This window comes from Devosia sp. GW821-FHT12F11 (assembly GCF_058806655.1).
Genome location: NZ_JBXAPX010000002.1, coordinates 1 through 223,909, shown reverse-complemented (window position 1 = coordinate 223,909; position 223,909 = coordinate 1). Strand labels below are relative to the sequence as shown.

215 protein-coding genes, 3 tRNA genes, 1 pseudogene and 1 riboswitch (1 of these 220 cut by a window edge) are annotated in these 223,909 nt (G+C 65.4%); of the genes and pseudogenes, 117 read left to right on the top strand and 102 right to left on the bottom strand.

Annotated elements, in window-relative coordinates:
* The 3 genes in view from AC1ROK_RS06695 to AC1ROK_RS06685 are tightly spaced (at most 12 nt apart) and all read right to left on the bottom strand, a layout consistent with a single transcriptional unit that may run on beyond the window.
* Nucleotides 1-477, bottom strand: partial view of an ABC transporter ATP-binding protein gene (locus tag AC1ROK_RS06695; RefSeq protein WP_492845106.1) — the beginning only. The gene continues 612 nt to the left of window position 1, outside the view; only the first 477 of its 1,089 coding nucleotides appear in the window; it begins with the start codon at nt 475-477; its stop codon lies beyond the left edge, outside the window.
* A gap of 12 nt (nt 478-489) precedes the next feature.
* Nucleotides 490-1,134 (bottom strand): ThuA domain-containing protein, encoded by a 645-nt coding sequence (locus AC1ROK_RS06690; protein WP_492845104.1) that lies wholly within the window; start codon nt 1,132-1,134, stop codon nt 490-492.
* Between the two features lie 11 nt (nt 1,135-1,145).
* Nucleotides 1,146-2,351, bottom strand: a complete 1,206-nt coding sequence (locus AC1ROK_RS06685; protein WP_492845102.1) for an ROK family transcriptional regulator — start codon at nt 2,349-2,351, stop codon at nt 1,146-1,148.
* A gap of 316 nt (nt 2,352-2,667) precedes the next feature.
* Between AC1ROK_RS06685 and AC1ROK_RS06680 the strand changes: the two genes are divergently transcribed.
* The 4 genes from AC1ROK_RS06680 (at nt 2,668) to AC1ROK_RS06665 (ending at nt 6,414) form a co-directional block, all read left to right on the top strand.
* Nucleotides 2,668-3,924 (top strand): extracellular solute-binding protein, encoded by a 1,257-nt coding sequence (locus tag AC1ROK_RS06680; RefSeq protein WP_492845100.1) that lies wholly within the window; start codon nt 2,668-2,670, stop codon nt 3,922-3,924.
* 77 nt (nt 3,925-4,001) lie between these two features.
* Complete coding sequence (locus AC1ROK_RS06675; RefSeq protein WP_492845098.1) at nt 4,002-4,934, top strand: carbohydrate ABC transporter permease; 933 nt, start codon at nt 4,002-4,004, stop codon at nt 4,932-4,934.
* A complete protein-coding gene (locus AC1ROK_RS06670; protein WP_492845096.1) occupies nt 4,934-5,776 on the top strand; it encodes a carbohydrate ABC transporter permease in 843 nt (280 codons plus the stop codon). Before AC1ROK_RS06675 ends, AC1ROK_RS06670 begins: the two co-directional genes overlap by 1 nt.
* 122 nt (nt 5,777-5,898) lie before the next feature.
* Nucleotides 5,899-6,414 (top strand): GNAT family N-acetyltransferase, encoded by a 516-nt coding sequence (locus AC1ROK_RS06665; protein ID WP_492845094.1) that lies wholly within the window; start codon nt 5,899-5,901, stop codon nt 6,412-6,414.
* Between the two features lie 23 nt (nt 6,415-6,437).
* Here the strand turns inward: AC1ROK_RS06665 and AC1ROK_RS06660 are convergent, their stop codons facing one another.
* Nucleotides 6,438-7,340: a GntR family transcriptional regulator gene (locus AC1ROK_RS06660; RefSeq protein ID WP_492845092.1), complete on the bottom strand. Its 903-nt coding sequence runs from the start codon at nt 7,338-7,340 to the stop codon at nt 6,438-6,440.
* Between the two features lie 181 nt (nt 7,341-7,521).
* Between AC1ROK_RS06660 and AC1ROK_RS06655 the strand changes: the two genes are divergently transcribed.
* The 10 genes from AC1ROK_RS06655 to AC1ROK_RS06610 all read left to right on the top strand — a co-directional run bounded on the left by AC1ROK_RS06655 (nt 7,522) and on the right by AC1ROK_RS06610 (nt 20,303).
* A complete protein-coding gene (locus AC1ROK_RS06655; protein WP_492846353.1) occupies nt 7,522-8,484 on the top strand; it encodes an ABC transporter permease in 963 nt (320 codons plus the stop codon).
* On the top strand, nt 8,481-9,248 hold the full coding sequence (locus AC1ROK_RS06650; RefSeq protein WP_492845090.1) for an ATP-binding cassette domain-containing protein: 768 nt from the start codon (nt 8,481-8,483) through the stop codon (nt 9,246-9,248). The genes AC1ROK_RS06655 and AC1ROK_RS06650 overlap by 4 nt, the downstream gene beginning before the upstream one ends.
* Before the next feature lie 186 nt (nt 9,249-9,434).
* Nucleotides 9,435-10,352, top strand: a complete 918-nt coding sequence (locus tag AC1ROK_RS06645) for a sugar ABC transporter substrate-binding protein (protein ID WP_055887230.1) — start codon at nt 9,435-9,437, stop codon at nt 10,350-10,352.
* Between the two features lie 88 nt (nt 10,353-10,440).
* Complete coding sequence (locus tag AC1ROK_RS06640) at nt 10,441-11,454, top strand: zinc-binding alcohol dehydrogenase family protein (protein ID WP_492845087.1); 1,014 nt, start codon at nt 10,441-10,443, stop codon at nt 11,452-11,454.
* 320 nt (nt 11,455-11,774) lie between these two features.
* A complete protein-coding gene (locus tag AC1ROK_RS06635; RefSeq protein WP_492845085.1) occupies nt 11,775-13,070 on the top strand; it encodes an ABC transporter substrate-binding protein in 1,296 nt (431 codons plus the stop codon).
* A gap of 1 nt (nt 13,071) precedes the next feature.
* On the top strand, nt 13,072-14,034 hold the full coding sequence (locus tag AC1ROK_RS06630; RefSeq protein WP_492845083.1) for a carbohydrate ABC transporter permease: 963 nt from the start codon (nt 13,072-13,074) through the stop codon (nt 14,032-14,034).
* On the top strand, nt 14,031-14,852 hold the full coding sequence (locus AC1ROK_RS06625; RefSeq protein ID WP_492845081.1) for a carbohydrate ABC transporter permease: 822 nt from the start codon (nt 14,031-14,033) through the stop codon (nt 14,850-14,852). Before AC1ROK_RS06630 ends, AC1ROK_RS06625 begins: the two co-directional genes overlap by 4 nt.
* A 2-nt stretch (nt 14,853-14,854) precedes the next feature.
* Nucleotides 14,855-16,876 carry an alpha-amylase family protein gene (locus AC1ROK_RS06620; protein WP_492845079.1) on the top strand — a complete coding sequence of 674 codons (2,022 nt, stop codon included), beginning with the start codon at nt 14,855-14,857 and terminating at the stop codon, nt 16,874-16,876.
* The gene (locus tag AC1ROK_RS06615; RefSeq protein ID WP_492845077.1) at nt 16,873-17,931 is read left to right on the top strand and encodes a LacI family DNA-binding transcriptional regulator; all 1,059 of its coding nucleotides are present in this window, start codon (nt 16,873-16,875) and stop codon (nt 17,929-17,931) included. Before AC1ROK_RS06620 ends, AC1ROK_RS06615 begins: the two co-directional genes overlap by 4 nt.
* Before the next feature lie 32 nt (nt 17,932-17,963).
* Complete coding sequence (locus AC1ROK_RS06610; protein ID WP_492845075.1) at nt 17,964-20,303, top strand: glycosyl hydrolase family 95 catalytic domain-containing protein; 2,340 nt, start codon at nt 17,964-17,966, stop codon at nt 20,301-20,303.
* A gap of 27 nt (nt 20,304-20,330) precedes the next feature.
* Here the strand turns inward: AC1ROK_RS06610 and AC1ROK_RS06605 are convergent.
* Nucleotides 20,331-20,406: transfer RNA gene (locus tag AC1ROK_RS06605), tRNA-Phe, on the bottom strand.
* A 210-nt stretch (nt 20,407-20,616) separates the two neighbouring features.
* On the opposite strand from AC1ROK_RS06605, the gene AC1ROK_RS06600 reads away from it, so the two are divergent.
* Nucleotides 20,617-21,378, top strand: a complete 762-nt coding sequence (locus AC1ROK_RS06600; RefSeq protein WP_492845073.1) for an SDR family NAD(P)-dependent oxidoreductase — start codon at nt 20,617-20,619, stop codon at nt 21,376-21,378.
* A 135-nt stretch (nt 21,379-21,513) separates the two neighbouring features.
* Nucleotides 21,514-21,864, top strand: a complete 351-nt coding sequence (locus AC1ROK_RS06595) for an endonuclease domain-containing protein (protein ID WP_492845071.1) — start codon at nt 21,514-21,516, stop codon at nt 21,862-21,864.
* Between the two features lie 229 nt (nt 21,865-22,093).
* On the opposite strand, the gene yacG is transcribed toward AC1ROK_RS06595, so the two are convergent.
* The 8 genes from yacG to murA form a co-directional block, all read right to left on the bottom strand.
* Entirely contained in the window at nt 22,094-22,306 is a 213-nt protein-coding gene (gene yacG, locus AC1ROK_RS06590; protein ID WP_492845069.1) for a DNA gyrase inhibitor YacG, read from the bottom strand.
* Nucleotides 22,306-22,944, bottom strand: a complete 639-nt coding sequence (locus AC1ROK_RS06585; protein ID WP_055048077.1) for a Maf-like protein — start codon at nt 22,942-22,944, stop codon at nt 22,306-22,308. Before AC1ROK_RS06585 ends, yacG begins: the two co-directional genes overlap by 1 nt.
* Before the next feature lie 8 nt (nt 22,945-22,952).
* The gene (infA, locus tag AC1ROK_RS06580) at nt 22,953-23,171 is read right to left on the bottom strand and encodes a translation initiation factor IF-1 (RefSeq protein ID WP_035082742.1); all 219 of its coding nucleotides are present in this window, start codon (nt 23,169-23,171) and stop codon (nt 22,953-22,955) included.
* Nucleotides 23,172-23,220: 49 nt separating this feature from the next.
* Nucleotides 23,221-23,439 (bottom strand): translation initiation factor IF-1, encoded by a 219-nt coding sequence (infA, locus tag AC1ROK_RS06575; protein WP_055048078.1) that lies wholly within the window; start codon nt 23,437-23,439, stop codon nt 23,221-23,223.
* 319 nt (nt 23,440-23,758) lie between these two features.
* Entirely contained in the window at nt 23,759-24,724 is a 966-nt protein-coding gene (locus AC1ROK_RS06570; RefSeq protein ID WP_492845065.1) for a UPF0262 family protein, read from the bottom strand.
* Nucleotides 24,725-26,017: a histidinol dehydrogenase gene (gene hisD, locus AC1ROK_RS06565; RefSeq protein WP_492845063.1), complete on the bottom strand. Its 1,293-nt coding sequence runs from the start codon at nt 26,015-26,017 to the stop codon at nt 24,725-24,727.
* Complete coding sequence (locus AC1ROK_RS06560; protein ID WP_492845062.1) at nt 26,017-26,445, bottom strand: DUF2948 family protein; 429 nt, start codon at nt 26,443-26,445, stop codon at nt 26,017-26,019. The genes hisD and AC1ROK_RS06560 overlap by 1 nt, the downstream gene beginning before the upstream one ends.
* A 356-nt stretch (nt 26,446-26,801) precedes the next feature.
* Nucleotides 26,802-28,088: a UDP-N-acetylglucosamine 1-carboxyvinyltransferase gene (murA, locus tag AC1ROK_RS06555; RefSeq protein WP_492845060.1), complete on the bottom strand. Its 1,287-nt coding sequence runs from the start codon at nt 28,086-28,088 to the stop codon at nt 26,802-26,804.
* Nucleotides 28,089-28,574: 486 nt separating this feature from the next.
* Here murA and AC1ROK_RS06550 point away from each other — a divergent pair.
* Nucleotides 28,575-28,649: transfer RNA gene (locus AC1ROK_RS06550), tRNA-Thr, on the top strand.
* Nucleotides 28,650-28,749: 100 nt separating this feature from the next.
* Here the strand turns inward: AC1ROK_RS06550 and AC1ROK_RS06545 are convergent.
* The gene (locus AC1ROK_RS06545) at nt 28,750-29,133 is read right to left on the bottom strand and encodes a tyrosine-type recombinase/integrase (RefSeq protein WP_492845059.1); all 384 of its coding nucleotides are present in this window, start codon (nt 29,131-29,133) and stop codon (nt 28,750-28,752) included.
* 357 nt (nt 29,134-29,490) lie between these two features.
* Between AC1ROK_RS06545 and AC1ROK_RS06540 the strand changes: the two genes are divergently transcribed.
* From AC1ROK_RS06540 to AC1ROK_RS06520, 5 genes are all read left to right on the top strand, one after another.
* Nucleotides 29,491-32,061, top strand: a complete 2,571-nt coding sequence (locus tag AC1ROK_RS06540) for a type II secretion system protein GspG (protein WP_492845057.1) — start codon at nt 29,491-29,493, stop codon at nt 32,059-32,061.
* Between the two features lie 3 nt (nt 32,062-32,064).
* Entirely contained in the window at nt 32,065-34,026 is a 1,962-nt protein-coding gene (locus AC1ROK_RS06535) for a hypothetical protein (RefSeq protein WP_492845055.1), read from the top strand.
* Nucleotides 34,027-34,499: 473 nt separating this feature from the next.
* A complete protein-coding gene (locus AC1ROK_RS06530; RefSeq protein WP_492845053.1) occupies nt 34,500-35,297 on the top strand; it encodes a phytanoyl-CoA dioxygenase family protein in 798 nt (265 codons plus the stop codon).
* A gap of 2 nt (nt 35,298-35,299) precedes the next feature.
* A complete protein-coding gene (locus AC1ROK_RS06525; protein WP_492845051.1) occupies nt 35,300-36,274 on the top strand; it encodes an aldo/keto reductase in 975 nt (324 codons plus the stop codon).
* A complete protein-coding gene (locus tag AC1ROK_RS06520) occupies nt 36,271-36,999 on the top strand; it encodes a creatininase family protein (RefSeq protein ID WP_492845049.1) in 729 nt (242 codons plus the stop codon). Before AC1ROK_RS06525 ends, AC1ROK_RS06520 begins: the two co-directional genes overlap by 4 nt.
* 207 nt (nt 37,000-37,206) lie before the next feature.
* Here the strand turns inward: AC1ROK_RS06520 and AC1ROK_RS06515 are convergent, their stop codons facing one another.
* Nucleotides 37,207-38,106, bottom strand: a complete 900-nt coding sequence (locus AC1ROK_RS06515) for an AraC family transcriptional regulator (protein WP_492845047.1) — start codon at nt 38,104-38,106, stop codon at nt 37,207-37,209.
* A 170-nt stretch (nt 38,107-38,276) separates the two neighbouring features.
* Between AC1ROK_RS06515 and AC1ROK_RS06510 the strand changes: the two genes are divergently transcribed.
* A complete protein-coding gene (locus AC1ROK_RS06510) occupies nt 38,277-39,566 on the top strand; it encodes an ABC transporter substrate-binding protein (protein WP_492845046.1) in 1,290 nt (429 codons plus the stop codon).
* A gap of 96 nt (nt 39,567-39,662) precedes the next feature.
* Here AC1ROK_RS06510 and AC1ROK_RS06505 read toward each other — a convergent pair whose 3' ends face one another.
* The 4 genes from AC1ROK_RS06505 to AC1ROK_RS06490 form a co-directional block, all read right to left on the bottom strand.
* Nucleotides 39,663-41,120, bottom strand: a complete 1,458-nt coding sequence (locus AC1ROK_RS06505) for an alpha-L-arabinofuranosidase family protein (protein ID WP_492845044.1) — start codon at nt 41,118-41,120, stop codon at nt 39,663-39,665.
* Nucleotides 41,121-41,137: 17 nt separating this feature from the next.
* A complete protein-coding gene (locus AC1ROK_RS06500) occupies nt 41,138-41,974 on the bottom strand; it encodes a carbohydrate ABC transporter permease (protein WP_492845042.1) in 837 nt (278 codons plus the stop codon).
* Nucleotides 41,975-41,977: 3 nt separating this feature from the next.
* Nucleotides 41,978-42,841: a carbohydrate ABC transporter permease gene (locus AC1ROK_RS06495; protein ID WP_492845040.1), complete on the bottom strand. Its 864-nt coding sequence runs from the start codon at nt 42,839-42,841 to the stop codon at nt 41,978-41,980.
* An 83-nt stretch (nt 42,842-42,924) separates the two neighbouring features.
* Nucleotides 42,925-44,181: an extracellular solute-binding protein gene (locus AC1ROK_RS06490; RefSeq protein WP_492845038.1), complete on the bottom strand. Its 1,257-nt coding sequence runs from the start codon at nt 44,179-44,181 to the stop codon at nt 42,925-42,927.
* A gap of 162 nt (nt 44,182-44,343) precedes the next feature.
* On the opposite strand from AC1ROK_RS06490, the gene AC1ROK_RS06485 reads away from it, so the two are divergent.
* Nucleotides 44,344-45,063 (top strand): GntR family transcriptional regulator, encoded by a 720-nt coding sequence (locus AC1ROK_RS06485; protein WP_492845035.1) that lies wholly within the window; start codon nt 44,344-44,346, stop codon nt 45,061-45,063.
* Nucleotides 45,064-45,102: 39 nt separating this feature from the next.
* On the opposite strand, the gene AC1ROK_RS06480 is transcribed toward AC1ROK_RS06485, so the two are convergent.
* The 10 genes from AC1ROK_RS06480 to AC1ROK_RS06435 all read right to left on the bottom strand — a co-directional run bounded on the left by AC1ROK_RS06480 (nt 45,103) and on the right by AC1ROK_RS06435 (nt 55,370).
* A complete protein-coding gene (locus AC1ROK_RS06480) occupies nt 45,103-46,110 on the bottom strand; it encodes an Ldh family oxidoreductase (RefSeq protein WP_492845033.1) in 1,008 nt (335 codons plus the stop codon).
* Nucleotides 46,107-47,141: a trans-3-hydroxy-L-proline dehydratase gene (locus tag AC1ROK_RS06475; RefSeq protein WP_492845031.1), complete on the bottom strand. Its 1,035-nt coding sequence runs from the start codon at nt 47,139-47,141 to the stop codon at nt 46,107-46,109. The genes AC1ROK_RS06480 and AC1ROK_RS06475 overlap by 4 nt, the downstream gene beginning before the upstream one ends.
* 107 nt (nt 47,142-47,248) lie before the next feature.
* Entirely contained in the window at nt 47,249-48,352 is a 1,104-nt protein-coding gene (locus AC1ROK_RS06470) for a cis-3-hydroxy-L-proline dehydratase (protein ID WP_492845030.1), read from the bottom strand.
* A gap of 149 nt (nt 48,353-48,501) precedes the next feature.
* Nucleotides 48,502-49,503 (bottom strand): 4-hydroxyproline epimerase, encoded by a 1,002-nt coding sequence (locus AC1ROK_RS06465; RefSeq protein ID WP_492845028.1) that lies wholly within the window; start codon nt 49,501-49,503, stop codon nt 48,502-48,504.
* Between the two features lie 13 nt (nt 49,504-49,516).
* A complete protein-coding gene (locus tag AC1ROK_RS06460; RefSeq protein WP_492845026.1) occupies nt 49,517-50,767 on the bottom strand; it encodes an NAD(P)/FAD-dependent oxidoreductase in 1,251 nt (416 codons plus the stop codon).
* A 46-nt stretch (nt 50,768-50,813) separates the two neighbouring features.
* Nucleotides 50,814-51,518 carry an ABC transporter ATP-binding protein gene (locus AC1ROK_RS06455; RefSeq protein WP_492846351.1) on the bottom strand — a complete coding sequence of 235 codons (705 nt, stop codon included), beginning with the start codon at nt 51,516-51,518 and terminating at the stop codon, nt 50,814-50,816.
* 4 nt (nt 51,519-51,522) lie between these two features.
* Complete coding sequence (locus AC1ROK_RS06450) at nt 51,523-52,302, bottom strand: ABC transporter ATP-binding protein (RefSeq protein ID WP_492845024.1); 780 nt, start codon at nt 52,300-52,302, stop codon at nt 51,523-51,525.
* Complete coding sequence (locus AC1ROK_RS06445) at nt 52,299-53,270, bottom strand: branched-chain amino acid ABC transporter permease (protein WP_492845022.1); 972 nt, start codon at nt 53,268-53,270, stop codon at nt 52,299-52,301. The genes AC1ROK_RS06450 and AC1ROK_RS06445 overlap by 4 nt, the downstream gene beginning before the upstream one ends.
* On the bottom strand, nt 53,270-54,184 hold the full coding sequence (locus tag AC1ROK_RS06440) for a branched-chain amino acid ABC transporter permease (protein WP_492845020.1): 915 nt from the start codon (nt 54,182-54,184) through the stop codon (nt 53,270-53,272). Before AC1ROK_RS06440 ends, AC1ROK_RS06445 begins: the two co-directional genes overlap by 1 nt.
* 76 nt (nt 54,185-54,260) lie before the next feature.
* Complete coding sequence (locus AC1ROK_RS06435; protein WP_492845018.1) at nt 54,261-55,370, bottom strand: branched-chain amino acid ABC transporter substrate-binding protein; 1,110 nt, start codon at nt 55,368-55,370, stop codon at nt 54,261-54,263.
* A gap of 105 nt (nt 55,371-55,475) precedes the next feature.
* Between AC1ROK_RS06435 and AC1ROK_RS06430 the strand changes: the two genes are divergently transcribed.
* Both AC1ROK_RS06430 and AC1ROK_RS06425 read left to right on the top strand, forming a co-directional pair.
* Nucleotides 55,476-56,201, top strand: coding sequence for a GntR family transcriptional regulator (locus AC1ROK_RS06430; RefSeq protein ID WP_492845016.1), 726 nt, complete (start codon nt 55,476-55,478; stop codon nt 56,199-56,201).
* 179 nt (nt 56,202-56,380) lie between these two features.
* Nucleotides 56,381-57,193, top strand: coding sequence for an alpha/beta fold hydrolase (locus AC1ROK_RS06425; RefSeq protein WP_492845014.1), 813 nt, complete (start codon nt 56,381-56,383; stop codon nt 57,191-57,193).
* Nucleotides 57,194-57,197: 4 nt separating this feature from the next.
* On the opposite strand, the gene AC1ROK_RS06420 is transcribed toward AC1ROK_RS06425, so the two are convergent.
* From AC1ROK_RS06420 to AC1ROK_RS06405, 4 genes are read right to left on the bottom strand one after another with little or no spacing between them, the layout of a single operon-like run.
* Entirely contained in the window at nt 57,198-57,995 is a 798-nt protein-coding gene (locus AC1ROK_RS06420) for a heme ABC transporter ATP-binding protein (protein WP_492846349.1), read from the bottom strand.
* A 5-nt stretch (nt 57,996-58,000) separates the two neighbouring features.
* On the bottom strand, nt 58,001-59,071 hold the full coding sequence (locus AC1ROK_RS06415; RefSeq protein WP_492846347.1) for a FecCD family ABC transporter permease: 1,071 nt from the start codon (nt 59,069-59,071) through the stop codon (nt 58,001-58,003).
* An 11-nt stretch (nt 59,072-59,082) separates the two neighbouring features.
* The gene (locus AC1ROK_RS06410) at nt 59,083-59,964 is read right to left on the bottom strand and encodes a heme/hemin ABC transporter substrate-binding protein (RefSeq protein ID WP_492845012.1); all 882 of its coding nucleotides are present in this window, start codon (nt 59,962-59,964) and stop codon (nt 59,083-59,085) included.
* 8 nt (nt 59,965-59,972) lie between these two features.
* Nucleotides 59,973-61,034, bottom strand: a complete 1,062-nt coding sequence (locus tag AC1ROK_RS06405) for a hemin-degrading factor (protein ID WP_492845010.1) — start codon at nt 61,032-61,034, stop codon at nt 59,973-59,975.
* 227 nt (nt 61,035-61,261) lie between these two features.
* Between AC1ROK_RS06405 and AC1ROK_RS06400 the strand changes: the two genes are divergently transcribed.
* On the top strand, nt 61,262-63,367 hold the full coding sequence (locus AC1ROK_RS06400; RefSeq protein WP_492845008.1) for a TonB-dependent receptor domain-containing protein: 2,106 nt from the start codon (nt 61,262-61,264) through the stop codon (nt 63,365-63,367).
* A 51-nt stretch (nt 63,368-63,418) separates the two neighbouring features.
* Here AC1ROK_RS06400 and AC1ROK_RS06395 read toward each other — a convergent pair whose 3' ends face one another.
* Nucleotides 63,419-64,183, bottom strand: coding sequence for a GntR family transcriptional regulator (locus AC1ROK_RS06395; protein WP_492845006.1), 765 nt, complete (start codon nt 64,181-64,183; stop codon nt 63,419-63,421).
* Between the two features lie 134 nt (nt 64,184-64,317).
* On the opposite strand from AC1ROK_RS06395, the gene AC1ROK_RS06390 reads away from it, so the two are divergent.
* From AC1ROK_RS06390 to AC1ROK_RS06360, 7 genes are all read left to right on the top strand, one after another.
* Nucleotides 64,318-65,670: a family 4 glycosyl hydrolase gene (locus AC1ROK_RS06390; protein WP_492845004.1), complete on the top strand. Its 1,353-nt coding sequence runs from the start codon at nt 64,318-64,320 to the stop codon at nt 65,668-65,670.
* The gene (locus tag AC1ROK_RS06385; RefSeq protein WP_492845002.1) at nt 65,670-66,602 is read left to right on the top strand and encodes a carbohydrate kinase family protein; all 933 of its coding nucleotides are present in this window, start codon (nt 65,670-65,672) and stop codon (nt 66,600-66,602) included. Before AC1ROK_RS06390 ends, AC1ROK_RS06385 begins: the two co-directional genes overlap by 1 nt.
* 122 nt (nt 66,603-66,724) lie before the next feature.
* Nucleotides 66,725-67,912, top strand: a complete 1,188-nt coding sequence (locus AC1ROK_RS06380) for an ABC transporter substrate-binding protein (RefSeq protein WP_492845000.1) — start codon at nt 66,725-66,727, stop codon at nt 67,910-67,912.
* 113 nt (nt 67,913-68,025) lie between these two features.
* Nucleotides 68,026-68,901 carry an amidohydrolase family protein gene (locus AC1ROK_RS06375; protein ID WP_492844998.1) on the top strand — a complete coding sequence of 292 codons (876 nt, stop codon included), beginning with the start codon at nt 68,026-68,028 and terminating at the stop codon, nt 68,899-68,901.
* On the top strand, nt 68,901-69,803 hold the full coding sequence (locus tag AC1ROK_RS06370) for a carbohydrate ABC transporter permease (RefSeq protein ID WP_492844996.1): 903 nt from the start codon (nt 68,901-68,903) through the stop codon (nt 69,801-69,803). Before AC1ROK_RS06375 ends, AC1ROK_RS06370 begins: the two co-directional genes overlap by 1 nt.
* Nucleotides 69,796-70,620 carry a carbohydrate ABC transporter permease gene (locus AC1ROK_RS06365; RefSeq protein ID WP_492844994.1) on the top strand — a complete coding sequence of 275 codons (825 nt, stop codon included), beginning with the start codon at nt 69,796-69,798 and terminating at the stop codon, nt 70,618-70,620. Before AC1ROK_RS06370 ends, AC1ROK_RS06365 begins: the two co-directional genes overlap by 8 nt.
* A gap of 96 nt (nt 70,621-70,716) precedes the next feature.
* The gene (locus AC1ROK_RS06360; protein ID WP_492844992.1) at nt 70,717-71,763 is read left to right on the top strand and encodes an MraY family glycosyltransferase; all 1,047 of its coding nucleotides are present in this window, start codon (nt 70,717-70,719) and stop codon (nt 71,761-71,763) included.
* A 19-nt stretch (nt 71,764-71,782) separates the two neighbouring features.
* On the opposite strand, the gene AC1ROK_RS06355 is transcribed toward AC1ROK_RS06360, so the two are convergent.
* The 10 genes from AC1ROK_RS06355 to AC1ROK_RS06310 all read right to left on the bottom strand — a co-directional run bounded on the left by AC1ROK_RS06355 (nt 71,783) and on the right by AC1ROK_RS06310 (nt 81,676).
* Complete coding sequence (locus AC1ROK_RS06355; protein ID WP_492844990.1) at nt 71,783-72,694, bottom strand: bifunctional GNAT family N-acetyltransferase/nucleoside diphosphate kinase regulator; 912 nt, start codon at nt 72,692-72,694, stop codon at nt 71,783-71,785.
* A gap of 151 nt (nt 72,695-72,845) precedes the next feature.
* On the bottom strand, nt 72,846-73,565 hold the full coding sequence (locus tag AC1ROK_RS06350; protein ID WP_492844988.1) for an ABC transporter ATP-binding protein: 720 nt from the start codon (nt 73,563-73,565) through the stop codon (nt 72,846-72,848).
* Nucleotides 73,565-74,410: an ABC transporter ATP-binding protein gene (locus tag AC1ROK_RS06345; RefSeq protein WP_492844986.1), complete on the bottom strand. Its 846-nt coding sequence runs from the start codon at nt 74,408-74,410 to the stop codon at nt 73,565-73,567. Before AC1ROK_RS06345 ends, AC1ROK_RS06350 begins: the two co-directional genes overlap by 1 nt.
* Complete coding sequence (locus AC1ROK_RS06340; protein ID WP_492844984.1) at nt 74,407-75,309, bottom strand: ABC transporter permease; 903 nt, start codon at nt 75,307-75,309, stop codon at nt 74,407-74,409. The genes AC1ROK_RS06345 and AC1ROK_RS06340 overlap by 4 nt, the downstream gene beginning before the upstream one ends.
* Nucleotides 75,306-76,349: an ABC transporter permease gene (locus AC1ROK_RS06335; RefSeq protein ID WP_492844982.1), complete on the bottom strand. Its 1,044-nt coding sequence runs from the start codon at nt 76,347-76,349 to the stop codon at nt 75,306-75,308. Before AC1ROK_RS06335 ends, AC1ROK_RS06340 begins: the two co-directional genes overlap by 4 nt.
* A 196-nt stretch (nt 76,350-76,545) precedes the next feature.
* Nucleotides 76,546-78,156 carry an ABC transporter substrate-binding protein gene (locus tag AC1ROK_RS06330; RefSeq protein ID WP_492844980.1) on the bottom strand — a complete coding sequence of 537 codons (1,611 nt, stop codon included), beginning with the start codon at nt 78,154-78,156 and terminating at the stop codon, nt 76,546-76,548.
* Between the two features lie 62 nt (nt 78,157-78,218).
* A complete protein-coding gene (locus tag AC1ROK_RS06325) occupies nt 78,219-78,734 on the bottom strand; it encodes a hypothetical protein (protein WP_492844978.1) in 516 nt (171 codons plus the stop codon).
* Nucleotides 78,731-79,339: a helix-turn-helix domain-containing protein gene (locus AC1ROK_RS06320; protein WP_492844976.1), complete on the bottom strand. Its 609-nt coding sequence runs from the start codon at nt 79,337-79,339 to the stop codon at nt 78,731-78,733. Before AC1ROK_RS06320 ends, AC1ROK_RS06325 begins: the two co-directional genes overlap by 4 nt.
* Before the next feature lie 92 nt (nt 79,340-79,431).
* Nucleotides 79,432-80,400: an NAD-dependent epimerase/dehydratase family protein gene (locus tag AC1ROK_RS06315; RefSeq protein WP_492844974.1), complete on the bottom strand. Its 969-nt coding sequence runs from the start codon at nt 80,398-80,400 to the stop codon at nt 79,432-79,434.
* A 76-nt stretch (nt 80,401-80,476) separates the two neighbouring features.
* On the bottom strand, nt 80,477-81,676 hold the full coding sequence (locus tag AC1ROK_RS06310) for an ROK family transcriptional regulator (RefSeq protein ID WP_492844972.1): 1,200 nt from the start codon (nt 81,674-81,676) through the stop codon (nt 80,477-80,479).
* A gap of 164 nt (nt 81,677-81,840) precedes the next feature.
* On the opposite strand from AC1ROK_RS06310, the gene AC1ROK_RS06305 reads away from it, so the two are divergent.
* The 8 genes from AC1ROK_RS06305 (at nt 81,841) to AC1ROK_RS06270 (ending at nt 90,059) form a co-directional block, all read left to right on the top strand.
* Nucleotides 81,841-83,115, top strand: a complete 1,275-nt coding sequence (locus AC1ROK_RS06305; RefSeq protein WP_492844970.1) for an ABC transporter substrate-binding protein — start codon at nt 81,841-81,843, stop codon at nt 83,113-83,115.
* Nucleotides 83,116-83,199: 84 nt separating this feature from the next.
* Nucleotides 83,200-84,120: a carbohydrate ABC transporter permease gene (locus AC1ROK_RS06300; RefSeq protein ID WP_492846345.1), complete on the top strand. Its 921-nt coding sequence runs from the start codon at nt 83,200-83,202 to the stop codon at nt 84,118-84,120.
* Nucleotides 84,113-85,018 carry a carbohydrate ABC transporter permease gene (locus AC1ROK_RS06295; RefSeq protein ID WP_492844968.1) on the top strand — a complete coding sequence of 302 codons (906 nt, stop codon included), beginning with the start codon at nt 84,113-84,115 and terminating at the stop codon, nt 85,016-85,018. The genes AC1ROK_RS06300 and AC1ROK_RS06295 overlap by 8 nt, the downstream gene beginning before the upstream one ends.
* Nucleotide 85,019: 1 nt before the next feature.
* A complete protein-coding gene (locus AC1ROK_RS06290; RefSeq protein WP_492844966.1) occupies nt 85,020-86,126 on the top strand; it encodes an ABC transporter ATP-binding protein in 1,107 nt (368 codons plus the stop codon).
* 54 nt (nt 86,127-86,180) lie between these two features.
* Nucleotides 86,181-86,891, top strand: a complete 711-nt coding sequence (locus AC1ROK_RS06285) for an SDR family NAD(P)-dependent oxidoreductase (RefSeq protein WP_492844964.1) — start codon at nt 86,181-86,183, stop codon at nt 86,889-86,891.
* A 110-nt stretch (nt 86,892-87,001) separates the two neighbouring features.
* Entirely contained in the window at nt 87,002-87,985 is a 984-nt protein-coding gene (locus tag AC1ROK_RS06280) for a sugar phosphate isomerase/epimerase family protein (RefSeq protein WP_492844962.1), read from the top strand.
* A gap of 12 nt (nt 87,986-87,997) precedes the next feature.
* Entirely contained in the window at nt 87,998-88,807 is an 810-nt protein-coding gene (locus AC1ROK_RS06275) for an SDR family NAD(P)-dependent oxidoreductase (protein WP_055884709.1), read from the top strand.
* Between the two features lie 214 nt (nt 88,808-89,021).
* On the top strand, nt 89,022-90,059 hold the full coding sequence (locus AC1ROK_RS06270) for an MraY family glycosyltransferase (RefSeq protein WP_492844959.1): 1,038 nt from the start codon (nt 89,022-89,024) through the stop codon (nt 90,057-90,059).
* Here the strand turns inward: AC1ROK_RS06270 and AC1ROK_RS06265 are convergent.
* A complete protein-coding gene (locus AC1ROK_RS06265; RefSeq protein ID WP_156384551.1) occupies nt 90,021-90,179 on the bottom strand; it encodes a hypothetical protein in 159 nt (52 codons plus the stop codon). The two genes, AC1ROK_RS06270 and AC1ROK_RS06265, sit on opposite strands and share 39 nt — an antisense overlap.
* Before the next feature lie 203 nt (nt 90,180-90,382).
* Between AC1ROK_RS06265 and AC1ROK_RS06260 the strand changes: the two genes are divergently transcribed.
* On the top strand, nt 90,383-90,904 hold the full coding sequence (locus AC1ROK_RS06260; RefSeq protein WP_492844957.1) for a CAP domain-containing protein: 522 nt from the start codon (nt 90,383-90,385) through the stop codon (nt 90,902-90,904).
* Between the two features lie 192 nt (nt 90,905-91,096).
* Here AC1ROK_RS06260 and glpK read toward each other — a convergent pair whose 3' ends face one another.
* The 3 genes from glpK to AC1ROK_RS06245 all read right to left on the bottom strand — a co-directional run bounded on the left by glpK (nt 91,097) and on the right by AC1ROK_RS06245 (nt 94,982).
* Complete coding sequence (gene glpK / locus AC1ROK_RS06255) at nt 91,097-92,587, bottom strand: glycerol kinase GlpK (RefSeq protein ID WP_492844955.1); 1,491 nt, start codon at nt 92,585-92,587, stop codon at nt 91,097-91,099.
* A gap of 98 nt (nt 92,588-92,685) precedes the next feature.
* The gene (gene glpD / locus AC1ROK_RS06250) at nt 92,686-94,203 is read right to left on the bottom strand and encodes a glycerol-3-phosphate dehydrogenase (RefSeq protein WP_492844953.1); all 1,518 of its coding nucleotides are present in this window, start codon (nt 94,201-94,203) and stop codon (nt 92,686-92,688) included.
* Nucleotides 94,200-94,982, bottom strand: a complete 783-nt coding sequence (locus AC1ROK_RS06245; RefSeq protein ID WP_492844951.1) for a DeoR/GlpR family DNA-binding transcription regulator — start codon at nt 94,980-94,982, stop codon at nt 94,200-94,202. The genes glpD and AC1ROK_RS06245 overlap by 4 nt, the downstream gene beginning before the upstream one ends.
* 266 nt (nt 94,983-95,248) lie before the next feature.
* On the opposite strand from AC1ROK_RS06245, the gene AC1ROK_RS06240 reads away from it, so the two are divergent.
* A complete protein-coding gene (locus AC1ROK_RS06240; protein WP_492844948.1) occupies nt 95,249-96,184 on the top strand; it encodes an AEC family transporter in 936 nt (311 codons plus the stop codon).
* Between the two features lie 154 nt (nt 96,185-96,338).
* On the opposite strand, the gene AC1ROK_RS06235 is transcribed toward AC1ROK_RS06240, so the two are convergent.
* The 3 genes from AC1ROK_RS06235 to AC1ROK_RS06225 form a co-directional block, all read right to left on the bottom strand.
* Complete coding sequence (locus tag AC1ROK_RS06235; RefSeq protein WP_492844946.1) at nt 96,339-97,139, bottom strand: transglutaminase family protein; 801 nt, start codon at nt 97,137-97,139, stop codon at nt 96,339-96,341.
* Nucleotides 97,139-98,083 carry an alpha-E domain-containing protein gene (locus AC1ROK_RS06230; protein ID WP_492844944.1) on the bottom strand — a complete coding sequence of 315 codons (945 nt, stop codon included), beginning with the start codon at nt 98,081-98,083 and terminating at the stop codon, nt 97,139-97,141. Before AC1ROK_RS06230 ends, AC1ROK_RS06235 begins: the two co-directional genes overlap by 1 nt.
* A gap of 216 nt (nt 98,084-98,299) precedes the next feature.
* Nucleotides 98,300-99,718 carry a circularly permuted type 2 ATP-grasp protein gene (locus AC1ROK_RS06225; protein ID WP_492844942.1) on the bottom strand — a complete coding sequence of 473 codons (1,419 nt, stop codon included), beginning with the start codon at nt 99,716-99,718 and terminating at the stop codon, nt 98,300-98,302.
* 234 nt (nt 99,719-99,952) lie between these two features.
* Here AC1ROK_RS06225 and AC1ROK_RS06220 point away from each other — a divergent pair, with 234 nt between their 5' ends.
* A complete protein-coding gene (locus AC1ROK_RS06220) occupies nt 99,953-100,882 on the top strand; it encodes a 2-hydroxyacid dehydrogenase (protein ID WP_492844940.1) in 930 nt (309 codons plus the stop codon).
* 2 nt (nt 100,883-100,884) lie between these two features.
* The gene (locus AC1ROK_RS06215) at nt 100,885-101,667 is read left to right on the top strand and encodes an SDR family NAD(P)-dependent oxidoreductase (RefSeq protein ID WP_492844938.1); all 783 of its coding nucleotides are present in this window, start codon (nt 100,885-100,887) and stop codon (nt 101,665-101,667) included.
* Between the two features lie 151 nt (nt 101,668-101,818).
* Here the strand turns inward: AC1ROK_RS06215 and AC1ROK_RS06210 are convergent, their stop codons facing one another.
* Nucleotides 101,819-102,220, bottom strand: coding sequence for a DUF1761 domain-containing protein (locus AC1ROK_RS06210; protein ID WP_492844936.1), 402 nt, complete (start codon nt 102,218-102,220; stop codon nt 101,819-101,821).
* A gap of 156 nt (nt 102,221-102,376) precedes the next feature.
* Between AC1ROK_RS06210 and AC1ROK_RS06205 the strand changes: the two genes are divergently transcribed.
* Nucleotides 102,377-104,020, top strand: coding sequence for an alpha-glucosidase (locus AC1ROK_RS06205; RefSeq protein WP_492844933.1), 1,644 nt, complete (start codon nt 102,377-102,379; stop codon nt 104,018-104,020).
* A gap of 187 nt (nt 104,021-104,207) precedes the next feature.
* On the opposite strand, the gene AC1ROK_RS06200 is transcribed toward AC1ROK_RS06205, so the two are convergent.
* The 3 genes from AC1ROK_RS06200 to AC1ROK_RS06190 form a co-directional block, all read right to left on the bottom strand.
* Complete coding sequence (locus AC1ROK_RS06200; protein ID WP_492844930.1) at nt 104,208-104,528, bottom strand: hypothetical protein; 321 nt, start codon at nt 104,526-104,528, stop codon at nt 104,208-104,210.
* A gap of 75 nt (nt 104,529-104,603) precedes the next feature.
* Entirely contained in the window at nt 104,604-105,656 is a 1,053-nt protein-coding gene (locus tag AC1ROK_RS06195) for an AbrB family transcriptional regulator (protein WP_492844928.1), read from the bottom strand.
* A 144-nt stretch (nt 105,657-105,800) separates the two neighbouring features.
* On the bottom strand, nt 105,801-106,961 hold the full coding sequence (locus tag AC1ROK_RS06190; RefSeq protein ID WP_492844926.1) for a M20 aminoacylase family protein: 1,161 nt from the start codon (nt 106,959-106,961) through the stop codon (nt 105,801-105,803).
* 357 nt (nt 106,962-107,318) lie between these two features.
* Between AC1ROK_RS06190 and AC1ROK_RS06185 the strand changes: the two genes are divergently transcribed.
* The 7 genes from AC1ROK_RS06185 to AC1ROK_RS06155 all read left to right on the top strand — a co-directional run bounded on the left by AC1ROK_RS06185 (nt 107,319) and on the right by AC1ROK_RS06155 (nt 114,403).
* Nucleotides 107,319-108,077, top strand: coding sequence for an electron transfer flavoprotein subunit beta/FixA family protein (locus AC1ROK_RS06185; protein ID WP_492844924.1), 759 nt, complete (start codon nt 107,319-107,321; stop codon nt 108,075-108,077).
* Nucleotides 108,077-109,003, top strand: a complete 927-nt coding sequence (locus AC1ROK_RS06180; protein WP_492844922.1) for an electron transfer flavoprotein subunit alpha/FixB family protein — start codon at nt 108,077-108,079, stop codon at nt 109,001-109,003. The genes AC1ROK_RS06185 and AC1ROK_RS06180 overlap by 1 nt, the downstream gene beginning before the upstream one ends.
* A 228-nt stretch (nt 109,004-109,231) precedes the next feature.
* Nucleotides 109,232-110,416 (top strand): amino acid aminotransferase, encoded by a 1,185-nt coding sequence (locus AC1ROK_RS06175; protein ID WP_492844920.1) that lies wholly within the window; start codon nt 109,232-109,234, stop codon nt 110,414-110,416.
* Between the two features lie 91 nt (nt 110,417-110,507).
* A complete protein-coding gene (fsa, locus tag AC1ROK_RS06170; protein WP_055884767.1) occupies nt 110,508-111,161 on the top strand; it encodes a fructose-6-phosphate aldolase in 654 nt (217 codons plus the stop codon).
* Nucleotides 111,162-111,317: 156 nt separating this feature from the next.
* The gene (locus AC1ROK_RS06165) at nt 111,318-112,397 is read left to right on the top strand and encodes an Mrp/NBP35 family ATP-binding protein (RefSeq protein ID WP_492844918.1); all 1,080 of its coding nucleotides are present in this window, start codon (nt 111,318-111,320) and stop codon (nt 112,395-112,397) included.
* Between the two features lie 3 nt (nt 112,398-112,400).
* Nucleotides 112,401-112,853: a GNAT family N-acetyltransferase gene (locus AC1ROK_RS06160; protein ID WP_492844916.1), complete on the top strand. Its 453-nt coding sequence runs from the start codon at nt 112,401-112,403 to the stop codon at nt 112,851-112,853.
* Between the two features lie 245 nt (nt 112,854-113,098).
* Nucleotides 113,099-114,403, top strand: coding sequence for a GH1 family beta-glucosidase (locus AC1ROK_RS06155; RefSeq protein WP_492844914.1), 1,305 nt, complete (start codon nt 113,099-113,101; stop codon nt 114,401-114,403).
* 289 nt (nt 114,404-114,692) lie between these two features.
* On the opposite strand, the gene AC1ROK_RS06150 is transcribed toward AC1ROK_RS06155, so the two are convergent.
* Entirely contained in the window at nt 114,693-115,499 is an 807-nt protein-coding gene (locus AC1ROK_RS06150; RefSeq protein ID WP_492844912.1) for a lysozyme inhibitor LprI family protein, read from the bottom strand.
* A 170-nt stretch (nt 115,500-115,669) separates the two neighbouring features.
* On the opposite strand from AC1ROK_RS06150, the gene AC1ROK_RS06145 reads away from it, so the two are divergent.
* Entirely contained in the window at nt 115,670-116,449 is a 780-nt protein-coding gene (locus AC1ROK_RS06145; protein WP_492844910.1) for a glycosyltransferase family 25 protein, read from the top strand.
* 98 nt (nt 116,450-116,547) lie between these two features.
* On the opposite strand, the gene AC1ROK_RS06140 is transcribed toward AC1ROK_RS06145, so the two are convergent.
* The 4 genes from AC1ROK_RS06140 to hisS are packed head-to-tail and all read right to left on the bottom strand — an operon-like array spanning nt 116,548 to nt 120,555.
* Nucleotides 116,548-117,300 (bottom strand): TSUP family transporter, encoded by a 753-nt coding sequence (locus AC1ROK_RS06140; RefSeq protein ID WP_492844908.1) that lies wholly within the window; start codon nt 117,298-117,300, stop codon nt 116,548-116,550.
* Nucleotides 117,297-118,031: an ATP phosphoribosyltransferase gene (gene hisG, locus AC1ROK_RS06135; protein ID WP_055884785.1), complete on the bottom strand. Its 735-nt coding sequence runs from the start codon at nt 118,029-118,031 to the stop codon at nt 117,297-117,299. Before hisG ends, AC1ROK_RS06140 begins: the two co-directional genes overlap by 4 nt.
* A complete protein-coding gene (locus AC1ROK_RS06130; RefSeq protein WP_492844905.1) occupies nt 118,028-119,113 on the bottom strand; it encodes an ATP phosphoribosyltransferase regulatory subunit in 1,086 nt (361 codons plus the stop codon). Before AC1ROK_RS06130 ends, hisG begins: the two co-directional genes overlap by 4 nt.
* Nucleotides 119,110-120,555, bottom strand: a complete 1,446-nt coding sequence (gene hisS / locus AC1ROK_RS06125; RefSeq protein WP_492844903.1) for a histidine--tRNA ligase — start codon at nt 120,553-120,555, stop codon at nt 119,110-119,112. The genes AC1ROK_RS06130 and hisS overlap by 4 nt, the downstream gene beginning before the upstream one ends.
* Before the next feature lie 424 nt (nt 120,556-120,979).
* Here hisS and AC1ROK_RS06120 point away from each other — a divergent pair, with 424 nt between their 5' ends.
* From AC1ROK_RS06120 to AC1ROK_RS06110, 3 genes are all read left to right on the top strand, one after another.
* The gene (locus tag AC1ROK_RS06120; protein ID WP_492844901.1) at nt 120,980-121,222 is read left to right on the top strand and encodes a hypothetical protein; all 243 of its coding nucleotides are present in this window, start codon (nt 120,980-120,982) and stop codon (nt 121,220-121,222) included.
* A 92-nt stretch (nt 121,223-121,314) separates the two neighbouring features.
* Nucleotides 121,315-121,539 (top strand): hypothetical protein, encoded by a 225-nt coding sequence (locus AC1ROK_RS06115; RefSeq protein ID WP_492844899.1) that lies wholly within the window; start codon nt 121,315-121,317, stop codon nt 121,537-121,539.
* A 333-nt stretch (nt 121,540-121,872) separates the two neighbouring features.
* The gene (locus tag AC1ROK_RS06110; RefSeq protein ID WP_492844897.1) at nt 121,873-122,004 is read left to right on the top strand and encodes a hypothetical protein; all 132 of its coding nucleotides are present in this window, start codon (nt 121,873-121,875) and stop codon (nt 122,002-122,004) included.
* Nucleotides 122,005-122,078: 74 nt separating this feature from the next.
* Here the strand turns inward: AC1ROK_RS06110 and AC1ROK_RS06105 are convergent, their stop codons facing one another.
* Nucleotides 122,079-122,681: a DNA-3-methyladenine glycosylase I gene (locus AC1ROK_RS06105; RefSeq protein WP_492844895.1), complete on the bottom strand. Its 603-nt coding sequence runs from the start codon at nt 122,679-122,681 to the stop codon at nt 122,079-122,081.
* A 166-nt stretch (nt 122,682-122,847) separates the two neighbouring features.
* Between AC1ROK_RS06105 and AC1ROK_RS06100 the strand changes: the two genes are divergently transcribed.
* The 4 genes from AC1ROK_RS06100 to AC1ROK_RS06085 all read left to right on the top strand — a co-directional run bounded on the left by AC1ROK_RS06100 (nt 122,848) and on the right by AC1ROK_RS06085 (nt 126,545).
* Complete coding sequence (locus AC1ROK_RS06100) at nt 122,848-123,282, top strand: response regulator (RefSeq protein ID WP_492844893.1); 435 nt, start codon at nt 122,848-122,850, stop codon at nt 123,280-123,282.
* Nucleotides 123,283-123,351: 69 nt separating this feature from the next.
* Nucleotides 123,352-123,831 carry an SRPBCC family protein gene (locus tag AC1ROK_RS06095; RefSeq protein WP_492844891.1) on the top strand — a complete coding sequence of 160 codons (480 nt, stop codon included), beginning with the start codon at nt 123,352-123,354 and terminating at the stop codon, nt 123,829-123,831.
* Between the two features lie 188 nt (nt 123,832-124,019).
* Complete coding sequence (locus tag AC1ROK_RS06090; protein ID WP_492844889.1) at nt 124,020-124,643, top strand: L,D-transpeptidase; 624 nt, start codon at nt 124,020-124,022, stop codon at nt 124,641-124,643.
* Nucleotides 124,644-124,694: 51 nt separating this feature from the next.
* Nucleotides 124,695-126,545, top strand: coding sequence for a TadE/TadG family type IV pilus assembly protein (locus tag AC1ROK_RS06085; protein WP_492844887.1), 1,851 nt, complete (start codon nt 124,695-124,697; stop codon nt 126,543-126,545).
* 1 nt (nt 126,546) lies between these two features.
* Here the strand turns inward: AC1ROK_RS06085 and AC1ROK_RS06080 are convergent, their stop codons facing one another.
* The 4 genes from AC1ROK_RS06080 to AC1ROK_RS06065 form a co-directional block, all read right to left on the bottom strand.
* A complete protein-coding gene (locus tag AC1ROK_RS06080) occupies nt 126,547-126,771 on the bottom strand; it encodes a hypothetical protein (RefSeq protein ID WP_492844885.1) in 225 nt (74 codons plus the stop codon).
* Nucleotides 126,772-126,853: 82 nt separating this feature from the next.
* Entirely contained in the window at nt 126,854-127,243 is a 390-nt protein-coding gene (locus tag AC1ROK_RS06075) for a DUF2147 domain-containing protein (RefSeq protein ID WP_492844883.1), read from the bottom strand.
* 84 nt (nt 127,244-127,327) lie between these two features.
* On the bottom strand, nt 127,328-127,891 hold the full coding sequence (locus AC1ROK_RS06070) for an AAA family ATPase (RefSeq protein ID WP_492844881.1): 564 nt from the start codon (nt 127,889-127,891) through the stop codon (nt 127,328-127,330).
* A 97-nt stretch (nt 127,892-127,988) separates the two neighbouring features.
* Nucleotides 127,989-128,065: transfer RNA gene (locus AC1ROK_RS06065), tRNA-His, on the bottom strand.
* A 226-nt stretch (nt 128,066-128,291) separates the two neighbouring features.
* Here AC1ROK_RS06065 and AC1ROK_RS06060 point away from each other — a divergent pair.
* From AC1ROK_RS06060 to AC1ROK_RS06030, 7 genes and pseudogenes are all read left to right on the top strand, one after another.
* Nucleotides 128,292-131,141 (top strand): sensor histidine kinase, encoded by a 2,850-nt coding sequence (locus AC1ROK_RS06060; RefSeq protein ID WP_492844879.1) that lies wholly within the window; start codon nt 128,292-128,294, stop codon nt 131,139-131,141.
* Between the two features lie 124 nt (nt 131,142-131,265).
* Nucleotides 131,266-132,297, top strand: coding sequence for an extracellular solute-binding protein (locus AC1ROK_RS06055; protein ID WP_492844877.1), 1,032 nt, complete (start codon nt 131,266-131,268; stop codon nt 132,295-132,297).
* Between the two features lie 261 nt (nt 132,298-132,558).
* Nucleotides 132,559-133,605 (top strand): extracellular solute-binding protein, encoded by a 1,047-nt coding sequence (locus AC1ROK_RS06050; RefSeq protein ID WP_492844875.1) that lies wholly within the window; start codon nt 132,559-132,561, stop codon nt 133,603-133,605.
* Nucleotides 133,606-133,768: 163 nt separating this feature from the next.
* A complete protein-coding gene (locus tag AC1ROK_RS06045; protein ID WP_492844873.1) occupies nt 133,769-135,388 on the top strand; it encodes an ABC transporter permease in 1,620 nt (539 codons plus the stop codon).
* Between the two features lie 89 nt (nt 135,389-135,477).
* On the top strand, nt 135,478-136,323 hold the full coding sequence (locus AC1ROK_RS06040) for an ABC transporter permease subunit (protein WP_492844871.1): 846 nt from the start codon (nt 135,478-135,480) through the stop codon (nt 136,321-136,323).
* Complete coding sequence (locus AC1ROK_RS06035) at nt 136,320-137,129, top strand: ABC transporter permease subunit (RefSeq protein WP_492844869.1); 810 nt, start codon at nt 136,320-136,322, stop codon at nt 137,127-137,129. Before AC1ROK_RS06040 ends, AC1ROK_RS06035 begins: the two co-directional genes overlap by 4 nt.
* Nucleotides 137,119-138,204, top strand: a pseudogene (locus AC1ROK_RS06030) (ATP-binding cassette domain-containing protein); the annotation flags it as partial. The gene AC1ROK_RS06035 and the pseudogene AC1ROK_RS06030, both read left to right, overlap by 11 nt.
* A gap of 330 nt (nt 138,205-138,534) precedes the next feature.
* On the opposite strand, the gene bglA reads toward AC1ROK_RS06030, so the two are convergent.
* The 4 genes from bglA to AC1ROK_RS06010 form a co-directional block, all read right to left on the bottom strand.
* The gene (gene bglA, locus AC1ROK_RS06025) at nt 138,535-140,193 is read right to left on the bottom strand and encodes a beta-galactosidase BglA (protein ID WP_492846343.1); all 1,659 of its coding nucleotides are present in this window, start codon (nt 140,191-140,193) and stop codon (nt 138,535-138,537) included.
* 162 nt (nt 140,194-140,355) lie between these two features.
* On the bottom strand, nt 140,356-140,559 hold the full coding sequence (locus AC1ROK_RS06020) for a hypothetical protein (protein ID WP_492844867.1): 204 nt from the start codon (nt 140,557-140,559) through the stop codon (nt 140,356-140,358).
* 62 nt (nt 140,560-140,621) lie between these two features.
* Nucleotides 140,622-142,262 carry a chaperonin GroEL gene (groL, locus tag AC1ROK_RS06015; protein ID WP_492844865.1) on the bottom strand — a complete coding sequence of 547 codons (1,641 nt, stop codon included), beginning with the start codon at nt 142,260-142,262 and terminating at the stop codon, nt 140,622-140,624.
* Between the two features lie 57 nt (nt 142,263-142,319).
* Entirely contained in the window at nt 142,320-142,607 is a 288-nt protein-coding gene (locus AC1ROK_RS06010) for a co-chaperone GroES (RefSeq protein WP_291311715.1), read from the bottom strand.
* A 277-nt stretch (nt 142,608-142,884) separates the two neighbouring features.
* Between AC1ROK_RS06010 and AC1ROK_RS06005 the strand changes: the two genes are divergently transcribed.
* Nucleotides 142,885-144,036 (top strand): glycosyltransferase, encoded by a 1,152-nt coding sequence (locus tag AC1ROK_RS06005; protein WP_492844863.1) that lies wholly within the window; start codon nt 142,885-142,887, stop codon nt 144,034-144,036.
* Complete coding sequence (locus tag AC1ROK_RS06000; protein ID WP_055884859.1) at nt 144,027-144,209, top strand: hypothetical protein; 183 nt, start codon at nt 144,027-144,029, stop codon at nt 144,207-144,209. The genes AC1ROK_RS06005 and AC1ROK_RS06000 overlap by 10 nt, the downstream gene beginning before the upstream one ends.
* Before the next feature lie 19 nt (nt 144,210-144,228).
* On the opposite strand, the gene AC1ROK_RS05995 is transcribed toward AC1ROK_RS06000, so the two are convergent.
* A complete protein-coding gene (locus tag AC1ROK_RS05995; RefSeq protein ID WP_492844861.1) occupies nt 144,229-145,026 on the bottom strand; it encodes a helix-turn-helix domain-containing protein in 798 nt (265 codons plus the stop codon).
* A 206-nt stretch (nt 145,027-145,232) separates the two neighbouring features.
* Between AC1ROK_RS05995 and AC1ROK_RS05990 the strand changes: the two genes are divergently transcribed.
* The 9 genes from AC1ROK_RS05990 (at nt 145,233) to AC1ROK_RS05950 (ending at nt 156,227) form a co-directional block, all read left to right on the top strand.
* Nucleotides 145,233-146,465: an EAL domain-containing protein gene (locus AC1ROK_RS05990; protein WP_492844859.1), complete on the top strand. Its 1,233-nt coding sequence runs from the start codon at nt 145,233-145,235 to the stop codon at nt 146,463-146,465.
* A gap of 80 nt (nt 146,466-146,545) precedes the next feature.
* The gene (locus tag AC1ROK_RS05985; RefSeq protein WP_492844857.1) at nt 146,546-147,400 is read left to right on the top strand and encodes a TIGR01459 family HAD-type hydrolase; all 855 of its coding nucleotides are present in this window, start codon (nt 146,546-146,548) and stop codon (nt 147,398-147,400) included.
* A gap of 143 nt (nt 147,401-147,543) precedes the next feature.
* The gene (locus tag AC1ROK_RS05980) at nt 147,544-148,518 is read left to right on the top strand and encodes a bifunctional riboflavin kinase/FAD synthetase (RefSeq protein WP_492844855.1); all 975 of its coding nucleotides are present in this window, start codon (nt 147,544-147,546) and stop codon (nt 148,516-148,518) included.
* A gap of 126 nt (nt 148,519-148,644) precedes the next feature.
* Nucleotides 148,645-151,650, top strand: a complete 3,006-nt coding sequence (gene ileS / locus AC1ROK_RS05975) for an isoleucine--tRNA ligase (protein WP_492844853.1) — start codon at nt 148,645-148,647, stop codon at nt 151,648-151,650.
* Between the two features lie 142 nt (nt 151,651-151,792).
* Complete coding sequence (gene lspA, locus AC1ROK_RS05970) at nt 151,793-152,341, top strand: signal peptidase II (RefSeq protein WP_492844851.1); 549 nt, start codon at nt 151,793-151,795, stop codon at nt 152,339-152,341.
* A gap of 90 nt (nt 152,342-152,431) precedes the next feature.
* The gene (locus AC1ROK_RS05965) at nt 152,432-153,061 is read left to right on the top strand and encodes a hypothetical protein (protein ID WP_492844849.1); all 630 of its coding nucleotides are present in this window, start codon (nt 152,432-152,434) and stop codon (nt 153,059-153,061) included.
* Between the two features lie 194 nt (nt 153,062-153,255).
* Nucleotides 153,256-155,223 carry a pseudouridine synthase gene (locus AC1ROK_RS05960; protein ID WP_492844847.1) on the top strand — a complete coding sequence of 656 codons (1,968 nt, stop codon included), beginning with the start codon at nt 153,256-153,258 and terminating at the stop codon, nt 155,221-155,223.
* A 3-nt stretch (nt 155,224-155,226) separates the two neighbouring features.
* A complete protein-coding gene (rsmD, locus tag AC1ROK_RS05955; RefSeq protein WP_492844845.1) occupies nt 155,227-155,781 on the top strand; it encodes a 16S rRNA (guanine(966)-N(2))-methyltransferase RsmD in 555 nt (184 codons plus the stop codon).
* An 8-nt stretch (nt 155,782-155,789) separates the two neighbouring features.
* Nucleotides 155,790-156,227 (top strand): YdeI/OmpD-associated family protein, encoded by a 438-nt coding sequence (locus AC1ROK_RS05950; RefSeq protein ID WP_492844843.1) that lies wholly within the window; start codon nt 155,790-155,792, stop codon nt 156,225-156,227.
* 3 nt (nt 156,228-156,230) lie between these two features.
* Here AC1ROK_RS05950 and mutL read toward each other — a convergent pair whose 3' ends face one another.
* Nucleotides 156,231-158,039: a DNA mismatch repair endonuclease MutL gene (mutL, locus tag AC1ROK_RS05945; RefSeq protein ID WP_492844841.1), complete on the bottom strand. Its 1,809-nt coding sequence runs from the start codon at nt 158,037-158,039 to the stop codon at nt 156,231-156,233.
* 114 nt (nt 158,040-158,153) lie between these two features.
* Here mutL and AC1ROK_RS05940 point away from each other — a divergent pair, with 114 nt between their 5' ends.
* Nucleotides 158,154-158,900, top strand: a complete 747-nt coding sequence (locus AC1ROK_RS05940; protein WP_492844839.1) for a DUF1868 domain-containing protein — start codon at nt 158,154-158,156, stop codon at nt 158,898-158,900.
* Nucleotides 158,901-158,921: 21 nt separating this feature from the next.
* Nucleotides 158,922-159,362, top strand: coding sequence for a nucleoside deaminase (locus AC1ROK_RS05935; RefSeq protein ID WP_492844837.1), 441 nt, complete (start codon nt 158,922-158,924; stop codon nt 159,360-159,362).
* A gap of 21 nt (nt 159,363-159,383) precedes the next feature.
* Here AC1ROK_RS05935 and AC1ROK_RS05930 read toward each other — a convergent pair whose 3' ends face one another.
* The 3 genes from AC1ROK_RS05930 to purD all read right to left on the bottom strand — a co-directional run bounded on the left by AC1ROK_RS05930 (nt 159,384) and on the right by purD (nt 162,166).
* Nucleotides 159,384-159,776 carry an SH3 domain-containing protein gene (locus AC1ROK_RS05930; protein ID WP_492844835.1) on the bottom strand — a complete coding sequence of 131 codons (393 nt, stop codon included), beginning with the start codon at nt 159,774-159,776 and terminating at the stop codon, nt 159,384-159,386.
* 85 nt (nt 159,777-159,861) lie between these two features.
* On the bottom strand, nt 159,862-160,845 hold the full coding sequence (locus tag AC1ROK_RS05925; RefSeq protein ID WP_492844833.1) for a patatin-like phospholipase family protein: 984 nt from the start codon (nt 160,843-160,845) through the stop codon (nt 159,862-159,864).
* Between the two features lie 40 nt (nt 160,846-160,885).
* Complete coding sequence (purD, locus tag AC1ROK_RS05920) at nt 160,886-162,166, bottom strand: phosphoribosylamine--glycine ligase (protein ID WP_492844831.1); 1,281 nt, start codon at nt 162,164-162,166, stop codon at nt 160,886-160,888.
* A gap of 204 nt (nt 162,167-162,370) precedes the next feature.
* Here purD and xseA point away from each other — a divergent pair, with 204 nt between their 5' ends.
* Together xseA and AC1ROK_RS05910 are read left to right on the top strand one after the other, a co-directional pair.
* Nucleotides 162,371-163,918 (top strand): exodeoxyribonuclease VII large subunit, encoded by a 1,548-nt coding sequence (gene xseA, locus AC1ROK_RS05915; RefSeq protein WP_492844829.1) that lies wholly within the window; start codon nt 162,371-162,373, stop codon nt 163,916-163,918.
* Nucleotides 163,919-164,041: 123 nt separating this feature from the next.
* On the top strand, nt 164,042-164,266 hold the full coding sequence (locus tag AC1ROK_RS05910; protein ID WP_492844827.1) for a DUF2093 domain-containing protein: 225 nt from the start codon (nt 164,042-164,044) through the stop codon (nt 164,264-164,266).
* A gap of 97 nt (nt 164,267-164,363) precedes the next feature.
* On the opposite strand, the gene AC1ROK_RS05905 is transcribed toward AC1ROK_RS05910, so the two are convergent.
* Nucleotides 164,364-165,899 (bottom strand): glycosyltransferase family 39 protein, encoded by a 1,536-nt coding sequence (locus AC1ROK_RS05905; protein WP_492844825.1) that lies wholly within the window; start codon nt 165,897-165,899, stop codon nt 164,364-164,366.
* Between the two features lie 110 nt (nt 165,900-166,009).
* Here AC1ROK_RS05905 and AC1ROK_RS05900 point away from each other — a divergent pair, with 110 nt between their 5' ends.
* Together AC1ROK_RS05900 and AC1ROK_RS05895 are read left to right on the top strand one after the other, a co-directional pair.
* Nucleotides 166,010-166,981, top strand: coding sequence for a hypothetical protein (locus AC1ROK_RS05900; RefSeq protein ID WP_492844823.1), 972 nt, complete (start codon nt 166,010-166,012; stop codon nt 166,979-166,981).
* A gap of 102 nt (nt 166,982-167,083) precedes the next feature.
* Nucleotides 167,084-168,625 (top strand): glycosyltransferase family 39 protein, encoded by a 1,542-nt coding sequence (locus tag AC1ROK_RS05895; protein ID WP_492844821.1) that lies wholly within the window; start codon nt 167,084-167,086, stop codon nt 168,623-168,625.
* On the opposite strand, the gene AC1ROK_RS05890 is transcribed toward AC1ROK_RS05895, so the two are convergent.
* From AC1ROK_RS05890 to AC1ROK_RS05870, 5 genes are read right to left on the bottom strand one after another with little or no spacing between them, the layout of a single operon-like run.
* On the bottom strand, nt 168,571-169,875 hold the full coding sequence (locus tag AC1ROK_RS05890; protein ID WP_492844819.1) for an O-antigen ligase family protein: 1,305 nt from the start codon (nt 169,873-169,875) through the stop codon (nt 168,571-168,573). The two genes, AC1ROK_RS05895 and AC1ROK_RS05890, sit on opposite strands and share 55 nt — an antisense overlap.
* Complete coding sequence (gene kdsA, locus AC1ROK_RS05885; RefSeq protein ID WP_492844817.1) at nt 169,872-170,720, bottom strand: 3-deoxy-8-phosphooctulonate synthase; 849 nt, start codon at nt 170,718-170,720, stop codon at nt 169,872-169,874. The genes AC1ROK_RS05890 and kdsA overlap by 4 nt, the downstream gene beginning before the upstream one ends.
* On the bottom strand, nt 170,720-171,355 hold the full coding sequence (locus AC1ROK_RS05880) for a histidine phosphatase family protein (RefSeq protein ID WP_492844815.1): 636 nt from the start codon (nt 171,353-171,355) through the stop codon (nt 170,720-170,722). The genes kdsA and AC1ROK_RS05880 overlap by 1 nt, the downstream gene beginning before the upstream one ends.
* Nucleotides 171,352-172,170: a 3-deoxy-manno-octulosonate cytidylyltransferase gene (locus tag AC1ROK_RS05875; protein ID WP_492844813.1), complete on the bottom strand. Its 819-nt coding sequence runs from the start codon at nt 172,168-172,170 to the stop codon at nt 171,352-171,354. Before AC1ROK_RS05875 ends, AC1ROK_RS05880 begins: the two co-directional genes overlap by 4 nt.
* Nucleotide 172,171: 1 nt before the next feature.
* The gene (locus AC1ROK_RS05870; protein WP_492844811.1) at nt 172,172-173,164 is read right to left on the bottom strand and encodes a KpsF/GutQ family sugar-phosphate isomerase; all 993 of its coding nucleotides are present in this window, start codon (nt 173,162-173,164) and stop codon (nt 172,172-172,174) included.
* Between the two features lie 241 nt (nt 173,165-173,405).
* Here AC1ROK_RS05870 and AC1ROK_RS05865 point away from each other — a divergent pair, with 241 nt between their 5' ends.
* The gene (locus tag AC1ROK_RS05865; RefSeq protein ID WP_492844809.1) at nt 173,406-174,659 is read left to right on the top strand and encodes a 3-deoxy-D-manno-octulosonic acid transferase; all 1,254 of its coding nucleotides are present in this window, start codon (nt 173,406-173,408) and stop codon (nt 174,657-174,659) included.
* A gap of 6 nt (nt 174,660-174,665) precedes the next feature.
* On the opposite strand, the gene AC1ROK_RS05860 is transcribed toward AC1ROK_RS05865, so the two are convergent.
* Both AC1ROK_RS05860 and AC1ROK_RS05855 read right to left on the bottom strand, forming a co-directional pair.
* On the bottom strand, nt 174,666-174,914 hold the full coding sequence (locus AC1ROK_RS05860) for a DUF4170 domain-containing protein (protein ID WP_492844807.1): 249 nt from the start codon (nt 174,912-174,914) through the stop codon (nt 174,666-174,668).
* On the bottom strand, nt 174,911-175,756 hold the full coding sequence (locus tag AC1ROK_RS05855; RefSeq protein WP_492844805.1) for a 3'(2'),5'-bisphosphate nucleotidase CysQ: 846 nt from the start codon (nt 175,754-175,756) through the stop codon (nt 174,911-174,913). Before AC1ROK_RS05855 ends, AC1ROK_RS05860 begins: the two co-directional genes overlap by 4 nt.
* A gap of 291 nt (nt 175,757-176,047) precedes the next feature.
* On the opposite strand from AC1ROK_RS05855, the gene AC1ROK_RS05850 reads away from it, so the two are divergent.
* Complete coding sequence (locus AC1ROK_RS05850) at nt 176,048-176,575, top strand: DUF6101 family protein (RefSeq protein WP_492844803.1); 528 nt, start codon at nt 176,048-176,050, stop codon at nt 176,573-176,575.
* A gap of 319 nt (nt 176,576-176,894) precedes the next feature.
* On the opposite strand, the gene ubiA is transcribed toward AC1ROK_RS05850, so the two are convergent.
* The gene (gene ubiA / locus AC1ROK_RS05845) at nt 176,895-177,830 is read right to left on the bottom strand and encodes a 4-hydroxybenzoate octaprenyltransferase (protein ID WP_492844801.1); all 936 of its coding nucleotides are present in this window, start codon (nt 177,828-177,830) and stop codon (nt 176,895-176,897) included.
* A 57-nt stretch (nt 177,831-177,887) separates the two neighbouring features.
* Here ubiA and AC1ROK_RS05840 point away from each other — a divergent pair, with 57 nt between their 5' ends.
* The 4 genes from AC1ROK_RS05840 to AC1ROK_RS05825 all read left to right on the top strand — a co-directional run bounded on the left by AC1ROK_RS05840 (nt 177,888) and on the right by AC1ROK_RS05825 (nt 182,277).
* Nucleotides 177,888-178,637, top strand: coding sequence for a 16S rRNA (uracil(1498)-N(3))-methyltransferase (locus AC1ROK_RS05840; RefSeq protein WP_492844799.1), 750 nt, complete (start codon nt 177,888-177,890; stop codon nt 178,635-178,637).
* Between the two features lie 82 nt (nt 178,638-178,719).
* On the top strand, nt 178,720-180,084 hold the full coding sequence (locus AC1ROK_RS05835; RefSeq protein WP_492844797.1) for a glutamate--cysteine ligase: 1,365 nt from the start codon (nt 178,720-178,722) through the stop codon (nt 180,082-180,084).
* Between the two features lie 349 nt (nt 180,085-180,433).
* Entirely contained in the window at nt 180,434-181,060 is a 627-nt protein-coding gene (locus tag AC1ROK_RS05830) for a winged helix-turn-helix domain-containing protein (RefSeq protein WP_492844794.1), read from the top strand.
* Nucleotides 181,057-182,277 carry an MFS transporter gene (locus AC1ROK_RS05825; RefSeq protein WP_492844793.1) on the top strand — a complete coding sequence of 407 codons (1,221 nt, stop codon included), beginning with the start codon at nt 181,057-181,059 and terminating at the stop codon, nt 182,275-182,277. The genes AC1ROK_RS05830 and AC1ROK_RS05825 overlap by 4 nt, the downstream gene beginning before the upstream one ends.
* Here AC1ROK_RS05825 and AC1ROK_RS05820 read toward each other — a convergent pair whose 3' ends face one another.
* Together AC1ROK_RS05820 and AC1ROK_RS05815 are read right to left on the bottom strand one after the other, a co-directional pair.
* The gene (locus AC1ROK_RS05820; RefSeq protein ID WP_492844790.1) at nt 182,278-183,036 is read right to left on the bottom strand and encodes an ABC transporter permease; all 759 of its coding nucleotides are present in this window, start codon (nt 183,034-183,036) and stop codon (nt 182,278-182,280) included.
* Nucleotides 183,037-183,046: 10 nt separating this feature from the next.
* Complete coding sequence (locus AC1ROK_RS05815; RefSeq protein WP_492844788.1) at nt 183,047-184,102, bottom strand: ATP-binding cassette domain-containing protein; 1,056 nt, start codon at nt 184,100-184,102, stop codon at nt 183,047-183,049.
* A gap of 161 nt (nt 184,103-184,263) precedes the next feature.
* Between AC1ROK_RS05815 and AC1ROK_RS05810 the strand changes: the two genes are divergently transcribed.
* A complete protein-coding gene (locus AC1ROK_RS05810; protein WP_492844786.1) occupies nt 184,264-184,875 on the top strand; it encodes a MarR family winged helix-turn-helix transcriptional regulator in 612 nt (203 codons plus the stop codon).
* A 255-nt stretch (nt 184,876-185,130) separates the two neighbouring features.
* Here AC1ROK_RS05810 and AC1ROK_RS05805 read toward each other — a convergent pair whose 3' ends face one another.
* Nucleotides 185,131-186,018 (bottom strand): LysR family transcriptional regulator, encoded by an 888-nt coding sequence (locus AC1ROK_RS05805; RefSeq protein WP_055048223.1) that lies wholly within the window; start codon nt 186,016-186,018, stop codon nt 185,131-185,133.
* Between the two features lie 177 nt (nt 186,019-186,195).
* Between AC1ROK_RS05805 and AC1ROK_RS05800 the strand changes: the two genes are divergently transcribed.
* Nucleotides 186,196-186,468: a hypothetical protein gene (locus AC1ROK_RS05800; protein ID WP_055884955.1), complete on the top strand. Its 273-nt coding sequence runs from the start codon at nt 186,196-186,198 to the stop codon at nt 186,466-186,468.
* 265 nt (nt 186,469-186,733) lie between these two features.
* Here the strand turns inward: AC1ROK_RS05800 and AC1ROK_RS05795 are convergent, their stop codons facing one another.
* The gene (locus AC1ROK_RS05795) at nt 186,734-187,432 is read right to left on the bottom strand and encodes a gamma-glutamylcyclotransferase (RefSeq protein ID WP_492844782.1); all 699 of its coding nucleotides are present in this window, start codon (nt 187,430-187,432) and stop codon (nt 186,734-186,736) included.
* 12 nt (nt 187,433-187,444) lie between these two features.
* On the bottom strand, nt 187,445-187,924 hold the full coding sequence (locus AC1ROK_RS05790; RefSeq protein WP_069910572.1) for an invasion associated locus B family protein: 480 nt from the start codon (nt 187,922-187,924) through the stop codon (nt 187,445-187,447).
* A 454-nt stretch (nt 187,925-188,378) separates the two neighbouring features.
* Between AC1ROK_RS05790 and coxB the strand changes: the two genes are divergently transcribed.
* The 13 genes from coxB (at nt 188,379) to AC1ROK_RS05725 (ending at nt 201,713) form a co-directional block, all read left to right on the top strand.
* Nucleotides 188,379-189,224, top strand: a complete 846-nt coding sequence (coxB, locus tag AC1ROK_RS05785; RefSeq protein WP_492846341.1) for a cytochrome c oxidase subunit II — start codon at nt 188,379-188,381, stop codon at nt 189,222-189,224.
* A gap of 60 nt (nt 189,225-189,284) precedes the next feature.
* Nucleotides 189,285-190,979, top strand: coding sequence for a cytochrome c oxidase subunit I (ctaD, locus tag AC1ROK_RS05780; RefSeq protein ID WP_492844780.1), 1,695 nt, complete (start codon nt 189,285-189,287; stop codon nt 190,977-190,979).
* A 54-nt stretch (nt 190,980-191,033) separates the two neighbouring features.
* On the top strand, nt 191,034-191,963 hold the full coding sequence (locus AC1ROK_RS05775) for a heme o synthase (RefSeq protein WP_492844778.1): 930 nt from the start codon (nt 191,034-191,036) through the stop codon (nt 191,961-191,963).
* Nucleotides 191,963-192,121 (top strand): cytochrome c oxidase system small membrane protein, encoded by a 159-nt coding sequence (locus AC1ROK_RS05770; RefSeq protein ID WP_197421386.1) that lies wholly within the window; start codon nt 191,963-191,965, stop codon nt 192,119-192,121. Before AC1ROK_RS05775 ends, AC1ROK_RS05770 begins: the two co-directional genes overlap by 1 nt.
* Nucleotides 192,121-192,684 carry a cytochrome c oxidase assembly protein gene (locus AC1ROK_RS05765; RefSeq protein WP_492844776.1) on the top strand — a complete coding sequence of 188 codons (564 nt, stop codon included), beginning with the start codon at nt 192,121-192,123 and terminating at the stop codon, nt 192,682-192,684. Before AC1ROK_RS05770 ends, AC1ROK_RS05765 begins: the two co-directional genes overlap by 1 nt.
* A gap of 2 nt (nt 192,685-192,686) precedes the next feature.
* Nucleotides 192,687-193,526 (top strand): cytochrome c oxidase subunit 3, encoded by an 840-nt coding sequence (locus tag AC1ROK_RS05760; protein ID WP_492844774.1) that lies wholly within the window; start codon nt 192,687-192,689, stop codon nt 193,524-193,526.
* A 70-nt stretch (nt 193,527-193,596) separates the two neighbouring features.
* On the top strand, nt 193,597-194,214 hold the full coding sequence (locus tag AC1ROK_RS05755) for a pyridoxamine 5'-phosphate oxidase family protein (RefSeq protein WP_492844772.1): 618 nt from the start codon (nt 193,597-193,599) through the stop codon (nt 194,212-194,214).
* Nucleotides 194,215-194,217: 3 nt separating this feature from the next.
* Nucleotides 194,218-194,595, top strand: a complete 378-nt coding sequence (locus AC1ROK_RS05750; RefSeq protein WP_492844770.1) for a DUF983 domain-containing protein — start codon at nt 194,218-194,220, stop codon at nt 194,593-194,595.
* A complete protein-coding gene (locus AC1ROK_RS05745) occupies nt 194,588-195,373 on the top strand; it encodes an SURF1 family protein (protein WP_492844768.1) in 786 nt (261 codons plus the stop codon). Before AC1ROK_RS05750 ends, AC1ROK_RS05745 begins: the two co-directional genes overlap by 8 nt.
* A 98-nt stretch (nt 195,374-195,471) precedes the next feature.
* The gene (gene thrC, locus AC1ROK_RS05740; RefSeq protein WP_492844766.1) at nt 195,472-196,872 is read left to right on the top strand and encodes a threonine synthase; all 1,401 of its coding nucleotides are present in this window, start codon (nt 195,472-195,474) and stop codon (nt 196,870-196,872) included.
* Entirely contained in the window at nt 196,873-198,135 is a 1,263-nt protein-coding gene (locus tag AC1ROK_RS05735) for a M16 family metallopeptidase (protein ID WP_492844764.1), read from the top strand.
* A gap of 18 nt (nt 198,136-198,153) precedes the next feature.
* On the top strand, nt 198,154-198,756 hold the full coding sequence (locus AC1ROK_RS05730) for a GNAT family N-acetyltransferase (protein ID WP_492844762.1): 603 nt from the start codon (nt 198,154-198,156) through the stop codon (nt 198,754-198,756).
* Nucleotides 198,757-198,854: 98 nt separating this feature from the next.
* Nucleotides 198,855-201,713, top strand: coding sequence for an EAL domain-containing protein (locus AC1ROK_RS05725; RefSeq protein ID WP_492844760.1), 2,859 nt, complete (start codon nt 198,855-198,857; stop codon nt 201,711-201,713).
* A gap of 23 nt (nt 201,714-201,736) precedes the next feature.
* On the opposite strand, the gene AC1ROK_RS05720 is transcribed toward AC1ROK_RS05725, so the two are convergent.
* Both AC1ROK_RS05720 and AC1ROK_RS05715 read right to left on the bottom strand, forming a co-directional pair.
* Nucleotides 201,737-202,609, bottom strand: coding sequence for a translation factor GTPase family protein (locus AC1ROK_RS05720; RefSeq protein ID WP_492844758.1), 873 nt, complete (start codon nt 202,607-202,609; stop codon nt 201,737-201,739).
* Nucleotides 202,602-203,180 carry a YqgE/AlgH family protein gene (locus AC1ROK_RS05715; protein WP_492844756.1) on the bottom strand — a complete coding sequence of 193 codons (579 nt, stop codon included), beginning with the start codon at nt 203,178-203,180 and terminating at the stop codon, nt 202,602-202,604. Before AC1ROK_RS05715 ends, AC1ROK_RS05720 begins: the two co-directional genes overlap by 8 nt.
* Nucleotides 203,181-203,337: 157 nt before the next feature.
* Here AC1ROK_RS05715 and AC1ROK_RS05710 point away from each other — a divergent pair, with 157 nt between their 5' ends.
* The 7 genes from AC1ROK_RS05710 (at nt 203,338) to gcvPB (ending at nt 210,255) form a co-directional block, all read left to right on the top strand.
* A complete protein-coding gene (locus tag AC1ROK_RS05710) occupies nt 203,338-204,129 on the top strand; it encodes a protein-disulfide reductase DsbD domain-containing protein (protein WP_492844754.1) in 792 nt (263 codons plus the stop codon).
* A 60-nt stretch (nt 204,130-204,189) separates the two neighbouring features.
* Nucleotides 204,190-204,687 (top strand): peroxiredoxin, encoded by a 498-nt coding sequence (locus tag AC1ROK_RS05705; RefSeq protein WP_492844752.1) that lies wholly within the window; start codon nt 204,190-204,192, stop codon nt 204,685-204,687.
* 11 nt (nt 204,688-204,698) lie between these two features.
* Nucleotides 204,699-205,289, top strand: coding sequence for a hypothetical protein (locus tag AC1ROK_RS05700; RefSeq protein ID WP_492844750.1), 591 nt, complete (start codon nt 204,699-204,701; stop codon nt 205,287-205,289).
* A gap of 146 nt (nt 205,290-205,435) precedes the next feature.
* Nucleotides 205,436-205,524, top strand: a riboswitch (glycine riboswitch).
* A gap of 148 nt (nt 205,525-205,672) precedes the next feature.
* A complete protein-coding gene (gene gcvT, locus AC1ROK_RS05695) occupies nt 205,673-206,842 on the top strand; it encodes a glycine cleavage system aminomethyltransferase GcvT (protein ID WP_492844748.1) in 1,170 nt (389 codons plus the stop codon).
* Entirely contained in the window at nt 206,839-207,192 is a 354-nt protein-coding gene (gene gcvH, locus AC1ROK_RS05690; protein WP_492844746.1) for a glycine cleavage system protein GcvH, read from the top strand. Before gcvT ends, gcvH begins: the two co-directional genes overlap by 4 nt.
* 163 nt (nt 207,193-207,355) lie before the next feature.
* Nucleotides 207,356-208,711, top strand: a complete 1,356-nt coding sequence (gene gcvPA, locus AC1ROK_RS05685; RefSeq protein WP_492844744.1) for an aminomethyl-transferring glycine dehydrogenase subunit GcvPA — start codon at nt 207,356-207,358, stop codon at nt 208,709-208,711.
* Nucleotides 208,708-210,255, top strand: coding sequence for an aminomethyl-transferring glycine dehydrogenase subunit GcvPB (gene gcvPB, locus AC1ROK_RS05680; protein WP_492844742.1), 1,548 nt, complete (start codon nt 208,708-208,710; stop codon nt 210,253-210,255). Before gcvPA ends, gcvPB begins: the two co-directional genes overlap by 4 nt.
* Here gcvPB and AC1ROK_RS05675 read toward each other — a convergent pair.
* A complete protein-coding gene (locus AC1ROK_RS05675) occupies nt 210,143-211,105 on the bottom strand; it encodes an alpha/beta fold hydrolase (RefSeq protein WP_492844740.1) in 963 nt (320 codons plus the stop codon). The genes gcvPB and AC1ROK_RS05675 overlap by 113 nt on opposite strands.
* A gap of 203 nt (nt 211,106-211,308) precedes the next feature.
* Here AC1ROK_RS05675 and AC1ROK_RS05670 point away from each other — a divergent pair, with 203 nt between their 5' ends.
* Entirely contained in the window at nt 211,309-211,872 is a 564-nt protein-coding gene (locus AC1ROK_RS05670) for a methyltransferase family protein (protein WP_492844738.1), read from the top strand.
* A gap of 51 nt (nt 211,873-211,923) precedes the next feature.
* Here AC1ROK_RS05670 and AC1ROK_RS05665 read toward each other — a convergent pair whose 3' ends face one another.
* From AC1ROK_RS05665 to AC1ROK_RS05625, 9 genes are all read right to left on the bottom strand, one after another.
* Entirely contained in the window at nt 211,924-212,175 is a 252-nt protein-coding gene (locus tag AC1ROK_RS05665; RefSeq protein ID WP_492844736.1) for a DUF2459 domain-containing protein, read from the bottom strand.
* A gap of 130 nt (nt 212,176-212,305) precedes the next feature.
* The gene (locus AC1ROK_RS05660; RefSeq protein ID WP_492844734.1) at nt 212,306-212,809 is read right to left on the bottom strand and encodes a F0F1 ATP synthase subunit B family protein; all 504 of its coding nucleotides are present in this window, start codon (nt 212,807-212,809) and stop codon (nt 212,306-212,308) included.
* 6 nt (nt 212,810-212,815) lie between these two features.
* Nucleotides 212,816-213,478, bottom strand: coding sequence for a F0F1 ATP synthase subunit B (locus AC1ROK_RS05655; protein WP_492844732.1), 663 nt, complete (start codon nt 213,476-213,478; stop codon nt 212,816-212,818).
* Nucleotides 213,479-213,563: 85 nt separating this feature from the next.
* Nucleotides 213,564-213,791, bottom strand: coding sequence for a F0F1 ATP synthase subunit C (locus AC1ROK_RS05650; RefSeq protein WP_055885023.1), 228 nt, complete (start codon nt 213,789-213,791; stop codon nt 213,564-213,566).
* Nucleotides 213,792-213,859: 68 nt separating this feature from the next.
* A complete protein-coding gene (locus AC1ROK_RS05645; RefSeq protein WP_492844730.1) occupies nt 213,860-214,615 on the bottom strand; it encodes a F0F1 ATP synthase subunit A in 756 nt (251 codons plus the stop codon).
* Nucleotides 214,616-214,642: 27 nt separating this feature from the next.
* On the bottom strand, nt 214,643-215,032 hold the full coding sequence (locus AC1ROK_RS05640) for an AtpZ/AtpI family protein (RefSeq protein WP_492844728.1): 390 nt from the start codon (nt 215,030-215,032) through the stop codon (nt 214,643-214,645).
* Nucleotides 215,033-215,235: 203 nt separating this feature from the next.
* On the bottom strand, nt 215,236-218,694 hold the full coding sequence (gene smc, locus AC1ROK_RS05635; protein ID WP_492844726.1) for a chromosome segregation protein SMC: 3,459 nt from the start codon (nt 218,692-218,694) through the stop codon (nt 215,236-215,238).
* Nucleotides 218,695-218,718: 24 nt separating this feature from the next.
* Nucleotides 218,719-219,378 carry a DsbA family protein gene (locus AC1ROK_RS05630; protein WP_492844724.1) on the bottom strand — a complete coding sequence of 220 codons (660 nt, stop codon included), beginning with the start codon at nt 219,376-219,378 and terminating at the stop codon, nt 218,719-218,721.
* Between the two features lie 174 nt (nt 219,379-219,552).
* The gene (locus AC1ROK_RS05625) at nt 219,553-220,074 is read right to left on the bottom strand and encodes a DUF721 domain-containing protein (RefSeq protein ID WP_492844722.1); all 522 of its coding nucleotides are present in this window, start codon (nt 220,072-220,074) and stop codon (nt 219,553-219,555) included.
* Nucleotides 220,075-220,167: 93 nt separating this feature from the next.
* Between AC1ROK_RS05625 and AC1ROK_RS05620 the strand changes: the two genes are divergently transcribed.
* On the top strand, nt 220,168-221,202 hold the full coding sequence (locus tag AC1ROK_RS05620; RefSeq protein WP_492844720.1) for an A/G-specific adenine glycosylase: 1,035 nt from the start codon (nt 220,168-220,170) through the stop codon (nt 221,200-221,202).
* A 69-nt stretch (nt 221,203-221,271) separates the two neighbouring features.
* Here AC1ROK_RS05620 and AC1ROK_RS05615 read toward each other — a convergent pair whose 3' ends face one another.
* Nucleotides 221,272-222,402, bottom strand: a complete 1,131-nt coding sequence (locus AC1ROK_RS05615; RefSeq protein WP_492844718.1) for a site-specific DNA-methyltransferase — start codon at nt 222,400-222,402, stop codon at nt 221,272-221,274.
* A 256-nt stretch (nt 222,403-222,658) separates the two neighbouring features.
* Nucleotides 222,659-223,330, bottom strand: a complete 672-nt coding sequence (gene rnhB, locus AC1ROK_RS05610; RefSeq protein ID WP_492844716.1) for a ribonuclease HII — start codon at nt 223,328-223,330, stop codon at nt 222,659-222,661.
* A 301-nt stretch (nt 223,331-223,631) separates the two neighbouring features.
* On the opposite strand from rnhB, the gene AC1ROK_RS05605 reads away from it, so the two are divergent.
* The coding region (locus AC1ROK_RS05605) for an IS110 family transposase (RefSeq protein ID WP_492844714.1) at nt 223,632-223,909 on the top strand (278 nt) is incomplete at its 3' end.

Sequence of the window (223,909 nt, the reverse complement as noted above, 5' to 3'; positions counted from 1 at the left end):
TTCGTCGAACAGGAAAGCTTTCGGCTGGCGCACGATGGCGCGACCGATGGCGACACGCTGGCGTTGACCTCCCGACAGTTGGCGCGGCTTACGATTGAGCAGGTCGTCGAGCTCGAGCACGCGTGCCGCGGCGGTCACACGTTCGGCGACCTGGTCTTTCGGCATGCCGCCCATGCGCAGCCCGAAGCCGAGATTTTGCTCGACCGTCATGTGTGGGTAGAGGGCGTAGGACTGGAACACCATGGCGACGCCGCGCTCGGACGGATCATAGTCGGTGACGTCCTCACCGCCGATCATCACCTTGCCCGATGAGGGATCCTCCAGCCCGGAAATGGTGCGCAACAGGGTGGATTTGCCGCAACCCGACGGGCCGACGAAGACGACGAACTCGCCATCGCCGATATCGAGGTCGACATTGTGGATCACCTGGATGGCGCCGAAGTTCTTGTTGATGCCGCGTAGCTGCAGTTCGGCCATTTGCTCCCCCTACTACCGTGCTGCCCAGAGCGCCCCGCGCTCGAACATGGTCGCCATCTGCGGCACCGCGAACTCGTCTGCCACGTGCCCCAGCGACGAGTAGAAAACCCGGCCCTTGCCGAAGCGTCGCTTCCAGGCGACCGGCATCACCACACCTTCGAGCTCATCGAACAGGTCGCCCTTGAAGGTAGTGGTGGCCAGCACTTCGTTGGAGGGGTCCACGTGCATGTAGTACTGCTCGGATCGGTAGGGGAAATCGGTGATCCCCTGCATGATAGGATCGTCCGGCCGGCTCACCTCAACCGTATAGTCGATGATATTGCCGGGATGGGCGACCCATTGCCCGCCAGTCATGAACTGGTAGTCCGGCTCGTTGCGGAAGCTGTCGCACATCAGCCCGTGAAACCCGGCGAGGCCGGTACCTGCCCGCACGCTGGCGAGGAGGTTGGTCAGCTCTTCCTTCTCGATCCGTGACATGGTGATGACCGGGACGATCAGGTCGTACTCGCCCAACCGCTCGTCGGCAAAGGCCTCGGTCGTGGAATCGATGGTGACCCCGAAGTCGTGCTTGCCCAGCAGCTCGGCGACGATATCTGCGGACCGTTCCGGGGTGTGCCCGTCCCATCCGCCCCAAACGATCAAGGCCTTCTTGCCCATGGAACTCTCCCTTATGCGGCCGTCCAAGGCGCGCTGTAGATGTCGCGCAGCATGAGGGCGGCCGCGCCGCGGGCCCACATCTGGTCGTCGAGTGTGTGAAAGATCAGCTCGGTCGCCGCCCAGTGGGCGGGAAAGCTGTTGGCGCTGAGGCTGTCGCGCAGGGCGGGCTCGAGCAGTTGCCCGTAGCGTGGCGTGTCGACGGCGATGATGATTTTCTCGGGGTTGATGAGGTTGACCACATGGCTCAACCCCAGACCGAGCTTTTCGGCGTGCACGGCGATGGTGCTCATGGCGGCCGGATCGCCGGCATCCGCCCTCTCCGCCAGGCCGGCCAGCAGCGCAGCGCCATTGCGCGCCGGCTCAGTGCGGCTGGCACCTGCCAGAGCTTCTTCCACCTCGGGGATGGTCAGGTAGGTATTCAGGCAATCGCTCTGCCCGCAGCTACACGGGCGGCCCTCGCTGCCCACCTTGGTATGGCCGAAGGCCGGCCCGAGCCCGCTCGCGCCACGGTGGATTTCGTCTTCGATCCACAGGCCCAGTCCAGCGGTGCGGTCGAGCGTCACCACGGCGAAGCTGCGGTCCTGCTGCGCGTAACCGAACCAGCTTTCGGCCAGCGCCACCAGGTGCGCCGACTTATCGATCTTGACCGGCATCCGCATGCGCGCTTCGAGCATTTGAGCCAGCGGCACTTCGCGTTCGCCGAACACCGGGCCGGCATGGCTGCGGCCGGAACGCGGGTCGACGATGCCGTGCACGCCGATGCCGATGCCCTTGATGCGGCTCACGTCGACGCCGCTGCTGGCGATGCAGTCGCGCAGGGCGTCTTCGATGAGGTCGGCAATAACCTCGGGCGCCTGCCGCGCCAGCCGGATCGGCAACTGCAGCACTGCAACCGTCTCGCCGCGAAAGTCGGCAATGGTCGCGGTCATCTGCGTTTCGGAGATCTTGACCCCGGCGACATAGGCGGCATCGGCCACGAGGCCCAGCAACACGCGGGGGCGGCCACGCTGGCTGTCATTGGTGGGGGCGGTGTGGATGGCCTCGATCAGCCCTTCCTCGATCAGCGCCGCGGTGATGGCCGACACCGTCGTGCCGCTCAGCAGCGTCCGCTCGGAGATTTCGACGCGAGAAATGCGGCCGAAACAGCGAATGGTCTCGAGGACGTGGTACTTGTTGATCTCCCGCATCAGCAGGGGATCGGCGATTTTTACGACCACGGTCTGTCTCCGGCGCGAGGCTCGAGACATTTGTGCGGCATCCGAAGAAATATCAAGCATGAACATGCCACCCAAGCTCGGTTCGATGTCCGTCGCTCGCCCCACGGCTTACAGAACGCCCTGAATCTCTAGCTATTTTCTGAATCTGGAATGGGGCGTAGCTGCGCATCGATATCCTGAGGTACGTGCCTCTTGTTTCTTTAATAAGGGATGCGTAGAAAGTAGCAAGTGGTGAACGCACAGATGCTCGCCGCTGCGGCCGGGGAAGGAACCGAAGCAACGGTTTCAGCGGCTGCATGCCAAACAGGAGGAAACCATGAAGCACATTGCGCTCGCCGCAATGCTCGGCCTGGCCGCGGTGCTGCCGGTGCAGGCCCAGACCGTCGTGAAACACCTGCACATCACGACCATCCCGGCCGAGGTGGAACTGATGAACCAGATTGCTGCCGATTTCATGGCAGCAAATCCCGACATCAAGGTCGAACTGCCGTTCCTCGAGAACGAGGCCTTCAAGGCCAAGCTGACCACGCTGCTGCAGTCGGCTGACGCACCCGACGTGTTCCATTCCTGGGGCGGCGGCGTGTTCTACGAGCAGGCCAAGGCCGGCTTCCTGCGTCCCGTCGAGGATGTGCTGTCACAGGCCGCCAAGGATAACCAGGGGCAGGCCGGCGTGTCGGCGTTCACGGCGCCCGACGGCCACATCTATGGCGTCGCCCGCGACGTGAGCGAAGTGGTGCTGTGGTACAACAAGGCGCTGTTCACGCAGGCCGGTGTCGATCCGGCCAGCCTCGAGACCTGGGATGGCTTCCTCGCTGCGGTGCAGAAGTTCAAGGATGCCGGCATCACCCCGCTGGCGCTGGGCGGCAAGGATAAGTGGCCGGCGCACTTCTGGTGGTCCAAGCTGGTGGTCCGGCTGGCCGGTCAGGACGGCTTCAACGCCGCTGCCCGCGGTGAGGGCGACGGTTTTGCCGGCGAGGATTTCGTCAAGGCCGGCGATTATTTCCTGCAGCTGGCCCAGCTCGAGCCCTGGCAGGACGGCTTCCTCGCCGCCGGCTACGGCGATGCGTCCGGCTATTTCGGCGACGGCAAGGCCGCCATGCACCTGATGGGCGATTGGGACTACGGAGCCATGAAGGACAACTCCGCCAGCAAGCAGGGCATCCCGGATGACCAGCTCGGCATCCTGCCGTTCCCGACTATCGAGGGCGGCAAGGGCGATCCGACCGACACGCTGGGCGGACTTGGCGGCATCCTGTTCTCCAAGAACGCTTCGGACGCCGCCGTGAAGTGGGTCGAGTACTTCAACGCTGCCGAACAGCAGAAGAAATACGCCGATGCCGCCTACTACATTCCGATCGCCAAGGGGGCGGCCGACGGGATGACCAACCCGTTCAAGGTGCAGATCGCGCGCAACATCGGCGGTGCGCACTGGCACGCCCTGTTCTTCGATCAGGCGCTGGGGCCGAACGTGGGTGGCGTCGTCAATGACGTCTCGGCTGAACTCGCCGCCAACTCGATCGCCGCCGACGAAGCCGCCCAGTTGATCAAGGAAGCGGTCGACGACTCCCTCTGACATCACGACCGAAGTGACGGGCGGACCTGTGCCGCCCGTCACCCGACTGCCAGAGCTTGCGACCAAGAGGGCCAATAATGACGAGCATCGCTGCCCCAGCCAGCGCAGAAGCGAGCGCCACCGTGCGACGCCGCCGCTATTTCGAGCGCAAGAGCCTCGTGCCGCTGCTGTTGTTCCTGGTGCCGTCGCTGGTGCTGTTCAGCATCTTCGTCGTCCTGCCGATGGTCGACGCCGCCATCTTCTCGTTCTTTGACTGGAACGGCTATGGCCCGATCACCGATTTCGTCGGTCTCGAGAACTACGCCGATGTTCTGAGCCACCGCAATTTCGGCACGGCGGTGCGCAACAGCCTGATCGTGGTGGCCGTCTCGCTGCTGATCCAGCTGCCGCTCGCCATGTGGTGCGCCATCGCGCTCTCCGAACGCTCGATCCCCATCAACCTGCTGCGCACCCTGTTCTTTCTGCCCTTCATGCTGGCGGAAGTGGCGGCCGGGCTGATCTGGAAGTTCGTCTATGACGGCAATTACGGGCTCTTGCCGGTGATCGGAGACAGCATCGGGGTGCAGATGCCGTTCGTCCTTGGCGACAAGTTCTGGGTCATCCCGGCCATCATGCTGGTGATCACCTGGAAGTATTTCGGCTTCCACATGATGATCTTCATCGCCGGGTTGCAGGCCATCCCCAGCGAGGTGATCGAAGCGGCGCGGCTCGATGGTATCAAACGCTGGCAGATCGTGCGCCACATCAAACTCCCAATGATCCGGTCGGCCATCGTCATCTCGGTGTTCTTCGCCATTACCGGTGCGCTGCAGCTGTTCGATCTGATCATTCCGCTGTCGAACGGCGGCCCCTCGCACTCCAGCCACACCATCGTGACCTTCCTCTACCAGTTCGGCATTCTGCGCATGAAACTGGGCTTCGGCGGTGCGGTCAGCGTGCTGCTGTTCATCGCCTGCGTGGTAGTGGCGCTGGCCTATCGCCGCATTCTCTTCAAGGTGGAGCAGCACTGATGGCCGCCACGTCAAAGAAGCGTCGTTCTCCCATTTCGGCGATCCAGTGGCTGACGCTGCTCGTCGTCGCGGCCTTCGTCATCGTGCCATTCTACACCACGGCCTTGGGCGGCTTCAAAGAGATCGGCGAATTGCGCGTCAATCCCTTCGGCCTGCCCGCGAGCTGGGACCCGGTGCGCTTTGTCGAGATTCTCGGTGGGCCGCGCTATTTCTCCTCCCTGTGGAACTCGTTCCTGATCGCCGCCGGAACGGTGGTGCTCTCGACCCTGGTCGCCTCGATGACCGCCTTCGCGCTGGTGCACATCAAGTTCTTCGGCCGGCGCTTCATCATGGCGTATCTGATGCTGGGCCTGCTGTTCCCCTCGGCCACCGGCATCCTGCCGCTGTTCATCAAGATGCGGGATCTCAGCATGCTCGATAGCCACTGGGGCATCATCATCGTGCAGGTGGCGTTCAGCGTGTCCTTCGCCGTGCTGCTGTTCCACAATTTCTTCAAGGAGTTGCCGAAGGAGCTGATCGATGCCGCGCGCATGGACAATTGCGGCTACATCCGGATCTACTGGTACGTCACGCTGCCGCTGTGCCTGCCGATCATCGCCACGGTGGGGGTGTTCAATTTCGTGGGCAGCTGGAACAGCTTCCTGTTGCCGCTGATCGCGCTGAACTCCGAGGCCAAGTACACTTGGCCGCTCGGCATCATGCAGTTCCAGGGACAGTTCGGTTCCGACTGGCCGCGCATCCTGGCGTTCCTCACCCTCTCCATCCTGCCTGCCGTCGCGTTCTTCCTCTTGGCTCAACGCTACGTGATCTCGGGGCTGACCGGCGGCGCCGTCAAAGGCTGAGGGTGGGCCTCAGGGCGCTGAACGCGAGTTCAGTGTCGTCTTGCGCCTTGCCGGTTGCCGAGTAGCTTGGCCCACGCGAGAGTCTGGCAGCGGGCCGGGCTGCCCGTGAGATCGGAGATCAGATGACACGGGTGAGGCCAATCACCGAAGCAGACATCCCGGGCTTTCATGCGGCGCTTGACGCCGTGGCGCGGGAAAGCAGCTTTCTGAGGGGCAACCAGGCGCCACCACTGGACGATGTCGCGAGCTTCGTTCGCGGCAATATCCAGACCCGAAACCCGCAATTCGTCGCGCTCAGCGACCAGGGGAGCATTGTGGGCTGGTGCGACATCGTCCGCGGACGCGGTGAGCACGAGAGGCACCTGGGCGAACTGGGTATGGGAGTCATGGCGCAGTGGCGCGGCGTCGGCATCGGCAGGCAGTTGCTGGCCGCGACCGTGGCGGCCGCCGATGCGGAGAGATTCCTGCGGATCGAGCTCAGCGTCCACTCGGACAACCTGCGGGCCATAGCGCTTTATCGCGGCCTGGGGTTTGTCGAGGAGGGGCGGAAGCTGAAGGCGCGCCTGAAGGCTGCCGTGCCTGTCGACGTGGTGCTGATGGCCCGTCTCCGTCCAGCGGAGGATTGGCCTTCGCGCTAGCCAACGGGGGCAAGCACGGAGTGCTACGCCAGGGCTCCCGCATCTGAAGTCGAGCGGATCAGCGTTTGCCTCGCCGATGCCAGGTGCTTGCGGCAGGCGCTGGCGACCGCGCTCCGCGATCGGCTCAGCAGTGCGTCGATATAGGCGAGGTGCTCGCGGATAGCCACCTCGTTGCGCTCCCGCTCGTCCTTCTTGTTCCACTGATAGTGGTAGTGGAAGATCAGCGTGATGATGTCGTAAAAGCCGTCGATGAAGCGGTTCGGCACGGCCGTGTTCACTAGCCGGTGAAAGCGGCTGTCGAGATCGGAGAAATCCTGGAAGCGGGTCTCGATCTCGCCCAGCAGGTCGATATGCTCCTGCCGCAGCCGGCGCAGTTCGTGCCACAGCGGCGAGGTCTCCGGCAGGTTGCTGAACTCCCGGGCTGACCGCAGTTCGAACATCTCGCGGATCTCGAACAGCTCCAGCGCGAAGCTATGGGTGAAGCCCTGCAACACCCAGCCGCCGCTCGGCCGTCGCTCGATCAGCCCGAAGCGCTGGAAGCTGTTCAGAAATTCTCGGATCACCGTGGTCGCAACCTTGAACTGACGCGCCAGGTCGAGCTCGTTGATCAGGGCCCCGGCTTTGGCGTCGCCGCGCAGCATCCATTCCATGAACTGTTTTTCGACCTGCACCGAGGTCGGAACCGTCTCGGCTTCGGGGAAGGGCAGCACCTCGCCGGCTGAGGCGCGCGCGAAGCGCGACCGTCCTGCACCGGCCACCACCCCCTCTTCGCTGAGCGTCTGGAGGATCTTGCGCACCGTGGTGCGGCTCACTCCCAGCTCGGCCGCGAGGGTGGTCTCAGACGGGATCGGATCACCATCGCGCAGCCGTGAGGTCAACAGCAGCGCGTCGTTGAAGGCCCGCTTGAACAACGTATCCGTCTTCACATCGCTCTCCGCTGTCTGTTCTGTAACCGATAAAAAACAATTTGACGATGCCGGTAAATAGAAGTTTTTTGTACATAAGAAACACGAGGAGGGGCGTGTGCTGGTGGAACAAGGACCAGAGGCGGAGAGGGCTGAGGTACGTGCCCGGTCGCTCGCCGACGGCGCGGCGCTTGGCGTGGCGTTGAAGCTGCTCGGCATCGGTCCGCTGCTGATCCTCATCCTGCTGGTGGTCGGCATCAGCGTCGCCACTCCCAACTTCCTCAAGCCGGTCAACATCGGCAACATCCTGGCCCAGACCGCGGTGATCGCCATCGTCGCGATCGGCCAGCACCTGGTGATCCTGACCCGCGGCATCGATCTCTCGGTCGGCGCCAACCTGGCGCTGGCGACGGTGATCGGTGGGCTGATGTACCGGGTTGCCGATTCCGGCCCGCTGGTGATGGCCGCGATGCTTGTCGCAGGCGGCTTGGTGGGAGCGGTCAACGGCATCGTCTATGTCTTCGGCCGGCTGCCGCACCCCTTCATCATCACGCTCGCCATGCTCAGCATCACCCGTGGCCTGGCGCTCGAGCTCGCCGTCGGGCACACCACGATGCGCGGCATGCCGATCGAGATCGCGGTCATCGGCGGCGGTTCGACGTTCGGCATTCCCAACTCGTTCTTCGTGGTGTTCGGCGTCGCCGCGCTGGTCCTGCTGATGGCCCGCGCCATGGTGTGGGGGCGCTGGATCTATGCCGTGGGCGGCAAGCCCGAGGCAGCGGTGCAGATGGGCATCCCGGTCAAGTGGGTGCTGGTCTCGGTCTACGTCATCTCGGGCCTCTGCGCGGGCGTCGGCGCCATCGTGCTGGCGGGACGCACCGAAGCTGCCTCACCGCTTTACGGCAACCTCCTCGAGCTCGACACCATCGCGGCGGTGATCATCGGTGGCGCCAGTTTCCTCGGCGGGCGCGGCCATATCGGGCATGCCCTGGTCGGCGCCGTGATGATCGGGGTGATCCGCAACGCCCTCAACCTGCTCAATGTCGACGTGTTCTTTCAGATGATCGCCATCGGGGCGATCATCGTACTGGCCGTCGAGGCGGACGTGCTGCGCAACCATCTGGAAGCGCGGGTGCGTGTCATGCAGTCGGGGAGGGCGTCATGAACGCCGCCACGTCCGCCTCGCCGATCCTCGCTGTGAGCAACGCCGAAAAGCGCTTCGGCGCCGTGCACGCATTAAAGGGCGTGAGCCTCGAGGCATATCGCGGCGAGGTGCTGGCGCTGCTCGGCGACAATGGCGCCGGCAAGTCGACGCTGGTCAAATGCATCAGCGGCGTCCACGGGCTGGATAGCGGCGAGATCCTGCTCGATGGCCAGCCGACCGCCATCCACAATCCGGCTGCCGCCCGCAGCGCCGGCATCGAAACGGTCTACCAGGATCTGGCGCTGTTCGACAACCTGACCCCGGCGCAGAACTTCTACTGCGGGCGAGAGCTGTCTTTCCCCACCTGGCTGCCACGCGGCATGCGGCTGCTCAGGCGCCGGGCGATGGACCGGGAGGCGGCGGCAGTGATCGACCGGCTGAAGGTGCGGCTCCCCCGCTTCGACGCGCCGGTGGCGCTGATGTCGGGCGGGCAGCGCCAGGCGATCGCAGTAGCGCGGGCAACCGTGTTCGCCCGCAAGGTGGTGATGCTGGACGAGCCGACCGCAGCGCTCGGGCTGCGCGAGGCGCGCAAGGTCCTCGACCTCATCGCGCAGCTGCGCGAAGAGGGCAACGCGGTGATCCTCATCACCCACAACATGGAACATGTCGTCGAACTGGCCGACCGCGCCGTGGTGCTGCGGCAGGGGCGCAAGGTCGGCGAACTCAAGCCAAGCAAGGCAAATCAACACGAACTGGTCTCGCTCATCGTCGGGGCAGAGGCCTAGATCCTTTCACCGTTCAAGTGAAACGGTGAAAGGACCTAAGTCATTGATTTTGGCGCGCTTTCGAACCGGAAAAGTCTGCAACTTTTCCTGAAAGCGCTCTAGGGCGCCGGTGCAGGCGCTCGGGGGATTGATCCCGAGGGGGATCGAGGAGAGCGACCGCCAATGCGGTCGGAATGGGAGGAAACTATGAAGCTCAAACGACTGCTGGGAGGGCTGGCGCTCGCTGCGGCGATCGCCGGGCCTGCCATGGCGCAGGACAACGTGAAGCTCGGGTTTATTACCAAGTTCCCGGTGCCGTTCTTTGCCACCATGGAAGATGCGGCCAAGGCTTACGCCGCGGCCAATCCGGGTGTCGAGATCATCTACGGGCAAGGCACCTCGGCCACCGATATCGAGGGCCAGATCGCCCAGATCGAATCCATGGTCACCCAGGGTGTGCAGGGGATTGCCTTGACCCCGGTCGATCCGACCGTGGCGCCGGCGCTCGACAAGGCGATTTCCCAGGGCGTGAAGATCGTCCTGATGGACAACAACATCCCCGACTGGAAGGGACGAACCTCGCTCGCCACCACCGACAACTATGCCGCGGGCGTGATTGCCGGCCAGTACCTCAAGTCGGTGCTCAAGGCCGGCGACACGCTTGGCATTCTCGAAGGCGTCCCCGGCGTTCCGGCGCTGGACGATCGCGTCAACGGCATGCTCGAGGGCCTCAAGGGAGTTGAGGTCAAGGTGGTCGGACGCGCCGGCACCAACTGCACCGAAGAACTCGGGATCAACGTCGCCCAGGATCTGCTTACCGCCAATCCCGATCTGAAGGCGATCTATGCTGCTTGCGGCCCTCCAGCCGCAGGAGCCGCGCAGGCCATCAAGAACGCCGGCATCGCAAGCGACGCGATCGTCCTGGTGGGCTTCGATTTCTGCTGCGGAGAAGCGGAAGCCCTGACCGCAGGCATCGAGGACGCGACCGTCGCGCAATTCCCGGCGAAGATGGCCGAGCTCGGCGTCGATGCTTTGGTCAAGGCCATCCGCGGCGATGAGGTTCCACTCCTCATCGACTCGGGCGCCGCGCTGGTGACCAAGGACACCATGTCCCAGTTCCAGTGACGCGCCGCGAGAGCCGGGTCCTCGGTCTCCCCGGAATCCGGCTCTCGCATCTTTCCTTCCACCACCTTCAGTCGAAAGCAGTTTGAATATGCATGCGCTTGTCTGCCGCCAGCCCGGAATGCTCGAGCTCGAGACCCGGCCAACCCCACACCGCGGCGAAGGCGAGGCGCTGGTGCGCCCGCTCCGGGTGGGGATTTGCGGCACCGACTACCACATCTACGAGGGCAAGCACCCTTTCCTCGAATATCCGCGCGTCATGGGGCATGAGCTCGCGGTCGAGGTGCTGGAAGCGCCGGCCGGGTCGGGTTTCGCTCCCGGCGAGATCTGCGTGGTCAATCCCTACATTTCCTGCGGCAGTTGCATTGCCTGCCGCGCCGGCAAACCGAACTGCTGCGTGCGGATCGCCGTGCTGGGCGTCCATCGCGACGGCGGCATGGCCTCGCTGCTCAGCCTGCCCGCGTCAAACCTGGTCAAGTCCGAGGGGCTGGGCGTCGATGCCTGCGCGACCGTCGAGTTCCTCGCCATCGGGGCGCACGCCGTGCGCCGCTCGAACGCGCGGCCGGGACAGCGTGCGCTGGTGATCGGCGCGGGACCCATCGGCCTTGGCGTGGGGCTCTTCTCGGCGCTCTCGGGCGCCCAGGTCACCATGATGGATCTCGATCCGGCGCGCCTCGCGGTCGCCAGGGATATAGTCGGGGCGCAAACGATCATGGCGGGCGACACCGCCATGGACGCCGCCGCGGCATTGACCGGGGGAGACGGTTTCGACGTCGTGTTCGACGCGACGGGCAACGCCCGCTCGATGCAGACCGGCTTCGATTTCGTCGCGCATGGCGGGACCTATGTGCTGGTCAGCGTGGTGAAGAGTCAGATCGCCTTCGAGGACCCCGATTTTCATCGCAAGGAGATGTCGCTGCTGGGTAGTCGCAACGCCACGTCGGAAGATTTCCAGCGGGTGATCGCCGCGATCGCCGCCGGTCGTATCCCCATCGACAAGCTGATCACGCATCGCACGACGCTTGCCGATGCGGCGCGCGACATCCCGGTCTGGGCCACCCAGAAGCATGGACTTATCAAGGCGGTGATCGAAGTCGCTGCCTAGAGCGCTTTCAGGAAGAGTTGCAGACCTTTCCGCTTCGAAAGCGCGACCAAATAACAGGCCTGGAGCATTTCACCGATGCATCGAAACGGTGAAATGCTCCAGCCGCTGTGCCGCTCTCGGCGATCGTAACCCTGCGGGCCACAGCCCGTGGGGCGATGCCCGCTTGCCGCGGCCGGCGAGGTCGATCGGCTGACATGCTAGAAGGATTTTTCAACTGCGATCGTCCTAGCCGGCTTGTGACATGCAACTTAGATGATAACGTTTCAACTTACTTGATGGAGAGAACGGCCCGAAGGTCGGCAATCAAGGAGGAGGAACCAATGAACATGGATAAACTCACGTCTGGAATCCGCCGTCGCGCCGTGTTGGCCGGGGCAAGCCTCGCCATCGTGCTCGCGGCAGTGCCGGTGCTGGCGCAGGACCTGAGCGGCGAGCTCGTCATCCTGCAGTGGCAGGGCGGCACCGATGCCGAGATGTGGCAGAAGCTCGAAGCCGATTTCACCGCCAAGAACCCCGGCGTCGCCGTTCGCGAGCTGGTGGTGACGGGGCAGGGCGACATGCGCGGTCCGATGCGCACCGCGCTGCTCGGCGGCGAGAAGGTCGATATCATCATCAACACCTGGCCGGCCTTCCGCGCCGAGCTCGCCGATGCCGGCATCCTGCGGCCGATCGACGATCTGTGGGCGTCCGCCAATCTTGACGCCGTGCTCGACCAATCCTGGAAGGATCTCGGCTCGACCAATGGCGTCACCTACGGGGTGAACTATACCTACGGCGACCGCTCGGCCATCTGGTACAAGAAGGCCCATCTCGAAAAGGCTGGCGTCGAGCCCCCCAAGACCTGGGACGAGTTCCTCGCCTCGATCGACAAGCTCAAGGCTGCCGGCTTTGCCGCGCCGATCGCCATGCCGGCCAAATACTGGGCGCATGGCGAGTGGTTCGAAACGCTGCTGCTGCGCACCGGTGGCGTCGAAGCGGCTTCGAAACTAGCGGCCCACGAGATTCCCTGGACCGATGATGTCGTCAAGACGACGCTCAAAAAGTATGCCGAGCTGCTCAAGGCCGGCTGCTGCGGCACCCCCGAGCAGATGTTCGCCGGTGACTGGGACTACTCGGCCGACCAGATCTTCACTGCCGATGCCTCCAACTACCTGATGATCGGCATGTGGATGAACGCCCGGGCCCGCAACGACTACAAGCTCAACGAAGGCGTCGACTACTCGATCTTCCAGTTCCCCTCGCTCGGCCTCGGGCATGACGACACCTCGAGCGTCGATGCCAAGGAAGTGGCGGTCACCGCCAATGGCGCCAACCCGGCGGTCGCCGATGCCTTCGCCGTCTACATGGTCAGCAAGGACGCTGCCGACATCCTCGCCTCCTACGGCTACGCCTCGCCCAGCAAGAATGCCGACCCGTCCCTGCTCGGCCCGGTGCAGCAGATCGCGACCGCAGCCGTCGCGCAGTCCAAGGTGCAGTTCGTACTGGGTGACTTGCTCCCCGGCGACCTCGTCGACGAGTATCGCGTCCAGTTGCAGAAGTTCCTGCAGGATCCGTCCGATGCGACGATCGACACGGTGACCGCGGCGATCGAAGCCAAGGCGCAGGAACTTTATTGATATGCAGGAGTCCGTAGCCCCCCAGACGGCGGGCTCGCGTCCCGGCGTTTCCTCCCGGCTTCGCGGCGAGCAGAGCAATCTGCTCGCCGCGAAGCGGAGGGTCAGGGATTGGCCGGCAGCCTGGCTGCTGATCACCCCGGTGCTGATCCTGTTCGGGATCGCCGTGGTGTTCCCGCTGATCGATACGATCCGGCTCAGCTTCTTCGACATCAAGGGCCTCGCCAAACCGAAATTCATCGGCGTGGGCAACTACGTGAAGCTGTTCACAGATCCGGCATTTCGCAACACGCTGCTGACCACCCTGACCTTCACCATCTCGACCACCATCATCTCGGTGGGGCTGGGCTGGATGCTGGCCATGGTGAGCGCCTTCGCGCCGCGCCAGACGTTACCCTTCCGGGTGATGATCTTCGCTGCGTTCGGAATCTCCGAGGCGGTGGCGGGCTACATGTGGATCGGCATCCTGCGCCCCGACGCCGGCGGTCTGCTCAATGCGGTGATCGGCCTCGTCCAACCCGGCTTTGCGCAGCCCTGGCTGGGCGACCCGCGCACTGCGCTCTGGGTGCTGATCATCGCCGCATCCTGGGGCGGGGTCGGGCTACCGCTGATGCTGTGCTTTGCCTCTGTGCAGTCGATCCCCAAGACCTTGTTCGAGGCCGCCTATATCGATGGCGCCAACCATTGGCAGGTGATGCGTAACATCATGATGCCGCTGTCGCTGCCCGGCGTGCGGGTCGCGGTGTTCATCAACCTGCTCGGCGCGCTCCGAGCCTTCGACATCATCTATATCCTCACCGGCGGCGGTCCGGTGCGCAGCACTGAGACCGTCGGCTACTTCATGTACCGGGAGTCGATGACCCAGTTCAAACTCGGCTACGGCGCTGCAGCGACGGTGGTGCTGCTGGTCGCCGTGCTGGTGGTTTCCATTCCCGCCATCATCCAGCGAACGGCAGGTGCAAGATGATCGGACGCGCGCCCCGCTGGCCCACCATCGTGCTTGCCGTCTTCGGCTTCATCTGGATCATCCCGATCGTCGGCATCGTGATGACCTCGATCCGTCCCCTGGCGGAGACGTCGCGCGGCTGGTGGCGCATCGACAGCTTCACCCTCACCCTCAGCGCCTGGCAGCGAGTGTGGGAGGCCTATCCGCTGGCCCCCGCCTTCGTCACCACGGCCATCCTCGCGGTGCTCGCCACTGCCGGGACCATGCTGCTGACGCCGGCGGCGGCCTATGCCTTTCACTTCCTGAAATTCCCGTTCCGCCGCCTGCTGCTGATCATCATCATCAACGCCTTCGTCCTGCCCCAGCAGGTGGTGATCATCCCGCTGTTCCAGCTATGGCGCGAACTGGGGCTGATCGACAATTTCCTCGCCGTGCTCATCCCTTACATCGGGCTGAGCTTTGCCTGGTCGATCTTCCTCGTGAAGAACTTCCTCGAGGATTTCCCGACCGAGGTGGTCGAGGCCTCGCGCATCGATGGCGCCGGGCCGCTGCAGACCTTCTGGTACATCGTCCTGCCCAACAGCCTGAGCTCGGTGTTTGCCACCGGCATCCTGCAATTCCTGTGGACCTGGAACGCGCTGTTGCTGCCCTTGATCTATCTCAGGACCAACGTGCCGCTGCCGGTGATCCTCGCCCGCATCAATGGCACCTATGAACTCAACTGGGACCTCCAATCGGTGGCGGCCATCATCACCACCGTGGTCCCGTTGGTCGTCTTCCTCATCTTCCAACGTCAATTCGCCGCCGGGGCCGAAACCCGCACCGGCGCCAAGGATTAGTCATGCCCGCCACGAACAAGCCGCTCCGCTACCGCCAGATTCACCTCGATTTCCATACCTCCGAGCATATTCCGGGGATCGGCTCGGCCTTCGACCCCGAGGATTTCGTGGCGACGCTGAAGGCGGCGCATGTCAACTCGATCACCATCTTCGCCAAGTGCCACCACGGCTGGTCGTACTACCCCACCAAGGTCGGAGCGCCGCACCCGAACCTCGCGCGGCCCGACCTGATGGGCGACATGGTGAAGGCGCTGACTGCCGCCGATATCGAAGCGCCGATCTATATCTCGGTGCAGTGGGATGAGCGCAACGCCCGTATCCATCCCGAGTGGCGGGTGCGCAGCGCCACCAAGAACCGCTTCGACCCGGACCAGCTGACGGCCGGCTGGCATACGCTCTGCCTCAACCACCCGGCCTACCGTGCCGAACTGCTCGAGCAGGCGCGCGAGGTGGCGCGTAACTACGAGACGCCGGGGATCTTCTTCGACATCGTGCTCACCCCCGATTGCGTCTGTGCCGAGTGCCTCGCCAGCATGGCCGAGCAAGGGCTCGACCCCGAGAACCCGGCGGACCGATTGAAGAACGATGAGGCCGTGAACGAGCGTTTTCGCGCTGAGACCAGCGCGGCGCTCAACGCCGAATTCCCAGGGCTGCGGGTCTTCTACAATTGCGGCCATATCCACAAGCAGGGCCCGCAGCGCTTTTCCACCTACACGCATCTCGAGCTCGAAAGCCTGCCGACCGGCGGCTGGGGCTATGACCATTTCCCATCGAGCGCCCGTTATGCGGCAACGCTCGGCCTCGACATGGTGGCCCATACCGGCAAGTTCCACACCAGCTGGGGCGAGTTCGGCGGCTTCAAGCATCCCGATGCGCTGGAATTCGAGGCGGCGCAGATGGTGGCGCTGGGGGTCAAGTGCCTCGTCGGCGATCAGTTGCACCCCGATGGCTCGATCAACCCCGATACCTACGCCTCGATCGGCCCGGCCTACGCGCGGATCGAAAAGCTCGAGCCCTATCTCGAGGGCGCCCGCCAGGTCTCGGACGTGGCGATCCTCACCGCCGAGTATTTCCACCCGGTCGGCGCCCGCAACAACCTGAGCGACGACGGCGCCGCGCAGATGCTGCAGGAGCTGAAGCTCCCCTTCGACGTGATCGATCCGGCGACGCCGTTCGAGAACTACAAGCTCATCATCCTCCCCGACGAGATCCCGGTCGATGCCGGGCTCGCGGCCGCGCTCAAGGCCTATACCGACCAGGGCGGCAAGCTGATCCTTTCCGGCACGTCGGCGATCAATCCCGATGGCAGCTTTGCCGTCGACGCCGGCATCCGTAGCGCCGGCCAGGTGGCATTCGAGCCCTCGTATATCCGCGCCGTTTCAGGGCTCGATGCCGGTCTCACCGCCTCGCCGTTCGTCATGTACGGGGTCGGGGAGGCGATCACCGCCGAGGGCGCCGAGGTGCTGGCCGAAATCGGCCCCTCCTACTTCAACCGCAGCTACAAGCATTTCAGCTCGCACCAGCACGCCCCGGATGATCCGACGGCGGCTTCGCTGGGGGCGGCGGTGACCGTAAAGGGCGGCATCGGCTACATCGCCTACCCGATCTTCCACATGTACCACGCCATGGGCCAGCCGCTGTACAAGTACCTGGTGCGCGGGCTGATCGACCGGCTGCTGCCCAGCCGCGCCATCGTCACCGACCTGCCGTCGTCCGGCCGGGCGACGCTGACGCAGCAGGCGGCGCAACAGCGCCATATCCTCCATCTGCTCTATGGAGCGCCGCAGGTCCGCGGCAAGGCGGTGCCGACCGGCGAGGGCCATACCCGCGTCATGGAAATGATCGAGGATATCCCGACGCTTGGACCGGTGACGGCCTCGGTGCGCTTGCCGCGTACGCCAGCCCGCGTCTATGACGCTCTGACGGGGGAAGACGTGCCGTTCACCAATGGTGGCGATCGCGTGGAAGTGCGGCTCCCGAGCCTTCGCATCCACGCCGCGCTGGTCTTTGAGGGAACGGTTTGAGCGACACCGACGACACCGAGAACGGCCGGCGGCGCCACGCCACCATCGTCGAGGTCGCCGACCGCGCCGGCGTCGCCATCGGTACCGTGTCGCGCTATCTCAACGGTCACCCGGTGCGCCGCGGCAATCGCGAGCAGATCGAGCGGGCGATCGGCGAACTCGGCTATCGCCGCAACGCCATCGCCGCCGCCATGAAGGCCGACCTCACCAACACGGTCGGCTTCATGGTGCCCTCGCTGTCGGAGTTCCACGCGCCGGTGCTCGAGCATTTGAGCCGGTCGATGCGCCGCGCCGGCCGGGCGCTGTTGAGCTATTGCCATGATGCCAACCCGGCATCGATTGGCGATGCGCTCGATTTCTTCGTCGCCCATCGGGTCGATTGCCTGATCATGGATGGCCGCAACGACGTCGATGAGCGCATCCTTGATCTCATCGGCAACGGCACACCGGTGATCTTTTACGACAATGGCTGGCCCGGCCTGCCGGTGGATCGGGTGCTGGTCGAAAACCGCGCCGCGAGTTTTCGCGCTGTTACCCACCTGCTCGATATCGGCCATAGCCGCATCGCGGTCCTCACCGGCAATATCGGCGACTGGACCGGCGGCGAGCGCTTCGAGGGCTATCGCCAGGCGTTGCTCGGGCGCGGCATCGAGATCGACCCCGACCTGGTGCTCGACACCCACTGGAACGAGACCGAAGCCTATTCCGGCATGCTGCGCCTGCTCTCGCTCCCCGAGCCGCCTACCGCACTCTATTGCTGCAATTACAACATGGCGGTCGGCGCGCTGCGGCTGCTTCGGGAGCACGGCTTGCGGGTCCCAGACGACATCTCACTGGTCAGCTTCGACGACGTGCCGCTGTTCCAGCTGCATGAAACGGGCATCACTGCGGTGGCCCAGCCGGTGGCCAAGATCGCCGAGACCATCACCTCCATCATGGCTTCGCGCCTGTCGGATCGCGGCCTCAGCCACGCGCCGCACACCATCACGCTCAACTGCGACATTATCCTCCGCGGCTCGACCCGCCGCCTGCCAGACGCTCAGCGCCCCCGCTGATCCAACCCCTTCGCGCTTCCGAGGACCAGACCATGCCACGCTACTGCCTTGACCTCGATACCCCCGCGGCCGGGTTCATCGACAGCTTTCTGATCGGCAATGGTTGGCTCGGGGCGACGCTCGGCGGCGGCGTCGGCACCGAACGGTTCGCCCTCAACCTCGATACGGTCTGGTCCGGCGGGCCGCTGCAGCCCGAAGCCGACGAGGGCCCATCTCGCCTGGTCCCCGAACTGCGCGATGCGATCCGCCGCCGCGACTACCTTCGGGCCGACGAACTCGGGCGGGCGCTGCAGGGCAAGGCCTGGACCCAGTCCTACCAGCCGCTCGGCGCCATCGAACTCACCTATGCCGATGCCGATGCCGCCGACTACAGCCGCCGCCTCGATCTCGCCGAGGCCGTGGCCCACACCAGCCATGGCGCGGTTCGGCTCCAGAGCTTCGTCTCCCATCCCGATGGCGTGCTGGTGGCAACTGCCACGGGGCAGGGGGTGCTGACGCCCGACAGGGTGGGGATCGCATTCGTTTCGCCACACCCCGACACGCAGATCTCGCTGTCCGAGGAGCATGGCATCAGGTGGCTGGTGGCCACCGCCCGGGTTCCCGTGCATGTCGTTCCCAACTATGTGCCGAGCGAGGAGCCGATCCGCTACGACGCGGCCGCGCCCGAGGCCGATGGCGCCGTCGCCGATGGCATGGGCTATGCCGTCGTCGCCGCAGTCGAGCGCGACCGCGAAACCGGCGGGTTGCGCCTCATCGCCTCTGCCGCCTCGGGCTATCGCGGCCACGATCAGCGCCCCAGCGCCGATTTCGTCGCCCTGGTGCTGGAGGCCCAGGCCCGTGTCGCAGCGGCCCTCGATATCGGTACAAGCGAGCTCCGGCAGCGCCACCGCGACGATTATCGGCGCTACTTCGATCGCGTCGACCTCGACCTCAGCGCCTCCGGCCCTGCAGCCGAGCGGGCCGAGCTGCTGTTCCATTTCGGCCGCTACCTGATGATCTCGAGCTCGCGCCCCGGCACCGAAGCGAGCAACCTGCAGGGCATCTGGAATGTCGATGTGCGCCCCGCCTGGTCGAGCAACTACACCATCAACATCAACACCCAGATGAACTACTGGCCGGCCGAGGCCAGCGGTCTTGCCGACCTGCACACCCCGATGTTCAAGCTCACTCGCGAACTGGCCGAAGCCGGCGCCGTCACCGCCCGGCGCTACTATGGTGCGGCCGGGGCGACCGCCCACCACAATGCCGATCTCTGGCGCTTCACCGCGCCGGTGCCCGGCATCCCGCAATGGTCGAACTGGCCGGCCGGCCTCTACTGGATGGCGGCCCACCTGCAGCATCACCTCGACCACGGCAGTGCGGCCGAGGGATTCGCGGCGGAGACGGCACTGCCGGTGTTTCGCGCCGCGACCGAGTTTGCCCTCGACATGCTGGTCGAGGATGCCGAGGGCGCGCTGGTCGCCAGCCCCTCGACCTCGCCTGAGCACAGCTTCGTCGTCGAGGGCGTCAACGTCGCCATCACCGCGGGCACGGCGATGGACCAGGAACTGATCCGCGAAACGCTCGAGAATTTTGTCGGGCTCGCCGACCCAGCCGATCCGCTCGCGGCGCGGGCCCGCGCGGCGCTGCCCCGGCTTCGCCTCCCACGCATCGGTGCGGCCGGCAACCTGCTGGAGTGGGACGACGACAAGGCCCCGGCCGAGCTGGGGCATCGCCACCTCTCCCACCTCTACGGCCTCTATCCCGGCATCCGCATCACCGAGACCGGCACGCCCGAGACGTTCGAAGCGGTGCGGCGGGCGCTCGCGCTCCGCCTCGACAATGGCACCGGCTATACGGGCTGGAGCCAGGCCTGGGTGCTCTGCCTCGCCGCACGGCTGCGGGATCGCCAACTGGCCGAGCGCTCGATCCGGGGGCTCTTGGACCAGTTAACCTCGCGCGCTCTGCTCGTCCTCCACCCGCATGACGGCTGGCCGGAGGGCAACGTGTTCCAGATCGACGGCAATTTCGGCGCCGTGGCCGGGCTTGCCGAACTGGTGGTGCAAAGCCACGAAGGCGCGGTCAGCCTGTTGAAGACGCTGCCGCCGAGCTGGACGAACGGCTCCATCACCGACATCCGCTGCCGCGGCGGACACCAGGCGAGCGTCACCTGGCAGGAGGGGCGGCTCGCTTCGGCGACGATCCTCGCCGCGCAGGACGGTGAGATCGTCGTCGAGCTGCCAAATGGCGAGGTTGCCGTAACCGATCCGTCGGGATCGGTGTCGGTGCGGCCCGTCCTCGGCGCCGCGGCAGGCCGGCACCGTCTCGCCTGGAACGGCAAGGCGGCAACGCGCTACGCCATCTCGCCACGCCGAGCGGTGGGCTCGGCGTAGAAAGGTCGACGCTGTCTTGAAGGGAAGTGGTGCCCGGGACCGGAATCGAACCAGTGACACGCGGATTTTCAATCCGCTGCTCTACCAACTGAGCTACCCGGGCAACCGTGGCGCCCGAGGGCGCTAAGTCGGGCGGTTTATAGGGGGCATTGTCGGGGTGCGCAAGCGGGTTTTGCCATCTTCCTCAATGTGGAAAATCCGCTTTCGAAACCGGGCGCAGAAGCCCGGTCCCGGGTATCGTTCTTGCACCATTCCGGTGGCTTGCCGCCGGCCGCACGGCTAGTCTGCCGCCGATTCATTATGAGGAGCCACCATGCTTGAGGATATCAGGGGCAAGCGCGCCCTCATCACCGGGTCGTCCACCGGCATCGGCGCCGCTGTCGCCAAAGAACTGGCGCGTCTGGGCGCCGCCGTGGCGGTGCATGGCAACAAGAATGCCGAAGCCGCCGAAGCCGTCGCCGCCGAAATTCGCGCCGCGGGCGGCAAGGCGGTGGTGGTGCTCGGTGACGTGAGCAACTCGGCCTCGGCCGCCCGAATCGTCGCCGATGCGGTGGCCGGGCTCGGTGGCCTCGACATCCTCATCAACAATGCCGGCGCGATTCTCGATCGCGTCACCAACGCCGGTTTCGACGATGCGACCTACGAGCGGGTCTACGATCTCAATGTCCGCTCGGTGCTCGCCGTCACCAAGGCAGCCTATCCGCATCTGAAGGACGCCGGCGGCGGTTCGATCATCAATACCGGCTCGGTCGCCGGCCGTTTCGGTGGCTTTGGTGGCTCAGCCGTCTACGCTTCGGCCAAGGCCGCGGTGCATTCGATCACCCGCAATGCCGCCCGCGAGTTCGCTCCCGACCACATCCGCGTCAACGTCGTCGCCCCGGGCTTCATCATCACCCCGTTCCACGACAAGACCCCGCAATCGGTAATGGACAGCGCCGCAGCGCAGATCCCGATGCAGCGTCTGGGCACGGCCGAAGATTGCGTCGGGGCGTACGTGTTTTTGGCTTCGGATTCGATGTCCGGCTACATCACCGGGCAGATCATCGACGTGAACGGCGGGCAGTTGATGCCGTGAGGGGAGAACCTCGGTGCCCACCACGGGCACCAGATCATCAGTCGGGCATCTCCCCCTTGGCGGGGGAGAAAGCGATTTCTTAGGTTTAGCCGTTTGGCTAAGCCTTAGAAATCGCCAGAGAGGGGGGCGTGAAGCATGCGCAAGGACGTGCCTGGTACCCACCGCGCCTTCGCCAAATCTCTCCGCACCGGCAGCACCGACTCCGAACGCAAGCTCTGGTCCGTGCTCCGCGCCGGGCAACTCGACGGCCTCAAGTTCAAGCGCCAGGTCCCGCTCGACGGCTACATCGTGGATTTCGTCTGCTTCGAGGCGAAGCTGATCATCGAACTCGATGGTGGCCAGCACAGCGGCTCTGCTGCGGATTTGCTGCGCGACGAGCATTTTCGCGCGGCAGGCTTTCGCACGCTGCGGTTCTGGAACAACGACGTGCTGGAGAATCTCGACGGGGTGTACGAGAGACTGCGGATCGTCCTGAGAGATCGCTGACCCCCCTCTCTTGGAATTTCTAAGGCTTAGCCAAGAAGCTAAGCCCAAGAAATTCCATTCTCCCCCGCCAAGGGGGAGAAGATCAGTGCCCACCACGGGCGCCGGATCATCAGTCGGGCATCTCCCCCCTTGCGGGGGAGAAAGCGATTTCTTGGGCTTAGCGTTTGCTAAGTCCTGGAAATCGCAAGAGAGGGGATCGCGATATCTCAGCAAGGACGGAACGAGCAGCCTACTCCTCGTCCCCGTCATCCCGCGTCGCCACCCCATCCTCCTCATCCACCTCCACGGGCTCGGCCGGGATCACATAGCTCCCGCTGAGCCAGCGATTGAGGTCGATGTCCTGGCAGCGACCCGAGCAGAACGGATGGTGCTGCTGGCTCGACGGCTTGCCGCAGATCGGGCAGGGCCGGGTCGGTTTCAGCTTGATGATTTCTGCAGTCATCAAACCGCTGTCAGGTTCGACTGGTTCAGCCAGTTGAAGTGCACCGGGTAGCCTTCGCCCGCCAACAGGCCCACCGTCTCGTTGAGCGGCAGCCCGACCACGGCCGAGTAGGAGCCCTGCAGCTTCAGCACGAACGCCCCGGCAATGCCCTGGATGGCGTAGCCGCCGGCCTTGTCGCGCCACTCGGCGCTGGCGAGGTAGCTTTCGATCTCGCGCGCCGACAGCCGCTTGAAGCGGATGCGGGTTTCGACCAGGCGTTTGCGCATCTGGCCCGACGGCGTCAGCATGGTGACGGCGGTGAACACCCGGTGCGAGCGGCCCGACAGCACTCTGAGGCACTCCGACGCTTCTTCCATCGTCTCGGCCTTGGGCAGGATGCGGCGGCCCACTGCCACCACGGTATCGGCGGCCAGCACCAACGCGTTGCCCGCGATGCCGGTGCTCTTGGCCTTGTGCTGGGCGGTGATCGCCTTCTGGTCGGCGAGGCGCTGCGCGAGCTTGCGCGGCAGTTCGCCCTTTTCGGGCGTCTCGTCGATATGCGCCGGCACCAGGTGCTCGGGCTCGATGCCGATCTGGTTCAACAGCGCCAGGCGCCGCGGCGAGGCGGACGCGAGGATGAGCTCGGGACGGCTGGCCATTGGGTGCCCTATTTGAAGCGGTAGGTGATCCGACCCTTGGTCAGATCGTAAGGTGTCATTTCGCACAACACCTTGTCGCCCGCCAACACGCGGATGCGATTCTTGCGCATGCGGCCGGCAGTATGGGCGATGATCTCGTGCTCGTTTTCCAGTTTCACCCGAAACGTTGCGTTCGGCAGCAGTTCGGTGACCACTCCCGGAAATTCGAGCACTTCTTCCTTAGCCATACTGTCTCCATCTGCAGCGCGGCAGTGTCACCCGCCGCACTTCCGAATCTTACCTGAAGCGGTAGTTGATCCGGCCCTTGGTCAGGTCGTAGGGGGTCATTTCGACCAGCACCTTGTCGCCCGCCAGCACACGGATGCGGTTCTTGCGCAGCCGGCCCGCCGTATGGGCGATGATCTCGTGCTCATTCTCCAGCTTCACGCGAAAAGTCGCATTCGGCAGCAGTTCCGTGATCACGCCCGGAAATTCGAGCACTTCTTCCTTAGCCATTCTCTCTCCTGAGACGGCCCCGCGAAACACGTTACTGGCAATGTCGGGGGCTTGAATTGGGCGCCACCTATACTGGATGTCGCCCGGTTTGTGAACCACCCGCAGGTGGGGATGCCCTGTTGATATGGGGAATGAGGTGCGATTTGAGAAGTGGGTGACGTTTGCCATGCTGAAGCAGACGGCCCCCTCCCATCCTCCCCCATAAAGGGGGAGGTGCCTCGCCGGTGTGTTTGGCACGATCCTAGACAGAGCCGCGACCCTTCACCTCCCCCTTTATGGGGGAGGCCGGGAGGGGGCCGTCTCTATCAGTCCGCCCCGCTCACCCCACCTTCGCCGGCGCCGCCACCAGCTTGTCGAGCCGTTCGCGCACGCGCTGCTGCAGCGTATCGCGCAGCGTGCGATAGGCGCTGAGCACCGCTTCGCGGTTGCCTTCCGTCTCGGTCGGGTCCGGCATCGGCCAGTGTTCGACGGCGCCCATTTCGAGGCCGCGCCGCTCGACCGCCTCGGGCGCATCGTTCGACAGCGTGATCACCAGGTCGAAATGGTTGGCCACCAGCTCGTCCATGGTGTGCGGGGTATGCACGCTCATATCGATGCCGATCTCTTCCATCACCTCGTGCACGAACCCATCGGCCTTGCCCGAGCGGACCCCGGCCGAGCGGACGATCAGCCGCCCCGGGAAGAACCGCCGGGCCAGCGCCGCGGCCATCGGCGAACGCACCGAGTTCATCGAGCAGACGAACAGCACCGTCGGCAGGGTCGACTCGCGCTCATCGATGCGGCTCGCGAACGGCTGCACCGCGCAGATCAGAGTGAACAGCCGTCTTGCGGTGTTGAGGTCCATCTCCAGCTTGTTGTCGAGCCGGGTGCGCAGCAGCTCCGCCGCCTCGTTGTGCAGCCCCCGCCGCGCCATGTCGACGGTTTCGATCTGGTAGGTCGAGCCGGTCTTGATCGCGTCGTAATAGCTCTCGCGGATGCGGAAGTAATCGCGGATCAGCCGCCGGAACGGGGTCAGCGACAGATAATGCGCGGCGATCGGCTCATAGGTGTCGGGGTTGCGCACATCGAGCACGATGTAGTTCGAAATGATCGAGACGTGCAGCGCATAAGGCCCGGTCGCCTTCACCCGCGCCGGGGCGAAGACATTCTCTTCGACTAGGTCGTAGATGGCGATGCGCCACTCATGCACCTCGTCGGGGTCGACCGAGGTGATGGTGTTTGGGTCGAGCGTCACGGCGACGATGCGATCGGTCTTGGGATCGAACTGTCGCGGCGTCAGCGCCATCTACCGATTGAGCCTTATGGCAATCGAGCGCTCATGCGCCCCGAGCCCCTCGGTCATCGCCAACGTCCGGGCTGATGGAGCCAGTTCCGCCAGCGAGGCCGGATCGCATCCGAGTACCGAGGTCCGTTTCATGAAATCGAGCACCCCCAGGCCGGACGCATAGCGCGCCGAGCGAGCAGTCGGCAGCACATGGTTCGAACCGCCGACATAATCGCCGATCGCCTCGGGCGTGTGATGCCCAAGAAAGATGGCACCAGCATTGCGGATTTTGGGGAGCAGCGCCTGCGGATCCTCGATCGCCAGCTCCACATGCTCGGACGCGATGCGGTTGGCGAGCTCCACCGCTTCCGCCATCGAGGCGACAGTGATGATGGCGCCGAACTCTTCCCACCCGGCGCGGGTGATCTCGGCCCGCGGCAGCAGCTCGATCTGCCGCCACACCTCGTCCTCGACCAGGTCGGCAAGCCTGGGGTCGGTGGTGATGAGGATCGATTGCGCCCCGCCGCCATGCTCGGCCTGCGCCAACAGGTCCGCCGCCACCCAGGCCGGGTTGGCCGAAGAGTCGGCAATGACCAGCACTTCCGACGGCCCGGCGATCATGTCGATGCCGACCGTACCGAACACCTGGCGCTTGGCCGCCGCCACATAGGCATTGCCCGGCCCGACGATCTTCGAAACCGGCGCAATCGTATCGGTGCCATAGGCCAGCGCGCCGATCGCCTGCGCGCCGCCGATCCGGTAAATCTCGGTGACCCCGGCGATTTTCGCCGCCGCCAGCACCGCATCATTCGCCTCGCCACCCGGCATCGGCACCACCATGGCGATGCGACTGGCGCCGGCCACCTTGGCCGGCACGGCATTCATCAGCACCGACGAGGGGTAGGCGGCCGTGCCGCCCGGCACGTAAATGCCCACCGCTTCCACCGGCGTCCAGATCGTCCCCAGCGTCACCCCGAGGTGATCCTGGTAGACATGGTCCAGCGGCTTCTGCTTTTCGTGGTGCGCGCGGATGCGCTCATGCGCCACCGTCAGCGCCGACAACACGTCGGCCGGGGTGCGCGCGCTGGCTTCGGCGATTTCCTCGTCAGAGACGCGCAGCGCCCACGCGGCCTGCGCCGGCTTGTCGAAGCGCTCGGTGTATTCGATCACCGCCTTGTCGCCGCGCGCCTTCACGTCCGCAAGGATCGCAGCCACCGCATTGCCGACCTCTTCCGAAGCTTCGCGCTTCGAATTCAGCAGCGTCTCGAACGCCTCGGCAAAGCCGGCATCCCGGCTATCCAGAATAGCTGGCATTAGTCGACGTGCTCGGGCTTGACCTTCGCCGCCCAGGCGGCGCCCAGGTCCTGCAGCCGCGCTTCCAGCACTTCCACTTCCAGCCGCACCGTGCCGCCGCCGGCAAAGGCCAGGTCGACCCAGCCGCTCGGCGCTTCGTTTTCGGTGAAGCGAATGGTCAAGAGTTCCAGCGCGCCCTCGAGCGAATTGGTGTCGATGCCCGCGACCTTCACCCCGGTCACCCGGTCGAAATGCAGCGCCGCGCGCTTCCGCACCCCCGCCTTGGCGTCGCCGCCATCCTCCCAGGCATAGCGGTTCATCAGCAGCGCGAAACGCTGGTCGGCCTTGGCGTAACCCATATCGCCGACGCGCACGATGGCGTCCTGCGTGGTCGCCGAAATCACGTCGAGGTCTTCGCTATCAAGCGCCAGAAGCTTGAGATCGGTCATATGTTGGGGGTCCGGAAACGGTGGAATTGACCAGCAAGTGGGGGCCCGACAGACGATCTACAAGCTAAGCGGCGAGGGGGCAATCGCATATGAGCGCAGGTGGCTCCCGCGACCCCCTCTCTTGCGAAAACTAAGGACTTAGCTGCGCTAAGCCCAAGTTTTCGCTTTCTCCCCCGCCAAGGGGGAGATGATCGGTGGCCTCAATCGGCACGGGAGCATCAGTCGGGGCTCTCCCCCTTGGCGGGGGAGAAAGCAAAATCTTAGGTTTAGCCGCTTGGCTAAGCCTTAGATTTTGCAAGAGAGGGGGTCGCGGAGGGCACGGGGCCTCGGCCGCCCCCCGACGCGAGTCCACTACGTCAGCCAGTGACCCGCTCGATCTCCGCACCCACCGCGCTCAGCTTGTCCTCGAGCCGCTCAAACCCGCGGTCGAGGTGGTAAATCCGGTTGACCACCGTCTCGCCGCGCGCTGCGAGCCCGGCGATCACCAGCGACACCGAGGCGCGAAGGTCGGTCGCCATCACCTGTGCACCCTTCAGCTGCGGCACGCCGGTCACCGTCGCCACCTGGCCATCGACCTTGATGTCGGCGCCGAAGCGGGCGAGCTCGGCCACATGCATGTAGCGGTTCTCGAAAATGGTCTCGCGGATCTGCGAGGTGCCGTTGGCCATGGTCATCAGCGCCATGAACTGCGCCTGCAGGTCCGTCGGAAAGCCCGGGAACGGCTGCGTTTCGGCATGCACTGCCTGGATGCCGTTACCATTGCGCCTGACGCGGATGCCGTCCGTCTCCGAGTTGATCTCCACTCCTGCGAGCGCCAGCGTATCGAGCGCCGCCTGCAGGTGCTCGGCCCGTGCATGCTTCAGCAGCACGTCGCCGCCGGTCATCGCTGCCGCCATGGCATAGGTGCCGGTCTCTATCCGGTCCGCCACCACGGCATGGGTCGCCCCATGCAGTTCGTCGACGCCCTCAATGGTCAGCGTGCGCGTGCCGATGCCGGAAATCTTTGCGCCCATCTTCACCAGGCACTCGGCGACATCACTGATCTCGGGCTCCATCGCGGCGTTCTCGAGCACCGTGGTGCCCTTGGCCAGCGTCGCCGCCATCAGCAGCACATGCGTTGCGCCCACCGTCACCTTGGGGAACACCACGCGCGCGCCGCGCAACCCACCCTTGGGGGCGCGCGCCACCACATAGCCCTCATCGATTTCGATCTCGGCGCCCAGTTCCTTCAGCCCCGCGAGGAACAGGTCCACCGGCCGCGTGCCGATGGCGCAGCCGCCCGGCAGCGACACCCGCGCCTCATGCGCCCGCGCCAGCAGCGGCCCGATCACCCAGAAGCTCGCCCGCATCGTCGACACCAGCTCGTAGGGCGCCGTGGTGTCGACGATCTCGGCGGCCTGCAGCGTCATCCGCTGGCCCTCCAGCGTCGGCGCCTTGCGACCATGCACGGCGATATCGACGCCGTGATTCTCGAGGATTTTCTCGAGCTGGTTGACGTCCGCCAGCCGCGGCACGTTCTCCAGCACCAGCGGGTCTTTGGTCAGGAGCGAGGCGATCATCAGCGGCAGCGCTGCGTTCTTGGCGCCGGAGATGGGGATCTCGCCCCGCAACTCATTGCCACCCACCAGACGAATGCGATCCATGTTGTCTTCCCGACTGCGGAGCGTTCTGCTCCTGCTTACCGAGCATTCTCACCGTTTCCATGAAACGTCGAAATGCTCCAAATCCTTACCCGTCGCGCCCTCGAACCGGAAAAGCCTGCAGCCCTTCCTGAACGCGCTTTAGCTATCCGAGTCACCAAGCGGCTTCAACGCGGGCCCCTTGGCCGCGCTGTCCGTTTCCGTCTCGGGTGGTGATTTGCCGGCGCCCGCCGCCCGGGCCCGCGCCTGTTCCTTCCGCCGCTTCAGGTTCTCCCGAAGCTTTGCGGCCAATCTTTGCTCGCGCTTCGCCGCATCGTCAGCCACGTCTCGCCTTGCCTTCACGTCACTCGATTTCACGCGCCACCCTAGCAGCAAAGCCGCGTTCGCTGCTGTAGCCCGTTTGCAAGCTTTTTGCGCTTGCACCAGCCAAAGCCCTGTGGCAGTAACCGCCCCACGCCGCCGGGGGCCTTGCCCCACGCCCATGCGTTCGCTGCAGTAGCTCAGTGGTAGAGCACTCCCTTGGTAAGGGAGAGGTCGAGAGTTCAATCCTCTCTTGCAGCACCATTTTTCTTAACAATATCAACGACTTGTGGTTTCGGTTGGCGCCGAAGCTGGCTTGTCATGCGCTAGCGCAGCACATTTTCGGCTCAGCATATTCAATAGGTTATACGTGCCCGAGTAGCTGGCAGAGGCTATTTGCGGAGAACGACCCGCGCTTCTGAGAGGCGATCAGCGGGTCCGAGCGCTTCAGTTCTTGCGAAAAGCAACTTTTGTAGTCTGCCAGCTCGCGCGCCAGCTTTGCGCTGATATGCACCGTCCGAGCTTCGTTGGTCTTTGTATGCGCCGCCTTCAGCAGGAACTGTCGAGCAATGTCGCCATTGGGCTCAAGCAGATCGCCCCAAGTCAGCGCAGCGATCTCTCCTACTCGCAATCCCGCGTAGTGAGAGAGCAGTACGAGCAGCCGGTTCCTCGCAGCATGATGCCCATGAGCGATGACCGCCAGCACGCGTTTTAACTCCGCATCCGTGAGCACCTTTGCCTGTTTCAATGCGTAACCTGCCCGTGGCTTGCCCACGGATCGTTATGTTGCCGTTTGACGCGAAGGACGACTGAAGAATGAACGTCAGCGGGATCAGCGACCTAGGCGGGAATGTCAGGAACTGTGGGGGAGCTTACGTCCCCAATACGCTTGCGACTTAGCCCCAGGTCGCCAGGCGGACTTGGGCTACTGCAGCAACGACCGCTTTTGCGCCGCCAGGAGCAGCGCATCAATCGACAACCGTCGTCTGGCACCTGGTGATCTACAGACCCACTGCTTCAGGAGGACTTGCTACCTACTAGGTCGGCACGATGAATTGCCGGAATCCTGAGCACCGATGAGCAAGTTCCAGGTTCTCGGTCCAAAATGACCGGCTTCCGCGAAGGACGATTCTGTGCTGTTCTAGTTGCATTCAAACCAATCGGTGCTCCGATGCAGTTGAAGAACAGCTCTCGCCTTCTGTTTACTGCAAGCTACGTCAACACAAAGCTAGTCGACGAAGACCTTGGTGCCCTCGCGCTCGGTCCGAGCGGAGCATTTCGCAAGCTATCAATGCTGGAGACGATCGGAGTGGCATTGGGCGATATACCAAGGCTGCGGGGGATATTTGACAGCAACGAACGGGTCGATCCTGGATCAAGGGATAAACTGATCGACGTAATGGCCCTCCTAGCGGGGGGGGAAACATCGCGCATCGAGTTGGCCAAGAAGTCCGCCGAAATTCCCGCGCCGGCTATCAAGGAGTTGCTCCAGGCGGTGCAGGAGGCTGGCGTAAGCTCTGCGATGGTCGCCGCCCTTGCGCCCTACATGATCTACGAGATGGGTCTGTCGCCGATCGGCCGGCTCTATCTCGAGCGGATCGAGATGTATCCGGTTGGAGTTCAACGAGGCGAACTGGTCTTTACGGTGCCGCTTGCCCCGGCGGAGACGCAGACAATCTCACATAAGGAGTGGTCCACGAGCAGCCGCGAGTACGAACAACTGGTGCAGGACTACTTCGAAAGTTACAGCGAGCGCGGGGTGGCCGAAAAAACCGACGTGTCGATGGTGACCGAGAATGAGGCGACGCACTCCAACACACTCAACTTCGGCGCGACGCTGAGCGGCGGTTACGGTCCCGTGTCGTTGACGACCACGCTGGGCTTCACCGCGGCCAACCAAGAGCGCGCGTCAGTGCAGCAGTCCATGCAGCGCAACCGAGATGTGACCGAGAAAGCATCGGCGCGGGCGCGACGCGAGCACAAGATCTCGGTCAAGCTCGAAACAAAAACCGGGGTTGAGGATTCGAGCTTTCAGACGATTACCAATCCCACCGACAAGGCACGACGCATCGACTACTACCGAATGATGCGAAAGTGGCGCACGGACCTGTTCCGCTACGGGCTGCGCATGACGTACGATTTCGCGCTCCCTACGCCGGGCATCCGCCTCTGGGCGCATTGGCGAAAACTGGCTGAGCTTGACGCCCAGCTTAAGCTGCCCTTCGTGTTCGGATTGAAGCCCACCGACATAACCGACGCCAACTGGATGACCCATGCGACCACCTACAATGTCGCACTCGAGCAGCCGCTCGATCCCTCCACAACACTTTTGATTTCCCGCACCTTCGACGCACACAAGGACGGAGATTCGGTTTTCGAGTTTGTCGCGCCGCCGGGCTATGAGGTGACGGATCAGGCAAAGTTCCTAATTCAATATTCGGGGCCGTCGGGTTTTCCTTCGATCCTCATGTCGAGTCAGTCACCTACGACAGGCCATGAGACCGTTCCCGGCACCGGCATTCGCGAGGGCTTTGTCACCGGCATTGGTAGCGGTGAACGATCAGCTGTCACCATTCGCGCCGACCTCAACTTTCGTATGCAGATGATTGTCCAGACCAACGCCAAGCGCCGGACCGACGCGCATTCGGCTTGGCAGCTCAGAAGCTGGGAGGCTCTGAAGAACGCGGCCTTTGCTTCCTATCAGGCGGAGGTAGGCAAGATTCGCGAAGAGCGGGATATCCTTTATCGGCAGCTCATCGGAAAGGACACGCTTTCGCTCCGCCGGCTGGAGCGGGAAGAAATCATCCGCATGATCGTGCTGTGGCTCTTTGGCGGTTACCCATTCACAATGGCTCCGGGCAACATCGAAGATGTGGTTGCCAAGCTCCTCGACAATGAGACAGCTCACCTCGATCCAACTTTCAACCCAGGTCCCCCCACGCTCGAAGGGATCGGTGGGACTGCCGCCTGGTCCGACGCACTTCGGTTCGGTGAGATGATCAAGTTCATGCAGCAGGCGATCGAGTGGGAAAACCTACTGTATTTCTTCTACCCTTACTTCTGGGGTTCGGAGACGCAGAGCCGAGACAAGCTGCTTTTTGAGCATCCGGATCCGGAACACCAGAACTTCCTGCGCGCCGGCTACGCACGCGTGGTGATCACCGTTCGGCCCGGCTTCGAAAAGGATCTGACCGAACTTCTGGAAACGGGGACATTCGGCAGCGGCTATAGTTCTCCCTACATCTCCATAGCTGAAGAGATAGCGAACTTCGCCAAGACTAACTATTCGGGTATCCCACCGGCAAACCCCGAGATGCATGCCAGACCGCAGCTCTACCCCCAGCAGCGCGAGACATGGGAGACGATGCAGCACCTGATCCGGGAGCTCGAACGATACAAGAGCGCCCACGGCCACTATCCGCCCAATCTCGGCAGTCTTCCTTCGTCACCACAAACGCAGGACGCATGGGGGAACGAACTCGTATACCTGATGCCCGGCACCGGCAACGAATATGATCTCATCTCATACGGTGCTGACGGCAAGGAAGGAGGGGAGGGAGCCGCCGCCGATATTTCGGCTGGCGCCGGGGCCTCGTTGATGGCGACCTGGTTTGACTACACTCCGACCAGCGGCATCGACATTGAGGTCGATACCAAGGCGGACGACATCGCGTAGCCGATGGGCCAGCTCAGATTTGTCCATATCTGCATGGCGCCCAGCGTGGCCCTGCCGCGGTTTGCTGCTGCGACCATGGGAGGTGTCGCCGAACAGCACATTCTCCACGACTACCTGCTCGAGTGCTCGCGAATGACGCAGCACCCGATCCTCAATCCACAGCCGACAAAGGAAGAGTGGTGGGATAGCGGTAATCAGCAGCACTACAAAATGGTCCTGCTCGAGCGGCACAAGGACCTGAATGAAGACAAGCTGAGGCGGCTCAAGACGCTGCGAGTGCCCGACATCTCCACCTGGGGCGGGCTCTATCAGCGAAACGGCGTACCCGCTCAGACCTACACGAACCCGAGAAACGAGTTCTATGAGGTTAAGCCGGATTCTGTGTGGGGGGTGCTAGCCGGAGCCGAAAAGCTTCGCGACATCCGACAGAACATGAGCGAGCTTGCGCTCCGGGACTACAAGGAAGGCATCTGGTATCCTCATCCTGATGGCCCGCGAACCGTCGCCCGAAAGGAAGTGCCGATAAAGCTCATGCCGATGGTGTGGGAGAGCCTGCGCTACCGGATCAGGCGAATGCAGAGGTCGCTCGCCAATATCGGTCTGACGCTGAACGTGCGCGACATTGTACTCGATGTTGAGCGGCGTGCCCCCGCCCTTCTGTTCTATCTCGTCTGCATCAAGATGGAGATCGACTTCCAAGGCGAAGAAGCGATCGCCAAACGGATTGTACGGAGGCTCTACGATGCGCTGACCACAGGTGCGGAACGGGATCGTATCGCGGCGGAACGGGAATTTGCGGAGTGCCTGAAGGCGTCTGGCCACAACGGTGCGCCGCCTTCGCCGGCACCATTGCCGATTGACGAAGCTGGCCGGCGGGCGGTGCGGGCCATGGAGCAAGAGGAGAAGTTTGGCATCAGGGCCAAAGACATCGTCGAAGAGTTAAAGAGCAGCGTCGCCCAACTCGGCGAAGCGCTCTTTACACGGCTGCGCGGGCTGCCCGGTGAGCAGTACATCGTCTGTTGCGACGAGACGTACTTCTACCAACAGATCTTTCCGCATCGCTATGCGCGGGTGCAAAATCAGTTGGCCCCGCTGCAGCTGCGTCCGCCCGTGCCGATACAACAAGGGGCGGTGGTTGGCAGCAGTATCGTCAGGGTGACGTCGCCGTTGCTCGCGACGGTCTACGTCGTACGGAAGACGGCTCAAGACATCATTGACGGCACGATACCCAGCACCGCCTCGATCAAGGAGGATTGGATCAGGGCACGCGACTGGCTTAACCAGCATGAGGCTGCCACGATCCTGATCGGCGGTGCCGTGTTCTATGGCAGCGCTCTCATTGTCGCCAGCGGCGGTGCAACTGCCGCTGTGGAGATGTACGGCGGTGCGCTCGCAGCCGAGGGCTCAGCCTCTATCGGAGCGCTGGGATTACAGCAGTCGAGCAGCGGGCTGCTGAGGTCGCTCGCGGGTGAGAGCATCGCCAGAGCATCCTTGCCCTACGTCGAGCAGCAGGTCGGCACCCGCTTTTCCATTGAGGCAGCGCGCGCCATCGCTGAGCAGGAAGCTGATGCTTTGGTGATGAGGGAGCTTGATCGGCTGGCTCTCGAAGAAACTCGGAAACTGATCGTAAGGCGAGCGCTCAAGGAGGCTAGGAAACAGCTTGTTGCAAAGGCACTGGCTGCAGGCGGTGCAACCATCGCCGCCGTTTCCGTAAGTTATGCCGTCGATGCCGCAATAACCGCAGACGTTGACAATAGAACGCTAATCAGCACGGCCGCCGGATCCTTGTACCTGCTCAAGCTTCGCGCAGGAGCGGACAAAGCGTTGCCTCAGCAGGTTGAGAAATTCGACTACAAGCGCTTCAGCGACGAGAGTCCCGGCCCTGCCTTCATCGTGCCCGTCGAGATGGGGGGAACGCCGCGGCCGACCGAGCTTCGGTATCTGGGCCTAGTTGAGTGCATCTAGCCGGATGCGTACCAATCCGCGGTGCCGCTCGACTTGATCCCCGTAACCTCTCACATGCGCTCCATCCATTTAGTTGGAAGAGTGTTGGTTCGCAGGTTCTACCTCCTCTCGCTGATCGAGGCTGCCGGCAGCCTCAGCAGGTGAGGGTGTCAGGGCATTGGTCGTTCTCCACGAAGTCGACGTACGTGCCCAAACATAACGTTCTCGCGTCTCGACGCGCTGAAGGTTACATTCTAGCCACTCCGACCAAACACCGGTTGGAGAACACTCAGCCAGATCAGCAGGTTAGCTAGGAATGTAAGGAACTGCGTGGAACGTTCATTTTCCGACAGCCTCGTGCAGTCCGCCGCCTCCATCCCTCCCATCCCGGCTTCATTCAACTCCCGCCTCCGATCGATCCAAGACAGCACCGGGCACCGGTGCAACTATCCCCTCAGACAACACGGCACACAGCCGGACCCGAGGAGGCCACGGTGCACGATACGCTCAGCGTTCCCGACTACCCGCTCACCCAGGAGCAGATCGATCAGTATCGCCGGGACGGGTTCATTCAACTGGACGATGTGATCACCGGCCCGGTGCTCGATGCGATGCGGGGGGCGGTGGTGAATGCCGTGGCGATAGAGACCAACGAGGCGCCCGATCGGTCGCGGACCGGGGCGCAGGCCACCTATGAGAAGATCTTCAATCAAAAGGTGAATCTTTGGCAACGCCACCCCGAGGTGGCCCGGTTCACGCTGTCCGCTGCGCTCGGTCGTATCGCGATGCGCCTTGAGGGACGCCCTATGCGGCTCTGGCACGACCAGGCCCTGTTCAAGGAACCGATGAAGGGCAACAACCGCACGCCCTGGCATCAGGATGCAGTGTACTGGCCGCATGTCGATCGCTGGCACCAGACGACGATCTGGATCGCGCTCAAGGACGCGACGACCCATAATGGCTGCATGGCCTTCGTCGAGGGCACCCATTCGCTGGGGCCGCAGCCGCCCGTCGATCTGAGCGATCCGCAGGACCTGTTCGACTATGCCCCGCATTTGAGGCCGGTGAAGCCGGTGCCGCGGCCGCTGAAGGCGGGGAGCGCCACCTTCCACAACGGGCTGACCTTCCATTATGCCGGCCCCAACAAGTCCGACGGCACGCGCGAAGCCTTCGCCATCATCTATATGCCCGATGGCACGCGCTATGATGGCAAGCCGCACATCGTCACCGACGAGCAGGGTTTTGCGGCCGGCGACCTGCTCGATAGCGAGCTGTTCCCGCGGGTCGGCTAGCGATGCGCTACCGGGCGTTCGGCGGCACCGGCTGGCAGGTCAGCGAGATCGGCTTCGGCGCCTGGCAGATCGGGGGCGACTGGGGCGGGGCGAATGATGCGGAGTCGATCCGCACGCTGCACCACGCCTTCGAGCGCGGCATCAACTTCGTCGATACGGCAGAGATGTACGGCAAGGGCCGCTCCGAAACGGTGGTGGGGGAGGCGGTCCGGCAATGGCGGCAGGGCCGCATCTATGTGGCGACCAAGGTGCAGCCGACCGTCTGGCCGAGCCCCGATGAGGAGCGCCCGCCGATGCGCGGCCGCTACCCGGCCTGGCATCTGCGTGCTGCGGTCGAAGCGTCACTCAAACGTCTGCAGGTCGAACGGATCGATCTGCTGCAGCTCCATTGCTGGGTGGCGGATGGCGTCACCGAGCTCGATTGGCTGGAGACGCTCAATGCGCTGCGGCTCGAAGGCAAGCTCGACCAGATCGGCGTATCGTTGCGCGACTACCGGCCCGATGATGGCATCGACCTGGCGCGCCTCGGCCTCGTCAGTTCGCAGCAGGTGATCTTCAACCTGTTCGAGCAGCGGCCGAGGGACCGGCTGTTTCCCGCCGCGCCGGATCATCCGCCGGCCTTCATCGCCCGCGTGCCGCTCGATTCCGGCTCGCTGACCGGCAGCTGGACCGCTGCGACCTATGCCGGCTGGCGTGCGGGGTCGGTGCCGCACCAGCTGTTCCGTGGCGACCGCTTCGCCGAAACGCTGGCGCGGGTCGAACGGCTGAAGCGGCTCTGCGCCCCGTATTTCCCGACCCTCGCCGAAGCCGCTATGCGCTTCAGCCTCAGTGCGCCGGAGGTCTCGACGGTCATCCCCGGGATGCACAGCCCGGCCGAGGTGGACACCAACATCGCCTATGCCGATGGCGCGCCGTTCCCCGACGAGTTGCTGGCGCAACTGGCCGCCCATAGCTGGCCGCGGAATTACTACCAATGAGCGCGGACCCGGCTGCCGTGCAGTTCGAGCTGCTGCTGCCGAGCGAAATCCGCCGGGCGCTGGCGCAGCGATCGCTCGTCTACGTGCCGCTCGGGACCTACGAGTGGCACGGCGAGCATCTGCCGGTCGGTCTCGACGGGCTCACCGCGCATGGGCTTTGCCTGCTGGCGGCGCAACGCGGCGGCGGGCTGGTGCTGCCGCCGCTCTACTATGGCACCGGCGGCGGGCATGGCGACTATCCGTGGACGATCATGGCCGGCGCCGATGACATCCGGCCATTGCTGCGGCAGACGCTCGGGCGTCTTGAGGCTTTCGAGGTCGGCGCCGTAGTGATCCTCAGCGGTCATTTCGCGGGCGAGCAGATCGAGATGCTCCGCGGGCTGGAGGCCGAATGGGCGGGTTCGGGCGACCGCATGCGGGTTCGGGCGGTGGCGGTCAGCATGGCCGCCGGCCTGGCCCTAGCGCCCGACCATGCCGCCCGCTTCGAGACCACGCTGCTCAATGCGCTGTGGCCCGGTCGCGTGCATCTCGACCTGCTGCCGGCACTGGCCGAAGCGCCCAGCATCGACCCTGACGGTAACGAGATGGGGGCGCAGCGGCACGACCCCGCGCACCCGTTGTTCGGGATCTTTGGTCCTGATCCGCGGCGGTTCGACCCTGCCGAGGCACTGCCGCTGCGGGATGCTATGGTCGATTGGCTGCTAGGGGAGGCTGGTGCGCTCTAGAGCGGAACGCCTCACTCGCGGAGGGCGCCTCTGGTGCCCGCTTATGGGTGGGCTAGACTACCGTATCGCCTCCCCACCGGCTGTCATCCCAGCGAAAGCTGGGACCCAACTCTCCCCTGGTGCGGGCTGTGAAATGGGTCCCAGCTTTCGCTGGGATGACACCGAGTTTGCGGAGCGGCTTGTAGCCAACAACGTGAAGAACCCGGCTCACACATTGTAAATCGTCCGATAGGCCGAGGGTGTCATGCCCTGGTAGCGCTTGAACAGCCGGCAGAAATGCGGGGCGTCCGAATAGCCCAGCTCGGCCGCGATCTCGGTGATGCTGGGGCGCGGGTTGAGCAGCAGCGTGCACGAGCGGTGGATGCGCCGCCGCTGGAAGAAATCCGTCGGGCCATAGCCGGTCGAGGCGCGGAACAGCGCCGAGAAGTGGTCGACCGAGAGCCCCGCCGCCCTGGCGCTGCGGGCGACCGAGTAGGGGGTGCCGGTGGCGGCGGCGCGATCGATCGCCTCCATCGCCGTCCACACCTCCGGTCGGAAGGTGAGGGTGGCCGAGGTCGGGTCGTGCCGCATCCAGGCTCTCGCCATCGTCGCCACCGCCTTCTGCAGCGCACAGCGGAGGAACAGCGGCGATGGCGCTGCACGGTTGCCCTCGGCCTCGATCTGCGAGAGTTCCGCGGCAATGAGCTCGAAATCGGCGGCATCGAGCCGCATCTGCACGGTATCGACGATCTGCGATCGCATCAGCGTGGTCGAGAGGAACAGCGGCACCGCTCCGGGCTCGGTCCATAACAGGCCAAGGTCGCCCATCAGCCATTCGCTGAGATAATAGGCGTTGATCACCTCGATCCGCTCCACCCGCTCGAAGGCGTGCACTTCGCCCGGCGGCACGACGACCACATCGCCCCGCGCCAACGGGGCGCGGCCGTTTTTGGTCCGGTGTGTGGCGCCGCCCGAGGTGACGATGCAGATCTCGTGGTAGGCGTGGTCGTGCGGCGGCACGTCCTCGATCACCTCCAGCCGTTGTGCCCGGACGGGCCGGCCGGCCGAAAGCTGTACGGTCGATTGCTCGATAGTGTAATGCGCCGCGAACGGCGATCCGGGATTCATTCAACGAGCCTAGCCGCACCCGGCGCAGTGCAACAAGCCCCCGCGTCGGCCTCAAATCGCGGGTTCGTTCAAGCTTTGCGGCTGAATGCTGCAAGACGCATAGCGAGGCGCCGTGGTCTTTTGGCCGACTGCCCAGCGGGAGATGGGCGGAACCTGAGGGAGGAACGGAAGTGAACACACGCACGGCAATTCATCTGCGCGCCGCTGTCCTGGCGGCGGCGCTGACTGGTCTCGCAACCGGATGGGCCACGGCCCAGACGGTGAACCTGACCTTGAGCCATTTCAACAATCCGAACGAGGTGGCGACGGCCAACAAGCTCATCGAGGTGTTCGAGGCGGCCAACCCCGATATCAACATCGATGTGGAGCTGATCCCCACCGGCGGCGACGGCGACAACCTCGTCAAGACCCGCCTCTCGACCGGCGATATGACGGATCTCCTCTGGTACAATGCGGGCTCGCTGTTTCATGCGCTCAACCCGAAAGAGCGTTTCGTCGACCTGACCGACGAGCCGTACCAGGCGGCGATCCTCGATTCGTTCAAATCGGTGGTCACCGAGGACGGCCGTGTTTATGGCGTGCCGATCGGCACTGCCTTCGGCGGCGGCGTGCTCTACAACCGCAAGGTGTTCGAGAAGCTGGGGCTCTCGGTGCCCAAGTCCTGGGCCGAGTTTATGGCCAATAACGAGAAGCTCAAGGCAGCCGGCATCCCCGCGGTCATCCAGACCTTCGGCACACCGTGGACCGCGCAGCTCTTCGTGCTCGGCGATTACTACAACCTGCAGGCGGCCGAGCCGGATTTCGCCGAGCGCTACACCGCCAATCAGGCGAAGTACGCCACCGCTCCCGCCCTCAAGGGCTTCGAGCGGCAGGAGGAGGTGTTCAAGGGCGGCTACCTCAACGAGGATTTCGCCTCGGCCATCTTCGAGGATGGGCTGCGCATGGTGGCCGAAGGCGAGGGTGCGCAATATCCGATGCTCTCGATCACCGTCGGCACGATCGCCACGACCTATCCGGACCTCGTCAACGATGTCGGCTTCTTCGCCCTGCCGGGCGATGACGCGACGAAGAACGGGCTCACCACCTGGATGCCGAACGGGCTCTACATCACCTCGACCACGCCGCATCTGGCGGAGGCCAAGCGCTTCGTCGAATTCGTCGCCAGCACTGCCGGCTGCGATGCGCAGACCGCGGCCATCGGCGCGACCGGTCCGTACCTCGTCAAGGGCTGCACCATCCCCGCCGACGTGCCGCCGGTGGTCAGCGACCTCTTGCCCTATTTCGAGACCGACGGGGCAACGGCGCCGGCGCTGGAATTCCTCTCGCCGGTCAAGGGCCCCAACCTGCCGCAGATCACCGTGGAAGTCGGCTCCGGCATCCGCTCAGCCGCAGATGGCGCCGCGCTCTACGACGAGGACGTGAAAAAGCAGGCGCAGCAACTGGCTCTGCCGGGCTGGTAAGCGCCGCTTGGGGCGACCCGCGTCGGGTCCTCGACGCGGGTCGCCGTTCCCTGTCGAGCTGCCGCTTTACCAGCGGCGGCTCGACATCGACGGCGGCTAGAGTTCGATCTCGTACGCCGTTACCGAAGCCTTCGGCACGCGCAGCTTCCCGGCCGCTGGCTCGGTCGTGGTGGTCACCGCGAAGACGTCGAGCGCCGTGCTGTCGATCGCCGTGTCGAGTTCGGGGTTGATGCGGTGGGCACGCACCGCCTTCGGTGTCACCCCACCCAGGTCGAGTGTTACGTCCGCCGCATTGTCGAGGCTGGTGTTGACGACGTGGACGTGGAGCGTGTCGCCCGAGCGGCTCGCCGACACTTCGATTGCCTTGTCATCCGACGATATCGCCACCCCGTGCGTGCCCGAGTGGCGGCGGAACAGCCGCATGATGTGGCCGACCGGCAGCAGGTAGGGCTGCTCGCGCGGCGAGCCCAGCAGCACCGCGTTCACCGTCCAGCTGGTGCCGGCGAAATCGGCCAGCGTCGAGATGTCGATGATGTCGGAATGGCGCTCGAACAGCGCCATGCAGCGGGCGTGGTAGAGCCCCGAGATCCACTCGCGCAGCATCTCGGATTTGTTGTGCGGCTGGATGGAGAGGTGTCCCTCGGTGATGGCGAGCTTCGCCGTCGTGCCGAGATCCCTAAGCGTCGCGCGGGCGCCGAGCAGCTTGTCCTCGACCCTTTTGTACATGCCGTCGAGCGCGTCCCAGGTCGCGCCGTAATCCTTGCGGTAATCGCGGCCGTGCAACACCGTCGGCTCGTCGCCGGGGTTCTGGTGCATCATGTGGATGGCGACCATGTCGACGAGGTCGCCGCCTTCCTCTACCAGCTCGTTGGCCCACCACTTGCCGGTGTCGCGCTCCATGTCGCCCCAGCCGATCAGCTGGATCGAGGGGTCGCGCGCCTTCATGGCCTTGGCGAACTCGACATAGTGGCGGGCGTTCTCTGCGCTGGTGAACCGTTCGCCGGCCTTGGGGTAGGAGGTCTCGTTGCCGATCTGCCAGGTGTGGATGGCCCATGGCGCCCGGCGGCCATTGGCTATGCGCTCGGCATTATCGGGGTCGTTGCAGTAGCTGACCAGATCGGCGGCCTCGGTGGCGTCGCCGGAGCGGTGCTCGCCCAGCACGGTGTTGATATATTCCGGCCGGCCGTCGGCGGCGAAGTTGATCGCCATGATCGGCTCCGCCGACACCGCCTCGCAGAACGCCAGGAATTCGTCGACGCCGACGACATTCTTTTCCCAGCCGCCCCACAGGTAGTTGACCATGTCCTGCCGCGAGGCGCGCGGGCCGACACTTTCGCGCCATTTCCAGAAGCTGGTGAGGATGCCGCCCCAGCGGATCGAACTCGGCGCGAGGTCGCGCACCACGTCGATGAAATCCGGCCGCCAGCGGTCGGTCAACGCATCCCAGCAGGCCTCGACCGAGGAGTCGGTGGTGCCGAGCGGCTCCATGAACTGCATGTAGAGGCGCGGCGAAATGGCGTGCAGCGGCCGCGGGTCGACCTTGATCGTCGGCATGAAGAGCTCCTGAGACTTTACTTGATGCCCGAGGTTGGGCGCATTCCGCTGACGATCCAGCGCTGGCCCACGAGGAACAGCAGGATCATCGGCAAAGAGGTGACGAAGGCAGCGGCGAGGATCATCGTGTAGTTGAGCACGGCGCTGGTATCGGCGCTGAGATAGGCGATCACCACCGGCACCGGCATCGCCTCAGGGGTGTTGGTGACGATCAGTGGCCAGAGGAAGTTATTCCAGCTGTAGAGTGCGGTGATCACCGTAACGGTGATGATCGAGGGCATGGCCAGCGGCACCATGATCTTCAGGAACACCTGGAAATCGGTGGCGCCGTCGATGCGGGCCGCCTCGTCGAGCTCGCGCGGCACCTGCATGAAGAACTGACGCAGGATGAAGATGCCGATGACTCGCGGCAGGCCGGGCAGGATCACTCCCCACAGCGTATTCACCAGCCCGATATTGGCCATCAGGTCATAGAGCGAGATGACCTCGAGGATGCCCGGCATCATCATCGACACCAGCACCAGGGCGAACAGCACGTTGCGGCCGATGAATTTGGTACGGGCAAAGGCGTAGGCGGCGGGAACGTCGAGCAGCAGGATACCGACGACCTGCAGCACCATGATCACCGTGCTGTTCCAGATGCCGGTCGGCACGCTGACGCCGCGTTGCGTCTCGGTGAGCACCTTGGTGTAGTTGTCGAGCGTCCACTGGGTGGGGATGAACACCCCCTTCAGCACTTCGCTGGCCGGCGCGAACGAGAACAGCACCAGCGAAACCAGCGGCAGGAACCACAGCGCCGCGAGCACGGCGAGGACGATCCAGCGGGTGAGCTGCGAACCCTTGCGTTGTTGCATGGCTCAGGCCTCCCGCCGGAAAAAGCGGAACTGGATGAAGCTCAGCGTCGCGATGATCAGGGTGATGACGACGCCGATCGCCGCGGCGCGGCCCAGCGCGAAACGCTCGAACCCCTCTTCGTAGAGCAGCATGGTGAGCACGGTGGTCGAGCCGAACGGCCCGCCCTGGGTCATGATCAGCACTTCGCCGAAAATCTGGAAGGCCTGGACGATCGAGAGCACCACGACGATCAACAGGATCGGCCTGAGCAGCGGCACGGTGATCAGCACCAGGTCCTGCAGGGCGGTGGAGCCATCGAGCCGGGCGGCTTCGTAGAGCTCGTCGGGAATGTTCTCGAGCCCGGCGAGGAGGATGATCACCATGAAGCCGACATTGATCCACAGCGTCACGAGGCTGATGACGAACAGCGACCAGCCGGGGATCTGGAGGAGGTTCTGGCCGGGCAGGCCGAAGAAAGCCAGCACCTTGTCGATGGTGCCGATATTGGGCTCGAACAGCCAGTTGAAGGCGATGGCCGCGACCGCGACGTTGATCACGATGGGCAGGAAGAACGCGGTGCGGAAGATGCCGATGCCGGGGAGCTTCCTGTGCAGCATGACCGCCAGCACCAGCGAGATCACCGTGATCATCGGCACATACATCGCGGCAAAGCCGCTGGTGATCCAGAACGAGCTCCAGAACCTGGTATCGCCGACCAGCGAGGTGTAGTTGTCGAACCCCACAAACGCGTTCGGACCGAAAATGCCCCAGTCGAACAGGCTCATGTAGAGCGCCCGGCCGACCGGATAGGCGACGAATACCGCGAACAGGGCGACGTAGGGTCCCGCCAGCAGATACGGGAACAGGGTCGAGCGGAGGCGGGACATTGCGGTCCTTCAAGTCGGACAGGGGGTGAGGCGACCGGTGCTGCCGATCGCCCCAGTGGCGTGCTGCGGGCAGGGAGGGCCCGTTACTTCTTGGCCAGTTCCTGGCGGATGCCGTCGACCATCATGGTGACGGCCTGGTCGACATCGACCTGGCCGGCATAGAACGCCTCGGCGGTGGTCTGCACGACGCGGTCGACCTGCGGCTGCACCGAGAGCGCTGGCGGGAAGTGGACATAGTCGAGGGAGGTGGCGACGATGCTCTGCTCGGGCAGCGCCTTGAACTCGTCGCTGTTGAGCGTCGTCAGCTTGGCCGGCATCTTGCCGGTCTTGGCCCAGGCGATGGAGTTGTCGCCAATCCATTTGACGAAGACCAGGGCATCGGTGCGGGCTTCCGGCGGCGTGCCGCGCGGGATCACGAAGTTATGGCCCAGCGCGAAGGTCGCCGGCCTGTCGCCGAAGGTCGGCAAGGGGGCGACACCGAAGCTGAGGCCCTGGTCGGCTGCCGCCGTCTGGTAGACGGGCAGGTCGGTGATCTGGTTGATGACGATGCCGAACTTGTTCTGCGCGAACTGAGCCGGGACGTCGGAGATGATCTCCTTGGGGGCGAGACCGGCATCCATATAGGCCTTGAGGGTCTCGAGCGACTTCTTGGCCGTCTCGGCGAAGCCGTCGGCGACGTCGGTCTGGTCGGCGTTGTAGAGCTCGTCCTGATACTGCCAGTAGATCGAATAGAAGTTGCGGAACGCACCGGAGCCGTTGAGCTGGAAATGCAGCCCCTGCACGCCGTTGCCCAGTGCCTGGATCTTGGTCGCGGCATCGAGCAGCTCGGCGCCGGTCTTGGGCGGGTTGTTCGGGTCGAGCCCCGCCTGCTCGAACAGCGTCTTGTTGAAGTAGATGTGGCGCGGGAAGGCGTCGATCGGCACGCCATAGCGCTTGTCGGCGACAACGCCCGCCGACCACAGTTGCGGGATGTAGTCGGCCTCGGCAAGACCGGCGGCGGCGATCTCCTCGGGGGTGTAGGCCTCGAGCGCGCCCTGCTTCACGAAGCCGGCGATCTGGTGCGAGTGCATCACGGCGAGGTCCGGCGCGGTGCGCGACGCCATCGAAACCGAGAGCTTGGTGTAATAGTCGTCCCACGGGATGATCAGCAGGTTGACGTTGACGCCCGCGGCAGCCCCGGCGCCGGCGTTGAATTCTTTGACCAGCGCATCGATGGCCGTGCCGTCCGGCCCGGTGAACGGGCTCCAGAACTCGACCTCTCCGGCGAACGCCGCGAGCGGCACGAGCGATGCGGTTACCAGCGCCATGGCCGATACGGCCATTCGGTTCATAGCCTTCATGATCTTCTCCTCCTGATCGGGCTTAAGCCACAACCTTCTTGCATACGCTACTGATATATTAGTATCTAAGTCAACGGCCCTCGCATCTCGCATTCACGAGGTGGCGCGTGCTAAGGTTCAGCTCGTGGCTTTCAAACGCCCGGAAATTAGCGGTTCTGCTGTATGGAATTGTCCAAGGAATCGGTTCGGCAACGGCGGCGTGCCAGTCCCTCTCGCATCCCAGGCGGCGGCTCCGCCTCAGCTTGGCGACTAGTATATCAGAACCTTAGGGAGGACATTGTGTCGCTGCGGCTGAAGCCCGGCGACCCGATCAGCGAGAAGGAAGTCGCCGCCCGCTACGGGGTCAGCCGAACCCCCGTCCGGGAGGCCATTCAGCGGCTGGCCGATGAACGGTTGGTCGAGATTTTTCCCCAGTCCGGTACCTTCGTCGCCCGCATCCCCTACGGCGACCTGCCCGAAGCGATGGTGATCCGTAAGGCGCTTGAAACCGCTTCTGTGCGGCTGGCGACGGAAAAGGCGACGCGGAGTCAGTTGCTGGCCCTGGCCACCATCGTCGAGCAGCAGCGAGAGGCGGCGGAAGCCAATGACCGCGGTGCCTTTCACCGTGCCGACGAGGCCTTCCACGCCAAGATCGCCGAGATCAGCGGCTTTCCCGGCATCTGGCGGCAGGTGCTGCAGGTCAAGGTGCAGGTCGATCGCTATCGGCGGCTGACCCTGTCGCAGGAAGGGCGCATGGCGCAGGTGATCGCCGACCACGAACGCATCCTCGCCGGCATCACCGCGGGCAACCCGCAGGACGCCGAGATCGGCATGGCGCTGCACCTCGACGCCGTGCTGCCCGACACAGTGGAAGGCCAACCGACCGACGGCACAACGGATTGAGCCTCGCCGGCGCATGGCGTGGTCTGATGCGCCAGCCGCTCAGCCTGCTGCCAGCGCCCGAATTTCCGCCAGCGCGTCTGCATCGACCGCTATGCCGCGTGCGAGGCTCTCCCGCCGGGTGGCATAGCGGCGGTCGCCGGGGAGGCGGGATTGGCCGGCGTCGTGGATTTCGGCGATCAGCACTTCCAGCCGGTCGGCAAAGCTGTTCACGGCGCCACGCTGTGGGTCGATCAGGATGTAGGTTTGGCCGCCATGCGGCGTAGCGGCGCCCGGGTAGGCGCTCCAGTCGATTTCGAACGAATAGTCGCCGCCGGCCAGCGCCGCGCCCATGATTTCCATCATCATGGCGATCGAGGAGCCCTTGTGCCCACCGAACGGCAGCAGCGCCCCGCCATCGAGGATGGCGGCAGGGTCGGTGGTCGGGTTGCCTTGGCCGTCGACGCCGGTGCCGGGCGGCAGCTGCCGGCCTTCGCGCCGGGCGATCTGCACGTCGCCATTGGCCATGGCGCTGGAGGCCTGGTCGAACACCAGCGGATCGGTGCCCTCACGCGGCGCGGCAAAGCCGAACGGGTTTGTGCCATAGACTTTGCGATGGCCGCCATGCGGCACCACTGATGCCATCGAGTTGATCATGGCGAGGGCGATAAATCCCTGACGCGCAAACGGCTCGATATCGGGCCAGACGGCGCTGAAGTGATGCGCCTTGCGTACGCTGAGCACGGCGATGCCGTTGGCCCTCGCCTTGGCCATCAGCGGCTGGCGCGCCAGTTCCAGCACCGGCAGCGAGAAGCCGTTGCGGCCGTCGGCCCTGAGCATGCCGGGCGCCACATCCTCCAGCACCGGCTCCGCCTTGCCATCGACCCAGCCGGTGTCGAGCGAGGCGAGGTTGCCCTTGATGCGGAAGATGCCGTGGCTATGCGCGCCGTCGCGCTCCGCGCCGGCCATGTTCTCGGCGAGGATCGCCGCGACCGTTTCGGAACAGGCATGCCTGAGGAATATCGCTCGCAGCAGGGCCACGAGTTCGTCATAGGCGATGTGGGTGGTCACTTGCCGATCCGGGGCCAGGTGTCGGAGAGCCGGTAGCCGCCCTGCCAGGGGTCGGAGGGGTCGAGCATCTCGGTGCGGGTGCCGGTGATCCAGGCGCGGCCGGAGATCGAGGGGATGATCGACGGCCGGCCGCCGAGCGTGGTGTCGGCCTCGATGCGGCCGAGGAATTCCGAGCCGATGATCGAGCGCGCCAGATAGTGGTCGCCGACCTGCATCTCGCCCCTGGCGCGCAGCACTGCCATGCGGGCCGAAGCGCCGGTGCCGGTGGGCGAGCGGTCGATCTTGCCGGGCTGGATGGCCACGGCGTTGGCGGCGGTCAGGATACCGTCCCGCCGTTCGAGCGGCGCGGCGATCTGGCAGAACGAGAAATGCGTCCAGTCCGGATTGGTCGGATGGGTGAAGCCGAGCTGCTCGTTGGCGGCGCGGGTGATGCGGATGCCGGTCTCTGCGAGCTCGCGCGCCTCATCGGGCGCGATGCGGAAGCCGAGTGCGTTGGCATCGACGATGACGAAGCTGTCGCCGCCATAGGCGGTATCGACGGTCAGCGTGCCGACGCCCTCGACCTCGAGTGTGGCGCCGAGCTTGTCGGCAAAACTCGGGACGTTCGTGACGGTGATCCGTTCCGCCTTGCCGTTGCGGCATTCGGCCACCACCTCGACGATGCCGCCCGGCGCTTCCAGCACCAGCCGGGTTTCCGGCTCGGTCATCGGCACGATGCCGGTATCGAGCAGCACGGTTGCGACGCAGATCGAGTTCGACCCCGACATCGGCGGGGTGTCCTCGGGCTCCATGATGATGAAGCCCATCTGCGCCCGCGGATTTTTGGGCGGCACCAGCAGGTTGACGTGCCGGAACACCCCGCCGCGCGGCTCGTTCAGCACCAGGTTGCGCAGCGTCTGGTCGCGGGCGATGAAGCGCGACTGCTCCCACAGCGTCTCGCCCGGTGGCGGCGCGACGCCGCCGACGATCACGTCGCCGACCTCGCCTTCGGCGTGGCAGCCGACGATTTCAATGGCGCGGGTAGTTCTCATGTAGTCACCGGATGTTGCAGTCGACAGGAGCCACCGGCGGTGCCGCGATCCTCCCCCGCCACGCGGGGGAGGACCACGGAGAGGCCGGTGCGTGTAACGACCGAAAGTCACTTGATCACCTGCACAGCCTCGCCCAGCACATCCCATTTCGGCTCCACCCCCAGCCCCGGCGCATCGCTTGCGGTCATGAACCCGTTTTCGCGCTTCGGGGCGCCGTCGGCGATCGATACGGTGACGTAGGAGTTGAAGTCGGTCGCGGTGAAGCAGAATTTCTGCGGCGTCGAGCGGGCGAGGTGCGCGATGGTGGCGGTGACGATGTCGCCGCCCCAGGTGTCCTCGATGGTCATCGGGATGCCCGAGGCGACGCAGAGGTCGCGCATCTGCCGCGCCTTGGTGAGGCCGCCGACCTTGCTGATCTTCAGGTTGATGACGTCGAACGCATCCTCGGAAATGCCCTTCACCAGGTCGCCGACCGTGCCGATATTCTCATCGAGCACGAACGGCAGGCTGGTGCGGCGGCGGATTGAGACGCTCTCCTCGTAGCTCATACAGGGCTGCTCGATATAGACATCGAGATCGCCGACGGCGTTCACCACCCGCGCCGCATCGGCCATGGTCCAGCCGGTATTGGCGTCGGCAACGAGGATGTCGGTCTCGGCGAGGATTTCGCGACAGGCCCGGATGCGCCGGATGTCGTCATTGGCATCGCCGCCGACCTTGAGCTGGAATTTGGTGTAGCCCTCGGCGCGGTAGCCGGTGATCTTCTCGGCCATCACCGCCGAGTCTTCCTGGCTGATCGCCCGGTAGAGCGCGATCCGTTCCTGCTCGGCCCCGCCCAGGAGTTTGTAGACCGGCAGCCCGGCAACCTTCCCCAGAATGTCCCAGCAGGCGATGTCGATCGGCGCCTTCACATAGGGGTGGCCGCGCAGCACCGCGTCCATGTGGTGGTTGAGCGGCCAGAGGTCGGTCGGATCATGCCCGATCAGCTTTGGCCCGATCTCCGCGATGCCGGCCCGCACCCCTCTGGCGTAGGAGGGGAGGTACGCCGAGCCGAGCGGGCAGCACTCGGCATAACCGGTAATCCCGGCATCGGTCTCGACCGCCACCACGGTCGAGTCGAACACCTCCATGAAGTTGCCGCCACTCCAGTTGTAGCGGCCTTCGCGCAGCGGCAGATCGACCTGATAGACCTTGATGGCGGTGATTTTCATCTATGGAGTTCCTGGCGAGAGCCTGCCCAGTTCACCGGGTCATTCCCGCGAAAGCGGGAATCTCCGTTTGCGTGGTACGATCCTGAAACAGAGGTTCCCGCTTTCGCGGGAAAGACTCCGTGGGTGGGGCGAGCAAGGTCTGCCATCGCTCACACCAGCGAGAAGCCGTGGGCGAAGGGGTCGCGGTCGTCGATATAAATGGTGTTGAGGCCGGTCTGGCGGGCCCAGCCGGCGATCGAGGGGACGATGCCGTCATAGTTGCCGACCTTCACCGCACGCTCGACCCGGCCGTTGAACACCGAGCCGATGATCGACTCGTGGTTGAAGGCGTCGCCGACCTTGAGCTTGCCGCGGCCATACCACTGCGCCATGCGCGCCGAAGTGCCGGTGCCGCAGGGTGAGCGGTCGATCGCCTTGTCGCCGTAGAACACGGCGTTGCGGGCGGTGTTGGCCGCATCGGTCGGCTTGCCGGTCCACAGGATGTGGGTGCAGCCGCGAATGTTCTCGTTCTCGGGATGGACGAACTCGTAGCGCTCGTTCATCGCCGTGCGCAGCGCCGGGCTCCAGCGGAGCAGATCGCCGACCGAGACGTCGGCGATGTCGGAGAAGTTCTCCTGGGCGTCGACGATGCAGTAGAAATTGCCGCCATAGGCCACGTCGACCTTGAGCTTGCCCAGCCCCGGCGCGTCGATCTCGAGGTCGGTGGAGTGGAGGAAGCTCGGGACGTTCGTGAGTCGCACCTTGTCCACATACTCGCCATCCATGGTGTATTCGGCCACCACCTTGCCGGCGGGGACATCGAGGTTCACCACGCCCGGCGTCTTGGGCGTCATCAGCCCGTTCTCGATCGCCATGGTCACCGTGCCGATGGTGCCGTGCCCGCACATATAGAGGCAGCCCGAGGTCTCGATGAACAGGATCGCGATGTCGCAATCCTCGCGCGTCGGCGGATAGAGGATCGAGCCACTCATCACGTCGTGGCCGCGCGGCTCGAACATCAGCCCTTTGCGGATCCAATCGTGGTTGGCGAGGAAATCGGCGCGCCGTTCCATCATCGAGTTGCCCTTGAGCAGCGGGCCGCCGCCGGCGACGAGGCGGACCGGGTTGCCGCAGGTGTGACCGTCGATGCAGGTGAAGATATGCCGGGACATGGAAAGGCTCGTTCTAGAAGCGTTGCGGGGAGAAAGGCGAGAGGTCGAGAGAGGGTGTTGCGCCGGTGAGCAGTTCCGCCACCAGCTTGCCGGTGCCGGCCGATTGCGTCAGGCCCAGATGGCCGTGCCCGAAGGCATAGACGATGTTGCGGGATTGGCGCGAGAACCCAATCGCCGGCAGGCTGTCGGGCAGTGATGGGCGGAACCCCATCCACTGCTTGCCGCCAGTGGTGACAAGGCCGGGCATGAACGTCGCCGCCTTCGTCAGCATGGCGTCGGCGCGCCTGAAGTTGGGCGGCAGCGTCAGGCCGCCCAGTTCCACCGCGCCGCCGATGCGGATGCCGCTTTCGAGCGGCGTCACCACGAAACCATGACCCCCGAATACCAGCTGGCGCCTGAGGTCGAAGCTGTAGCCGGGGAGCGTGGTGTTGTAGCCGCGCTCGGTTTCGAGCGGAATGTTGTCGCCAAGCGGTGCGGTCAGCCGCTTCGACCATGCGCCGCCTGCCACCACCACCTGCCGGGCCTGCAGCGAACTGCCATCAGCGAACTGGATGGCGACGCCATCGGCCTCGGGGCGGAGTTGCGTGACTTCGGCGCGCCTGAAGCTGGCGCCGCGCGCCATTGCCGCCTGGCCCACCGCCACCGCGTAGTCATAGGGGTCGCTGACCGTCTGCCACTTCGGGATGAAGGTGGCGCAGGTGATCCGCGGCGACAGCCCCGGCTGCAGTTCGTTGAGCTCGGCGCCCCGCACATGGCGGAACTCGATGCCTTCGGCAGATTTGGCCGCGTCGTCCCGCGCGGTCTTCCTCAGCTCGTCCTCGCTCTCGTAGAGTTCGAGCACCCCGTCGCGGCGGATCATGCCGTCGAGGCCGGCGCTGGCGATCAGCGCTTCCGCTTCGGCTCGGGCGAGCCGCATCATGGCGCTTTGCGCCTTGAGGCTGGCTGTCACCCGGTCGGGCCAGCCGGCGCGCCAGAAGCGCAGCAGCCAGGGCGTGATCGGCAGCAGGTATTCCGGCCGGATGGTGAGCGGGCCCAGCGGGTCACTCAGCCAGCGCGGCAGCTTCTGCAATACGCCCGAGGTCGCCATCGGGATCACGTCGGAGAAGGCGAAGGCGCCGGCATTGCCGCGGCTCGTCTCCTCGGCGATCCCCTTGCGGTCGATCAGCACGGCCGTACGCCCCGCCTCCTGCAGCTTGAAGGCGATGGAAACGCCGATAATGCCGGCGCCGATAATGGCGACGTCGATGGTAGTCGTCTTGGTCAAGTCAGGTGGCCTTTGGGCTTACGGTGGAGTTCCTTGGAAGGGGCATTCAGCTGCCGAGATAGGCCTGGACGATCGACGGATCGGCGCTGAGTTGCTTGGCTTCGCCCTCGAGGCGGATGACGCCGCTCTCGAGCACATAGCCGTAATGGGCGAGCCTGAGGGCCAGCCGGGCATTCTGTTCGACGAGCAGGATCGTCGTGCCGGCTTCGTTGAGCCGCTTCACGATCTTCATCGTCTCGAGCACCAGCTTGGGCGCAAGGCCCATCGATGGCTCGTCGAGCAGCAGGATCTTGGGGCCATGCATCAACGCCCGGCCGATGGCCAGCATCTGCTGCTCGCCGCCCGACAGCAGCGAACCGTCGGAGTTGGCGCGCGTCCTGAGGATCGGGAACTGCGCGAACACCTGCTCCAGCCGGTCCCTGCGCAGCGTCGCATCCTTCACCGTGAAGGCGCCGAGTTCGAGGTTTTCGCGCACGCTAAGGCCACGCAGCACGTGCCGGCCCTCGGGCACGTGCACCACGCCGGCCCGGGCGATCTGATGCGCCGGCAGGCCCGTGATGTCGTTGCCTTCGAACAGCACCCGGCCGGCCTTGGCGCGGACGAGGCCGGAGATGGTCTTGAGCGTCGTGGTCTTGCCGGCGCCGTTGGCGCCCAGGAGCGTCACGATCTGCCCGCGCTTCACCTCGAGGTCGATGCCCTTGACCGCATCGATCTTGCCGTAGGCGCTGGCGACACCTTCCAGCTTGAGCATCACATCAGAGGTCAAGTGCGTCCTCCTCGACCCCGAGATAGGCCTCGATCACCCGCTGGTTGGATTGGATCTCCTTGGGCGTTCCCTCGGCGATCATCACGCCGTGGTCGAGCACGCTGATCCGCTCGGACAGGCGCATCACCAGTCCGATATCGTGTTCGATCAACAGGATGCAGATGTCCCGCTCGTTGCGGATACGGCGAATGAGCTCGATCAGCTCTTCCTTCTCGCCCGAGGTCAGCCCGGCGGCCGGCTCGTCGAGCAGCAGCAGCCGCGGTTTGGTGGCGAGGGCCCGCGCGATCTCGACGCGGCGTTGCCAGCCATAGGGCAGGGTAGTCGCCTCCCGATCCCAGCCTTCGGTGATGCCGACAAAGCTCAGGCAGTCCTCGGCGACCCGCCGGATCTCGGCTTCCTCGCGACGCTGCGAGGGCAGCTGCAGGATGGCACCGATCACCCCGGAGCTGGTGCGGCTGTGCTGGCCCGACATGACGTTCTCGAGCACCGTCATCTCGCGGAACAGCCGCACGTTCTGGAAGGTCCGGGCGATGCCGAGCTGCGTCACCTGGTGCGGCTTCAGCTTCAGCATTTCGGTGCCGTCGAGGCGGATCGAGCCCTGCTGCGGCTTGTAGAACCCGGTGATGCAGTTGAACAGCGAAGTCTTGCCCGCCCCGTTCGGCCCGATCAGGCTGACGATGCGGCTGGCCGGCACGCTGAAGTCGACGCCGTCGAGCACCTTCGATCCGGCAAAGCTGAGGTTGACGCCCTTGAGTTCGAGGAGGCTCATCGCTTGCTCCTCACCGGCCAGATGCCGCTCGGCCGGAACAGCATGATGAGCAGCAACCCCACCGCAAAGATCAGCAACCTGAGATCGCCGAAGTCGCGCAGCAGTTCGGGCGCGAGGATCACGATGAAGGCGCCGAGAATGACGCCCGGGATCTTGCCCATGCCGCCCAGGATCACCGCCATCAGAATCAGCACCGATTGCCGGAACGAGAAGCTCTCGGGCGAGATCGCCCCGAGATTGGCCGCGAAGAATGCCCCGCCGATCGAGCCGTAGATGGCGCCGACGATATAGGCGGCGAGCTTCACCTTCACCCGGTTGATGCCCATCGCCTCGGCCGCGTCCTCGTCGTGCCGGACATAGAGCCAGGCGCGCCCAAGCCGCGAGTTGGCGAGCCGCACCGAGGCAATGACCCCCAGGATCGCGAGGACGCAGAACACATAATAGAAATCGAGCGGCGTGCGGATGTGCCAGCCGAACAACCACGGCGAGTCGATGCCGATCAGCCCGCTGGCGCCGCCGGTTTCGCGCAGGTTCCGCGCCGTGATCCGGACGATCTCGCCGAACCCCAGCGTGACGATGGCGAGGTAGTCGGAACGCAGCCGCAGCGTCGGCGCGCCGATCACGATGCCGGCGACGATGGCGAGGAGGACAGCCAGCGGCAGCGCCAGCCAGAAGTTGAACCCGAAATGCAGCGTGGTGATGCCGACCGTATAGGCGCCGACGGCGAAGAACGCCGCAAAGCCGAGGTCGAGCAGGCCGGCATAGCCGACGACGATGTTGAGCCCCAGCGCCAGCAGCACATAGAGCAGCGCATTGGTGAGGATCACCGTGCCGTAGGAGCCGAAGATGTAGGGCGCCACGGCCATGGCGATGAGGATGACGGCGATTGCCGCATAGCGCTTCTGCGGCGTATCGAGCAGCGTCGCGAGACCGCCCCAGGCACTCGGTCGTTCAGGGAACTGCGCCATCACATGCGCTCCTGCTCGGGCTTGCCCAACAGGCCCGTCGGTTTGAACACCAGAACGAGGATGAGGACGGAGAACGAGAACACGTCCTTCCACTCGCTGCCCACCCCCGGCAGCTGCGTACCAAAACTCTCGAGCAGGCCGAGGATCAGCCCGCCCAGCATGGCGCCGGGGATCGAGCCGATGCCGCCGATCACCGCGGCGGTGAACGCCTTGAGCCCGATCAGGAAGCCCATGAAATACCACAGCGACCCGTAATAGGCGCCGGCCATCGAGCCGGCTGCTGCAGCGAGCGCCGAGCCGAGGAAAAAGGTGATGGCGATCACCGCATTGACGTTGATGCCCATCAGCCGGGCCATATCCTTGTCGACCGATACGGCCCGCATGGCGCGGCCATACTGGGTGCGCGACACGAACAGCTCGAGCGCCAGCATCAGCACTGCGGCGACGCCGACCAGGATCATCTGGTTGTAGCTGATGAACAGGTTGCCGAGTTTCACGCCGCCGAAGCCGAGCGCCGCGCCGAACGGCACGTACTGCCCCTTGGTCAGCGTCAGCATGCTGTTCTGCAGCACCAGCGACACCGCAAGGGCGGTGATCAGAATGGAAAGGCGCGGCGCCGACAGCATCGGCGCGTAGGCGACGCGCTCGATGACCACGCCGAGAAAGCCGACGGCAATCATCGCCAGCACCATCGACACCGCGACGCCAAGCCAGCCGGGCCCGAGATAGGGCGCGAGGAACGACAGCACCAGGAAACCGGCGAAGCCGCCCACCATGTAGAGCTCGCCATGCGCGAAGTTTAGGAGCTTCACCACGCCGAACACCATGGTGTAGCCCAGCGCCACCAGCGCATAAAACGAACCGAGTACGATGCCGTTCAGCAACTGGTTCGTGAAGATGTCGAAGATGCTCACCCGCCACCTCGCCCTTCAGTCAATTTGCCAGAGGGCGGATCGGCGCCGGAGCGCCGATCCGCGACAGTTCAGGTGACTACTGCGCCAGCGTCCAGGCGCCGCCCTTGCCTTCGAGCACCACGAAGTTGGAGCGCGCGAGGGTCTTTTCGGGCGTGAACGATATCGGGCCCGAAATGGTGTCGGTGAAGTTGGCGCCCTGCAGCGTCTCGATCACCTTGGCGGAGTCGGCGGTGCCGGCGGTGTTGAGCGCCCAGGCGAGCAGCTTCATCGCGTCGTAGCTCAGCGTCGAGTAGGGGCCCGGCGCCGCGCCGAACTGCTTCTGATAGGCCTCGGCGAACGCCTTGGCTTCCGGCAGGAACTCGGCCGTCGGGTTGGAGAAGGCGATCACCCCCTCGGCCGCCGGGCCGGCGATCTTGAACAGCTCGGGCGAGTTGGAGCCATCGCCCACCGCGATCAGGCCCTGGTAGCCACGCTCGCGCAACTGGCGGATCAACAGGCCACCATCGGCATAATAGGCGGTCCAGAACACCGCATCGGGATTGGCCGCGGTGATGGCGGTGACGACCGCCGAATAGTCCTGCTCGCCCTTGTTGGTGACTTCGAAATTGGTGACCGTGTTGCCGGCCGCTTCCCAGTTCTTCTTGGTCAGGTCCGCCAGATCCTGCGAGTAGGCGTCGCCCTGGTTGATGATGGCGATCTTCTTGACGCCCTTGGCGTTGAAGTACTCGATCGCCTTGGCCACCTGGTCATTGCCGGTCGAGTTGATCATGAACGCGTTGCCCGGGTTCTCCGGGATCAGCTTGGTCGAGTTGGCCGCCGGAATGATCAGCGGAATCTTGGCGTCGCCGTAGATCTTGAGCGTCGGCACCGTCGCGCCGGAGCAATAGCCGCCCACGACGCCGACCACGCCGGATGCGGCCAGCTTGCTCGCGGCATTGACTGCCAGCTGCGCGTCGCAGCCGTCGTCGCCGATGGTCGAGGTCAACTGCTTGCCCAATACGCCGCCAGCCGCGTTGATCTCGCCGATGGCGAGGTTCACGGCATTGGCTATGTCCTGCCCGTAGGTGGCTTCCGATCCGGTAGTGGGGACCATGATGCCGATGGTCAGCGTGTCCTGCGCGATCGCTGGTACGCCGAGCACGATGGCGAGTGCGAGGCCCGCTGCGGTTTTGATGACATTACGCATGTCGTTCCGTCTCCCTTCTCCTCAGGTGCATCCTTGCATGCACCTTGTCGGCACAATGCAGCCGCGTTAACATTTCGTCAATTGGCAGCGGACAGGAGCCGGAAGATGAGTGGATCCTCGCGCGGGACGGCCCCGCTTGCGCCGCGCGTCAAAGGCTCGGGCGTCCAGAAGGTCTATGAGCAGTTGAAGGCCTCGATCCTCGATCTGTCGCTGGAGCCGGGCGCGCCGCTCGATGAAGTGACGCTCGCCGAAGCCTTCGGCATGTCCCGCACCCCGGTCCGCGAAGCGTTGGTGCGGCTCGCCGCCGAGGGGCTGGTGAGTCAGCTGCCCAACCGCAACACCATCGTCGCGCCGATCGATTTCGGCGCGCTGCCGGTCTATTTCGAGGCGCTGACGCTGATGTACCGGGTGACCACCCGGCTCGCCGCCGGCGCCCGGACGCGCGCGCACCTCGAGGCCATGCGCTTCCACCAGGCCGCCTATGCCAGGGCGGTGCGCGAAGGCGACGTGCTCGGCATGATCGGCCACAACCGCAACTTCCACGCCGCCATCGCCGAGGCCGGCGGCAATCCCTATTTCACCGGGCTCTTCACCCGCCTGCTCGATGAGGGGCGCCGCATTCTCAGGCTCTACTACTACAAGAGCTTCAACGACCACCTGCCGCGCAGATATGTCGATGAGCACGATGCTCTCGTTGCAGCGATCGAAGCCGAGGACGCCGAGCTCTGCGACCGCCTGGCCGCTGAACATGCCAGCCAGATCGTCGCGCAGATCCAGCGCTATATCGCCGTCGACCGCACCCGCGAACTGTCCCTCGCCGGCGGCGCCTAGCCCCGGCTCGACACCTCCAAGGTGGAACCGTCTGCCGAGCGACCCGTTACCGGGGTGAACCAAGGCGGAGTGGTCGCATGACTGGATATTCGCTGAATAGACGCAGGTTCGTCACGACGGGGCTTGCGGGTTTCATAGCCTCAACCCTCCCTATCAGGTCGTCGGCAGAGGAGGCGAAGTTGGAAACGAACGAGGCAACATCCGAGGTCACCTCGAAAGACGGGACCCCGATCGCCATCAGCCGCTCGGGCGAAGGACCGGCGCTTATCCTGGTCGGCGGCGCGCTCAGCGACGGCTCGGGCGCGGCGCCGCTCGCCAGGCTCCTCGCCCCGCGCTTCACCACCGTCACCTTCGATCGGCGGGGCAGGGGGAAGAGCGGTGACACGCCGCCCTATGCGGTCGAGCACGAGATCGAGGACATCGACGCCATCATCGACGCGCTTGGTGGCACGGCATTCATTCACGGCCACTCGTCCGGTGCGGTCTTATCGCTCGAAGCCACCGCAAAGCTCGCGGGCAAGGTGACAAAACTCTCGCTTTACGAGCCGCCCTTCATCACCGACGGCACTCGTCCGCCACCGCCCGCCGACTTTGCGAGCCATATCGATGAGCTGATCGCCGCCAAGCGTCGTGGCGATGCGGTCGAATATTTCCTCGTCGAGGTGGTCGGCACGCCCGCCGAGGCGATCGCCCAGATGCGATCGGCGCCCGCCTGGCCGGCGCTCGAAGCCCTGGCGCACACCCTCGCCTATGACGTTGCGGTGCTGGGCGACAGGATGTCGGGCAAGCCGCTCACATCAGGGGCCTGGGATGCTGTTACCATTCCGGTCCTGGTGATGGATGGTGGCGCCAGCCCCGAATGGATCCGCAACTCGGCTCGTTCGGTCGCCGATCTCCTGACCGACGCCGAACACCGCAGTCTTGCCGACCAGACCCATAATGCTGCCCCCGAAGTCGTCGCGCCCGAACTGGAGCGCTTCTTCCTCGGCTGAACCGCTACTCCGCGGCAAGCCGCATCGCTACCGCAGGGGCGAAGAGCGGCGTGCGGTTGGGGAGCTGCAGTGTCGTGAGTTCGCAGCCGAACACCTCGCGTACCAGCGCGATATCCAGCACCTCCGCCGGTGCGCCACAGGCGGCGCGCCTGCCTTCGGACATCACCAGCACCTGGTCGGCGTAGAGCGCCGCGAGGTTGAGGTCATGGAGGATAGCGACCACCGCGCCGCCGGCTGCCGCAAAACCCCGCGCGATCTCCATCACCAGCAACTGGTGTTTGATGTCGAGGCTCGAGACCGGTTCATCCAGCAGCAACAGCCGCGGCGTGCCCTGAAACACCGGCTGCCACACCTGGCACAGGACACGCGCCAGTTGCACCCGCTGCTGCTCGCCGCCGGAGAGGCTTTGGTACATCCGGCCGCCAAACCCGGCGAGGTCGACCCGCCGCAGTGCTGCCTCGACCACCACCTCGCGTTGCGCCGGCAGCACGCCCAGCCCGGCTGACAGCCCCAGCCGCACCACTTCGCGCACAGTGAACGGAAAGCTCAGCACCGAAGCCTGTGGCATCACCGCGCGCATCGTCGCTGCCGCCCGTGGCGGCAGTACACGCAGCGAGCGGCCGTTGAGGGCGATGTCGCCCTCGTGTTCGAGCTCGCCGCTCAGCGCCTTCATCAGCGTGGTCTTGCCCGAGCCGTTCGGTCCGATGATCGCCAGCACTTCGCCCGCCCGCGCCGTGACGCTGACGCCTTCGACGATCCGCTTGCGTTCGATGGCGACCGAGACGCCACGAACCTCCAGCACCGGGCTCACCATGCCAGCTCCCGCCGCCGCAGCAGGATCCACAGGAAGAACGGCCCGCCCACCGCCGCGGTGACAATGCCGATCGGCAGCTCGGCCGGAGCGACGATGGTGCGCGCCACGGCGTCGGCGACGAGGAGGAAAGCGGCGCCGAGCAGGGCTGAGGCCGGCAGCAGATATTTGTGGTCAGGCCCGATCACCAGCCGCAGCAAATGCGGCACGATGATGCCGATAAAGCCGATGCCGCCGCTCACCGCCACCGCCGCTCCGGTGGCGGCCGCTACCGCGACGATGGCGATGCGCTTCAGCCGCTGTACCGGGATGCCCAGGTGCATCGCCGTTGCCTCGCCCAGCGTCAGGGCGTTGAGCCCGCGCGTCAGCAGCATGCAGCAGAGCACTGCGACGAGGATGATCGGCCCCGAGGCCTGGACCTTCTGCCAGTTCGAACCGGCGAGCGAGCCCATGCTCCAGAAGGTGAAGTCGCGCAGCTGCGAGTCGCTGGCGAGGAACACCATCACGCCCATCACCGCGGTGGCGAGCGCCGCAATGGCGATGCCCGCGAGCAGCATCGTGGCGATCTGGGTCTGCGCGCCGCGCGTCGCCACCTGGTAGAGGATCAGGGTGGTGACGAGGCCGGTGACGAAGGCCGAGATCTGCAGGCTGTAGATGCCGAGGATCGCGGTCAGCGGCGCCAGCGCCGTACCGCCCAACACGATCATCACTACCGCGCCGAGGCTCGCGCCGGACGACACGCCGACCAGCCCGGGGTCGGCCAGCGGGTTGCGGAACAACCCCTGCATGACGACGCCGGAGACCGCGAGGCCCGCGCCGATCAGTATGCCCAGTAGCAGCCGGGGCAGACGGATATCGAGGAACACCAGCTGGTCGCGCAGCACCAGCGGGTCGTCCGTCGCTCCCGCCATATAGGCCGACAGCAGCCGTGGCAGCGAGGCGTCCGAAGCGCCGGTCAGCAGCGCGAGCGTCGCCGCCGCAACCAGCAGCAGCACCAAGCCGACCAGCGTCAGCTGGGCCAGTCGCGTCCGGTCCCCCGCAACCGGGCCGGCGAACTCGGCCGTCATCGCGGTCGTGGTCAAGGCTGTGGAACCCGGTCGCCGTAGAGCTCGTGCGCCAGCGTCAGGATCGCCTTGGGGGTGCGAGGCCCGAAGCCCAGCATGAACGCCCCGTCCACCTTCAACAGGTGCCCCTGCTGCAGCGCCGGCGACGCCGCGAGCGCCGCATTGGCCGCGAGGTCGGCCGAAAAGTCTCCGGCGCCGGAATTCTGCATCATCACCACATAGTCGGGGTTGGCGGTGATCACCGCCTCGTCGCTCAGCGTCTGGTAGCCCTGCATCTCGGCCAGCGGATTGATGCCGCCCGCGAGCGTGATGATGCCGTCGGCCGCCGTGCCTGACCCGGCGGCGCGGATCCTGCCCTCCTGCACCGAGATCACGAACAGCACGCGCTTGCGTTCGGCATCCGGAATCTGGCTTGTCGCCGCTTCGGCTGCCTTCAGCTCGGCATCGAGGGTCGCCGCCAGCGCCTCGGCCTTGTCGGTGACGCCGAGCGCCTGGCCGACCGCACGCACCTTGGCGAGGATGCCCTGGTGGCTGAAGTCCTCCGGCACCGTTACATAGGGGATCGAGCCCCTGGAGAGCACGTCGAGCGCCTCCGGCGGCCCGCTGCCTTCCACCACCAGCAGCGCCGATGGGTTCACCGACAGCACGCCTTCCGGCGACAGGGTTCGCATGTAGCCGACATCCGGCAGCGCCGTCGCCTCGGGTGGGAAGATGCCCGTGCTGTCACGGGCCACGACTCTGCCTTCCTCGCCCAGCGCATAGACGATTTCGAGCAGCGAGCCGCCGATCACCGCTACCCGCGAGGGGTCGGCGAACGGCGTGATCTCGGCGGCAAGGCCGGGGCCGGCAAGTCCGCCGATCGCGGCGAGGGTCATGAGGAAGCGAGGGAAACGCATGGGATACCTCAGGCGGCGGTGGATTGGTCGAGCTGGGGCAGGCCTTCGATCAGCGCGCGCCAGGCGGCGCGTTCGTCCACCCCTTCCTGGCGCTGGCCGAAGAACTGTATGATCAGCTTGTTGTCGGCGCCGAACGCCTCGATCGAGGTGACATGCCCATCGGCGGTCGGCTTGCGCACCGCCCACACCTCCTGGATCTGGTCGGCCCGGAGGTGAAGGTGGAAGCTCTCGTCCATGACGTTGATCCACGGACCCATCGCCTGCACCTGCTCGATCGGACCCGAGTGGATCTGGATGCAGCCGCGGCTGCCGACGAACGCCATGATCGGCAGCCCGCTGCCCGCCGCGCGCTCCAGCATGGCGCCGGCGGCGTTCGCCGCCAGCGGCCAGGCGAATTCGCGGTCGATGGTCTTGAGCGCCTGGTGCCGCGACAGGTTGAGCCGCTTGAGCATCGGGAAGAACTGATGCGTATCGGTCAGCCCCTGCCACGCCTCGCGCAGTTGCGCCGCGCTGGCCTGGGCCGCGGCGGCGTTCACCTCGCTGTCGTCCAGCTCCCGGATCTCGACCGTCTGCAACTGTTCGTCGGCCCTGAGCGTCTCGACCAGCGCCTGATAGGCGCCGAGGTCGGTCGCCGGCCGGCAGTGCACCTTGTGCACGGCGGTGCCGGCCGCGTCGAAGAACTGCAGCGAGCGGCGTACCGCACCGTCCTTGTCCGGCTTTTCGACCGCATAGGCCGAGGCCCAATGCGTCGGAAAGATGCGCAGGTCGATCTCTTCGCCGAGGACGATCGAGGCATGCCGGCCGAAGCGGGCCTTCTCGAACACCCCGATCTTTTCGTGCACGGCGTGCTCGTTGCGCGTCAGGCACATCACTTCGCCCAGCGCCGGCGCGCCGGCGAGCAGGGCCTCGACATCTGGCCTTAGCCGCACGCTGCCCGCGCCGACGAAAGCCGCCACCAGCTCCGCCTCGGAGATCTTCTGGATTCGCGCGAAATCACGCTCGCGCATTTCGGGATTGAGCTCACGCAGGCGGCGGATTTCCTCAGGCGATATCTGGCGGGCTTCGGGCAAGATGCGGCGTCCTCTTTCGATGCTGACGGGCGCCGGCTCCACTCGCCCCGCCTGTCACTTAAATCTTGACACTGAATATCAGGATTTATAAGCCACGCAATAGTGGAGTGCAGGAGTCATATTTTTATCGGCTCCGCCATGCCAGCCAGCATCTGCCAGCCAGTGCATGTTCCCGACGCCGGCAGCCGCCGGGCGTCCGTCATTGATTGGAGAAGGAAATGGGGCTGGTGGCACGTAACGCCGCGATCTTGCTTGGCGGCGTCGCCTTGGGGGCGAGCTTTGGGGCAGGGGCTGCCATGGCGCAGCCCGTCGGGACCAACTCGCAGTTCGTCACGCTGCTTGAGCGCATCGTCGTCGGCGCCGGCAAGGCCAAGATAGCGATCGATACGCCGCAGGCGGTGACGGTCGTCGACCAGGCCGACATCGATCAGAAGCAGGCCGGCACCATCGGCGAGATTCTCGACGACGTCCCGGGCGTCACCATGATCGGTTCGGAACGCGTGCTCGGCGAGAGCTTCAACATCCGCGGCATCGGCGCCGCCGAGACCTCCGGCGACGAGGCGCGCATCATCCTCACCGTTGATGGCGCGCGCAAGTTCTACGAGCAGTACCGCATGGGCTCGTTCTTCTCCGATCCCGAACTCTACAAGGCCGCCGAAGTGCTGCGCGGCCCGGCATCCTCGACGCTCTATGGCGCAGGCGCCTTCGGCGGGGTCATCAACTTTACCACCAAGGACGCCTCCGACTTCATCAAGGACGGCAAGACCGGCGCCGTGCGCCTCAAGGGCTCATACAGCTCCAACGGCAACGGCACGCTCGCCTCGGGCATCCTCGCGCATCGCATCAACGAGACCTTCGAAGTGCTGGCGGCCGGCAATTTTCGGCGTTCGGACATCGTGGATCTCGCCAATGGCGGCGAGTTGCCGGGTTCTGAATTTGCCGCTTGGTCCGGCCTGGTGAAGGGGACCATCCATCTCGATGCCGACCAGGTCGTACGCCTGTCCTACCAGCGCTGGAACAGCGATGCCGATCAGCAGGATTATGCCCAGACCGGCACGATCCCGATCGACAATCCGCAGAACTTCGGCCTCATCGATCGCACCGTCGACGACCAGACGGCGATCATCAGCTACGAGAACGAAGCCTCGGGCAACGATATGCTCGACCTCAAGGTCCAGCTGTCCTACTCCAACACCGCGGTGAGCCAGGAGAACCCGACCTCGCCGGTGCCGAGCAACATCTTCGTTGCCGACTACGGCTACCAGACCACTCAGCTCAACGTCGAGAACACCTCGAGCTTTTCGGGCGAGGGCTGGGAGAACTTCCTCACCTACGGCATCCAGGCGAGCCATCAGGACCGTGTCGCCGACCCGTTGAGCGGCACGCTGATCACCACCCATCCCGAGGGGACGTCATCGAGCGTCGGGGTGTTCGCGCAGAGCGAGCACACCATCAACGACGCGCTGACCGTGATTGCCGGCGCCCGCGCCGATTTCTCGACCCTCACCCCCAGCGAGACCGTCGTCGGCGCCAGCCCGAGCGAGGATGTCGCGATCTCGCCCAAGCTCGCCGCGCTTTACAAGTTCAACGAAAATTTCAGTGTGTTCGGCTCCGCCGCGCACACCGAACGCATGCCGACGCTGGACGAAATGTTCCAGTACTCCGGTACGCGCACCATGAATCCGAACCTCAAGAAGGAATACTCGGACAACTTCGAGCTCGGTTTCGCCACCCAGGCGGACGACATCGTCAAAAGTGGTGACAGCGTCGCCTTCAAGGCCACGGCGTTCCACAACGATATCACCGACGGCATCTACGCGAACCCGATCACCGCCAATGCGCCGTACTTCATCAACATTGCCGGCATGCGCATCTGGGGCCTCGAGCTCGAGGGCTCCTACGACAGCGACGTGATGTTCGCCCGTCTCGCCTATACCTATACCCGGGGCGTCTACACCGAGGACATGATCGCCACCAACCCGGCCAACAGCATCTTTGCCGGCGACGACGTCCGCTCGATCCCGCAGGACAAGCTGGTGCTGACCGTCGGCGGCCGGGCCCAGGATCTCGATCTCGAATACGGCACGCGCCTGACGCTGGCCGCTAGCCCGCTCACCGCGGCGACCACCGTCCCGGCGACGCCGATGCCGGAAGGCTGGGCCACGGTGGATGTGTTCGCCACCTGGAAGCCTGAGAGTGGCCAGTTCGAGGGCATGGAAGCGACCTTCGGCATCGACAACCTGTTCGATGCCGACTACCGCGAGAACCTGTCGATGGACCGCTCGAAGGGCCGCACCTTCAAGCTCACGCTGGCCAAGCAGTTCGACTACTGACGACAATGGGGTTCCGCCAACCCAGCGGAACCCCTCGTACCTGAACCTGAACTAGCGCCCGCTCCGGCTGGTCCGTGAATCCTGATCCAGCCGCAGCGGGTAGCGGGTCGGGTGATGGGTGGAGAGCGTCAGGTTGAGCGGGCGCTCGTCGACGTCGAACGCCATCTGCTCGACTCCCAGCACCGCCGCCGGCGGCGGCAGCTCCAGCAGCCGGCTCTCCTCAGCATCGGCCAGGCGGGCCGAGAGAATCGTGTGCCCGCGTTGCGGCAGCAGCCCATAGCGTCCGGCAAGCTCCGCATAGAGCGAGCTGTTCGGCGCCGTCCAGTCGAGCTCGAGAATTCCGGGAACGATCGCGGCCGGCATCCAGTCATGCGCGATGGCCACCGGCTGGTCGTCGATCAGCCGCAGGCGCCGGAGTGAGATCACCTGTTCGCCGGCGCCGAGTTGCAGCGCCCGCGCCACCTCCTCGGGGGCCTCCACCTGCGCGGCGGTCAGCAGCCGGCTGCCCGGCCGGCGGCCATGCGCGACGGCCGTGGCGGTAAAGCTGCGCAGCAGTTCGAGCTCATACACCCCCTTGGGCCGGCCGGTTGGGTAAAACCCCTTGCCAGGGTGGCTGCGCAAATGCCCCTCGAGCACCAGCTCGGTCATCGCCTGGCGGATGGTGATGCGGCTGACGCCGTACAGCTCGACCAGTTCGCGTTCCGAGGCGAGCTTGGCGCGTGGCGGGATGGTGCCGTCATCGAGCGCCCGCAGCAGGCGTTCCTTCACCTGCTTGTAGAGCGGTAGGGGATCGTCGCGCGTCACGCCGTTGGCCATGGCTTTGGGGTAACCGAACTGGTTGCGCTTTGGAAGCGGGGCCGCTCCCGGTGAAGAAACTTAGCCGTACGATTCCATCTTGCCTACCTATTATGACTGGATATGATCAGTTGCACTGAACGGGGGACGTCAGGGTGAAACTGGTCGTTGTCGGAGGGGGAGGGCTGCGCGCCCCGCTATTCGTCGACTCGGCACTACGCCGCGCCGCGCGGACCGGCCTCACCGAGATCTGCCTGATGGATGTCGACGCCGCGCAGCTCGAGCTGATCGGCGCCCTCGCCACCGAGCTGGCGCGGCGCGCCGGTGGTGCGGTCAGCATCTCCACCACCACCGATGCCGAAACCGCGTTTGCCGGCGCCAGCTATGTGGTGACCACGGTTCGCCCCGGCGGCATCGATGGCCGCATCGCCGACGAGCGCATCGCGCTGTCGCATGGCGTGTTGGGGCAGGAGACCACCGGGGCCGCCGGCTTCGCCATGGCGCTGCGCAGTATCCCCACAATCCTGAGCTATGCCGAGACGCTGGCCCGGGTCAGCCCCGAGGCCTGGCTGTTCAACTTCACCAACCCGGCCGGGCTCGTCACCCAGGCGCTGCGCGACGCCGGCTACACCAGAAGCGTCGGCATCTGCGACAGCGCGAACGGGGCGCAGGCGGCCATTGCCAGGTGGCTGCGGCTGCCCGAGCGTGCGGTGCGGGCCGAGGTGTTCGGGCTCAACCACCTGTCCTTCACCCGTCGCGCCGAAGTGGCCGGGCGCGACGTGCTGCCCGATGCGTTGGCCGATGACCGTTTCCTCGCCGGCACGGTGCAGCGGGTGTTCGCGCCGCATGTGGTGCGCCGCCACGGCGTGTGGCTCAACGAGTACCTCTACTACTACTATTACGCCGACGAGGCGGTGGCCGCCGGCGCCGCCGGCCCGACGCGCGGTGAAGAGATTCGCGCCCTCAACCAGCGGCTGCTGCCACGCTTGCGCCAAGCCGAACTGCTAGCCGACCCGGGGCAGGCGCTCGATGTCTATTTCGCCTACGAGCGCGAGCGCAGTGCAACCTACATGCAGCATACGCACGACGACGCCGAGCCGGTCGCGGCGGTGGCGCAAAGCCATGACGGTGAGGGCTATGCCGGCGTGGCGCTCGACCTGATCGAGGCGCTGCAGGGCGGCACGCCCATCCGCACCGGGCTCAACGTTCCCAATGAGGGCGCCATCGAAGGCTTGCGCGACAGCGACGTGGTCGAGGTCAGCTGTGTGGTCGATCACCACGGCATTCGGCCGCAGCCGATCGGCGCCATGCCCGATGCGCAGGGTTACCTGGTGAACTCGGTCAAGCATTACGAGCGGCTCACTGTGCAAGCGGTAGCCCAGCGCAGCCGCGCCCTGGCGGTGGAGGCGCTGGTGGCGCACCCGCTGGTGCTGTCCTATTCGCGCGCCGAGCCGCTGGTCGAAAAATTCCTCGCCGCGCATGCGGCCCATGTCGGGGAGTGGTTGTGATGCGCGCCGCCGACGTACTGCTCACCGGCGAATACTATTGCGACCTGATCTTCGCCGGTCTGCCCGGTGTGCCCAGGCTCGGCGCGGAACTGCTGGCGAGCGACCTCGCCGTGCTGCCCGGCGGCACCTACAACATCGCCCTGGCGCTGACCCGGCTCGGGCTCGATACCCACTGGGCCGCCGATTTCGGCTCCGACCTGTTCAGCGGCCTGGTGCTCGAGCAGGCGGCGCGCGACGGCCTCAGCCCCTTGCTGTTCAACCGCCTCGACCAGCCGCTGCGCCGCGTCACCTCGGTGTTTTCGTCCGGTGGCGACCGCGGCTTCCTCACCTATGGCGATGGCGCCATCGTGCCGCCGCCTGCCGGTACGCTCGACAAGGTCCGCCCCACCTGGCTGCTGCAGACCTTCCGCTTCGAGCCGGAATGGCTGGCCTTCATGCGCGAGGCCAAGGCGCGGGGGGCAAAGCTGTTTGCCGACTGTCGCGGCGGCGATTTCACCCTGGAGACGCCGGGGGTGCGGGAGTTCCTGAGCCTGCTCGATGTGTTCTCGCCCAATGAGGACGAGGCCGTTGCGCTGACCGGCATGCACCATCCCGCCAAGGCCGCAGCACAGCTCGCCGAACTGGTGCCGATCGTTGCCATCAAGCGTGGCGCCGCCGGTGCGCTGGTCAGCGACCAGGGCCGCTGGATCAAGGTCGCGGCGCCCGAAGTGGCGGTCAAGGACACCACCGGCGCCGGCGACACCTTCAATGGCGGGTTCCTCCTGGGGCTGTGCTCGGGGCGCTGCACCGAGGAGGCGGCCGAGCTGGCTGTGCTCGCCGGCTCGCTGTCGGTCACCGACTACGGCGCCTTGGCGGCCCCGACGCTGAACGCGCTCAGAAAATTCGCCGCCGAGCATGGCAAGGGAAAGATGTTTCTCGAAACAGCCTCGTAAGCCCGACGTAATCTTAGTAGTGATTGTCTATAGGATTTGTAGAGAATAAACACAGACCACAGACAAGGGAGTCCGAGATGACTAGGAAGTGGCTTGCCTACGCCTTCGCTGCTTTAGGATTAGTGTCTCCTGCGCTTGCGCAGTCGACGATTAGTTTTGGATATTGGGGCGACCCACCGGAACTGCCGCCATTCGAGGAAATCGTCTCGAAGTATCAGGCGGCTCACCCGGATGTGAAGATCGAGATTCAGCACGCTCCGTGGTCGGGTTACTTCACCCGGCTCGATGCGCAGCTCGCCGCCGGGGCCGGCCCCGACGTGTTCTTCATCACCAATGTGCCGAGCTACGCCTCGCGCGGCGCGCTGGCCCCGCTGGACGACCTGATCAAACAGAGCAACTTCCCGATCGACCAGTATGTGCCGAGCTCGCTCCTCACCCACAGCTACGAGGGCAAGCTCTATTCGATCCCGCGCGACAGCGCCCCGAGCGCCCTCTATTACAACTCCGATGCCTTCGACGCGGCAGGTGTCGCCTATCCGAACGCCGACTGGAAGTGGGCCGATCTGCGCGATGCGGCGATCAAGCTGACCACCAATGAGGGCGGCCGCATCACTCGCTATGGCCTGGCGCTCGAATCCAATGACTGGGCCACCTGGGTGCAGCAGAATGGCGGCAAGGTGTTCGACGATCCGCTGAAGCCGACGACCTTCCTGTTGGCCGAGCCGGCAGCGGTCGAGGCCATCCAGTATATCGGCGACCTGATCAACAAGGATAAGGTCACGCCCAACTTCCTCGAGGCCGAGCAGGCTGGCGGCACGGCCCAGCTGTTCAGTAGCGGCCAGGCCGCGATGGTGATCACCAACCCGTCGCGGCTCGGCACCTTCGCCGACGTACCGTTCAAGTGGGCGGTGGCGAACCTCCCCGCCGGCCCGACCGGTATTCACTCCAACCGCACCGGCGGCGCCGGCTTCGCCATCAACGCCAACAGCAAGAACCCGGAAGCGGCCTGGGCCTTCCTGCAATACCTCGCCGGCCCCGAGGGCCAGTCGATCTTTGCCGGCGCCAAGGCCGCGGCGGTGCCGGCGATGACCGGCAACGAGACGGTGCGGGCCGCCTTCAAGGCGCCGTTCGGCGACGTGTTCCTGAGGGAGGCTGATGTCGGCGAGCAGTTCCCGCAATTCCCGCGCTTCGTCGATCTCTCCAACCTCTACATCCAGCCGGCGCTGGATCTGGTGTGGAATGGTGAGAGCAGTGCGGCTGATGCGCTCGGCGGCATCAAGGACAAGGTCAACGCCGAACTGGCCAAGTAGTCGAAACAGCAGGCCACTCTGCCGGCCGGGACGCCATCGGGCGCCCCGGCCCTTCCGGAGCGTTTCAAGCGAAACGCTCGAAGTTTTGATCGCTCTAGCAACGGATCTGACCCATGCGCGTCTTCGATGCACACGTTCACTACGGCTTCTGGGACAAGCTGTTCTCGCGCGGCGCCGAGATCGGCTTCCTCGAGGCGCTGTCCGATACCTGCGAAGCGTCGGGGATCGAGAAGGTCGCGCTCCTCGCCAATCCCGGCCGCGGCAATGACGCGCTGGCCGGTGCGCTGGAGCGCCGACCCGACCTGATCATCGCGTTGGGTCGGCTCGAGCTCGACAAGGACCCGGTGACGCTGGTCGAGGATTTCTACCAGCGCGGCTTTCACGGCATCAAGGTGACCGGCGTCTCGCGCAATTACGATGACCCGGCCTATTACCCGTTCTACGAGGCGGCGCAGGCGCGCGGTCTCCGCATCCTGTTCCACACCGGCATTCTCGGCGGCCCGGTCGACTACCTCGAAGGCGGCAAGGAGGATGCCTGGAAGGCCATCCCCGAGGGCGCCGACGAGGAGGCGCTGGTCACCCGGCTGTCGCGCGGCATCAAGCGCGAGCGCTACGGCTTCTCCAGCGCCCGCATGCAGCCGATCTACCTCGACACCATCGCCTTCTATTTCCCCGAGCTGTTCATCATCGGCGCGCATCTGGGCTGGCCGGATTACCGCACCGCCTGCGCCATCGCGCGCTGGCGCCCGCGGCTCTATTTCGACATCAGCGGCGGCGACGTGGTGCACAACCACATCGTCGAGGGCGGCTATATCGGCAAGGAAATCTCACCGCGCAAACTCGTGTACGGCTCGGATTCCGACCTGCGTCGGGTGAAGGGCGATATCGAACGCTGGAAGGCCGCCTTCGACACCATGGGCCTCAGCGCCGACGACCAGGATCGGATCTTCTACCGCAACGCCGCCTATATCTACGGGATCGACAAATAGTGGCCCGAAGTCGGGCCAAGCTGACGCGGGTAGCGCTCGCCGAGGAGCGGGCGGCCTGGCTGTTCCTCACGCCCAGCCTCGTGCTGTTCGCCATCTTCACCGCTATCCCGGTGATCTCGGCCTTCTTCATCTCGTTCACCCAGTGGAACCTGTTCAATGAGGTGACCTGGGTGGGCCTAGGCAATTACCTGGAGCTCGCCAAGGACGAGATCTTCGCCAAGGTGCTCGGCAACACCGCCTATTTCGTGCTGGCCTCGGTGCCGGTGCAGATCGTCCTGGCGTTGCTCTGCGCCTTGGTGCTCAACCGCGGCATCAAGGGGCAGACCTTCTTCCGCGTCGTCTATTTCCTGCCGGTGGTCACCAGCACCATCGCCGCGGCGCTGGTCTGGGCCTGGCTGTTCAACTCCAATTTCGGGCTGATCAACGCGGGCCTCAGCCTCGTTGGCGTCACGGACCTGCCCAAGTGGATGGGCTCTACCCGCTGGGCCATGCCGGCCATCATCATCGTCTCGATCTGGCAGAACCTCGGCTATGCCATGGTGCTGTTCCTCGCCGGGCTGCAGAACATCGGCAAGGATGTGCATGACGCCGCCGCGCTCGATGGCGCCACCGGCTGGGACCGCTTCTGGCATATCACGCTGCCGCTGCTTTCGCCCACCACCTTCTTCGTCCTGGTGATCTCGATCATCGGCAGCTTCCAGGTGTTCGAGCTGGTGCTGGTGATGACCAAGGCCGGCCCCGCCAACGCCACCAACACGCTGGTCTACTACATCTACCAGAACGGCTTTCAGTTCTATCAGATGGGCTATGCCAGCGCCGCGGCGATGGTGCTGTTCCTGATCGTCCTCGCCTTCACATTGGTGCAGTACAGGCTGCAGCGCCGCTGGGTGCATTATGGGTAAGACCGCCACCGACTGGGTGCTGTTCGTGGTCCTGCTTGTCGGCGCGCTGCTGATGAGCGGTCCGTTCGTCTGGATGATCGCGACCTCGTTCAAGCCGGCGGCGGACGTCTTCCAGTTCCCGCCGACCCTGTTCACCGCCGACCCGCAAATCGAAAACTACATCCGCATCTTCTCGACCATCCCGTTCGGCCGGGCCATGGCCAACAGCCTCGTCGTCTCGGTGCTGGTGACGCTGTTGCAGCTCATCACCTGTTCGATGGCCGCCTATGCCTTTGCCTGCCTGAGGTTTCGCGGCCGTGAAGTGCTGTTCCTCATCTACCTCGCGGCGCTGATGGTGCCCTCGCAGGTGACGCTGATCCCCAACTTCATCCTGATCAAGACGCTCGGCTGGATCGACACTTACCAGGGGCTGATCCTGCCCTACGCCTTCTCGAGCTTCGGCACCTTCCTGCTCCGGCAGTATCTCAAGTCGATCCCCGCCGAACTGCTCGAAGCCGCCCGCATCGATGGCGCCTCGCACGCCCAGATCTACCTCACCATCGTCTTGCCGCTGGCCAAACCCGCTTTGGGCGCGCTGGCCATTTTCACCTTCGTGGCGCAATGGAACAACTTCCTCTGGCCGCTGATCACCACCACCAAGCCCGACATGCAGGTGGCGATCGTCGCGCTGGCGACGTTGCAGGGCCAGTACAACACCGATTGGCCCCTGCTGATGACCGGCAGCGTTATCGCCATCGTCCCGGTGCTGCTGGTCTTCGTCTTCGGCAATCGCGCCTTCATTGCCGGCCTCACCACTGGAGCCTTTGGCGGGCGCTGACGCGGGGTGGTTGAAAAGCCGCAATCGTGCTTCGATTTCGGCACGCGCTTCGGTTACGGCTTCAGGCATTGCCGCGCTGGGACCCCGCCCCCAATCATGCTGACTTACGTTGCCGATCTGTTGTCCCCGTTCTGGGGGCCCGCCCGCCTGCTATCGTCCTTCGTGATCCTCGCCACTGTGGGCTCGCTGGTCTCGGCACTGGCAACGCTGTTCCTCTTGCCCAAACTCTGGGATCGGCTGCCGCGCGACCGGGGAAGGGCCCATGCGGTGGGCGCCGCCGACAGCGTCGGCAAGCCCGTCGGCGTCGGGCTCATGATGATCCTGATCCTTGTCGCCATCGTCGCGCTGTTCTCGCCGGTCGACCCGCACATCTACTTCTGCATGGGCGCGGTGCTGCTCGCCTCCTGCGTCGGCTTCATCGATGACCGCACCGGCGGCCTGAGCGAACTGACGCTGGGCCTGACCGACCTGCTGGTGGCGCTGTTCGTCTGCGTCGTGCTGCTCTGGGGGCAAGATACCAAGCTGTGGCTGCCGTTCACCCCCATGGTGTTCGACATCCCGTTCTGGCTGGGGCTGCTGATCTACGCGCCGGTGGTCTGGCTCTGCATCAACGCCGTCAACTGCAATGACGGCGTCGACGGTGTGTCGGGCTCGCTCTCGGCAGTGACCATCGCTGCCCTCGGCTTCATCCTCTACATGGTGGTCGGCGATGCGGCGAACGCCAAATACCTGCTGATCCCGTTCCGCGAGGATGCCGCGAACTGGGCAATCGTCGCCGCCATCTTCTGTGGCGTCATCGTCGGCTACCTGTGGCACAACGCACCGCCCAGTGCAGCGCTGATGGGCGATGCCGGTTCACGCCCCATCGGGCTGTTCGTCGGCATCTGCATCGTGGTGTCGGGCAACCCGGCGATGATCTTCTTTGTTGCCCCGCTGATGCTGTTCAATGGGGCCACCGGCCTAGCCAAGGTGGCGCTGATCCGGGTGTTCGGCTTGCGGATCCTGAGCTCGATCCGCTTCCCGTTCCACGATCACGCCCGCAAGAACCTCAACTGGTCGAACTCCCAGGTGCTGCTGCGCTTCCTGCTCATCCACCTCGCCAGCCTGTGGTTCCTCGTCATCATCCTGCTCAAGGTGCGGTGAGCTGAAAGCTCACCTGCAACTAGAGATGAAAATCACCCGAGGATTCCGGTTGGTAGAGCACCTTCTCGATCACGATGCGCCGGGTTCGATCCGAAACGCTCCAGTCGATGGCGTCGCCCTCCTGATAGCCCAGGATCGCGGCGCCGACGTCAGAAAGGACCGATAGTTTTCCTGAGCGCTCGTCCGCGGCCTGCGGATAGACAAGCGCCACTTCCATTGCCTCGTCGTCCAGCTGCAGCAGCACCCTGGAGTTCATCGTCACGACATCCCTCGCGACATGCTGAGGATCCACGACAATGGCTCTTTCGATCTCGTGTTCAAGTTCGACCGCTGCCGGACCGTGTTCATACTCGATCAGGCTCTTGAGCCGGGTCTTGTCGATCTCGGTAATGTAGATGTCGGCGGTATCTCCCATGGCGCTTTCACGCAGCAGTCGGAGGTATCGGCCGGCGGTCATGGACAGTGACTTGAGCGTCGGCGTCTCGCGGTCAACAAGAAAACCGCAGCGCTGAAAAGCATTCAGCGAGCGCGTATTGTCCGGGTGGATCTTGGCGATGAGTTTCTCGGCCCGCATGTCGAGGAAGGCGAGCTTCATACCTTCGCGGATGGCGCTGGCGCCGAGCTTGCGACCCCAGTTGTGGTGGTCGCCGATGACCAGAACGATTTCGCACTCAGGGCCGGTCTTGACCAGACGGACGAAGCCGACGGGGACGTCATTTCGATCGTAGGTCATGAAGAAGCGGCCACCCTGGTTGAACAGGTGGGTCAGGATCGGCAGCTGAGTGCGATCGATGGCTTGCGCGATGAACCGGGAAACATGACGTGAATCGCTCAGGTAGCAGGTGACGCGGTCATCTTCCAACCAGTCCATCAGGATCAGTGCGTGTGTCCGAGTGATCTCCGGACGCAACGAAACAAAAGGCTTGTTCATCTTCGCCACCTTCGGTCGTAAGAATGAAAGCCTGTCATGGCCTACGGCCATGCTGGTTCTTTCGGCTCAGTGCTGAATAGGACCGTGCACCCTTAGCAAAGCCCGACCCCTGAGGCCAGCGTCGGCGAGCGCGCCCGATCCCGAGGGCGTCTCAAGCCGCGGCGATCAGCGCCTTGGTGTAATCCTCGGCAATGGCGCCCGAGCGCAGCTGCTCGCGGGTCAGCGTTTCCACCGGCTGGGCGTTGCGCATCACCATCAGCCGCTCGCACATGTAGCTGATCACCGCCAGGTCATGGCTGACGATCACGAAGGTGAGGCCGAGCTCCTTGCGGAGCCGGTTGAGCAGGTTGAGGATTTCGGCCTGGATCGACACGTCGAGCGCCGAGGTCGGCTCGTCCAGCAGCAGCAGTTTCGGGCTGAGCGCCAGGGCGCGGGCAATGGCGACGCGCTGCCGCTGGCCGCCCGAGAGCTCGTGCGGGAAGCGGAACTGGAATTTCCTGCCAAGTCCGATCAGTTCCAGGAGCTCCGCGGTGCGGCGCTCGGGGTTGGCGATGCCGTTGATCTTCATCGGTTCGGCGATCTGCTGGCCGATGACGTAGCGTGGATGGAGCGACGAGTAGGGGTCCTGGAACACCATCTGGACCACCTTCGCCAGTTGCTTACGCGGCGTCTTGCGGACGTCGAGGCCATCGACGGTGATGCTGCCGTTCCAGGTCGCGTTGAGCCCCATGACGGTGCGAAGGATGGTGGATTTGCCCGAGCCGGATTCGCCGACGAGCCCAAAACTCTCGCCCGGCTGCACCGCAAAGCTGGTGTCGCGCACCGCCAGCTTGCCGGAGAATTCTACGTTGAGGTTGCGGATTTCGAGCATCAGGCAGCTCCCGCCCAGCTGGCTTCGCGGTTGAGCACCGGCAGCGGTTCCAGCGAGCCATCGATCTGCGGCAGGCAGGACAATAGCCCGCGCGTGTAAGGGTGCGTCGCCTCGTGCAGTCGGCTCGCTTCGATGCTTTCGACGATGCGGCCGGCATACATGACGATCACCCGATCGCAGAATTTCGAGACGAGGTTGAGATCGTGGCTGATGAAGATCAGCCCCATGCCACGCCGCGTCACCAGTTCGTCGAGGATCGACAGCACCTGGGTGCGCACTGTCACGTCGAGCGCCGAAGTGGGCTCGTCGGCAATCAGCAGGTCCGGCTCGCGCACCACCATCATGCCGATCATCACGCGCTGCCCCATACCGCCCGACAGTTCATGTGGGTAGAGCGCAAACACCCGTTCCGGCTCGCGGATATGCACCGCCTCGAGGATGCCCAGCGCCTTCTTCCTGGCGTCGCTGCCGGAGATGCGGCGGTCGCCGATGCGGATCGCTTCGACGATCTGCTTGCCGACCGTCATGACCGGGTTCAGCGAGAATTTCGGATCCTGCAGGATCATGCCCATCCGCCCGCCGCGCAGCGAACGTCGGAGCTTCGGGCTGGCCGATTTGAGGTCGATGCCGTCGAACTGCATCTTGTCGACGCTGATCCGCGCGTAGGGCGGCAGCACGCCGAGCAGCGCACGGCCGGTGAGGCTCTTGCCCGAACCGCTCTCACCGACGATGCCGAGCTTCTCGCGCCCCAGCTTCAGCGACACGCCGCGCACGGCATCATTGTAGCCGCCTTCGTCGTTGCGGAAGGCGACGCGGAGGTTTTCGATCTCGACGAGGTCACTCATTTGCGCTGCCTCAGGTGCGGATCGAGCAGGTCGCGCATGGCGTCGCCCAGCAGGTTGAAGCCGAGCGACACGGTGAAGATCGCGATGCCGGGCACCGTCGCCACCCACCACTGGTCGAAGATGAACTTGCGGCCAGTGGAGATCATGGCGCCCCACTCGGGCAGTGGCGGCTGTGCCCCGAGCCCGATGAAGCCAAGACCGGCGGCGGTGAGGATGATGCCCGCCATGTCGAAGGTCATGCGCACGATCACCGAGCTCAGGCACATCGGGATGACGTGGAACACGATGATGCGGAACTCGCTGGCCCCGGCGAGCCGCACGGCGTTGACGTAGTCCGAGTTGCGCACGATCAGCGCTTCGGCCCGCGCGAGGCGTGCATAGGGCGGCCAGGCGGTGAGCGTGATGGCGAGCGCCGCGTTGGTGATGCCGGGCCCGAGCGCCGCAACGAACGCCAGCGCCAGGAGCAGCTTGGGGATGGCGAGGAACACGTCGGTGATGCGCATGAAAATCACGTCGACCCAGCCGCCCACCGTGCCCGAAACAGCGCCGATGATCAGCCCGATCGGCGCCGAGGTGACGATCACCAGCGCCACGATCAAGAGCGTCAGCTGCGAGCCGTAGACGACGCGCGAGTAGATGTCGCGGCCGAGCTCATCGGCGCCGAGCCAGTAGGTGGCGCTCGGCGCCGCGAGGCGGTCGGCGAGGTTCGGCAAATACGGATCATGGGTCGCCAGAAACGGCGCGAAGGCGGCGCAGAACAGCAGCACCACCACAATGACCAACCCGACCACGCCCAGCGGGTTGCGCATGAAACGGCGGGTGAAAATCTTGAACTCGGCCCAGCGGGCGGCGCGCACCGCGCGCTTCGGATCGTCGACGAGATCGGGGGTGACGCTCATTTGGCGAACTCCCGTGAGCGCGGATCGAGTGCCCGGTACAGCACATCGCTCAGCATGTTGAGAAGGATGAACACCACGCCCACCAGCAGCGTGCCACCCAGCACGGCGTTCATGTCGGCGGCGAACAGCGAGGAATAGATGTAGTTGCCGATACCCGGCCACGAGAAGATCGTCTCGATCAGCACCGAACCCTCGAGCAGCCCGCCATAGCTCAGCGCGATGACGGTAACGAGCGGGATCGCGGCGTTACGCAGCGCATGCCCGGCGACGGCGCGGAACTCGCTGGCGCCCTTCAGCCTGGCGGTCAGCACATACTCGCGGCTCAACTGGTCCAGCATCACCGAGCGCGTCATGCGCGAGATATAGGCGAGGCTGTAATAGCCGAGCAGCATCGCCGGCAGGATCATGTGGCTGATCGCGTTGAGGAAGATTTCCCACTCGCCGGCGATGGCGCTGTCGATCAGGATCGAGCCGGTGATGCGGTCGACGACGCCGACATAGAACACATCAAGCTGACCCGGGCCCGAGACCCAGCCGAGCAGGTAGTAGAAGACAAAGAGGCCAACGAGGCCGAGCCAGAACACCGGCACCGAATAGCCCACGAGGCCGACGACGCGCAGCACATGGTCGGGCCACTTCTCATGCCAATAGGCCGAGGCGACACCCATGGGGACGCCCAGTACGACGCCGATGATCAAGCCGATAGTGGAAAGCTCGAGGGTCGCGGGGAAGAAATTGAGCAGGTCGGTGAGCACCGGCCGGGACGTCGAGAACGAGGTGCCGAAGTCGCCGCGCAGCAGCTTGCCCAGATAATCCCAGAACTGCGCCCAGATCGGTTTGTCGAGCCCGAGCTCGAGATAGACCTTCTGGTACACCTCCGGCGTCGCCTTCTCGCCCACGATGGAGAGCACCGGGTCGATCGGCAGCACGCGGCCGATGAAGAAGGTGAGGGCAGCGAGCCCGATGAGCGTGATCGCCACCGTGATCAGCCATGAGCCGATATCGATGAACAGGCGGAGGGGTTTGGATGCAGCGGTCAATGGTGGCCCTAGCTTGGTGTGTGGCCATTCCACCCCCCTCCCAAACACCCCCGCAAGGGGGGAGGTGCCGATTTGTGGGTGCGGCTCGATCGGAGCCAAAAGCCACCGGCGGACACCCTCCCCCTTGCGGGGAGGGTTGGGGAGGGGGTGGAGGCAGGCACGGGACCGGAGCCGAAACCCCGATCCCTGGTTCAGTTTATTCCTTCGTCACGCCGCCATAGCGGTCATCGGAGAAGGTGATGCCGAGCACCACGCCCTTGACGTTCTTGCGCATGGCAACCTTGCGGCTGTCCTGGAACATGAACACGAACGGCGAGGTGTCGGTGTGCAGCCGCTGGGCTTCGTCGTAGAGCGCCTTGCGCTTTTCGACATCCTGCTCCTGCACCGCCTGGTTCACCAGCTCGGAGACCTTGCCTGAATTCCAGCCGAAGCGGTCGGCGAGGTTGCCCTTGCCGCCATCCGGGTCGGACGGATCATGGTTGCCGAAGGCCTTGGCGTTCGAGTGCGGATCGGGATAGTCCGGGCCCCACAGGCCGAACCAGACGTCGAGGTCGTGCGAGCGATAGCGGTCGAGCCACGGGCCGCCGTCCACCACCTGCAGGTCGAGATCGACGCCGATCTGGCTGAGCGTGGCCTGCACGGCCTGGGCGTAATCGGGGTAGGGCGGCACGTTCCACACCACGGTCGCAAGCTTGATCGGCGTGGCGACGCCGGACTCGGCGATCAGCGCCTTGGCCTTCTCGATGTTGAGCGAGTAGGGGTTGTAGTTGATGCCACCGCCCAGGAAGCCGTCGGGGATCATGGTCTGGTGCACCTTGATGGTGCCCTTGCCGATGGTGTCGGCGATGCCCTGGTAATCGACGCCATACTTGATGGCTTCGACGACCTTCGGGTTGCTCAGCGCTGCGTTACGCATGTTGAGGCCGAAATAGTACATCGTCGAGGAGACACCCTCGAGGATCTGCACATCGGCGTTGGCCGACACGGCACCGATATCGTCGGGCCCGAGCTTGTTGGCGATATCGATATCGCCCTTCTCGAGCGCCAGGCGCTGCGTCGCCGATTCCGGCATGTGCTGCAGGAAGATGCGGTCGACGCCCGGGGCGGTGCCCCAGTAGTTCTCGTTGCGGCTGAGCAGGATCGAGACCTTCGGATCCCACTTGGTCAGCACGTACGGACCCGAGCCAGCCGAGTTGTCGGCCTTCAGCCAGGCATTGCCGTAGTCGTTGGTGCCGGCTTCGGTCTTGCCTTCGTGCTGCTTGACGATGGCCGAGTCGACGATGCCGCCGGTGTAACCCGAGAGCACGTAGAGCACGAAGCTCGGGGCATATTTCTGGTCGACGACGAGCTGCAGGGTCTGCGGGTCGATTGCCTTGATGTTCTCCGCCACGTTGTCCTTGTTCAGGCCGAACTGGGTGAGGATGAACGAGATGCGGCTGTCGAGCAGGATGACGCGCTGCAGCGAGTATTCGGCGTCGGCGGCCGTCACCGGATTGCCCGAGGCGAACTTGGCGTTCGGGTTCATCTTGAAGGTGAAGGTCTTGCCGTCTTCCGACACCGACCAGCTCTCGGCGAGGACGCCGGTGATCTTGGTCGGGTCCTTCGGATCGAAGCTGACCAGCGGCTGGTAGATCTGCTGGCTGGCGAGCACGCCGCCCACTTCCGACACTTCGGCCGGGTCCAGCGTGATGATGTCGTCGATCGCATCGGCGATGACGAGGGTATTCTTGGGTGTTTCGGCGATCGCTCCGGACGCGGTCATCACCGCGCCGACGGCAACCGCCATAAGCGTCTTGAACAAACGCATGACAGTCTCCCTGGTTGAAGTCGTCAGTCTCCGGCTGATGAGGCCGGTTATCGTCGTAGGCGTCATCTCCTGCTGATCCCCGGGGGCAGTTTACTGATCCCCTCGAAAGTAAAGGTCAGCGCAGCGATGGGTAGAAGGGTGTCGATCCGGGCGAGTGCCGACGGGGTGAAGATGCCGGCATCGCCAAGCAGCGCCACCACGCCGCGGGTCTCGCCCGCAATCACGATCGGAAAGCACGAACAGGCGCCATAGCCCATGGCGACCAGTCCGTCGGTCTCGGGCAGGAAGGCGGCCATGCCGGCGATGCTGTCGCCGATGACCGGCTTCATCTCGCCCAGGATGGTGTTGTTCCACACGTCGTCGCCCACCGGATCGACATTGCCGACGGGGAAGTCGTGCGGGTTGGACGTGCCGATGCGATGCGTCACCGATCTGTCGGGCGCCGTCGCGATGAAGGTCGCGGTGCGGACGCCGGGGATGGTGGTGAACAGCTCCGACAGCACGGCGAAGAGCTGCGTCGGTCCGGCCGCAAGCGCCGTGGCGAGTTTCTTGGCGATGGCAGGGTCGATCACTGTCATTCGGGGAACAGCTGCATGGTCCCGACCCACAGTTCAAGCGCCGTGCCGGCGCCGATATTGGTGCCGCGATGCGGCCGGCGGCTGTCGAAATGCAGCGTGTCGCCGGGGCCGAGGCGGTATTCGACGCCGTCGACCTCGTAGAGCATCTCGCCCGAGACGAGATAGACGAAGTCCTCGCCCTCGTGGCTCATCATCTCGGACGCATGGCCGGGCGGCACGTGCGACAGGCAGGCATTGAGCTTGGCGTCGGGGAAGCCGCGCTCGAGGAATTCATAAAAGCGCGAGGTGCCGCCGACCTTGTAGGTCCGGCGCTGGCCCGAGTGGCTGACCACGCTGTGCTGCCGCGCCGGCGCGGCGGATACGAACATGTCCACCGTGCTCTCGAGCGCCTTGGCGACGTTGTAGAGCGAGGCCAGCGACGGCGTGGAGATGCCGCGCTCGATCTGCGAGATGAAGCCGACTGTCAGCGACGCCTCTTCGGCCACCTGCTGCTGCGTCTTGCCGAGTTCCTTGCGGCGGTCGCGCAGGCGCTGCCCAAGGCTGGGGTCGATCGGGGTCGATGGCTCGACCGGATCGGAACGCTTTTCGAATTTCAAGACTGGCACGGGCGCCCTCGCGATTTTAGTGACACTAAAGTAGCGCGCGCCCGAGTCAATCCCACCCAAGGGTCCCCGGCGGGTGATCGTATCGCTGGAAGCTAGCCCTGGCTCAGCTCCCACTCGATGGTGCGGCGCAGCGCCTGCTCTTCGGGAACGATCTCACTGTAGCCGAGTTCGGCGCGAATACGAGCGGAATCCAGCGTTAAGGGGTAGCTGAGGTCGCTGCTGTCGGCACGGTCCGCCAGGATCCCGCCGGCATCGGCATCGACCAGCACGATCTGGCTGTCGACACCCATCAGCGTGAGTACGGTACGGGCCCAGTCCGCCTGCGTCCGCACGAACGGCTGTGCCACGTTGTACACGCGACCCTCGGCCTCGGGCAGGGTGGCCGCCAGCGCCAGCGCCTCCGCCACATCGTCGATATAGGCGTAGGAGTTGAGCCAGCTCGCGCCGCGCCGGTCCAGCCGGAACGGTTCGCCTGCCTTGGCTCCCTTGATCGCCCAGGCGAAGCGATGCTGCTTGTCGTCCGGGCCGAAGATCATCGGCAGCCGCAGCACCGTCGCCTGCGGGGCGCCGGCCGCCATGGCGAACTCCTCGATCGGGATCTTGTCATACTCCTCGAACAGGTCGTCCTCGATCCCCTTGGGCCGGCGCTCGTTCTGCCGGTAGGGGTAACGCAAAGTCCTGAGCGGCGAGTCCTCGGTGGCGGGCTCCGGCCGGATCGCCGGGCTCTCCTTCTTCAACAGGCCCCCGTAGTTCGAATAGACGTCGGTGGAACTCACCAGCACATAACGCGCCCCGGCCTTGCCCGCCGCCTCGATCACCGGCTGCGTATTGCGCAGGCTGATGGTGAAGATGTCGATGACGGCGGTGACACCGTTGTCCTGTAAGAGCTTGGTCAGCGCCTTGCCGTCCATGCGATCGGCCTTCTCGAACCGCACGCCGTCGGGCAGGGCCACCTTGTGCTGGCCGCGCGCCACCACCAGCACATCGTGCCCGCGGTCCCTCAGCCGTTTCGCCGTGGCGGTGCCGAGAAAACCTGTCCCTCCGATGATTGCAATGGTCATGCCGCGACTCCTTTTTGCGAAAGAGGCGGGAGGGTGTTCGAGACCGCGACGAGGAGCAAGGCGTAAGATTGCCGCTCTAGTTCACCAACCGCCCGTGGTGACGCAGCACCAGCCCGACGGCGCCCATGCAGGCGCCGTTGTCGGAGAACTGGCTGGGGCGAAGGATGGTACGGGCCAGGTCGGGAACGTCCCCATGCTTGACCAGGGTGAAGCGCTCGAAACTCTCGGCCAGGGGCTTCATCAGGATGTCGCCGGCCATGGCCAGCCGCCCGCTCACCACCACCAGCGTCGGGTTGAACACCGAGCCGATCAGCCCCAGGCCATGTCCACCCGCTTCGCCTGTCCGGGCGATCAGCGCGCTGCACAGCGGGTCGCCGCCCAGCGCCAGGTCGACCACGTCGGTCAGCCGCAGCGAGCGGCCAAAATGCCGCTCGGCCTGGGCCAGGGGTTCGCGGAAGCTGGCATAGACCTCGATGCAGCCGCGGTTGCCGCAGCGGCAGAGCGGGCCGTTGGGATCGACCACCACGTGCCCGAACTCGCCCGCTCCGCCGGCAATGCCGCGCAACACCCGGCCGCCGGCGACGATGGCGCCGCCGATCCCCAGGTCGAGCGTATAGACGACGAAATCGTCGTGACCCTGCGCCGCCCCCCAGGTCATTTCGGCAATGGCCGAGCAGTTGGATTCGTTGTCGCAGAAGATCGGCACGTCGGGGAAGATCGGGCCGAACAGCTCGCGCATGTCGACGCCGGCCCAGGTCGGCATGCCACCGGCCCTGAGCACCGTGCCAGTTACCGGATTGACCGGTCCGCCTACCGCTATGCCGACCCCCAGCAGGCCGTCCTGGCGCTGCCACGTCCCCTCGTAGGCCTCGGCGATCAGCTGACGCACATGCTGTATGGCCGTTTCGGGGGAGTAGTCGATCTCGAGGTTGATCGTCCTGTCCGACAGCACGGTGTGCGCGACGTCGGCGAGGATCACCTGGATTTCGGTCGAGCCGATCAGGATGCCGATGCAGGTGCCGGCTCGGGGATTGAGCGTCAGCGCCGTGGCGGGGCGGCCGACACCGCCGGCCGACTCGCTGCCGCTTTCCACCACCATCTGCGAACGTCGGAGCTCGGTGAGGGCCGTTGAAACCGTGGACTTGGCCAGCCCGGTAAGCCGTGCCAGCTGCGTTGCGCTCAGTGCCCCGCGCTCGCTCAGGGCGCGTACGATCCGCCCCGACGGCGTGGCTAAAGCACTGTCAGCAAGTAGAGATTTGAGCTCGATCCGGTTCACGCTCCCCCCTCCTCAAGCGCGTTGACAAGCCGAATAAGTTCACCATAGAACTAATACGACGGTGCGCAGGAGGATGTGCACCGCCGAGACAAAAGCGCAAGTAGCCACAGGGGCCGGCAGCAAAGCCGGGGTGGGGCGGGCGCTTTCAAGGGAGAGAGATAACGATGACCTTCACGACCAAGGTCGCGGCTGCCGCGACCACGATGCTTGCTGCCGCGCTGCTTTCAGGCACCGCGATGGCCGCGCCCAAGGTGCTGATGCTGCACCAGTGGGCATCCGGCAACGACGCTGCCTCCATTGCCAAGCTCGGTGAGATGTTCACCGCTGCCGGCGGCACCTGGGAGCAGACCGCGATCGCCGGTCACACTGCCAACACCCTGGCCAAGCTCCGCGCCGACGTCGTCGCCGGCAACGCCCCGGCTGCCGTGCAGCTGAAGGGCCCGGAAATCGCCGAGTGGAACGCCACTGGCGGCACTGCCGACATGGACGAGCTCGCCACCAAGGAAGGCTGGGACGCCGTCGTCGCTCCCGAGCTGCTGCCGGTGATGAAGCCGGAAGGCAAGTGGGTCGCCGCGCCGATGAACATCCACCGCATCAATTGGGTGTGGGGCAACAAGGCCGCCATGGAATCGGTCGGCGTGACCGAGCTGCCCAAGACCTGGGCGGATTTCAACGCGGCCTGCGACAAGGCCATTGCCGGCGGCAAGATCTGCCTCGCGCATCTTTCCGCCGACTGGACCGATGCGACCACCTTCGAGACCATCGTCTACGGCCAGGACCTCGAGCTCTACAAGAAGGCCTTTGTCGAGGCTGACGTAGAGTCCCTGCGTTCGCCCGGCATGATCAAGGCCTTCGACCAGATGCGCCTGATGGTCTCCAAGTACATGGACCCGGCCATCGCCGGCCGTGACTACGACACCGCCTCCAACATGATGGTCAACGGCGATGCGCTGTTCTTCATCATGGGTGACTGGGAGCTGGGCGCCATCAAGTCGGTGGGCCATGAGCCCGGCGGCGACATCCTGTGCGGTCAGTCCCCGACCGACTGGGGCAAGCCGGGCTTCATCCTGAACTCCGACTCCGTGGTGTTCTTCAAGCAGAAGGACCCGGACTACCAGGAAGGCCAGAAGCTGCTCGCCAGCCTCATCCTGTCGCCCGACTTCCAGAAGGTGTTCAACATCACCAAGGGCTCGATCCCGGCTCGTCTCGATGTCGACCTGAAGGACGGCTTCAACGTCTGCCAGCAGGAGAGCCAGGCTGCCCTGAAGGCGTCGATCGACGGCGGCACGCTGGTGCGCTCCATGGCGCACAACATGACTGTGCTGCAGAAGTATCGCGGCGCGATGATGGACACGATCACCGAGTTCGTGAACACGCCGGAAATGACTTCGGAAGAGGCGGCCAACCTGATGGCCGACGCCGTCGAAGCTCAGATGTAACCAGCTGAGAATAGCCGGCCGCGGTGCCCTCTGGCCCCGCGGCCGGTTCCATTGGTGGCCGGTTGGGAGGGTATTCCGTTGGCAATGGCAGGTCAGGCCGTTTCGGCTGGCACGAGCACCTGGGACCGCATCAAGAAGTGGACCCCGATATTCATTATCGCGCCGTCCATCCTTGCGTCCTTTATCTACGTCTTCGTTTTCGCGGGCTGGACATTCTACATCTCGCTCAGCGACTCCACCCTGCTGCCCAGCTACGGCTTCAAGGGTTTTGAGAACTACATCTCGCTCTGGACCAATCGCCGCTGGAGTGTGGCCTACACCAACCTGCTCTACTTTTCGGCCTTCTACGTCACCATCTCGATGGCTTTCGGCCTGCTGCTGGCCATCCTGATCGACCAGAGGATCCGCGCCGAGTCGTTCTGGCGCACGATCTTTCTCTACCCGCTGGCCGTCAGCTTCATCGCCACCGGTACGGTGTGGCAGTGGCTCTACAATCCCTCGAGCGGCATCCAGTTCCTGGTCAACTCGCTGGGCTGGACCGACTTCCAGTTCGCGCTGACCACCGACCGCAAGAACGCCATCTGGGCCATCATCATCACCGGCATCTGGGGCTCCGCCGGCTTTTCGATGGCGCTGTTCCTCGCCGGCCTGCGATCGGTCGACCCCGACATCATCAAGGCGGCGCAGATCGACGGCGCCAGTTGGTTCCGCACCTACCGCAAGGTGATCCTGCCCACCATCGGGCCGATCTTCATCGCCGTGGCGGTGGTGCTGCTGCAGTTCGCCATCAAGACCTTCGATCTCGCCGTGGCGCTGACCAATTCGGGGCCGGGTATCTCGACGACCTTCCCCGCCACCTACGTCTACGACTTCATGTTCCAGCGTGGCGAGATCGGGCAGGGCGCTGCCGCGGCCATGATGGTGCTGGCAGCGCTGGCTATCGTCCTCGTGCCCTATTCGCTCTATCTCGTCTGGCGCCGGCGCCGGGAGGCTAGCAATGGCTGACGCTGTTATCGGCGCCGTGGTCGAGGACCGCGAAGCGGCAGTCGCCAGCCGCCGCCGCCTGATCTCCCGCATCGTCATCTACGGCCTGCTCGGGCTGATCTCGATCGTCTACATCGTCCCGCTGCTGGTCGTGGTTCTCAATTCCTTCCGGACCAACGCCGAGATCGGCGCCAATGGCCTGATCTCGCTGCCCAACAGCTTCCGCCTCGATGCCTGGCCGCAGGCCTGGAGCGACTTCTGCATCGGCGGCCAATGCGATGGCGTCGCCCGCTATTTCTGGAATTCGGTGTCGATGGTGATCCCTGCGACCATCATCTCGACCGCGCTGGGGGCCATCAACGGCTACATCCTTTCGAAGTGGAAGTTCCCGGGCTCCGAGTTCGTCTTCGGCTGCATGCTGCTGGGCGTGTTCATGCCCGGCCAGATCGCGCTGCTGCCCTGGGCGTTCCTGCTCGGCCAGATCGGGCTTTCGAACTCGGTCTATGGCCTGGTTCTGGTGCACTGCATCCAGGGTCTCAGCTTCACCACCCTGTTCTTCCGCAACTACTACGTCTCGATCCCGGACGACCTGCTGAAGGCTGCGCGCATCGATGGCGCCGGCTTCTGGCGCATCTTCTGGAAGATCATGATCCCGCTCTCGCCGCCCATCATTATCGTCACCGTGATCTGGCAGTTCACCGGCATCTGGAACGAATACCTGTTCGGTGTGGTGCTCAACTCGGGCGCCAACCAACCCATCACCGCGGCACTGGTCGCCCTCTCGATGAGCGGCACCACGGTCCGTACCTATGACGTGATGAGTGCGGCGGTGCTGATCGGCGCCCTGCCTCCCCTTCTCGTCTACTTCTTCGGCGGCAAGTACTTCGTCCGCGGCCTTACCCAGGGAGCAATCAAGTAAAATGGCATCCTTGACCATCAGGAACCTGCGTAAGAGCTTCGGCATCGTCGAAGTGCTGAAGGGTGTCGACCTCGAGGCCAATACCGGCGAATTCATCGCGCTGGTCGGACCCTCGGGCTGTGGCAAATCCACTCTGCTCGCCATGATTGCCGGCCTCGAGACGGTGACGTCGGGCGAGATCTATATCGGCGACCGCCTGGTGAACTCGGTGCAGCCCAAGGACCGCGACATCGCCATGGTGTTCCAGTCCTACGCGCTCTACCCCACCATGTCGGTCAAGGAGAACATGGCCTTCGGCATGGAAAGCCGTGGCGTGCCCAGGCCCGAGCAGGAAAAGACCATCGCGCGCGTCGCGGCGCTCCTGCAGATCGAGCCGTTCCTGAAGCGCAAGCCCGGCCAGCTGTCGGGCGGCCAGCGCCAGCGCGTCGCCATGGGCCGCGCCCTGGTGCGCGACCCGGCGCTGTTCCTGTTCGATGAGCCGCTCAGCAACCTCGACGCCAAGCTCCGCGTCGACATGCGCACCGAAATCAAGAAGCTGCACCAGCGCATCGGCAAGACCACGATCTACGTCACCCACGATCAGGTCGAGGCCATGACGCTCGCCTCGCGCATCGCCGTGATGCACCAGGGCGAGGTGCAGCAGTTCGCCGATCCCGACACCGTCTACAACCGCCCGGCCAATACCTTCGTTGCCGGCTTCATGGGCTCGCCCTCGATGAACTTCATCGATGCCGAGATCACCTCGTCCGGCGGCGCACCGGCGGTCAACTTCCCGCTTTCAGGCGGTGGCGTCGCCAGCCTGCCGCTGCACAACGGCGTTGCCGACCGGGCGCCGAGCAAGAAGGTGATCCTGGGCATCCGCCCCGAGCACCTGAGTCGCCAGTCTCCCAGCAACAGCGGCAAGCAGGGTTTTGCCACCATGTCGGCCCCCGTAGAAGTGGTCGAGCCGACCGGTGCCGAGACCATGGCGGTGCTGCGCTTCGGTGACCGTGAGGTGGTCGGCCGGTTCTCCCCGGACGAAGCGCCCAAGACCGGCGAGAACATGCCGCTCGCGGTGGATATGACCCGCGCCTGCCTGTTCGATCCGGCGACGACGCGACTGATCTAGGGGTCTGAGGAAATTACCGAGTTCGCCAACTATCCCAGCCTCAACGGCCGGGTCGTGTTCGTCACCGGCGGCGCCACCGGCATCGGCGCCGATATCGTCCGCGCCTTCGCGAAGAACGGCGCCAAGGTCGCCTTCGTCGATATCCTCGAGGCCGAGGGGCGGGAACTGGTCACCGAGACCGGCGCCACCTTCCTCGTTTGTGACATCACCGACATCGCGGGGCTGCGCGCCGCGATCGATGTGGTGAAGAACCGCCTCGGCCCCATCGGTGTCCTCGTCAACAACGCGGCGAACGACGATCGCCACGCCATCGATGACGTCACCGAGGAATACTGGGATCGCTCGACCGACATCAACCTGAAGCCGCAGTTCTTCGCGGCGCAGGCGGTGCGCTCGCACATGCAGGAGCTGGGTGGCGGTTCGATCATCAACTTCTCGTCGATTGCCTGGCGTGGCGGCGCCGATAACATGCCGGTCTATGCCACCGCCAAGGCCGCCGTGCTCGGCCTCACCCGGGCGCTCGGCCGTGGCTTTGGCAAGGACAATATCCGTGTCAATGCCATCGAGCCCGGCGCCGTGATCACCGAGCGCCAGAAGCGGCTGTGGTTCCCCACCCAGGAATCGATCGACGCGGTGGTCTCGCGCCAGGCGCTGAAGCACGTTCTGCTCGGTGACGAGATCGCCCGCATGGTGCTGTTCCTCGCCTCTGACGACAGCCGCATGATCACCAAGCAATCCATCACCGTGGACGGGGGATTGCGGTAATACGAATTGATAGGGACGACCCCCCGCCATCCTCCCCATAATGGGGTACGCGCCGCGTCCAAGTCTGGAGTCGGCGGCGACAGCCAGGCCTTCGCACCAACGGTAATCCGATGAAACTCACCACCGGCCTCAACCCCTATGGCCTCACCTACTATCTCGGGCTGCAGGGCTCCGGCACGCCGCGCCACAATCCCAATGGCGTCGGCCTCGAGGGCTTCATCAAGCTGACCGAGGAACTTGGCGGCAAGGCCATCGAGCTGTGGGACGGCTGGCTGAAGGACAAGTCCGATACCGAACTCGCGGCGCTGAAGCAGCGCCTCGACACCCTGGGCTGGAAGCGCGTCGTCAGCTCCGGCCTGCAGCACGGTGACATGGACCAGCTGATCCGCTGCGCCAAGGCGCTCGACGCCCAGTACATCCGCGTCGCCATGACCCCGATCCTGTGCGGTGACCGCGCAGCCGCCGGCCAGAAGTGGCACGATCTCGTCGCCTCGGTGCACGAAAAGCTGCAGGCCGCCGTGCCCAAGCTGACTGCCGCCGGCGTGGTGCTGCTGATCGAGAACCACCAGGATTTCACCTCCCGCGAGCTGGTCAATTTCTGCGACGAGTACGGGCCGAGCGTCCGCATCGTCTTCGACATGGCCAACACCTTCCCGGTGGCCGAGGCCCCGCTCGATTTCACCCGGGTGATCGCGCCCTATGTGCGCCACTGCCACGTCAAGGACTACCGCGCCGTGATCGAGCCCGACGGCTTCCGCCTGGTGCGCTGCCCCTCGGGCGATGGTTGCGTGCCGCACAAGCAGATGTTCGACATCCTCGCCGAGCACAATGACGAGATGGTCGCCTGCATCGAGATCGGTGCGCTCGATGACCGGCATGTGAAGCTCTATACCCCAGAGTGGTGGCATGGCTACGCACCCAAGCAGGCCGAGGATCTCGCCGCGTGCCTGCTCGCCGTGCAGAAGAACCGGTTCGAGCCGGGCGAGGAATGGCGCACCCCGTGGCAGCGCAACGCCGACCACGAACTGATCGATTACGAGCTTGGGCAGTACCGGAAGAGCGCCGCGAACCTCAGAGCACTCGGACTAATGTGATTGGAGGCCATTATGGCAAAGGATCTTTCAGGCAAAATCGCTTTCGTGACCGGCTCGGGCCGCGGCCTCGGCAGCGTCATGGCGAAGAAGCTTGCGGCGCGCGGCGCCGACGTGGTGGTGCATGACCTGACCTGGGATGCCGCCGCCAAATACGGCGAGGCGGACAACCTCGGCGCGATGATCAAGACCATCGAAGGGCTCGGTGTCCGCTCGATGGGCGTCACCGGCAATATCGGCGACCGCGACGCGGTCAACAATATGAAGAAGGAGATCGAGGAGAAGTTCGGCCCGGTCGAAATCCTCGTCAACTGCGCCGGTGGCGACATCGGGGCGGCCGGCGGCAAGCCGGTACCCAACAACATCCTCGGCATCACCTACGATGACCTGATCACGCTGACCAACAACAACCTGATCGGTACCATGCTGGTGACCCAGGCATTCGTGCCGCAGATGGTCGAGCGTCAGCACGGCATCGTCGTCAACATCGCCTCGGTTGCCGCCCATATCGGTGTCTCAGGCGGCGGCATCTACGCGACGCTGAAGGCCGCGGTGACCCACTATACCCGCTGCCTCGCCGACGAAGTCCGCGAGCATGGCGTGCGGGTCAACGTGGTGAGCCCGGGGCCGTCGAAAACCGCGCGCTTCCAGGCGACCCGCACGGTCGATCCGGACAAGATGAACTCCAACAAGGTCTCGATGGACCGCTACGCCGAACCCGAGGAAATCGCCGACGCCGTGGTGTTCCTCTGCTCGCCGGAAGCCAAGTTCATCCACGGCCAGCTGCTGCGCGTCGACGGCGGCCTGCAGCTTTACGCGGGCTGATTTCTGGCTTGGGGCAGGGGCGAGGCAGGTAGCCTCCCCCACCCACCGGCTGTCATCCCCGCGAAGGTGGGGATCCAGTGGGATGCCTCGGCCTCCACCAGACCAGCAGCATCTCACCAGGTTCCCGCCTTCGCGGGAATGACGTCTGGGAGGTGGAAGGGCTTGAGCGGACCGCTGCGTCCGGCTAACGCTCGTCGCTCAACCCGGAGCGCCCATGCCCACTCTCGGCCTTGCCATTGCTGCCACTGCGGCGCTCGTCTCGTTCCTCACCGCCTGGTTCATCATGCGCCGGGGCGCCAAGCTTGGGCTGATGCAGCAACCCAACGACCGCTCCTCGCACATTGCCCCCACGCCGGGCGGTGGCGGGGTCGGCATCGTGGCGGGCGGCTCGCTTGCCGGGCTGCTGATGGCGCTGCTGCTGCCCTGGCTGGGCGTGCCGGTGATCATGGCCGGCATCCTACTGGCCTTTATCGGCTATGCCGACGACAAGCGCCCGATTGCGGCGCGCTGGCGGCTGGGCGCGCAGGTGCTGCTGATGGGCGCCATCGTTGCGGTGCTGCCGATCGACCAGCTCGGTCTGCCGGTACCGGAATCCGTGTTGCTGGTGATCCTCACCCTGGGTGGCGCGCTGTGGATCAACCTGTTCAACTTCATGGACGGCATCGATGGGCTCGCGGCGTCGGAGGCGATTTTCCTCCTCGTCGGCGCGGCGCTGCTCGCCTACATGTTCGAGCCCGGCATCGTCGATGATCCACGGCTGTGGTGGATGCTTGGGCTTGCCGCTGCCTGCCTCGGCTTCCTGCTGCTCAACTGGCCGCCGGCCAAGATTTTCATGGGCGATGCCGGTAGTACCTATCTGGGGCTGATGCTGGCCTTCTTCGCCCTTACCACCATGCTCAGCTTCTGGCTCAGCCTGTGGCAGTGGCTGATCCTGGGCGGCCTGTTCCTCGCCGACAGCCTCACCACCTTGGTCCGCCGCATGCTGCGCCGCGAGCGTTTCTGGGAAGGCCACAAGCGCCACGCCTACCAGGCGCTGCAACGCCGCTTCGGCTCGCACCTCAAGGCGACGCTGCTCTATGTCGGCATCAATGTGATTGTGCTGCTGCCGCTCGCCTATGTGGCGGGCGTCTACCGCGATTGGGGGTTTGCGATTGCCGCGCTGACCTATGTCGCGCTGGCGGCCGCGGCTATCTGGGCCGGGGCAGGGGCGCCGCTAGAGGAGCAGGCTGAGGAAGAAGGCGCCGGCGCCTAGGATCGTCAGCGATGCAGCGCTGGCCGCGAACAGCATATTGCGGGCGAAATCGGTGTGTCGCGCCAGCTCGTGCCGGGTCATGGCGCGGACGTCGAAATGTTCGAATTCCTGGTCGAGCATGATGCGAGCCCCCTGAGCTGCAGGCAAAGGGTGCGCGCATGTCCTCGGGTCGGCCAGCGCTTTGCAAAATCATGCTTAATTAGACTCAAATGCCTTGTAGTTCGGTCCGGCTCGCGCAACCGTGTGATCGAGGGCAGTCAAACGCCATTTCAACGCCACGATTGGCGCGCTTCTGCCGCCGCCTCGCACTGGAACACTCGCCTATGACGCTTCTGCGCAGCGGTCTTCTTCTTCTCGTCACCCTTTCATTGCTCGCCGCTTGCACCTCGGTGGTCCCGCCGGCCAAGCCTCCGGGCAGTACCACCGCGGTCGCCCCGATCCAGCTGACCCAGGGCGGCATCATGGCGGCAATCAACGGCACCCGCGCCGCTGCCGGCAAGCCGCCGCTGCGCTACAACATCCAGCTCGAGAACGCCGCCCGCTCGCAGGCCAACCTGATGGCCGCCAAGGATACGCTGTCGCACGATCTTGGCGTTACGCTCCGCCAGCGCGTCACGACGGCCGGCTATGACGGCGCCGTGGGCGAGAATGTCGCCGGCGGCCAGTCTACCCTCGACCAGGCGATCAACGGCTGGCTGGCCAGCCCCGCGCATCGCGACACGCTGCTGTCGACCAAGTTCCAGGAATTCGGCCTGGCGGTGGCGACGGTGCCGGCCAATCGGGACAGCAGGTACCGGACCTACTGGGCCTTCATCGCCGGCGGGCCGTTTGAGGCTTGGCACTGAGTTTGAAGAGGGGGCGGAGCGGGAAACGTACCCCCCACCCTGTCCCTCCCCCGCAAGGGGGGAGGTGACCTGCGCTCACAAGTCATCGCTCCACGGACACCGGGGCTGGTGTGAGCGTCTCCCTCCCCCTTGCGGGGAGGGGACAGGGGAGGGGGTACTCTACTTGCACCTGTCTATCGGTCTCGGCTGGAGCTACGAGCTACTCAGCGTCCGCCGCACCGCGTCGCGCCAGCCCTTCAGCTTCCGCGTCCGCTCTTCTTCGCCCATTCGCGGCGTGAACTGCCGGTCGAGCGCCCAGCGTTCGGCGAACCCCTGCTGGTCCGGCCACACCCCCGCCTTCCAGCCGGCGAGCCAGGCGGCGCCGAGCGCCGTGGTCTCGAGGATGGTTGGCCGGTCGACCGGCGTGTTCAGGATGTCGGCGAGGAACTGCATGGTAAAATCTGAGGCGACCATGCCGCCATCGACCCGCAGCACCGTGTCGTGCGCGCCCTTCCAGTCCTTGCGCATGGCGTCGATCAGGTCGCGCGTCTGGTAGCTGACGGATTCGAGCGCCGCCCGCGCCAGCTCCGCCGGCCCGGTATTGCGCGTCAGCCCGGTGAGTGAACCGCGCGCTGCGGAATCCCACCATGGTGCGCCCAGCCCGACGAAGGCCGGCACCAGGTAGACGTTCTGCGTCGGATCGGCCTTGGCCGCCAGCACCCCAGCATCGCCGCTCTTTTCGATGATCTTCAGCATGTCGCGCATCCACTGCACCGAGGCGCCGGCGATGAAGATGGCGCCTTCGAGCGCATAGGTGGTCTCGCCGTTGAGCCGGTAGGCGACGGTGGTCAGCAGCCGGTTCTTCGAGCGCACCATGTCGGTGCCGGTGTTGAGCAGCGCAAAGCACCCGGTGCCGTAGGTCGATTTCAGCATTCCCGGAGTGAAGCAGGCCTGCCCGATGGTCGCCGCCTGCTGGTCGCCGGCCGCGCCATAGATCGGCAGCGAAATGCCGAAAATCTCGGGATCGGTCATGCCGAAATCGTCGGCATTGTCCTTGACCTCGGGCAGCATGGCGCGCGGGATGCGGAACAGTTTTAGCAGCTCATCGTCCCACTCGCCGGTCTTGATGTTGAGCAGCAGCGTGCGGCACGCATTGGTGATGTCGGTGGCATGGCTCTTGCCGCCGGTCAGGCGCCAGATCAGGTAGCTGTCGACGGTACCGAAGGCCAGTTCACCCTTCTCGGCACGCTTGCGCGCACCCGGCACGTTGTCGAGGATCCAGGCGAGCTTGGTGGCAGTGAAATAGGGGTCGAGCAGCAGCCCGGTCTTCTTGCTCACCAGCTTCTCATGCCCGGCCTTTTTCAGCTTTTCGCAGAGCTTGGTGGTGCGCCGGTCCTGCCAGACGATGGCATTGTAGATCGCCTTGCCGGTCTTCTTGTCCCAGACGATCGTCGTCTCGCGCTGGTTGGTGATGCCGATCGCGGCGATCTCGCTGACTTTGACCCCGGCCTTCTTGATGGCGGTCTTGGCGCTCCACAGCGCCGTCGCCCAGATCTCCTCGGGCACGTGCTCGACCCAGCCGTCCCTTGGAAAATGCTGGGTGAACTCCATCTTGCCGAGCCCCGCGATCTTCTGGTGCTCGTCGAACACGATCGCCCGGCTGGACGTGGTGCCCTGGTCGATCGCGAGGATGTTGCCGCTCATTGTCTCTTCCCCATTCCGGCTCAAGCGCTTTGCCGAAAAGTTGCAGACTTTTCCGGTTCGAAAGCGCGACAAATCAAAGGCTTAGAGCATCTCGCGGATCAGCGAGGAGGGAGGTGCTCTAATCGTTCGGCCATGTACCTGGCCAGTTCCGCCCTCTCGTTTGCGTTGAATTTCAGGCCCTGCTTCGAGCGACGCCATAGCACGTCGTCGGCGGTCCGCGCCCACTCCCGATTCATCAGGTAATCGACTTCGCGCGCATAAAGCGTCGTGCCGAAATGCTGCCCCAGCTCGGCCGGGCTCTGGGCCTCGCCAAGCACATCGGCCGCCAGCGTGCCGTAGGCTCGCACCAGCCGGCGGATGAAGCCTGGATCGAGGTTCTGCTTCTTCGCCGCGAGCTTGCGCACCTCGGCATCGAAGGCGGTGGGCGGAAAGTTGCCGCCCGGCAGATGCGCGCCTTTGGTCCAGCGCGGCCCTTTCCTGCCGAGCAACCCGTCGATCTTGTCGACCACCTGCTCGCTGAGCCGTCGGTGCGTGGTCAGCTTGCCGCCGAACACGTTGATCAGCGGTCCGTTGCCGGCCTCGCCGTCGGTCTTCAGCACATAATCGCGCGTCGCTTCCTGCGCCGCGCTGGCGCCGTCGTCGAACAGCGGCCGCACGCCCGCATAAGTCCAGACGATCTCGTCGCGCGTCACCGGCTTGACGAAATACTCACTCGCCGCCGCGCACAGATAATCGGTCTCCTCGTCGCTGATCCGCACCCCGGTCGGATCGCCTTCGAAATCCTGGTCGGTGGTGCCGATCAGCGTGTAATCGCCCTCGTAGGGAATGGCGAAGAAGATGCGGCCGTCGGCGTTCTGGAAGAAGTAGCAGCGGTCATGGTCGAAGAGTTTTCGGACCACGATGTGGCTGCCTTTGACCAGCCGCACATGGTGCGCCTCGTTGCGCCCGACCGTCTCGCGGATCACCTGGTCGACCCACGGCCCGCCGGCATTCACCAGCAGCCGCGCCGAAACCGTCTCGTTACCCGCAGGCCCGGCCATCTCGATCCGCCACAGCCCGCCCTCCCGGCGTGCCGAGACGACCTTGGTCTGCGTCACCACCCGCGCGCCCTTGTCGGCGGCGTCGCGCGCGTTGAGCGCCACCAGCCGCGCGTCGTCGACCCAGCCGTCCGAATATTCGAACGCCACCTTGTGCCCGGGCTTCAGCGGCCGTCCCGCCGGGTCTTTGGTGAGGTCCAGCGTCTTGGTTCCCGGCAGCAGCTTCCGCCCGCCCAGATGGTCGTAGACGAAGAGACCGAGCCGCAGCAGCCAGGCCGGCCGCAGGTTCTTCTCGTAAGGCAGCACAAACCGCAGCGGCCAGATGATGTGCGGCGCCGAAGCCCACAGCACTTCACGCTCTGCCAGCGACTCGTGCACCAGCCGGAACTCGTAGTGCTCGAGGTAGCGCAGGCCCCCATGCACCAGCTTGGTCGCTGCCGACGAGGTGCCCGAAGCGAGGTCATGCATCTCGGCCAGCATCACCGTGTGCCCGCGCCCCACCGCATCGCGGGCGATACCGGTGCCGTTCACCCCGCCGCCGATGACGAACACATCGAACACCTCTTGTGCGTCGCTCATTTGGGGGCTGGTCCTTCGCTGGCAATATGGAGTTCGACGCCTGATGCCGCGCAGATCGCGGCGATAGCGGGGGAGGGGGCGACGTCGGTAACGAAGACGTCGATCTGCTCGAGGTGACCGATGCGCACCGGCGCGGTGCGTTCGAACTTCATCGCGTCGGCGACGAGGATGGTCTTGCGCGCCGTCTCGATGATCGCCTGCGCCACCTTCACTTCGCGAAAATCGAAATCCAGCAGCGTGCCGTCCGCATCGATCGCCGAGGCGCCGATCACCGCATAGTCGACCCGGAACTGCCGGATGAAATCCACCGCCGCCTCGCCCACCACGCCGCCATCGGCATGCCGCACCACGCCGCCCGCGATCACCACTTCGGCGCTCGGCACCTCGCGCAGGATGTTGGCGGCGTTGATGTTATTGGTCACCACCATCAAGCCCGTATGACGGCGAAGCGCCATCGCCACCTGCTCGGTAGTGGTGCCGATATTGAGGATCAGCGAGGACTCGTCGGGGATCATTGCGGCGGCCACGAGCCCGATCCGGCGCTTGCTCTCCGCCGCCAGCATCCGCCGCGCCTCATAGGCATAGTTCGAAACGCCTGAGGGATAGGCGGCGCCGCCATGCAGGCGGTTCAGGAGCTTCCGGTCACAGAGCTCGTTGAGGTCTTTGCGGATGGTCTGTGGCGTCACCGCGAACTGCAGCGCCAAGGAGTCGACATCCACTCGCCCGTGCTGCCGGGCCAGCGCCATGATGTCGTCCTGTCGCTGCGTCAGCGCGTCCACGGGAGCCTCAAGATTGCGGGTTCGCTTATACGCAAACGAGGTTCGTTTCGATAGCGCAATGTTCGTTTGTGTTTCAATTTCGCTGCCATCGCCGGCGTCATCCCCGCGAAGGCGGGGACCCAGTGGCATGCCTCAGAGTTCGGTGTCGCGGAAGGATCGCACCAAGCTCCCGCCTTCGCGGGAATGGCGCCGGTGTTGCCGGCACGAGCCATTGACCCCCGCGCCCATCCCGTGCATCAGGAAACACCTCTCCCGACCGGCCGACCATGCTCGCCATTTTCAACGTCATCCTGCCGGTCTTTGCCATTCTCGCGCTGGGCTATGGCGCGGTGCGGCTGCGGCTGTTCCCCTCCGAGGGGGTGCGCGGGCTGGTGGTGTTCGTGAACAATTTCGCGACCCCGTGCCTCCTGTTCAACGCCATGCTGAACACCGATTTCGCGACGACCTTCAATTGGGGCGTCATCGTGCCGTTCTATGTCGGCGCGATCGTGGTGTTCATCATCGGCATCATCGTCTCCGGCCGGCTGTTCCGCGACAAGCCGGGTGAGGCGGTCGCTTCGGGGTTCTCGGCCACCTTCACCAATACCGTGCTGGTCGGCATCCCGGTGGTGCAGCGGGCCTATGGGCAGGAGGCGCTGGCGACCGCCTTCTCGATCATCGCCTTCCACGCCCCAGTGCTGATCACCGCCGGCATGATCACCATGGAACTGCTGCGCCGCGATGGCGCGCCGCTGCACAAGACGCTTGGCGTGGCGCTGATGCGCGTCGTCGCCAACCCGCTGCTCTGGGGCATCGCGGCCGGCGCTGCGGCCAACCTGATGAACGTGAAGCTGGTCGAGCCGGCGGAGGCCTTCATCGCCATGATGGCCGCCGCCGTGACCCCCGCGGCTCTGTTCGGCCTCGGTGGGGCGCTGAACGATTACAAGCTCAGTGACAGCTGGGGTCAGTCGCTTACCATGGCGCTGCTGAAGCTCTTGCTGCAGCCGGCCATCGCCTGGGTGATCATGGTGCCGATCCTCCACATCGACCACGACCTCGCCCGCTACGGCGTGCTGCTCGCCGCCATGCCGGCCGGCATCAACGTCTATGTCTTTGCCACCTACTACAATCGAAGCGTCCACATTGCCGCCAACAGCATCCTGATCTCGACGGTGCTGAGCATCCTGACGGTGAGCGGCTGGCTGTATCTGTTGGGGCTTTAGTCTGACCGGCTGGTGCTCGCTGACCCCCACCCCCCTGTCCCCTCCCCGCAGGGGGGAGGGAGACGAAAACACCGGCATCACAGTCCGCGTCTCCCTCCCCCTTGCGGGGAGGGATCAAGGGTGGGGGTCCACAGCCACCGGCCTCAGGATGGTCCTACTGCGCCGCCTCGACGCTCATCGCCAGCACCTGCGGCTCGCCCGAAACCGGGATCGAGCGGACCGGCATTGTCGAGGTGGCGTCGAGCCCGACTGCGACTCGGACATGCTTGTCGGTCGGGCAGAGCAGCAGCATCGCGTCGAACCCGATCCAGCCGAGCCCATCGTCCCAGGCCTCGGTCCAGGCATGCAGCGCCGGCTGTTCGCCGTCGGAGCCGTATAGGTAGCCGGTGACATAGCGCGCCGGGATCTCCAGCGCCCGCGCCGCGCCGATAAAGGCATGCGCGTAATCGCTGGCCGGTGGATGGACGGTAGCCTGCGCTTGGCTCTGGCTCTGCCCATCTTGCGTCTGGGTCTGCTCGCTGCCGCCGACCACTTCGGCGACCCGCGCCATCAGTGCATGCAGCAGGGCGATGCGGTCCTGTCCGGTTTTCGGCGCTGCGCGGAACTTTGAGATAATCGCCCCCGCCGCCTTGGTGGCCGGGGTAGGGCGGCGATAGAGCGCCGGCGGAATATCGCCCGGCACCCGCCCGATCACCCCGTTGCGGTCGATGGTCTCGACAATGCCGGCGACGGTGATCACCAGCTCCGGGTCGGGCTTGACCTGGCTCACCAGTTGCGCCCGGTTGCCGAATGCATCGACAAAGCTCGCCGCCCTGTCGATGCCGGGCATCTCGATCGCCCACTCGCGCACTGTCTGTGTCGGCCCGCTCACCGGCGTCAGCAGCACGTGCTGCACCCCACGGGCCACGCCGGCGCCGAGTCCCAAGCTCATCGAATGTCGGATGGCGATCTTCATCAGTAGAAATTGTAGCTTTCGGCGAGGGCGTTCGTCATCCGGTTGTTGCGGTCGATGAACTCGGTCAGGAACTCGTGCAGGCCATGCTCGAAGATCTTGTCGACGCTGGCGTCCATCACCAGCGCCGTCACCGCATCGGCGGCGTCGTGCCCGGCCGTGCGCTCGCCGTAGATCTCCTCCAGCATATCGATGGTGCGGTTGATCCACTGCACGCAGAAGATCAGCGAACGCGGCATTTCCGGCCTGAGGATCAGGTAGTCGGCGATGTTCCAGGCCTTGTAGCGGTCGTGGTAGACATGCCGGTAGCTGCGATGCGCCGAGGCGGCCCTGAGGATCATCGTCCATTGCTGGATATCGACGTCGCCGCCCACCATCGTGGCGCGTGGCAGCAGCACGTAATACTTCATGTCGAGAATGCGCGCCGTGTTGTCGGCGCGCTCGACGAAGTTGCCGATCTGGCTGAAGGCGTAACCGGCATCGCGCAGGAACGTCGAGAGCAGGGCGCCGCGATAGCGATGGCTCACCTGCTTGACCCAGAACAGCAGCTCCTGGAGCTTGGCCCCCGAGATGTCGCGCGGCCGGATGGCGGAGAACTCGAGCCATGCCGCGTTGATCGATTCCCACATCTCGGTGGTCAGCGCCGTGCGCACCGAGCGCGCATTGGTGCGGGCCGCGAGCAGGCACGATTTCACCGAGGAATAGTTCTCCTCGTCGAACAGCATGTAATGCGCGACGCTCTGGACGTCGGCCTGCTTGTGCTTGAGGTTGAAGCCCTCGTCAGCCTCGGCCGCCTGCAGCATCGATACCAGATGCTCCGAAGCGCCCCCCTCGCGCCGCGAAGTGAGGCTCATCCGGTATCCCACCTCGAACATCCGGGCCATGTTCTCGGCCCGCTCGATGTAGCGGGAAAGCCAGAACAGGTTCTGGGCGGTTCTACCGAGCATGGCCTGCTCCGAAGTTGGCGGTCGACGATCCCTCGCCCCTGAGGGGAGAGGGTAGCGACGCTGGGAGCGAAGCGACGTAGCAGAGCTTGGGTGAGGGGTTCAGCGGTGCAGTGAGCGCGAATGGAGAGGCTGAACCCCTCATCCGGCGCTGCGCGCCACCTTCTCCCCTCAGGGGAGAAGGGACCAGGGGGCTAGTTTCGAGGTCAAAGTGCATCCTCAATCCTCCAGCACCCAGGTGTCCTTGGTCCCGCCGCCCTGCGACGAGTTCACCACCAGCGAGCCCTTCTTCAGCGCCACGCGCGTCAATCCGCCGGGGGTGATCCGGATATCGTCGCCGCACAGCACATAGGGCCGCAAATCCACATGTCGCGGCGCGATCCCCTTGTCGACGAAGGTCGGGCAGGTGCTCAGCGCCAGCGTCGGCTGCACGATGTAGTTGTCGGGGCGGGCGAGGATCTTCTTGCGGAACTCCTCGCGCATCGCCTTGGTCGAGGCCGGCCCGACCAGCATGCCGTAGCCGCCTGAGCCGTGCACCTCTTTCACCACCAGTTCTTCGAGGTGCTCGAGCACATAGGCCCGCTCATCGTCGTTGGTGCAGTTGTAGGTGGGGACGTTTTTGAGCAGCGCCTTCTCGCCGAGATAGAACTCGATGATCTCCGGCACGTAGACATAGACCGCCTTGTCGTCGGCGATGCCGGTGCCCGGCGCGTTGACCAGCGTGACGTTGCCGGCTCGATAGGCATCGAACAGCCCCGGCACGCCCAGCATGGAATCGGGCCGAAAGGTCAGCGGGTCGAGGAAATCGTCGTCGATCCGGCGGTAGATCACGTCGACCCGCTCCGGCCCCCTGGTCGTGCGCATGAAAACCTTGCCGCCGTCGACGAACAGGTCCTGCCCCTCGCAGAGCTCGGCGCCCATCTGGTCGGCGAGGAACGAGTGCTCGAAATAGGCCGAATTGTAGATGCCTGGGGTCAGCACCACGAGGTTGGGCGAGCCATGCACGCCTGCCGGCGCCACGCTCTCCATCGTCCGCCGCAACGTCTCCGGATAGGTCTCGACCGGCGCTACCTTGTAGCGCTGGAACAGCTCGGGGGCGAGCTGCAGCATCGCCTCGCGGTTCTCCAGCATATAGCTGACTCCCGAGGGGGTGCGGAGATTGTCCTCGAGCACGTAGAAATCGTCCGGTCCGGTCCTGACGATGTCGACGCCGATGATGTGCGAATAGACCCCGCGCGCCGGATCGAGCCCCATCATTTCCGGGCAGAACGCCGAGTTGTTGAGGATCAGCTTTTCCGGCACCCGCCCGGCCTTCAGGATCTCCTGGCGGTGGTAGATGTCGTAGAGGAAGGCGTTGAGCGCCCGAACCCGCTGCTCGATGCCCTTCGAAAGCCGCCGCCACTCCATCGCCGAGATGATGCGCGGGATGATGTCGAACGGGATGAGCTTTTCGGTGCCCTCGTTGCTGCCATAGACGGCGAAGGTAATACCGAGCCGCCGGAACAAAGCTTCGGCGTCAGCCGACATCAGACCCAAGGCTTGCGGAGGCTGCTCTTTCAGCCACTCTTCCAGGATGTGGTAGGGCGCGCGGACAGAGGCATCCGCATTAGTCATTTCGTCAAACGGCGTTGCGGACATCAACTCCCAAGGGCTTGCGGCCTATCCCACTCGATTTGCATTGGTACACGTTTGCCGGGGGGCGGCAAGCCGGGTTCGGCGTGAATGTCTCGCGCCCGGTGCGGGCTGGCCCCCACCACAGGCGGTGGGGGGCCACAACCACCGGCCGACCGACATGATCACACCCCCACCAACGTCGCCTTCACCCTCGCGCAAAACTGCCATACAACCTTGCGCCGAATAGGGATGGGACCAATGCCGGAAGAGATTCTCCAGACTCACAAGCTGCTCGATCGCTGCGAGAAGGCGCTCGCCGAACGCTACACCGTGCACAAACTGCATGAGGCGGCGGACAAGGAGGCGTTGATCAAGTCGGTGGCCGGCAAAATCCGCGCTATCGCCGGCGGCAATGTCGATGGCGCGCTGATGGACAAGCTCCCCAAGCTCGAGATCATCGCCAATTTCGGCGTCGGCTACGACTCGATCGACACCAGGGCCGCCAAACAGCGGAATATCCGCGTCACCAACACTCCGAACGTGCTCAACGATGCGGTCGCTGAGCTCACCCTGGGCCTGATGATCGGGCTCGCCCGTCGTATCCCGCAGGGCGATCAGTTCGTCCGCCAGGGCAAGTGGCCGAACTCGAGCTTCCCGCTGCTCACCGAGCTCAACGGCAAGACCGTCGGCATCCTCGGGCTCGGCCGCATCGGCAAGGAGATCGCCAACCGCTGCCAGGCCATGAAGATGCGCGTCGTCTATCACGGCCGCAGCCGCCAGCATGACGAACCCTATATCTTCTACGACAAGCTCATCGACATGGCCCGCGACAGCGATTGGCTGGTGATCATCGCGCCGGGCGGCAAGGGCACCGAGAAGATCGTTTCGCGCGAAGTGCTCGAGGCGCTCGGCCCCGAGGGCTTCATCGTCAACGTCGCCCGCGGCACGCTGATCGACGAAGCGGCGATGCTCGAGTTGCTGCAATCGAAAAAGCTCGGCGGCGCGGCGCTCGACGTGTTCGAGAAGGAGCCGCAGGTGCCCGAGGGCTTCTTCACGCTCGACAATGTCGTGCTGTCGCCGCACCAGGGCAGCGCCACCCACCAGACGCGCAACAAAATGGGGGATCTGGTCGTTGCCAATATCGTCGCGCACTTCGCCGGCGAACCTCTGCTCAGCGCGGTGGTCTGATCATGCTGATTGATCTCAGAGGCAAAGTTGCCATCGTCACCGGCGCCGGCCGAGGCATCGGCCGCGTCATCGCGCGGACCCTCGCCACCGAAGGCGTCACCGTCGCCATCATCGATTTCCGGCAGGATCTGCTCGACGATGCCGCGATGGAGTGGACAGAAGCCGGCTGGCCCGGCCTCCGTATCCTCTGCGACGTGCGCGAGGCGGCCCAGGTCAACGCCGCGGTGAGCGCCGTGGACGAGGCGTTCGGCCGGGTCGATATCCTCGTCAACAATGCAGGCGTTGCCAGCGGGGCGCGGGTCGACAAGCTGGCCGAGGCGGTGTGGGACGCCAATTTCGACACCAATACCAAGGGCACCTTCCTGATGTGTCAGGCAGTGGCGCCGATCATGCAGCGCCAGGCCTCGGGCCGCATCCTCAACGCGGCATCATTCGCCGCCATCATCCCCTCGATCGGCAGCGCCGCCTATGCGGCGAGCAAATCCGCGGTAGTGCAGTTCACCCGCGTACTGGCTGGCGAGCTTGGCCCGTTCAACGTCACGGTGAACTCCTATTCGCCCGGTATGATCCCCACCGATATGAACGGTTTCGCTAACCTGCCTGACGCCCGCCAGCAGCGGTTGCTCGACACCCTGACGCTCCGCCACTGGGGCAACCCGGAGGACGTGGCCAACCTGCTCTGCTTCCTCGCCTCGGACCAGGCCCAGTACATCACCGGCGCCTCGATCGACTGCTCCGGCGGCAAGTATGCCACGCAGTTCCCATCGGCAGCCTACGAGAGCTGAGGGCAGGGCCCACGCGCCGAGCGGTCGGTGCAGGGAGATTGAGTGCAACCCCGTCGCTCCCGCGCGAGCGGGAGGGGACGCTTTGACGATCGTGTCCTGGTCTCCCTTCCCCCGGGGACGCTGCTGCGATCCCTTGTGGGGAGGGGCGGGCCTACCGCCAAACCGCCAGCAGCGCTCCCATCAGTAGCAGCGCGATCAGGTTGTTGCCGAGGTTGATGGCGATCAGCTTCAGCGAGCGGTTTTCATAGCCCCATAGCGACACCAGCAGCGTCGCCTGGAAGCCGAGCCAGACCCAGAAGCCGGCCAGTGCGCCGTTGAGCCAGTCGCTGATGTTGGCGCCGACGATGATATTGGCGAGCGCGAACGACATGACCAGCGAGGCGATGACATCTACCACCATGGCCTTGCCGAGCCCCGCCTTCATCGTCTCCGGCGTCACCCCGGTGAGCGCCTGCCACGGTTTCAGCAGCAGCGGCGGCGAGTACCAGGCAAAGCCCACGGCCATGCGGATGATCGCGGCGACAAGCACGGCCAACCAGTTGATCGGCAGCATTGTTTGAACTCCCCAGGGCGCCCCTCGCGCCCCGGATAAATTCTAGCGCCGAAGCAAACTGTGCCGCAATCGGTGCGGAACTCCCATGCCGTCAAAGCGATTGCCTTTCCGACAGCCCCTCGCGACACTGCAAAATACGAAACGGCGGAGACTTCGATGACGGATTGGTGGCGCGGCGCGGTGATCTATCAGGTCTACCCACGCTCGTTTCAGGACAGCAATGGTGATGGCATCGGCGACCTGCCGGGCATCATGCGTCGTCTCGATCACATCGCCAGTCTCGGCGTCGATTGCATCTGGCTGAGCCCCATCAACCAGTCGCCCCAGAAGGACATGGGCTACGACGTTTCCGACTACAAGGAAGTCGACCGCCTGTTCGGCAGCCTCGAGGATTTCGACGACCTGATCAAACGCGCTCACGCGCTGGGTCTCAAGGTGATCATCGACCAGGTGCTGAGCCACTCCTCGGACATGCATCCGTGGTTTCGCGAGAGCCGGCTCAACCGCACCAACGCCAAGGCCGACTGGTATGTCTGGGCCGACCCCAAGCGCGACGGCTCGCCGCCCAATAACTGGCCATCGGTGTTCGGCGGCCGCGCCTGGGAATGGAACCCCAGTCGTGGCCAGTACTACTTCCACAATTTTCTGATCGAGCAGCCCGACCTCAACTTCCACAATCCGGATGTGCAGGATGCGGTGCTCGACGTCATGCGCTTCTGGCTGGAGCGTGGCGTCGATGGCTTCCGGCTCGACACGGTGAACTACTACTTCCAGGACAAGCTGCTCAGGAACAATCCGCCGGCGCGCCGACCCAAACACCTGCCCTATGCCGTCAACCCCTACGACATGCAGGACCACAAGTTCGGCAAGAGCCAGCCCGAGAACGTCGGGTTCCTGAAGCGGGTACGCAAACTGCTCGACCAGTATCCCGGCACCACCACGGTCGGCGAGGTCGGCGACAGCCATCGCGGCCTGCAGTTGATGGAGGAGTACACCTCCGGCGGCGATAAGCTGCACATGGCCTATACCTTCGACATGCTCGGCCCCGAGTTCACCGCCGAGCATTTCCGCACCAAGATGGCGAAGTTCTTCGCCGGGGCGCCGAATGGTTGGCCGTGCTGGAGCTTTTCCAACCACGACGTGAACCGTCACACGACGCGCTGGGCACCGTACTCGCGGAACCCGGCCGATCTCGCCCGCCAGGCGGCCGCGATGCTGCTGAGCTTCAAGGGCTCGGTCTGCCTCTACCAGGGCGAGGAACTCGGCCTGCCCGAAGCCGATATCCTGTTCGAGGAGCTGACCGATCCGCCGGGCATCCGCTTCTGGCCCGAATACAAGGGTCGCGATGGCGCCCGCACGCCGATGCCATGGGATGAGGGCGAGGCCCCCAACGGTTTCTCCTCTGGCAAACCGTGGTTGCCGGTGAAGCCGAACCACTCGGCCCTCAATGTCGCCGGCCAGAACGCCGACCCCGACTCGACGCTGAACTTTTACCGCAGAGCGCTGGCCTTCCGCCGGGCCCACCCGGTCTTCGCCTCAGGCGATATCGAGTTCCTCAAAGTCGCCGAACCGCTGCTCGCCTTCCGCCGCACCGGCAAGGACGGCGCCATCACCTGCCTGTTCAACCTCTCCGTCGACCCGCTCACCGTAACGCTCGACGGCGGCGAGGGGCTCGAGCCGCTGGAGCTCTCGCACGGCGCCGAGCGCCGAAAGAGCAAGCTGAAGCTCGAAGCCAACGGCTTCGCCTTCTTTGCGACGGGTGAAATGCAGGTGGCGTTCGGCGGGCGGAGGAAGCGCTAAAAGCACTTCAGGAACAGACTGCTACCCGCGGTGTCATCCCCGCGAAAGCGGGGATCTCCGTTTGCGATGGTGCCGCAGGCGAGAAACAGAGGTTCCCGCTTTCGCGGGAATGACCCGGTGATAGTCCAAAGCCTGGGTCAAGATCGTTCCGCGCAGCTGAGATGGCAGCGCAGCGTTGTTGCCCGGTTCAGTCCACCTGTTCCCAAGTATCGGGATCATAATAGTCGCTGTGCCATGTGCCATCCGGGTACTGCACGAAGGCCTCGATGCAGCCATCCGAAGCGCGGCTGACCGAGCGGGCGTCGACGCCGCGCTTGCGCAGCTCCATCTTGACGACGTCCTGGTCGAAGCTGTCGCCGTCGCCACCCGACTTGCCGCCGACCGAGAAGCCGAACTCGATCTTCAGCCCCGGCAGGTTGTCGTTGAGGTTGCAGTTTTCGCGCGCCATCGCCGGGCCGGCTGCGAACAGGGTGGCGGCAACGATGGTGAGGACAAGCGGGCGCAGCATCTGAGTCTCCATGGACCGGGAGGCATGTGCCCGAGGATTTGGGCAGGCTTGCGGCTTCTCTCAAGTCCCTATCGCTTAAGGCAAGTCCTTGTCGCGAATAAGCATCGCGACCACCGGGATGGCGAAGGTGAGCATCAGCAGCCGACTCACATGGTGTGCCGCGATGAACGCGGTATCGAAACCCAGCGCGATGCCGAGTGCGCCCATCCCCTCGAGCGCTCCCGGCGACAGCCCGAGCCAGATCTGCCCGAACGGCATGTCGACGAACGGCGCCACAGCCAGCGTCACCCCCGTGGCGATGGCGACGGTCAGCGCCGTGCCGGCCAGCCCGCCGATCGCCGCCTGCTTGAACTCGGCGCGGGTGATGCCGTTGAAGCGCGAGCCGATCAGCGCCCCGATCATGATGAAGGTCGCGATCAGCAGCGGCTGCGGCATGGCGCCCTCGAACAGCCCGGCGAACTTGGCGCAGATCGCCACCGCCATGGCGCCGAGCACATAGCCGGCCGGCGCCCGCAGCTTGGTCAGGATGAACCCCGCGATGGCGCAGGCGATGGCTACCGGCAGCAGCGTCTCGAACCCCATCGGCGCCTGCACCGGCGCGCCTTCATAGTGCCCGATCGGCAGGAACAGCGCTCCGATCGGCACGCAGATGGTGAGGATCAGGATGCGGATCACCTGGATGATGATGATCTGCCGGGTGTCGCCGACGCCCGCCGCCGCGATCGACATCACGAAGCTCAGATGCCCGGGGAAGGAGCTGAGATAGGCGGTGCCGCGGTCGAGCCCGAAGAGCTTCCGCAACAGGAACCCGGTGAGCGTGATGATCAGGATCAGCTCCACCGCCAGCGCCGCCAGCGTCACCGGCCATTGCACGATCAGCGTCAGCGAATCGCGCGCCACCGCCGCGCCCATCGACAGACCGGTGAAGACGAAGGTCGCGTCGCGCAGCCAGGTGGGCAGCATCACCTTGACGCCCATCAGCGCCGCGATCGCCACCGCGAGCGCCCCGCCCATCAGCCACGCGGCGGGCAGATTGGCCAGCGCCGCCAATCCGCCGCCGGCCGCCGAGATCAGCAATGTGACGAGTGTCCGGCGGACAACAGTGCCGGCGGGCAGGGGGGAGGTCATTTGGCGGAACGAGTCGAGATGGCTAGGACGCTAACTATCGACGAGTTTGCACGGTGGGGGAAGCAGGCCGTTGGGCGAATATCGAGCGCTTGGCGCCCCTCACCCTAGCCCGGGGTGAGGGGCGCCAAGCACACTACGATCACGTCACCGCTGCGACGCGCCCTCGACCAGTTTCACGAAGAAGCTCACCCCGACCGGGATGATCTCGTCGTTGAAGTTGTAGGTGTCCGAGTGCAGTTCGGAGCTTGGCCCGTTGCCGAGGAATACATAGGCGCCCGGCCGCGCCTGCAGCATGTAGGCAAAGTCCTCGCCGCCCATCTTGGGGTCGACATTGGCGTCCACCCGGTCGTCGCCCACCACTGTAGCGGCAATGGCCGCGGCATAGGCGGTCTCGTCCGGCGTATTCTCCACGACGGGGTAGCCGCGACGATAGTTCACCTCCGCCGTGCCGCCGAACGTTTCGACGATGCCCTTGGTCACGGCCTTCAGCCGCTCTTCCATCAGGTCGCGCACTTCGTCGTTCAGCGAGCGTACCGTGCCGGTGAGCTTCACCTTCTGCGGGATGATGTTGAACGCCTCGCCGCCCTGCATCATCGTCACCGACAATACCGCCGAGCGGATCGGGTCGATCTCGCGCGACACGATGGTGTGCAGCGCGGTGATCAACTGCGCTGCGATCATCACCGGGTCCACCGTGTTATGCGGCCACGCGGCGTGCCCGCCCTGGCCCTCGATCACGATGTTGAACTCGTCGCTTGCGGCCATCAGGCCGCCGACCCGCATGGCAATGCTGCCGGCTTCCTGACCGGGCATGTTGTGCAGCCCATAGACCTCGTCGATGCCGAAGCGGTCCATGATGCCGGCTTCCACCATGGCGCGCCCGCCGGCGCCGCCCTCTTCGGCCGGCTGGAAGATCATCACCGCGTTGCCGTCGAAGTTGCGTGTCTCGGCCAGGTACTTCGCCGTGCCGAGCAGGATCGCCGTGTGGCCGTCATGCCCGCAGGCATGCATCCGGCCCGGCGCCTGGCTGGCATAGTCGAGGCCGGTGCGCTCGAGGATCGGCAGCGCATCCATATCGGCGCGGATGCCGATGGTCTTGCCGGGGCCACGGCCCTTGATCACGCCCACGACACCGCTTTTCGCGATGCCGGTGACCACTTCGTCGACGCCGAACGAGCGCAGCAGCTCGGCGACTTTCCCCGATGTGCGGGGCAGTTCGTACTGAAGTTCGGGGTGCACATGGAAGTCGCGGCGCCATTCGGCGACCTCGTCGGCGAATTCCGCGATACGATTGATAACGGGCATGGAAAACCTGAACGCTAGTAAGCGCGCACTGTGCGGGGGAGCAGGGTAGGGCGTCAACCCGCCAGAGGTCGTAACGACGAGATCATTGGCATTGCCACTGCTATCGAGTTCCCAAGATACCCCCACCCCTGTCCCCTCCCCGCAAGGGAGGGAGACGCCAACTCCGACGGTAGTGTTTTGGTCTCCTCCCCCCTTGCGGGGGAGGGACAGGGTGGGGGGGGACTCTTCCTGCACTAACCTGTCGGCACCCGAGGCACGCCATTCTCTCAACTTCCCTCCCGCTAGTCAGAATTTCCCCGCCCGAACTTGCCCCTCTGCGTCATATTTGCCAAACACCCGTCAACACTGGAGGAACCGATGAAAATCCTCGTTGCCGTCAAGCGCGTCGTCGATCACGCCGTGCGCGTCCGTGTCCGTCCCGATGGTTCGGGCGTCGAGACCGAGAACGTGCGGATGTCGATGAACCCCTTCGACAAGCACGCCGTGGAAGCCGCGGTTCAGCTCGCCGAAGCCGGCCACGCCACCGAGATCGTCGTCGTTTCCATCGGCCCCAGGCAAAGCAATGACGTCATCCTCACCGCCCTCGCCATGGGCGCACATCGCGGCATCCTGATTGAGGCCGATGGCCGCGTCGAAACCCTGGCCGTAGCGAAACTACTGCAGGCCGTGGTCGCCGAGGAGAAGCCCGACCTGGTGCTGCTTGGCAAGCAAGCCGTGGATGACGATTCCAACCAGGTCGGCCAGATGCTGGCCGGCCTGCTCGACTGGCCGCAGGCGACCTTCGCCTCCGAGATCAAGGTTGCAGGCGATGGCCTTGAGGTTACCCGCGAGGTCGATTACGGCCGCGCCACCATCGGCGTCTCGCTGCCCGCCATCGTCACGGCCGACCTCCGCCTCAACACCCCGCGCAACGCCGCGCTGCCCATGGTGATGAAGGCGCGTTCGAAGCCGCTCGCCGTGCGCCCTGCCGCCGAGTTCGGCGTCGATCTCACCCCGCGGCTGACGCTCGAAAAGGTCAGCCCACCCGCCGAACGCGTTGCCGGCCGCAAGGTCGCCGATGCCGCCGAGCTGACCGCGGCGATAAAGTCTGAACTTTCCGAGCTGGAGGCGCTCTGATGGCCGTCCTCGTCCTCGCCGAACACGATCTCGGCGTGCTCTCCGCCGCCACCGCCCGCATCGTTGCCGCCGCCGAAAAGCTCGGCGCGGTCGATCTGCTGGTTGCGGGCCAGGGCGTGTCCGCCGTTGCCGCCGAAGCGGCAAAGCTTGCCGGCGTCGAGAAGGTCCTCGTCGCTGACAGCGCTGCGCTTGCCAACCAATCGGCAGAGGCTATCGCCGCACTGCTCGCCCGGCTTGCCGAGCCCTATACCCAAATCGTTGCCGCCGCCGCTGCCACCGGTCGCGACGCTATCCCGCGTTTGGCCGCCAAACTCGACCTGATGCCGGTCACCGACGTTGTCGCCATCCACGGCCCGACCCGCTTCGATCGGCCGATCTACGCCGGCAATGCCATCGAGACGGTGTCGTCGGGGCAGAACAAGCAACTGCTCACCATCCGCGCCTCGGCCTTCCGGCCGGCCGCCTCGGGCAATGATGCGCCGATCCACCCGGTCGATGCCGATGTCGCGACAGTTGCACGCTTCCTCGCCGCGCACCGCACCGAGAGCGACCTGCCGGAGCTATCGACGGCCCAGGTCGTCGTCGCCGGTGGCGTTTCCTTCGGCTCGGCCGAGAAATTCGCGCTGGTCTCCGATCTCGCCAAGGTCCTCGGCGCCGCCGTCGGCGCCACCCGTGCCGCGGTCGATGCCGGCTACGCCCCCAATGACTGGCAGGTCGGCCAGACCGGCAAGATCATCGCTCCCGATCTCTACATCGCTATCGGTATTTCCGGTGCGCTGCAGCACCTCGCCGGCATCCAGGGTGCCAAGAAGATCATCGCCATCAACAAGGACCCCGAGGCGCCGCTGATGAAGATCGCCGACATCGCGCTGGTCGGGGATCTGTTCGAAGTGGTGCCGCAGTTGATTGCGGGGTTGAAACGGTAGGCGCCAAAAGGCCCCCTCACCCGGGCCGTTGGCCCGACCTCTCCCCCAAGGGAGAGGTGACGCTGAGGCGCTATGGTGCCACTTTCCACCTCTCCCTTGGGGGAGAGGTCGCCGCGCAGCGGCGGGTGAGGGGGCCTTTTGGATAAGTCGCAGCAGCGCCCACCCCCGTTGCAATTCCCCCACCACCGCCTATAAACACCCCGCTCTCGTTTTCCCCGGACAGACCTGATGTTTGAGACCCTGAAGAAGGCCACGCTCGACAAGATTTTCGTGCTGATGGCCGAGTATGCCGCCGATCCCCGCGACGGAAAGATCGACCTCGGCGTCGGCGTCTACAAAGATCCCAAGGGCGTCACGCCCGTCATGAGTTCGGTGAAAAAGGCCGAGCAGCGCATCCTCGATAGCGCCAAGACCAAGACCTACAAGGGCGTGGTCGGCAACAAGGAATTCTCCGCTGCCATCGTCGATCTGGCGCTGGGCGGCGTCGTCGACAACAAGCGTATCCGCTGCGTCAACGGCGCCGGCGGTACCGGTGCGTTGTCGATCCTGATGAACGTCCTGGGCCGCGCTCGTCCCAAGGGCCGCATCTTCATTTCCGATCCGAGCTGGCCCAACCACTGGCCGATGGCCGAACTCGCCGGCCTGACCCCGGTCTACTATCCGTATTTCGACCATGCCAAGCGCCTCGTCGATTTCGACAAGATGATGGGGACGCTCAATACCCTCACCTCCGACGATATCGTCTTGCTGCACGGCTGCTGCCACAACCCGACCGGCGCCAGCCTCACCAATGCGCAGTGGGATGAGGTGGTCGAGAGCCTCAAGCGCACCGGCGCCTTCCCGCTGGTCGATCTCGCCTATCTCGGTTTCGGCGATGGGCTCGAAGCAGACGCCTATGGCGTACGCAAGGTCGTCTCCTCGGTGCCCGAGTCGATGGTCGCCTTCTCGGCGTCGAAGAATTTCGGCCTCTACCGCGAGCGCGCCGGCGTCGCCATTGCCATCGCCAGGGACTCCGATAGCGCCGACGTCGTCTCCTCGCAGATGCAGAACGTCATCCGCGCCACCATCAGCCAGACCCCCGACCATGGCGCCGAAATCGTCCGCGTCATTCTCGAGGACAAGGAACTGCGCGCCGAGTGGGAAGCCGAACTCACCGAAATGCGGGAACGGATGAAGCGCCTGCGCGTCAAACTTGCCGACGCCATCCGGCAGCGCTCGAACTCGAAGGATTTCGATTTCATCGCCGAACACACCGGCATGTTCTCGCTGCTCGGCCTGCCTGAGGATGTCGTCACCAAGCTCAAGCTCGACGACGGCATCTACATGATCAACGACAGTCGTATCAACGTCGCGGGAATCCCCGAGGATCGCATCGGCGAGCTCGCCGACAAGATGCTCGCCGCCATCCGCTGAGACTCGTCTCTGCTTTTGCTGAGACGTTGTCTCGACTGCCGTTTGTGACTACCTAAAGAGCAGCTAACCATCTCCCTTGGAGGGGAACGAAATGAAGTTCTTCGTCGATACCGCCGAGATCAAGGACATCCGCGATCTCTATGAAACCGGCCTGCTGGACGGGGTGACGACGAATCCCTCGCTGATCGCCAAGTCCGGCCGTCAGTTCAAGGACGTGATCAAGGAGATCTGCTCGATCGTCCCCGGTCCGGTGTCGGCGGAAGTCGCCGCCACCGACTATGATGGCATGATCGCCGAGGGCCATGTGCTGGCCAAGCTCGCCGAGAACGTCGTGGTGAAGGTGCCGCTGACCATCGATGGGCTGAAGGCCACCAAGACCTTCAGCAAGGAAGGCATCAAGACCAACGTCACGCTCTGCTTCTCGCCCAACCAGGCGCTGCTCGCGGCCAAGGTCGGCGCTACCTACATCTCGCCGTTCATCGGCCGCCTCGACGATATCAACGCCGACGGCGTCGAGCTGATCGAGAACATCCGCACCATCTACGACAACTACTCGTTCGCCACCGAGATCCTGGCGGCCTCGATCCGTACCCCGAACCACATCACCGAAGTGGCTCTCGCTGGTGCCGACGTCGCCACCATCCCGCCGGCGGTGATCTACAAGCTGGCCGACCACCCGCTGACCAAGTCGGGCCTCGAGCAGTTCGTCAAAGACTGGAAGTCGACGGGTCAGTCGATCCTTTGATCGTTTGAAGGCAGGGCGCGCGCCACACACTCGGAGTCATTCCCGCGAAAGCGGGAACCTCCGTTTCGGAGCGCGCCGCATCCACTGCAAACAGAGGTTCCCGCTTTCGCGGGAATGACCCGGTGACAGCGGGGAAATTCAGGCAAGGCTTCCCCCATGGCCAATGAACTCATCGCCACCGCCGTCCGCAACGCGCTCGCTTCCGTCGAAATCCCCGGCGGCGGCGAACTCGCAGGCTATGGGGGCTTGAGCGAGATCATCGTCACCACCGGCGCCGTGGCCTTCGCCATCTCCGTCGCGCCGGGCATGGAAGCCGCCTTCGGTCCGGCGCGCGTTGCCGCCCAGGCCGCGGCCGAGAAGGTCGCCGAGGGCCGCAAGGTCATGGTGTCCTTGACCTCCGACCGCGCCCAGGCGGCGACCGGCCAGGCCAAGGCACAGGGCCGTCCTGGTCCGCCGCCGCGCGAGGCCGTGCCCGGCGTCCGCCATATCGTCGCCGTCGGCTCCGGCAAGGGCGGCGTCGGCAAATCCACCGTCGCGGTCAACCTTGCCCTCGGCTTTGCCGCCGAGGGGCTGCGTACCGGCATCCTCGACGCCGATCTTTACGGGCCCTCGATCCCGAAGCTGCTTGGCCTTGAGGGCAAACCCGCCGTCCGCGACGACGGCATCTTCGCCCCGCACGAGGCCTATGGCCTCAAGGCGATGTCGATCGGCTCGATGCTCACCGCCAACCAGGCGGTGGTGTGGCGCGGCCCGATGGCCACCTCGGCGCTGCGGCAACTGCTGCGCGAGAGCGACTGGGGCGGTCTCGATGTGCTGGTCGTCGACCTGCCGCCCGGCACCGGCGACATCCAGATCTCGCTGGTCCAGCAGGTGCCGTTGCTCGGCGCCGTCATCGTCTCCACCCCGCAGGATCTGGCGCTGATCGACGCCAAGAAGGCGATGGACATGCTGCTCCGCACCGACGTGCCGATCCTCGGCCTCGTCGAGAACATGAGCTACTTCGTCGCCCCGGACACGGGAAAACGCTACGACATCTTCGGCCATGGCGGCGCCAAGGCCGCGGCCGCGACCTTTGACATCCCGTTCCTCGGCGAAATCCCGCTGGTGATGTCGATCCGCGAAAGCTCGGATGCCGGCCGTCCGGTCGTCGCCACCCAGCCTGATGGTCCCGAGGCCCGGGCCTTCCGCGCCATCGTCCGCACCATTCTCGCAGGCAGCCCGCAGCTGAGACCCTGAGCCATGCTGTCGATCCGGCCCGCGACCGCCGCCGATGTCGACGCGCTGATCGCCATCGACCACGTCGCCAGCCATAGCGTCGACCGCCGCGAGGCCATTGCCGATTGGATCTCGCTCGGCCAGTGCCACCTCGCCCAACGTGATCGTGCGGTCGCCGGCTATGTTGCGCTGACCCGCAGCTTCTTCCGCTCGCCGTTCATCGAAATGCTGATGGTCGGCGCCGCCTTTCGCCGCAGCGGCATCGGCCGGGCGCTGATCGAGCACTGCATCGCGATGACACCGGCCGACGAGAAGCTCTGGACCTCGACCAACGAGTCCAACACGCCGATGCGGGTGCTCCTGCCCCAACTCGGTTTCGAGCAGACCGGAGCGTTCGAGCATCTCGACGAGGGCGATCCGGAACTGATCTTCCTGAGGTGGCCTTCGGTGACAAGCAACCAATCCGGCGCCCGCTGACCCCCACCCTTGATCCCTCCCCGCAAGGGGGAGGGGGACGATGGAACCGCGACGTCGGTGCGAGGGGCTCCCTCCCCCGTGCGGGGAGGGACAGGGGTGGGGGTCCACAGCCACCAGCGCCTGGGGTGACACATCCGCTTCGCACTGTTATGCAATCGATTACATTGACCCGCGGACGTCGAGAATCGCCGTCCCTGAACGACCACAACGAGCGCTCAAGCGCCGCCCTGTTGAGGAGTGACCTGGTGTTTTCGATTTCGCGTGACGAGCTCGGCCCGAATTTCACTTTCGGTGCCGCCACTGCCGCCTATCAGATCGAGGGCGGCCAGACCGATGGCCGCGGCACCTCGATCTGGGACACGTTTTCATCTACCCCCGGCAACGTGAAGAACCTCGATACCGGCGCCATCGCCTGCGACCACTACAACCGCTGGCCCGGCGACCTCGACCTGATCCGTGATGGCGGCTTCGACGCCTACCGCTTCTCCTTCGCCTGGCCGCGGCTCATCCCCGAAGGGATCGGCGCGGTGAACCCCAAGGGTATCGAGTTCTACGATCGCCTGATCGACGGCATGCTCGAGCGCGGCATCAAGCCCTACGCCACGCTCTATCACTGGGATCTGCCGAGCCCCCTGCAGGACAAGGGCGGCTGGATGAACCGCGATATCGCCAGCTGGTTTGCCGAATACGCTGCCGTGGTTGGCCATCATTTCGGTGATCGCCTGCACGCCACCGCCACCATCAACGAGCCGTGGTGCGTCGCCTTCCTCAGCCACTTCCTCGGCATTCATGCGCCCGGCTACCGCGATCTTCGCGCCGCGTCCCGCGCCATGCACCACGTGCTGTTCGCCCATGGCACCGCCATCGACGCACTGCGCGCCGAGAGCGTCAAGAATCTGGGCATCGTGCTGAACCTCGAAAAGGCCGAGGCCGCCTCCGACAAGGCCGAGGACCTCGAAGCGCAGAACCTCGGCGATGCACTATTCAACCGCTGGTATCTCGATGGCGTGTTCAAAGGCCGCTACCCCGAAGAACTCACCAGCCGGCTCGCGGCCTATCTGCCCGAGGGCTTCGAGAAGGACATGGAAGTCGTCTCGCGCCCGCTCGATTGGCTGGGCATCAACTACTATACCCGCGGCCTCTACGCCGCCGGCCCCAACGGGCTGTTCGGCGCCGAACGCCGCTCCGGCGATCTCGAAACCAGCGATCTCGGCTGGGAGATTTACCCGAGGGGTCTCGAGGACCTGCTGGTCCGCGTCAACCGCGACTACACCAAGTTGCCGCTCTACGTCACCGAAACCGGCATGAGCGAGACCAACGACGAGCGCCGGGTGAAGTTCTACGACGATCATCTGCGCGCCGTGGCCAACGCGCAGGGGCAGGGGGCCGATGTCAGGGGCTTCTTTGCCTGGTCACTGCTCGACAACTACGAATGGGCGCAAGGCTATACCTCACGCTTCGGCATCGTGCATGTCGACTACGAGACCCAGGTGCGAACGCCCAAGGCCAGCTACCGGGCCTTCCAGGGCATGCTCCACAACACGCGGTAAGGGGCGGGCGCCTTCGCTCCTCGCTCCGCTCATAGCGCGCTACGCTCCGCTGCGCGTACCCCTCATCCGGCGCTACGCGCCACCTCGCGGCGAGGGCTACGCCCTCGTCCGCTGACCTCAAGGGGAGAAGGCACCCGACTAGGATGCCTGAGGTAATCACCTTCTCCCCCTTGAGGGAGAAGGTGCCCGCAGGCAGCAGACGGCCAAAGGCCGTCTCTGCGGGGCGGATGAGGGGTATCGCAACCGTCAGGTTGCGCGATCGGAGCGCAGCGACGAGCGACTCGCCCCCCTACATCGCCGGAGCCGGCTCCGCCGCGTACGTCACCGTGTGCTTGCCGCCGGCCCATGCATAGGTTGCCCAGCACGCTTCGTCCGCCGTGGCCTTCGGGCAGTTGCTGCTGTCCACCCACAGCCGCGCCGTGGTCCCGGTCTCGGCCTGCACCAGTGTCGGCATGCCGCCGAGTGCTTCGATCGGGTCGGCGAACTTCTCCGACGATACTGCGATCTGCACGGAGCAGCCGCCATTGCCGCAGAACGCCGTCGCCGAATTGCTGCACTGCAGCGGCTGTGAGTTGATCACGTAGTCCGCGACCCCGTCGCCATCGAGGTCGGCGCTCAGCAGCCCGGGGCGATCGCCGCCGGCATTCAGCGTGCCGCCGAGCTTGGTGCACTGCTCGGCGTAGCCGGCGATCAGCGTCTCCACTCCCGCGGGAATCGGCGCCGTCACCGGTGGCACCTGGTTCTGCAGGTCCGAGAACTGCTGCATCGCTGTGCCCAGTTGCGTCTTCAGCGCCGCGATCCGCTCGGTGTACGCCTTGCGCAGGCAGGTGATGTCGGCGCCGCATTTGCCGCGGTCGGCGAGGAACGCCTCAGCGTCGTCATGCCGGGCGCCATTGGCGCCCATGAACATCGGCACTTTGTCATAGGCGTAGAATAGCCCGGCCATCTCGCTGTCCAGCGCCGAGGTCACGCCGTCGCGGCACACCGCCACTTCGTCGGCGGCGGCCGCCTTGCTGCAATCGAAGCTCGCCGCCTGCAAGGGAGAGACGACCAGCAGCAGAAACATGAGGCTCATGAAGCCCAGAAATGCGCGCATAATTTCACCTGCCGAATGTAAGTTGTTCGAGATACTAGCGTTTTTGACATCAGCCGACGACGCAACTCTCCGTGCGTCCTCAACGAAGCCTGAACCACCGCCTGCGGCGCTTGCCATAATCAGCGGCATTGGCCAAGAAGCAGCACCAATCTGACCACCTGCGGTGTCGAATGCATGTCTACGTGATCAATCTCGCGCGCCGCCCCGACCGCAGGGCGTTCATGCAGCAACAGGCCGACCGGCTGGGTTTGCAGTTCGAATACATCGACGCCGTCGACGCCCGTACCGACGCCCCCGAATTCGCCGAGATCGAGGTTCGCGCCGGCTTGCATGGCCGCATCTCCAGGGGCGATCTCGCCTGCACCCTGAGCCATCGGAAGTTCTGGCGCCTGTTCCTAGAGACCGGCGCGCCCTATGCGGTGGTGCTGGAGGACGACGCCGTTCTCGCCGAAGACTGTGCTCGGTTCTTCACCGACAGCGACTGGATCCCGCCGGGCGCCGATGTCGTGAAGCTCGAGCGCCACGGCAAAGCCAAGCCGATCTTTATGGACCGCCTGATGCGCCCCGCCCACGGGCGGCAGGTCGGCCGGCTCTACAGTAAATGCGCCGGCACCGCCGGCTACGTCGTCTCGGCCGCAGGGGCTCGTCGGCTGCTGGCCGCCACGACGCGGGTCGACGATCCCATCGACCAGATGATGTTCAATCCAGGCCGCTCGCCGCTGTTCGACCGCCTGGCGCCGTATGTGCTGGAGCCGTCCATCTGCGAGCAGGAGCAGGTCGCCGTCGTCACCGATATCCAGCGCACCCGGACAACCACCCGCACCCATCAGCTGCAGGCCGCGCTGGACGAGCTTCGCGCCGTCCCGCGGCAATTGCTGCTCTATGCCAAGCTGCTGGCGCTGCTGCTTGCAGGCCGCGTCGAAGGCCGTGTGCTGACGTTCCGGCGCTAGAGCGAGATCAGGACAGGTTGCAGACCTTTCCGGTTCGATCTCGCGACGAAATCAACAACTTAGATCCCTTCACCGTCTCACTTGGACGGTGAAGCGATCTAGCGGAACACCAGCAGTTTTAGGGCCAGCGCGATCGAGACCACCACCACAAGCGGCCGGATCAGCCTGGCGCCGAAGCGGATGCCCGTGAGCGCGCCGAGATAGCCGCCGACGATCTGGCCGATGATCATCGCCACCGCCACCGGCAGCACGACATTCCCCGAGGGGATGAACAGCGCCAGCGCCCCGATATTCGAGGTGAGGTTCAGCACCTTGGTGTGCCCCGCCGCTCGCGTCACCCCGAGCCCGAACAGCGTGACGAAGCCCAGCGTCAGGAACGAGCCGGTCCCCGGCCCCAGGATGCCGTCGTAGAATCCGATGGCGAACCCCATCACCGGCACGAAAATCGCGACGCTGAGACGGGCGTGGCTGTCTTCATCGGTGAGCCTGGGCGCAAAGGCGAAGTAGAGCGCCACCGCGATCAGCGCCACCGGCACCGCATATTGCAGCACCGTGGTGTCGATCGATTTGACCGCCAGCGCCCCGAGGAACGAGCCGACAAACGTCAGCGGAATGGCGATCGCCAGCAGTTGCAGCGACACAAAACCCTTGCGCCAGTAGGTGAAGGCAGCGATCGCTGTGCCCACCACTGATTGCAGCTTGTTGGTGCCGAAGGCGGTGACCGGCGGGATGCCTACCGACAGCAGCACCGGCAGCGCGATCAAGCCGCCGCCGCCGGCAATGGCATCGACGAAGCCCGCGAGCAGCCCCACGAAGCCCAAGGCGACGAGGATCGTCAGGTCGAAAGTCACAGCAGGGTGGAGATCCCCGGCGGCACCCCGCCCATGATCGACAGCAGCGCCTCGAGCTGCGCCTTGCGCAACGGCGTCCAGTCGGCGGTGCGCGAGACGATCAGGTTCGCCTCCGACTTCATGATCAGCCCGTCCTCCAGCACCCGCAACTGGTTGGCAGCGAGGGTGGAGCCGGTCGAAGTGATGTCGACGATCAGGTCGGCCGATCCGGCAGCCGGCGCCGATTCCGTCGCCCCGGCGCTTTCGACGATGCGATACTCGGCGATGCCGTATTTGGCGAAATGCCGCCGAGTCAGGTTCACATACTTGGTGGCGACGCGCAGCCAGCGGCCGTGGCGAGAACGGAAATCCGACGCCACATCGGCGAGGTCGGTCATCTGCTGCACGTCGATCCAGCTGTCGGGGATGGCGACGACCACATTGGCTTCGCCGAAACCGAGCCCGCGCACGAACAGCACGTTTTCTTCGCCGTTCTCGGATGCCTCGTGGATCAGGTCCGAGCCGGTGACGCCGATATCGACGCCGCCGAGGATCAGCTCGCGCGCAATCTCGGCCGCTGGGTAGAATCGCACCGTCACCTGCGGCTGGTTCTTGATCGAGCCGACATAGGAGCGGGCGCCACCCGGGCGGGCGATGTTCATCCGCGCCGTCGAGAAGGCCTTGCGGGTCAGCTCCTCGAGCCGCCCCTTGCTGGGAATGGCGAGCGTCAGGCCGCCGGGCAAGGTGCTCATTGTTCGGCCTCCCTCTCGAGCCGGTCGACCCACAGCGCGCAGCCCGAGGCCTTGATCGGCTCGCCCGCGCCCAGCCGCTCCAGCATGCGATCATACTCGCCGCCCGAGGCCAGCACTTCGCCGTCCGATCCGGTCATCTCGAACACGATGCCGGTATAGTAGTCGAGGCGCGGCGAGAAGCTCGCATCGAAGATCACGTCGGCATTGGGCGACAGCGCTGCCAGCGCCGCGGCATGGTTGCGCACCTGGTACAGTGGTTCGTCGAAATCGAACCCGGCCTCCTTGCACATCTCCGAGATGCGCTCGAACGCCGTCTCGGTGCTCTCCGACACCGCGAGGTAGTTCTGCAGCAGAGCCACTGTTTCCGGCGGGATCGGCGCTGATTCCAGCGCCTGCTTTTCGAGATAACGGTCGGCGATCTCTTCCGGCGTGCGGCTGCCGATCAGGCTCAACCCGCCCGACAGCATCGCATCGGTCACGATCTCGATCACCGTGTCGCGGCTATCAGGGGCAGGGGCCTCCACCCGCTCCTCCGGATTGGCCAGCCGTTCCATAAGCCGCTCCAGCGCCTCGGGGTGACCGAAGCGGTGGCGGATGCGGCTGCGCCAGGCCGCCGGGATCTGCGCCGCCTCGAGGAACGCCTCGAACAGCCCGACGCCGCCCAGCCGCACGTTGGGTGCGGTAATGTCGTAAATGGCGAGCGCCCAGCGTGCGAAGGTCAGCACCTGGTCGAGCGCATTGTCGGCGTCCGCCTGGCCTAGGAGTTCCAGTCCCGCCTGCTCGAACTCCACCGGCGTCGAGTTCTGCTGGCGGAAGATCGGACCGAGATAGGTGAAGGCGGCCGGCGCCCCGAGCAGCCCGTCTTCCAGATATTGCTGCGCGATCGGCAGCGTGAAATCCGGACGGAGGCAGTATTCGAGCCCGTTATTCGTCGTGGTCAGCAGCAGATTCCGCCCGAATTCCTCGCCCGCGAGGTCGAAATAGGGCCCTGCCGGTAACAGCAAAGCTGGCGTCGCGCGCGTCACTGTGCGCGACTCGACCAGCCGCACCAGCGCCGCATATCGCTCGGATGCTGTCTTCACTTATCGGCATCCAGGTAGGCGGCCACCGCCGGCAGTTCGGAGATGGCCGCAACGATCGCGTCGAGGTCACCGTCGCATTCGAACTGGCCCGGCCGCGCCGCCTTGTACTCGGCGTTGTCGGCAATCGCCTTGGCTGCCTCTTTGCCGGCGATCAGATCCTTGATCTGCACCTTGCCCAGCTCGCGCTCCTGCGTGCCTTCGATGATCACTGCCGGCGAGTTGCGCTTATCGGCATAGGCCACTTGCTTGCCGAAATTCTTGGTGTTGCCCATGAACATCTCGGCCCGGATCCCGGCGCGGCGCAGCCGCGAGGTGATGGCCTGGTAGCGCGCCGTCTGGTCCTTATCGAGCACCAGCACCACCACTGGCCCCAGCGGTTCTTCTGCCCCGAGGTTGCCGGTGAGTCGCAGCGCATGGGCAAGCCGCGACACGCCGATCGAGAACCCGGTTGCCGGTACCGGCTCCGAACGGAACCGGCTCACCAGCCCGTCATATCGCCCGCCGCCGCCCACGGCGCCGAACATCACGTCCTGGCCCTTCTCGTTCTGTACCCTGAAGGTCAGCTCGATCTCGAAGACGGGACCGGTGTAGTATTCGAGCCCGCGCACCACCGCCGGATCGATCTTGATCCTGTCCGCGCCATAGCCCGCCGCATCGAACATCGCCTGCATGGCGTTGAGCTCGGCAATCCCCTCATTGTGCTCCGGCTCTTCGCCACGCACATAGTTCAGCACCACGGCGCGCTGCTCGTCGCTGAGCCCCGCGCCCTTGGTGAAGTCGCCGCTCTCGTCCTTGCGGCCTTCGCCTAGCAGCAGTGCCACGCCATCGGTGCCGAACTTGTCGAGCTTGTCGATGGCGCGCAGCACCGAGAGCTTCTGCCCCTCATCGACCACGCCCGCCGACGCCAGCACCCCATCCAGCACCTTGCGGTTGTTCACCTTCACTACGTATTTGCCGGCCAGCCCCAGCGCATCCATGGTGTCGGCCATCATCATGCACATTTCGGCATCGGCCTCGGGCCCCGCCGCGCCGACCGTGTCGGCGTCGAACTGCATGAACTGGCGGAACCGTCCCGGCCCCGGCTTCTCGTTGCGGAACACATAGCCCGCCCGATAGCTGCGATAGGGTTTGGCCAGATCCTGGAAGTTCTCGGCAAAGTGCCGGGCCAGCGGCGCCGTAAGGTCGTAGCGCAGGCTCATCCACTGCTCGTCATCGTCCTGCAACGAGAACACGCCGGCGTTCGGCCGGTCCGTGTCGGGCAGGAACTTGCCGAGCGTTTCGGTATATTCGAGCAGCGGCGTCTCGACCGGATCGAATCCATAGCGCTCGTAGACCGCGCGGATCTTCGCCGTCATTGCGTTCACCGCCGAAATATCGGCGGGCAAACGATCTTCGAAGCCGCGCGGCAGCCGCGGCGCGATGAGCTTCTTCTTGTCGGTCATGGTGTCTGCTGGTCAGAGCCCGGAATCTGAGGCTGGTTCCTAACGGAAAGCCCCCGCTGACTCAAGGAAACCACCTGTGTCTTTGCGGCAACAGTATCATGCGTGGTGCGTCAGCCTGCCGCATCCGGGGTTGGCATTGGGTTCGAGTCGGCGTATCAGCCCCTTCGTTCAACGCCAACCAAAGAGGAGGCGACGCATGATTCATTCGATGTTCGTTTCCGGTCCTGGCGTTAACCCAGCTGGTCTCTATCGCGCCTAATCCGCGCCGACCCCTCCCCGGGGTCCTCTGTTCCAGCCCTTTCTAGCCTCGACTGAACCCCAGCAACCGGCATCGCCATTCGGCGTCTTCGCGCGTCCGGATTCCGTCGCCACCACCATTGTCTCTCAACCAGAGGACCGGGCCGCATTGCGCCCGGATGAGATCATGACTCTCGAACTCCAGACCCGTGCCTCGGCACGCACCAACCGCGCCCAGGCGCACACCCATGTCGGCGTCGCCGGCGCGCTGGTTTCAGCAGCCGTCACGATGCTTGCCAACGCCCAGCTGGCGCGCGCGGCGAGACGCTACAAGTCTCGCGGGTCGCCACCTGTGCCGTCGCATCTCCGTCGCGATCTCGGGCTGATGCCCGAGGTGATGGAGCCGAAAAGCCACTGGGACTACCGGTAAGTGCTGGCTGCGGCTCTCTCGCGAGGCCGCAGCGAGCCACCGCTGTCCCTCTGCTTGCATCAGAGGACCGGGCTTTGCCCCGGACAGATCAGATGGTTCTCATCGTACGGGACCGCGCCACGTCGCGCGTCCTCAACACGCCCGAATTCGACATCGGGCAAATCGGCCTCATCGGGCGCATCCGCCTGTTCATCGCCCGGCGCCGTGCCGATGCGATGCTACGTCGCGTCCTCCGGCCCTATCGCCGGGGCAGCGCCGCTCCGCTGTCGCCGCACCTGCTCAAGGACATCGGGCTGCCGCCCGATTTTCGGATGTAGGCCCGAGGGGCGCCGACCCCCCGGCGAGGGCTCTACCCGCGTCCGGCCCCGGCGAGGGCTCTGCTCTCGTCCGGTCCCGGCGCCCGCACCGAGAGATCAATCATTCAAGGAGCCGGCGCGATCTGCGTCCGGACACGCACATGTTTTTCTTCAAACGCCCCGGCGGCAGCCGCCGGAAGCCAGACCCCAACCCGCCCGCGCCGCCCCGCGAGAGACAGAGGGACGGCCTGCCGCTACTCGGCAACATCACCGGTCTCGAGCTCATGGCCCTGTTCATGAGCCGCTGACCGCCATTCACAAAGGGAGCCGGCGCTACCGCGCCGGACGACGCCAATGTTCTTTCCTCGCAAACCCGGCCTGCGCCGTACCCCGCAAGAGCCGAAACGACACGCAGACCCGAACGAGCTGCGTCCCCAGCTCAACCTCTCGAAGCTCGAGCTGATGGCGCTGCTGCTGATCAGGTGAGACCTGGAGCCGGTGCCGTACGCACCGGCTCCATCTCCCCTCGGCGAGGGAGGGATGACGGAGGGATCGCGCCCTCACTTCGGCCGCTTCAGCGCATCCCGCTCCGCCGCCGCTTCGGCCCGGCAGAAGCAGCCATCGACGTGGTCGTTCACCAGCCCCATCGCCTGCATGAACGCATAGCTCGTTGTCGGGCCCACGAAGGAGAACCCGCGCTTCCTGAGATCCTTGCTCATCACCTTCGATGCCTCGGTCTCTGCCGGGATACTTCCCGATACGATCGGTCCCTTCACCGGCTCAGGCTCGAAGCTCCAGAAATAGGCGGCCAGCGAGCCGAACTCCTTCTGCAGCTCCAGCGCCCGTTTGGCATTGTTGATGGTCGAAGCGATCTTGCCGCGATGCCGGATGATCCCGGCGTCCGTGAGCAGCCGCTCGACGTCGGCCTCACCCATCGCCGCTACCTTCTCGAGGTCGAAGCCATGGAATGCCGCGCGGAAGTTCTCGCGCTTCCTCAGGATGGTGATCCACGCCAGTCCGGACTGGAACCCTTCGAGGCAGAGCTTCTCGAACAGCCGCGTGTCGTCCGTCACCGGTCGGCCCCACTCGCGGTCGTGGTAATGCTGATAGAGCGCGTCGCTCCCCGCCCAGCTGCAGCGCGTCACTTCGGTCGGCGTTGACATGGTTAACTCCCGGTAAATAGATGTGGCCGCATAGCGCGATCAGGAAAAGGTTGCAGATTTTTCCGGTTCGATCTCGCGTCGAGCAAGCGAGCCTGGAAGTCCGCACGCTTCCGCGTTTGATTCACGACAACCATAACTGGCGAATCGGCTGGGGGGCCAAACGCCAATGATCCTGCCACAGGACCTCAAGGCGCTCGTCGTCGACGACAATGCCTATGCGCGCGCCGCGGTGGCCGCAACCCTGCGCAAGCTGGGCCTGGTTTCGATCGATGAACTCCCCGGCGCCGCCCCGGCTGTCGGCGCCATACAGGCGACGCGCTACGATATCGTGTTCATGGATTGGTACATGCCGGAAATGAACGGCGCGGCGCTGCTCGAGGTGATCCGGGATCCGCGCTTTTCCAGCAACGGTCGGGTCCCGGTGGTGATGATCACCGCCTATCCCAATCGCGAAACCATCGCCCGCGCCAGGGAACTGGGCGCCAGCGAAGTACTCACCAAGCCCTTCAGCCTCGCCCACGCCGCCGCCGCCCTCGGCCGCCTGCTGCCCGACGGCTGGCAGATCCCCGAAGAGCCGGAGGCCGGGCAGGTGCTGCTGTAGTGGTAGCGCTTGACCGTTTATAACCAAATTGTTATAAAACATTTAGGTTATGAAATGGAGATCGCCACCGTGTCCGCAGCCGTAACAGTCACGCATCCTTCCGCCAACGCCGTCACCGTCTCGCGCAGCTTCGATGCACCCGCCGATCTGGTCTTTGCCTGCCACACCAAACCGCAACTGGTGCAGCGCTGGCAGCTTGGCCCGCCCGGCTGGACCATGCCGATCTGCGAGATCGACCTGCGCGTCGGCGGCGCCTATCGCTACATCTGGCGCAGCGACGCCGACGGGTCCGAATTCGGCTTCACCGGCCGCTATCGCGAGATCGTTATCCCCAGGCGGATCGTTCATACCGAGGGGATGATCGGCACTCCCGGAGAGGCCGTGGTCACCACCATCTTCGAGGAGCACGCCGGCCGCACCACGCTTACCTTGACCATGAGCTTCGAGAGTCAGGAAGTTCGCGACCAGGTCCTGCTGACCGGCATGACCGACGGCATGGCCCAGAGTTACGACCGGCTGGACGAGCTGCTGGTCGAACAGGTGGCGTAAGGCCCCGGGCCGCGTCGCGCACTTGGCGGTGAGTAAAGTCCGCCTCGGAGCTCGATCAACAACAAACCCAGGCCTCCGCCTCACCTTCACTTAACCAATTTCCTTCACGCGGCGTTCGATATTGTCATTAATACTGCGCGGCGCCCGATCTCCCCCGGGCGTCCGCGTACTAATGATGAGTGTGTGCCATGCTGCGTTCGTCCCGGGCGGTGCTCGCCGCCGCTGCCTGCCTCGTGTCCCTGTCCGTGTTCGCCGATACGGCCAACGCTGCCCAGGGCCTGTTCTTGTTCGACCTGCAGTCGCGCCCGTCGCTGCACGATTCCAAGCCTCGTCCGGGCTACAAGCTGAAGAGCAACAAGGTGCGCCTCGCGCCCGAGTTCCGCCGGCAGATCGTCGCCTACAAATCCAACCAGAAGGCCGGCACCATCATCGTCAACACCGGCGAGAAGCACCTCTACCTGGTGCTCGGCAACGGCAAGGCGCTGCGCTACGGCATCGGCACGGCGCGTGATGGCTTCGAGTGGAGCGGCACGCACAAGGTTTCCAACAAGCGCGAGTGGCCAGGTTGGACGCCGCCTGAAGAGATGAAGCGCCGGCAGCCGAACCTGCCCGACTACATGCCCGGCGGTATCAACAACCCGCTCGGCGCCCGCGCCATCTATATCGGCTCCACCCTCTACCGCATCCACGGTACCAACGAGCCCTGGACCATCGGCCAGGATGTCTCGTCGGGCTGCATCCGCATGGTCAACGATGATGTCGAGGATCTCTATGAGCGCGTCAAAATTGGCGCGAAGGTGATTGTCCTTTAGTTAGGATTTTCAGCGACACTGGCGCCGGAATTCTGGGGGTCTTCCGGCGCCATGCGCGGCTTCTTCTCGCTTCTGAACCGGTTCCGCGCCGATGAACGCGGCGTCTTCGCGGTCATCTTTGGCCTGTTGGCCATCGTCCTCGTCGCCATGGCCGGCGCCGCCGTGGACTATACGTCGATGGAAACGGCCCGCGCCAAGATGCAGATCGCACTCGACTCCGCAGCGCTCGGTCTCGCGCCCAAGATCTACACCCAGACTGAAGCACAACTCGCGACCACCGCCCAGGAACTGGTACTCGAGCGGCTGAACGATGACAGCCTGACGGTCACCGTGGACTGGGCCGACGCCACCACCGCAACCGGCACCCTCAAGCTGAAGGGCACGATCACCGTCCCGATGGCCTTCGTCACGCTGGTCGGCATCCCGAGCATGACCACCAGCATCACCTCCGAAGCGACCCGCGGTTCGGTCAACCTCGAAGTGGCGGTGGCGCTCGATACCACCGGCTCGATGGGCACGACCGGTATCACGACCCTGCAAACCGCCCTCGCAACGCTCATTCCATTGGTCGTCAAGGACCAGCAGATCCCGACATACTCCAAGATGGCCCTGGTGCCGTACTCGACCGCCGTAAACGTTGGCACGGCTTATGCGGTAGAGGCGCGTGGCGCGATCCAGGGATCGAAGTCTGCAACGTCTGTCGCCTGGTGGAACATCGAGAAGGACATCAGCGGAGCGAGCCAGACGCGGCCGGTTAAGATTACACAAAATGCCCACGGCCTTAATAACGACGACGTAATTTACATCAGTGGCGTCAAGGGTATGCTCGACCTGAATGACAAGATATACGTTGTCAAGAACAAGACAGCAAACGACTTCGAACTGTACACCACCGGCGGTGCGCGTGTTGATGGACGAGGCTACGCAGCGTATCAGGCCGGTACAACGGACAAGATGAAGCGCTGCATCCTGACAAATTGCAACATCGTGTTTACCGTTGATGCTCACGGCTATGCGACAAACGACTACATCAGGATCACTGATGTTTCATCAGGTATGTCGTCTCTGAACAACAAAAACTATACGATTACAAAGCAAACCGATAATACCTTCTCTATCCCGGTGGTCGGCTATGGCACGACCTATGTCCAGCCCGTGACGACTGGAAAGTCGTGGTGCACCAAGTACGGGTGCGAATATTACCGAATCGGCACCGGCAGTACGCTCTACCGCCCCACTCCTTCGTGCGTCACCGAACGCATGACCGACAGCTTTACGGATATCGCGCCCAGCACCACGCCGCTATCCATCAACTACACCAGCGGCGGCAATTGCAGCGGCAACCCCGTCCAGATGCTGCCGCTAACCTCGAGCAAGACGAAGCTCAACGCCTACACGGTCAGTGGTGCGCTCAGCGCCAGCGGCAACACTGCGGGACAGATCGGTACGGCATGGGCGTGGTATCTGGTGTCGCCGAATTTCGCCGAGCTGTTCGATGACGCCGCGGCGACGGTGGGTGGTGACTTCGAGTCAAAGCCCGCCGCATACGATGCGCCCAACACGCTGAAGATCGTCATCATCATGACCGACGGCGCCTACAACACCGAGTATTGCAAGGGTGTTGATACCGATAATGTTAGTTGCAGCGCTCCCGACGGCACGACCGGAACGATGAGCGGAGCATTCGGCCAGGCCGAGGATCTGTGCCACAACATGAAGCAGGAAGACGTTGTCGTCTACACGGTGGGCTTCAACCTCGGTACCACTGGAAACGCCGTCGACGTGCTGAGGAACTGCGCGTCTGACCCAGGCAAGGCCAAGCTCGCGAACGACAGTGCCGGCCTTGTCGCGGCCTTCCGCGAAATCGGCGAGAACATCTCCGACCTTCGCCTGTCGATGTAGCTCAGCCCTGCAGCACGAACCGCTTGCCGCCCGGGAAGGCGGCGAGTGCGGCTTGCTGTTCGGCCTTGGTGAGCCCCTCGAAGCTGATCGTCATCGGCAACTCCGGCGTATCGATCGGCGCGATGGCATTGGTCGGCCGCAACCGCGCATCATGCGCCGCAGCCAGCCATGACTTCGCCCTGCGGCTGGCAACTGGGGAAGTCAGTCTGTAGGCGCGGCGATCCATTCTGAATACTCCATGCACGCGTGGCACTTCACTAACGCGGGGATGGTAAGACTGGTTGCTGCGTATCCCTCTCATTTCCCGGTCAAATCCGCGTCAGTTCGAACTTCTGGCAGAGCGCGCCCTTGCAACCGTTGATGGTCATGGTGTTGCCGTCGACCAGCGTAAGCGTGCCCTTGACCACTTCGCCCATGTATTCGGCGCTGCCGCGCCACTTGTTCTCGAGCGCGCGCTTGGCGCCCTTCAGCACATACGAGTTGAGGTAGCCGAGGTTTTCGGCGGTGCGGGCATCGTCGCGTAGCCAGACCAGCCTGGCGCAGACCTCGGTGCCGTCACCGCAGAGCGTTACCTCAAACCGCGACTCGCCGGTCACTGTCTGCCAGGTGCCCGCCGGGGACTGCGCGGCAAAGGCCGGCGCAATCGCCAGGGCGGTGGCAAGAACGGCGGTGGCAATGAACTTGAGCGAATTCGACATGTGGACGCCCCTCGGCAACATGGTGAATGGAATGTTGCCGCTTCCTGTGCCGCTTGCCGTTTGAACCGGTCGCGAACGCTCCGTTCAGACCGCGTTCATCACCGGGGCGCCTTCGTGGCCGATCAGCGCCCGCACCATGGCCACCCGCTCGTCGACCGGCAGGGCAGGGATTCGCACCAGCTCAAACCCGAACCGCTCATAGGCATCGATGTGGAACCGCTCGAACCGCATCGAATCCTCGAGGTTGATCCGTCGCGCCTCGGTCTTGGTGATGAACCCCAGGAGCTCGACGAACAGCACGCGCCGTTCGTACTGCGCCGCTGCCACCATCGAGGTGATTGATTCGACCAGCCGTTCCGGCACCGGGTGCCCAAGGTACTCGGCCAGCGCCAGTGTACAGACCAGCGACCGGTCTGCTACCCGCACCGCGCCGGCTGCCGGCCGCGCCGCGCGCAGCAGTTGCAGCCGCGCGATATCGCTGATGAACTCCGGTCGCCGCCACGACTCGTCGATGCCGCGCCCCTGGTCGAGCGCGATCACATCGGTTGCGGCTTCCTCGACCACATCGATGCCCTGGGCTTCAAGCGCCCTGAGGATAACGGTTTTTCCAGCGCCCGGGGCGCCAGTCAGGATGAACTCGCGGGCCATCGCCTCGCTCCATGTGAGAGGGACGCCGGGCCCGGATGGGCCAGCGCCATTCAGTGTCTGCGGGGGGGATTTGCTTGGTGCCGGGCCAGTGCGGGAGTGGTACCGCCTCCCCGGATCGAACGGGGGACCTCTAGATCCACAATCTAGCGCTCTAACCAACTGAGCTAAGGCGGCCCGGCAAGCGCGGCGGACCATAGTTTCACTTATCGCTGCTGGCAAGCGTCGATTTGCGGCTGTTTTTCATCCCCTGTTGACAGCCGTGTGCTTAACCATCGGCAGCGAATGCCGGCCGCTCACGTCCGCGCGATATGGACCGGGCAGAGGCCCCGGGATATTTAGAGAAGATTAAATTCCGAGTTCGCTTTGTGTCGAATTGGCACGGGGCAGGAAAAGAGTACGCGTGCGCGCTGAGTGGATCAAATCGCCGACGGCCCGGCTGGTGCTGGTGCACTGGGCCGACGTGCGCCCCGCCTGGCTGTGGTCGCAGGACGGCGAAACCCTGCTCTGGCGCAACGACGCGGCGCGCTATTTCCACGGCAAGATCAAGAAGCACGGCCTGAAGCTCGCGCCCGAGGCGGTGCCGATCAAGGGGCAGATCGCCCGCCTGATCCGGCTCGGCTCGATGGGCCGTTCGAGTCTCAGCCGCATCCAGTTCCTCGCTGGCGAGCGGCCGATCTCCACCACCTGCACCTGCACCCCGCTGGAACTCGACAGCGGCGGCACCGGGTTGCTGATCGTCGGCGTCGACCCGATCGAACCCGAACTGCTCGACGCGCACGATCCGATGCAGGTCGATGCCCTGACCGCCAAGCTCTTGCCCGATGGCGCCGAGTTCCTGCTGGTCAGTGAGGACGGGCAGATCGCCGGCGGCTCGCGCCACGCGCTCGAGCACTTCGCCCCGATCATCGAGAGCGAAGGCCTGCCGCACGACGCCGAAAGCGCCGAAGTCACCCTGGCCGGCGACACCGTGCAACTGACCCGCTTCAAGGCCAGCCCGCACGACGCCATGCTGCTGTTGTTCGAGCGCCAGGCTGCCGCTGTGCTTGAGATCGCCGACGTGCGGGCCGAAGAGGGCGTCATCGCCAGGGAGGACCCGCCGGCCCTGCCGCCGCGCATCGTCCCCGAGCCCGAGCCGCTGCTGCCCATGGGCCTGCCGCCACTCGAGTACGCCGACGACGAGCCGGTGATTGCGGAAGAAGACAATTGGGTCGAGCCGATTCCCGCCGCCCCTGAGGTGCCGGGCACCCTCGCTTCGCTGTTCGACCGCCTCGCCGATGACGGCGGCCTCTACACTGCGCTCAACGTCGGCGACGAGCACTTCGCCGGCCCGCCGCCCGTGCTGGTGGATGAGCCGCTGGTGCCCGAGCCTGTCGAGGCGGACGAGACCCTGCCGGTGCCGGAACTGCCGCCCGAGGCCTCAGCTGTCGCCGTCCCGCCCACGCCCGAGCTCGATGTTATCGGCGCGCTGATCGATTTCGCCGATGAGGACGAGGTTGCGGCAGAGGAAGTGGTCGCCGAAGAGGACGTTGCCGAAGAGGACATGGTCGCCGAAGAGGACATGGTCGCGGAACAGGGAGCGACCGCCCCCGAACCTCAGACCAAGCCTGTAGCCGCCACAACCTGGCGCGTCATCGGCCGGGGTTTTGAGCCGCTTGCTTCGGAATTGCCCGCTGACGACGAGCCGGCCGAAGCCGTCTCCGCGATCCCCGACGCCGAGACCGTCGAGCGCGTCTCGCGCTACAATTTCGATGAGCTGAGCCGCATCCTCACCGATCGCGTCAGCGCCCATCCGTCGCCGCCGGCCGAAGCGCCCGCGCCGCCCCCCGCCGGCAATGAAGGCGCGCTGATCAATCTCAACGGCGAGACCTTCATCCTGAACCGGCTGCCGCTCGGCATCCTGGTGTTCCGCGATCAGCAGGTGCTGTTCGCCAACCGAGCGCTGACCGACCTCGCTGGCTATGAGTCGATCGAGAGCCTGCGCGCCGCCGGTCTCACCGCCATCTTCCCGTCCGAGGATAGCGCCGTCGCAGGCCCGGTGACCCAACTGGTGCGCCGCGATGGCAGCCTCGCCTCGGTGAACGCCCGCCTGCAGTCGATCACCTGGCATGGCCGTCCCGCCCTGATGCTCTCGGCCGGCATCGCCGAGAACCGCACCGGCCACGAGGCCGCCGTCCGCACCTTTGCCGAACTCGCCGCCGAAACCAGCGATGACGGTTTCATCGCCGCCGACCGCTCCGGCACCATCACCACCGTGTCGCTGCACGGCCGCATCGTGCTTGGCCATGTCGAGGAGGACATTGTCGGCAAGCCGTTGGCGAGCTTCATCGAGCCCTCGCAACTGGGCGACCTCAAGCGCTTCCTCGAACGCCCGGCCCGTTTCGCCGAGACGGCGCGCCCGGCCATCACCTTCACCGGGTCGGTGCCCAACACCCGCATAACGCTGTTCGCCGAGGGGCAGGCCGGCATCATCGCCGGCTACTATGCCTTCGTCCGCAAGGCCGCATCGCCGATCCCGGCTCCTGTGGCCAAGCCTGCCGACGATATCGAGCCCTCGATGCTCACCCGCATCAGCCGCGGCGTGCGCCGGCCGCTCAACACGGTCATCGGTTTCGCTGACCTGATCCGCTCGGCATCCTTCGGCTCGATCGAGAACCAGCGCTACCTGGAGTATGCGCAGGACATCAAGACCGCCGGTCAGGAGATCGCTCATCTCGTCGACGAGCTCGACGACTACAGCCGCCTGCGCGAAGGCCGTTACCCGGCCGAGGCCAACGACATCGACCTCGTGATGCTGCTCGAAAGCTGCCTTGCCCGGGTGCGCGGCCAGGCCGGCGAAGCCCGCGTGCTGGTGCGCAACGCCGTCTCCGAGCGGCTGCCGCGCATCACCGCCGATACCGCCTCGCTCACCCAGGCGATCCTCAATCTGCTCGCCAGCGCCATCGACCAGACCCCGGTCGGCGGTTCGGTCATCCTCTCCGCCCAGCAGGAGGACGACGGCGCCGTGATCGTCAACGTCCGCGACGGCGGCGAGGCCCGCCGTGATCTCGGCGAGCGTTTCGTGGTGTTCCGCGATGGCGTCGGCAAGGACGGCGAGGCCTTGCAACCGGTCCGCTCCAGCGTCGGGCTCGCGCTTACCCGCTCGCTGCTGGCGGTCAACGCCCTCCAGTTGTCAGTCGATCCGGCCGTTGGTGTCGGCACCATGTTCTCACTGCTGATTCCCGCCGACCTGGTCCGCGAGACGGGCCAGTGAGTCGCTGCCAGGTCCAGCCCCCGCTCAACTCCTCGCCGAGTTCACGATCCGGTTTGTTGACTTGCCCGGTCAGAAAAAGCAAAAACCACGCCGAGCGGGAGCTTCCCGCGATCCGGATCTGATCATGACCATATTCTCGCGCCTCGCTACCGCCCTCCTTCTCACGCTGGCGGCGGGGCCAGCTCTCGCGCAGAGCGGCGAGGTCAACGTCTACAGCTACCGTGAACCCGGCCTGATCCAGCCGCTGCTCGACAAGTTCACCGCCGAAACCGGCATCAAGACCAATGTGCTGTTCGCCGGCGACGGCCTGCTCGAGCGTGTCGCGGCCGAGGGCGAGCTGTCGCCTGCCGACGTGGTGCTGACAGTCGACATCGGCAACCTCGCCAACGCCAAGGATTTCGGCATCACCCAGACCATCCCGGTCGAGGCGCAGGCCCGCGTGCCCGCTGCCTACCAGGATCCGGATGGCCAGTGGGTCGCTCTGTCGCTGCGCGCCCGCGTCTTTTACGCCAGCAAGGATCGTGTCACCGAGACGGCGCTGACCTATGAGGATATCGCCAAGCCCGAGTGGAAGGGGCGCCTGTGCACTCGCTCCGGCCAGCATGTCTACAATATCGGTTTGATCGCCACGCGTATCGCCCACTGGGGCGTCGACAAGACGCGCGACTGGCTGACCAGGGTCCGCGACAACCTCAATGGCCCGGTCTCCGGCGCCGACCGCGACCAGGTGAAGAAGATCCTCGATGGCAGCTGCGACCTTGCCATCGGCAACACTTACTACATGGGCCTGATGCTCAATAACGACGCCGAGCCCGAGCAGAAGACCTGGGCCGCCGCCGCCCGCATCATCTATCCCGATCCCGATGGCGACGGCACGCAGGTCAACGTCTCAGGCGCGGTGATCGCCAAGTATGCACCCAACCCGGTCAACGCCCGGAAGCTGGTCGAATTCCTGCTCTCCGACGAGGCTCAGCACCTCTATGCCAGCGGCAACTACGAATTCCCGGTCGTCGCCGGCGTCGCGCCGTCGGAACTCGTCGCCAGTTGGGGCGAGCTCAAGGCCGACAAGACCCCGCTGACCGAGATCGCCGCGCACCGCAAGGAAGCCAGCGCACTGGTCGACGAGTTGCGCTTCGACGAAGGCCCGCAGAACTAGCGCGGAAGCCGACCACCCGTGCCCCCTCTCCATTGACGGAGAAGGCCGGCTCAGAGGACAGATTGCCGCAGATCGGCGGCGGGCTCGCCGCCCCGACAGCGACAGCCCCCTTGGGGTTTTCGCGTGGGAGTTGGAACGGTTCTAAAACACGGTCACAAACCGGCGACGATCCACGGCAGCCGATTGTTGACTTTGTGCGTCAGAATTCGTGTCTGCCCCTGTCACCGGTGCCTCACGGGCGCCGATCACAGGAGATTTCAGATGACCATGACGATGCGACTGTCAGCTGCGCTGCTTGGCGCGGCGATGATTGCCGGCACCGCCGGGCCGAGCTTTGCCCAGAGCGGCGAAGTCAATATCTACAGCTACCGTGAGCCGGGTCTGATCCAGCCGCTGCTCGACAAATTCTCCGCCGCCACCGGCGTTAAGGCCACCGTGCTCTATGCCGGCGACGGCCTGCTCGAGCGCGTCGCCGCCGAAGGCGAACTGTCGCCCGTCGATGTGGTGCTCACCGTCGATATCGGCAACCTGGTCGGCGCCAAGACGCAAGGGCTGACCCAGCCGATCACCACCGCCGCGCTGACCGAGCGCCTGTCGCCGGAGTTCCGCGACGACGAAGGCCACTGGGCGGCTCTGTCGCTGCGCGCCCGCGTCTTCTACGTGAGCAAGGACCGCGTCGACGCCACCACGCTGACCTACGAGGATATCGCCAAGCCCGAGTGGAAGGGGCGGCTGTGCACCCGTCCCGGCGACCACGCCTACAATATCGGCCTCGTCGCCAACCGCATCGCTGCCTGGGGCGAGGACAAGACCCGCACCTGGCTCGCCGCCGTGCGCGACAACATGTCGGCCCCGCCGGCCGGAAACGATCGCGCGCAGGTCAAGGCCATACTCGAAGGCTCGTGCGATCTCGCCATCGCCAACACCTACTACATGGGCCTGATGCTCACCAACGAGGCCGAGCCTGAGCAGAAGGACTGGGCCGCTTCGGCGCGCATCGTCTATCCTGACGCAGAAGGAGAGGGCACCCAGGTGAACGCCGCCGGCGCCTTCATCGCCAAGTATGCGCCGAACCCGGAAAACGCCAACCGGCTGATCGAATTCCTGCTCTCCGACGAGGCGCAGCAGCTTTACGCCGATGCCAACTACGAGTATCCGGCGGTAACGAGCGTCAAGCCGGCCGAACTGACCCAGAGCTGGGGTGTTCTCAACCCCTCGAAGGTCTCTCTCACCGCCACTGCCGATTTCCGCGACGAAGCGGCGGCGCTGATCGATGAGCTGAAGTTCAACGAAGGCGCGCAGAACTAAGCGGAGCGCGGTCAGGAAAAGTTGAGATACTTTTCCGGTTCGACCGCGCGACAGGGATATCGCAGCGCGGCCAGGAAAAGTTGAGAGACTTTTCCGGTTCGACCGCGCGATAACGAAAACGACATCGCGGAGGCTGAGCATCAGCCGGACGACCGCAGCATCGATGAGGTCCGGAACCGGCGGGGGGCAGCTCCCGCCGGTTTCGGCCATCCTGCTGCTGGCCCTGATGGGCCTGCCGATCCTCTGGCTCGCCGTCGCCGCGCTCGATACCACCGGCGCCGGCGGCCTGGCCGCCGCCATGCTGCCGACGGCGTTGCGCGAAACCGCGACGCTCATGGCCTGGGTCGGGCTGATCACCGGTGTTCTCGGCCTCGTCTCGGCCTGGCTGGTGACGCATTTCGATTTTCCCGGCCGCCGCATCTTCGAGTGGGCGCTGGTGCTGCCGCTGGCCATCCCGACCTACCTGGCGGCCTATACCTACGTCGAGTTCCTCGATTTCACCGGTCCGATCCAGCAGGCATTGCGCGCCGTCATCGGTGGTGAAACCATCAAGGACTACTGGTTCCCGCAGATCAAGAGTCCCACCGGCGCGGCGTTCGTGCTCTCGATGGTGCTCTACCCCTATGTCTACGCCTCGTGCCGCGCCTTCTTCGTCATGCAGTCGGGCTCGGTCTCCGCCGCCGCGCGTACCCTCGGGGCAGGCGGCTTTCGCGCCTTCTTCTCCGTCACCCTGCCGCTGAGCCGCCCGGCCCTCGTCGTCGGCATCACGCTCGCCATGATGGAAGTGGTGAACGACCTGGGCGCCGTGCAGTATTTTGGCGTCAACAGCCTCACCGCGGTGATCTACTCCACCTGGATCAACCGCTCGAATTTCGGCGGCGCCGCGCAACTCGCGGTGATGATCGTGCTCATCATTGGTCTGTTGATCCTGCTCGAGCAATGGGCTCGCCGCGACCGCGTCTACGCGCTGCATCGCGACAGCCGCGTCGCCCCGCCGCGCGAGCAACTGGTCGGCGCCGAGCGCACCCTCGCCATCGGCTTCTGCACCGTGCTGCTGCTGCTCGGCTTCGGTGTCCCGGTCGGCGAGCTGCTGGTGCTCGGCATTCGTAATCTCGGCCCCGATGCCTTCGGATTGACCGTCAATGCCGGGCTTACCACCATCACCCTGGCCTCGCTCGGCGCCCTCATCACCGTGATCGTCGGCCTGATCGCCGCCCGTATCGGCAAGTCGCGCGCCGCCCACGGGCTCATTCGCGTCGCTACCCTCGGCTATGCCATCCCCGGCACGGTGCTGGCGCTCGGCCTGCTGCAGCCACTGGGTCAGGCCGACCTGTGGTTCAACCGCCTGACCATGGCGGTGGCCAACTGGCGCCCCGGCCTCATCCTTTCCGGCTCCATCGCCGCGCTGCTCTATGTCTATGCCATCCGCTTCCTTGCGGTGTCGCATTCCACCATCGACGCGGCGATGAAGAAGCGCGGCGACACCATGCTCGATGCCGGTCGCGTCCTCGGCGTTACCGGCTGGCGTCTGTTGTTCCGTGTCGATCTGCCGACCCTGTCGCCGGCTCTGCTGACCGCCGCGACGCTGGTCTTCGTCGAGATCGTCAAGGAATTGCCGGCGACGCTGTTGCTGCGGCCGCTCGGCGTCGAAACACTGGCCACCGTGGTCTATGCCCGCGCCAATGTCAGCCTCTTCACCGAAGCTGCGCTCCCGGCGCTCACCATCGTCTTGGTCGGTCTGGTGCCCGTCATCCTTTCGACCCGCTTCAGCGATCGTCGCTGAGGCGATACATTGGAAATTAACCGGTCATTGACTAAGCATTAGCCGGTTGGGTCTTTCCTTCATTTGATCGGTTGTTGGGGCGCCGGGGCATGAGAGACTACGTCCTCACGCGGCTCGTGTTGGCAGTCGGAGCGGTCTTCGGCGCCGCCGCACTGCTGTTCCTCTTCCTTGATGTCCTGCCCGCCGCCGGCGGCACCGATCGACCCGCCTGGGCCCGCTTCCTCGGCCTGTTCATTGGCGACACCGGTGCGCCCAACACCTTCGGCGAACGTCTCGCCGTCACCTTGCCACTGGCGCTGCTTGCGCTGGTTGTCGCCGGCACGGTGGGGACAGGCCTCGGCCTTGCCGCAGGCCGCTATCGCGGCATGGTCGATAGGCTGGTGCGCGCCCTCTCGGGCGTGCTGGCGCTGTTGCCGCCGTTCTGGGTCGGCATGCTGCTGGCGCTGCTGTTCGCTGGCCTCCTGAAGCTGCTGCCCGCCAGCGGCTTCGTTCCCTGGAGCAATCCGGCCGGCGCCCTCGCCTCGCTGCTGCTGCCGGCGCTCGCACTGGGCCTTCCCTATGCGGGCCAGCTCGCCCTCCGCATCCGCCGCGACTTCGGCAATATCGCCGAGCGCGACGTTCAGCGCCGGCGCACCGATGGTATCGTCGGCGCAGAAGCGAGCTGGCAGCTCGGCCTCGCCCGAGCGCTGCCCGAACTGCCACAGGCCCTGGCCCGCACTTTCGGCGCCATGCTGATCGGCGCCGCCCTGGTCGAGAGCGTGTTCTTCCTCCCCGGCCTTGGCCGCCAGATCCTCGGCGCCGCCGAGCAGCACGATCTGGCGCTGCTGCGCGGCGGGCTGCTGCTGCTGATCATGGTCGCCGCCTTCGGCATGCTGCTCCTGGCGCTGCTGCGCGTGCTGGTGGATCCCGCGCTGCGCCCGGAGATACGCCGATGACCCTCGAGGCGGCCCCGGCCCGGCCCGGCATCGATCTGCGTGTCGTCCTCGGCGCGGCGCTTGCCACGCTCATCGCCATCCTCGCGCTGGTCTCCCTTGCCTGGACCCCGCATGGCGCCGCCAGCCTGACCCCGCTCGCCGAGCCCGACGCCGTCCACTGGATCGGCACCGACGCCAGCGGCCGCGACGGCACCTCGATGCTCATGGCCGCGACGCTCACCACGCTGCTGCTCGCCGTTTTCGGCACGCTCGCCAGTCTGTTCGTGGGCATCCCTGTCGGCGTTGCTCTCGCCTTGCGTCTACCGCCCTCGCACCGCACGGCGCATGCCATCGGCATGCTGCCCCCAGCGCTGCTCATCGGCATGCTCGTCAGTGGCCTCGCGGCGCCTGCCAACCTCACACTGTTCCTCGCCGTTGCACTGCCGGGCGTGGTGGTCGCAGCCATCATCACTCGCCGCGCCCTCGCGCCGCTATGGTACCGCGACTACGTCACGGCGGCGCGCCTCGCCGGTCTCCGGCCGCTCGCCGCGGCGCAGCGCCACGTGCTGCCGCGCCTCCTGCCGCACCTTGCCGCGCTCGGTCTCGAATTGCTGGCCGTTGCCATCCTCATCGAAGTCAGCCTCTCCTTTGCCGGCCTTAGCGTCTTGCCGCCCGGCGCCAGCCTCGGCCTGATGCTGCGCGAGGCCCAGCAGTTCATGACGATCCGTCCGCTGCTGATCCTCGTTCCCGGCGCCGTCGCCGTGGTCACCGCGCTGGCCCTGATGCTCGCCGCCAGTGGCCTCAGGGGAGCGCGCCATGGCGCTTGAACTCGCCGGCCTCGGCGTCGCCATCGCCGGCAGCCATCCCATCGCCCAGTTCGATCTGGCGCTGGCCGACGGCGGCGCCCTCGCCATCGTCGGCCGCGCCAACAGTGGAAAGACGCTGCTCGCCCAGGCCATCGCCGGCCTGCTGCCCCCAGGCGCCACCGTTCAGGGTAACGGGCTCCCCGGCAAACGCCCCGGCGTCATCGGCGCCGATGACGATCCTGTGGAGCTCGCCCGCTGCCTCGAGCGCGGCGTCGATCTTCTCGTCTGCGACGAGCCGGGCAGGGCGCTCGGTCCCGCTGCGCAACACGGACTGCTGACCGCACTGCTCACCGCCAATCGCGACCGTGGCGTGGCCTTGCTGATCCTCACTCGCGACTTTCGCCTGCCGCTCGCCATGGGGCTCGAGACTGCCATCCTCTCGGGCGGCAAGCTGGTCGAGCGCGGTCCAGCCGCCGTGCTGCAGGAGCGCCCGCAGCACGCCGCGACCCGCGAACTGGTGGACGCCGGCAAGCCGCGCACTCGCACGATGGCGCGCCCGCCGATCGGCGAGCCGCTGCTCGAACTGCATGGCGTCGGCAGACATTTCGCCGATCCCAGCTCACGGCTCTGGCACCGCAAGCCGCCGATCCCGGTGCTCGAGAACGTCACCCTGGCGGTGCGTCGGGGCGAAGCTGTGGGGATTCTCGGTGCCGCGGGAGCCGGCAAGTCGCAGCTGCTCCGCCTTGTCGCCGGCCTCGGCCGCGCCAGCGCCGGCCAGCTGGCCTTCGATCGTGCGCCCTATCGCGGCGACGATCTTGCCCGCGAGGCCCGCACCCGCATCAGCTTGCTGTTCCCCGATCCGCGCGCCGCCTTCAATCCGGATCTCGCCGTCGGCCTGTCGCTCACCGAGCCGCTGCGCGTCGAAGAGCAACTGCTGATCGACGAACAGGCCGACCGCCTGGTGGAAGCCGTGCGGGTCGTCGGCCTCGCGCCCGATGTGCTCGACCACCTGCCGGGCCAGTTTACCACGGCCGAGCTGCAGCGGCTGGCACTGGCCCGCGCATTGGTGAGCCGCCCCAGCCTCATCGTCCTCGATGAGCCGACCGCCACCCTCGATCCGGTCGAAGAGGCCGAGTTCCTCGTCTTGTTCAATCGCGTCCGGTCGGATTACGGCGTCACCGTGCTCTGCGCCAGCCGCGACTTCGACGTGCTGCGGCTTGTCGCCGATCGCATCCTCGTGCTGGGAGCCGGCCACATCGTCGAAGGCGGCAAACCGTCGGAACTGGCGGAAACCGGCCGGCATTCCGCTACCCTGGCGCTGCTCGCAGCCCGCTACCCCGAGCCGTTGCCGCCGGCACCCAAACCGGTGCCCGACGTGCCACCGGCAGCACCCGAACCGCCGGCGCCGCCCGAAGCGCCGCCGGCGCTAGAGCACGGCGCCGACGAACCCGCCGAAAGCCGGCAGGTCGAGGTCGCCGTCGCCGAAAGGGGCCGCGACCGAGCCGGGAGCGTCGATCCCCTTGACGCCGATCCCGTCGGGCAGGCGGACGACGATCGGGCCGCCAGTCATGTTGAAGGCACACAATAGCGTCTCTGCGCCAGACGTTCGGGTGAACATCAACACGCCCTCCGGCGCCTCCAGCGTCTTGATCGTTCCCTTCACCAGCGCCTTGTGCTCCCGCCGGAACTTCAGCGTCGCCCGGTAGTGATGCAGCAGCGAGTCATTCTGCTTTTCCTGCAAGTCGGGCGCCTTCAGCAGGTGGTCGCCCGGCACCGGCAGCCAGGCCCGCGGCGCGGTCGAGAAGCCGCCCAGATGCGCCGACGACTGCCACACCATCGGCGTGCGGCATCCATCGCGCCCTTTGAACTGCGGCCAGAACTCGATGCCATAGGGGTCCACCAGGTCTTCGAACGCCAGTTCCGCCTCGGTCAGCCCCAGTTCCTCGCCCTGGTACAGGCACACCGAGCCGCGCATTGTCAGCAGCATCGTGGCCGTCAGCTTGCCGAACGCGTCGCGGTCGCCATGGCTCATCCAGCGGCTCACATGCCGCACCACGTCGTGGTTGGAGAACGCAAGGCAGATCCAGCCGTCAGGCGCGTCCTTTTCGGTCAGGTCGATCGACTTCTTGAAGTGCCCCGCGTCGAATGCCCCGCCCAGATAGTCGAACGTGTACGCCATGTGGAGCTTGTCGCTGCCCGAGGTGTACTGGGCCATCACCTCGAGCTGATGCTGGCTGTCGCCGATCTCGCCCACGCTCGTCCGCCCGGGATATTCGTCGAGCAGCGCGCGGATGCGGGTCAGGAATTCGAGATTCTCCGGCCGGCTCTTGTCGTAGAGGTGCTCCTGGAAATTGTAGGGGTTCACCGCAGGGGCCGTCGACGCATTGAAATCCTCCGGCTTCACCACCGGGTTGGATTCGAGCCCCAGCGAGGCGAAGTAGAAGTTCACCGTATCGAGCCGGAACCCGTCCACCCCGCGTTCCAGCCAGAACCGCATGTCGCTGAGCACCGCGTCCTGCACGTCCGGATTGTGGAAGTTGAGGTCCGGCTGCGAGGTGAGGAAATTGTGCATGTAGTACTGCATGCGCCGGCTGTCCCACGCCCAGGCCGAGCCGCCGAAGATCGACAGCCAGTTGTTGGGCGGCGTCCCGTCGGGGTTGGGATCGGCCCACACATACCAGTCATGCCGCGGGTTGGTGCGGTTTTGCCGGCTCTCGGAGAACCACGGATGCTTGTCCGAGGTGTGCGAGATCACCTGGTCGATGATCACTTTCAGCCCGCGCGAATGGGCCTTTTCCAGCAGCCGGTCGAAATCCCCGAGTGTGCCGAAAATCGGGTCGACATCGCGGTAGTTGGAAACGTCGTAGCCAAAATCCTTCATCGGCGAGGTGAAGAACGGGCTGAGCCAGATCGCGTCCACGCCGAGATCGGCGACATAGTCGAGCCGCTCGGTGATCCCGACCAGATCGCCAACGCCGTCGCCATTGTGGTCCTGAAACGAGCGCGGATAGATCTGGTAGATCACTGCGCCGCGCCACCAATCCTTGTCGAGCGGCTGCTCGGGCGTCGACTTCTGTTCCGTCATCGGCGGAACGGCCATCATCGGCGGCACAACGCTCATGCTTAAGCTCCCTGGGCTGGCTCTCGCGACGTTTGGCGCGAGGGCAGGGCCGGAGTCAATCGCCGGCCGATGCGGAGGAGCCCTGCGCGGTACTGAAGGCTCGATGGTCAGTTTCCCACCGAGCCTCTAGCCACCCATTCGGTAGTAAGAGACTTCGTCGCAGAACACCGCCATCATGCACACCTTGAGGTCGAGCTGCGTGATGTTGGGTAAGGTGATGGTCGCCGGCAGCGCGCTGCCGTCCCCGGTGAGGATTTGCCCTGCCCAGCCGCCCCTGGCCGACGAATGACACCGCTGGGTAGCGACAAGCAAAACGAAAGGGCGGCCCATGCGGACCGCCCTCCCGTTCGTGACCTTCGTGAGAAGATCGGATGTGTTGGCTGGAGCCGGACTTAGAAGTCCATGCCACCCATGCCGCCCATGCCGCCGCCGCCCGGCATTGCCGGAGCTGCGTCCTTCGGCACCTCGGCGATCATCGCCTCGGTGGTGATGAGGAGCGAGGCGACCGAGGCCGCATCCTGCAGCGCCGTGCGAACCACCTTGACGGGGTCGACGATGCCGAGCGCGATCATGTCGCCATACTCGCCGGTCTGGGCGTTGTAGCCGAAGTTCGGCGAGGCGTTCTCGAGGATCTTGCCGACCACGACCGAGCCTTCATCGCCGGCATTGTTGGCGATCTGACGGACCGGCTCCTGCAGAGCGCGACGGACGAGGGCGATACCGGCCTGCTGGTCGGGGTTCGCACCCTTGACGGTGATGGCGTTCGAAGCGCGCAGCAGCGCGACGCCGCCGCCCGGCACGATGCCTTCTTCAACCGCAGCGCGGGTCGCGTTCAGCGCGTCGTCGACGCGGTCCTTGCGCTCCTTCACTTCGATTTCGGTCGAGCCGCCGACCTTGATCACCGCAACACCGCCGGCGAGCTTGGCCAGGCGTTCCTGCAGCTTTTCCTTGTCGTAGTCCGAAGTGGTCTCTTCGATCTGCGCCTTGATCTGGGCCACGCGGCCTTCGATGTCGGACTTCTGGCCGGCGCCGTCGACGATCGTGGTGTTCTCCTTGGAGATTTCCACGCGCTTGGCAGTGCCGAGCATGTCGAGGGTGACGTTCTCGAGCTTGATGCCGAGATCTTCCGAGATCACCTGGCCGCCGGTGAGGACGGCGATGTCCTCGAGCATGGCCTTGCGGCGATCACCGAAGCCCGGGGCCTTGACGGCGGCGACCTTGAGGCCGCCACGCAGACGGTTCACGACGAGCGTGGCCAGAGCCTCGCCCTCGATGTCCTCGGCAACGATCAGCAGCGGACGCTGCGACTGCACCACGGCTTCGAGAATCGGCAGCATGGCCTGCAGGTTCGAGAGCTTCTTCTCGTGCAGCAGGATCACCGGATCCTCGAGCACCGCAACCATCTTCTCGGCGTTGGTGACGAAGTAAGGCGAGAGGTAGCCGCGGTCGAACTGCATGCCCTCGACGACGTCGAGTTCGGTCTCGGCGGTCTTGGCTTCCTCGACGGTGATCACACCCTCGTTGCCAACCTTCTGCATCGCGTTGGCGATCATCTCGCCGATAGCGGATTCGCCGTTGGCCGAAATGGTGCCGACCTGCGCGACTTCGCCGTTCGACGAAATGGTCTTCTTGGCCTTGCCGAGGTTCTCGACGACTTCGGCGACGGCGAGATCGATGCCGCGCTTCAGATCCATCGGGTTCATGCCGGCGGCAACGAGCTTGATGCCTTCGTTGACGATGGCCTGGCCGAGCACGGTCGCGGTGGTGGTGCCGTCACCGGCGATGTCGTTGGTCTTGGAGGCCACGGCGCGCAGCATCTGAGCGCCCATGTTCTCGAACTTGTCCTCGAGCTCGATCTCCTTGGCGACGGTGACGCCGTCCTTGGTGATGCGCGGCGCGCCGAACGACTTGTCGATCACGACATTGCGGCCCTTCGGACCCAGCGTGACCTTCACCGCATTGGCGAGGATGTTGACGCCGCGGACCATCTTGTCGCGGGCATCGGTGGAGAATTTTACGTCTTTCGCAGCCATTGGAGGCGCTCCTTACGAGTTATGAGGGGGAAATCCGAACCGGCAACGCGCGCCTGGTTACGAGATCACGCCCATGATGTCGGATTCCTTCATGATCAGCAGGTCCTGACCATTGAGCTTCACCTCGGTGCCGCTCCACTTGCCGAACAGAATCCGGTCGCCTTCCTTGACGTCCAGCGGCACGATCTTGCCGGCTTCGTCGCGGGCGCCCGGGCCCACGGAGACGATCACGCCCTCGGAGGGCTTTTCCTTGGCGGTGTCGGGGATGATGATGCCGCCAGCCGATTTCTCTTCGCTGTCGACGCGCCGGACGACCACGCGGTCGTGCAGGGGACGGAAAGCCATTTTTGCTCCTATCAGCAATCAAGTGATTTCGCCTCTGTTAGCACTCGTGATCGAGGAGTGCCAACAGCTGGCAGGGGATATAGGAGGGCCCCCAAAGCGAGTCAAGGACGACCCGAGCCATACGATGGTGATGTGGCGGCTATGCGACGAACGCATGAAACGGGCGCGCTGTCGCCACGTTTGTGGTGCCGAGAGAAACCGCAAGCCGCCTGATGGCAAGTTGCAAAGCGTCCCGCTTGGCAGTACCTGAGGCGCCACAGATACCTTCGGAGCAGACGTGACCGTCGTCCAGTTCGATAGCCACCCCCGTAAATCCCCAGAGGCCTGGGTCGCCCCGCAGCTCGCGGTGATCGTCCCCAGCTACAATGAGCGCGATAACGTCGCGCTGTTGTACGACAAGGTCACGGCGGCCCTCGGCGCCACGCCGTTCGAGTTCATCGTCGTCGACGACAATTCTCCCGACGGCACCTCCGAAGTGGTGCGCGACATGGCGCGCCGCCACCAGAACGTGCGTGGCATCCACCGCCTCGGCCGCCGTGGCCTGAGCTCCGCCGTGGTCGAGGGCATCCTCGCCAGCGCCGCGCCCTATTTCGCCGTCATCGACGCCGACCTGCAGCACGACGAAACCATCCTGCCGCAGATGCTCGAGAAGGCCATCGCCGGCGACCACATCGTCGTCGGCACCCGCTATAGCGGTGAGGGCAGCGTCGGCGAGGGGCTGTCGAGAACCCGCGAAGCGGGCAGCCGCTTTGCCACCAAGCTCTCGAGCCTCGTCACCGGCAAGTCGCTCAGCGACCCGATGAGCGGCTTCTTCCTGATGCGCCGGAGCGTCTTCGACGAGATCGCCCCCTCGCTCAGCGACGACGGTTTCAAGATCCTGCTCGACATCATTGTCTCGGCCGGCCGCTCGCGCGCTCGCCAGGGTAAGGAACTGCGCATCGGCGAGGTGCCCTACACCTTCCGTCCGCGTCACGCCGGCGAGAGCAAGATGAGCTCCATCGTCGTGGTGCAGTTCCTCGGGCTGATCGTCTCGAAACTGTCGGGCGGTCTGCTTCCCACCACGTTCCTGCTGTTCGCCCTGGTCGGCGGTCTCGGCGTCGTGGTGCACATGGGAACGCTCTTGTTCACCCACGAGGTGCTGGGCTTCAACTTCGTCTGGTCGCAGGTCGCGGCAACGCTGCTGGCCATGACCTTCAATTTCATGCTCAACAACGAGCTGACCTACGCGAACAAGAAGCTGCGCGGCTGGCGCTATCTCACCGGCATGCTCACCTTCTATGCGGTCTGCTCCATCGGCGCCCTCGCCAACGTTTCGGTCGCCAGCTGGATCTATGCCTATGATGGCCAGTTCTACGTGGCAGGCCTGCTCGGCGTGCTGATGAGCGTGGTCTTCAACTACTCCGTTACAAAGGTGTTCACATGGCGGTAAGCGCAGAACTCGAAATCAAGCTCCGCCGCACCGGTGGCGTCGGCCCCAACACCAAGTGGGACTGGAGCCTCGTCGACGCGAGTGGCACTGTAGTGAAGAAGGGTTCTGCCTTGGGTGAGGAAGCCCGCGCCTTCGCCACGGCCAAGAAGGCCCGCGACAAGCTGAAGGGCTAGACCTCTGGAGGGGCGCGTTCTAAGCCGCGCCCTTCTTGCCTTCCAGTTCCGCCCACGCCTGCCGCTTGCGGTAGATCGTCGACGGGCTGAGCTCCAGCGCGGCGGCCGCCAGCGCGATGTTGCCGGCGAAACTCTCGATCGCTTCCTCGATGATCCGCTGTTCCTGCTGCCACATCGGCAGCACCGCGGGACGCATCGGCGACTCCGCCGAAGCGGCGCGTCGTTCCGTCTCGCCGCCATCGAACATCGCGACGATTCGGCGGGCGACGCCTTCAAGGTTCTCGGCGCTCCCCGGCAGGTCGCGCGCCACGAAGTCGAGCACCGTCTGCAACTGGCTCGAAGCATCGATCAGCCCGGCGACGCGCTCCCGCTCCGCCGGCCCGCGGAACGCCCCGGCGATGGCGCGGCCATGCCGATGTGCCAGCTCGCCGAGCCGCGCCGACAGCACCGCGCCATCGACCGGCCGGGTCACATGCTCATGCGCGCCCGCCTGCAGTACCGCGAGCGTCGCTGATACCGAAGCCCCGTCGGAAAGCACCACCACCAGCGATCCCGAAGCCAGCCGCGCCAGCCGCGCCACCGCGTCCTCAGGTTCCGCCGAGAGGTCGCAAAGGCTGTCGAGGTCCGCCAGCAACAGGTCGTATGATGCGAGGCGCAGCCGGTCTGCCGCCTCGCGGCCGCCGCAAGCCAGCGCGATCTCGGGTGCGATGATGAATCCCCGATCGAGCATCTCGATCAGGCTCCGGGCACCCGCTTCGTCGCGTTCGACGAGCAGGATGCGGACGGCGTTATCCAGGCCGAAGCCGGGAGCGGGCATGGCGACAGGTCCTTGGGCACGTGGCTGTGCTGAATGGAGTGTTGACGAACTGGGTAAATAAAGCGTTCCAGCCGATCCGTGCGCAAACGCGCCGAGCTCGCGGTTTGCCACAGCTCCCACGTCTCCGCGCCTTTCGGCAGGGCCCGCCCGATGCTATGACGGGATGCGTCGAATCCCGTTGGCCACCCTGGGAGCCCGAGCGTCAAGTGCAAGGCCTCGTCTACATCTTCATCGCGCTGGCCACGCTTGGCGTTGCGGCGGCAGCCTATTTCGGGCTGACCTTCTCGCCGATCGAAGCCTTTGTCACCGCGATCGCCTTTGGCGCGCTTGCCGTCATGCTGATGGAGCGCCGCCTGCGCCAGCGCTCGGAAGCGCGGCTCGAGCGCGCCGTCGAGGATCTGGCGCGGCTGCTCTCTACTGACGCCAGGGCCGGGCAGGTGCTGAGCCAGCGCGTCAACGCCATTGCCGATACCAATGTGGGCAGCCGCCTCGACGGCATCGAGGCCGATATCTCGGTGCTCGGCACCGTCACCAGGCAGCTTGCCGAGGCGCTGGCCGAATTCGAGGAGGCCCGCCGTGCCGATGGTGGTTCGCGCCTCGCCGAAGCGACCGCCGAGCCGCCGGAACCCGACGACGATATCTTCCTCGATCCGATGATCCCCGAGGCCGAGCTTCGTGCCGCGCTCGATTCCAACCGGCTGGTCTTCCACATCGAGCCGGTCGTCCGCCTGCCGGCACGCAAGCCGCTCGGTTACGACCTCGTGCCGCGCCTGATGCAGGATGCGGGCGGGCTTGCCGACGCTCCCGATTTCATGCCGCGCCGCGGCGGCGAGGACCTGATCCGCCGCATCGAAGCAATGGCGCTCGAGGAAGCCGTCACCATCGCGCGGCGCGCCAAGACCTCCGGCCAGCCGATCACCCTGTTCCTGCCGCTGAGCCGCGCCACCATCCTCGACAGGAAAGCGCTCGAGCAGGTGACTGCGACGCTCGTCGCCAACCAGGCGATCACCGCCTCGCTCAACTTTGCTGTTCGACAGACCGAGTGGAAGCCGCTGGGCCCCACCGAGAAGCGGGCGCTTTACGAGTTCCGCAAGGCCGGCGCCGGGTTCGTCCTCACCGACGCCACCTCGCTCCGCTTCGATTTCGCCGAGCTCGAGGGCCTCGGCTTCAGCGACGTGCGGTTCGATGCGACCCGCTTCCTGTCGCAGCCGCAAAGCTTCACCGATTTCCATACGGCCGACATCGCCCCCTACGCCAAGCGCTTCCAGATCGAACTCTGCGGCACCGGGGTGATCGACGAGCAGCAGTTGCTCAGCCTGTTCGAAGATGGCATCAGCCTCGTTCAGGGGCCGCATATCGGCCGGCCCGGCCCGGTTCGCCCGGATCTCGTCGCCGAACGTCCGCGCGATGCCGAGCGCCGCATCGAGGCGCAAGCGTAGCTGGAGCGCTTTTCAGGAAGAGTTGCAGGCTTTTCCGGTTCGAAAGCGTGACAAATCAAGCAAGCAGACTAGGACCAACAATGCAGGCACTGGCTGGACTGAGCGGGATCGCCCCCCGTTACGACGTGGTTTTGAGCGACATCTGGGGCGTCGTGCACAATGGCGTCGCCGCACACCCCACTGCCGTCGAGGCGCTGGTCAACTATCGCCGCAATGGCGGCCGCGTCGTCTTGATCAGCAACGCTCCACGTCCGCACGGCCCGATCATCGAGATGATGGACCGGCTCGGTGTCTCGCGCGAAGCCTATGACGACGTGGTGACCTCGGGAGACGCGACCCGGGTCGTGCTCGAGCGCTATCGCGGCCAGACCGTCCATTATGTCGGGCCGCCGCATGATAATGACAGCCTGTTCGAGGGCCTCGACATCACCATCGGCCGCGCCGAGGACGCGAGGGCCATCGTCGTTACCGACCTCGATACCGACCACGACACGCCGGACATGTACAATGACCGGATCACCCTGTGGCTCAGCCGCAATCTGCCGCTGATCGCCGCCAACCCGGATCGGGTGGTCGAGCACGGCGACCAGATCCTCTATTGCGGTGGCGCTCTCGCCGATCTCTACGAGGCCCGCGGCGGCATGATCGTCATGGTCGGCAAGCCCTACAAGCCGATCTACGCCGAGGCCCTGCGCCTCGCCGAGAAGGCTGCCGGTCGCCCGGTCGATCGCACCCGCATCCTCGCCATCGGCGACTCGGTACGCACCGACGCCATCGGCGCCGCCGGCGCCGGGCTCGACCTGCTGTTCATCACCGGCTCGATCCATGCCGCCGAACTGGACGCCTTCGGCAACCCGGACCCTGAAGCCATTCGCCGCCTGGTCGAACCGAGTGGCGCCAATGTCGCGGGGTTCATGCCGCGGTTGAGCTGGTAGGTAGCCACCGGCCTCTCGGTCATGTCCCCCCGCCAAGGGAGATGCAGACTGCCACACCCCGCATAGCAGCCTCCAACCTTAGCTGCCTTGCAACCCATCCGGTTTCTTGTCATATCGCCATCACTCTCAAGGCGGGTACGAATTTGAGCGGCTTCATCAGGCTCGCTGGACTCGACCAGGTTCCGGCGTCGCTGCGCGGCGCCATGGTCGCGATCGGCAATTTCGACGGCTGCCACCGCGGTCATCAGCACGTGTTCCGGGCGCTGAAGGCCCGTGCCGCCGCGCTCGGCGTGCCGGCGCTGGTCCTCACCTTCGAGCCGCACCCGCGCGACGTGTTCGCGCCGGCTCCCTTCATGTTCCGCCTTACCTATGCCGATCAGAAGGCAGAGATCGCCGAGGCGCTCGGGCTCGACGGCATCGTGGTGATGCCGTTCTCGCTCGAGTTCTCCCATATCGTCGCCGAGGATTTCGTCACCCGCTTCCTTGTCGGCGCCCTCGGCGTCACCGGTGTCTCGGTGGGCGCCGATTTCCATTTCGGCTACAAACGCCAGGGCACCCCCGATTTCCTGAAGGACGCCGGCGTGCGTCACGGCTTCGAGGTCGAAATCCTCGACATGCTCGACGAAGGCGACGACCACATCTCGTCCTCCCGCATCCGCGCCTTGCTCGGCGAGGGTGACGTCGCGGGCGCGGCGCAACTGCTCGGCTACCACTGGTTCCTGTCGGGCGTCGTGGTGCAGGGCGATCAGCGGGGCAGGGAACTCGGCTTCCCCACCGCCAACACCGCAAGTCCCACCGGGTTCGGCCTCCTGCAGGGCGTCTATGCCGTGCGCACCAAGCTCAACGGGCGCCTGCTCGATGGCGTCGCCAGCTACGGCAAGCCGATGTTCAACAATGAGCGTCCGCCCTTCGAGACCTGGATCTTCGATTTCGACGAGGACATTTACGGCGAGACGCTGGAAGTCGCGCTGCTCGGCACCGTGCGTGGCCAGGTCAAGTTCTCGGGCCTCGACGAACTGATCGCCGCCGTCAACAACGACGCTGCCCAGGCCCGCCTGCTGCTGCAGTCGACCCTGCCGGTGTCCGAGCTGGACGAGAAGCTCGGGTTTTTCAGGTAGCGACTTCGGCGTGTGAGGAGCGGACCAGGGATGGGGGGCCACGCTCCGGCCGCGCCATTTGCACTGGCACCCGCCGCCCTCGCTTGCTACAAGCCCGCAACTTCCCTTGAACATCGATCGATGACGATGAACGATACTGCGACCAGCGGCGCCGAGACCGATTATTCCGCGACGCTCTTCCTGCCCGAGACCGAGTTCCCGATGCGCGCCGGCTTGCCGGCCCGTGAGCCCGACTGGCTGAAGCGCTGGGAAGACATGGACATTTATGCGCGCCAGCGCGCCGCCGGCAAGGGCAAGCCGCTGTTCACGCTGCACGATGGCCCGCCCTACGCCAACGGCAACATCCATATCGGCCACGCGCTCAACAAGATCCTCAAGGACCTGGTGAGCCGATCCAAGACCATGCTCGGCTACAACTCGGCCTATGTGCCGGGCTGGGATTGCCATGGCCTGCCGATCGAGTGGAAGGTCGAAGAGCAGTATCGCGCCCAGGGCAAGAACAAGGACGACGTCGAGATCAACGAGTTCCGCGGCGAATGCCGCAGCTTCGCGCAGTACTGGGTCGATACCCAGCGCGAGGAGTTCAAGCGGCTCGGCGTGGTTGGTGACTGGTCCAATCCGTACCTCACCATGAGCTTCGATGCCGAAGCTCAGATCGCGCGCGAGCTGATGAAGGTCGCGGCCTCCGGCCAGCTCTATCGCGGCAGCAAGCCGGTGATGTGGTCGGTGGTCGAGCGCACCGCGCTCGCCGAAGCCGAGATCGAGTACCAGGATTACGAGAGCGACGCGATCTGGGTGAAGTTCCCGATCCACTCGGCCAACGGCGCCTTCGGCACCGGCTCGTTCGAGGATTTCGGCTCGTCATATGTCGTGATCTGGACCACCACCCCGTGGACCATCCCGGCCAACCGCGCCATCAGCTATTCTTCGAAGATCAGCTACGGCCTGTACGAGGTCACCGGCGCGCCGGAGGGCAATTGGGCGACCAAGGGCGAGAAATACGTCCTCGCCGACAAACTGGCCGAGGAAGTGCTGCAGAAGGCAAAGGTCGAGACCTTCGTTCGTCTGCACGATGTCGATTGTTCGAAGATCGTTTCCTGCAACCATCCGCTGCGCGGGTTTGGCGGCGGCTACGAGTTCGAAGTGCCGCTGCTCGATGGTGAGCACGTCACCGATGACGCCGGCACCGGGTTCGTGCACACCGCGCCCAGCCACGGCCTCGACGACTTCGAGATCTGGATGTCCTCTGGCCGCAAGCTCACCGAGCGCGGCATCGACACCTCGATCCCCTTCGCCGTCGACGATGCCGGCTTTTACACCGCTGCGGCTCCCGGTTTCGAGGGCGCCCGCGTCATCGACGATGCCGGCAAGAAGGGCGATGCCAATAACCGCGTCATCGCGGCGCTCGCCGAGCGCAACGCCATGGTCGCGCGCGGCCGGCTCAAGCACCAGTATCCGCACTCCTGGCGTTCGAAGAAGCCGATCATCTATCGCAACACCCCGCAGTGGTTCGTCTACATGGACCGGCCATACGCGGCGGAGAAGATCGCGACGCTGAAGCTGTTCTCCGACCACCCGGAGCGGGTGCAGATCAAGCCGGGCGACACCGTCCGCGGCATCGCGCTGACCGCCATCGAGAACACCAGGTTCTACCCGCAGGCCGGGCAGAATCGCCTCCGTTCGATGATCGCTGATCGCCCGGACTGGGTGCTGAGCCGCCAGCGCGCCTGGGGCGTGCCGATCGCCGTGTTCTACAATGAGCAGACCGACACCATCCTGGTTGACGAGATGGTCAACCAGCGCATCGGCGCCGCCTTCGAGGAGGAGGGCGCCGACGCCTGGTTCAAGTCAGGCGCCAAGGAGCGCTTCCTCGGCAATGCCGTGCCCGATCCCGAGAACTGGACCAAGGTCGACGACATCCTCGACGTCTGGTTCGAATCCGGAACCACCCATTCGTGGGTGCTGCGCAACTCGCAGAAGTGGCCGGATATGCAGTTCCCGGCCGGCATGTATCTGGAGGGCTCGGACCAGCATCGTGGCTGGTTCCATTCGTCGCTGCTCGAGAGCAGCGCCACCAATGGCTATGCGCCTTACGCGAGCGTCTTGACGCACGGCTTCACCCTCGATGGCGAGGGCAAGAAGATGTCGAAATCGTTGGGCAACACCACGGCGCCGCAGGACGTCATCAAGCAGTTCGGCGCCGACATCCTCCGCCTCTGGGTCGCCCAGTCCGACTATTCGGACGACCTGCGTATCGGCAAGGAGATCATCAACTCCACCGTCGACAACTATAGGAAGCTCCGCAACACCATCCGCTGGCTGATCGGCAACCTTGCTCACCGCAGGGCAGAGGAAACCGTCGACTATCGCGACATGCCCGAGCTCGAGCAGCTGATCCTGAGCAAGCTGAAGGACCTCGATGCCCTCGTTCGCGAGTCCTACGAGAGCTACGACTACAAGCGCATCGTCGCGGCGCTGTCGAACTTCATGAACATCGACCTGTCGGCGTTCTACTTCGATATCCGCAAGGATGCGCTCTACTGCGACCCGATCTCCTCGGTCCGCCGCCGCGCCAGCCTCACCGTGCTCGACCATGTGTTCGACGCGCTGACCGCCTGGCTCGCCCCGATCCTGGTGTTCACCATGGAAGAGGCCTGGCTCGAGCGGCACCCCGGCGCAGATTCGTCGGTGCACCTGCGCGAGTTCCCGAAGCTGCCCGAGGCGTGGACGGACGAAAAGCTCGATGAGAAGTGGGAAGCCATCCGGGAAGTCCGCAAGGTCGTCACCGGTGCCCTCGAGATCGCCCGCCGCGACAAGGTGATCGGCGCTTCGCTCGAAGCCGCGCCGAAGGTCTACATCACCGACGACAAGCTTGCTGCCGCTGTCCGCGGCGCCGACATGGCTGAGATTTCCATCACCTCCGCCATCGAGATCGTCGAAGGCGAGGGCCCGGCGGAGGCCTTCCGGCTCGACGAAGTCCGCGGCGTCGCCGTGGTGTTCGCCAAGGCCGAAGGCCGGCGCTGTGCACGTTCGTGGCGGATTCTGCCGGAAGTCGGCACCGACACCGAGTATCCGGACCTGTCGCTGCGCGATGCGCAGGCGATGCGCGAGTTGAAGGCGGCGGGACGGTAAGACCGGTGCGTTTGGCCACCCCCCTCCCATCCTCCCCCACAAGGGGGGAGGTGCCCGCCAGTGTGTCGGGCACGGTCGAGCGGTACGCTCCTCTTCACCTCCCCCCTTGTGGGGGAGGACGGGAGGGGGGTCGGAGGCCGCGATGCCAGTGACCCGCCCTCATCTCCTGCTCTCGCTCCTCGCCGGACTGTTCGCCTTCGCCCTCGATCGCGGCCACAAATTCCTGCAGGTCAGTTCCGATTGCATCGGAGCGGCGTCGTCGCTCTGCATCGAGCACCTGGGCTTCGTCACCCCGGCCGCTCCGCTCGGCTGGCAGGGGGGCGAGATCGTCCCGGTGACCCCGTTCTTCGATTACGTGCTGGTCTGGAACACCGGCGTCTCCTATGGCCTGCTCGGCGACCTGCCGGTATGGGCGCTGGGCGCCATCGCCGTGGTCGCCATCCTCGCACTCGGCGTCTGGTGGTCGCGTACCGCCGATGTGCTGGTGCGCTATGGCCTCATGCTCGCCATCGGCGGCGCGGTCTCGAATGCGCTTGATCGCGTGCTCTATGGAGCCGTTGCGGATTTCTTTCACTTTCATTGGCAGGATTGGTCGTTCTACATCTTCAATATCGCCGACGTGGCGATCACTTTGGGGGTGTTGCTGCTACTCCTCGACTTCGTCGGGATCGGCCGCAGAAAGCCCGCCTGAACGCAAAGGCGCCTCAATCTGGTCTTAGGGCCGGTCTTGGTCTATAAGGCCCGCGCGGGGCGCGCACGGGCCGGGGAAAAGGGAAGTTTCATGCTGAGTGATTTGACCGGGCGGCGGCCCACTCTCAAAGCCGTGACCCGGGGCGGATTGCTGACCGTCGGCATCGTGCTCGGCCTTGGCCTGAGCGCCTGCACCACCACCGAAGGCACCAATGCCCTGACCGATGTTGGCACCTTCGAGCGCGAAGTGCTGACCGAGACCATGAAGGGCGTCGGCATGATGGAGCGCGAGGAAAAGGCGGAGAACCCTGAGCGTCGCGGTCCGCTGGTGCTCCCCAAGTCCACCGCGCTGCCCACTCCGGCCGATCCCAAGGCGGCCAAGACCGCCCTGATTCCCGAGGATTCGAGCCGCGTGCAGATCGATACCTCGAACATTTCGGAGGCTGACCTGAAGCGGCTGCGCAACGCCCGCGTGGTCGATCTGCGCACTCTCAGCGGCCGTCCGCTCACCGAGATCGAAACCAAGCAGCTCACCGCGCGCATGACTGCCGCCAAGCTGAAGGGTGGTCCCAAGCCGCTCTATCTGCCGCCCGATGAGTATTACACCACGGTCAAGGGCCAGGACATGGTCTGCCTGGCCGCCAATGGCGAGCTCGTGCCGCTCACCGACAAGTCGTGCCCGCCGGAGGTCCGCAAGGCCCTAGCCGCGCAGGCGAACTAGAGCGTTTCCAGGAAAAAGCCTGTCCCCGCGAAGGCGAGATTGCAGACTTTTCCGGTTCGGAAGCGCGACCACTAACCCCGGTAGGGCAAGTCTACGTCTCGAAGAGACGGAGGCTGGGCCTACCCCCATCAACTCGAAAGATGCGCTGACCCCCGGGCAATCCTGCCCGGACCCGGTCCCGCAGGAGTTATCGCATGTCGAATGTTTCAGCCGTCCCGACGGACGGCGACCGCCTGGCCAAGGTCATCGCTCGTTCCGGCCTCTGTTCCCGCCGCGATGCCGAAGGCTGGATCAAGGACGGCCGCGTCACCGTCAACGGCAAGAAGGTCCTGACCCCGGCCTTCAACGTTTCCGAGAAAGACAAGATCAAGGTCGATGGCGAGCCGCTCGCGGCGCGCCAGGGCACCCGCGTCTGGCTCTACCACAAGCCCGCCGGCCTCGTGGTCACCGAGAAGGACCCGGAAGGTCGTCCCACCGTCTTTGAGGCGCTGGAAGAAAAAGAGCTGCCGCGCGTCGTCTCCATCGGCCGGCTCGATATCAACACCGAAGGGCTGCTGCTGGTCACCAATGATGGTGGCCTGAAGCGCGTGCTCGAGTTGCCGGCCACCGGCTGGCTGCGCCGTTACCGTGTTCGCGCCTTTGGCTCGGTCACCCAGGCGCAGCTAGACACGCTGAAAGACGGCATCGAGATCGACGGTATCCAGTATGGCCCGATCGAGGCCATCCTCGAGCGCGCGCAGGGTTCCAACTCCTGGTTGGTACTGAGCCTGCGCGAAGGCAAGAACCGCGAGGTCAAGAACGTCCTCGGCGCGCTGGGCCTGCAGGTCAACCGCCTGATCCGGGTCAGCTACGGCCCGTTCCAGCTCGGCGACCTGCCCGAGGGTGAGGTCGAGGTCGTCGCCGCCCGAGTGCTGCGCGAGCAGCTCGGCAAGCGCCTCGCGGCTGAGGCCAATACCGATTTCGAGAGCGACATGCCGGAAGTCGCGCCCAAGAAGAAGCCGGCCACCAACCCCAAGCTGCGCGCCGCCGCGCCGGGCAAGGAGCTGAAGAAGGATTCGCCACGCAAGTCGCGCGACAGCAAGTTCCGCTTCGAGGACGACGACACCGAAGCCGCGGCCGCCGCCGCGCTCGCTGAGCGCCCGCGCCAGGATCGTCCCGGCCGCTTCGACAAGAAGCCGGTCAAGGCGCCGAGTCGGCAGCGTCCCGTCGATCCCTCGGAGATCCGCACCATCCACTTCGAGGATGGCCGCGAGGCCGAGATCCGCGTCAAGCCGCCTCGCCGCGATGGCGTGGAAGGCGAAGAGCGCAAGCGCTGGAACGACCCCGAGGACAGCTCGGCCAGGAACTTTGGCCGCCCCGCTCACCACGAGGATCGCCCCGCCCGCGCTCCGGGTGGCGCCGATCGCCCCAAGCGGGCCTTTGGCGACAAGCCCGCGGGCAAGCGCCCCTACGGCGACAAGCCCCGTGGCGATTTCGGCGATCGTCCGAAGCGTGCCTACGGCGATAAGCCCGCCTACGGCGAAAAGCGTGCCTATGGCGACAAGTCGCGCTCGGCCCGTCCGGCCGGCGACCGCCCCTATGGCGACAAGAAACCCTACGCCCCACGCGGCGACGGTCCCGCGCGGTCGTATGAGGGCAAGAAGCCCTACGCGCCGCGCACCGACGCAAGCGATCGCCCAAGCCGTTCGTTCGGCGACAAGAAGCCCTACGGCGCCCGCCCACCGCGCGGCGATCGCCCTGCTGGCGATCGTCCGCGTGAAAGCGCCGAGCGTGGTCCGCGCGCCGAGGAAAAGCGCCCCTACGCGCCGCGTAATTCCTATGCCGGTGACCGTGAGCGCAGCAACAGCCGCCCGCTTGGCGACAAGAAGCCGTATGGCACCCGTCCGCCCCGCGGCGATCGCCCTTCCAGCGATCGTCCGCGCGAAGCCGGTGACCGTCCGGCTCGCTCGTTCGGCGACAAGCCGCGCAGCTTCGGCGACAAAAAGCCGTTCTCCGGCAAGCCCGGCGGTACCGGCGGCAAGCCTTACGGCAAACCGTCAGGTGGCGCCGGTCGCCCGTCCGGCGGTCGTCCAGGTGGCGCTGGCCGTCCCCACGGCGGCTCCGGCGGTCCTGGTCGTCCGGCCGGCGATCGCCCCCGTGGACCCAAGAAGCCGCGCGAGTAAGCGATGCGCATCGTCGCCGGCAAGTTTCGCGGCAAGGCGCTGCTGTCGCCTTCGGACGACAGCATCCGGCCGACCTCCGACCGCGCCCGCGAATCGGTGTTCAACATCCTCGCTAGTCGCGTCGGCGTGCATCTCGACGGGCTGAAGGTGCTCGACCTGTTCGCCGGCACCGGCGCGCTGGGCCTCGAAGCCCTGTCGCGCGGCGCCTCGGGAGCGGTGTTCGTCGACAACGGCGCCGAATCCCGCGGCATCATCCGCGACCACATCGAGGCTTTCGGTGTCGCCGGCATCGCCAAGCTGCTCCGCCGCGACGCCACGGCACTCGGCCCTGCCGGCACCATGGGCCCCTTCGATCTGGTGTTCCTCGATCCGCCTTATGCCAAGGGACTGGGCGAGCAGGCCCTGGTCTCGCTGCGCGACGGCAACTGGCTGGCCAAGGATGCGACGATCGTGCTCGAAGAGGGCGCTGAGGTCGAGCTGGCGCTGCCCGGGGGCTTCACCCTCGATGACCGTCGCGAGTATGGTGCGGCGGCGGTGCACTTCATCCGCGCGCAGTGAGGCGAGCCATGCAGTTCCGCGCCGTCGTCATCCCCTCGGGCAATGCCACCGCTGTCGAAATCCCCGATGAGGTCATGCAATCGCTCGGTCCCGAGGCGCGGCCGCCGGTGGCGATCATTGTCAACGGCCATAGCTGGCGCAGCCGTGTCGCCCTCATGAACGGGCACCACCTTGTCGGCATCAGTGCTGCCCACCGCGCCGCTGCAGGCATCGCGGAGGGGCAGATGATCGACATCGACATCAGCCTCGATACCACGCCGCGCGAAGTCGAAGAGCCCGACGACCTCAAATCTGCCCTCGACGCTGACTCGGCGGCTCGCGCTGGCTTCGACAGGCTGCCGTTCGGCCTCAAGGCCAAGCACGTTCGCGATATCGATGCGGCAAAGACGCCCGAGGTGCGTGCCCGCCGGATCGATAAGCTGGTAGAAACGCTCGGTCGTCCTTGAACGCTAGCGCGTCCGGCCGAACAACCGCTCGATATCCGCCTTCTTCAGCTCCACGTAGGTTGGCCGCCCGTGGATGCACTGCCCCGAATGCGGCGTCGTCTCCATCTCGCGCAGCAGCGCGTTCATTTCCTCGACCCTGAGCCGCCGTCCCGAGCGCACTGAGCCATGGCAGGCCATGCGCCCGATGATCGCCTCCAGCCGGTCGGCGAGCGCCGCCGAGCTGTCCCATTCCGCCAGCCCGTCGGCGAGGTCGCGCACCAGCCCGTCGATATCGGCCTGCCCGAGCAGCGCCGGCGTCTCGCGCACTGCTATGGCCCGCGGCCCGAACCGTTCGAGATAGAGCCCCAGCCGCTCCAGCGTCGGCGCTGCGTCCTCGAGCCGCCCGCAATCGTCTTCGCTGAGCTCGATCACCACCGGGATCAGCTGCATCTGGCTGGCCACCGGCCCCGCTGCCATCTGCGCCTTGAACCGCTCGTACACCAGCCGCTCATGCGCCGCGTGCTGGTCCACCAGCAACAGGCTGTCGCCATTCTGCGCCACGATGAAGTTGTCGAACATCTGCGCCCGCGCCGTCCCCAACGGATACTCCACCGGCTCGGCGGCGGGCGCCGGCTCGTTCACTTCATATCGCGCGCTCGGCTCAGCAAAGCCCGCGAACCGTGCGGTCGGTGATCCTCCCCCGCGTGGCGGAGGAGGGGGAGCGCCATAGACGGTGGAGGAGGCGGCCCAACCCGCCATCGTCCGCACTGGCGTCGCCTCATACTCCGGCACCCGGAACGCCTGCACCACATCCTCGGCCACCGTGCTCGCCGCCCGATGCCCCGCCGCGTCCAGCGCTTCGGTGATCGCCCGGATCACCGCTCCGCGCACCGCGCCGGGGTCGCGGAACCTGAGCTCCGCCTTGGTCGGATGGACGTTGACGTCGACGTCCTGCGGATCGACGGCCAGAAAGATCGCCACCACCGGAAACCGATCGCGGAACACGAAATCCGCATAGGCGGCGCGGATCGCGCCCACCAGCACCTTGTCGCGCACGGCCCGGCCGTTGACGAAGAAATACTGGCTCAGCGAGTTGGCGCGGGTGTAGGTCGGCAGCCCCGCGAGCCCGGTCACCACCATGCCGTGTCGCATCGTCGCGAGCGGCACGGCGTTGTCGCCGAAGTCCCCGCCCATCACGTCGCCGAGCCGTGCGCGCAGGGCCCCGTCGCCCTCGCGCCCCGGCCAGTTCGAGCTGGTTCGGTCCGCCCCGTCGAGCACGAACTGCACGTGCGGGTTGGCCATTGCCAGCCGCTTCACCATGTCGGTGATCGCCCCGGCCTCGGAGCGCTCGGTTTTGAGGAATTTCCGCCGCGCCGGCACATTGCCGAACAGCTCGCGCACCTCGACGATAGTGCCGCGGTTCATCGCCAGCGGCACCGGCCGCGACTTCACCCCGTGCTTCACCGTGATCCGAAGCCCACTGGCATCCTCGGCCCGCCGCGAGGCGATGCCGAGTTCCGCCACCGCCCCGATCGAGGCCAGCGCCTCGCCGCGGAACCCCAGCGTCCGGATATCCTCGAGCCCATCATCGGCGAGCTTGCTGGTCGCGTGCCGCTCCACCGACAGCACCAGGTCGGCCTCGTCCATGCCGACGCCGTCGTCCTCGATCCGGATCAGGCTCTGGCCACCGCCGGCGGTGGTGATGTGGACCCGGCTGGCGCCGGCATCGATGGCGTTCTCGACCAGCTCCTTCACCACGCTCGCCGGCCGTTCCACCACCTCGCCGGCGGCGATGCGATTGATCAGGTCTTCGGGAAGCTGGCGGATGGGCAAAGGCGATTCTCCTGGGCGCCAAATGTAGCGAGCTCGCCCCGTCGGTGCCACGCCTGTCACATGCCGGTGTCAAACATTGCGTACCAGCAGCGCGTCTATCGATCGGAGCCTCGCATGCTGACCGCCGTCTCGCCCCTGCTGCGCCAATACTCGCGCACCGAGAACCCCAATCCGCCCACTCACCTCGGCACCCGCTACGACACCGCCGGCACCTTCCTGCCCGAGCCGGGCAATACCGTAGTCTGCCACCTCGAGGCAGGCTCCCCGACCGAGGCGGCTTTGATCGATGCCCGCGCCCGTTTCCTCGGCATGCCCGAGGCCCGCAGCCTGGCGTTCACTCCGGTGTCCAGCCTCCACATGACACTGTTCCAGGGTATCATCGAAGGTCGCCGCGCCGCTCCCTTCTGGCCGTCCGACCTGCCCCTCGATACGCCGATCGCCGAGATGACGGCGCTCATGCTGGAACGGCTCAAGCCCTACGCCGGCGGCCCGCCGTTCAAGGTGCAGGTTACCGACGCGCTGCCGACCGGGCTGAAGCTCGAGGGTGCCACCGCAGCCGATCGGCAGGCCCTGCGCGATTGGCGCGACGCCTTCGCCGAGATCCTCGGCTACCGCCACCCCGATCACGACGACTACGTCTTCCACATCACCTTCAGCTATGTCATTGCCCGCTTCGACGACGCCGCTCTGCCAGCCTGGCAGCAGATGCTCGATGAAGTGGTCCGCGACATCGCTGCCCGCGCTCCGGTCCTCGACCTGCGGCCCCCGGCCTTCTGCGCCTTCGAGGACATGAACCACTTCGAGGAGTTATGGGTGTTCGAACGGGCTTTCCCGCGGCAGCCGCCATTGCCGCAGGGATGACATCGAGGGTATGGAAGCGCCATGCCCACCCCCATGGACCAGGCCCTCGCCCTCGCTGAAGCCGCCGCCCAGGCCGGCGAGGCGCCCGTCGGCGCCGTCATCGTCGAAGGCGACCGCGTTCTCGCCGCCGAGCGCAACCGCATGCGTGAGCTGAACGATCCCACCGCGCATGCCGAGTTCCTCGCCATCCGCACAGCGCTGGCGACACGCGGCACCGGCCGGCTCGACGGCTGCGATCTCTATGTGACGCTCGAACCCTGTGCCATGTGCGCCGGCGCCATCGCCCACACGCGTCTGCGCCGTGTCTATTACGGCGCCGAAGACCTGAAGGCCGGCGCCGTCGACAACGGCGTCCGGCTGTTTGAAAGTCCCAGTTGCCACCATCGCCCCGAGGTGATCGGCGGGCTAGGGGCCAAGCGATCGGGTGAGCTGCTGCGGGAGTTCTTTGCCAGGCTGCGTTGACGATCGGGTTTGGGTCCGAGCCTATTGGCCAAGCCACCGGTCCCAGCGTCGGTTGACGCGATACTGCACGCGGGCGTCCCGGCGCGCGTCGACCCACGGAGCAGCGACGGGCACCCGGCGATAGACATCCGTGAAAACGACGGTTTGTCCGCCGGCCTGAGCATAGATGTAGTTGGCGTTCATCCAGCCCCGATAACTGGCCCATGACACGTCGCACCAGGCCGAATTGGAGAGGCAACCTGCGACCAGTATGCTCTGGCCTGGCGGAACCACGGCGACAACCACATGCTGGGTGCCAGGACCGGCCCTGAGATTGACGGCGTTGGCTGTCACTCCCACTGCTGCGGCATTGGCCGAAGCAGTGGACAGGGAAAGGGCCGCAACAACGGTGGCGAGCAGGAATGTGCGCTTCATGATGACTCTCCTTGCATGGGAAAGTCGCGTATCCAGCATGAGCGATGCGCCAGTATTGCACGCAAGTAACAAATTGTAGCGGGCGCTACCGGTCCTCCGCCCGCCTGGACGGTCCTTCGTGCTGGTAGAACGACTCGATCCGCCCATCCAGCGCGCGCTTGAAATTGTCCTTGTCCTTCTCGACATGCGCCACCAGCTCGCGCACTCGCCAGAACTCCAGCGCCCCGAAGGCGCTGAGATGCGGCCGCACATATACGTCGGGCGGATAGGCGGCCATCATATGCGCCGTTAGTGAGTGCATCATGATCTGTGCCGAGCCGAACCACACATCGAGCGCCTTGTGGTTGGTCTTGTTGAGCTGCTCGGACGGGTCGCCGTTCACGTCGACGCCGACGAGAATATCGGTGTCGGCAGCCGCCTGGTCGAGCGGCAGCGGGTTCACCACACCGCCATCGACCAGGAGATGATTGGCGAACGGCACCGGCTTGAACAGACTGGGGATGGCGATCGAGCCGGCAATCGCCTGCCGCAGCGGCCCTTCCGAGAACACTGCCTGATGCCACGACTGGAAGTCCGTCGCCACCACGTAGAACTTGGTCTTCAGGTCCTTGAACTCGAACGGGAATGGATCGGGCAGGAACGCATTGACCACCTGGCAGGCGTCAAGCTGCACGTTGAAGCCGGATTGGAAGAAGTTGCCGAGGTTGCGCACCTGCGCTCCCCATAGCCGCCCGGCGATGATCCGCATGGTGCCCAGCACCGAGAACGAGTGCTCGCGCAGCTCGGCCCCGGTCATGCCGCTGGCCCAGCCGGCGCCGATCAGCGCGCCGATCGAGGTGCCCGAGATCACGTGGGGCCTCAGCCCCATCTCGTCCATGGCCTCGATATAGGGAATATGCGTCAGCCCGCGGGCTGAGCCGCCGCCGAGCGCCACGCCGATGCGTGGTTCGGGGGGAGGAGCATGACCACGGGTTTGCTCGCGAAACTCGCCGCGCAGGCGATCGACAATCTGCTGCCCCCGCCGCTGCAGCGGCGTCGGCTCGACCGGCGCTGTTATCTCATGGGTCACGATAAGGACGTAGGGTACGCTCTGCTCGTTTATAAGACGTTCAGGCCGGTTTGAGTTCCCTCGCCACCGCACGCCAGCCGATATCGCGGCGGCAGAAGCCCTCGCGCCAGTCGATCCGGTCCACCTCCGCATAGGCCCGGTCGCGCGCTTCGCCCACCGTGCGGCCCAGTGCCGTGACGTTCAGCACCCGCCCGCCATTGGCGATCAGCTTGCCGTCGCGGCGCACCGTGCCGGCGTGGAACACCATCAACCTGTCGTCGTCCTGGCCGTTGATCCCACGGATCTCGCTGCCCTTTTCGGGATTGACGGGATAGCCCTTCGCCGCCAGCACCACGGTCAGCGCCACCTCGTCGCTGAACTCCGGCTGCGCCGTCTTGAGCGTGCCGCGCGCCGTCGCCTCGAGCAGGTCCAGTGCGTCCGATTTCAGCCGCAGCATCAGCACCTGGCACTCCGGATCGCCGAACCGCACGTTGTATTCGATCAGCTTGGGTCCCTTCGGTGTCACCATGATCCCGGCGAACAGCACGCCGGTGAACGGCGTGCCGCGTTCCGCCATGCGGCGGATCGAGGGCAGGATGATCTCGTTCTCGACCTGCGCCGTCACCTCCGGCGTCATCACCGGGGCAGGGGAGTAGGCGCCCATGCCGCCGGTGTTGGGGCCACGGTCGCCGTCCCAAACCCGCTTGTGGTCCTGCGCACTGGGCAGCATCACTACGCTCTCGCCGTCGCAGAGCGCGAAGATCGAAGCCTCCTCGCCTTCCAGATATTCCTCGATCACCACGGTCGAGCCGGAGTCGCCAAAGGCGCCCGAGAAGCAGTCGCGCACTGCGTCCGCCGCTTCCTGGATGGTCATCGCCACCGTCACCCCCTTGCCGGCGGCAAGCCCGTCCGCCTTGATCACGATCGGCGCGCCCTGATCATGCACATAGGCGAGGGCGTCGCTCTCATTGTCGAATCGACCATAGGCCGCCGTCGGCACCCTGGCCTCGTCGCAGAGCTGCTTGGTGAAGGCCTTCGAGCCCTCGAGCTGCGCCGCCGCCTTGCTCGGCCCAAAGCACAACAACCCCGCCGCCCGCACATCGTCGCCCAGCCCCGCCACTGCGGGCGCATCGGGCCCGATCACCACGAAGTCCACCTGGTTGCCGAGCGCGAAATCGATCACCGCCTTATGGTCGGTGATGTCGACCGGCACGTTCTCGGCAATCTCGCCGGTGCCGCCATTCCCCGGCATCACGAACAGCTTCTCGCAGCGCGGCGATTTGGCAATCGCCCACGCCAGCGCATGCTCCCGTCCACCCGACCCGATCACCAGAATGCGCATCAGCCATCAGCTCCGATGTTGCCGTTGACCCTCCCCACCTTGAGGGGAGGGGGGTGAGGCCAGAGGCCTTACCCACAGGGGACCACCACAAGGGTGGGGAGGGCGGCCAAGCACGCGGCGCATGGCCATTTGGCGCCCATCTAGCATCTGCTCGATTGTGCCGCCACCCTTGACGGACTCGTCCCTTTCCCGCACCTCTCACCCATGCCTGCACCGCTGACCAACGCCGCCGAGTTCACCGTCTCCGAAATCGCCCAGGCGGTGAAACGCACGGTCGAGGACGAGTTCGGCCATGTTCGGGTGCGCGGCGAGATCTCCGGCTTCCGCGGCGTCCATTCCTCCGGCCACGCCTATTTCACTCTCAAGGACGAGAACGCCTCGATCGACGCGGTGGTGTGGAAGAGCTCGTGGCCGCGCCTGACCTTCAAGCCCGAGGAGGGCATGGAGATCATCGCCACCGGGCGGCTCACCACCTTCCCGCGCTCGTCGAAATACCAGATCGTCATCGAGCAGATCGAGCCGGCCGGCGCCGGCGCGCTGATGGCGTTGCTCGAGGATCGGCGCCGGAAGCTTGCCGCCGAGGGGCTCTTCGCCAGCGAGCGCAAGCGCCAGCTGCCCTACCTGCCGCGCGTCATCGGCGTCATCACTTCGCCCACCGGAGCGGTGATCCGCGATATCCTGCACCGCATCTCCGATCGCTTCCCCAGCCATGTCATCGTCTGGCCGGTCCGCGTGCAGGGCGAGACTGCCGCCCCCGAAGTCACCGCGGCCATCAACGGCTTCAACGCACTCGCCCCGAACGGCCCGATCCCACGTCCGGACGTGCTGATCGTCGCCCGCGGCGGCGGTTCCATCGAGGACCTCTGGGGCTTCAATGAAGAGATCGTCGTCCGCGCCGTCGCCGCAAGCCGCATTCCGGTTATCACCGCCGTCGGCCACGAGACCGACACCACGCTCGTCGACTACGCCTCCGATCATCGCGCGCCGACCCCCACCGCTGCTGCCGAGGCTGCCGTCCCCGTGCGCGCCGACCTTATCGGCTATGTCGACGAGATCGGCGGCCGCCAGCGCCACGCCATGCGGCGTACCGCCTCGAACTATCGCGACCGCCTGCGCGCTGCTTCCGCCGGCCTGCCGCGCCCGCTCGATCTGGTCGCCAGCGCTCGCCAGCGGCTCGACCACGCGGCCTCCAACCTTGCCGCGGCGCTGCGCCACGCCGAGCAGAAGAAGCGCATCGAGTTCGGTCGCTCCGCCAACAAGCTGACGCCGAACCTGCTGTCTCGCCGCGCCGCTGAGCTCGCCACCCGCCTCGACAATCTCAGGCGCCGCGCCGATACCGCCGCCTCGCGTACTGCCGAGCGGAAGCGCGGCCTGTTCGTCGCCGCGGCCGGCCGCCTCTCGCCCAAGGCGCTCAACAACGAGATCAGGCATCTGCGCAGCCGGCTGGAGCCGCTGGCCGCCGCGCTTCATCCGGCGGTCGCCCGTTTCGTCGATCAGCGCCGCCGCAGCCTCGACCTCGCGGCCCGCCTGCTCGAGGCAGCCGACTACCGCTCGATCCTGCAGCGTGGCTTCTCGGTGGTCACCGACGCCGAGGGCCACATCGTCAAGCACACCACCGATGTGAAGCCCGGCGATGCCGTTCATATCCAGGTGTCCGATGGCGCCATCGGCGCCACGATCGGCAGCGGTCTCGTCGCCCGCAAGAAGGTCCGCCCGCCGCGCGACGAAGAGGGCCAGGACAGTCTGTTCTAGCGTCTGTTCCGGGTATCAGGGCCCGTTCTGAAAATCGCCACGAAACCGGTTCAGGTCTACTGACTGCGGTTCGGGATCGGCCGGTTTCCAAGTCAGCCGATCTGACCTATATCTGGTAGCGCCATGAACATTTTCGACAAGAGCTTCAGCCCCTCAGAGGCGCAGGTCCGCTACCTCGATGCCGACTATGTCGTGCTGCGACCGGGCAGTTTTGTCCGCTGCGCCATCACCGGCGTGCCCATCGCGCTCGACGAGTTGACCTATTGGAACGTCGACCGGCAGGAGCCCTACGCCAACGCTGACGCCGCCCACGAAGCCTACAAGCGCTACGGCCTGAACCCTCGCTAGAGCGCTCTCAGGAAAAGTTGCAGACTTTTCCGGTTCGAAGGCGCGACGAAATCAACGACTTGGATTCTCTGATCGTTCACTCGAACGGTGAAAGTACCTAGGGCTTGAAGCCGCCAGCGCGTCTCATCCGCAGCGGCACCGCCACGCGCCCCGCCTTGCTCAGGCTGATATCCTCCGATGCTGCCAGCGCGGCGAATTTCTCGCCTAGTGCCGCATCGTCGTCGATGTGCCCCGGCATCCCGATCAGGATGGCGCTCCACCCGGCATAGGCTTCGGGTGGGGTGAGATAACCGAAATGCCGCGCGTCGCTGCACAGGCAGAGCACTGGAATCTGTCTGCCGAACAAGGCGTTCAGCTCACCGGCTCGGACCCAGTTGAAGGTTCCGATGAAGGTCCGGTCGTCCGCCGGTAACCCCCGTTTGGCCAGTTCCGGCCGCACCGCCTCCCAGGAGAGCAGCGCGTCCGTCGGATCGCTCCCGCCGAACAGCTGCAGCGTCTGCGCATCGAAACTGCCCCACCGCGCCTGCATGGTCACCACTGTCGCCAGCGCTCCGAGCCCCATAGCCGTGATCACCGCCACCCCGACCGCGATCCGCCGCGTGATCCGCCCGGCATTGGCAAGCGCCTCGCCCAGTAGCGGGATCGCGAACAGCCAACCGGGCATTTGCCAGTGCGGCAGCCCGCGACCGGTCAGCGTCAGCCCGGTGAAGATGAGGATCGGCAGCACCGCGAGGCAGACCAACAGCCAGCGGCGCGAATTGTCCGGGCCGCTGATCACGCCACGGACCAGGAACGCTCCCAGGGGCACGGCAATCCACGGCAGCAGGTACACCGCCTGTGACAGCAGCGATTCGATGGGGCCGGACAGCCGCGGCCCACCCCCGCCGCCAACCCGGCCACGACCGGCCTGAAAGGCGAACGAAGCCCAGTCGTGCTGGGCATTCCACAGCAGCACCGGCACGAAGCAAGCAACGGCAATCGCTGCTGCCAGCCACGGCCCCGGCGTCAGCAGCCAGCGCCGCCCCTCGCGCGTCGAGACAAGAAACAGCAGGATGCCCAGCATCAGCAGCGCGCCGTGGTACTTCGACAGCAGCGCCAGCCCCGCCAGCAGCCCGGCCAGGGCCCATAACCCCAGCCGCTGGCCTTCGCCTGGCACGAGGACGATTCTCGCCACCACCAGCGCGGTTGCCAGCGCCGCGGCGATCAGAGGCCCGTCAGGGAAGATCAGCGCTCCATGTGCCAGCCCGAACACCGGTGCGAGGTTGAAGACAACTGTCGACCACAGCCCGGCAATCGATCCGAACAATCGGGCGCCCAGCGCGTAGATCAGCCACGATGACAGCGCGCCCAGCGCGATGAACGGCAGGCGCAGCAGCAGCAGATCTTCACTGCCCCACAGCTTCGCCCAGAACCCGACCAGCCACAGATGCAGCGGCGGATGGTCGAAATAGCTCAGTGAGAACTGCCGCGCGATGCCGATGCTGTAGGCCTCGTCCACCCCCACCGGGAGCACTGCGGCCAGCCCGATCCGGGCGATCGTCGCCAGCGCGATAACACCCAGCGCCCAGTACGCTACGGACCGCGCTTTGAAGTCCGCGTCGGACTCGCTAATGGGAAAGGCAGGCGATTGCATGGACGGTTGGGTCCTCGACCTGCCGCTTGCGTCTATTGCGGTGTGGCTAGCGATTGTCTGCCCGCAAGTCAAATTACCGTGCGGTAAGGAAGTTGAACGCGTGACTGCCCATGGATGAACCCCGAGAAGTTACTGATTATCGCTTCACCCCGGCCGATCTCGCGGTTGGGGCCCGCCAGCAGGGAGTCAGCGCGTTCATGCGAGTCCGCGACGGCGCGTTCTCGGTCGAAGCGGCCATTCGTAGTCACATTGCGCTGTTTGACGAGATCGTCGCTGTCCACAATCGCTCCACCGACGGTACGCCCGAGATCCTGGCGCGGCTCGCCCGCGAGCTTGGTCCGAAGCTACGTGTCTATCACTACGTGCCGCCGGCCTTCGCGCCCGGGAGCGAGGGGCACGCCCGAGAAGCAGGGGACTCGCTTCTCAGCTTCGTCAATTACTCCAACTTTGCGCTGACGCGGACGCGCTACACACACGTCACCAAGCTCGACGACGATCATGTGGCGATGCGTACCGCCACCGAAAGGCTCATCGCCGATGTCCGCGCCGGCCGCGCCGCACAGGGCCAGGTGGCCTGCTTTTCCGGCCTGAATCTGGCCCGCGATGAAGCCGGCGAACTCGGTATCCTCCGCCGCGAGCCCTTTTCCGGTTCAGGTGATATCGGCATCTTTCCCGTGACGCCGACGACCCATTTCGTCCACGACCGCCGTTTCGAGATGCTTCGCACCGGCGGGCTGCGCCGTCGCTTCCATTCGTTCGCATACTGGCACGTGAAATACCTCAAACCCGGGCACGGCTTCGCCAATTACGATCTCGCTCAGAACCCGAACAGCCGCTACGCCAAACGGTTGCGTGCCCACCAGGCCGACCGCGCGGTCGTCGATCTCGACCAGTTGGCCAATCTGGCTGGCCACGAACGCACGCTGCTCGAGCGGTTGGCCGATGCAGGTTTTCCGGTTCCAGAGCGGGACCGGATCATCGCTGCTCGTGGTCGCGCGGCCGCTCGGATCTTTGCCCGACGGCAATTGCTGGATGTGGCGCGTTCCGACGCCGAGTTGGCCCCGTTCGTCGTCGCGCCGTAGTCGCCCCTCTGGGGCAAGCTGCCGCGCCCACGCCGAAAACCATTCCGAACCGGTCTGATCCGTGGTTAGGGTGCGCCCCTTCGCGTTGCTCCCACGAGATCCATGGCCGCCGAGACCAACATTCCCTTCGAGACGCCCACCCGGACAGGATTGGTTGGCGCCGAGGTCTTCGCACTGGCCATCGTGCTGGCGACCTTTGTCGCCAAGACATTCGTGGCGCTGAGCGTCGGTCTCGACGGTGACGAAGCCTACTACGCCCTGTGGTCGGCATACCTTTCGCCGGGCTATCTGGATCATCCCCCCGCCGTTGCCTTGATGACCGCGCTCGGCCGGCTGGTCGGCGGTGACACCCTGCTCGGCGTCCGCCTGTTGCCCTTGCTCGCCGGTGTCGCGGTGCTGGTGGCCCTTTATCGCACCGCGCGCCTGCTCGTCCCCGGCCGCAACGCCGCCGCGCTGGCTGTTGCCTGGTACTGCCTCAGCCTGCAGGGCGCCGTGAATTTCGTCGCCACCCCGGACGCGCCATCGACATTGTTCTGGACCTTGTCGCTGTGGGCTGCGGCCGAAGCCGTGACGCGCTCCCGCCCGAACTGGTGGCTGGCCGTCGGCTTGCTTGCCGGAGCCGGGCTCGCCTCCAAATACACCAACGCCTGGTTCGGCATCGGGCTGGTCCTGTTCCTCATCGGCACGACCGACGGTCGCCGGCAGTTCGTCCGCTGGCAGCTCTGGGCCGGCGGCCTTCTTGCACTCCTCGTCTTTGCGCCCGTGCTGTGGTGGAATTATCAGCACGGCTGGCAATCCTTCCTGTTTCAAGGTGCGCGCGTCGTCTCGTTCGAGGCGGAGTTCGGGCGGCTGGTGAGCGAGTTCATCGTCAGTCAGGCCGCGGCGATGGGACCGGTTCTGCTGCTGTGCGCGCTGCTTGGGATGGGCGGCTTTTTCCTCGGGTACGGCAAGCGCGCCGACGGCAGGCTGGCCCTGCCGGTGCTGACCACGCTCCCGCTCCTCGGCTACTTCCTCTTTCACGCGCTGCATGCGCGCGTCGAGGTCAACTGGCTGCAGCCGGTGGCGCCGGTGCTCGCCCTGCTCGGTGCTGCCTTCGTCTGCCTGTTGCCGGCCCGTCCACTCGGGCGTTGGGTCGTGGCTATCGCCAGCCTTATGCAACTCGGCTTCGGGCTTGCCCTGGTCGGCTTCGCCTATGTGCAGGCCGTCTATCATCCGCTGGATCTGGGCTATGCCGACCGCACCCGCATGCTGCGCGGCTGGGACAAGCTGGCCGCCGAGATTCGCCAACTGGCCGACGCGACCGGCGCCCAGGTGATCTGGACCGAGGGCAACTACCGCCTTACCGGCGAATTGTTCTTCTACGGCCGCGCCGCCGGAGACCTCGTGCCGGTCCGCGACATCGCTCCTCACCCGCGCTACGACTTCCTGCCGCCGGAAATCCGCTACCCCGCGGCCTCGCCCGCATTGCTGGTTGAAAGCGTCAAGTCTCCGGCGGCGGCCGAAGCGCTGTCGCCGTGGCCCGAGTTTTCAAGCACCCGGCTGATCACAGTGCTGAAGCGTGATGAAGGGGCCGGGCGGGGGGAAGAGTATTACGCGGTCCTTGCCGTCTCGGGACCTACCGTTGCCTTGCCCCGGGCCGATTGAACCGGTGCCGCGGCCGCGGCTGGGACCCGGACGAAGCCGAGGATCACCATCGTCATGAACGCGTACTGCACGGTGTGGAACTCGAAGCCGATCATGATGATGGTCAACTGGAACACGGCATAGGCGACGCACAGCGTCACCGCCAGGTACAGGCGCGAGGCGAACAACGCGTCGCGCGGGGTGCGGAACACAGCGATCACTGGGGCCACCGACAGGATCAGGAAGCTGATGATGCCCGGAATGCCGGCCCCGACGGCAAAGCTCAGCAGGCCATTGTGCAGTTGCCGGAACGTCAGCATGCGCTCGATCTGGTCGCTCGGGATATAGGGCAGGATCGCCGGCACCATGTCGAGCCAGCCATAGCCGAACAGCGGCGCATGCAGGAACGCCTGCCAGCCGCCCCACAGCATGGTCAGCCGCTCCTGCGTGGATTGATCGACAGCCCCGCCGGCAATCACATCCTGGGTCACCGAGAAGCCATCCAGCGCGCGCGTCAGTCCCGCCTTTGCGGCGACGAACAGCAGGATGGCGGACAGCGCGGCCACCGCCACCGCCACGATCAGCGTCACGCCGCGATGCCGTGCCGGAGCCTGTGCCAGCGCAAACGCCAGCGCCACGAAGCCCAGCACCGGCGCCGCAATCAGCGCGCCGCGCGTGCCGCTCAGCAGCGCCACCAGGACGCCGAATACCGGCCCGAGCAGATATATCCAGTGCCGACGCTTGCCCGGCGCGAACAGCCCCACCAGCGCCGTAAAGCCGAGCAGCATCGCGGTGTCGGCAAAATGGAACGTGCTCATCAGCGGCTGCCCCGCACGTTCTAGGCCGAACATTCCCACCTGCACCGCACCCACGATCACCGCGATACCGGCGCCCGCCAGCGACAGCCGGCCGATCAGCAGCGCGCTGTCGACCTGCGCGTATTTCTCGAGTTGCCAGCGCAGCGGTACTGCCAGCAATAGCGGCAAGAAATTGAACGCGAACAGCAGGTCGTTCGCTTCTTCCGATGTGAACAGGAAGGCGAGCGCGGGCAGCGCCGCCGCGATGACGAACATCGCGTCGATCGGGTTGCGGCTGCGCGATTGGAACGCCGCCATCACTGATGGCGAAAGCAGCGCGAAGATCGCGAACAGCAGCACGAAGTAGGTGGTGAGCCGCCCCACGATGCAGGGCAGGGCGAACAGGAACACGATCATCGCCAGACAGGCCCAGCGGATGTAGCTCGGCGCGCCGGTCTTGACCGCCGCAATCATCGACCGGAGCCTCGGCCCTTGGTGATGGCGTCGAGCGCCACGAGGTCCGCCACCAGCCCGTCGATCTCGGTCAACGGGATCATGTTGGCGCCGTCGGACGGCGCGTTATCAGGGTCTTCGTGCGTCTCGATGAACACGCCGGCGACGCCAACGGCCACGGCTGCCCGCGCCAGCACCGGCGCGTATTGCCGCTCGCCGCCAGATGATTCGCCGCGTCCGCCCGGCTGCTGCACCGAGTGGGTGGCATCGAAAATCACCGGCTTGCCGGTCTCGGCCATGATCGGCAGGCCGCGCATGTCGACCACCAGCGTATTGTAGCCGAAGCTCGTGCCGCGCTCGGTCAGCAGCACCCCGGAAGCGCCGGCGCTGTCGAGCTTTTTGGCGACATTCTGCATGTCCCAGGGTGCGAGGAACTGCCCCTTCTTGACGTTCACCACCCGGCCCGTCTCGGCCGCCGCTACCAGCAGGTCGGTCTGCCGACTAAGGAACGCGGGGATCTGCAGGATGTCGACGACCTCGGCCACGGCGGCGCATTGTTCGCGCTCATGCACGTCGGTGGTGACGGCGAGACCGGTCTCAGCCTTGACCGCCTCGAAGATGCGCAGCGCCTCGTCCATGCCGATACCGCGGAAGCTCTTGGCGCTGGTGCGGTTGGCCTTGTCGAACGACGACTTGTAGATCAACGGAATGCCGCGACGCTCGCCGAGTTCGGCGAGAAAGCTCGCGGTCTTCAATGCGTGATCGCGGCTTTCGATCACGCAAGGACCGAGAATGAAAGCGAGCGGGAGATCAGTACCGAACCCGACACGCCGCCCGTTCGGCGCATCGACAAAAACCTGCTGCATCAAAACAAACCTATATCGCCGGGCGTTTCGCCCGGTCGCATGTCCCACCCAACCAGTCGGAAATCGGCCCCGCTGCCGACCTCCAACACACCATAACTTCCTGTACGGAATTTGACGCCAGCTCGGTTTTCCCCAGGCTTTAGCCCTAGCGCCGCAAGGGCGAACCGCGCTGCCCCATTGCTGGTCACCAGCAGGATCGTTCCGCGACGGTGCTCCTCCACCACCCGCTCCACGAACTCCCGCCAGGCCAGAAGGCGCCATTGCGCCCCAACCTCCCAGCCTTCTGGCGCCACGCACTGTTTCTCCCACAGCGTGATGGCCTCGTTACCGATCCGGTCGATAACGGCGGATTCGAGCTGCCCCTCGTCCGGCCCGTGGTCGATTTCGGTGAGGAATGGCGCAGTCTCGATGGGCCGCCCGTCAGCGATCGCCTCGGCCGTGGTCAGTGTCCGCTTGAGCGCACCGCTCAGTACCCGGTCGAACCTGATGCCGTTCGCCGCGAAGTGCCGGGCCAGCGCTTCCGCCTGCGCCACGCCCGTCGCGGTCAGCGGCAGGTCGGTGCGGGCCCCGATTCGGCGCGGCGGTTCACCGGCCTCGAAGGTGTTGCCATGCCGGACGATCACCAGCCGGGTCACCTGCGCCAGTCGACGAATGGATCGCCGACCTCCCCGATCAGCCGCTCCGCCCGCTCCACGTCGGCGGGGCTATCCACGCCGCTCATGGTGATCGGCGCCGGCCGGACGATTACGGCGCGGATATCGAGGCCGAGCTCGATCAGCCGCAACTGCTCCAGCCCCTCGAGCTGCTCGTACGCAGACTGCGGCGCCGCCTCGAACGCCTCGAGCGCCGGCGTCCGGTAGCAATAGAGTCCGATATGCTGCAGCACCGGCGACATTGGTCCGGCGGCGCGCAGCTCCGCCTGCTTGCGCATGAACGGCAGCACCGTCTTCGAGAACCATACCGCCCGGCCGGCGCTATCGCGGATGCAGGTCGTGCCGCTCGCCGGTGTCGTCTGCTTGTGCGCAATCAGTGCATCGAGGCGCGCCCAGTCCAGCTGCACCACCGGTGTCGTCACATCGGCGGCAGAACCGCGCGCCGCCTGGACGATCTCGACGATATGCTCGGGCGCGGTGAACGGCGCATCACCCTGCAGGTTCACGACCAGCCCCGCCGATCGCCCGGTCGCCTTGAGCGCCGCCAGCGCCCGCCCGGAGCCGGAGCTGATCTCGCTCGCCGTCATCACCGCTTCGAGCCCGAGGCGGCGCGCCGCGGTGAGGATGCGTTCGTCATCGGTCGCCACCAGCACTTCGGCGTCGCCGAGCTGCAGCGCCGCGGCGACGGCGATCGCCGCTACCCGCTCGAGCAGCATGCGCCCGGCAATCGGGTGCAGTGGCTTGCCGGGGAGCCGGGTCGAACCATAACGGGCCGGAATGACGATGAGGTCGCTCACCTCAGACGAGGCCGACGCGCAGGCAGTCGTGCACATGCACGATGCCGACCGGCCGCAGGCCGTCCATGGCAAAGATCGCGGTGATCCGTGGGGTCAGCGCCGTCATCTGCCGCAGCGCTTCGCTCAGCAATGCGTCCGCCGAGATGGTGCGGGGGCCAACGGTCATCACCGCCGCCGCGGTCTGCTGCAGCAGACCATCCGCCATGTGCCGGCGCAGGTCGCCATCGGTGATGATGCCGAGCAGATCGCCGGCCTCGTCCACCACCCCGGTGCAGCCAAAGCCCTTCGACGTCATCTCGAGGATCGCTGCCGCAACGGAGGCTTCAGCGCCCACCAGTGGCAGCTTGTCCTCCCGGTGCATCACTTCGCCGACGGTCAGTAACGCGCTGCCGAGCGTGCCGCCCGGGTGGAACACATGGAAATCCGAGGCCTGGAAACCACGCCGCCTGAGCAGCACCACGGCCAGCGCATCGCCCAGCGCCGCCATCATCGTCGTCGATGTCGTCGGCGCCGCGGTGATCTCGCAGGCCTCGCGCGCGTTGGGCAGCGTCACCACGATGTTCGCCGCCCGCCCCAGCCGCGAGTCCGGCCGCGCCGTGATCAGCGCCAGCGGAATATCGAAGCGCACGCAATAATTGGCGAGGTCGGACAGCTCCGCCGTGTCGCCGGACTTCGAAAACATCACCACCACATCGGCGGTGGTGATCATGCCGAGGTCGCCGTGGCTGGCGTCGCCGCCATGCACGAACTGCGCCGGCGTGCCGGTCGAGGCCAGCGTCGCCGCGACCTTGCGCGCGATATGCGCGCTCTTGCCGACACCGGAGAGAATGACCCGTCCCGGTGCCCGCTGGATCAGCTCGACCAGCGCCACGAACGCGCCGTCGAGCCCGGCGGCCAGCGCCTCGAGCCCTTCGGTTTCAAGCCTGATCGCGGCGCGCGCCTCGTCGAGGGCGAGCTGCTGCAGACGCGCATCGTTGGCAATAGGATAGCGCACGTGAGGACCCGGCCCGCGCCTTGCTGAAGACATGCCGTGGCTTAGCAGCAATCCGCGAGCACCCGCAAGCAAGCGCCGCAAGGTTGTGCGGAGCTGTCGGGCCGGCTAGAGCGCTTTCGGGAAAAGTTGCAGACTTTTCCGGTTCGAATGCGCGACCAAGCCAAAGACCTGGAGCATTTCGGCGTTTCCCTGAAACGGTGAAATGCTCTAGTCACCACGCGAGGCCAGTTGGAGTAACCGCGTGACCGAAGCCGTGCCGTTTCGCTGGAAGGCCTATGGCGGGCTCGTCACGGCGGCATCCTGGCTGCACTACGCGGTGCTGTCGCGCTTCTCCAGGAGCGACGAGGGCGGCGCCGCCTGGTTCGCGAAACGGGTGAAGCCCACACTGCCGCAACCGGCAGCCGGCAGGCGCATCTGGATCCACGCCGTCTCCGCCGGTGAATCGAAGGTCGCCGAGTTGCTTCGCCAGCGTCTGCTCGAGCACGATCCAACGCTTTCCGTGGTTCTCTCGGCCACCACCTATTCCGGTTACGCCCGCGTCCGCGGCATCGCCGGCGACGCGTCGAGCTTCATCATGCCGCTCGATACGCTCGAAGCGCAGCGGCGTGTCGTCGAGACCATCCGGCCCGATCTGCTGGTGCTGGTCGAGTCCGAGTTCTGGCCCGCCCAGTTTGCGGCCGCTCAGGCAGCTCGTGTGCCTGTGGTGGTGGTCAACGCCACGATGTCGCCCCGCAGCTTCGCGCGCCATCAGCGCAACCCGGCCGTCGCCAACCGCACCATCGTCAAGGCGCGTCGCATCTATGCGCAGGATGAGACCATTGCCACCCGCTACGCCCAGCTCGGTGTGCCGCGTGAGCGCATCGAAGTGCTGGGCAACCTGAAGCTTGTGCCGCTCATCAGCGCCGGTCCGGTGCGCAAGGACGCGCCGCCGCTGATCGTCTTCGGCAACGTCCATCGTGACGAGATCGAAGCGCTCGCCCCGGCCATCGCCGAGCTGCGCATCAAACGTCCCGAGGCAAGGCTGGTGCTGGTGCCGCGTTATCCCGGCAAGGTCCCCGGCGAGGTGCTGAGCGCCAGCTTCGGCGCCGAACTGGCCATCGTCGACAACGAGGCCGCCATCGCCGGTGCCGGCGGCCTCGTCTGGCTCGATGAAATGGGCACGCTCTCGAAGGTTTACGCCCGCGCCACCATCGGGGTCGTTTGCGGTACCTTCTCGCCGATCGGCGGTCACGACCTCGGCGAGCCGCTGCATCTGGGTGCCGCCAGCGTCTATGGTCCGCATATCGAACGCCAGAAGCCGTTGCACGAAGCGTTGTCGGCCCTCGGCGGTGCGATGCAGGTCAGTGCGGCGGGGCTCCCGCGGGCGGTGCTGGATCTGCTCGACGACGAGGCGCGCCGCCGCCAGATGATCGACGCCTTCCGCAGCGTGGCGGAGCAGGCAGTCGGACGGCTTGACGCCCTGGCGGCGAGCCTTGTCGCTGAGGTGAACGGCTGAGGCCGCTTACTCGTCGTCTTCCGGGTTCAGCAGCCGGTGCAGGTGCACCACGAAATAGCGCATCTCGGCATTGTCCACCGTCAGCTGCGCCTTCTGCTTCCACACCGCGTGCGCCGCGGCGTAGTTCGGGTAGACCCCGACCAGGTCGACCGCATCGAGATCCTTGAAGGTGATGTCTTCGCCCTTTTCCACTTCGCCGCCGATGACGAGGTGCAAGAGTTGCTGCTTGGGCTCGGGTTTCTTGGTCTTGCTCACGGCTTCAGACGCTCCAGATCGACTTCCTGTGGCTGCGGGCAGCCGTAGACCTTGACCAGCGCCGCATGTAGCGGCGCTTTTAGCGAAGGCTCGGCCAACGCCGCAAGCGCCCCATGCCGGGTTTCCGGGCGATTGAAGCGCAAGGCACCTATGCACACATCCTCGAAACCGATCCCCGCCTCGCTGAGGATGCACGCGGCGCCCGCTACATCCCAATCCTGCGCCCCACGCCGCACCACTACAGCGTCGAGCTTGCCCGAAGCCACCAGCGCCAGCCGATAGGCCAGGGAGGGGTAGAATGGCCCGCGGGTGTAATCGAGGCCCGCTGCCTGCAGCTCCTGGTGCACCGCACCCGGCGCCGGGATCAGCGGCGCGGTCTGGCCCGGGTGGCGCTGCCGCACCAGCGGCCTGCCGTTGAGCCGCGCGCCATCGCCGATTGCCGCGTCATACATCTCGTCGCGCACCGGTGCGTAGACCACGCCGGCGATCGCTACACCGTCCTCGACCACCGCCAGTGATACCGTCCAGCTGTCCTCGCCGCGGATGAAGCCGCGCGTGCCGTCGATCGGGTCGACTACGAACACCCGGCGATGGCTCAACCGCTCGGGGTTGTCGACACTCTCTTCGCTCAGCCAGCCATAGTCGGGGCGCGCGGTGAGCAGCGCCGAGTTGAGGAACTTGTCGAGGACGATGTCCGCCTCGCTCACCGGCGAGGCGTTCTCCTTGGTCCAGGTCTTCAGATCCTTGCGGAAATAGCCGGCAGCGATGATGCCCGCGGTGACGGCGGCCGAGCGCAGCAATTCGCGGTCGTCGGCGGCAGTAGTCGGGGCGGCATCGGGCATCAGGTTTCCGGGATATTTGGCTGGCCGTGCTTCTAGGCGCATCCCCCGGCTGGAACAAGACCGCAGATGCGGCGAGCACCGGTCGGGAACGGCCCGCGGCCAATTGGTTAAAGCCAAGCAAGCATACGCACTTAAGACTGCGTTACACCCGGTGACGACCCGCTAACCCTTCGCAAAACAACCTAAACTTAACCCAGTTTCTTAAGTGGGGTGGCAAGGCGGGCGGGTAGATTGGGGGCATCAAAGAGGGCGGCAAAAACAAGCTCTCGAGAGTTGACAGGAAGGCTTATCATGCAGGGTCGTGTTGGGATCGACGGGTCGTCGGTTGTCATGTTGTTCGGTGAGGGGCGTGCCCCGCGGACACGTCCGCTGACTGCCAGGTATTTCGGTCCGGCCAACGACAACGGCCCCAAGGACCCGGTGAAGACCGTGACGGTGCGCAAGACGCTCGAAAAGAGCGGCGTCGCCATCAAGATCAAGGTGCCGGTCGACGAATTCATCGGCGTTGCCGTGTCGACCTCGATCACCGAGGAAGGTGTGCTGTCGAGCGCCATCGAGCTGGTGCACGGCGATCCCGACCTCAACTACCGGGTGTTCGAAGAGATCGGCAATTCCAACGTCGTCGCCGAGTGGCAGAACTGGGGCAAGAAGCTCCGCCTGCCGCTGTTCATCAAGGCGGGCGACGGTAACCTCCTCCCCTATTCGCAGCAGGTCGATGGCGTCGCGCTCGGTTTGAAGCACGATCGCCGCCGCCTCGCCGCCGACGCCGAGCGTCGCCCGCGTTTCCTCAACCGCCGGAAGCCCGGCGAAGCCTCCTGATGCAACCTTTGCAGCGCTAAGCCGTTTCCAGAGAAGACAAGCCGACAGCGATCCCATGCACGTTTGAACTGTCGGAAAGACTCGTAGCGACCTCCAAAACTTAAGCTCGAGCCGGGGTCGATCCAGAAATGGATCGGCCCCGCTTCCTTTGAGGCACGGCCACCGCATGGTCTCGCCCGATACTCGATGTCATTGCTGCGAAGGCAGGGACCCAACTCCGCGGCGAGGGCTTTGCCCTCGTCCGCCAAGCTGGCGCGAGCTGTGAAATGGGTCCCTGCTTTTGCAGGGATGACAGTCGGTGGGCGAGCGAAGTTTTCCGCTAAACCACCAGATCGAGCAGCAGTGCCGCGGTGAACGCCAGCCCGACCCAGTGATTGGCACGGAACCGCACCAGCGCATTGGCGGGATCATGCGGTTCGAGCGTGCGGACCTGCCAGCCGAGGATGCCGATCACCGAGAGCATGCCTACGAGGAACGGCCAGCCCGCTCCAACCATCAGGCCCGCAGCAACCCACAGTACCACAGTTGCTGCGTAGAACAGCGCCACCAGCAGGCGCGCCCTCCGCCCGAACAGCCGGGCAGTGGATTTCACCCCCACCAGCGCATCGTCCTCGATGTCCTGCAGCGCGTAGATGGTGTCGTAACCGATGGTCCACAGGATGCCGCCGACATAGAGCAGCAGCGGGGGCAGGGCGAGTGAACCTGTCTGCGAGCTCCAGCCGACCAGCGCCCCCCAGTTGAACGCCAGCCCGAGGAACAGTTGCGGCCACCAGGTGACCCGCTTCATGAACGGGTAGATCGCCACCAGCACCAGCGACGCGACGCCGAGCAGCACCGTGGTGGCATTGAACTGCAGCAGCACCACCAGCCCGACCAGCGACTGCAGCACCAGAAACAGCGCCGCCTGCCGCTTCGTCACCTGTCCGGAGGGAATCGGCCGCGAACGGGTGCGAGCCACCTTCATGTCGATATCGGTATCGACGATGTCGTTGAACGTGCAGCCCGCCCCGCGCATCGCCACCGAACCGATGTAGAACAGTACCAGCGCCCACCAGTCGAAGCCGCGCGCCGGCTCAGCCAGCGCTGCCAGCGCCAGCGCGAAGCCGCACGGCCAGAACAGCAGCAGCAACGGCAGCGGCCGGTCCCAGCGCGCCAGCCGCCCGTAGGGCTTCAACCACTCGGGGGCATAACGGTCGAGCCAGTTGCCGCGGCTTGCGTCCGCTACGGTACCTGTTGCTTTTTCAGGGGTTTGCATCGTCGGTCTTGTATGCCTTGATGGCGCCAGGCCACTTCCTTTGTCACGCGTACCACGATGCCCAGATCGCACAAGACCCTCCCACGCCTCTACATCGAGGCGCCGCTCGCCGCTGGCGCGATGCTCGAACTCGGTCGCGATCACACCAACTACCTGCTGAGCGTGCTGCGCATGAAAGCCGCCGACGCGCTGGTGGTGTTCAATGGCACGGACGGCGCCTGGATGGCGAAGATCGCCGACGACCACAGGAAGGGCGCCACTCTCGAACTCGTCGTGCAGACCCAGCACCAGACGCCGAAATCCGACCTCTGGTTCGGTTTTGCGCCGCTGAAGACCGGTCGCCTCGATTACCTGGTGCAGAAGGCCACCGAGATGGGCGCCGGCGCCATCCAGCCGGTGATCACCCGCTATACCCAGGTGTCGCGTCTCAAGGCCGACAAGCTGCATGCCAACATCATCGAGGCTGCCGAGCAGTGCGAAGTGCTCAGCGTCCCGACGCTGGCCGAAGAAATCGCGCTCGCCGACCTCATTGCCCACTGGCAGCACGACCACGGCCTCCGCCGTCTGATCTTCGCCGATGAGAGCGCCCCCAGCCACGCCCCCAACACCCAACTGATGGACCTCGACGGCCTCCCCATCGGCATCCTGGTCGGTCCTGAGGGGGGCTTTTCCGACGACGAGCGGGCGCTGCTCCTCGCGCAATCCTTCGTCATTCCGATCAGCCTCGGCCCCCGCATCCTGCGCGCCGATACTGCGGCCGTGGCCGCCCTGGCGGTGGTTCAGTCAACCATCGGCGATTGGCGATAAAGCCCATTGCATTCGGAGCGCGGCTCAGTATTGTCCGCCGCGCCCGGCCAGGAGCCGGCAGTTCTGCCTCACTGGAGTGCCTATGTCCGGCGAAGAAAACGCACCGCTGATTGAATCGCGGGCTGACCTGCTTGAGGTCATGGCCGTCGGCGGCAAGCCGAAATCCGAGTGGCGCGTCGGCACCGAGCACGAAAAGCACGTCTACCGCAAAGCTCCGATCGCTCCCGTCCCCTACGCCGGCGATGATGGCGTCCGCGCTCTGCTTCAGGGCATCGAGGGGCGCACCGGCTGGCACCCGTTCTTCGACCGCGGCAACCCGATCGGGCTGCGCAACCTGGGTGCCGTCGGCGGCATCTCGCTCGAGCCGGGCGGTCAGTTCGAACTGTCGGGCGCCCCCCAGCTCACCATCCACGATGCTGCCGCAGAGCTCGATGCGCATCTCGAGGATTGCCGCGTCATCGGTGGGCCGCTGAACATCCATTTCCTCGGTCTCGGCGTCACCCCGCTCTGGTCGGTTGCCGAAATCGCCGCCATGCCGAAGTCGCGCTACGGCATCATGACCAAGTACATGCAGGAGGTGGGCAGCCTCGGCACATCGATGATGTACCGCTCGGCCACCGTGCAGGCGAACCTCGATTTCTCCGACGAAGCCGACATGATCAAGAAGCTGCGCGTCTCGGTGGCGCTGCAGCCCATCGTTACCGCGCTGTTTGCCAATTCGCCCTTCGTCGACGGCAAGCCGTCGGGTTATCTGAGCTTCCGCTCGCACATCTGGCTCAACACCGATCGCGCCCGTACCGGCATGCTGCCCTTCGCCTTCGAGGATGGCTTCGGCTTCGACCGCTACGCCGAATACGCGCTCGACGTGCCGATGTATTTCGTCATCAGGAAGGGCGAGTACATCAACGTCGCCGGCGAGAGTTTCCGCGCCTTCATGCAGGGTAAGCTGCCGCAACTGCCGGGCGTTCGCCCGACGGTGAAGGATTGGGAGAACCACCTCTCGACCCTTTTCCCCGAGGTTCGCCTCAAGCAATTCCTCGAACAACGCGGCGCCGACATGGGTGATCGCGACCACGTCCTGGCGCTCGCTGCCATCTGGACCGGCCTGCTCTATGACAGCGAGGCGCTCGACGCCGCCTGGGACCTGGTCAGCGACTGGACCGAAGCCGAGCGCCAGACGCTCCGCAACGAGGTCCCGCGCACCGCCATTCACACCCCGTTCCGTGGCGGCACCGTCGCCGATATCGCTCGCCTCGTCGTCGATCTCGCCGGCGACGGGCTCCGCCGCCGCAAGTACCTTGCCGGCGGCAAGGACGAAACCGTCTTCCTCGACCCGCTCAACGAGACCCTCGACCTCGGCAAGACCCAGGCCGAACGCTGGCTCGACAAGTACAATGGCGAGTGGGCCGGCGACCTGACCCGGATATTCGACGAAGCCGAGATCTGATCTCGTCTTTCCCTCCCCGCGTGGCAGGGAGGGACTGGCACGTCCGAAAAATCCCCACCTCACTGTCCGGTGCCCGCGGCGGCCCCCACCCCCTCCCGGCCTCCCCCATCAAGGGGGAGGTGTCAGGCCGGTGATTGGGCTGGATCTTGCCTCACCCGTCGAACGGCACCTCCCCCCTTGGGGGGAGGTTGGGAGGGGGGTGGGCCACGAGCACTAGGTGGGCAGCTTCGGCATGAATTCCTGCCTCCTGGCATGCCGCGAGTTGCCATCGGCAGACCCGAACACAACCCTGCAAACTGATCGCAAAGAATCATTTGCAAACATCCCTTTGTGATCATAACATCCGGGCATGAAAGCCCCGACCCGCGAGATCACCCGCATCGTCCCCGATGCGACCGCCCTCAAGGCCCTGACCCATCCGGTGCGTCTGCGCATGCTTGGCATGCTGCGCATCGACGGGCCGGCGACAGCCACCGGCCTTGCCGAACGCCTCGGGCTCAACTCCGGCGCCACCAGCTATCACCTGCGCCAGCTCGCCCAGCACGGCTTCATCGAGGAAGCCGCCGACCAGCCCTCGCGCCGCGATCGCTGGTGGCAGGCGCGCCATGAGTCGACATCGTTCTTCGAGCCAGGCGGCACTGAGGAGCAATTCGATACCAGCGTTGCCTTCGCCCAGGCCGCGCTCTCCGAGCAGGTGAATCTCATGCAGCGCGCGCAGGACGAGTTCGTCCAGTTGCCGCCCGACTGGCAGGCCACCACCCAGATCAGCGATTTCACCATCGCCATGACCCCAGAGCAGGCCAATGCGCTGAAGGGCAAGTTGCTCGAACTGCTGTGGCAGGCGATGCGCGAGGGCCCGGGTCTCGGAAGCAAGTTGCCCCCGGGTATGGAACTCTACACCGTGATGCTGCACGCCTTTCCTTATCCCGGGCGGCTCACCGGGGGCGAGGGGCGCGACAAGCGGGGTGACAAGTGAACCGCCGCCCCTTCCTTGCTTTCGCCCTCGCCGAGACCCTGTCGATCTCGGGCACGCGCCTTTCCACCATCGCCATCCCGTGGCTGGTGCTCACCACTACCGGCAGTCCGGTGCTGACCGGCGTCGTCGCCATGGCCGAAATGCTGCCCTATGTCGTTGCCAAGGCGCTGTCGGGTCCGCTGATCGATCGCATCGGCCCCAAGCGCCTCGCCATCGGCTGCGATCTGGCTTCGGTGCTGGTGGTCGGCCTCGTGCCGCTGCTGGCGCTCACTGGGTGGCTCGGTTTCGAGCTGCTGCTCCCCATCGTCGTCGCCATGGGCATGCTGCGCGGTCCGTCCGATGCGGCCAAGCACGCTATGGTGCCCGATATCGCGAGGCTCGCTGTCGTCCCGCTCGAGCGCGTCACCGGCGTCGCCGGCGTCATCGAGCGTCTCGCCTCCACCGTCGGTGCTGCCGCCGCCGGCGGGCTGATTGCGCTCATCGGTCCCGGCCTCGCCCTGGCGCTGAATGCGGTAACCTTCGCGCTGGCCGCACTGGTCGTTGCAACAGGCCTCCCGGCATTTCGCACCGCACGGCCGGAATCGCGGGCCTCGTACTTCAGTGAGCTGCGCGAGGGATTCGATTTCATCCGCCGCGATGCGCTGCTGGTCGGCATCGTCATCATGATCTCGACCACCAACCTGCTCGACGCCGCTTATTCCGCTGTGCTGCTGCCGGTCTGGACGCAGAGCGCGGGCTACGATGCCGCGCTGCTCGGCCTGCTCTTTGCCGTGATGTCCGCGGCGGCGATCGCCGGCGCCGCTATCGCCACGGCGACCGGCGAGCGCCTGCCGCGGCTCACCGTCTATACCCTGGCATTCCTGATCGCCGGCCTGCCGCGCTTCGCCGTATTCGCCATCGACGTGCCGCTGGTCGCGGCGTTTGCCACGCTGGCCATCGCTGGTTTCGCCGCCGGTTTCATCAATCCGATCCTCAGCGCCGTGATCATCGAACGCATTCCACCGGGGATGATCGGCCGCGCCACTGCACTGATCGGCGCCTTCACCTGGGCGCTGCTCCCCTTTGGCGGCCTGGTCGGCGGCGCCTTGATCGCGCTGATCGGGCTCGGCCCGACGCTGTGGCTCACCGGCATCGCCTACGTCGCGGCAACGCTGTTGCCGCTCGCCCGGCGCAGCTTCCGCAGTTTCGGAAGCCGGCCGGGCGTGCAGTCGGTCTAGCTATTTCGTCTGCGCCGCCAGCACCCGGCTGCCGACCCAGGCGCCGATCACCACCAGCACAACCGCCAGCAGCAGCCCGATCCACACGATCGGTTCGCCGAACTGCCCGAGGAACACCGCCCGCAGCGCCTCGACGATGTGTTTGAACGGGTTGAAATTGGCGACCATCTGCAGCCAGGCCGGCGCCAGGGTCATCGGCAGCAGGATGCCCGAGAGCAACAGGATCGGCAGCGCCAGGGTGTTGACCATCGGCGCCAGCGCGTCCTCGCTCTTGGTGGCGATGCCGATGGCGTTCGAGATGAACGAGAACGCCGCGCCGAGCAGCGCCACCAGCACCAGACCGATCAGCAGCGCCCCGACCGGCACGCGCAGCCCCATGAAGAACGCGGCGCTGACCAGGACGATCGCCTGCACCGTGATCACCACCACGTCGCGCAGCGTCCGCCCGGTAATGATCGCGGTGCGTGCCGCCGGCGACACCAGTTGCCGGTCGATCACGCCGGAGCGCCACTCGGCGATGATGCCGAAACCGACGAACAGCCCGCCGAAAATGCCGAGCTGCACCAGCAGCCCGGGCACGAACACCTGCCAGGCGTCACCCTGGAAGCCGGAGGTCGCGGCGATCGTCTGCAGCAGCGGCCCGAACAACGTCAGGTAGAGGATGGGCTGCAACAGCCCGATCACCACCCAGAGCGGCTGGCGGAGCGACAGCACCATCGAGCGCCTGAAAATAATCCACGTATCGCGAATGAAGGACATGGTCGTCTCCTTAGTCTCTGAGCGACCGGCCGGTCAGCGTCAGGAAAACGTCGTCGAGGGTAGGGCGGTTCACATCGACGCCGATGGCATCGATCCCCGCCTTGGTGAGGTCGCCGAGCAGCACCGGCAGCGCTGTCGCGCCATCCGGCACGTGCAAGCGCACCACGTTCGCCTCGGTCACCGGTGTGTCTGCCCCGCTGAGTCGCGCTGCGATCCCGGCCGAGTTCGCGGCATCGGCCTCGGTCCTCAGCGTCAGGGTAATGGTGTCACCCGAAACCCGCTTCTTCAGCTCCGCTGGCGTGCCCTCGGCGACGATCGTGCCGTGGTCGATGATCAGGATGCGGTCGGAAAGCGAGTCGGCCTCGTCCATGTAATGCGTGGTGAGGAACACCGTGGTCCCCAACTCGTCGCGGAGCTTCCTGATGTGATTCCACAGGTTCGCCCGGCTCTGCGGGTCGAGCCCGGTCGAGGGCTCGTCGAGGAACACCAGCCGCGGCTGGTGGATCAGCCCCATCACGATATCAAGCCGCCGCCGCTGCCCGCCCGACAGCGAGCCGCAGGTGCGGTCCCAGATCTCGGCGAGGTCGAGCGCCGCGAGCAGTTCCTTGCCGCGCTGAATCGCCACCTGCTTGTCGATGCCATAGAGCCGCGCATGGCTGACGATCTCCTCGCCCACCTTGGCCTCCGGCGAGGTCGAGCCCGCCTGGCTGACATAGCCGATGCGCCGGCGCACCTCGACCGGGTCGCGGCGAAGGTCGGCGCCCACCACAGTGGCAGAGCCGTCGGTCGGCGCCAGGAGGGTGCAGAGCATCTTCAGCGTCGTGGTCTTGCCGGCGCCGTTGGGCCCCAGGAAGCCGACGATCTCGCCTTCGCGCACGCTCAGGTCGATGCCGCGCACCGCGTCGATCGTCTTGCCCTTGGCCCCCCGCGCCTTGAAGCTTCGTTTGAGGCCCCTGGCCTCGATGATGGTGTTGGTCACTTGCGCCTCGTTGTCGTTGTTCGGCACGGCGATCAGCCCGGCCGGCGCGCGCCGGATCGGCTGGAATGGATGCGATTGCGGTTTCATATGCCGGCCCTCCGGCCGTCATCTTTGCGTAGTCTTGGGTTGCGTGGTCTTCATGCTGGTTTGACGGCCGGCCGGCTTGATTTCGGTTGCTCGGTGCCGGACGGCCGCATGCGACATCTGGGATTCTTGCTTTCCCCGGTATCTCATCGTATAATTATCTTATGGATCAAGATATCAGCGAGTCAAGAGAAACTGAGGCCGGGGGCTTCGGGCTGCATTTCAGGGAGGCGACCCGCGCCAACCAGGCCTCGACCGACCTGTTCGACGAGACGCTGACGCAGTTTCTCGGCATCAACCGTACCGATGGCCGATGCCTCGATCTGATCGATCGGCGGGGCAGGGTGAGCGCCGGCCAACTCGCCAACGACAGCGGCCTGACCACCGGCGCGGTGACGGCGGTGATCGACCGGCTGGAGGCCGCCGGCTATGTGCTGCGCACCCGCGATACGCTCGACCGGCGCAAGATCTGGATCGAGTTGACCGAGGATATGAAGGCCATCACCCGCCGCATCTTCGGCCATTATGAGAAGACCGGGCCGATGATGCTGGCGCGTTTCACCCCGGATCAGCTGGCCGCGATCATGCAGTTCCTCGAGATCGGTACGTTCCTGCAGACCGAGATGGCGGCAGCGCTGCGCGAGCATCTCGATCCGCGCGCCACCACTCCCGCTGCACGCCTGATCCAGGCGCGCGCCTTCGAGCGCGCCGTGGAGGCCAACCGGGGCAGGTTGCAGGCCGAGCTGAATGGGTTGCTTGAGCGCAAAGTTCGCTGACGGGGGGCTCGGTGGCTCCCAAGACCCCCTCTCTTGCGAAAACTGAGGACTTAGCTGCGCTAAGCCCAAGTTTTCGCTTTCTCCCCCGCCAAGGGGGAGCCGATCGGTGCCCGCCACATACTTCGGATCATCAGTCAGGCATCTCCCCCTTGGCGGGGGAGAAAGCGATTTCTTAGGTTTAGCCGTTTGGCTAAGCCTTAGAAATCGCAAGAGAGGGGGCGCTGGCGGGCGCGGTGGAGGTGCGTGCTCCGCCCGTTATTCCGCCGCCATCGGCAGGCTGTCCTTGCCGTCGAGATTGCCCATGCTGGCGACGATATGGCTGGCGAGCGCATCATAGATGCCGCCATAGGCGTGGCTGGCCCGCATGAGGGCGATCTCGGCGTCGCGCAGCCGCGGCAGGTCCTTGTCCTCGGCGATCACTCGCATCCCGGGCTGCAAGGCGCTCTCGGGCAGGAAGCCGACCGCGAGATCGGTCAGCACCGCGCTGGCGATCGCCATGGCGTTGGACGAGGTGTAGGCGATGCGATAGTCGCGGCCGATGCGGTTCAGCACTTCGACCGCGTTTTCCTTCCAGCAGCAGTGCAGGCCGCCGGCGATCGGCAGCGGCTCGGTGGCGAGCGCCTGCCCGCCATGCGAGGCTACCCAGAACATCCGCTCGGTGCGGAACATCTCGCCATACTCGTGGTTGGTGCCCTGGGTGAAGACGATCAGGTCGTAGCGGCCCTTCTTCATCCCTTCGAGCAACTCCTCCGAAGGCTGGCAGCGCACGTCGACCACGATCTTGGGATGGGTGCGCTGGAAGCTGGAGAGGATCACCGGCAGCAGGCGCACCGCATAATCATCCGGCACGCCGAAGCGGATCGAGCCCTTGAGGTCGCCATCCGAGAACACATCCATGATCTCGGCATTGATCCTGAGCATGCGGCGCGCCCGCGCGTAGAGCGCATCGCCATATTCGGTCAGCGCCACCGTGCGGCCGTCGCGGCTGAGCAAGGCCTGGCCGAGCCGTTCCTCCAGTCGCTTGATCTGCATCGACACCGCCGACTGGGTCTTGTTCACCCGGCGCGCCGCCTCGGTGAAACTGCCGCAATCGGCAATGGCGCAGAAGCTCTGCAACTGGTCGAGATCGAGGGGCGTGCTCATCCCGTTTCTCCATCACGAAATTTGATGATCGGGATGAAATCTATTTGTTGGACGAATACAAGGCAAGCGCTCATATCAGGCGTCATCGGTGATCCCGAGGTCGCCACCGGCGCCCCCCGATCGCTTGTCCCGCCCCGGCACTCCCTGCCCAGGCAAAGATGAAATTGGAGAAGGACCATGGTCCACTTGCTTTCGAGCGAGCGGCCGTCGATGGCTGCCGCGTCGTCCAACCCGTTGCGCGCTCTGGTGAACTGGTTCGCCAAAGTCCGGGCTGCACGAGCTCGCCGCGTCGCCTTCGAGTCGCTTCTCGACTACGACACTGCTCGCCTCGAGGATCTCGGCATCAATCGCCAGGATCTGTTCGAGGCGCTCGACAGCCCCAGCCAGCGCCCCGGCTACAAGCTGCAGCAGAAGCGCGCCGAAAGCTCCCGCCATTGGCTTAACCCCTGAGGCTTCCGGTACGGAAGACCATCTGAGCGTGTCCGGGAAGGGTTGCAGCCTTTCCTCGTTCAGCGCGCCCCTCAGGCCCAAGCCTCACCCATGGCTCAACCCCAGTTGTGCCATCTTCGGGCCGGCTCACCCGCCGGCCTTGTTTCCTGATGAACTGCCGGGTCCAAGTCCTTCTCGCGAAGCACCGACCCGGCTTTTTTCATTTCCACACCCGCGTGGCGGGAGGCGCCCGTGGGGTGATGGAGGGGCATGCAATCCCTCGAGCCTACTCGGTCCCGTCCAGACGCTCCGCCACCAGTTCCTGCAGCCGCCACAAATGCGGGTCGTGGATGCCCAGTTGCTCCAGATGGCTCACGGTATTGAACAGATACTCGACCATCGAGCCGCGCGAGCCCACCGCCTTGGCCAGCACGTCGGCGATCTCAGCCTCGCTCAGCCCCGTGACATAGCGCCCGCTGTTGCGGTCGATGCAGAAGGTGAAGGCCCGCACCGGACCATGTTCGGTCATCACCGTCACCCAGCGCGGCGGAAACGGCGACGGCTTGCGGCCCATTTCGCGCCGGCAGAGCTTTTCGATGTTCTCCTCGGCGGCGCCCGGCGGCAACCGGTACAGCGCGCCCTTGCACGAGCCGCCGCGGTCGAGCGCCAGCATCAGTCCGGGATTGGCCTCCGAGCCGCGGAACCAGGTGTTCCACCCCAGGCAGAAGGCGCGATGCCAGCCGCGCAGCAGGCCAGTGCGGATCTCGACGAAGTCTGAGGCCGGCTTCCAGATCAGCGAACCATAGGCGAAGACCCAGATCTGGTCGGAGCCGTCGCTGCCGGCAAGAATATCCTGCGTGAACTGACGGAAGTCTTCGTCGGTGGCAGTTTCAGCCGGCGGCAGCGGTCCGTCCGGCGTCACCAACAGCGCCATCCGGGCCACGTGGGCCTCAGTCAGGCGCATCTGCCGAGTGGGCCGGACCATCGGGCGCTGTCCTTACGGAAGCTGTGCGAACCCGTCGCCGAAGCCGTTGAGCGATACCGGGATACCGATGCCTTCTTCCGGTGTCTTGAACACGAAGAAGATGGCGCTCTTGCCGGTGGTCAGCTTGGTGATCAGCTCGTCATCGAGCACCACCTCGGCCACGCACCCGTTGGGCAGGCAGCGCACGAACGCCACGCGGCCGATATTGGCGCCATCGATATTGAGCCCCAGCCCGTTGGGTAGCAGCACGCCGAGCGGCGCCAAGACGCGCAGCAGCCGCGCCTGTTTGTCGGCCGTCTTCAGGACGATCACCGACAGCCCGACATTGGGCTGATCTTCGGCCGAAACGTTCTGGATCAGCGCGCACTGCTCGAAGCTGGCGCCCGGCGGCGTGTCGCAGCTCATCTGCCAGTCGCCGTACTGCGCCTTGACCACCCCCTGCGCCAGGGCAGGGGACATCAGCCCCGCGGCAATCGCCAGCACCGCGAACATCCGAACAACAAGCCCGAGGATTGGCTGCACCGATCCACTCTCTCTATATGTGACATAACGAATCCCGCGTTCCCGCGGGCTTTGGTACTTAGTCGGCTGGCCCCGCGCGGCTGTCAACAAGCCGGCCCGCGGGAGGCCGCGGATAAACGCCTGCCAATCAAGGCAAGCGTGAGGCGTCCGCAGCGAGACCGCCAATTTGCGCCGAGGTGCGTTTTGACGCACGGTGCGACAAGAGGCATGAATTGCCTTGGGTCTGCCGATGTGGTTTAGACACGTTCCAAGTTTCAAGCGCTCCGAGGTTGAGTCGGGGCGGCGTTTCGCTATGCCGCATTTGCCCACCTCAACCCGCGCTAGAATACCGGACCAGACGGGATCTCAAGGGGGTTTTTAGGTGACCGGCAAACTACTGAGTTCGATTGGCTCGCTGGGAGCCGCAGCCCTCGCATTCGCGCCCATGGTGGCGACTGCGCAGGAGCAAGGCCATCCTGTGCCGGGTCAGATCGGGCTGCAGCCCTCCGTGACCCCGATCATGGATTCCATTCACGCCTTCCATGATGGTCCGCTGCTGTGGACCGCCGTGCTGATCGCCCTGCTGGTGCTGGTGCTGCTGATCATCGTGATCGTGCGCTTCAACGCCAAGGCGAACCCGAAGCCGTCGACGACCACCCACAATACGCTGGTCGAGATTGTCTGGACGGTCGTGCCGATCCTGATCCTGGTGATCATCGCGATCCCGTCCTTCGCAGTGCTGACCGATCAGCTCACCGTCCCCGATGGGCAGCGCAAGTATCTGGGCTCCAACATCTTCTCGTTCGGCGATGTCGAGGTCCCTGCAGCCGAGCTGACGGTCAAAGCGACCGGCCAGCAGTGGTACTGGGACTATGAGTATGTCGATCAGGGCAAGTCGATGTCCTCCTCGATCCTGTCTGAAGAGGCGCGCCTCGCTCAGGTTCCGGTGCAGCCCCGTCTGCTCGCCGTCGATTACCAGTTGGTCGTTCCGGTCGACACCACCGTGCGCATGCAGATCACCGCCGATCCGTCGGGCGTGATCCACGCCTTTGCGGTGCCCTCGTTCGGCATCAAGATCGACGCGGTCCCCGGCAAGCTCAATGAGACCTGGTTCAATGCCCGCAAGACCGGCATCTACTACGGTCAGTGTTCGGAGCTTTGCGGCAAGGACCATGCCTTCATGCCGATCGCCGTGCGCGTCGTGACGAAGGAAGAATTCGCAGCCTGGATGGCAGCGTTCGAGGCGGGTACCGTCGACGACGCCAACGCCACCCTGCCTGCACTCAGCTAAGGACCCGTGCGCGGGTCCTCGACCCGGCGCAGCGAGAATTCGATAAAGGGATCGCTCACTATGGCCGATACTCACGCTTTGGAAGCCCATGACAGCCACGGCCATGCCGCGGCGCATGATCATGGCCATCCGACCGGCTGGCGGCGCTATGTCTATTCCACCAATCACAAAGACATCGGCACGATGTACCTCATCTTCGCGATCTGCGCGGGGGTGATCGGTGGTCTTCTTTCCGGTGCCATGCGCCTCGAGCTGCAGGAACCGGGCATCCAGATCTTCCATGGCCTCGCGGCCATGGTCTACGGCGCCGAGGGCGATGCAGCGCTTGATGCCGGCAAGCACATGTTCAACGTGTTCACCACTGCTCACGCGCTCATCATGATCTTCTTCATGGTGATGCCGGCGATGATCGGCGGGTTCGGCAACTGGTTCGTGCCGCTGATGATCGGCGCGCCGGACATGGCCTTCCCGCGTATGAACAACATCTCGTTCTGGCTGCTCCCGCCGGCCTTCCTGCTGCTCGTCCTGTCGCTGTTCTTCGAGGGACCGGCAGGCGCGCACGGCGTCGGCGGCGGCTGGACCATCTACCCGCCACTCTCGACATCCGGACAGCCGGGTCCTGCGATGGACTTTGCCATCCTGTCGCTCCACATCGCCGGTGCGTCGTCGATCCTTGGCGCGGTCAACTTCATCACCACGATCTTCAACATGCGCGCGCCGGGCATGACGCTGCACCGTATGCCGCTGTTCCCGTGGTCGGTGCTGGTCACCGCGTTCCTGCTGCTGCTGTCGCTTCCGGTGCTCGCGGGCGCCATCACCATGCTGCTGACCGATCGTAACTTCGGCACCACCTTCTTCGCGCCTGAAGGCGGCGGTGACCCGATCCTGTTCCAGCACCTGTTCTGGTTCTTCGGTCACCCCGAAGTGTACATCCTGATCCTGCCGGGTTTCGGCATCGTCAGCCACATCGTGTCGACCTTCTCGCGCAAGCCCGTCTTCGGCTACCTCGCCATGGTCTATGCCATGATCGCCATTGGCGGCGTCGGCTTCATCGTGTGGGCGCACCACATGTATACCGTCGGCATGTCGCTCGATGTGCAGCGCTACTTCGTGGCGGCCACCATGGTCATCGCGGTGCCAACAGGGGTGAAGATCTTCAGCTGGATCGCCACCATGTGGGGCGGCTCGATCACCTTCCGCACCCCCATGCTCTGGGCCATCGGCTTCATCTTCCTGTTCACCGTCGGCGGTGTGACGGGTGTGATCCTCGCCAATGCGGGCGCCGACCGTGCGCTGCACGACACCTACTATGTGGTGGCGCACTTCCACTACGTGCTGTCGCTGGGTGCGGTGTTCGCCATCTTCGCCGCCTGGTACTACTGGTACCCGAAGATGTTCGGCATCATGTACAACGAGACGCTGGCCAACATCCATTTCTGGATCACCTTCGTCGGCGTGAACGTGATCTTCTTCCCGCAGCACTTCCTCGGCCTTGCCGGTATGCCGCGTCGCTACATCGACTATCCGGATGCCTTCGCGCTGTGGAACCGCGTTTCCTCGATCGGCTACTACATCACCTTCGCCGGTCTGGTGCTGTTCCTCTACATCCTGTTCGAGGCTGCCCGTAAGAAGCGTCCGGCCCCGGCGAACCCGTGGGGTGACGGTGCGACCACTCTGGAGTGGACGCTCTCCAGCCCGCCGCCGTTCCACCAGTTCGAGACGCTGCCGCGTATCGGCGCGGACGTTAAGCACTGACCTGCAGACTGTGCGCGGGGCCCTCGGGTCCCGCGGCAACCAAGGCGAGAGACATTGGCCTACGTGCACCACAGCAATGAGATATCGGTCCGCGCCCACGAGGCGCGGGTCGAAGACTATCTCGCGCTGCTGAAGCCGCGGGTCATGTCGCTGGTGGTGTTCACCGCTCTGGTGGGCCTGTTGCTCGCGCCCGGCGGCATCAATCCCTTCATCGGCGCCGTCGCCATCCTCTGCATCGCCATCGGGGCAGGGGCCTCGGGCGCACTGAACATGTGGTACGACGCCGATATCGACGCCGTGATGAGCCGCACCGCCAACCGGCCGATCCCGGCCGGCCGCATGGAGCGCGATCACGCGCTGGCCTTTGGCCTCGTCCTCTCGGTGTTCTCGGTTGCGCTGCTCGGCCTTGCCACCAACTGGCTGGCCGCCGGCCTGCTGGCCTTCACCATCTTCTTTTACGCCGTGATCTACACGATGTGGCTGAAGCGTTCGACGCCGCAGAACATCGTCATCGGCGGCGCCGCCGGCGCCTTCCCCCCGATGGTCGGCTGGGCCGCCGTCACCGGTACGATCAGCGTCGAATCCGTCGTGCTGTTCCTCATCATCTTCCTCTGGACCCCGCCGCACTTCTGGGCGCTGGCGCTCTACAAGCAGTCCGACTACGGCGCTGCCGGCATCCCCATGCTGCCCAACGTCGCCGGCGAGAAGGCCACCAAGGTCCAGATCCTCGTCTACTCGGTGCTGCTCGTCGCCTCGACGCTGATCCCGAGCTGGATCGGCTTCATGGGCCCGATCTACACCGCGGCCGCCGTCGTCACCGGCGCCGGGTTCCTGTGGTTCGCCTGGGCGCTCTTCAGCACCACCGAGACGGTGGCGATGAAGAAGGCCGGCCGGGCGCTGTTCACCTATTCTCTGAGCTATCTAGCCGTGATCTTCCTCGCGCTGATCACCGACCACGTAGCCAACATGCTGGGATGGCTCTGATGGTCGAACCCGTAAAGCGCGACGAAGAGGCCGAGGCCGCCGCCCGCCGCCGCCGTCGTTCGGTGGCCCTGGGCCTCGCGCTCGCCGCCTTCGTGATCATTGTCTACGTCCTGACCATCGTGAAGATGGGGCCGGCCGTGCTCGATCGGCCGCTCTGATGACCGACGCGTCCCTGCCGCAAACGCCGCCCAGTTCGCCCCGCAACCGCCGCGTCGCGGTCACGCTGTTGGTGCTGGTCGCCGCCATGGTCGGCGCCGCCTACGCTGCCGTCCCGCTTTATGCGCTGTTCTGCCAGGTCACCGGCTTCGGCGGCACGACGCAGGTCTCTGCCGGCAACCTCAAGGGCGCCATCGCCCGCGAGATGACCGTGCGCTTCGATTCCAACGTCGAAGGCGCGCTGCCCTGGACCGTGACGGCCGCCAAGCCCGTCACCGACAAGATCGGCAACGTCGAGACCGTCGTCTTCATTGCTCATAACCTTTCCGACAAGCCCGTCACCGGCCAGGCGATCTTCAACGTCACGCCCGAGCAGACCGGCATGTACTTCAACAAGATCGAATGCTTCTGCTTCACCGAGCAGACGCTGCAGCCCGGCGAGACTGTCGAGATGCCGATCGTCTTCTTCGTTGACCCCGATATCGCAGAGAACCGCGATCTCGACACCATCCGGGACATCACCCTGTCCTATACATTCTACGCCGTTAAGAGCGAGGGAAGCTGACCATGGCTGCGCACGCCAAGCCCAACCACGACTACCACCTGGTAAACCCCAGCCCCTGGCCCTTCGTCGGCTCGGTCTCGGCCTTTGTCATGGCCGTGGGCGCTGTGCTGTGGTTCCACGAAATCGCGCCGCCCTGGATCCTGCTCGCAGGCTTCGTTGGCGTGCTCTACACCATGTATGCGTGGTGGAGCGACGTCATCAAGGAAGGCAAGGCCGGTGACCACACCCCGGTGGTGATGATGCATCACCGCTACGGCATGATCCTGTTCATCGCTTCCGAAGTGATGTTCTTCGTCGCCTGGTTCTGGGCCTATTTCGACGGCTTCTTCAATCAGGAAGCGCACGAGCAGTATGCTCGTATCGCCGCCATGGGTACGACCTGGCCGCCGACCGGCGTCGAGCTGTTCAGCCCCTGGCACCTGCCGCTGTTCAACACCCTGATCCTGCTGACCTCGGGCACTGCCGTGACCTGGGCGCACCATGCGCTGCTGCACCGTGACAAGCGCGGCCTCGTCTGGGGTCTCGTGATCACCATCGCGCTGGGCGTGCTGTTCACCTGCGTGCAGGCGCTCGAGTATTCCGAGGCCGGCTTCCAGTTCACCGGCAACCTCTATGGCGCCACCTTCTTCATGGCGACCGGCTTCCACGGCTTCCACGTGCTGATCGGTACGATCTTCCTGATCGTCTGCCTGATCCGCGCCATGCGCGACTCCTTCACGCCCGAGCACCACCTCGGCTTCGAATTCGCCGCCTGGTACTGGCACTTCGTTGACGTGGTCTGGCTGTTCCTCTTCGCCTCGATCTATGTCTGGGGCAGCTGGGGCGTCACCCTCAGCCACTAGGCAGAGGGGCCACCAGAGACTTTTCGAAGGGCGCGGCAAGGCTGCGCCCTTCGTTCTTCCGGGGACAGAGATGACCGATCACATCATCCGCGATGTCGCGAGCCTCGAGGCGCTCTATGGCGAAGTTAGCCTCGGCGCGCAGCTCAAGGAAATGCCCTACCTCCACCCGCACTATGCGGCGCTGATCAAGGCCTCGCCCTTCGCCATCCTCGCCACCTGCGGTCCTGCCGGCCTCGACGCTTCGCCCCGCGGCGATCCGCCCGGCTTCGTTGAAATCCTCGACGAGAAAACCCTGCTGCTGGCCGATCGGCGCGGCAATAACCGCCTCGACAGCCTCCGCAACGTCATCGCCGATCCGCGTGTCGCGCTGCTGTTCCTTGTCCCCGGCGTCGGCGAAACCCTACGCGTCAACGGCACCGCCGAAATCTCGGTTGCGCCGGAGCTGATGCAGCGTCTTGCCGTTGCCGGCAAGGAACCGCGCAGCGTGCTCGTCATCCATATCGAGACGGTGTTCTTCCAATGCTCACGCGCCCTGGTGCGTTCCGAACTCTGGAACCCCGATCGCCATGTCGAGCGCTCGAGCCTGCCGAGCCCAGGCCAGATGCTCGCCGCCACCAGTGAGGCGCGGATCGATGGCGAGGCCTATGATCGCGAACTGCCCGACCGCCTGAAAGTCACGTTGTACTGAGCCATGACCGAGCCGACCCCCGAACGTTTGCCGTCTCCCTTCGCCACCGGCCTTGCCTGCCGCTGCCCGCGCTGCGGCGAGGGCCCGCTGTTCTCCGGCTTCCTGAAGCCGGTGTCGCGCTGCGAAAGCTGTGGTGAGGACCTGAGCTTTGCCGCCGCAACCGAGGGACCGGCCGTCTTCATCATCCTGATCGTCGGCTTCGTCATCGTCGGCGCGGCTGCGGCGGTCGAGGGGCTGTTCCATCCGCCACCGTTCGTCCACCTGCTGCTCTGGCTGCCCAGCACCGTCATTCTGTCGCTGCTGTTGCTGCGGCCGTTGAAGGCGACAATGGTGGCGCTGCAATACCACAACCGCGCCGGCGAAGGCCGCCTCGATGGCTGACGACATTCGGCCGGCCCGGCGTCCGCGTTGGTCGTTCTGGGCCTTCATCGGCTTCATGCTGGTGCTGATGGCACTGTTCGTCACGCTCGGCATCTGGCAGGTCGAGCGGCTCGGCGAGAAGGAGCACCTGATCGCCAACGTCGCCTCACGCATGACCCTCGCGCCCGAACCGCTGCCGCCGGTCGGCGAGTGGGGCGCCTTCGATGCCGACGCCTGGAACTACCGGCCTGTTGCCGCCGCCGGCACCTTCCGGCCGGAGCAGACGGTATTGGTATTCACCAGCCTTGCCGACCAGCGCGGCAAGTTCTCCGGGCCCGGGTACTGGGTGATGACCCCCCTCGAGCTGGCCGCCGGCGGCACCATCTTCGTCAATCGCGGCTTCGTGCCCGAGGAGTCCGCCGAGGCCTTCGCCGCGGGCGGTACGGTCGAGCCCGGTCTCGTCAGCCTCGAGGGCATCGCTCGCGCCAGCGAGGAAATCAACAGCTTCACCCCGGCGCCCGATACCGCCAAGCGCATCGAATGGGTCCGCAACACTGAACGCCTGGCGTCGCTCGCCGGGCCGGTGCCCGAGCCCGTTGCGCCGATCTACATCGATCTGCCGGCACTGGGCGCCGGCACCCTGCCGCAGGGTGGCGAGACCGTCGTCAGCTTCCCCAACAACCATCTCGGCTACGCCATCACCTGGTTCGGTTTCGCGACGCTTGTGCCGTTCCTGCTGTTCTTCTGGGCCCGCCGCCAGCGGGCGCCCAGGCCACCCGAGATACCATCCAAGCCATGAAACTTGCGGCGCAGCCGCAGTTTCACTAGGGTGCGGCGCAATCCCAAACCGCGTGCGCAGCAGGCACGTGTGAGAACAAGGCGGGGCGCTTTCCCTACATGCAGTTCGTTTCTACGCGCGGCGGGGCGGTCGTGCCCGGCTTCTCCGATGCAGTCCTCGCTGGTCTCGCAAGTGACGGCGGCCTTTATGTCCCGGAGAATTGGCCGCAGATCACTCCCACCCAGATCGCGGCCTACGCCAACCGGCCCTATGCCGAAGTCGCCTTCGATATCATCCGCCGCTTCGTCGATGGCGAAATCGCCGATGCCGAGCTGAAGCGCATCATCGACGAGGCCTATGCCACTTTCCGGCATGCCTCGGTCGCCCCGCTGGTAGAGATCGAACCCGGCCATTTCGTGCTCGAGCTGTTCCACGGCCCGACGCTGGCGTTCAAGGACGTGGCGATGCAGTTCCTCGGGAGGGTGATGGATCATATTCTCGCCCGCCGCGGCAGCCGCGCCACCATTGTCGGCGCTACCTCCGGCGACACCGGGTCGGCCGCCATCGAGGCCTTCCGTGGCCGCGAGGCTACCGACATCTTCATCCTCCACCCGGAGGGCCGCACCTCCGAAGTGCAGCGCCGGCAGATGACCACGGTGCTTGACGCCAACGTCCACAACATCGCCTTGCGCGGCACGTTCGATGACTGCCAGGACATCGTGAAGGGCCTGTTCAACCATCGCGACTTCCGTGAGACGACGCACCTCAGCGGCGTCAACTCGATCAACTGGGGCCGCATCGTCGCGCAGATCGTCTACTACTTTACCGCCGCCGCCTCGCTCGGCGCGCCACAGCGCGAAGTGATCTTCACCGTCCCCACCGGGAACTTCGGCGACATCTTCGCCGGCTACTGCGCCGCGCGCATGGGGCTGCCGATCAGGACGCTGGCCATCGCCACCAACTCCAACGACATTCTCGCCCGCACCATCGAGACCGGGCGCTACGAGGTCACCGGCGTCACCCCAACCATCAGCCCGTCGATGGACATCCAGGTCAGCTCGAACTTCGAGCGGCTGTTGTTCGAGGCGGTCGATCGCGATGCCGATGTGGTCAAGTCGATGATGAGCGGCCTGAAGCAGTCCGGGGGCTTCTCCATCCCCGACAAGGGGATGGCGGCGATCCGCCGGCAGTTCGTCGCCGGCCGTACCGACGAGGCCGCAACTGCCGCGACCATCAAGGCTGTTCAGACCGGCTCGCGCTACCTGCTCGACCCCCATACCGCCGTCGGCGTCGCCGTTGCCCGCACGCTCGTGGGCGGCACCGCCCCGGTGGTCACACTCTCCACCGCGCACCCCGCCAAATTCCCGGCCGCGGTCAAGGCTGCCGCGGGCATTGAACCGGCCCTGCCGGCGTGGTTGTCTGATCTTTACCAACGAGAAGAACGCTACACGGTGCTGAACAACGATCAGTCCGAGGTGGAGCAGTTCATTGCGGCACGCACCCGTGCCGGAGGAGCATAAGTGACGGTCCGGAGTACGACGCTTCCCAACGGCATGACCGTTCTCACCGACGACATGCCGCACCTCGAAAGCGCGTCCCTGGGCATCTGGGTCAAGGCCGGGTCACGCAGCGAAACTGAAGCCGAGCATGGCATCTCGCACATGCTCGAGCACATGGCGTTCAAGGGCACCAAGACCCGCGATGCGCTGGAGATCGCATCCACCATCGAGAATGTCGGCGGCGACCTCAATGCCGCGACCTCGGTGGAGCACACCGGCTATTTCGCCCGCGTGCTGAAGGAAGATGTCGCGCTCTCCGCCGATATCCTTTCCGACATCCTGCAGAACTCGCAGTTCGAGCAGCACGAGCTCGATCGCGAGCAGCAGGTGATCGTCCAGGAGATCGGCGCGGCGCGCGACAACCCTGACGATCACGTGTTCGACCTGTTCCAGCAGGCCGCCTTTCCCGATCAGGCCATCGGCCGCACCATCCTCGGCACCGTCGAGTCGGTGAACAGCTTCGGCCCCGATTCCATTCGGGCCTATATGGAGCGCAACTATGTGGGCGACCACATGGTGCTGTGCGCTGCCGGAAACGTCGATCACGATGCACTGGTCGATATCGCCAATAACCGCTTCCACGATTTGAAGCCCACCGGCGCCCCGCCGCCCGACAAGGCGGCCTATGTCGGCGGTGAGCAGCGCCTCGTTTCCGACCATGAGCAAGCCCACATCGTGCTCGGCATGGAAGGGCGAGCCTACAATTCCGACGGCTTCTATGCCGTGCAGATCCTCGCCTCCATTCTTGGCGGCGGCATGAGCTCGCGGCTGTTCCAGGAAGTGCGCGAGAAGCGCGGCCTCTGCTACTCGGTCTATGCCTTCCACTGGGCCTTCGCCGATAGCGGCATTTTTGGCGTCGCCGCCTCTACCGGCGAGGACGAGGTGGCGGAGCTGCTGCCGGTGGTGCTCGACGAGCTGCGCAAGGCCACCGAGACGATCTCCGACGAAGAGGTGATCCGCGTCCGCAACCAGATCCGCGCCGGGCTGCTGATGTCGCTCGAAAGCCCGTCGTCGCGCGCCGGACAGCTGGCGCGCCAGCAGATCCTGTGGGGCCGCACCATTCCGCTGCAGGAGACGGTCGATCGCATCAATCGCATCACCGCCGACCGCGTGAAGCAGATTGCGCGGCAGGTGTTCGATGCCGGACAGGTGTCGCTGGCGGGCATCGGCCCGGTCGCCAAGCTCCCCGACTATCGCGACATCGCGGCACAGCTGAAGAACTGAGGGCGTAGCGGCGTCATCATGATGCTCACCTGGTTTGCGCGCGACGATACCCCGGTGCTGACGGGTCAGCGCGTGGTCCTGCGCGCGCCGCGCGCCAGCGACTACACCGCCTGGCGCGACCTGCGCCGCGCCAGCCGCGATTTCCTCCGCCCCTACGAGCCGCGCTGGACCGACTCGGACCTCGGCCAGCGGGTCTACGCCGCGCGGCTGCGTCGCGGTCGCGAGGAGGCCAAGGCGGGTACCGACTATGCCTTCTTCATCTTCACCCGCAGCGACGAAGAGCTGGTGGGCGGCATTACCCTGTCCAACGTGCGGCGCCGTGCCGCGCAGTTCGTCAACCTCGGCTATTGGATGGGGCACAGCTTCGCCGGCAAGGGCTACATGACCGAGGCGGTGAGCCTCGTTATCCCTTTCTGCTTCGAAACCTTGGGTTTACACAGGATTCACGCGGCTTTCCTGCCCGACAACCAGGCCAGCCGGCGCGTCCTTGAAAAGAACGGATTCACCGAAGAGGGCTACGCCGAACACTACCTCCAGATCGACGGCAGGTGGGCAGACCACGTGCTGTTCGGCCTTACCCGAGAGCGCTACGACGCCGCCGTTAGGCACGGCCGCCGGTGAATGCTTGTCCCAAGGGGGAAACCCCGTTACCTAGGTTCCCCAACCATGACTGCGGCAGGGCCATTTTTCAGCTAATGCGTCACATCCTCTACCTCGCGATGTGTATTGCGTTTGCGCTGGTCGGGACCCTTCCCGCTGCCGCCTTCGACGTCATCACCGCTCCCGAGAACGTCAACGCCGTGAACCTCACTGGCGTGGTCGATATCGTTCCCGGCGACGCCGGCAAGGTGCAGCTGTCCACCGCCGCCGGTGAAGATGGCATCATCCGCCGCATCGAGGTGCTGGCCTCGGCCGGCGGCTCCAACCCCAACTGGGCGCTGTTTGCGCTGCGCAACGATTCCGACGTGCAGCTCGAACGCCTGCTGGTTGCGCCGTATTTCCGCCTGCCGGGCTCCGGGGTGTTCCGGCCCGATCTCGGCGCCGAGCGCATCAAGGTCTTGACCCCCAGCGCGGGTCTGCGCCCCACGCGCCTTACCGACCGCGAAGCCGACGTCTTCGAAGTGGTGCTCGATCCTGGCGCTACCGTCACCTTCGTCGCGGAACTGTCGAGCGGCGCGCTGCCCGAACTTTACCTCTGGAAGCCCGACGCCTACCGCGACTACGTGAACTCGTTCACCCTGTTCCGCGGCGTGGTGCTGGGCGTTGCGGCGCTTGCTGCGGTGTTCCTCACCATCATGTTCGTGGTGAAGGGGCGCGGTATCTTCCCGGCCACCGCGGCCTTCTCCTGGGCAGTGCTGACCTACCTGCTGGTCGATTTCGGCGTCCTTGGGCCATTGCTCAGCATTTCCAATGGCGCGATGCAGCCGTTCCGCGCCGCCGCCGAGGCCGGCATCGCCACGACCTTGTTCGGCTTCCTGTTCATCTACCTGAACCTCCATCGCTGGCACCTGCGCTTCATCCACCTGGCGCTGGCGCTGGTCGTGGTGTTCCTCGCGCTGTTCGGTTTCGCCTTCTTCCAGCCCTCGATTGCCGCGACCGTGGCGCGGCTGGTGCTGGCGTTGCTCGGCATCACCGGCTTCTTCCTGATCCTGCTGCTGGCGCTGCGCGGTTACGACCGCGCCGTGCTGCTGGTGCCGACCTGGATCATCTATATCGCCTGGCTGTTCTACGCCTGGCTGGTGGTCACCGGCCAGGTTTCGAACGATGTGGCGCAGCCGGCGGTCGCCGGCGGCCTCGTGCTTATCGTCATGCTGTTGGGCTTCACCTCGGTGCAGCACGCCTTCTCGGAAGGGCAGGTGTCGATCGGCACCCTCTCCGAAGTCGAGCGCCGCGCCCTGGCGCTCACCGGCTCGGGCGATTTCGTCTACGACTGGAACATCGAGCGCGACCGCGTTGCCGTCTCCGATGAACTCGGCACCCGCCTTGGCGAACGTCGCGGCGCGCTGCGCGGCTCGATCAAGCGTTGGCTCGACCGCGTCCACCCCGAAGATCGCGATCGCTTCCGCACCGCCTTCGACACGCTGGTCGAACTTCGCCGCGGCAAGGTCTCGGCCGATGTCCGCCTCGCTGCCCATGACGGCAGTTTCCGCACGTTCCGCATGCGGGTGAAGCCGGTGCTCGGCGGCGACGGCCAGGTCAACCGCATCGTCGGCACCCTGCAGGACGTCAACGAGGATCGCGCCAGCCGCGAGCGCCTGCTGCACGATGCCGTGCATGACAGCCTCACGGGCCTGCCCAACAAGCAGCTGTTCCTCGATCGGCTGGAGCGCGCCCTGGTTCGCGCCCGCCTGCCCAACGGCACCAAGCCCGCCGTCTTCCTCATCGATATCGACCGCTTCACCGAGCTCGAGGAGCGGGTAGGGCACTCGGCCGCCGATTCCGTGCTGCTGGCGATTTCCCGCCGCGTCGCCCGCGTCATGCGCCCGCTCGATACCGTCGCCCGCCTTGGCGGCGACCAGTTCGGCGTCATCCTTGCCTCCGAGCAGGCCGCCGGCAAGATCGCCGAGACCGCCGAGCAGATTCGCAAGGCGCTGAAATCGCCGTTCAACTTCGGCGAGCGCGACCTGAGCCTCACCGCCTCGATCGGCGTCACCATCTATGACGGCAACCCGGTCGCCGCGCCGGACGTGCTGCGCGATGCCGAGCTTGCCATGTATTATGCGAAGCGCCTGGGCGGCGACCGCATCGAAGCGTTCCGCGCCTCGGCCCGCTCGATCGCCGCCTATTCGAAGGCTGGCGAAGAAGATCTCGACCGCGGTCTTCGCCACGGCGAGTTGGCGGTGCAGTTCCAGCCGATCATGGATATCCATTCCGGCACCATCGCCGGTTGCGAGGCGCTGATGCGCTGGAACCACCCGCAGCGCGGCGTGGTAGCGCCCGAGGAGTTCGTGCCGCTGGCCGAGCGCACCGGGCTGATCGAGCGGCTGGGCCGCGTCGCCTTCGAACAGGCCGCGGGCCAGGCCCGCGAATGGGCCGCTTCTCTACCGCTGCCCGAGGATTTCTTCGTCTCGGTCAACCTGTCGCCGGCGCAACTCGCGACCGAGTCATTGCTCAACGACATGCGCGCGCTGGTCTCCGACCATCGCCAGATCGCTCGGCACCTGAAGCTCGAGATCACCGAGAGCCAGGTGATGAGCAACCCCGAGCACTCGGCCTATGTGCTGAATGCGCTGCGGGCTCTCGGCCTGCGCCTGGCGCTCGACGATTTCGGCACTGGCCACTCGTCGCTGAGCTACCTGCACCGCTTCCCGTTCGACACCATCAAGATCCCGGCCGCCTTCGTGCAGCTGGGAGATGACACCGGCATGAGCCACACCCAGGTGCCGATCATCCGCGCCATCATCACGCTCGCCACCGAGCTCGATCTCAGCGTCATCGCCGAGGGCGTCGAGACCATCGAAGAAATCGAGCGCCTGCAGCAGCTCAACTGCCAATACGCCCAGGGCTACGCCTTCGGCGCCGCCATGAGCGGGCAGGAACTCGGCAAGCGTTTGCAGAGCCAGTTCAGCGGGAAGTAAATCGGGCTATCGGTGGGCGACCGCTAGGCCCGCATCGCCATGGCCGGCCTGAAGCGGTCGTCAGGGTCGACACCGACTGGCAGCGCGGCATAGTGGCTGAACCGTATGGTGTATCGGCCAGCGCCGCTGCTGATGGCGCGCAGCGAGTTGGCATATCCGAACATCGTGGCGACTGGCACGAGAGCCACCACGAGGCAGCCGGCACCTTGGGCCTCGGTCCGCTCGATCCGTCCTCGCCGGGCGTTGAGGTCGCCGATCACGTCACCGACGACGGCTTGTGGCACCAGCGCTTCGAGCCACATGATCGGCTCGAGAGCTATCGGGCCAGCCTGCGCGATGGCCTGGTAGTATCCGGCGCGAGCAGCCGTCTCGAAGGCGAGGGTCGAGGAGTCGACGTCGTGATAAGCGCCATCCAGCAGCGTGAACCTGACGCCGACAATCGGAAACCCGATCACCGGGCCTGACCCCATGACCGATGCCACTCCCGTTTGCACCGCGAGGATGTATGCTGCGGGCAGATTACCCTCGGCGACCACCGCGACGAACTGCGGCCCGTCGCCTGGCTCGATACGGAACTTGATGTGGGCGAACTGCGTGCCGCCGGGCGACTGCTTCCTGTGGACGTAATCGCGATCAATCCGGTGTGTGATCGTCTCGCGATACGCCACCTGCGGCGTGCCCACGTTCAGCTCGACGCCAGCCGCCTTCAGGCGTTCGATCAGGTGTGCGAGGTGGTGTTCATCCTTGCCCGAAACTATGACCTGGCCACTCTCGGCGTCGATCCTCACCCAACAGTCCGGATCATCGTTCGCAATCCGCGCGAGCGCCTGGCTCAACCGATCGCCGTCGCTCCGATGGCGCGGCTCGATGGCGATATCGACGACTGGCTCACCCATGCCCCGCCGTCGCGCTCAGCGTCGCGCGCGTGATCCCGAGGCTAGCCAGCGCCGCATCGTAGCGGTTCTCGATCGGCAGTCCGAACAGCAGCTCCCGTGAGAACGGCACGGTCAGCCAGCCATTACCCTGGATCTCGGTTTCGAGCTGTCCCGGGCTCCAGCCGCAATAGCCGAGCGCGAACAGCGCGTCGCTGGGCGAGTTCTTGAAGGCGATGGCTTTCAGGATATCCAGAGTCGCGGTGAGGCAGATATCGTCGGTGACTTCGTAGGAGTTGCCGACGCGGAAATAGTCCGACGAGTGCAGGACGAAGCCGCGGCTCTTCTGCACCGGGCCGCCGCGCAGCACCTTGCGGTTGCGCACCTCGTCGGGGAGAAGGATCAGCTCGTCCTTTTCGCCCAACTGCAGCTCTTCGAGGATGTCGGCGAACTTCATGTCTTCGAGGCTCTGGTTGATCACCAGTCCCATGGCGCCTTCGTCGCCGTGGCCGACCAGATAGATCACGGTCTCGCGGAAGCGGTCGTCACCCATGTCCGGCATGGCGACGAGAAACTGGCCCCTGAGCGACTCCATATCCAACACTCCTGGTACCGGCGGAGCCGGATCGGACCAGTTTAGACTCGTCCTGGTCGCTCTGCCTAGCTTCACGAAGACCTGATCCGCCTTTCTATTTGGGGTGCGCTCGGCTATCCGGAAACCCATGCGCATCCCGGCACTTCTGCTTATCCCCATGCTTTTCACCCCTGCCGTCGCGGCCGAAACGCCGTGGCAGGAAGTGGCGCCCGGCACAAAAGTCCGGCTGATCTCGTCCGACGTGCTGAAGCCCGATGGCACCACCATGGTGGCGCTCGAGATCGACATGCCCGAGGCCACCAACACCTATTGGCGCGTCCCCGGCGAGACCGGCATTCCTACCGACTTTGATTTCGCTGCCTCGAAGGGTGTCACCGGCCACGAGGTGCTGTGGCCGTTCCCGTTGATCGAGACCAAGACCGGCTATGTCGATTTCGTCTATCGCGGCCCCACCGTGCTGCCGGTCGAGCTGAAACTCGACGGCAACGCCGCCGACATCAAGCTTGGGGTGATCATGGGTGTCTGCTCCGATATCTGCGTGCCGGTGACCGCCAGCTTCCAGCTGCCGCTGGCCTTTGCTGCGCCGGACCGGGCGCAGGGCCTTCGGATCGCCCAGGCGCTGGCCCTGACGCCGATGCCGTGGGACGACCCGCGCGATCCCATCGCCTGGGTCGGTTTCGACCGTGCCGCCGAGGCGCTCGCAGTGCGGCTCGACGACGGCAAGGTCGATCCGCTCTCACTGATCGCCGACACTGGGGAAACCGGGCAACTCTTTGGTGCGCCGCAAAAAAGCCCGGATGGAAAACTAGTCCTCCTGCCACTGCTCGGGGGAGAAAGTAGCCGCGACGTGGAGGGCATGCCCGTCCGGCTCACATTCATGACCGAAATGGGTCCGTTCTCGGTGGAACGGCGGATTTCGTCCGCCGGGTCGACTGCGGCGGGCGACTGATCTAAGGTCCGTCGCGCCCGGGCAGAGGGTGTACGTTCGATCATGGGAGCTTTCACGCAGATGACCATCCAGAGCGGGGACAGGATTCCGTCCGTCCCGGTCAAACTCGTGGGTAATGGCGACACGGTCGACACGACATCGGATGCCGTTCTCGGCACTGGCCGGGTGGTGTTCTTCGCGGTTCCGGGCGCTTTCACGCCGACCTGCGACACGTCGCACCTGCCGGGGTTCGTTGCCAATGTCGGCAAGTTCAAGGCGCTCGGCGTCGACCGGATCGTCTGCGGCGCGGTCAACGATCACCACGTGACCAAGGCCTGGGCCGAGCGCTCCGAAGCGATCGGCAAGGTCGAGTTCATCGCCGACGGCGACGGCAACTTCGCCGATGCACTGGGGCTGTCCAAGCAGATCGCCGGCATGGGCAAACGCTTCGCGCGCTTCGCCATGATCATCGAAGACGGCGTCGTTAAGAACCTCTTTGTGCAGGATGTGGCAGGAGTGACCGTCAGCGGCGCGCCAGCCGTGCTGCTGGCGCTCGAAGCGTCGCGAGTTAGTGCGTAAGGAGCAGTCGCATGGGGTTTGTTGATTTGGCGGCGACGCGCGGCGTAAAACTGGTTTCGATGGGCGCTTTGGCGCTCGCTCTTTCGGCCTGTTCGATGGGCAACATGTTCGCGCCCGCCGCGAGCGGCCCTTCGCCGATGGCCACCGCCAATCCCACGCAGCAGGAACTGGCGACCGCCAGCACCAATGCGCTGCCTGCCATTGCCACCGAATGTCCGCCCATCAAGGTGCGCGTCGGCGGCGAGGCGCTGTTCTACTACGGCAAGGGCAAGGTGGGCGACGCCCGCGCGCTGAATTACCAGGCCGTCATCGAAAAGCAGTCGCGCAACTGCGTGGTGTCCAACGGCCTGATCACCGTGAAGATGGGCATTGTCGGCCGCCTGCTGCTCGGCCCGGCGGGCAACCAGACCAACGTCAACGTTCCAGTCCGCTTCGCGGTCGAACGCGACGAGGTGCCGTTGTTCTCCGAGCGCTACGAAATCCCCGTCACCATCACCCCGCCGAACCAGTCGGAAGAGTTCGTGAAGGTGGTAGAGAACGTCGCCATCCCCTACACCGGCGGTGAGCAGATCGTCATCTGGGTCGGTTTCGACGGCAAGTAGGCCGCTCTCCCAAACCGTCTTCGCAACTGGATGCCATCCCCGCGAAAGCGGGGATCTTCGTTTCCCGGCCGGGCAATGAGGCTGTGGGCGGCCGCGTGTGTCCGCTGCATCGCGATTGACTTCGCCGCGCAAACCCGGCTTAGCATTACCCAACAGCGGGAGAGTCCGGTTTCGAGCCGGCGCCGAAGGAGCAACCGCCCCGGAAACTCTCAGGCACCCGGACCGCTGTCGTACTGAACTCTGGAAAGCAGGCGATCTCGCCTCACCGAAGGAGCAACTGACCCATAGGCGGTCAGGAAATCTCTCAGGTTAGCGGACAGAGGGGGCACCGACGCGAGGGCGTTCGCTCGCGCGTTGTCGTGCAACGAGCCCCTGGTGTCCCAATGGCCGATCAACCGGCAGACGACCTCAAGACCGTAGTCCTCAACGACAAGCATGTGGCGCTCGGCGGCCGCATGGTGCCGTTCTCCGGCTATTCGCTGCCCGTGCAGTATCCCGCCGGCATCATCGCCGAGCACAAATGGACCCGCGAGCACGCAGGCCTGTTCGATGTCTCGCATATGGGCCCGAGCTTTCTCGTGCTCGACGACAAGTCGGGCGACGGGGAGGCCGACCATGCGGCGGTCGCCGAAGTGGTCGAGCCGCTGATCTGCGGCGACATCAAGGGGCTGAAGCCCGGCCAGATCCGCTACACTCTGCTGCTCAACGAAGCGGGCGGCACCTATGACGACCTGATGATTGCCCGCCCGGCCGCCGAAGGCTGGGGCGGGGCGCTCTACATCGTCGTCAACGCCGGCACCAAGGAGGCGGATTTCCAGCGCATCGCCACGGCTGCCCTGGGCCGCGCCACGCTCAACCGCTCCGACCACTGTGCACTGCTGGCGCTGCAGGGGCCGGAGGCCGCCGCGGTGATCGACGCCATCGTTCCCGCTGCCGCCGAACTCGGCTTCATGCACTACGCCTCTTTCGACTGGCGCGACACCAAGCTGGTGATCTCGCGCTCCGGCTATACCGGCGAGGATGGCTTCGAGATCCTCGTCGACCCCGAACACGCCGCTGCCCTGTGGGATACGCTGCTCGCGGACAACAGGGTCAAGCCGATCGGGCTGGGCGCCCGCGACAGCCTGCGGCTCGAGGCCGGGTTGCCGCTCTATGGCCACGACCTCGACGAGACCATTTCCCCGGTCGAGGCCGGGCTCAACTTCGCCATCTCCAAGCGCCGCCGCGAGGCTGCCGATTTCCCCGGGGCGCAGCGCATCCTCGCCGAGCTGGGCGGGGTGCTCGAACGCGTCCGCATCGGTTTGACCGTTGAAGGCGCGCCGGCCCGCGAAGGCGCGGCGATTCTCGATCAGTACGGCGCCGAGATCGGCGTCGTCACCTCGGGCGGCTTCGCCCCCACCCTCAGCCGCGCCATCGCCATCGGCTTCGTGCCGCCCGATCACGCCGCCCCCGGTACCAGGTTGCAGGTGCTGGTGCGCGGCAAGACCCAACCGGCGGAAGCCGTCGCCACCCCATTCGTTCCCCATCGCTACGTCCGGAAGGCCAGCAAATGACCAAGTTCACCAAGGACCACGAGTACATCACTGCCGACGGCACCGTGGGCATCACCCCCTATGCGCAGGAGCAACTGGGCGACATCGTCTACGTCGAGCTGCCCAAGGTCGGCCAGAAGCTGAAGGCCGGCGACGAGGCAGCCGTGGTCGAGTCGGTGAAGGCGGCATCCGAGATCTACTCGCCGGTCTCCGGCACAGTGACCGCCGTCAACGACGCGCTCTCGGGCGAACCCGGGCTCATCAACTCGTCGCCCGAAACCGACGGCTGGATCTTCAAGCTGGCGCTCGACAACCCGTCCGAGCTCGATGGCCTGATGGATGCTGGCGCTTATGAAGAACTGACCAAGTGAGCCGGCCCGCCCCCCTCCCAACCTCCCCCACACGGGGGGAGGTGCCTGCCGGTGTAACTGGCTCGATCGAGACACAAACTCGGATCTTCACCTCCCCCCTTGTGGGGGAGGTCGGGAGGGGGGTGGCCCCACGCACTGAACCCGCAATCTACGGAATCAACTGATGCGCTATCTCCCTCATTCCGAGCACGAGCGGGCCGATATGCTCGCCGTGATCGGCGCCCGGACCGCCGAGGATCTGTTTGCTCGCGTCCCCCGCCATGCCCTGCTGCACGAACCGGTGAACCTGCCACGTCACGCGCCGGAGTTCCTCGTCGAGGCCCACATGAAGGCGCTGGCCGGCCGCAACCATGCCGCCGGCGACGGCCCGTTCTTCATCGGCGCCGGCGCTTATCGCCACCACGTACCGGCGAGCGTCGATCACCTGATCCAGCGCTCCGAGTGGCTGACCGCCTACACCCCATACCAACCGGAGGTCTCGCAGGGGACGCTCCAGATGCTGTTCGAGTTCCAGACCCAGGTCGCGCACCTGACCGGCATGGAAGTCGCCAATGCCTCGATGTACGATGGCTCGACCGCCACGGCTGAAGCCGTGCTGATGGCGCGCCGGCTCACCCGCCGCAACCGCATCATCCTCTCGGGTGGTCTCCATCCGCACTATCGCGACGTGGTGCGGACCTATCTCGGCGATGGTCCCGACCTCGTCTGCCTGCCAGCCTCGCCGGAAGGGCAGGGCGATATCCTCAACCGCATCGATGGCGACACGGCCGCCATCGTCGTCCAGACGCCCGACTTCTACGGCCACCTGCGTGATCTGCGCGCCGCTGCCGACGCCGCCCATGCGGCCGGCGCCCTGCTGATCGTCGTGGTGACCGAAGTAGTGTCGCTCGGCCTGATCGAGGCGCCCGGCGCGCTCGGCGCCGATATCGTGGTCTGCGAGGGCCAGTCAATCGGCAACAGCCTCAACTTCGGCGGTCCCTATGTCGGCCTGATGGCCACACGCAAGGAGTTCATCCGCCAGATGCCGGGGCGCCTCTGCGGTGAAACCGTCGACGCCGACGGCAATCGCGGCTTCGTCCTCACGCTCTCGACCCGCGAGCAGCACATCCGCCGCGAAAAGGCGACGAGCAACATCTGCACCAACTCGGGCCTCTGTGCGCTCGCCTTCTCCATCCACATGTCGCTGCTCGGCGAGGCTGGCTTGAAGAAGCTGGCCCGTCTCAACCACCACAATGCGGTGAAGCTCGCGAGGATGCTCGGCACCATCCCGGGCGTCGAGCTGCTCAACAAGAGCTTCTTCAACGAGATGACCATCCGCCTGGCCGTGCCGGCTGCGCCGGTGGTCGAACTGCTGGCCAAGGCCGACGTGCTCGCCGGCTTGCCGGTCAGCCGCCTCGAGCCCGACAATCCGGCCTGTGAAAACCTCATCGTCCTCGCCGCGACCGAGCTCACCACCGACGACGATATCGCGATGCTGGCCGAGTGCCTCCACGCCGCCCTTTCGGAGGACGCCCAATGAGCATGAACAACCAGGGCCGGCCCACCGGCATCGGCACATCCGACTTCACCTCCGTCTCGGGCTCCTCGCTGCTCCCCAACGAGCCGCTGCTGTTCGAGATCGGCGACCGCGAGCATTCCGGCGTCGACCTGCCTGACGTCAGCATCGACGGCAGCTTCCTTGGTGGTTTCGAGCGGCAGTCGGAGATCGACCTCGCCGGCCTCACCGAGCCCGAGACGCTGCGCCACTATGTGCGCCTCAGCCGCCTCAACTACTCGATCGATAGCGGCATGTACCCGCTCGGCTCGTGCACCATGAAGCACAACCCGCGCCTGAACGAGAAGATGGCGCGGCTGCCCGGCTTCGCCGACATCCACCCGCTGCAGCCGGTCTCAACCGTGCAGGGCGCTCTCGCCTTGATGGAGGAGCTCTCCCACTGGCTGATGACGCTGACCAATACCGCTGCCGTCTGCCTCACTCCCAAGGCCGGCGCGCATGGCGAGATGGCCGGCATGATGGCGATCAAGGCGGCACAGGAAGCCGCGGGGCAGGGGCACCGCAAGGTCGTGCTGGTCCCCGAGAGCGCCCACGGCACCAACCCCGCCACCGCTGCCTTCCTCGGCTATTCGGTGAAGGCCGTGCCGGCTCGCGATGATGGGACGGTCGATGTCGAGGCGGTGAGGGCAGCGTTGTCTCCCGACGTCGCGGCGATCATGCTGACCAACCCCAATACCTGCGGGCTGTTCGAGCCCGAGGTGATCGAGATCGCCGCGGCGGTGCACGAGGCCGGCGCCTTCTTTTACTGCGATGGCGCCAATTTCAACGCCATCATGGGCGTGGTCCGGCCGGGCGATCTCGGTATCGACGCCATGCACATCAACCTGCACAAGACCTTCTCCACCCCGCATGGCGGCGGCGGCCCGGGCGCCGGTCCGGTGGTCCTCTCCGCCGCGCTGGCGCCATTCGCACCGGTACCGTTTGTGAAAAAGGGTGAGGGCCCGCTGGCCCTGGTTGAGCATGCCGAAGGCCAGCACCTGGGGCGCATCACCGCCTTCAACGGCCAGATGGGCATGTATGTCCGCGCCTTGACCTACATGCTGAGCCATGGCGGCGACGGCCTGGCGCAGGCCGCCAAGGATGCCGTGCTCAACGCCAACTACATCAAGGCGCGGCTGGAGCGCGTGTTCTCGGTGCCGTTCCCTGGGCAGCCCGTGATGCACGAAGCGCTGTTCGATGACAGCTTCCTCGAAGGCACCGGCGTGTCGACCCTCGATTTCGCCAAGGCGCTGATCGATGAGGGCTTCCATCCCATGACCATGTACTTCCCGCTGGTTGTGCATGGCGCCATGCTGGTCGAGCCCACGGAGTCCGAGAGCAGGCAGACGCTGGACCGCTTCTGCGATGTGATGCTGGAACTGGCCGACGATGCCAGGGCCGGCAACGCGGCTCGCTTTACCAGCGCGCCGTTGAACGCACCGCGCCGGCGCCTGGATGAGACCCGCGCCGCGCGCTCTCCGGTACTGAAGTGGAAGCGGCAGGAGCCGCTGCCGCAGGCGGCGGAGTAAGCTCGGCGACGACAGGCGTGGTGGCGAGAGGCTTTGCCACCACATCGGCCGCGAAAGCGCCGAGCAGCTCGTTGAATTGCGCCGGCTGATCCCAGAACGGCGCATGCCCCGCATCGGGAATGATGTGGCAGACATTGCCCCACAGGTTCTGGTAGTGCAGCCCCGCCACGTAGCTCAGCCGTGCCACCGGCTCGGCCGCCCCGTTGACCACGGCCACCGGCACGCTCGATTGCTCGACCGCCAGCTTCTGGTCGGCGACATCGCCGCGCAGCAGGCTCTTCGACACCGCCACGCGAACGCGCCCATCCGCCCGGCGGATCGATTGCAGGAAGGTGGGGTCGCCCGCTCCGTGGTAGCACATCTCGTAGAAGCGCTGTGCGTCGCGTTCGCTGAACTGCTCCTTGGCTGCCAGCAGCAGGTCGAGATTGGTCTGGAAGCCGCGCAGCATGGCGACCGGGCCGCGGCCGATCGGCGGCGCGCCGACGATCATCAGCCCGCGCACGCCCGGATGCCGCGCCATCAGCTCGATGCCGACATGCCCGCCCAGCGACCAGCCCATCACCACCAGATGCTCAATGCCCTTGCGCTCAAGCACCTCGGCCACCGTGCGCGCCAGCCCGTCGACGCCGTAGTCGGCGATCGACTCCGCGTCGCCCGAGGCGCCGTGCCCCGGCAGGTCGAGGGCGATCAGCCGGTGCCGGTCGGCCAGTTCGCTGTCGAACTGCTTGCCGAACACCTTGCGCGAGGCGCCCGAGCCATGCAGCAGCAATAACGGTTCGCCGCGCCCATCGCTTTCGCTGAGGCGGATCGAGGCGGAGCGGGTCTGCACCGTGCTGTGGTAGATGGTCATTGCGAGGCCGTCATGCTGAGTGCCCCGGACTCTGCCAGACACTCACTACGCCCCGGTCAACCAGCACGGTGAAGCAACGACGAAGCGAAAACCTTGCATTTTATCGAAGCGCAGGGGGTCGTTGTGCAGCTGCAGCTTGTTTCGCCGGCAATCCCTACGTAGCGTGACCAGGCAGCCTAAGTAGCGTCACAGGGGGATTACGCATGGACCTTGTTCTCGATCTGCTCGTCAGTGCGGTCAGCATTGCGGTAATCGCCCAGTACAGCTGGTCACTGAAGGCCCATTTCAACTCGCCGAAGATGCCGACGGGCACGGTGGTGATCTCTGTGGTCGTCCTCGCAACTGCGGCGATCTACCTGACCTTGCTCTGGATCGAGACCCAGCCCGTGCTGGCATTGTCCATCGGCCTGGTTGTCGAGTGCCTGGCACTCTGGCTGTTCTGGGCAGCGATCAAGGCGTCCCGCGCCGCGCGCCTGAAGATGGCCTTCGACGTACAGAACCCGCACGGCCTCGTCATGACCGGCCCCTACCGCTACCTGCGGCACCCGTTCTACACCTCCTACCTGATCTTCTGGATCGGCTGGGCCATCGCCACCTGGTCGCCCTGGTCGGTCATTCCACTGGCGGTCATCACGGTGATCTACGTGCTGGCCGCGCTCGGCGAGGAAAAGAAGTTCTCCCGCACCCCGATGGCTGCCGATTACGCCAGCTATCGCCAGAAGACCGGCTTCTTCTGGCCCCGCCTGCCGGGCGTGGCAAAGAGCTAAGCGGAACGCTTTCAGGAAAGGGTGCAGACTCCGGTTCGATAGCGTGACAAACTAAGAGCCCTGGGGCGCTGCTGCCTGGGGCAGGCGGTTGAACAGTTGGAGTGACCCGGCAAGCGTCGCCGGCAGCGGCCCCCACAGGCCGGTTCGCACGCCGGCGCTGCGCAGCATCCGCGCCGTCCAGGCATTGCACCCGACAAAGATGGCGTTGAAGCTTCCTTCCGCCTCGTAGAACCGGTCACTGCCGGTGAGGGCATAACCCTCGATCGGCACACCTTGCCACCGGCGCGTGAAGACCCTTGCCACGCCCGAGGTTTGACTAAGCAGCTAGACCCAGAGTTTCCCTTCTCCTCCGCAAGGGAGAAGGACGTGCAGCGCTCCAAAAGAAAATGCCCGCTGGCGCGGGCATTTCGATCTTCAGCTCTGCAACCGAACCCTAGTTCAGGCGGGCTGCGACGTCCTTGATGGCCTGGTCGACCAGCACGTCGCCCTTGGCGACGACCTGCTTCTCCAGCAGCACGCGGGCCGCTTCGACAGCGAGGTCGGCGGAGCGGGCGCGGACTTCCGCGACGGCCTGGGCTTCCGCCTGGGCGATCTTGTCGGCCACGGCCTTCTCGCGACGGGCCACCATGGCCTCCAGCGACGACTTGGCCTCGGCGGTCAGGCGGAACGCCTCTTCTCGTGCGGCGGTGACGATGTCCTCGGCTTCCTTCTCGGCTTCCTCGCGACGGCGCGCGTAGTCCTCGAGCAGGGCCTTGGCTTCGGCGCGCAGCGCCTCGGCTTCGGCGAGGTCGGTCTCGATCTTCTTGATGCGCTCATCGAGCATCTTGGTGATCGTCTTGGGCACGCCGAAATAGACGACGATACCGATGAAGATCACCAGCGCGATGGTTGCCCAGATGGTAGCGCCGGTGGTGGCGTCAAACCCGAAGGCCCACATGCTGCCTTACTCCTTCGAAACCGCGGCGACCGCGGCGCGGGCTTCAGCCGCAGTGACAGTGCCCGAGATCTTGGCGACCAGCGCCTGGGCGGTCTCGGCTGCGATGCCGCCAACATTGGCGAGCGCCGCGTCCTTGTCGGCCTGGATGCGGGCCTCGGCCTCCGAGACGCGCTTCGAAAGCGTCGCCTCGACGTCGGCACGACGGCCATCGATATCGGCCTTGATCCCGGCGCGGGTTTCCTCGGCGATACCGTGGGCGTTCTTGCGGGCCTCGGCCAGCGCTGCCTCATAGGCCGCGGCAGCCTTCTCGGTCTCCTGGCGGAGCCGCTCGGCTTCCTTCAGGTCGCCTTCGATACGGGTGCGGCGCGTTTCAAGGATTGAGCCGATGCGGGGCAGGGCCACGCGGCTCATCAGGAAGTACAGCGCTGCGAAGGTGATGGCGAGCCAGAGCAACTGGCCGCCGAAGCTCGCGGGATCGAAGGGCGGAAACACCTCCGAATGTGCCTCGGTCGAAGCATGCGTGTCGGTCGCGCCATGGGCGTCGGCCGGTGCTGCATGCTCACCTTCGGCGGCATGCTCCTCGGCGGGTGCAACGACCTCGCCTTGCTGGAGCGCGTCGCCACTCTCGGCCTGCGCCACGATAATGATGTCTTGGGCTGAACCCGCCATCTCGAAACCCTTTTGCGGCCGTTAAAGCCCCGGATCGAAACCCGGAGCCCTTACTCGGTCTGCGCTAGCGCAGCCCGTCGCGAAATCAGACTGCGAACAGCAGCAGGAGCGCGATCAGGAACGAGAAAATGCCCAGAGCTTCGGTCACGGCGAAACCGAAAATCAGGTTACCGAACTGGCCCTGAGCCGCTGCCGGGTTGCGCAGTGCGCCCGACAGGAAGCTACCGAAAATGTTGCCCACGCCGATGGCGGCGCCGGCCATACCCACGGCCGCAATACCCGCGCCGATAAACTTTGCTGCTTCAGCTTCCATTTGTAGTCTGCTCCATTTTGCGACCGATTGGCGACGCTTGCCGTCGCCTCACTGTGAACCGGCCTAGATCAATGCGACGGATGGATCGCATCGTTGATGTACATCGAGGTCAGCACTGCAAAGACGTAGGCCTGCAGGGCCGCCACGAGGAATTCGAGCGCCGTGATCGCCACGGTCATGATCAGCGGCAGCAGCGCACCGAGCCAGCCGAGGAAGCCCAGGCCACCCAGCGTCACGATGAAGCCCGCAAACACCTTGAGGGTGATGTGACCGGCGAGAATGTTGGCGAACAGACGAACGCTGAGCGAGATCGGGCGCGAGAGGAAGGAAACCACCTCGATCGGTACCACGATGGGGAGCACATAGCCCGGCACACCCGACGGCACGAACAGTTTGAAGAATTTCAGGCCGTTCTTGTAGACGCCGTAGACGATGACCACGAGGAACACCAGCAGCGCCAGCGCGAAGGTGATGATGATGTGGCTGGTGAAGGTGAAGAAGAACGGGATCATGCCGAACATGTTGGCGACCAGCACGAACATGAAGAGCGAGAACACGAAGGGGAAGAACTTCATGCCGGCCTTGCCGGCCGAGTCCGACACCATTTTGGCGACGAACTCGTAGAGCATCTCGGAAACCAGCTGCACCCGGTTCGGCACCAGGCTGCGCTTCTGCGTCGAGAGCAGGAGGTAAAGGGCGATGACACCAACCGACAGCACCATGAACAGGGCTGAGTTGGTGAAGGAAACGCCACCTTCACCGAAGGAGACGATATCGGTGATCTGGAACTGGTGGATCGGGTCGACTTTATTCGGATCGGCCAACTGCTGTTCCCTTTAGGCTTGGAGCCTTCACTCGTCTTCTTCGTCGTCCGGCACGCGCATCGCGGCCGTGGGCGGCGGCGCCGCCCGGTTCATTTCCGCCGCAGACCGCACCACATTGAGCACGCCCGCCGCAAAGCCGACCAGCAACATCACCAGCATCAGCCAGGGACCGGTCTTCAGCCACAGATCGAGCAGGTAACCGATACCCGCGCCGACCAGGATGGCCGCAATAAATTCCGTTCCGAGTCGCATGCCGCGGTTCCAGCCGGACATGTTCCGGTTGGCCGCCGCAATATCGGCGTCGCCCGGTGCTTGCTCGGAGGCCTGCGCCCGCTTGATGCGAGCCGCAAGATCCGAGGTCAGCGACCCTGATTTCCCATCATTCGGCGAGCGCCCGGTATTGCGTGACTTTGCCATCCCGCTCTCCCTTGCGCCTCCGGGCCTTAACAGGAACTGGAGCCCCTCGAAGTCGCGGGCAACATAGTGGCGCCCCCTACCAGTGTCAAGGCTGTGAACAGACTGCTAACACATTGATAAATAAGGAAGCTTATCCGACGGACGGAGGTGTGACATTGAGTCATCGCGACTCTGGCCGCCACTATTGCGGCAAGGGTGGGGCGTCAGCTTGCCACTCGCACCGCCGCCTCGGCACCCTTGAGGTCCACGGACACCAGTTGGCTCACCCCGCGCTCGGCCATGGTGACGCCGAACAACCGGTCGACCCGGGCCATGGTAATCGGATTGTGGGTGATCACCAGGAAGCGGGTTTCCGTCCGCTCGGTCATCATATCGAGCAGGTTGCAGAAGCGCTCCACATTGGCGTCGTCGAGCGGCGCATCGACCTCGTCGAGCACGCAGATCGGCGCCGGGTTGGTCAGGAACACCGCAAAGATCAGCGACATCGCGGTAAGCGCCTGTTCGCCGCCCGACAGCAGCGTCATCGTCGAAGGTTTCTTGCCCGGCGGGCGGGCGAGAATCTCGAGCCCGGCCTCCAGCGGATCGTCGCTCTCGACGAACTGCAGCTCGGCCGTCCCCCCGCCGAACAGCGAGGTGAACAGCTCCTGGAAATGCGCGTTGACCTTCTCGAACGCCTCGTTGAGCCGCTGCCGGCCCTCGCGGTTGAGGCTCTGGATGCCGCCGCGCAGTTTGGCGATCGCCGCGATCAGGTCGTCGCGATCCTTGACCATCAGGTCGAGCTTCTCGCGAACTTCCTCGGATTCCTTTTCGGCGCCGAGGTTCACCCCACCCAGCCGCTCGCGTTCCGCCTTCAGCCGGTCGACCTGTGATTCGACCTGCGCTTCGCCAGGCAAGGCGTGCTCGGGCCTGATGCCGGCGAGTTGTGCCGTCTGCGAGGCCTCGATGTTGAGCGTCTCGTGCACCTGCCGCTCGATCTGGTGGCGCTGCGCGATGAGGCCCTTGATCCGCTCCTCGACCCGCGCCAGCTCGGCCCGGAAGCCGGAGAGCGCGTCATGCGCCAACCGCTGCGCCTTGTCGGCCTCGCGGTACCGGGTATCGCCGACGTTCAGGGCATCGGTTGCCGCCTTGTGCGCCTCGCGCGCCACGGCGATCTCGGCATCGAGGGTGCGGCGGCGCTCGGCCAGGCTCTCGGGCGAGGCCTGTAGCGTCACGATCTGCTCGCGCACCTCGGCGGTGCGGGCGTCGAGCGTCGTGAGCTGGGCCGCGGCGCCCTCGCGGCGGCGGGACCATGCGGCAACGTCCGCCGCGATCTGGGTGAGACGCGAACTGCGCATCCGCGCCGCCGTCTCGAAGCCGCCGAGCTTCAGCCGCGCCTGATCGGCGGTTTCACGCAGCCCGCCGAGCAGTGACTGGAGCGATGTCGCCAAAGCCGCGGCTTCGCTTTCATCGCCGGCGTCCCACAGCAACAGCTCCGCCTCGGTGGCCGCAGCCACCGCCTCGGCGAGGTTCGCATCGAGCCGGGTCCGCGTCTCATCGAGCGCCACCTGGCGCGCGGCGAGATCGCTGATGGCGCGCTGCGCCTTGTCCAGTTCGCCCTGCGCGACGGCAATCTCGCGCTGCGCGTTGCGCCAGGCGTCGCGCTTCAGCCGCTCGTCGGTGCGGGCCGCGTTCAGCGCGTCGGCCAGCGCCGTGGCATCGGCCCGCCGGCTGTTGCGCCGGGCTCGCGCGTCCTCGACTTCGGCTTCGAGCTCGGCCAGTCGGTTGCGCTGCGCCAGCCGCTCCGCCGCAGCGGTCGGCGCATCGGCGGCGGCGACGAAACCGTCCCAGCGCCACAGCCCGCCGGCCTTGGTGGTCAGCCGCTGTCCGGGCTGCAGCTGCGCCATCAGCCGCGCTGCGTCTGCCGCGTCGACCAGCCCGATCTGGTCGAGTCGACGTTTCAGCAGCGGGCTGCCCGACACGAACTGCGATAGCGGCGTGGCGCCCCCCGGCAAGGCCGGGTCGGCACCGGCATTGGCGCCGGCCCAGTGCAATGGCGCGCCGGCATCGGACGAGGCATCGAGATCGTCGCCCAGCGCCGCGCCGAGCGCCGTTTCATAGCCCGCGGCAACTTTGAGCTGATCGACCACTGCCGGCCACTTGCTGGCGCCGCCATGGTTGAGGATACGGCTCAGCGTCTGCGCCTCGGCTTCCAGCCGGTTCAGCGCGGCCTCGATCTGCTGCAGTTCCGGGCGCAGCGCGTCGGCGGCGGCCTGCGCCGCGACGGCGGCCGTTTCGGCGGTAACGGCGGCAGTTTCCGCCGCCTTGGCATGGTTCTGCGCCGTGTCGAGCGCTTCGCGCCCGGCGTTCAGCGTCGCGTCGGCGCCGAGCGTCCGAGCCAGTTGCTCGGCTTCGCGCGCCACGTCGGCGATCTGCGTTTCAAGCCGCGTCACTCGCGAGCGGGCCTCGGCAACGCTGCGCTCGGCCGCGCCGCGTCGGGCCCGCAGCTGCGCCAGTGCATCGGCAGCGGCGCGGGCCTCACCCTCGGCCTTGGCCACTTCGCTCTGCGCCGCTTCGGTCGCGGCCCGCGCTGCCTCGAGCGCCTGCTGTTCGCCCGCCGCTTCCGCTTCGAGGCGGCTGCGTTCTTCATGCGCCGCCCCCAGGGCGTCGTCGCTCTCGCCGACCAGGGCGCGCTCGCGCACCGCATCCTGTTCGATCTGCTTCAGCCGTTCGCCGAGTTCGTTGAGCCGCGCCGCGGCCCGTCTTGCCTCACCCTCGAGCTGCTCGGCCAGAATGGTCAGCCGCTGCAGCACGGCGCCGGCGGCGGCTTCCTGGTCGCGCAGCGGCGCCAGCGCCTTGTCGGCGAGGAACACCACCTTTTGCGCTTCGAGCTCGACATGCTGCGCTTCGGCGAGATCTCGCACGAGCTTCGCCTGCGCGGCCTCGGCATCCTTCTCGTTGAAGCGCGCGGCAATCCAGCGGATGTGGAACAGCGTTGCTTCGGCCTTGCGGATATCGCCGCTCAGGGCGCGATAGCGCACGGCCAGCCGGGCCTGTCGCTTAAGCGTTTCGAGCTGCTGCTCGACCTGCGCGATGACGTCGTCGACGCGTTCGAGATTCTGTTCCGCCGCGCGCAGCCTCAGCTCGGCCTCATGCCGGCGCGAGTGCAACCCCGAAATGCCGGCGGCCTCTTCGAGCAGCGCCCGGCGTTGCTGCGGCTTGGCGGCGATCAGCTCGCCGATCTGGCCCTGCCGAACGAGGGCCGGGGAATGAGCGCCGGTCGAGGCGTCGGCGAACAGCAACTGCACATCGCGCGCCCGCACTTCCTTGCCGTTGACGCGATAGACCGAGCCTTCCTCGCGCTCGATCCGCCGGGTGACTTCCAGCACATCGGCATTGTTGAGCGGGGCTGGCGCGGTGCGGTCGGAATTGTCGAGAACGAGGGTGACTTCGGCGGTGTTGCGGCCGGGCCGGCTGCCCGAGCCGGAAAAGATCACATCGTCCATGCCCGAAGCGCGCATCGCCTTGTACGAGCTTTCGCCCATCACCCAGCGCAGCGCTTCGACAAGGTTGGATTTGCCGCAGCCGTTCGGTCCCACCACGCCGGACAGACCGGGCTCCAGGTAGAGCTCGGTCTGGTCGCAGAAGGATTTGAAGCCGTGCAGCTTGAGGCGCGTGAATTTCATCGCGCGCCCCAGTGGGGCAGCGCGTTAGGAGAGCAGCGGATCGATTTCGGCCTTGAGAGCCTCAAACGAGTTTTCTCCAGTCAGCATCTTGCCGTTGATGTAGAACGTCGGCGTGCCCTGGAGCTTGAACTCGTCCAGCGCCTGATCCCGCATCGCTTCCAGTCCCTTGAACAGGTCCTGATTCGTCAAGGCAGCGTCGTAGGTTTCCTTGGTAAAACCGAGCTGCTGGGCGATGCCGAAGATGGCGTCGTTGGGCGTGTTGGACGCGGCCCACTGGTCCTGGGTCTTGAAGAAGGTGTCGATCACCTCGTGGTACTTCTCGGGGCCAGCGGCCTCGGCGAGCATGAACACCACGGCGTCCAGCACGTTGCGCATGAACGGGCGCGGGATGAACTGGATCTTGTTGGTGTCGATATACTCGGTCTTGAGCTGCGGATAGACCGTGTTGGTGAACGCGGCGCAATGCGGGCAGGTCGGCGACAGGTACTCGATCAGCGTCACCTTGGCGTCAGCAGGCCCGAGCGGGTGGTCGGCAACGCCGCCGGCCGGAGCCATCAGCTTGGCCTGGTCGAACTGCTGGGCGAGGGCACCGGTGGCGCCGAACAGCGCGCTGAAGCTGGTGCCCACGGCTGCCACAGCGACTGCTGCGCCAGAGCCCACGAGAAGGTTGCGACGGTTGGCCACGAGTTTTTCTCCGTTTTCGTTGCTCGCCCTATATCGCGCCCAACTTAGGCGGGACAAGCACAACCGGCGATGAACACTTCGCGAGCTAGCGTAGGGCAAATCGCTCGATCGAGCGATATGAGGCGCGAAGGCCATGAGAGCTGCGCTCGAACGGCAACGCGGAGCAGGCGCGGATCAACCTGGCTTTTTGCGGGCGATCGCCTGGCCGAGTTGCCGCAGGGCGTCACGCACCCCGGGATCGCTGACCCGCTCGACGGTGCGGCTGATGCGGGCGCGGGTGACTTCCGGCAGCGCCGGGACCGTTTCGGGCACCTCATCCTCGATCACGAACGGTTCGGCGCTGAGCCGCACCTGGCCGACGAGGAAGTAGCCATAATACCGGTTGATCGACGCCGCGACCCGTTGACCCTCATGCGAGAGCGCCAGCGCATGGCCGGGATGGCAGCGCAGGTAGAGCGTCGCCCCCTCGGCACCCTTTTCGCCGCGCGGCCAGCTCAGCTTGTCCGGCCGGGTCACCTTGTCGTACGGCGCCGGCGCTATGGTCGGCCAATGCGAGAGGATGTCGCGGCTGGCGAAGCCGCGCTTCTTCAGGGCCGGATCGAGCACCCTGCCAAGCGCCTCGGCCACGCCGACCGCGCGGTTGAGCCGCTTGGGCGGCGCATCGTCCTTGGGTTTCGATTTCGGCTTGTCCGCCACTGGTAACAACTTCCCGCCGCCGCTTGCGCCCGCTGCCGCGGCGCGCCATCTGTGGCCGCTATCATGTCAAAAGCCGCGCCCCAGCAAAACCCCATGCCGCTCGATGCGGCTGCCGTACTCGCCTGGTACGATCGGCACGCGCGCACCCTGCCATGGCGGGTCGGCCCGGTCGACCGCGCCCGCGGTATCGTAGCCGATCCTTATCGCGTCTGGCTCAGCGAAATCATGTTGCAGCAGACGACGGTTGCAGCCGTCGGGCGCTACTACGCGCGCTTCCTCCATCTCTGGCCGACCGTCGCCGACCTCGCCGCTTCGCCGCTCGAGGCCGTGCTCGTCGAATGGGCGGGGCTCGGCTATTACGCGCGGGCCCGCAACCTCCATGCCTGCGCCAAGGCAGTGGTCGAGCGTTTCGGGGGGCGGTTCCCGACCAGTTCGACGGAACTGCTGAGCCTGCCCGGCATCGGTCCCTACACCGCCGCGGCCATCGCCGCGATCACCGGCGACGAACGGGTGGCAGTGGTCGACGGCAATGTCGATCGGGTGGTGGCCCGCTACCTGGCGCTTGATGTCCCGGTGCGCGACGCCAAGGACCTGGTGCGGGGGACGGTGCAGGCGGTGGTGCCGGAACGTGCGGGGGACTTCGCTCAGGCCCTGATGGATCTGGGCGCCACTATCTGCGCCCCCCGCAATGCCAGTTGCATGCTCTGCCCGATCCAACCGGGCTGCCGCGGCGCCAGGCTCGATCCGTTGCTCTATCCGGTGAAGGCCGAGAAGGCCGACCGCCCGACCCGCTACGGCCATGCCTTCGTCATGCGCGATGCCGATGGCGACGTGTACCTGCAGACCCGGGCCGAGAAGGGCCTTTTGGCGCAGATGACCGAGACGCCGGTGTCGGACTGGACGCCGGACAAACGCGCCGTGGTGCATCCGGTGACGTCCGACTGGCGCTACGACGGTCAGGTCGTCCACGTCTTTACCCATTTCCGGCTCGAGCTCGAGGTGTGGTCGGCGGTAGTGGCCCATCCGGCCGAGCTCAAGGCAGGGTGGTGGGCCGATCCGCGCGAACTCGACGCCGAAGCGTTGCCGAGCGTTTTTCGCAAGGTACTGGCCGCTGCCGGGCTGCAGTAGCACAAACGAAAGCCGCCGGCTCTTTCGAGCCGGCGGCGAGCGCAGCCTGAGTTGAATTGGAGGTCAGATTCAGGCCGAAAGTCGTTCCATCTGGGCGCGCACCTGGCTGCGCAGATCGTCGATAGGGGCAAGCCGGCTTCCCTGCCGGGCATGCCAGAAGGTCCAGCCGTTGCAGGCCTCTGCACCCTGCACCAGCGCGCCGACCCGGTGGATCGAACCCATATGGCCGCCCGAGACCAGCGAGCCATCGGCGCGCACCAGTGCGCTCCAGCGCTGGCGATCGTCGTAGAGCTCGGTGCCCGGGGCGATCAGCCCCATCTCGACCAGCGAACCGAAGGCCACGCGCGGCGCGGCGCGCTTCGGCACTGCCGTCTCGATGGTGGCGGCGTTGAGCGGGCGGATCGAAGCAATGCGCTTCAGCGCGCCGGCGATGTAAGTGTCCTCGCGTTCAATGCCGATGAAATGGCGACCGAGCTTCTTGGCCACAGCACCGGTGGTGCCGGTGCCGAAGAACGGATCGAGCACCACGTCGCCGGGCTTGGTCGTCGCGCTGATCACTCGGTAGAGCAGGGCTTCGGGCTTCTGCGTCGGGTGCAGCTTTTCGTCGTCGTCGTCTTTCAGGCGCTCGGCCCCGGTGCAGATCGGGAACAGCCAGTCCGAGCGCATCTGCACGTCGTCATTGGCCTGCTTCATCTGCTCGTAGTTGAAGGTGACGCGGCTCTCGCGATCCTTGGCGGCCCAGATCAGCGTCTCGTGCGCATTGGTGAACCGGGTGCCGCGGAAGTTCGGCATCGGGTTGGCCTTGCGCCAGATCACGTCGTTGAGCAGCCAGTAGTCGAGATCCTGCAGCGCCGCTCCGACGCGGAAGATGTTGTGATAGGAGCCAATCACCCAGATGGCGCCATCCGGTTTCAGGATGCGCCGCGCGGCCTTCAGCCAGGCGCGGGTGAAGATGTCGTAGTGAGCAAAGCTGTCGAACTTGTCCCAGGCGTCATCGACGCCATCGACGCGCGACTGGTCCGGCCGGGTCAGGCCCTGGTCCAGTTGCAGGTTGTAAGGCGGGTCTGCGAATACGAGGTCAACCGAGCCGGCCGGCAAGGCATTCATGTGCTTGATGCAATCGCCCACAAGGATGGTGTCGATGGGGAGCAGGCTCCCCTCCGCATTGGCGGAAGCCGCCATACGCGCGGTACGCAACATAACTCGAACCCTGACGCAGTACTAACGGGATCGGTTGTAAGGCGTTAGGGTTAAAGGGGATTTAAGCTTCGCGGTTAGCGAGAGGTTAAGGCGCGTATACGTGTTCATGGCCCAGGGACACTGGCGACGCTCCCGGCGTGCCTATCACCGGGCCTCATGCCTGCGAAAGCAGGGCCCCAACCCGCTGCGGCGCAAGTGGGCAACTGGGCCCCTGCTTTCGCTGGGATGACAGCGAGTGCGTGAGAGGAAGATGGGACTAAGCCGCCACCGATTTCATCCGCTGCGCCTGGATGCAGGGGGCGAAATCCATGCGGTGATGGCGTCCCGGGCCGTGCGTGGTGAGGGCTTCGAGGTGCTGCGGCGCGGCATAGCCCTTGTGGCTCGAAAAGCCGAACTGCGGCTCCTCGCAATCCATGATCAGGCACATCCGGTCGCGTGTCACCTTGGCGACGATAGAGGCCGCGGCAATCGACACTGAGCGCCCGTCGCCACCGACGATCGCCTCGCCGGGGCAGGGCAGGTCCTTGGGCAGCTTGTTGCCATCGACCAAGATGTGGTCGGCCTTCACCTGCAGGCCGAGCACGGCCTTGCGCATCGCCCACAGCGATGCCTGCAGGATGTTGAGTTGTGCGATGATCGTCGGCGGTGCGACCACGATCGAAACGATCGCCGACGCCATGATCTTCTCGTACAGCGCTTCGCGCTGGGCGGCGGTCAACACCTTGGAGTCGTTGAGCCCTTCGGGCACCTTCCGGTGGTTGAGGATCACCGCGGATACGACAACCGGCCCGGCCAGCGGTCCGCGCCCGACCTCGTCGACGCCGCAGACGAATTTCGCCCCGCGCTTGATGGCGGCACGCTCGAACTTGAGCGTCGGTTTGCTGATGATGACGGGCGAATCGGAGGGCATGTCCTCAAGCATCGCCATGCACGCCTGCGGGGCAAGTGGCATCTGTGTTACCGGCCTCAGTTCCTCTCCCCTCGGCACGGTACACCTCGAGATTGGCGAAAGCGCGGTGGAAGTCGGCCGCACCCTTGCGCGTGCTTCACGCCCCCCTTGCATGTTGATTTTCGCCGACTCGTAGCAGGTTCGGCGGTCCCCGGCTGGCGGCCACCAGCCAGGGACCGGATGGACGGGACCGTACGCCCCCTGGATTAGCACCGTAAGAGAGCTTGGTCCGTTTGTCCGTGTCGCTGGTCCTGAACAGATGATGGGGAGCAAGTCCCGCATGCAAGGCAAGGTTGAGTCCACGAACAGCGCAACGGCAGTTTATGCCGGGATCGACGTGAGTAAAGACTGGCTGGATGTACATTTGCATCCTGGCGGTCAGAGTTGGCGGGTTGAGAACTCGCAAGTCGGGCTGCGCCGACTGCGTCGGCACCTGGACGAGCAAGGGCTGCGGCCCGAGCGCGTGGTGCTGGAAGCGACTGGCAAGTATCACCGTCTGGCGTTCCGCACACTGAGTGCCTGGGGTCATGGGGTGGTGGTGGTCAACCCGCTGCGGGC

Excerpts from the sequence above, each read along its gene's own strand:
- AC1ROK_RS06690 (WP_492845104.1), bottom strand. The coding sequence starts at position 1,134 with ATGGGCAAGAAGGCCTTGATCGTTTGGGGCGGATGGGACGGGCACACC.
- AC1ROK_RS06680 (WP_492845100.1), top strand. The coding sequence starts at position 2,668 with ATGAAGCACATTGCGCTCGCCGCAATGCTCGGCCTGGCCGCGGTGCTG.
- AC1ROK_RS06675 (WP_492845098.1), top strand. The coding sequence starts at position 4,002 with ATGACGAGCATCGCTGCCCCAGCCAGCGCAGAAGCGAGCGCCACCGTG.
- AC1ROK_RS06670 (WP_492845096.1), top strand. The coding sequence starts at position 4,934 with ATGGCCGCCACGTCAAAGAAGCGTCGTTCTCCCATTTCGGCGATCCAG.
- AC1ROK_RS06665 (WP_492845094.1), top strand. The coding sequence starts at position 5,899 with ATGACACGGGTGAGGCCAATCACCGAAGCAGACATCCCGGGCTTTCAT.
- AC1ROK_RS06650 (WP_492845090.1), top strand. The coding sequence starts at position 8,481 with ATGAACGCCGCCACGTCCGCCTCGCCGATCCTCGCTGTGAGCAACGCC.
- AC1ROK_RS06645 (WP_055887230.1), top strand. The coding sequence starts at position 9,435 with ATGAAGCTCAAACGACTGCTGGGAGGGCTGGCGCTCGCTGCGGCGATC.
- AC1ROK_RS06640 (WP_492845087.1), top strand. The coding sequence starts at position 10,441 with ATGCATGCGCTTGTCTGCCGCCAGCCCGGAATGCTCGAGCTCGAGACC.
- AC1ROK_RS06635 (WP_492845085.1), top strand. The coding sequence starts at position 11,775 with ATGAACATGGATAAACTCACGTCTGGAATCCGCCGTCGCGCCGTGTTG.
- AC1ROK_RS06630 (WP_492845083.1), top strand. The coding sequence starts at position 13,072 with ATGCAGGAGTCCGTAGCCCCCCAGACGGCGGGCTCGCGTCCCGGCGTT.
- AC1ROK_RS06625 (WP_492845081.1), top strand. The coding sequence starts at position 14,031 with ATGATCGGACGCGCGCCCCGCTGGCCCACCATCGTGCTTGCCGTCTTC.
- AC1ROK_RS06620 (WP_492845079.1), top strand. The coding sequence starts at position 14,855 with ATGCCCGCCACGAACAAGCCGCTCCGCTACCGCCAGATTCACCTCGAT.
- AC1ROK_RS06610 (WP_492845075.1), top strand. The coding sequence starts at position 17,964 with ATGCCACGCTACTGCCTTGACCTCGATACCCCCGCGGCCGGGTTCATC.
- AC1ROK_RS06600 (WP_492845073.1), top strand. The coding sequence starts at position 20,617 with ATGCTTGAGGATATCAGGGGCAAGCGCGCCCTCATCACCGGGTCGTCC.
- AC1ROK_RS06595 (WP_492845071.1), top strand. The coding sequence starts at position 21,514 with ATGCGCAAGGACGTGCCTGGTACCCACCGCGCCTTCGCCAAATCTCTC.
- yacG (WP_492845069.1), bottom strand. The coding sequence starts at position 22,306 with ATGACTGCAGAAATCATCAAGCTGAAACCGACCCGGCCCTGCCCGATC.
- AC1ROK_RS06585 (WP_055048077.1), bottom strand. The coding sequence starts at position 22,944 with ATGGCCAGCCGTCCCGAGCTCATCCTCGCGTCCGCCTCGCCGCGGCGC.
- infA (WP_035082742.1), bottom strand. The coding sequence starts at position 23,171 with ATGGCTAAGGAAGAAGTGCTCGAATTTCCGGGAGTGGTCACCGAACTG.
- infA (WP_055048078.1), bottom strand. The coding sequence starts at position 23,439 with ATGGCTAAGGAAGAAGTGCTCGAATTTCCGGGCGTGATCACGGAACTG.
- AC1ROK_RS06570 (WP_492845065.1), bottom strand. The coding sequence starts at position 24,724 with ATGGCGCTGACGCCGCGACAGTTCGATCCCAAGACCGATCGCATCGTC.
- hisD (WP_492845063.1), bottom strand. The coding sequence starts at position 26,017 with ATGCCAGCTATTCTGGATAGCCGGGATGCCGGCTTTGCCGAGGCGTTC.
- AC1ROK_RS06560 (WP_492845062.1), bottom strand. The coding sequence starts at position 26,445 with ATGACCGATCTCAAGCTTCTGGCGCTTGATAGCGAAGACCTCGACGTG.
- murA (WP_492845060.1), bottom strand. The coding sequence starts at position 28,088 with ATGGATCGCATTCGTCTGGTGGGTGGCAATGAGTTGCGGGGCGAGATC.
- AC1ROK_RS06540 (WP_492845057.1), top strand. The coding sequence starts at position 29,491 with ATGACCGGCTTCCGCGAAGGACGATTCTGTGCTGTTCTAGTTGCATTC.
- AC1ROK_RS06535 (WP_492845055.1), top strand. The coding sequence starts at position 32,065 with ATGGGCCAGCTCAGATTTGTCCATATCTGCATGGCGCCCAGCGTGGCC.
- AC1ROK_RS06525 (WP_492845051.1), top strand. The coding sequence starts at position 35,300 with ATGCGCTACCGGGCGTTCGGCGGCACCGGCTGGCAGGTCAGCGAGATC.
- AC1ROK_RS06520 (WP_492845049.1), top strand. The coding sequence starts at position 36,271 with ATGAGCGCGGACCCGGCTGCCGTGCAGTTCGAGCTGCTGCTGCCGAGC.
- AC1ROK_RS06515 (WP_492845047.1), bottom strand. The coding sequence starts at position 38,106 with ATGAATCCCGGATCGCCGTTCGCGGCGCATTACACTATCGAGCAATCG.
- AC1ROK_RS06505 (WP_492845044.1), bottom strand. The coding sequence starts at position 41,120 with ATGCCGACGATCAAGGTCGACCCGCGGCCGCTGCACGCCATTTCGCCG.
- AC1ROK_RS06500 (WP_492845042.1), bottom strand. The coding sequence starts at position 41,974 with ATGCAACAACGCAAGGGTTCGCAGCTCACCCGCTGGATCGTCCTCGCC.
- AC1ROK_RS06495 (WP_492845040.1), bottom strand. The coding sequence starts at position 42,841 with ATGTCCCGCCTCCGCTCGACCCTGTTCCCGTATCTGCTGGCGGGACCC.
- AC1ROK_RS06490 (WP_492845038.1), bottom strand. The coding sequence starts at position 44,181 with ATGAAGGCTATGAACCGAATGGCCGTATCGGCCATGGCGCTGGTAACC.
- AC1ROK_RS06485 (WP_492845035.1), top strand. The coding sequence starts at position 44,344 with ATGGAATTGTCCAAGGAATCGGTTCGGCAACGGCGGCGTGCCAGTCCC.
- AC1ROK_RS06475 (WP_492845031.1), bottom strand. The coding sequence starts at position 47,141 with ATGAGAACTACCCGCGCCATTGAAATCGTCGGCTGCCACGCCGAAGGC.
- AC1ROK_RS06470 (WP_492845030.1), bottom strand. The coding sequence starts at position 48,352 with ATGAAAATCACCGCCATCAAGGTCTATCAGGTCGATCTGCCGCTGCGC.
- AC1ROK_RS06465 (WP_492845028.1), bottom strand. The coding sequence starts at position 49,503 with ATGTCCCGGCATATCTTCACCTGCATCGACGGTCACACCTGCGGCAAC.
- AC1ROK_RS06455 (WP_492846351.1), bottom strand. The coding sequence starts at position 51,518 with ATGCTCAAGCTGGAAGGTGTCGCCAGCGCCTACGGCAAGATCGATGCG.
- AC1ROK_RS06450 (WP_492845024.1), bottom strand. The coding sequence starts at position 52,302 with ATGAGCCTCCTCGAACTCAAGGGCGTCAACCTCAGCTTTGCCGGATCG.
- AC1ROK_RS06445 (WP_492845022.1), bottom strand. The coding sequence starts at position 53,270 with ATGGCGCAGTTCCCTGAACGACCGAGTGCCTGGGGCGGTCTCGCGACG.
- AC1ROK_RS06435 (WP_492845018.1), bottom strand. The coding sequence starts at position 55,370 with ATGCGTAATGTCATCAAAACCGCAGCGGGCCTCGCACTCGCCATCGTG.
- AC1ROK_RS06430 (WP_492845016.1), top strand. The coding sequence starts at position 55,476 with ATGAGTGGATCCTCGCGCGGGACGGCCCCGCTTGCGCCGCGCGTCAAA.
- AC1ROK_RS06415 (WP_492846347.1), bottom strand. The coding sequence starts at position 59,071 with ATGACGGCCGAGTTCGCCGGCCCGGTTGCGGGGGACCGGACGCGACTG.
- AC1ROK_RS06410 (WP_492845012.1), bottom strand. The coding sequence starts at position 59,964 with ATGCGTTTCCCTCGCTTCCTCATGACCCTCGCCGCGATCGGCGGACTT.
- AC1ROK_RS06395 (WP_492845006.1), bottom strand. The coding sequence starts at position 64,183 with ATGGCCAACGGCGTGACGCGCGACGATCCCCTACCGCTCTACAAGCAG.
- AC1ROK_RS06385 (WP_492845002.1), top strand. The coding sequence starts at position 65,670 with ATGCGCGCCGCCGACGTACTGCTCACCGGCGAATACTATTGCGACCTG.
- AC1ROK_RS06375 (WP_492844998.1), top strand. The coding sequence starts at position 68,026 with ATGCGCGTCTTCGATGCACACGTTCACTACGGCTTCTGGGACAAGCTG.
- AC1ROK_RS06365 (WP_492844994.1), top strand. The coding sequence starts at position 69,796 with ATGGGTAAGACCGCCACCGACTGGGTGCTGTTCGTGGTCCTGCTTGTC.
- AC1ROK_RS06360 (WP_492844992.1), top strand. The coding sequence starts at position 70,717 with ATGCTGACTTACGTTGCCGATCTGTTGTCCCCGTTCTGGGGGCCCGCC.
- AC1ROK_RS06355 (WP_492844990.1), bottom strand. The coding sequence starts at position 72,694 with ATGAACAAGCCTTTTGTTTCGTTGCGTCCGGAGATCACTCGGACACAC.
- AC1ROK_RS06350 (WP_492844988.1), bottom strand. The coding sequence starts at position 73,565 with ATGCTCGAAATCCGCAACCTCAACGTAGAATTCTCCGGCAAGCTGGCG.
- AC1ROK_RS06345 (WP_492844986.1), bottom strand. The coding sequence starts at position 74,410 with ATGAGTGACCTCGTCGAGATCGAAAACCTCCGCGTCGCCTTCCGCAAC.
- AC1ROK_RS06340 (WP_492844984.1), bottom strand. The coding sequence starts at position 75,309 with ATGAGCGTCACCCCCGATCTCGTCGACGATCCGAAGCGCGCGGTGCGC.
- AC1ROK_RS06330 (WP_492844980.1), bottom strand. The coding sequence starts at position 78,156 with ATGCGTTTGTTCAAGACGCTTATGGCGGTTGCCGTCGGCGCGGTGATG.
- AC1ROK_RS06325 (WP_492844978.1), bottom strand. The coding sequence starts at position 78,734 with ATGACAGTGATCGACCCTGCCATCGCCAAGAAACTCGCCACGGCGCTT.
- AC1ROK_RS06315 (WP_492844974.1), bottom strand. The coding sequence starts at position 80,400 with ATGACCATTGCAATCATCGGAGGGACAGGTTTTCTCGGCACCGCCACG.
- AC1ROK_RS06305 (WP_492844970.1), top strand. The coding sequence starts at position 81,841 with ATGACCTTCACGACCAAGGTCGCGGCTGCCGCGACCACGATGCTTGCT.
- AC1ROK_RS06300 (WP_492846345.1), top strand. The coding sequence starts at position 83,200 with ATGGCAGGTCAGGCCGTTTCGGCTGGCACGAGCACCTGGGACCGCATC.
- AC1ROK_RS06295 (WP_492844968.1), top strand. The coding sequence starts at position 84,113 with ATGGCTGACGCTGTTATCGGCGCCGTGGTCGAGGACCGCGAAGCGGCA.
- AC1ROK_RS06290 (WP_492844966.1), top strand. The coding sequence starts at position 85,020 with ATGGCATCCTTGACCATCAGGAACCTGCGTAAGAGCTTCGGCATCGTC.
- AC1ROK_RS06280 (WP_492844962.1), top strand. The coding sequence starts at position 87,002 with ATGAAACTCACCACCGGCCTCAACCCCTATGGCCTCACCTACTATCTC.
- AC1ROK_RS06275 (WP_055884709.1), top strand. The coding sequence starts at position 87,998 with ATGGCAAAGGATCTTTCAGGCAAAATCGCTTTCGTGACCGGCTCGGGC.
- AC1ROK_RS06270 (WP_492844959.1), top strand. The coding sequence starts at position 89,022 with ATGCCCACTCTCGGCCTTGCCATTGCTGCCACTGCGGCGCTCGTCTCG.
- AC1ROK_RS06265 (WP_156384551.1), bottom strand. The coding sequence starts at position 90,179 with ATGCTCGACCAGGAATTCGAACATTTCGACGTCCGCGCCATGACCCGG.
- AC1ROK_RS06260 (WP_492844957.1), top strand. The coding sequence starts at position 90,383 with ATGACGCTTCTGCGCAGCGGTCTTCTTCTTCTCGTCACCCTTTCATTG.
- glpK (WP_492844955.1), bottom strand. The coding sequence starts at position 92,587 with ATGAGCGGCAACATCCTCGCGATCGACCAGGGCACCACGTCCAGCCGG.
- glpD (WP_492844953.1), bottom strand. The coding sequence starts at position 94,203 with ATGAGCGACGCACAAGAGGTGTTCGATGTGTTCGTCATCGGCGGCGGG.
- AC1ROK_RS06240 (WP_492844948.1), top strand. The coding sequence starts at position 95,249 with ATGCTCGCCATTTTCAACGTCATCCTGCCGGTCTTTGCCATTCTCGCG.
- AC1ROK_RS06235 (WP_492844946.1), bottom strand. The coding sequence starts at position 97,139 with ATGAAGATCGCCATCCGACATTCGATGAGCTTGGGACTCGGCGCCGGC.
- AC1ROK_RS06230 (WP_492844944.1), bottom strand. The coding sequence starts at position 98,083 with ATGCTCGGTAGAACCGCCCAGAACCTGTTCTGGCTTTCCCGCTACATC.
- AC1ROK_RS06225 (WP_492844942.1), bottom strand. The coding sequence starts at position 99,718 with ATGTCCGCAACGCCGTTTGACGAAATGACTAATGCGGATGCCTCTGTC.
- AC1ROK_RS06220 (WP_492844940.1), top strand. The coding sequence starts at position 99,953 with ATGCCGGAAGAGATTCTCCAGACTCACAAGCTGCTCGATCGCTGCGAG.
- AC1ROK_RS06215 (WP_492844938.1), top strand. The coding sequence starts at position 100,885 with ATGCTGATTGATCTCAGAGGCAAAGTTGCCATCGTCACCGGCGCCGGC.
- AC1ROK_RS06210 (WP_492844936.1), bottom strand. The coding sequence starts at position 102,220 with ATGCTGCCGATCAACTGGTTGGCCGTGCTTGTCGCCGCGATCATCCGC.
- AC1ROK_RS06205 (WP_492844933.1), top strand. The coding sequence starts at position 102,377 with ATGACGGATTGGTGGCGCGGCGCGGTGATCTATCAGGTCTACCCACGC.
- AC1ROK_RS06200 (WP_492844930.1), bottom strand. The coding sequence starts at position 104,528 with ATGCTGCGCCCGCTTGTCCTCACCATCGTTGCCGCCACCCTGTTCGCA.
- AC1ROK_RS06195 (WP_492844928.1), bottom strand. The coding sequence starts at position 105,656 with ATGACCTCCCCCCTGCCCGCCGGCACTGTTGTCCGCCGGACACTCGTC.
- AC1ROK_RS06190 (WP_492844926.1), bottom strand. The coding sequence starts at position 106,961 with ATGCCCGTTATCAATCGTATCGCGGAATTCGCCGACGAGGTCGCCGAA.
- AC1ROK_RS06185 (WP_492844924.1), top strand. The coding sequence starts at position 107,319 with ATGAAAATCCTCGTTGCCGTCAAGCGCGTCGTCGATCACGCCGTGCGC.
- AC1ROK_RS06180 (WP_492844922.1), top strand. The coding sequence starts at position 108,077 with ATGGCCGTCCTCGTCCTCGCCGAACACGATCTCGGCGTGCTCTCCGCC.
- AC1ROK_RS06175 (WP_492844920.1), top strand. The coding sequence starts at position 109,232 with ATGTTTGAGACCCTGAAGAAGGCCACGCTCGACAAGATTTTCGTGCTG.
- fsa (WP_055884767.1), top strand. The coding sequence starts at position 110,508 with ATGAAGTTCTTCGTCGATACCGCCGAGATCAAGGACATCCGCGATCTC.
- AC1ROK_RS06165 (WP_492844918.1), top strand. The coding sequence starts at position 111,318 with ATGGCCAATGAACTCATCGCCACCGCCGTCCGCAACGCGCTCGCTTCC.
- AC1ROK_RS06160 (WP_492844916.1), top strand. The coding sequence starts at position 112,401 with ATGCTGTCGATCCGGCCCGCGACCGCCGCCGATGTCGACGCGCTGATC.
- AC1ROK_RS06150 (WP_492844912.1), bottom strand. The coding sequence starts at position 115,499 with ATGCGCGCATTTCTGGGCTTCATGAGCCTCATGTTTCTGCTGCTGGTC.
- AC1ROK_RS06145 (WP_492844910.1), top strand. The coding sequence starts at position 115,670 with ATGCATGTCTACGTGATCAATCTCGCGCGCCGCCCCGACCGCAGGGCG.
- hisG (WP_055884785.1), bottom strand. The coding sequence starts at position 118,031 with ATGAGCACCTTGCCCGGCGGCCTGACGCTCGCCATTCCCAGCAAGGGG.
- hisS (WP_492844903.1), bottom strand. The coding sequence starts at position 120,555 with ATGACCGACAAGAAGAAGCTCATCGCGCCGCGGCTGCCGCGCGGCTTC.
- AC1ROK_RS06120 (WP_492844901.1), top strand. The coding sequence starts at position 120,980 with ATGACTCTCGAACTCCAGACCCGTGCCTCGGCACGCACCAACCGCGCC.
- AC1ROK_RS06115 (WP_492844899.1), top strand. The coding sequence starts at position 121,315 with ATGGTTCTCATCGTACGGGACCGCGCCACGTCGCGCGTCCTCAACACG.
- AC1ROK_RS06110 (WP_492844897.1), top strand. The coding sequence starts at position 121,873 with ATGTTCTTTCCTCGCAAACCCGGCCTGCGCCGTACCCCGCAAGAGCCG.
- AC1ROK_RS06105 (WP_492844895.1), bottom strand. The coding sequence starts at position 122,681 with ATGTCAACGCCGACCGAAGTGACGCGCTGCAGCTGGGCGGGGAGCGAC.
- AC1ROK_RS06100 (WP_492844893.1), top strand. The coding sequence starts at position 122,848 with ATGATCCTGCCACAGGACCTCAAGGCGCTCGTCGTCGACGACAATGCC.
- AC1ROK_RS06090 (WP_492844889.1), top strand. The coding sequence starts at position 124,020 with ATGCTGCGTTCGTCCCGGGCGGTGCTCGCCGCCGCTGCCTGCCTCGTG.
- AC1ROK_RS06085 (WP_492844887.1), top strand. The coding sequence starts at position 124,695 with ATGCGCGGCTTCTTCTCGCTTCTGAACCGGTTCCGCGCCGATGAACGC.
- AC1ROK_RS06080 (WP_492844885.1), bottom strand. The coding sequence starts at position 126,771 with ATGGATCGCCGCGCCTACAGACTGACTTCCCCAGTTGCCAGCCGCAGG.
- AC1ROK_RS06075 (WP_492844883.1), bottom strand. The coding sequence starts at position 127,243 with ATGTCGAATTCGCTCAAGTTCATTGCCACCGCCGTTCTTGCCACCGCC.
- AC1ROK_RS06070 (WP_492844881.1), bottom strand. The coding sequence starts at position 127,891 with ATGGCCCGCGAGTTCATCCTGACTGGCGCCCCGGGCGCTGGAAAAACC.
- AC1ROK_RS06055 (WP_492844877.1), top strand. The coding sequence starts at position 131,266 with ATGACCATATTCTCGCGCCTCGCTACCGCCCTCCTTCTCACGCTGGCG.
- AC1ROK_RS06050 (WP_492844875.1), top strand. The coding sequence starts at position 132,559 with ATGACCATGACGATGCGACTGTCAGCTGCGCTGCTTGGCGCGGCGATG.
- AC1ROK_RS06045 (WP_492844873.1), top strand. The coding sequence starts at position 133,769 with ATGAGGTCCGGAACCGGCGGGGGGCAGCTCCCGCCGGTTTCGGCCATC.
- AC1ROK_RS06040 (WP_492844871.1), top strand. The coding sequence starts at position 135,478 with ATGAGAGACTACGTCCTCACGCGGCTCGTGTTGGCAGTCGGAGCGGTC.
- AC1ROK_RS06035 (WP_492844869.1), top strand. The coding sequence starts at position 136,320 with ATGACCCTCGAGGCGGCCCCGGCCCGGCCCGGCATCGATCTGCGTGTC.
- bglA (WP_492846343.1), bottom strand. The coding sequence starts at position 140,193 with ATGACGGAACAGAAGTCGACGCCCGAGCAGCCGCTCGACAAGGATTGG.
- AC1ROK_RS06020 (WP_492844867.1), bottom strand. The coding sequence starts at position 140,559 with ATGGGCCGCCCTTTCGTTTTGCTTGTCGCTACCCAGCGGTGTCATTCG.
- groL (WP_492844865.1), bottom strand. The coding sequence starts at position 142,262 with ATGGCTGCGAAAGACGTAAAATTCTCCACCGATGCCCGCGACAAGATG.
- AC1ROK_RS06010 (WP_291311715.1), bottom strand. The coding sequence starts at position 142,607 with ATGGCTTTCCGTCCCCTGCACGACCGCGTGGTCGTCCGGCGCGTCGAC.
- AC1ROK_RS06000 (WP_055884859.1), top strand. The coding sequence starts at position 144,027 with ATGGCGGTAAGCGCAGAACTCGAAATCAAGCTCCGCCGCACCGGTGGC.
- AC1ROK_RS05995 (WP_492844861.1), bottom strand. The coding sequence starts at position 145,026 with ATGCCCGCTCCCGGCTTCGGCCTGGATAACGCCGTCCGCATCCTGCTC.
- AC1ROK_RS05985 (WP_492844857.1), top strand. The coding sequence starts at position 146,546 with ATGCAGGCACTGGCTGGACTGAGCGGGATCGCCCCCCGTTACGACGTG.
- ileS (WP_492844853.1), top strand. The coding sequence starts at position 148,645 with ATGAACGATACTGCGACCAGCGGCGCCGAGACCGATTATTCCGCGACG.
- lspA (WP_492844851.1), top strand. The coding sequence starts at position 151,793 with ATGCCAGTGACCCGCCCTCATCTCCTGCTCTCGCTCCTCGCCGGACTG.
- AC1ROK_RS05965 (WP_492844849.1), top strand. The coding sequence starts at position 152,432 with ATGCTGAGTGATTTGACCGGGCGGCGGCCCACTCTCAAAGCCGTGACC.
- AC1ROK_RS05960 (WP_492844847.1), top strand. The coding sequence starts at position 153,256 with ATGTCGAATGTTTCAGCCGTCCCGACGGACGGCGACCGCCTGGCCAAG.
- rsmD (WP_492844845.1), top strand. The coding sequence starts at position 155,227 with ATGCGCATCGTCGCCGGCAAGTTTCGCGGCAAGGCGCTGCTGTCGCCT.
- AC1ROK_RS05950 (WP_492844843.1), top strand. The coding sequence starts at position 155,790 with ATGCAGTTCCGCGCCGTCGTCATCCCCTCGGGCAATGCCACCGCTGTC.
- AC1ROK_RS05940 (WP_492844839.1), top strand. The coding sequence starts at position 158,154 with ATGCTGACCGCCGTCTCGCCCCTGCTGCGCCAATACTCGCGCACCGAG.
- AC1ROK_RS05935 (WP_492844837.1), top strand. The coding sequence starts at position 158,922 with ATGCCCACCCCCATGGACCAGGCCCTCGCCCTCGCTGAAGCCGCCGCC.
- AC1ROK_RS05930 (WP_492844835.1), bottom strand. The coding sequence starts at position 159,776 with ATGAAGCGCACATTCCTGCTCGCCACCGTTGTTGCGGCCCTTTCCCTG.
- purD (WP_492844831.1), bottom strand. The coding sequence starts at position 162,166 with ATGCGCATTCTGGTGATCGGGTCGGGTGGACGGGAGCATGCGCTGGCG.
- xseA (WP_492844829.1), top strand. The coding sequence starts at position 162,371 with ATGCCTGCACCGCTGACCAACGCCGCCGAGTTCACCGTCTCCGAAATC.
- AC1ROK_RS05910 (WP_492844827.1), top strand. The coding sequence starts at position 164,042 with ATGAACATTTTCGACAAGAGCTTCAGCCCCTCAGAGGCGCAGGTCCGC.
- AC1ROK_RS05905 (WP_492844825.1), bottom strand. The coding sequence starts at position 165,899 with ATGCAATCGCCTGCCTTTCCCATTAGCGAGTCCGACGCGGACTTCAAA.
- AC1ROK_RS05900 (WP_492844823.1), top strand. The coding sequence starts at position 166,010 with ATGGATGAACCCCGAGAAGTTACTGATTATCGCTTCACCCCGGCCGAT.
- AC1ROK_RS05895 (WP_492844821.1), top strand. The coding sequence starts at position 167,084 with ATGGCCGCCGAGACCAACATTCCCTTCGAGACGCCCACCCGGACAGGA.
- AC1ROK_RS05890 (WP_492844819.1), bottom strand. The coding sequence starts at position 169,875 with ATGATTGCGGCGGTCAAGACCGGCGCGCCGAGCTACATCCGCTGGGCC.
- kdsA (WP_492844817.1), bottom strand. The coding sequence starts at position 170,720 with ATGCAGCAGGTTTTTGTCGATGCGCCGAACGGGCGGCGTGTCGGGTTC.
- AC1ROK_RS05855 (WP_492844805.1), bottom strand. The coding sequence starts at position 175,756 with ATGCCCGATGCCGCCCCGACTACTGCCGCCGACGACCGCGAATTGCTG.
- AC1ROK_RS05850 (WP_492844803.1), top strand. The coding sequence starts at position 176,048 with ATGCAGGGTCGTGTTGGGATCGACGGGTCGTCGGTTGTCATGTTGTTC.
- ubiA (WP_492844801.1), bottom strand. The coding sequence starts at position 177,830 with ATGCAAACCCCTGAAAAAGCAACAGGTACCGTAGCGGACGCAAGCCGC.
- AC1ROK_RS05840 (WP_492844799.1), top strand. The coding sequence starts at position 177,888 with ATGCCCAGATCGCACAAGACCCTCCCACGCCTCTACATCGAGGCGCCG.
- AC1ROK_RS05835 (WP_492844797.1), top strand. The coding sequence starts at position 178,720 with ATGTCCGGCGAAGAAAACGCACCGCTGATTGAATCGCGGGCTGACCTG.
- AC1ROK_RS05830 (WP_492844794.1), top strand. The coding sequence starts at position 180,434 with ATGAAAGCCCCGACCCGCGAGATCACCCGCATCGTCCCCGATGCGACC.
- AC1ROK_RS05820 (WP_492844790.1), bottom strand. The coding sequence starts at position 183,036 with ATGTCCTTCATTCGCGATACGTGGATTATTTTCAGGCGCTCGATGGTG.
- AC1ROK_RS05815 (WP_492844788.1), bottom strand. The coding sequence starts at position 184,102 with ATGAAACCGCAATCGCATCCATTCCAGCCGATCCGGCGCGCGCCGGCC.
- AC1ROK_RS05810 (WP_492844786.1), top strand. The coding sequence starts at position 184,264 with ATGGATCAAGATATCAGCGAGTCAAGAGAAACTGAGGCCGGGGGCTTC.
- AC1ROK_RS05805 (WP_055048223.1), bottom strand. The coding sequence starts at position 186,018 with ATGAGCACGCCCCTCGATCTCGACCAGTTGCAGAGCTTCTGCGCCATT.
- AC1ROK_RS05800 (WP_055884955.1), top strand. The coding sequence starts at position 186,196 with ATGGTCCACTTGCTTTCGAGCGAGCGGCCGTCGATGGCTGCCGCGTCG.
- AC1ROK_RS05795 (WP_492844782.1), bottom strand. The coding sequence starts at position 187,432 with ATGGTCCGGCCCACTCGGCAGATGCGCCTGACTGAGGCCCACGTGGCC.
- AC1ROK_RS05790 (WP_069910572.1), bottom strand. The coding sequence starts at position 187,924 with ATGTTCGCGGTGCTGGCGATTGCCGCGGGGCTGATGTCCCCTGCCCTG.
- coxB (WP_492846341.1), top strand. The coding sequence starts at position 188,379 with ATGGTGGCGACTGCGCAGGAGCAAGGCCATCCTGTGCCGGGTCAGATC.
- ctaD (WP_492844780.1), top strand. The coding sequence starts at position 189,285 with ATGGCCGATACTCACGCTTTGGAAGCCCATGACAGCCACGGCCATGCC.
- AC1ROK_RS05770 (WP_197421386.1), top strand. The coding sequence starts at position 191,963 with ATGGTCGAACCCGTAAAGCGCGACGAAGAGGCCGAGGCCGCCGCCCGC.
- AC1ROK_RS05765 (WP_492844776.1), top strand. The coding sequence starts at position 192,121 with ATGACCGACGCGTCCCTGCCGCAAACGCCGCCCAGTTCGCCCCGCAAC.
- AC1ROK_RS05760 (WP_492844774.1), top strand. The coding sequence starts at position 192,687 with ATGGCTGCGCACGCCAAGCCCAACCACGACTACCACCTGGTAAACCCC.
- AC1ROK_RS05755 (WP_492844772.1), top strand. The coding sequence starts at position 193,597 with ATGACCGATCACATCATCCGCGATGTCGCGAGCCTCGAGGCGCTCTAT.
- AC1ROK_RS05750 (WP_492844770.1), top strand. The coding sequence starts at position 194,218 with ATGACCGAGCCGACCCCCGAACGTTTGCCGTCTCCCTTCGCCACCGGC.
- AC1ROK_RS05745 (WP_492844768.1), top strand. The coding sequence starts at position 194,588 with ATGGCTGACGACATTCGGCCGGCCCGGCGTCCGCGTTGGTCGTTCTGG.
- thrC (WP_492844766.1), top strand. The coding sequence starts at position 195,472 with ATGCAGTTCGTTTCTACGCGCGGCGGGGCGGTCGTGCCCGGCTTCTCC.
- AC1ROK_RS05730 (WP_492844762.1), top strand. The coding sequence starts at position 198,154 with ATGATGCTCACCTGGTTTGCGCGCGACGATACCCCGGTGCTGACGGGT.
- AC1ROK_RS05725 (WP_492844760.1), top strand. The coding sequence starts at position 198,855 with ATGTGTATTGCGTTTGCGCTGGTCGGGACCCTTCCCGCTGCCGCCTTC.
- AC1ROK_RS05720 (WP_492844758.1), bottom strand. The coding sequence starts at position 202,609 with ATGGGTGAGCCAGTCGTCGATATCGCCATCGAGCCGCGCCATCGGAGC.
- AC1ROK_RS05715 (WP_492844756.1), bottom strand. The coding sequence starts at position 203,180 with ATGGAGTCGCTCAGGGGCCAGTTTCTCGTCGCCATGCCGGACATGGGT.
- AC1ROK_RS05710 (WP_492844754.1), top strand. The coding sequence starts at position 203,338 with ATGCTTTTCACCCCTGCCGTCGCGGCCGAAACGCCGTGGCAGGAAGTG.
- AC1ROK_RS05705 (WP_492844752.1), top strand. The coding sequence starts at position 204,190 with ATGACCATCCAGAGCGGGGACAGGATTCCGTCCGTCCCGGTCAAACTC.
- AC1ROK_RS05700 (WP_492844750.1), top strand. The coding sequence starts at position 204,699 with ATGGGGTTTGTTGATTTGGCGGCGACGCGCGGCGTAAAACTGGTTTCG.
- gcvT (WP_492844748.1), top strand. The coding sequence starts at position 205,673 with ATGGCCGATCAACCGGCAGACGACCTCAAGACCGTAGTCCTCAACGAC.
- gcvH (WP_492844746.1), top strand. The coding sequence starts at position 206,839 with ATGACCAAGTTCACCAAGGACCACGAGTACATCACTGCCGACGGCACC.
- gcvPA (WP_492844744.1), top strand. The coding sequence starts at position 207,356 with ATGCGCTATCTCCCTCATTCCGAGCACGAGCGGGCCGATATGCTCGCC.
- gcvPB (WP_492844742.1), top strand. The coding sequence starts at position 208,708 with ATGAGCATGAACAACCAGGGCCGGCCCACCGGCATCGGCACATCCGAC.
- AC1ROK_RS05675 (WP_492844740.1), bottom strand. The coding sequence starts at position 211,105 with ATGACCATCTACCACAGCACGGTGCAGACCCGCTCCGCCTCGATCCGC.
- AC1ROK_RS05670 (WP_492844738.1), top strand. The coding sequence starts at position 211,309 with ATGGACCTTGTTCTCGATCTGCTCGTCAGTGCGGTCAGCATTGCGGTA.
- AC1ROK_RS05660 (WP_492844734.1), bottom strand. The coding sequence starts at position 212,809 with ATGTGGGCCTTCGGGTTTGACGCCACCACCGGCGCTACCATCTGGGCA.
- AC1ROK_RS05655 (WP_492844732.1), bottom strand. The coding sequence starts at position 213,478 with ATGGCGGGTTCAGCCCAAGACATCATTATCGTGGCGCAGGCCGAGAGT.
- AC1ROK_RS05650 (WP_055885023.1), bottom strand. The coding sequence starts at position 213,791 with ATGGAAGCTGAAGCAGCAAAGTTTATCGGCGCGGGTATTGCGGCCGTG.
- AC1ROK_RS05640 (WP_492844728.1), bottom strand. The coding sequence starts at position 215,032 with ATGGCAAAGTCACGCAATACCGGGCGCTCGCCGAATGATGGGAAATCA.
- smc (WP_492844726.1), bottom strand. The coding sequence starts at position 218,694 with ATGAAATTCACGCGCCTCAAGCTGCACGGCTTCAAATCCTTCTGCGAC.
- AC1ROK_RS05620 (WP_492844720.1), top strand. The coding sequence starts at position 220,168 with ATGCCGCTCGATGCGGCTGCCGTACTCGCCTGGTACGATCGGCACGCG.
- AC1ROK_RS05615 (WP_492844718.1), bottom strand. The coding sequence starts at position 222,402 with ATGTTGCGTACCGCGCGTATGGCGGCTTCCGCCAATGCGGAGGGGAGC.
- rnhB (WP_492844716.1), bottom strand. The coding sequence starts at position 223,330 with ATGGCGATGCTTGAGGACATGCCCTCCGATTCGCCCGTCATCATCAGC.